Raw genomic sequence first — 227198 nt, forward strand, 5'->3', positions numbered from 1 at the left:
CGCGGAACTCGAGGCCGAGGGGCTCGCCCGCGACGTCGTGCGGGCCGTGCAGCAGGCGCGGAAGGACGCCGGTCTCGAGGTCAGCGACCGCATCCGGTTGACGCTCGTCGGCGACGACGTCGCCGTCGCAGCCATCCGGGCGCACGCGGGACTGATCGGTGAGGAGACCCTGGCGCTCGCGCTCGACGTGCGCGAGGGTGAAGGAGGCACGCCCGTGGGCAACGGGTCGGCCGTGACGGTGAGCGTGGAGCGGGCATGAGCGACGACGAGTTCCAGCAGGCGGCAGACGAGGCCTACGCCGAACTGCTCGCCCGGGTGGGGGAGGCCCACCCGCAGCCGCGGCTCGACGCCACACGTCGCGCTGTGGAGCTGCTCGGCGACCCGCAGCGCGCCTACCCGATCGTGCATGTGACCGGCACGAACGGCAAGACGAGCACGAGCCGCATGATCGAGAGCATCCTGCGCGCCCACGGACTGCGCACCGGTCTGCTGACGAGCCCGCACCTGGTGCGCGTGAACGAGCGCATCGCGATCGACGGCGAACCGATCTCGAACGAGGCGTTCGCCGCGAACTGGGCGGACATCCGCCCGTACCTCGAACTCGTCGACGGCGAGCTCGAGGGTCGCGGCGAACCGCCGCTGAGCTTCTTCGAGGCGCTCAGCGTGCTCGCGTTCGCGAGCTTCGCGGATGCCCCGGTCGACGTCGCCGTGATCGAGGTGGGTCTCGGCGGCGAGTGGGACTCGACCAATGTCGCCGACGGGCAGGTGGCGGTGTTCACCCCGATCGCGCTCGACCACATGCGCAACCTCGGCAACACCGTGGAGGAGATCGCCCGCACCAAGAGCGGCATCGTCAAGCCCGCCGCCCGCGTCGTGAGCGCGGCCCAGCCCGCCGGCGCCCTCGCGGTCCTCCGCGACGCCGCCGAGCACAACGAGGCCGGGTTCGCGTCCGAGGGCGTCGACTTCGCCGTCGAGTCGATCGCGGTCGCCGTGGGCGGCCAGCTCATCACGCTGCGCGGGCGCGCGGGGGAGTACCGCGAGATGTTCCTCCCGCTCTACGGCGACCACCAGGCGCACAACGCGATGGTGGCGGTCGCCGCGGTCGAGTCGTTCCTCGGTGACGGCACGCAGCGCATCGACCCGGATGTGCTCACGGAGGGGCTCGCGACCGCGACGTCGCCCGGCCGTCTGCAGCTCGTCGGCGTCGAGCCGACGGTGCTCGTCGACGCCGCGCACAACCCGCACGGAGCTGCCTCCCTGGCCGCCGCGCTGACCCAGTACTTCGACTTCGACGAGCTCGTCTTCGTGTTCGGCGTGCTCGGCGACAAGGACGCCGGCGGCATGGTCGACGAACTCGCGCAGGTCGCGACCCGGTTCATCGTCACCCAGGCGGATTCCGACCGCGCGGTCCCGGCGGACGATCTGGCCGAGATCGTCGCCGACCGGCTGCCCGAACCGCCGACGGTCTACCCCCGCGCCGAAGACGCCCTCGCCGACGCGCGGGAGTGGGCCGCGGAGGAGCCGCGCCGCGCGGTCGTGGTCGCCGGCTCCATCGTGCTCATCGGCGAGGTCATCGAGATCGCGCAGCGCGAGGGCTGGAAACCGTGACCCGTCGCCGCCGCACCGCGACGGAGTCCCTGCTGCAGGTGGCCCTCGTGCTCGAGGCCGTGCTCGTGTTCTTCATCACGATCACCGTGTTCGGGCTGCGGCTGGTGGATCCGGCGATCGCGTTCGGCGGCGGCGCCGCCCTCGTGGTGCTCCTCGCCCTCACGGCCGGACTCGTGCGTCATCCGTGGGCGGTGTGGCTCGGATGGGTGTTGCAGGCCGTCCTCGTCGCCACCGGACTGCTGCTGCCGATCCTCTATGCCGTCGGGCTCGGTTTCGCCGGTATCTGGACGTACTGCTTCGTGCGCGGACGTCAACTCGACCGGGCTCGCGAGGAGTTCCTCGCCCGGCACCCGGAGCTTGCGGACGATGCACTCACCGACCCCCCGAACGCCCCCACCGAATAGGAGAACCATGTCCCTCGAAGAGACCCTCGTGCTCGTCAAGCCCGACGGTGTCGCCCGTCACCTCACCGGCGAGATCCTGCGCCGCATCGAGGCGAAGGGCTACGCGCTCGTCGACATCCGGATGCTGCAGGCCGACCGCTCGCTGCTCGCCCAGCACTACGCCGAGCACGAGGGCAAGCCGTTCTACGAGCCGCTCGTGGAGTTCATGGAGAGCGGACCGGTCGTGGCGATGCGCATCGCCGGGCACCGCGTGATCGAGGGATTCCGTTCGCTCGCCGGCACGACCGATCCCACCACCGCGGCTCCGGGCACAATCCGCGGCGACCTCGGCCGCGACTGGGGCCTCAAGGTGCAGCAGAACCTCGTGCACGGCAGCGACTCGGCGGAGTCGGCCGAGCGGGAACTCGCCCTCTGGTTCTCCTGATCGGCGCCCGCGCCGCCTATCGATGCATACGCATGGAATAGGCGGCGCGGCCCGCCGGTTGTCGCGCACAGGTGCCGAGCGGCGCCGGAAGGGAACACCATGACACCCGCGATCGAACTCGGACTCGACACCTTCGGCGACGTCACCGGAACGGCGGACGGCGGGCTCACGCCGCACCCGCAGGTGGTGCGTGACGTGATCGAGCAGGGCGTGCTCGCCGACCGCGTCGGGCTAGACTTCTTCGGCGTGGGGGAGCACCACCGTGAGGACTTCGCCGTCTCCGCCCCCGAGGTGGTCCTCGCGGCCATCGCGGCACGCACGGAGCGGATCCGCCTCGGATCCGCCGTCACGGTGCTCAGCTCCGACGACCCGGTGCGGGTGTACCAGCGCTTCGCGACCGTCGACGCGATCTCGAACGGACGCGCCGAGGTCATCCTCGGACGCGGATCGTTCACCGAGTCGTTCCCTCTCTTCGGCTTCGACCTCACCCAGTACGAGCAGCTGTTCGAGGAGAAGCTCGACCTCTTCGCGGCGCTGCGCAGCGAGGAGGCCGTGACCTGGCAGGGCACCCTCCGCCCGTCCCTGAACGACAAGCGCGTGTTCCCCACGACCGAACGCGGGGCCCTGCCGACGTGGATCGGAGTGGGCGGGAGCCCCGAGTCGGTCGTGCGCGCCGCGCGCTACGGCCTTCCGCTCATGCTCGCGATCATCGGCGGCGAGCCGGTGCGCTTCGCGCCCTACGTCGACCTGTACCACCGCGCCCTCACGCAGCTGGGGATGCCCGACCTGCCCGTCGGGGTGCACTCCCCGGGGTACATCGCCGAGACCGACGAGCAGGCGCGCGACGAGGTGTGGCCGCACCACAAGGCCATGATGGACCGCATCGGTGCCGAGCGCGGTTGGCCGCCGCTCAGCCGCGACCGGTTCGAGGCGGAGGCGGGCCCCGACGGCGCCCTCTACGTCGGATCGCCCGAGACGGTGGCGGCGAAGATCATCCGCACCGTCCGTGCCCTCGGCGTCGCCCGCTTCGACCTCAAGTACAGCGTGGGCACCCTCGCCCACGACAAGCTCCTGCGCACGATCGAGCTCTACGGCACCGAGGTGGCACCCCGTGTCCGCGAGGCGATCGCCGCCGACTGAGCAGTAGCGCGGGTGCGGCCGGACTCGATTCTCAGAGGTACGACAGCACGTCGAGCCGCACCTGCGCGACGATCGCCACGACGAGGTACGAGCCGACGGTGATCGCCGGCACCCACGAGTAGGCGGCCTCCGCGAAGCGCCGCAGTGCCGGGCCCCCGCCGAGGTGGCCCTCCTTGAGGTTGTACAGGGTGACCGACCAGAACAGCGGGATGGTCACCGACCACACCACCATGCACCACGGGCACAGCGTCGCGAGCTCGAAGATGCTCTGGTAGATGAGCCAGATCACGAACACGAGCGCGCCGAGCACGCCCAGATTGAAGCCCGACCACACCCACCGCGCGGGGCGGCGGCGCAGGAGGAGCGCCGTGCCCATCACGACCGGGGCGACGAAACCGACGAGACCGATGACGGGATTCGGGAAGCCGAACAGCGAGCCCTGCCACGACGTGATGTTCTTGCCGCACTGCACCAGAAGGCTGAAGTCACAGGCGAGCGTCGCATCCGGATCCTCGAGCAGCACGCTGCGTTCGACCATGAGGACGGCGGCCGCGGTCCAACCGATGATGCCGGCCAGGATGAGGAAGACGGCGAAGGCGTAGGGCGGGGCCGGCGGGTCGACACGGGTCACCGGCTCATCTTCGCACGCGTCGTGCGGGCCGCCGGGTCGACGGCGTGCGATAATGACTTGCAGTCGACGTGCCGCGCGCGCGTCGACGCCAGAGAAGGCTTACCGGGCACACCGGGCCACGACGAGCAGAGTTTGCTCCGTGTCGGACAGCCAGTTCCGAGTAGCGCTGTGAGAGAGCGCGACCGATCAGAGCCAAGAGCCGGTCGGGACAACAGGATTAGCGGCGCTCGCGTCGCGTGGAGAGTACCCGGAGCGGGCGCGGCCCTTCCGGACGAGGAGTGCACCAGGAATGGTGGAATCGAACGAAGCGGGAAAGCCCGCGAGAAGAGCAGGACTGTTCGGCGGACGACGCGGCGCACGCCGTAAGGACGCCCCGGAGCAGGAGCCGGTCGTCACCGAGTCGGAGATCGACCGCGCCGAGAGCGAGACGGTCGAGCAGGCCGCGATCGTGAGCCCCGAGTCGGATGTCGTGCGCGAGCCCGCGCCGCGTCGATCGGGCGCACGGACGCGGGCGGCCGCGCCGTCGGCGGACGAGCCGCCGGTCGAGGAGACGCCGGAGGACGCGGCCGCCGTCGAGGCGCCGGAGGCGGAGCCGGAAGAGAGCATCGCGCCCTCGGACGCCGAGCCGCCGAGCAAGCCGGTGCGCCGGGCGACGACCTCGCTCATCTTCCAGGCGCCCGACCTGCCGACCCTCCTCCCGCCGCGGATCGACGAGGAGCCGGCGGAGGCCGCCACCGCCGTTCGCAGCCGTCGACGCCGCCGCGCGACCGACGAGGTGCGCGACGGAGACGACGATCCGAACACCGTCGTCAAGGTGCGCCAGCCCCGCAAGCCGCAGCCCGTGCAGCAACAGCCCGAGCCGATCACGGAGCCGCAGAAGATCAAGGGCTCCACCCGGCTCGAGGCGAAGAAGCAGCGCCGCCGCGACGGCCGTGACGCCGGCCGGCGTCGCACGGTCGTGACCGAAGCGGAGTTCCTCGCGCGCCGCGAGAGTGTCGACCGCGTCATGGTCGTCCGCTCCAAGGGGCAGCGCATCCAGATCGGCGTGCTCGAAGACGGCGTGCTCGTCGAGCACTACGTCGCCCGCAACCAGGACGCGTCGCTCATCGGCAACGTCTACCTCGGGCGCGTGCAGAACGTGCTGCCGAGCATGGAGGCCGCGTTCGTCGACATCGGACGCGGACGCAACGCCGTGTTGTACTCGGGCGAGGTCGACTGGGAGGCCGCGGCCGCCGAATCCGAGACCAAGAACCAGCCGCGTCGCATCGAACTCGCCCTCAAGGCGGGCGACCGCGTGCTCGTGCAGGTCACCAAGGACCCGGTGGGTCACAAGGGTGCCCGGCTCACGAGCCAGGTGAGTTTGCCCGGCCGGTACCTCGTGTACGTGCCGAACGGCTCCATGAACGGCATCAGCCGCAAGCTGCCCGACACCGAGCGGGCCCGGCTCAAGAAGATCCTCAAGGAGGTGCTCCCCGACAACGTCGGCGTCATCGTGCGCACCGCCGCGGAGGGCGCCACGGAGGAGCAGCTCACCCTCGACGTCAACCGCCTCACCCAGCAGTGGGCCGACATCAGCCGCCAGGTCGAGACCGTGCAGGCCCCCGCCCTGCTGCACAGTGAGCCCGACCTGCTCATCAAGATCGTGCGCGACGTCTTCAACGAGGACTTCCAGAAGCTCGTCATCGCCGGCGACGACGCGCAGGAGACCATCGAGAGCTACCTGCGCTCGGTCGCCCCCGACCTGCTCGACCGCGTCGAGCGGTACGAGGGCGATCGGGACGCGTTCGACGAGTTCCGTATCAGCGAGCAGATCGAGAAGGCGCTCGACCGCAAGGTGTGGCTGCCGTCGGGCGGATCGCTCGTCATCGATCGCACCGAGGCGATGACGGTCGTCGACGTCAACACGGGCAAGTTCGTCGGATCCGGCGGCAACCTCGAGGAGACGGTCACCAAGAACAACCTCGAGGCGGCCGAGGAGATCGTGCGCCAACTCCGGCTGCGCGACATCGGCGGCATCATCGTCGTCGACTTCATCGACATGGTGCTCGAGTCGAACCGGGACCTCGTGTTGCGTCGTCTGGTCGAGTGCTTGAGCCGCGACCGCACGAAGCACCAGGTCGCCGAGGTCACCTCGCTCGGTCTCGTGCAGATGACGCGCAAGAAGCTCGGTCTCGGGCTGCTCGAGTCGTTCAGCGAGCCGTGCGAGGTCTGCGCCGGCCGCGGCGTGATCGTGCACCACGACCCAGTGCAGAAGCACCGCGCGCCGTCGGCGGAGCCCGCACGCGGGTCCCGCCGCTCGGGCAAGGGCGGCGGTCAGCAGCAACAGCAGCAGAAGCCCTCGAACGGCAACGGGAACGGCAACGGCGGCAACGGCAACGGCGCTCCCGTGACCGGCACCCACGCCATCACCGAGGACGTTCGGAACGCGCTCGCGCAGATCGCGAAGAGCACCGTGCCGCACGCGGAGTCCGAGAAGAAGCCCGCCGGGCAACCGGCGGAGCAGAAGGCCGCCGAACCCGCCGAGACGGCGCCTGCCGCGACCGCTGAAGACGCCTCCGTCGCGGCGGCCGAAGCGGCCGTGGCGATCCTCGACATCCCGGTGGCCAAGGCACCCCGTCAGGGACGCCGCATCAGCACTCACGACGCCGAGCTCATCCTCGACTCGGTGCTCGAAGCGCTGCCCGAGCCGAAGAAGCCGGGTCAGGGTCGCGGACGCGGCTCGCGTCGAGCGAGCAGTGCGGCCGGATCGGCGGCGAGCGTGACCCGGGAAGCGGGGGAGTAGGGGCTCACAACCCCCGCTTGCGGCGCTGCGACACCCGCAGCCCGCTCGCCTCGAGGCGCAGCACGAGTTCGCGCGCGCTCACGGCCTGAGCGCCGAGCGCGACGAGTTCATCGTGCCGTTCCTCGGGCACGTCGTAGTGGTCGTGATCGAACGCCCGCCGCGGGATTCCGGCGGTCGCCGCGAACTCGTGGAGCTCCGCGAGATCGGAGTCGGTGACCAGGTGGGACCAGAGCCGACCGTGCGCCGGCCACATCGGGGGATCGATCAGCACGGCCATTCCGGAATCCTACGGCGTGGCACGGTTTGACCGGTCGTGTTCCGGTGCAGTATTCTCGACTGTTGGTGTGCGCTGGGCCGAGCCCGCGGGATCGCACCGAGACTTTCCTCATTCGAAGTTAGGGTTCAAAGTGGTTTACGCGATTGTGCGCGCCGGCGGGCGTCAGGAGAAGGTCGAGGTCGGCACGGTGGTCGTGCTCGATCGCGTGCAGGCTGACAAGGACGGCAACATCCAGCTTGCCCCGGTGCTGCTCGTCGACGGTGACAAGGTGACGCACGACGCCAAGTCGCTCGCCAACGTCACCGTGACCGCCGAGGTCCTCACCGACCTCCGCGGCCCGAAGATCACCATCCAGAAGTTCAAGAACAAGACCGGCTACAAGAAGCGCCAGGGCCACCGCTCGGAGCTCACGCGGGTCAAGATCACCGGCATCAAGTAGTAGGCAGGGACAGGGAACATGGCACACAAGAAGGGCGCATCGTCCACTCGTAACGGCCGCGACTCGAACGCGCAGCGCCTCGGCGTGAAGCGCTTCGGCGGCCAGGTCGTCAAGGCCGGCGAGATCATCGTCCGCCAGCGCGGCACCCACTTCCACCCGGGCGCCGGTGTCGGCCGCGGTAAGGACGACACCCTGTTCGCCCTCGAGGCGGGCTCGGTGGAGTTCGGCAACAAGGGCGGCCGCAAGGTCGTCAACATTGTCGCCGCCTGAGGCGCGACACCCCTGACGCACCACACTTGAGTTGAGGGCGGGCTTCGGCCCGCCCTCAATGACTTAACCGGAAGAATCGCACCATGGCCACCTTCGTCGACCAGGTCACGTTGCACCTGCGGGCGGGACACGGCGGCAACGGCTGTGTCTCGGTCCGCCGCGAGAAGTTCAAGCCGCTCGCCGGGCCCGACGGCGGCAACGGCGGCCACGGCGGCGACATCATCCTCGTCGCCGACCCCCAGGTCACCACGCTGCTGACCTACCACCGCGGCCCGTATCGCACGAGCCCGAACGGTCAGCCGGGCATGGGCGACCACCGCCACGGCGCGAACGGCGACGACCTCGAACTGCCCGTCCCGGTCGGCACGGTCGTGACCGACGAGTCCGGCGAGGTGCTCGCCGACCTCGACGCGCCGGGCATCCGCTTCATCGCCGCCGCGGGCGGTCAGGGCGGGCTCGGCAATGCCGCGCTCGCGACGACCAAGCGCAAGGCCCCCGGATTCGCCCTGCTCGGCACACCGGGCTGGGAGGGCGAGCTGCGCCTCGAGCTCAAGACCGTCGCCGACGTGGCGCTCGTCGGGTTCCCGAGCGCCGGCAAGTCGAGCCTCATCGCCTCGCTCTCCGCCGCCCGGCCGAAGATCGCGGACTACCCGTTCACGACCCTGCACCCGAACCTCGGCGTCGTCGAGGCCGGGTCGACCCGGTTCACCGTCGCCGACGTGCCCGGGCTCATCGAGGGCGCGAGCGAGGGCAAGGGGCTCGGTCTGGAGTTCCTGCGCCACGTCGAACGCTGCAGCGCCCTGCTGCACGTGCTGGACTGCGCGACTCTCGAACCCGGCCGCGACCCGCTCTCCGACCTCGACGTCATCCTGAGCGAATTGCGCGCCTACCCGGTGCCGGAGGGTCAGACCCCGCTGCTCGAGCGGCCGCAGCTCGTCGCGCTCAACAAGGTCGACGTGCCGGATGCGCACGACCTGGCCGCTCTCGTGCGCCCCGAGCTCGAACAGCGCGGCTACCGCGTGTTCGAGATCAGCGCGGTGGCGCGCACGGGTCTGCGCGAGCTCTCCTTCGCCCTCGCCGAACTCGTCGAGGAGGATCGCGCCCGCAAGGCGGCCGAACCGGCGCCGCAGCGCATCGTGCTGCGTCCGAAGGCGGTCAACGCCGCCCAGTTCACCGTGCGCGTCGAGGGCGGCACGTACGGCCCGGTGTACCGCATCCTCGGCGACAAGCCGGTGCGCTGGGTGCAGCAGACCGATTTCACCAACGACGAGGCGGTGGGCTTCCTCGCCGACCGGCTCGCGAAACTCGGCGTCGAAGACGAGCTGTTCCGTTCCGGCGCGGTCGCCGGGTCGACGGTCGTCATCGGCGAGGGCGAGTCGATCGTCTTCGACTGGGAGCCGACGCTCACCTCGACCGCCGAGCTCATGACCGGCCCGCGCGGGTCGGACGGGCGGCTCGACCCGAACGTGCGGCCGACGCGCAACCAGCGACGCGAGGACTACTTCGACCGGATGGACGCCAAGGCCGAGGCGCGCGCGGAGCTCGTGCGCGAGAAGGAGGCGGGGCTCTGGGCTGACGAGGACGGCCAGGCATGAGCGTGGTCGCCTCGGAGCGACGCGACGCGGTGCTCGCGGCCCGTCGACTCGTGGTCAAGGTCGGCTCGTCGTCGATCAGCGGGCGCAACGCCGCCCAGATCGGTCCGCTCGTGGACGCCCTCGCCGCCGCCCACGCCCGGGGCACCGAGGTGGTGCTCGTGTCCTCCGGCGCCATCGCGACCGGGATGCCCTATCTGCGACTGGACGCGCGGCCCGATGACCTCGCCACCCAGCAGGCGGCCGCCGCGGTCGGGCAGAACGTGCTCATGGTGCGCTACCAGGACAGCCTCGACCGTTACGGCATCGTCGCCGGACAGGTGCTCCTCACCGCCGGCGACGTCGAGAACCCGACCCACCGCAGCAACGCCCAGCGGGCCATGGAACGACTGCTCGGCCTCGGCATCCTGCCGATCGTGAACGAGAACGACACGGTCGCCACGCACGAGATCCGCTTCGGCGACAACGACCGGCTCGCGGCGCTCGTGAGCGAGCTCATCGGGGCGGACCTGCTCGTGCTGCTGAGCGATGTCGACGCGCTGTACACCCGTCCGCCGCACGAGCCCGGGGCCGAACTCATCTCGCACGTGCCCATAGGCGACGATCTCGCGGGTGTCGAACTCGGGGACATCGGCTCGGCGGGGGTCGGCACCGGGGGAGCGGGCACGAAGATCGCCGCGGCGAAACACGCGGCGGCCGGCGGCACTCCCGTCGTGCTCACCTCGACGACCCGGGTCGCCGACGCCCTCGGCGGCGAAGCCGTGGGCACCTGGTTCGACGCCGCGCCGCGGGCACGACGACACGGCGGCTGACTCAGGCGCGCAGGAACCCTTCGACGCGCTCGACGAGCGCCGTCAGTTCCCACCGGTGGTCGGAGCCCGGCACGCGCTCCACGCGGGCGTCCGGCAGGTTCGCGACGATCGAGTCCGCCGCGGGCGGGAAGATCGGGAGGGTCTCCTCGCCGAGCAGCACGAGGGTCGGTGCGGTGACGTTGCGCCACAGTTCACTGCGGGGTGCCGACTGGGTCCAGGCGAGGGCGTCGCTGTCGCCCTCGAGACTCGCGGCGACACCCGTCATGACCGGCCACGCGGGACTGCGCCGTGAGCCCTCGAGCCACTCCGGCGGCATGTCCTTCATGAAGTAGGCGACGACGCGGTCAGCATCGCCCGTCGCGATCGCCTCCCGCAGCCCGGCGAGGAACTCGGCGCCGTCCGATCCGGACTCCGGACCGAGAGGCGGCTCCCACAGCACCAGGTGCGACACGGGCAGACCGGATGCCGCCGCGGCCAGCGCGATCGCGCCTCCCGAGGAGCTGCCGTACAACGCGACCGGTCCACCGACCTCGTCGATGAGCGCGCCGATCGCCTCGATCTGACGGTCGAGGGTGTGCGGCGGTTCGGCCACCGTCTCACCGCGACCGGGCCGGTCGAAGTGCACCGTCGTGAAACCCCGGTCGGCGAGGACGGAGAGGAAGTCGCGCGTCTCGGAATCGAACGCCCGGAATTGGAACGCCCCGTCGACATGGATGACGCGTGGCCCCTCGCCCTCGGCCGTGTAGGCGATCCGCGCCCCCGTGGGGGTGGTGGCGTATGCGGTCATGATGCTCCCTCGACGGCGGGTCGGATGTGAACACCATAGACATCAGGTCGGCGGGGGCGCGAGTAGAATCCGTCGCATGACCGACACCCTCGCCGCCGTGCGTCCGATCGAGAAGCGACTGGCCGCCGCGCGTGATGCGGCCGTGCGGCTCGCCACCGTCACGACGGCGCAGAAGGATGCGGCGCTCGAGGCGATCGCGCTCGCCCTCGTCGAGCGTGCGGACGAGATCCTGCCCGCCAACGAACTCGACCTCGCGAACGGACGCGAGAACGGGCTCTCCTCGGGACTGCAGGACCGCCTCCGGCTCGACCGCGCCCGCCTCGACCAGCTCGCCGCGGCGGTGCGCGAGGTCATCGCCCTTCCCGACCCGGTCGGCGAGGTCGTGCGCGGCTCCGCACTGCCCAACGGCCTGCGCATCGCCCAGACGAGGGTGCCGTTCGGCGTGGTGGGGGCCATCTACGAGGCGCGGCCCAACGTCACCATCGACATCGCGGCTCTCGCCCTCAAGAGCGGCAACGCGGTCGTGCTGCGCGGCGGCAGCGCCGCGGAGAACACCAACAGGGTGCTCGTGGAACTGCTCGCCGACGCCCTCGAGCGCACCGGTCTCCCCGGCGACGCCGTGCAGACCGTCGACCCGTTCGGCCGTGACGGTGCCCGGCGGCTCATGACCGCGCGCGGGTTCGTCGACGTGCTCATCCCGCGCGGGAGCGCCGAACTCATCCGCACCGTCGTCGAGGAGTCCACGGTGCCGGTGATCGAGACCGGTGCGGGCGTCGTGCACCTCGTGCTCGACGAGAGCGCGGACGAGGCCATGGCGATCGAGGTCGCGGTCAACTCGAAGGTGCAGCGCCCGAGCGTCTGCAACGCCCTCGAGACGCTCCTCGTCGACGCGCGCGCCGCGGAGCGCCTGCTGCCGCCCGTGCTGAGCGCCCTGCGCGAGGCCGGCGTCACCATCCATGCCGACGAGCGGGCGCGCGCGATCTTCCCCGACGCCGTGCCCGTCACCCCCGAGGACTGGGGCACCGAGCACATGAGCCTCGACCTCTCCGTCGGCGTCGTCGACGACCTCGACTCGGCCATCGGGCACATCCGCCGCTACTCGACCAAGCACACCGAGGCGATCGTCACCAACGACCTCGCGCGAGCCGAGCGGTTCCTCGCCGAGGTGGACGCCGCCGTCGTGATGGTCAACGCGTCCACCCGCTTCACCGACGGGGGCCAGTTCGGATTCGGCGCGGAGGTCGGCATCTCGACGCAGAAGCTCCACGCCCGCGGCCCCATGGGACTCCCCGAGCTCACGAGCACCAAGTGGGTGGTGCGCGGAACCGGTCAGATCCGCGGGTAGACTCGACGGCGACAGAAGGAGACCCATGTCGCGACTCGCTTTCCTCGCCGCCGAAGCCCACGAGGAGCTCGCCCCGCTGATCGCCCCGCCCGGCGTCATCGCGGGCATCGTCGCCGTGTTGCTGCTCACCTTCGCCATCGTCACGTACAGCTATCGCGACGTGGCCAACCGGCACTCCTCGTCGTCTCGCGGCGCGTCGCAGAGCCAGGACTCGGCCCACTAAGCGCCGATGACGGATGTCGCGACGCGACGCCCGCGCGTGGGCGTCATGGGCGGCACCTTCGATCCGATCCACCACGGCCACCTCGTGGCCGCGAGCGAGGTCGCGCAGCACCACGACCTCGACGAGGTCATCTTCGTGCCGACGGGCGAACCGTGGATGAAGCGCACGGTCACCGACGCTGAGCACCGTTATCTGATGACCGTCGTGGCGACCGCATCCAACCCGCGGTTCACCGTGAGTCGCGTGGACCTCGAGCGCTCCGGGCCGACCTACACGATCGACACGCTGCGCGACATCCGCACGCAGCGACCCGATGCCGAGCTGTTCTTCATCTCGGGTGCCGACGCCATCGCCCAGATCCTCGAGTGGAAGGACGTCGACGAGCTCTGGGATCTGGCCCGATTCGTCGCCGTCTCCCGTCCGGGACACGCCCTCAGCATTAGCGGATTGCCGGAGCGGAGCGTAAGCTCGCTCGAGGTACCCGCGCTGGCGATCTCGTCCACGGACTGCCGCGACCGGGTCAGCCGGGGGCTCCCGGTCTGGTATTTGGTTCCCGATGGTGTTGTCCAGTACATCTCCAAGCACCACCTGTATCGGAGTCAGACATGACGACATCCCACGAGCAGCCGCTGTCGCGTCGCGCTGCCCGAGAGCGGGAGCGCGCGCGTCTGCGAGGCGAGCTCCCCACGGAGCGGCCGACCGAGTCGACGCCTGAACCGTTGGAGTACGCCACCCGCGGAGCGGAAGGCGCTCCGGTGCTCGACGCGCCGCGGGCCGACGAGCAGCCCGCCGGATCGGCGTCGGCCGAGCAGGATCGCCCGGTTTTGCGCGACTACTCGCCCGAGGGTCGCCGTTCCACGCCGCTGACCCCCTCGAGCTTCGCGCCGCCCGCCGCTCCCGCGACGCCCGCCGTCGCGACATCCGACGACTCCGCCCCCCAGGTCTCCGACGCCCCGGAGCCGCCGCGCACCGGCCGCGCCTCGGACGTCGCCGTCCCCACGGGCGAGCGCACCATGACGCGTCGCGAGCTGCGCCTGCTGCGTGCGCGTCGCGAGGCGGAATCCGGCGGCACCGAACCCTCGACGCACACCGACGCGATCGACTTCCTGTTGAAGTCCGGTCCCATCGAGCTGCCGTACCTGCTGCCGACGCGCCCCGATGCGGACGCGGAGGCGGCCGAAGGTGCCGCCGAGCCCGAGGCCGCCCGAGCGGATGCCCCCGAGGCCGAGGCCTCCGCATCCGACAGTGCTGACACCGATGCGGCGGAACCCGAGGCGATCGACGCACAAGCGGCGGACGAGCCCCGCGACGAAGCGTCGACGACCGACGAGACCGCGGTCGTCACCGACGCGGTGGTGGAGGAGCCTCCGGCGCTCGTCGAACCCGCTCCGCTCGCCCCCGCGTTCATCGAGCCTCCCGCGGCCGACGACGCGCCCGCGCAGGCGTCCTCCGACGCCGCGTGGGCCGCGCTGCTCGGTCGCGCGCAGGCGCAGGCCGAGGCCGGACGCCCGCTCGACACCCCGCTCGACGCGATCGTGCCGGAGGTGCAGCCGACAGCCGACGCCGACGAAACACCCGCGGAGGCGCCGGTGAACGGCACCGGCGGCGACACCCCGCGTCCGGCGGAACACTGGTCGCAGCAGGCCACCGACGACTCCCGTGCGGCATTCGAGGGCGGATCGACCGGGAGTTTCGCCCCGAGCGCCCTCGTGATGCCGAACGCACCGCACACGGGGGAGTTCAGCTACTCGTTGAGCACGGGCGAGATCCTCGTCACCGGCTCGATCGACCTGCCCCGCAGCCTCGGCTCGACCGGCGCCCACTCCGACCGGATCGACGATTCGAGCATCGACCACGTGCTCGATCCTCGCGATCAGGAACTCACCTCGACGGACTCCGCCCCGGTACGGGCGGTGCGCGCGGTGAGCAGCCACACCTCGACCCGAGGCATGATCGCCACCCCGCCGAAGAAGGCGCGCAGCACCAAGTACCTGACGGCCCTCGTCATCGCGACCTCCGTGATGGCCGTCGTGGCGGTCACCCTGTTGATCGTCGCCGCCGTGACCGGCAACCTCTGACATCCCGAAGGACCCTGTGACCGCATCCGACAACGCCCGTCGTCTCGTTCAGGTGGCCGCCGTCGCCGCCGACTCCAAGCAGGCGACCGACCTCGTCGCACTCGACGTCTCCGGCCCGCTCCCGCTGACCGACGCGTTCCTGCTCGCCACCGGCCGCAACGAGCGCAACGTGCTCGCCATCGTCGACGAGGTGGAGGAGAAGCTCGCCGAGATCGGCGTGAAGCCGTTGCGCCGCGAGGGCCGCTCGGAGGGGCGGTGGGCCCTCATCGACTTCGGCGACATCGTCGTGCACGTCTTCCATGAGGAGGACCGCATGTACTACGGGCTCGAGCGCCTCTGGCGCGACTGCCCCGTGCTGCCGATCGAACTGCCGACACCCGCATCCGAGTGATCTCAGCGCCGTCGAAGGCGGCCGTGCTTCACTGATCGAGGAGGTACCCGACATGAAGTGTCCGAACGACGGAGCGACCCTGGTCATGAGCGACCGCAGCGGGGTCGAGATCGACTACTGCCCCGAGTGCCGCGGTGTCTGGCTCGACCGCGGCGAGCTCGACAAGATCATCGATCGGGCGGGGCCCACCCCGACGTCCGCGCCCGTCGCTCCCGCTGCGCCGGCGTACCAGCAGCCCCCGGCTCCGCAGTACGCCGAACCGCGCTACGAGACGCCGCGCTACGACCCGCGTTACGGCCAGTCGCACGACCCGTACCGCCGCAAGAAGAAGGACAACTGGCTCTCCGAGCTGTTCGACTGAGCCCGCGGCCCGCTCGATTGGGTCGTCCGCCGTCCTTGGTGTAATCTGGGGTGGTTGTCTTCGGACGGCGAAGAGGGTCTGTGGCGCAGCTGGTAGCGCACCTGCATGGCATGCAGGGGGTCAGGGGTTCGAGTCCCCTCAGATCCACCAGAACCCCCGCGTGAGCGGGGGTTTTCGTGTATCCGGTCGCGTATCCGCGCCGAAGGGTCTTCTTCCCATCCTGGGTGGGGCCCGCAAGCGCGCCGCCAGCATCCCGGGGGTTCGCGAACCTGGGAACGCTCCGGCCGAGTGCCTGCTTACGGTGACCGCGACGGTGACCGGATCGAGGCCGCTGTGAGCGGAAGTGAACGGCGATGACGATCGAGACGAACCCGGCCCAGGCGCAGACAGGCAAGCGCGGGCGGGGCAACAGCGAATTCACCGAGCTCGCGCAACTGGTGCAGGAGGCCGGTCTCATGCGCCGGCGGTACGGGTACTACTGGACCAAGCTCCTGGCGGTGCCGATCGTGTTCGCGATCGCGGTCACCGTCTTCATCCTCATCGGGGACTCCTGGTGGCAGATGTTCACCGCGGCCGCATTCGGTGTGATCTTCACGCAGATCGCGTTCCTCGGGCACGACGCGGCCCATCGGCAGATCTTCCGCTCCGGCAAGTGGAACGACTGGGTCAGTCTCATCCTCGCCGACCTGTTCGTCGGTCTCAGCTACGGCTGGTGGCGTCACAAGCACACCCGGCACCACGCGAATCCGAACAAGGAGGGCGCCGACCCGGACATCGACCTGCCCGTCATCACGTTCACACCCGAGCAGGCCGCACGACGCCGGAATCCGGTGGCCCGCTGGTTGATGTCGCACCAGGGCCTGTTCTTCTTCCCGATCCTGCCGCTCGAGGGCCTCTCGCTCCACGCGTCGAGCGTGCGTCGCGTCGCCGCGAAGGAACCCGTGGAGCGGCGTTGGGTGGAGGTGGCGTTCCTCGCGATCCGCCTCGTCGGATTCACCGGGCTGGTGTTCTGGGTGCTGTCGCCGGGGGTCGCGCTCGCGTTCCTCGGCGTGCAGCTCGCGGTGTTCGGCTTCTACATGGGCGCGTCGTTCGCCCCGAACCACAAGGGCATGCCTCTCGTGCCGAAGACCTCGCGACTCGACTTCCTGCACCGCCAGGTGCTCACCAGCCGGAACATCCGGGGGAACCGTTTCATCGACACCGCGATGGGCGGGCTCAACTACCAGATCGAGCACCACCTGTTCCCGTCGATGCCCCGCCCGAACCTCCGTCGCGCCGCCCGGATCGTCGCGGAATACTGCCGTCGACACGAGGTGCCGTACACGCAGACCGGGCTGTTCCACTCGTACGCGATCGTCTTGCGGCACATCAACCGCGTCGGGCTGGGCGACCGGGATCCGTTCGACTGCCCGCTCGTCGCCAGTCGTCGGGCGATCTGAGCGCGTTCGGCACCGGCACACCCGGTCCTGTGCCACCCTCGGAGGATGACGGGCACGGATGACGGAGTTCGCGAGGGACGGCGACGAGATCCGGTGGAGCACGTGCTCGCGCTCCTCGTCGCCGTCCCCCTCGTCATCTGCCTGAGCGGGCCTCCCGTGCTGCAGGGCTCGCACGCGCGACAGGCCTGCGAGCAGCTCGACCCCGACCGCCCGGCCGAGGCGGTCGCCACGGTCCGGTGGCAGGTCGACCCGTTCCCGCACTGGGTCTGTCACATCGACGAGCAGGAGCCCGCCGATCTCGGCTGGTGGGTACGGTGACCCGCTCGGTCACCCCTCCTTCATGACCGTCGCGGCGAAGTTGCGCACGTTCTCGCGCAGGGTCTCGATGCGCGCACGCCGGGCGGCCTCCACGTCGAAGCCGACGTAGGCCACCGGTGGCCGCTTGCGCACATTGGCCGAGCACTCGAACTGCGCGCAGACGAGGGTGCCGACGGTGTTGCCGTTGCGCCCGGCCTGGCCGGCGCGTTTCGCGCTGAAGAAGAGCACCTCGTTCGGCAGGTGCACGTCTTCGCACCACGCGCATTGCGGGCGCGTGCGCGCGGCACCGTCGGAGCGGCGGAGCATGATGCCCACCGGTCCGTCATCGAGGTCGACGACGACGTAACCGAGCTGCGGCGACTTGCGGTCGCGCCAGCCCAGGTAGTCGAGGTCGTCCCATCTGAGGTCGTCAAATCCGTCGGGGAGTGTGAGCGCGTTCCGCTCACGGAGACTTGCGTTGACGAAGCAGGAACGGAGCTGCTTCTCGGTGATCGATCGCATGGCTGTACCTCGGGGTCGTGTCCCGCATCGTGCGGGACGACTGCGTAAAAGGGTCCGCGGCGACGGAAGTCGCGGGCGGTCACGGGGAGGTGCGCGCGCAGGCGCGCACGGGATTCACGCGGGGGAGAGGATCAGCTATCTCGCGCCGGCGAGGGAGACGCCGACGACCTCCAGACGCCCGACGGGCATGGCGGATGAGCGATTCACGCTCGGTAGTGTACGCGCGTCCCGTTCGGTCGGGGACCCGCGTCGCCTCACCACACCCGGATGGACGGGTCGGTCGCTCGTCGCCTAGAGGAGCGAGAGCCCGCCGTCGCTCGTGATGACGCGTCCGGTGATCCAGCGGGCGTCGTCGGTGGCGAGCCACCCGATCAGGCGGGCGACGTCGTCGGGCGTGCCGAACCGCCCGAGCGGCGTGCCGGCGACCCACGCGCGGATGTCGTCGACCGGTCGGTCCGCCGTCTCCGGGTCGAGGTATCCGGTGTTCACGGGGCCCGGATTGACCGTCGTGAGCAGCATGCCCCGGTCCAGCAGCGCCCGGGCGACCGTCGCGGTGACGCCGGCGAGCGCCGCCTTGCTCGTCGCGTAGGCGACCTCGCCGGGCATCGGGCCGTCCTGCTGCCCCGAGGTCATCCAGACGACCCGGCCGAGCCGGTTCTCGTCCACCGGCGTGTCGGCGGCGGCGTAGGTCTCCGCGAACCGTCGGGTGAGCAACAGGGTGGCACGGGTGTTCACCGCCCAGTGCCCGTCGAGGAGCTCCGGTGTCATCTCCAGAAGCGTGCCGTCGCTGCCGCTCCTGGCCTGGTTGCAGACGAGCACGTCGAGCCCGCCGAGCGCGTTCCGCGCCTCGTCGACCAGTCGGGACGGCACGGCGGCGTCGGCCAGATCGCCGGAGAGGTCGGCGAATCGGGCGCCCGGGTGCAGGGCTGCTCGGATGCCCGCCCGCACCGCGTCCAGGTCGTCGGCGCCCCACGGTTGGTCTGCGTCATGGGCGGAGTGGTGATGGATGGCGACGTTCGCCCCGAGCTCCGCGAGCCGGCGCGCGACCGCGAAGCCGATTCCGCGACGCCGCGACGCTCCCGTGACGAGCGCGGCGCGACCGGCGAGCGGTGCGCCGGTCACAGCACCCGACGCAAGTAGTCGTTCGAGAAGACACCCTCCGGGTCGAAGCGCGCGACGAGACGGTCGAAGTCGTCGATCCGCGGATACAGCGTGCGCACGCGGGAGCTGTCCATCGCGAAGAGCTTGCCCCAGTGCGGTCGCGCGGCGTACGGCTCGAGGGCGGCCTCGATGCGGGGGAGCAGCGGAAGCACGTGCTCCGGCTCCTTCTTCCACGTGAAGTGGATGCCCACCGCATCCGTCTCGAACGCACCGCTCAACCACAGCGAGTCGGCGGCCATCGTGCGGATCTCGGTGACCAGCAGGTGGGGCGTGATGTGCTCGCCGAGGGCACGGACGGCCCGGATCGCCTCGACCGCGTGCCGGCGGGGCACGAGGTACTCGGTCTGCAGCTCTTCGCCGTTGCTCGGCGTGAAGCCCATGCGGAAGTGCGGGAGCCGGTCGTTCCACGGGCCGGGCACGCCGCCCTGACGCGTGGCGTTCGTGGCCGGCATCTCGCGCAGCGGGTGCCGGTCCACGGGAGCACGCTCCGCTCCGGCGAGCGTCTCGGGCGCATCCGGCGTCGTGCTCTTGAGCCACACCTGACCGATCGAGTCCCCGGCCCAGTTCGTGAACAGGCTCACGCTGTACGCGCTCGAGGTGATGGCGTCGAAGTCCTCGAGCACCCGGTCCCACGGAAGATCCGAGTAGACGTCTTGCCGCACCTCGAAGGTCGGCTGGATGTCGAGAGTGAGGCGGGTGACGATGCCGAGCGCGCCGAGCGCGACGACCATGCCGTCGAACTCCGCATCGCCCCGGCGGGCGTGCACGAGCTCGCCCTCCGCGGTCAGGAGCTCCAGCCCCGCGACCGCCGAGGAGAGGGTACCGTTGCGGTCCCCGGAACCGTGCGTGCCGGTCGCCACGGCACCCGCGACGGAGATGTGCGGCAGCGACGCCATGTTGTGCAGCGCCCACCCGGCACCCTGCAGCACCTCGGCGAGATCCCCGTACCGCATCCCGGCGCCGAAGGTGACGGTGCGCGCCCCCTCGTCGATGCGCACGTCGGGGTCGACCCGGTCGAGCACCACGAGTTCGTGCTCGCTGTCGGCCAGGTCGTTGAACGAGTGGCGCGAGCCGAGGGCTCGGATGCGTCGGGCACCGACGACGAGGTCGCGGAGCTCCCCGAGGTCGGCCGGGTGGTGGATCGAGGTGGCGCGGTACTCGAGGTTGCCCGCCCAGTTGCGTTCGGCCATCTGTGAACTCTAACCGTCCGCACATCGCGCCTCCTTAGACTGACCGCATGTCGGCCACCCGGGAACGATCCGTTCCGGCCCGCGGTCGCCGAGCGCCGCGCCCCGAGTCGCGCTACCCGACCCGCGAGATCGGCGGCGCGACGTACTTCACGAGCCGCGACGTGTACGGCGACCTCGTGCTCGTCGTCAAGCGGTTCCCCGGACCGCCGACGGCGGCGGCGGAGAGTCCGCGACCGTTCGTGCTCGTCCACGGCATCGGTGTCTCCAGCCGCTACTTCCAGCCGCTCGCCGCCCGCCTCGCCCGGTTGGGACCGGTGTGGGTCGTCGACCTGCCGGGCTACGGAGCGAGCCCCAAGCCGCCGCGGCACGTGACCCTTGAGGACCACGCGGAGGTGCTCGCGCGATTCCTCCAGCGTGCCGGCATCCGGAACCCCGTCGTCGTGGGCCATTCGATGGGATCCCAGGTCGTCTCGGTCGCGGCACACCGTCATCCGGAACTCGTCGACCGCCTCGTCATGCTCGGCCCGACCACCGACGACCGGCGCCGCTCCGTGCCGCAGCAGTCGTGGAGCCTCTTCATCGAGATGCTCAAGGCGCCGTGGAGCGCCAAGTGGGTCGTCGGTTCGGACTACCTGTTCCGCTGCGGCATCCCGTACTACATCCGGCAGTTGCCGAACCTCATCGACGACCGCCCGGAGGACCGGATGCCGCAGCTGCCGATGCCGGTGCTCGTCGTGCGTGGCGACGGCGATCCCATCTGCCCTCCGCGCTGGACGCGCCACCTCGCCGACCTCGCGCCCCAAGGACGCCACGCCGAGGTGCGGGGCCCGCACGTGATCATGTTCACGGACCCGGGTCGCACGGCCGAACTGCTGCTGGAACACGCCCGATGAGGATGCCGGTGCCGGTGATCGAGTGGGCGAGCGACTGGGTGTACGCGACTCGGGCGACGCTGCGGCACCTGGGCGGACGCTGGCCGGAGGCCGAATACACGCGCGGCAGCGGTCGTGCGGTGCTGCTCATCCCCGGCGTCTACGAAACCTGGCAGTTCATGCGCCCGATCGCCGACCGGCTCGTCGAGCTCGGGCACCCGGTGCACGCCCTCGACGCGCTCGGCTACAACCGGCGCAGCATCCGCGACTCCGCGTCCCTGGGTCAGGCCTATCTGCGCAAACGCGACCTGACCGACGTCGTGATCGTCGCCCACAGCAAGGGCGGCTTGATTGGCAAGCACATGATGGCGGTCAACGACCGCGAGCGCCGCGTCGCGAAGATGGTGACCGTGAACACGCCGTTCTCCGGGTCCCCGCTCGCCCGCATCGCCGTGGGCCGCACGCTGCGCGAGTTCCGGCCCGCAGGCGAGACGGTGCGCCTGCTGTCGAAAGAGCTCGAGGTCAACTCGCGCATCACCTCGATCTCGAGCAAACAGGATCCGTTCGTGCCACCGGACACGTCGCTCACCGGCGGGGAGAACCTGCGGGTGCCGATCGTCGGCCATTTCCGGCCACTCGGGAATCCCGAGGTCATCCGAGAGGTTGTCTCGCGCGTATGAGTGAGACGCCGTCGACAGCAACCGGAACGACCCGCCAGCAGCGACTCGTGTTGGCGATCGCCATCCTGGCGTCGTTCGCGTCGTTCCTCGACGGCACCCTCGTCAACGTCGCGCTGCCCGCGATCGCCGACGACCTCGGCGGCGGTCTCACGGTGCAGCAGTGGGTCGTCGACGCCTACCTCATCACGCTCGGCTCGCTCATCCTCGTCGCGGGCTCGGTCTCGGACGTGCTCGGCCGGCTCACCGTTCTGCGCATCGGCCTCGTCGGTTTCGGGGTGACGAGCGTCATGATCGCCGCGGCACCGACCCCGGAGTTCCTCGCCGTCTCCCGGGCGCTCCAGGGGGTCGCCGGGGCGCTGCTCGTGCCGAGCTCGCTCGCGCTCATCACCTCGAACTTCCGCGATGCCGCGCAGGCGAAGGCGATCGGCGCGTGGACGGCGTGGACGAGCGCCGCGATCCTCGGTGGACCGGTCGTCGGCGGGCTCTTCATCGACTATCTCTCGTGGCGGTGGGCCTTCCTGATCAACGTGCTGCCCGTCGCCCTCACCCTTCTGCTCATGGCGCGGCTCACCCAGCGCGACGAGCGGCGCGCCGGCGTGAGCATCGACTACGCGGGCGCCGTACTGGCCACCCTCGGACTCGCCGGGACCGTCTTCGCCCTCATCGAGCAGGGGAACCTCGGCTGGGCGCACCCGGCGATCTGGCTGCCGTTCACGCTCGGCGTGCTGCTGTTCGCGGGCTTCCTCGTGCGTCAGCGCCGCGCCGCGGAGCCGCTCATGCCGCTCAACCTCTTCACCGTGCGGAACTTCGGCTGGGGCAATCTCGCGACGTTCTTCATCTATGCCGCGCTGTCGCTCTCCGGATTCGTCATCACCGTGTTCCTGCAGCAGACGGCAGGCTACGGGGCGACGGCCGCCGGCCTCGTGATGATCCCGTCGACGATCATCATGATCGTGCTCTCGTCGTACTTCGGGAAACTGAGCGGCAGATACGGACCGCGGATCTTCATGACCTTCGGGCCGCTGCTCGCCGCGGCGGGATTCGCCCTCATGCTCGGGGCGGGGGAACGCGTCGACTACTGGACGCAACTGCTGCCCGGCGTGCTCGCCTTCGGACTCGGGCTCACGGCGACGGTCGCGCCGCTCACCTCCGCGATCCTCGGGGCGATCGAGACCGAGCGCTCGGGCATCGCATCGGCGGTGAACAACGCCGTCGCCCGCGTCGCCGGGCTCATCGCCATCGCCTTCCTCGGCGTCATCGTGGGCGAGCGGCTCGACGTCGAGGGTTTCCAGCGCGGACTCTGGACGGCGATCGCCTTGATGGTGATCGGCGGCGTGGTGTCGTGGCTCGGCATCCGGACCCCGCGGGCGCCGGATGACGCCGTACCGTCAGGAGAGCAGGCTCGCGCCGCCGAAGGCCAGTGAGATCACGATCACGACGGCGGCGACCATGACGAGCCGGAAGAGCACCCGGCCGGTGTCCCCCCGCGCCAACCGCGCGATCCCGGCGACCGCGAGAGCCAGGACGATCCCGAAGCCGACGACGGCCGGCACACGCGGCGGCGGATCCCCGAAGGCGACGAGCGCAGCCGCGCCGAGCAGGGCGAGCCAGAGCAGCAGTCCGGCCGCACCGAGCGGCAACCGGTGCACGAATCCCCGCACCCCGGTGCGGGCGTCATCGTCGCGATCGGGCAGCACGTTCGCCACGTGGGCCGCCGCGCCCAGCAGCGCGCCCGCCGCGCACGCCCACCACGCGGGCAACGCCGGCTCCGACGCCGACAGCGTCACGATCGCGGGCAGCGTCCCGAACGCGATCAGGTAGGGCAGCATCGAGAACGCGGTCGACTTGACGCCGAGGTTGTAGGCCCACGCCGCCGCCAGGAAGAGCGCGTGCGCGAGCGTCGCGGGAAGGCCGAGAGGCGAGGTGAACAGAAGCGCGAGCGCGAGCGTCGCGAAGGCGGCGGCACGCACCGCGCCGACACCGACCGCGCCGCTCGCGACCGGCTTGTCGGTGCGGCCCACCGCCCTGTCGCGGTCGGCGTCGAGCCAGTCGTTCGAGAGACCCACCGAGAGCTGATTGAGCCCGACCGCGAGCGTCACGAGCACCGTGCGCCACACCTCGAGCCCGGCACCGACCGCGAGCAGTAGCGTGACGACGGTGACCGCGACGGCCGGACCCGGATGGGTGGACCGGGCGAGCGCGGACACTCGGGAGGGCATCCCGTCATGCTATCCGCGCGCATCCGCGGAACCCGTGAGGGGCGGGTGAGCAACGGCTCAGTTGTCTCGGCCGCCGACGATCTCCTCGCGCACCCGCCGCAGGTCTTCGAGCAAGGAGCCGATGAGGATCCAGTGCTCGGGGTGGGGTGTCGCGACCGCGAGCGGAGCCGTCAACGCGGGGAGTTCCGCCGTCACCGTGGGCGGTTCGCCGTCGGGGTCGCGATCGAGCAGGCGCAGGTCGTGCGCGGCACGTTCGAGCTCCGTGGCGATCGCCTGCACCGTCGCCTCGCGATGGAGGGTCGGATCGCGGTGGTCGCGCAGGGCGCGCGCCATGCCGATGACCCGGGTCACGAGCGCCGACAGGCGGGCGAGCAGTTCGGCGTCGTTCTCGAGCACGCGGCGGTGGCGGGAGCGCCGCGGATTGAACGCGAGACTCTCCTCGCCGGCCGCGACCGCGTCGGCGGCGGCGTCGCGAAGAGGACGCAGGCTCCGCGCGCGTTCGAGCACCCGCTCCGCGGTCGGCGCGTCGACGGGCATCCGGAGCGCCGCGGACAACGCGTCGAGGGCATCCGCGGTCTCACGCAGCAGGCGGGAGATCGCGAGGTGCGCGGGGCGCAGCAGCACCGGGGGCACGATGAGCGCGTTCAGGATGAGCGCCACACCCGCGCCGATGATCGTCTCGATGATGCGGTCGAGCGCGTAGGCCGGCGTCTGGTCGCCGATCGCGAGCACGAGCATCGCGCTGATCGGGATCTGGTTCGTCGAGCCCGGACCCAGCCGCAGCGCCCAGGCGATGAGCAGCGACACCACGATGACGGACAGGACGATCCAGCTCGCGTTGCCGAGGAACTGCCCCACGAGGTACGCGAGCACGACCCCGCCGATGACCCCCACCGAGCGCTCGAGCCCCTTCGTGAGGGACTGCGTCACGCTCGGTTGCACGACGAGCAGGGCCGCGATCGCGGCGAAGATCGGCAGCGGCTGGTCGAGCGCGATCACCGAGACGAGCCAGGCGACGATCGCCGCGGCGGACGTCTTGAGCACCTGCAACAACGGTGCCCGCTTCGCGGTGCGCAACGACGGGACGGCCCTCACGCACCCAGGCTAGTTGCGCCCGCGGCCGGCCGGGTGCGACCGGTCAGTCCTCGGACCGCGCGAGCCGCGCGGGTGCCCCGAGCGCACGGCCCAATGCATCCACGGATGCCGCGAGGGCGCGGGACGCCGGCTGCCGGGCTCCGGGCAGCGGCTCCACTTCGATCGTGAATCCGGCGCGCGTCTCGCGGCGTCGCCACAGCGCGACCACCCGGCCGTCGCGCACGACGGTGGCCCGGAACATCCCGTTACGCCCGGGCACGACGGCGTCGGCGTGCGCCGGGTCGAGCGCGGCGGAACGATCGGCGTAGCCGAGCAGGTATTCGTCGAAACCGGGCAGGAGGAGCACCGGGGGAGCCGGATCCACGACGTCCAGCACGTCCGGAGCGATGAGGTACTCGGTGTCGTCGATCGCCAGCCGGGTGAGGGTGTCGCCGGCGACGGCGATTCCCCGGCGCACGTCCGTGAGCGGAAGCCCGCTCCAGTGGGCGAGGTCGCGTTCGGTGGCGGGACCGTGCCCGCGGAAGTACCGCCGGGCGAGTTCGCCGAGCGCGTCGTCGCGCTCGAGGCGGCGCGGATCGGGCACCGCGTGCTCGAACGCGCGGAACGACTGCTGCTTCCCGCTCGGCGCTGCCACGACGAGCCGTTGGCGCAGCGCCAGCCAGACCAGGATGTTGTAGCCGCGTTGGCCGGCCGGGTCGATGCCCGCCCGTTCGAGCGCGGCGAACAACTCGGGGCGGGTGCGGGCACCGCCGGCGAGTTCGGCGAGGATCACCCGTTCCGCGGCGGCGAGCACGGCGTCGTCCAGGCCGCGTTGCGCGTGGATCGTCGCGGACGCGCGCACCTCACGGTCGCCGGTGAGGTCGAGCATCCAGGCGACATCGTCGGGACTCAGCAGGTGCAGTGTGCCGCGGAGGGGCCACGACCGGATGAGCCGTCCGCTCTCGAGTGCCGCGCTCACGGCCGCGGTGCTGGAACCGGGGGCGCGTAGCGCCGCCGAGAGCAGCACTCCGCCGTGGTCCTGACCCTGCAGCGCGAGGAGGTGGCGCACCGCGTCCACCGGGTCGGACGCGGAGGTGGGATGCAGCAACTGGGCGCGCAGGCGCCACCGCGTGATCCGCCGGAGGTCGTCGACGCGACTGCTCATCCGCCCAGTATCGCGGCCTCCGCCGACACCGGCCACGACGCGTCGAGATCGCCACGACGCTCGCACGCCGCTAAGGCGGGTCAGGCGAGACGAGCGTCGCAGCGACGTGACGGCCATCTCGGCACGACGGGGATCCGTCGATCCGATCTGGTCACGGCGCGCTGGCCGTGAGCAAGGGGCGCCGCGGGTGCGGCGGGCGGACGGTGCCGGTGCTGTCCGGCTTCTCTCGGTGGTTCACCCTCCGTGACGCGCGTGCACGGGGGAGTTCCGCCGTGTCCGCCGAATGGGGGACACGACGTCGGGCACGCTCAAGGTAACACCCGCTTCGACGCCCGTCAACAGAAGTGCTCAGCCTCCCGCGGTGGCGATCGCGTCCGCCGCTCGCACGAGCGCCAGGTGCGAGAGCGCCTGCGGCGTGTTGCCCATCTGCCGGCCGGTGCGCGTGTCGAATTCCTCGGACAGCAGACCCACGTCGTTGGCGAAACCGACCAGCCGGTCCATGAGCGCGATGGCCTCGTCGAGGCGGCCGTCGAGGGCGTAGTGCTCGACGAGCCAGAAGGCGCACGCGAGGAACGGATGCTCGTCCCCGGGAATCCCGTCCACTCCGCTCTCGGTGCGGTAGCGCAGCGGCAGACCGTCCACGAGCAGCTCGCGTTCGATCGCGGCGACGGTGCGCCGCATCCGTTCGTCCCCGTGCGAGAGGTAGCCGACCTGCGGCATCTGCAGCAGCGCCGCATCGACCTCGGTGCCGCCGTAGTACTGCGTGTAGTGCCCGAGTTCCGCGTTGTAGCCCTCCCGTTCGATCTCGTCGCGGATCTCGTCGCGCACCCGTTCCCATCGGGCGACGGGGCCGTCGAGCCCATGCAGTCGCACGCCGCGGACGCCGTACTCGAAGGCTGCCCAGAGCATGACCCGGGAGTGGGTGAACGACCGCTCCGGGCCGCGGATCTCCCAGATGCCGTTGTCGGGGCGGCGCCACACGTTCTCCACGTGACGCAGCAGCTCGCGCTGCAGCGACCAGGAGAACTCGTTCTCGACGATGCCGAGCTCCCGGGCGTTGTGCAGGGCGACCATCACCTCGCCGAACACGTCGCCCTGGTACTGCGTGTAGGCCCCGTTGCCGAGGCGCACGGGGGAGGCGCCGCGGTACCCGGGCAGGCTCGGGAGCTCGAACTCGGTGAGCCGCCGCTCGCCGGAGAGTCCGTACATGATCTGCACGTCGCCAGGGTCGCCGGCGATCGCGCGCAGCAGCCAGCTGCGCCACTCCTCGGCCTCGCTCTCGAAGCCGTGGGACATGAGCGCCTGCAGGGTCAAGGACGCGTCCCGCAGCCACACGTAGCGGTAGTCCCAGTTGCGCGTGCCGCCTTCGTCCTCGGGCAGGCTCGTGGTCGCGGCGGCGACGATGCCGCCGGTGTCCTCGTGGGTGAGCGCACGGAGCACGAGCAGCGAACGACGCACGAGGTCGGAGTACCGCTCGGGAGCCTGCGCACTCCCGGCCCACCCGCGCCACCAGCTCACCGTCGCCTCGAGCTGCTCGTCGATGTCGGCCATGGGCGGCGGCTCGCGGTGCGCCGGGTACCAGGTGAGGGGGATGTCCACCGTCATGCCCTCGTCCACGTCGAACTCGGAGACGTGGGCGTGGTTCTGGGCGGTGAGCCGCGGGCCCCGCACGACGATGGCGTCGGGCCCGGCGACCGCGACGAGCGAGGTCGTCGCCGCACCTTCGTCGACCTGCCGCACCCACGGCAACGCCGTCGCGTAGCCGAAGCGGATGCGCAGCTCCTGCCGCATCCGTACCGTGCCGCGCAGTCCGCGGACACGCCGCACGACGTCGGCCCGGCGGTCGCCGTGCGGCATGAAGTCGAGCACCTCGACCTCTCCGGTCGAGGTCGACCACACCGTGCGCAGCACGAACGTGTCCTCGAGGTACTCCCGGGTGCTTCGCGCCCGGGGGTCGACGGGTGCGAGGAGCCACCGGCCGTGGTCCGGGTCGCCGAGCAGGGCGCCGAACGCCGAATCGGAGTCGAAGCGGGGGAGGCACAACCAGTCGATGCTGCCGTTGCGCGCGACGAGCGCCGCGGTATGGCAGTCGCCGATGAGGGCGTAGTCCTCGATCTTGTGGGGCACGTGACGATCCTGCCAGTCACGCGCAGGGAGACCGGTGGGACCGCGCGTGCGGCTGGGCCTCAGTCGGTGGCGGGCGCTTGCGGGTTCTCCAGATCGGGGCCGACGGCCCCGCCCGGCAGCAGGCCGGCATCCGAGAGCTGATCCGCGAGTCCGGCGCCGTCCGGGGCGCTCACCCACGGTGCACGGTGCCGGTCGACGCCTTCCGCACGGGTGCGCCCACCGGCGAAGACGGCTTCGCCGGTCGACAGGCGCCGGATGGCGACCGCCGCCACGTTGTCGGGATGGTCCGCGACGAAGTCGCCGTAGATCTCCTCGTCGTGCTGCCCGTCGTCGCCGATGAGCAGCCACCGGATGTCGGGGAACTCGCGCGACAGGCGTCTGAGGCTGTCGACCTTGTGTTCACGCCCGCTGCGGAACCAGCGGTCGTGGGTCGGCCCCCAGTCGGTGAGCAGGAGCGAGCCCGGCGGATACAGGTTGCGGGAGAGGAAGCGGGTGAGCGTCGGTCCGACGTTCCAGGCGCCCGTCGAGAGGTAGATGACGGGGGCACGCGGGTGCTGGCGGGCGAGGCGCTCGTAGAGCACCGCCATGCCCGCGACGGGCCGGCGGGCGTGCTCGTCGAGTACGAACGTGTTCCAGGCGGCGAGGAATGGGCGGGGCAGCGCGGTCACCATGACGGTGTCGTCGATGTCGGAGATGACGCCGAAGCGTTCCGCGGGATCGACGATGAAGACGGGCGCGCTCACGGGCTCGGCGCCGTCGGCCCGCAACTCGATGCTCTGCCAGCCGGGCTCGATCTCCACCTCGACCTTGGCGTCGATGACGCCTCCCCGGTCGGCGTGGACGACGTGCTCGGTGCCACCCACGGTCACGCGGACCGCGGCCTTCTTCACCGGGATGCTCCAGAAACTGCGCCAGCCGCGCACGGAGGCGTAGCGCGGCTCCCCGGCGTCCTGCACCGGCCGCGTGAGCACGACGCGGCCGAGCACGCGCACCCACTTGGTGCTGCCGTACCCGGTATAGGGCACGATCGTGGCGGCGAGACCGCGACGACGGCCCCGGCGTTCGCGGAAATCGTGGAACGCGTCCTCGATGCGGGCGGCGCGATGCAGGATCGGCTCCGCCGAGTGCGCGACATCGCGAGCGGACCGGGCCATGTCTCCAGTCTGTCACGCCCGTCCGTGCGTCGAGGACCGCCACGACCGGCACGGGGGTCGACCGATGGGTCGACACCCGAAGGCGGGGGAAGCGGTGGCGACGCCCCCGCTTCGGGGGCGTAATAGACTCAGCCCACATTTCAGATAAGGAGCTTCCGTGCCGGAACCCGTCACTCCCTCAATCCCGGGCGCCGTACAGATCCGCAATGAACCCGTCCAGGCGCGCAGCACTGCGCGTCTCACTGCGCTGCTCGATTCCGCCGCCTCCGTCATCGCGGAGATCGGGTTCGAACGTCTGACGACCGCCATGGTCGCCGAACGCGCCGGAGCATCGATCGGTACCGTCTACCGCTACTTCCCGGACCGGCTCGCCGTTCTCCAGGCCCTCGCGCAGCGCAACTTCGAGCGGATGGCCGATCGGGTGCGCGCGGAGGTGATCGACCCCGGACACTCGACATGGCTCGAGGCGATGGACGGCGTGCTCGGCGTGTTCGTGGATGCCTTCCGCTCCGAGCCGGGGTTCCGGTCGATCCGCCTCGGCGACGTCATCGACCTGTACCCGCGGGCCGCGTCCGAGACGGCCAATTCCGCGATGGCGCGCGTGATCTTCGAGGCGCTCGCGGAGCGGTTCGAGCTGCCCACCGACGATGCGACGGTGTTCGCCTTCGACGTCGCGATCGAGGTGTCCGACGCGCTGGTCGCGCGTGCCTTCGTGACCGACCCGAAGGGTGACGAGCGGTATCTCGATCAGGTGCGCAGCGGCGTGCGGGTGCTGCTCGAGCAGCATTTCGGGAGGGTCTGACCGGGGCCGTCGTCGAGACGCGGGACTTCCGGCTGAGGGGATCCTTCGGAAGACTCGACCCATCGGGAATGTCGGTCGTTCCGAATATCGTTGGCCTGACTATCGGCTCTTCGGCCGACGAGCCCGCGAGGAATGGACCGACCGCCCATGATCGAGTTCCGTGACGTCCGCAAGGAGTTCCCGGACGGCACCGTCGCCGTCGAACACTTCTCCCTGGTGATCCCATCCCGGGAGACGACCGTGCTCGTCGGGTCCTCCGGATCCGGCAAGACGACGCTGTTGCGGATGATCAACCGCATGGTCGACCCGTCGAGCGGGGCGGTCGAGATCGACGGTGAGAACGTGCTCGAGATCGACCCGGTGCGACTGCGTCGCCGCATCGGCTACGTGATGCAGAACTCGGGCCTGCTGCCGCACCGCAAGGTGGTCGACAACATCGCCACGGTGCCCCTGCTCAACGGGACGCCGAAGCGGCAGGCGCGCGAGCGGGCGCTCCAGCTCATGGACACGGTCGGTCTCGACCGTGCCATGGCCGATCGCTACCCGAGTCAACTCTCCGGGGGCCAGCAGCAGCGCGTCGGTGTGGCGCGCGGGCTCGCCGTCGACCCGAACATCCTGCTCATGGACGAGCCCTTCGGGGCGGTCGACCCGATCGTGCGCGCCGATTTGCAGCAGGAGTTGCGGCGGCTGCAGCAGTCCCTCGGCAAGACGGTCGTGTTCGTGACCCACGACATCGACGAGGCGTTCCTGCTCGGCGATCAGGTCGTGATCCTGCAGCAGGGCGGACGGATCGCGCAGCGCGGCACTCCCGCCGAGATCCTGGCGGCGCCTGCCGACGACTTCGTCGCGACCTTCATCGGCGCAGACCGCGGCAAGCGCGAGCTGCGCGTGCGCGAGGTGGGTGGGCGCCGGGTCCTCGTCGACGGCGACGGGCGGCCGGCGGGTGTGCTGACGGAGACGCCGTGAACTGGCTCGTCGGGAACCTCGACCTCATCTTCGAGCTCGCGGTCGAGCACGTGCGGTTGAGCATCCCGCCGATCGTGCTCGGGTTCCTCATCTCGATCCCGCTCGGCTGGCTCGCGTTCCGCTTCCGGCTCACGCGCGGCCTGCTCCTCACCGTCGCCGGACTGCTGTATACGATCCCATCGCTCGCCCTGTTCGTGATCCTGCCGCCCGTGCTCGGCATCAGCTTCCTCAGCGAACTCAACATCACCATCGCTCTCACGATCTACGCCGTCGCGATCCTCGCCCGCAGCGTGGCCGACGCCCTCGATTCGGTCGACCCGGCGGTGCGACAATCGGCGACCGCGGTCGGCTACGGTCCCTGGCGCCGGTTCTGGGGCGTCGAGTTCCCGCTCGCGGGGCCGGTCATCCTCGCCGGCCTGCGCGTGGCCGCGGTGAGCACCGTGAGCCTCGTGACCGTCGGGATCCTCATCGGGGTCGAGAGCCTCGGCTACCTGTTCACGAACGGACTGCAGCGCGGGATCCTCGTCGAGGTGTTCGCCGGACTGATCGGCACCATGCTGCTCGCGCTCCTGTTCGACTTGATGCTCGTCCTCGCGGGACGTCTGCTCATGCCGTGGACCCGCGCGTCGGCGCTCACCCCGTCGCCCTCGGCCCGGGTCGTGACGGCGGTGCAGGTATGAACCTCATCGCCGACGCGCTCGCGTGGCTGTTCTCGCCTGATCGGCTGCAGGGCGGCAACCCCATTCCGCTCAGGTTCGGGGAGCACCTGTTCTACACCTTCCTGTCGGTCATCATCGCGGCGGCGATCGCCGTGCCGCTCGGATACGTGATCGGCCACACCGGACGGGGCCGGAACATCGCCGTGGCCCTCTCGGGGGCGGCGCGCGCTCTGCCGTCCTTCGGCCTCATCCTCCTGCTCGTGCTGCTGATCGGCACGACCCGCGCACCGCTCGCGGCGGTCATCGCGTTCGTGCTGCTCGCGATCCCGTCGATCCTCGCGGGCGCCTATGCGGGCGTCGAGGCCGTCGACCGGCGCACCATCGACGCCGCCCGGGCGATGGGCATGACGGAGTGGCAGATCCTCCGCAAGGTCGAGATTCCGCTCGGGCTGCCGCTGCTCATCGGCGGTCTGAGGAGCGCCGCGCTGCAAGTCGTCGCGACAGCAACCCTCGCCGCCTACGTCGGTCTCGGTGGGCTCGGGATCTACCTGTTCCGCGGCATCAGCCTGCGCACGTACGACGAGATGCTGGGCAGCGCGTTGCTCATCGCCACCCTCGCGCTGGCCCTCGACACGGTGTTCGCCCTCACGCAGCACCTCGTCGTGCCGCGCGGGGTGACCGCGGGCCGTGTGAAAGACGACCGTTCGACGTCATCCCGGCGTCGCGCGGGGGCGGGGACTCCCGCCGTGACAGGAAAAGGATGAATCAGTGAACACAGCAAGGAACAAGGGCCGGCTCGCCTTCGGTGCAGTCGTGGTCGGGGCGGCATTGGCCCTGGCAGGGTGTGCATCGGGTGACCCTCTGGCCCCGGACACCGGATCGGGCGGCGCGGGCAACGACGAGACCATCGTCGTCGGCTCGCAGGCCTACTACTCGAACGAGATCATCGCCGAGATCTACGCCCAGGCGCTCGAGAACGCCGGCCTCGAGGTGGAACGTCAGTTCAACATCGGACAGCGCGACGCCTACATCCCCTCGCTCGAGAGCGGCGAGGTCGACCTGTTCCCCGAATACACGGGGAACCTCCTGCAGTTCTACGACCCCGAGGCGACGGCCACGACGCCCGACGAGGTGTACTCCGCCCTGACCGAGGCTCTTCCCGAGGGACTCACGGCGCTCGAGCAGAGCGCGGCGACCGACCAGGACTCCTACAACGTGACCGCGGCGTTCGCCGAGGCGAACGGCGTCTCCAGCATCGCTGACCTCGCCGGCATCCCCGACCTGACCCTCGGCGGGAACGCCGAGCTCGAGGAGCGCCCGTACGGGCCCGCCGGCCTCCAGAGCGTCTACGGCGTCACGGTCGGCTTCAACGCCACCGGTGACACGACCGTCGACGCCCTCGTCGAGGGCCAGATCGACATCGCCAACGTCTACAGCGCCGACCCCCGCATCCAGACCGAGGACCTCGTGACCCTCGAGGACCCCGAGGGGCTCTTCCTCGCGTCCAACGTCGTGCCGATCGCGAACGCCGACGTGGCCGATGAGATCTCCGACGTCATCAACGCCATCAGCGAGGCGATGACCGCCGAGGACCTCGTCGACCTCAACGTCAAGAGCACCGTCGACGAGCAGTCGGCCGACGACATCGCGACCGAGTGGCTCACCGACAAGGGCCTGCTCGACTGAGCGGACCCATCGAACAGAGCGGGGCGGATGCGCGAGCGTCCGCCCCGCGACTCGTTACGGCGGCCCTCAGCTGCGGCGGATATCGTCGCGCGTGTCGGGATCGCCGTCGCCCGCGCGGGCCATGTGGCGCTCGTTGAGCCGGTGGAGGGCGAGCTTCACGAGCCAGGCGACCAGCAGGAAGCCGAGGATGATCGCCACGAACACATAGCCCGCGTAGTGCAGCTGATCGGCGATGAGGGTGCGTGTCACGCCGCCCGCCGTCGCCCCGACCGTCACGTAGGCCGTTGCCCAGATGGCGCACGCGGGCGCGGTCCACGCGATGAACCGGCGGTACGGCATGCCGCTCATCCCCACGGTGAGCGGCACGAGCGAGTGCAGCACCGGCAGGAACCGCGAGACGAAGATCGCGATGCCGCCGCGGCGGTCGAGGAAGTTCTCGGCTCGCACCCAGTTGTGTTCGCCGATGCGGCGCCCGATGCGCGACGACCGGATGCGGGGTCCGAACCACCGTCCGAGCGCGAATCCGATGCTCTCGCCGGCGAGGGCACCGGCGATCACGACCAGGATGAGTGCGAGGTACTGCACCGGGTTGTCGAACGGGTTGGGCGTCGCGAGACTCGCGACGATGACGACCGAGTCACCCGGCACGACGAGCCCGATGAGCACGCTCGTCTCGAGCAGGATGGCGAGGCCGGCGAGGGCGATCCGCAGCACCGGATCGACGCTGTCCACGACCCCGAGGATCCAGCTCAGGATGTCGTTGACCACGGCTCACACCCTACTTGCGGAGCGCTTCCAGGCGCGCGTTCCAGGCGTTGAGACGCCCGGGTTCGGCCGCGAGTTGCGGCCCATCGAGCCATGCCGTCGCGAGCCGGGCACCGTGCAGCGCGCTCAGGGCCCACACCTCGAGGCCGTCGAGCTCGTCGGGGGTGACGAGTTCCTCGCGCACCTCGATGCGCAACGCGGTCGCGATGGTGCGCAGCACGCGTTCGGTGACGCTGTCGACTCGGTCCAATCCGGCGTGGACGACACACAGGGCGCTGCCACGCCACCAGACGATCGAGCTGTAGGCGCCTTCCACGACGAACCGTTCGGGTGAGAGCAACACGGCCTCGCCCGCCCCGCGCGCCTGCACGGCCGCGCGCGCCCGGCCGAGGGCGGCGAGATCCGGCCCTTTCACGCGGGGTCGTCTGCGCGGGTCGGCGCCGTCGTGCGTCGCGAGCACCACGGAGTTCGAGCGTTCAGGCGCCGGTCGGAGCCACGCGGCGAAGCCGATCGTTCCGCGGCGACGTCGCGCCTCGATACGGGGGAACCAGTCGCCCCGTTCCGGCACGGACGCGACCACGGCATCCCACACCCGGGCGGCCTCCGCGCGCTCGGTGGCGGGCGTACCGTCGAGGAAGCGGCGCCGGTGCAGGTCGATCGCGAGGGTGCGCCCGTCACGCACGATCCAGGAGTCCGCGACGAGCGTCTCCGCCTCCTCGGTGTCGCACGTGTCGTCGGGCACCAGGGCTCCGTCGATCCATCGCAGGGGCGCGCTCATAGACTCAGGCTATGCGGGTCCTCAGGCATCCGGTCGCCTGGGTCGACCCCGCGGCGGCCTACGCGGCGCTCCACCGCGACGACCCGCACTCCTTCTGGCTCGACACCGCCGCCCCTCGACCCGGCGAGCCGGGCCGCACGTTCCTCGGCGGCGGCACGCCGGTCGTCGGCCCCGACCCGCTCTCGGTCCTCGAGCGCGCTCCCGGCGCCGAGGTACTCGGATGGGTCGGCTGGCTCGGCTACGGATACGCCCGCGGCACGCTCGAACTGCCCGCACTGTCGGAGTCCGACCTGCCGGACGCGGGACTGCTCGAGGTCTCCCGGCTCATCCGCTTCGACCACGCGACGAGGACGGTGGAGCTCATCGTCGCCGGCGACGCGTGGACGCCCGAGGCCCTGCGCTGGCGCGACGAGACGGTCACGGCACTGCGGAACGCGGCCCCCGTCGCACCCCGCGCCGCACCGACCCTTCGGCCGGCGCACTGGCGCACCGACGACGAGTCGTATCTCGCCGCCATCGGGGAGTGCCTCGCCGCCATCCGGCGCGGCGACGCGTACCAGCTCTGCCTCACGGATGAGGCGCGCGTCGCCACCGACGAGCATCCCCTCGACCTGTACGTGCGGCTGCGCGAGCGCAGCCCCAGCCACCGCGCGGCCCTCCTGCGCACCGGGGACGTCGCCCTCCTGAGCGCCTCCCCGGAGCGGTTCCTCAGCATCGGAGCCGATGGCCGCGTGTCGACGAGCCCGATCAAGGGAACCCGACGCCGGGATCCGCGTGCCGACGTCGACGACCGGTTGCGGCACGAACTGCTCGCGAGCGACAAGGAACGCGCGGAGAACCTCATGATCGTCGACCTCATGCGCAACGACCTCGCGCGGGTGTGCGAGGTCGGCTCCGTCGCGGTCGAGTCGCTGTTCGACGTCGAGAGCTACCCGCAGGTGCATCAGCTCGTCAGCACCGTCACCGGACGGCTCGCGTCCGGACGCACGACCGTGGATGCCGTGCGCGCGGTGTTCCCCGCCGGATCGATGACGGGCGCCCCGAAGCGTCGCGCTGTCGAACTGCTCGATGCGCTCGAACGGCGGCCCCGCGGGCCGTATGCGGGCGCGTTCGGGTTCCTCCGCGCCGACGGACCCGCCGAGCTCGCCATGACCATCCGCACCATCGTGCTCGCCGACGGTGTGGCGCGGGTGGGTTCCGGCGGCGGCATCACCGCCCCGTCGGACCCCCTCGAGGAGCTCGAGGAGAAGAAGCTCAAGGCCCGCGTGCTGCTCGAGGTGCTCGGCAGCCGCTGAGCCGCGTCGGTCAGACCGAGTCCTGCCGCTCGAGCAGCTCACGGAGCTCCGCGAGTTCCGTCTCCCACCCCTCCGAGTCGCCCTCGAACTGCGCCCGGGCGCCGTCGCCATACACCTCGAACCCGCGCTCCATCACGGTGACGCGGGTCCCCAGCGGCGCCTCCTCGAGCGTGAAGGTGACCTCGGTCGAGTTGTCGTCGGTCACCTCGACGTCGGAATCCTTCGTCCACCGGTAGGTCACCGAGTCCGGTTCGGAGACCGCGACGACGAGCATCCCGAACACTCCGTGCTCATTCCAGATCAACCGCCCGCGGGCGCCTGGACGGAGCTCGAACTCGGCCCCGTCGCCGAACCACTGCGACAGCAGGCTCGGATCCGTGAGCGTCTGCCAGACGCGTCCGCGTTCGGCCTCGATGTCGATGCTGCGAGTGATGACCAGGTCGTCCACGTCCGCTCCTCCCGAGTCTGCAACCCCAGCATTGCAGTTGGATGTCCTCCGGCGCAAGGGCGGAACATCCGGGGCACCCCGAGGGTTGGCTACTCTGGACCCGGGCCCCGAGCGTGGCGATCGCCGGCCGGGAGCCCGACCCCGAAGCGAATGAGAGTTCCGTGACCGAGCACGACCACGACCACGCCGACGACGTGTACGACCCCGCCCGCCTGCAGGACAAGTGGCTCCCCGTGTGGGACGAGCTCCAGCCGTTCCGCACGAGCGACCCCGGAGACAAGCGCCCGCGCAAGTATGTGCTCGACATGTTCCCGTACCCGTCTGGCGACCTGCACATGGGCCACGCCGAGGCGTACGCGCTCGGCGACGTCATCGCCCGGTACTGGCGTCAGCAGGGCTTCAACGTGCTCCACCCCATCGGCTGGGACTCCTTCGGCCTGCCCGCCGAGAACGCGGCGATCAAGCGCGGGCTCGACACCCGCGAGTGGACCGACGCGAACATCGCCCAGCAGCGCGCCTCGATGCGCCGCTACGCCGCATCCTTCGACTGGGATCGCGTGCTGCACACGAGCGACCCCAACTACTACAAGTGGAACCAGTGGCTGTTCCTCAAGATGTACGAGAAGGGCCTCGCGTACCGCAAGGCGAGTTGGGTGAACTGGTGTCCCTTCGACCAGACCGTGCTCGCGAACGAGCAGGTCATCGACGGACGCTGCGAGCGGTGCGACAACCTCGTCACCAAGAAGCAGCTGACGCAGTGGTACTTCAAGATCACCGACTACGCGGATCGGCTGCTCGATGACCTGAAGCAGCTCGAGGGCAGCTGGCCGTCGAAGGTCATCGCGATGCAGCGCAACTGGATCGGCCGTTCGACCGGCGCCGAGGTCGACTTCGAGGTCGAGGGTCGCGACGAGAAGCTGACCGTCTTCACGACCCGCCCGGACACCCTGTACGGCGTGACCTTCATGGTCGTCGCCCCGGACTCCGACCTCGCCGCCGAGCTCGTCGCGGATGCCGACGACGAGGTGAAGGCCGCGTTCGAGCAGTACCTCGACACCGTCAAGCGCACGAGCGAGATCGACCGGCAGGACGCGTCGCGCCCGAAGACCGGGGTACCCCTCGGCCGTCACGCCATCAACCCGCTGACGGGCGAGCGGCTGCCCATCTGGGCGGCGGACTACGTGCTCGCCGACTACGGACACGGCGCCGTCATGGCTGTGCCGGCGCACGACCAGCGCGACCTCGACTTCGCGCGCCGGTTCGACCTGCCCGTGCGGGTGGTCGTCGACACGACCGCGCCGGTGACCGGGGCGATCCCGGTGATCGAGACGGATGCGGACGGCGTCCCGGTGCTGCCCGACCTGCCCTCGATCGACCCCGCCGTGACCGGCGAGGCGCTCAGTGGCGACGGACGGATCATGAACTCCGGTCCGCTCGACGGGCTGAGCAAGTCGCACGCGATCAAGCGCGTCATCGAGCTGCTCGAATCGCGCGGGGTCGGGCGGGCCGCGAAGACCTACCGGTTGCGCGACTGGCTCATCTCGCGTCAGCGGTACTGGGGCACCCCCATCCCGATCATCCACGCCCAGGACGGCTCCCTCGTGCCCGTGCCGGAGGACCAGCTGCCGGTCGAGCTGCCGCCGACCGCGGGTCTCGACCTCACCCCGAAGGGCTCGTCGCCGCTCGGTGCCGCGAAGGAGTGGGTCGAGACCACGAACCCGCTCGACGGCACGCCGGCGCTGCGCGACGCGGACACGATGGACACCTTCGTCGACAGCTCCTGGTATTTCCTGCGGTTCCTCTCGCCGAACGACGACACCCAGGCGTTCGATCCGCGCGAGGCGGACAAGTGGGCCCCCGTCGACCAGTACGTCGGCGGTGTGACGCACGCCATCCTGCACCTGCTCTACGCCCGCTTCATCACCAAGGTGCTGTTCGACCTCGGCTACGTGAGCTTCACCGAACCGTTCAGCGCCCTGCTCAACCAGGGCATGGTGCAGATGAACGGCTCCGCGATGAGCAAGAGCCGCGGCAACCTCGTGCGGCTCTCCGACCAGCTCGACGAGCACGGCGTCGACGCGGTGCGGCTCACGATGGCGTTCGCGGGGCCTCCCGAGGACGACATCGACTGGGCCGACGTGTCGCCGGCCGGGTCGGCGAAGTTCCTGGCGCGCGCCTGGCGGCTCGCCCGCGACGTGACGAGCGACCCGTCGATCGAATGGCGCACGGGGGACGTGGCTCTGCGGCGTCAGACCCACCGGTTCCTCGCCGAAGCCCCGGGCCTGGTCGAGGCGTTCAAGTTCAACGTCGTCGTCGCGCGGCTGATGGAGCTCGTCAACGCCACGCGCAAGGTCATCGACTCGGGCGCCGGGGGCGGCGACGCCGCCGTGCGCGAGGCCACCGAGGTCATCGCCGTGGCGCTGAGCCTGTTCGCGCCGTACACCGCCGAGGACATGTGGCAGCGGCTGGGATACCAGCCGACCGTCTCGCTCGTGCACTGGCGCAAGCCCGACCCGACCCTCCTCGTCGAGGAGTCGGTGACGGCGATCGTGCAGGTCGACGGCAAGGTGCGCGACCGGCTCGAGGTGTCGCCGAAGATCTCCGCCGAGGAGCTCGAGGCCCTCGCGAAGGCGTCGGCCCCCGTGCAGCGGGCGCTCGGCGACCGCACCGTGGTGAACGTCATCGTGCGCGCGCCGCGACTGGTCAACATCGCCACGCGCGGCTGACCCCTCCACAACCGCATCCGGGCCGCCCGTCGTCGACGGGCGGCCCGCCTAGCGTCGCGGTGTGACGGATCCCGACCGCGACCGGTTGCCGCGCGTGCGCGCGGGAGTCGGCGCGGTCATCGTCATCGGCCTGCTCGGCCTCGGCGTCGCCGTCCTGCTGTCGCTGCTCGCCCCCGGTGGGCGCAGCGAGGTGCTCGCACCGGATGCGGGTGCGCCGACGTCCGCGACGAATCCGGCGACGGGCTCGGACGGCGCGGCCGTCGTCTTCGTCCACATCCTCGGGGCGGTCAACCGCCCCGGGCTCTACGAGCTGCGCGAGGGCGACCGCGCCGTCGACGCCGTCGCCGCGGCCGGCGGATTCACGCCGGACGCCGACCAGGCCGCCCTGAACCTCGCCCGGCTCGTCGCCGACGGCGAACAACTCGTGATCCCCGTGGCGGGCGCCGCGCCTCCCGCCGGGGCACCCCCGCCGGTCGCGGACGACCGGGTGAACCTGAACACCGCCGACGTCGCGGCGCTCGAGACCCTGCCCCGGGTCGGGCCCGAGCTCGCGCAGCGGATCGTCGACTGGCGCGACGCGAACGGGCCGTTCCGCTCCGTCGACGACCTCGGCCAGGTGAGCGGCATCGGAGACAAGACCCTCGATGGCCTGCGCGATCGGGTGACCGTGTGAGCCTCCCGGCACTGCGGCGCCGGGGCGGGCGGACCACGGCCGGGCCCGGGCGCGACCCGACGGGCGCGCGACACGCCGACGACCTCCGTCTCGTCGTGCCGGCGGTCGCCGCGTGGCTCAGCGTGGGACTGCTCATCGGTGTCGTCGATGGCGCCCCCGCGCTCCCGGTCGTGGTCGCCGTGGCCGCGGCGGTGAGTGCGTCGCTCCTGCTCCTGCTCGCACGTGCCCGCGGCGCGCTCGTGGCGCTCGCGCTCGTGGGCGTGTCGCTCGGCGCGGGCGCCGTGGGGCTGCACGCGGAACCTCGAGAGGTCGAGGCGTTGATCCAGGCGGCCGACGAGCGCGGCGCGATCGAGGCGCGCGTCGAGGTGACGGAGACGCCCGCGGTCGGCGATCGGCACCTCGCCGTCTCGATCGTCGCGGTGCGGGCCGTCGACGGGTCGTGGACGCCCGTCGCGGTGCCCGCCGTCGCGTTCGGACGCGCGGAACGAGACCCCGGAGAGCGGTCGGATGCGAGAGTCCGGATCGGCGTGATGCTCGAGGGACGGGTGCGGGTCGAACGCGCCGTGCCGGGGGACCGGGCCGCCTTCCTGCTCTTCGCCGACGGGAAGCTCAGCGAGCGGGCGGCGGCCGCGCCGGTGGTCGGAGGTGCCGACGCCCTCCGGGCTGCATTCACGACGCTCGCGTCCTCGCTCCCTGGTGACGGCGGCACGCTGCTCCCCGGTCTCGCCATCGGGGACACGTCGCGTCTCGACCCGACGCTCGACGCGGCGATGACCGCGGCCTCGCTCGGTCACCTCACCGCGGTGTCGGGAGCGAACTGCGCCGTCGTCGTCGGCCTCGTTCTCGCGGCGGCGCGTGCCTGCGGCGCGCCACGCGGTGTGCGCTCGGCGGCGGCGGTCGTGGTGCTCGGCGGGTTCGTCGTGCTCGTGACGCCTCAACCGAGCGTGCTGCGCGCGAGTGTGATGTGCGCCGCCGTGCTCCTCGCCGGCTGGAGCGGGCGGTCCTCCCGTGGCGTGCCGGTGCTCGCCCTCGCGGTACTCGTGCTCGTGCTCGCCGACCCGTGGATCGCGCGGGAATACGGGTTCGTCCTCTCCGTGCTCGCGACGGCGGCCCTGCTCGTGCTCGCGCCGCCGCTCGCGGAGCGGCTCGCCCGGGTCGTGCCCCGCGGGGTCGCGCTCGTGCTCGCCGTGCCCATCAGCGCGCAGCTGGTCTGCCAACCCGTCGTCGTGCTGCTCGAGCCGTCCGTCGCCGTGTACTCCGTGCCGGCGAACCTGCTCGCCGGCCCGGCGGCGCCGCTCGCGACCGTATGCGGGCTCCTCGCCTGCGTGCTGCATCCGCTCGTCCCGCCGATCGCCACGCTGCTCGCCTCCGTCGCCTGGGCGCCGTCCGCGTGGATCGCGGCGGTCGCGCGGTTCTTCGCGACCGCCCCCGGCTCTCAGCTGCCCTGGTTCGAGGGCTGGGTGGGAGTCGGCGTGCTCACCGCCATCACTCTCGCTGCCGGTGTGGTCGTGTTCGCCCGCGGGCGCTCCCGGCGCGTCGCCGGTGTCGCCCTCGTCCTCGTCACCGCCCTCGCGATCGGCTCCCTCGTGGGTGATCCGCTCGTGCGTCGCATGCGGCTGCCAGGCGACTGGCAGTACGGTGCGTGCGACGTCGGCCAGGGCGACGCGACCCTCATCCGGGACGGTCCGGCGGTCGCCGTCGTCGACGTCGGAGAGGATCCCGATCGCGTCGCGCGTTGTCTCGACACGCTCGGGATCGCGCGGGTCTCGCTGCTCGTGCTCACCCACTTCGACCGGGACCACGTCGCCGGTGCCGACGCTCTCATCGGCCGCGTCGACCGCGTGCTCGCGGGCCCGCCCGACACCGCGGAGGACGTTGCGCTGCTCGACCGGTTCGCGTCGGCGGGGGCCCGCGTGGATCCCGTGGTGCGGGGCGAGGAAGGGACCCTCGGGCGACTGCACTGGCGCGTGCTGTGGCCGTCGCCGCGGCGCGCCGTGGAGCCGGGCAACGCGGCGAGCGTCGTGCTGCACGTCGGGCCCGGCCGGGCGTGTCCGTCGTGCCTCAGCGCGCTCCTGCTCGGGGACCTCGGCGAGGAGGAGCAGGATGGGCTGCTGCGCCTGGGCGCCGTGCCGGCGGTCGATGTCGTCAAGGTGGCGCACCACGGGTCGCGCGATCAGAGCCCGGCCCTGTACGACGCCGCGTCCGCGCGTCTCGCCCTCATCGGCGTGGGGGCGGACAACGGCTACGGACACCCGACGGAGGAACTGCTGGCGCTGCTCGCGGGTGATGCCACGGCGATCACCCGGACGGATCGGGACGGGCTCGTCCTCGTGTCGCCGGGCCACTCGGGCATCGCAGTGTGGCGGGAGCGTGACGGTGCGTCCCCGTAGGCTGGGAGGGACGGAAGGAGCCCGGTGGCGACGAGAACGGCACGTGGATCGTCCGGTCGGGCGGCGTCGGCCAAGGTCGCGATCCCTCAGCTGACCTGGGACCGACTCCGGCCCGCGCCGATCGTGCTCGTGACCGGCAGCGAGTCGTTCCTCGCCGATCGCGCCATCCGGGCGCTGCGTGAGCTGCTGCGCGCCGAGGACCCGAGCCTCGAGGTGTCCGACATCGACGCGGGCGGGTACGCGCCGGGGGAACTCATCACCCTCGCGAGCCCGTCGCTGTTCGGGGAGCCCCGTCTCATCCGCGTCTCCAACGTCGAGAAGATGACCGACGCCTTCCTGAGCGAGACGCTCTCCTACCTCGAGTCGCCCGACCCGGACACGACCGTCGTGCTGCGTCACGGGGGAGGGGTGCGCGGAAAGAAGCTGCTCGACGCCATCCGTTCGGGCACGGGCGGCGGCGTCGAGATCGTCTGCGCGGAGCTCAAGAAGGACTCCGAGAAGTACGAGTTCGCCGCCGCGGAGTTCGCGGCCGCGAACCGCCGCATCACCGCCGGCGCGCTGCGGGCGGTCGTCTCGGCGTTCAGCGACGACCTCGCGGAACTCGCCTCCGCCTGTCAGCAGCTCATCGCCGACGCCGCGGTCGACGAGATCACCGAGCGCACCGTCGACACCTACTACGGCGGCCGGGTCGAGACGAACGCGTTCCGCGTGGCCGACTCCGCGATCGCCGGACGCCTCGGTGAGGCCCTGGTGCTGCTCCGGCACGCCCTCGCCTCGGGTGCCGACCCGGTGCCGATGGTCGCCGCGTTCGCGTCGAAGCTGCGCACCATGGCGAAGGTCGCCGGGGAACGCGGTCCCTCCGGTCAGATCGCCGGTCGGCTCGGCCTCGCCCCGTGGCAGGTGGACCGGGCCCGCCGCGACCTCGCCGGCTGGAGCGAGGAAGGCATCGGCCGGGCGATCGTGCTCATCGCCGACACCGACGCGCAGGTGAAGGGCGCCGGCCGCGACCCCGTGTACGCGCTCGAGCGCATGATCACCGTCGTCAGCTCCCGCGGCCTCTGACCCCACCTCCCCGCTCACCACTCGCCGGTCGCGCGCCCCGATGTCGGAAATTCAGGAGTCACGTGCTGCGCCCAGCGACGCCGTCCGTGAACACCCCAGCATCTCGGCGGGAGTCCTGAGTCGTCGACCGCCGTCGTGACGCGCGACTCCTGAATTTCCGACGCGGTCTCGCACGTCCGGTCATCGGCGAGTCGGCGACCTGCGGAGAACGACGAAGGCCCCGTCCTCGTGTGCCCGGAAACGACGAAGGCCCCGTCCTCGCGGACGGGGCCTTCGGCACGGTGCTCCGGGTTCAGAGCGACGCGACCTGCTTCGCGACGGCCGACTTGCGGTTCGCGGCCTGGTTCTTGTGGATGACGCCCTTGCTCACGGCCTTGTCGAGCTTCTTCGTCGCCACGACGAGGGCGGCGGTGGCCTTCTCCTTGTCGCCGGCGGCGACGGCCTCACGGGCGCTGCGGAGAGCGGTCTTGAGCTGGCTCTTGACCGCCTTGTTGCGGTCCTGGGCCTTCTTGTTCGTCTTGATGCGCTTGAGCTGCGACTTGATGTTCGCCATGGTGTCTTTCGTTTTCGATGAGTGCGGATGTGCCGGTCGGCGAGAGAGGGTCGCGTCGCGGCGAGATTCGTGCGGTTCTATCCACACGCAAGCCAACAGATGACATTACCAGTGCCATGGGGGTCGGGGCAACGACGCGCGGAGAGGCCGCGGGTCGGACGCCGCCAGAAACCGATCAGCGGTCGAACACGGCGATCGCGTCGAGCAGGATGCGGTCGAATTCGGCGGGCTTCGACACGTTCACGAGGTGCCCGGCTCCCTTCACGCGCACGAGCCGTCCGCGCTGCGTCGCCTTGAGGAAGCCGCGCTCCTGCAGCCGGAAATGGTCCCACTGCCCGTTGACGAGCCACACGGGCTGTTCGATTCGCCGCAGCGATCCGCGCGTGTCCAGTCCGTGCAGTTCGCGCAGTACGTCGTCCATCACCTCGAGGGCGACGCCGCCGGCCTCGACGTCGTGCGCGAGTTGCGGGTCGCGCACGAACGCGGTGACCGCCGCGTGGTTGAGCGACGCGCCCTTGTCGGGCAGCGCGTTGATCGCCCCCGCCGCGAGACGGTAGCTGTCGAGCAGCCACGACAGCGGCTGGGTGCCGCACGACGCGGCGATGAGCCCGATGATGTCGCGGCGTTCCTGCCCGGCGTAGTGCACGGAGAGGTAGCCGCCGAGCGAGCATCCGACGAGCACGACGGGACCCGGGGCCTCCGTGACGGCCCGGTGGATCGTGGCGAGCGCCTCGTCGAGCGTGAAGTGCTCGTCGATCCGACTGCCGTGCCCCGGCAGGTCGGGGGCGATCGAGGTGATGCCGTGCTCGGCGAGCGTCTCGCGCTGGTGCCGCCACATCGTCGACGAGCTGCGGAGCGTGTGGACGAGCACGACGGACGGAGGCACGCTGCGATCGTAATAGCCTGTGCAGAGTGACGAGCGAGACTGAGAATCCCGCAGCCGGCGACCGGATCGTGGTGGCGGGGGCCAGCGGATTCGTCGGCCGCTACCTCGTGCAGCATCTCCGTGCCGAGGGCGCCGCGATCACGACCATCGGGCGACGCGACGCCGACGTGCGCTGGGGCGATGCCGACCGCATCCGCGCCGCCGTCGACGGCGCCGATCTGCTGATCAACCTCGCGGGCCGCAGCGTCAACGCCCGCTACAACGAGCGCACGAAGGCCGACATCTTCAGCTCTCGACTGCTCACGACCGCGGAGCTCGGCCGCGCGGTCGAGCAGTCCGATGCTCCGCCGCCGGTGTGGATGAACGCGAGCACCGCGACCATCTACCGCCACGCCGACGACCGGCCGATGACCGAGAGCGGCGGGCAGATCGGCGAGGGCTTCTCGGTCAACGTCGCGACCGCGTGGGAACGCGAGTTCTTCGCCCACGAGCGACCCGAGACGCGACAGGTGGCGCTGCGCATGGCCATCGTGCTCGGCGACGGGTCCGCCCTCGCCCCGCTCGCCGGACTCACCCGGGTGGGATTCGGCGGCCCGCAGATCGGCGGACGCACCCGCGGGGGCCGCCAGATGTTCAGCTGGGTGCACCTCGCCGACGTTCTCGGCGCCGTCCGCTTCCTGCGCACCCACGAGCTCGAGGGGCCCGTCAACATCGCGGCACCCAACCCGGTGACGAACCGCGAGCTCATGGCGACGCTGCGCCGGGTGCTCGGCGTTCCGGTCGGCATCCCGCTCCTGCGCTGGATGCTCGAGGTGGGCGCCGTCGCGCTCCGCACGGAGACGGAGCTGCTGCTCAAGAGCCGCTGGGTGCTGCCCGAGCGGCTGCAGGCCGCGGGGTACGAGTTCGAGTACCCCGCGCTCGAGGCCGCGCTGCGCTCGATCCTGCGCTGACGCGGCCCGCGCGGACGCCCCGGGCGCGCATGGGAGAATGGCGGCGATGTCCCCACGTGCCTCCGCGGCCCTCGCCCCCGCCGCGACCGACCCCTCCGCGATCCGCAACTTCTGCATCATCGCGCACATCGACCACGGCAAGTCGACCCTCGCCGACCGGATGCTGCAGATCACCGGTGTGGTCTCCGACCGCGACATGCGGGCGCAGTACCTCGACCGGATGGACATCGAGCGTGAGCGCGGCATCACGATCAAGAGCCAGGCGGTGCGGATGCCGTGGCAGGTCGGGCAGAGCACCTTCGCCCTCAACATGATCGACACGCCGGGCCACGTCGACTTCACCTACGAGGTGTCCCGCAGCCTCGCCGCGTGCGAGGGCGCGATCCTGCTCGTCGATGCCGCGCAAGGCATCGAGGCCCAGACGCTCGCGAACCTCTACCTGGCCCTCGAGAACGACCTCGAGATCATCCCGGTGCTCAACAAGATCGACCTGCCGGCGGCCGACCCCGACAAGTACGCGCGCGAGCTCGCGCAGCTCATCGGCGGTGACCCGGCCGACGTGCTGCGGGTCTCGGGCAAGACCGGCATGGGCGTCGAGGAGCTGCTCGACCGCGTCGTCGAGCGCATCCCGTCTCCCGTCGGCGACGCCGACGCCCCCGCGCGGGCGATGATCTTCGACTCCGTCTACGACGCCTACCGTGGCGTCGTCACCTACGTGCGGATGGTCGACGGCAAGCTCAACCCGCGCGAGCGCATCCAGATGATGTCGACGCGCGCCACCCACGAGATCCTCGAGATCGGCGTCAGCTCACCGGAGCCGAGCCCCTCGAACGGACTCGGTGTGGGCGAGGTCGGCTACCTCATCACCGGCGTGAAGGACGTGCGCCAGTCGAAGGTCGGCGACACCGTGACGACCGCCGCCAAGCCGGCGACGGATGCGCTCGCGGGCTACACCGATCCGCTCCCCATGGTGTTCTCGGGCATCTACCCGATCGATGCGAGCGACTATCCCGACCTGCGCGAGGCGCTCGACAAGCTCAAGCTGTCGGATGCGGCACTGCAGTACGAGCCGGAGACCTCGGTCGCGCTCGGCTTCGGATTCCGCTGCGGGTTCCTCGGTCTGCTGCACCTCGAGATCGTCACGGAGCGCCTGCAGCGCGAGTTCGACCTCGACCTCATCACGACGGCGCCGAGCGTGCCGTACCAGGTGACCACCGAGGACAAGAAGACCGTCACGGTCACGAACCCGAGCGAGTACCCGACCGGGCGTATCGAGAAGGTGCTCGAACCGGTCGTGTCCGCCTCGGTGCTCGCGCCGAAGGAGTACGTCGGCGCGATCATGGAGCTCTGCCAGAGCCGCCGCGGCACGATGCGCAGCATGGACTACCTCGGCGAGGACCGCGTCGAGCTCAAGTACACGCTCCCGCTCGGTGAGATCGTCTTCGACTTCTTCGACCAGCTGAAGAGCCGCACGCAGGGCTACGCGAGCCTCGACTACGAGCCGGCGGGGGAGCAGGAGGCCGACCTCGTGAAGGTCGACATCCTGCTGCAGGGCGAGCAGGTCGACGCGTTCAGCGCGATCGTGCACAAGGACAAGGCCTACGCGTACGGCGTGCTCATGACCGGCCGGTTGCGCGAGCTCATCCCGCGCCAGCAGTTCGAGGTGCCCATCCAGGCCGCCATCGGGGCGCGGATCATCGCCCGCGAGTCGATCCGCGCAATGCGCAAGGACGTGCTCGCCAAGTGCTACGGCGGTGACATCACCCGTAAGCGCAAGCTGCTCGAGAAGCAGAAGGAGGGCAAGAAGCGCATGAAGATGGTCGGTCGCGTGGAGGTGCCCCAGGAGGCGTTCATCGCCGCGCTCTCGGGCGACACCGAGAAGAAGGACGGCAAGAAGTAGTGGCCGACCGGCAGGAGGCCTGGCGTCTGCCCGTCACGTACGGGGCCGTGGGCGGCACGCAGGCCGTCGACCTCATGACCTACCCGCCGAAGGGCTACCGGCCGTTCGAGCGCCGGGCCCGCATCGGTCACGGCGACGCCCGCTGGGAGTGGGCGCGCACCGAGCTGCTCAGCTGGGGCATCAAGCGCCGCAGCGGCTTCGAGGTCGAGCGCACGGATGCGCCCGGCGACGTGAGCGAGATCGGATACACCGGGGTCGGCTACGACGAGTCGGGCACGCCCGTGCAGGCCGCGAGCCTCGTCGCCGGCGACGAGATCGAGTACGCGCCCGACGGCACGGCGCTCGTAAAGCCGGGCGACACGGCCGTGCTCGTGGCCAGGGTCGGTCCGTTCCGCGTGCACGAACCCGTGCGCGTGGTCTACCGCATCGACGAGCCCCAGCGCAGCGGATTCGCCTACGGCACGCTGCCCGGGCATCCGCTCAGCGGCGAGGAGTCGTTCATCATCGACCGCACCGAGGACGGGTCGGTCTGGCTCACCATCCGTTCACTGAGCCGCCCCGCGGGCTTCGGATGGAAGCTCATCGGACCGCTCCTGCGCGTGGCGCATCGCCGCTACCTCGCGCGCTACATGGTCGCCCTCACCGGACCGACGGAGTGACCACTGGATTCACCTACGCCGAGGTCGGAGCGACCGACACCCGCGACAGGGCGCCGTTCCCGCCCGCCGGGTTCCGCGCGCTCGAGCGGGAGGCGGTCGTGGGTCGCGGTCGCGGCGCCTTCGAGCGGTCCGCATCGGCGGTGCGGCACTGGGAGGTGCAGCGGCGCAGCGGAATGCGGGTCGACCGTGACGGCGAGGGCGAGGTGCGCGCGGGGGAGAGCGTGACGCTGCGGATCCCGTTCGGGCCGTTCCGGGTCAGTGCGCCGGCACGGGTCGTCTACGTGGTCGACGAGCCCCGCACCGCGGGATTCGCGTACGGCACCCTCGCCGGGCATCCCGAGATCGGCGAAGAGGCCTTCATGGTGCACTGGGACGCCGACGACCGCGTCGTGTTCCGAGTGCGGGCGTTCTGGAGGGCGTCGGGCCAGTGGCGGCTCGTGCTCCCGGCCGTGCGGCTCGCGCAGCTCGTGTACACCCGCCGCTACCTCCGGGTCCTCTCGGGCGCGTCCACGACGGGGAGCGTCGACTGATGCCGAGCGCGCTCCCGATCGCCGATCCGGCGCCCGCCGACGGACTGCTGCCCGCGACGGCAGCGGAGGGGGCGGACACGCGCGCCTTCGGCGTGTACCTGCACGTGCCCTTCTGCCGGGTGCGCTGCGGGTACTGCGACTTCAACACCTACACCGCGGACGAGCTGCGGGGCGTCTCCCGCACCGACTTCGCCTCTCACGCCCTCGCGGAGATCGACCTCGCGCGCGGCGTGCTCGCCGACCTGCCCGCCCGACCGGCGTCGACCGTCTTCTTCGGTGGCGGCACCCCCACGATGCTCCCCGCATCCGATCTCGCTCGCATGCTCGACGCGGTGCGCCGCACGTGGGGACTCGCCGCCGACGCGGAGGTGACGACGGAGGCGAATCCCGACACCGTCGATGCCGCATACCTGCGGGAGCTCCGCGCCGCGGGGTTCACCCGCGTCTCGTTCGGCATGCAGTCCGCCGCGCCGCACGTGCTCGCGACCCTCGAGCGCACGCACGACCCCGAACGGGTGCCGCTCGTCGTCGCGTGGGCGCGCGACGCCGGCCTCGACGTGAGCCTCGACCTCATCTACGGCACGCCCGGCGAGAGCATCGACGACTGGCGCGCCTCGCTCGAGCACGTGATCGCGCAGCGGCCCGATCACGTCTCCGCCTACGCGCTCATCGTCGAGCCGGGCACGAAACTCGCCCGGCAGATCCGGCGTCACGAGGTCGAGACGCCCGACGACGAACTGCAGGCGGACATGTACGAGCTGGCGGAGCGGATGCTCGGCGACGCCGGATACGGCTGGTACGAGGTCAGCAACTGGGCCGCCGGCGTCGAACACCGGTCGCGGCACAACCTCTCCTACTGGACCGGTCAGGACTGGTGGGGCGTCGGTCCGGGCGCGCACAGTCACGTCGGCGGCGTGCGCTGGTGGAACGTGAAGCATCCGGCCGCGTACGCCGACCGCGTTCTGGCGGGCGCGTCACCGGCCGCCGGGCGGGAGACCCTCGACGACGCCACGCGCGGTGTCGAGCGGGTGCTGCTCGAGTCGCGCCTCGCCGACGGACTCGCCATCGACGCGATCCCCGCCGCAGGGCGCGCGACGATCGCCGAGCTCATCGCCGACGGGCTCATCGAGGGCGCGGCGGCGCTGCGCGGCCGGATCGTGCTCACCCTCGCCGGTCGCCTGCTCGCCGACGCGGTGGTGCGACGGCTCACCGCCTGACGCGGTTCCGCCCGGGAACGAGAACGGGGACCGGGTCGCCCCGGTCCCCGTCGTCGTGCGGAGTGCTACTTGATGAAGCGGATCGCGACCGGGTAGCGGTAGCTGCCGCCGGCGTTCACTCGGGTGTAGCCGATGATCGAGAAGGTGACCACGGCGGCCCAGAGCAGCACGAAGAGCAGCGGCGCGAGGAAGCCGAACAGACCGAAGGTGACGAAGGTGAGGATCGTCGTCACGATCGAGAGGGCGAAGGCGACGATCACGACGGTGATCTGGAAGTTCAGGGCCTCCTTGCCCTCCTGGTTGGTGTAACCGCCACGCTCGCGGAAGACCAGCCAGATGATGAGGGAGGGGAGGATGCCGAGGATCCCGAGGAGGTGGGCGAGTCCGGCCCACTGCTTGTCTTCGGCCGGGGTGAGCGGGGCCGCGGGCTGGGCGGTGTTGGTCATCGTCGGGGTGCCTTTCGGGGATTCAGATCGTCGGCTCGCCGCGCCATGACATGGCAGCCTGAAGGCGAGCTGTGACTCAAGGTAGCGGTCCGGCGCGGATCCCTGCAATGGCGCGCTGGTCGACCGCATCCCCCGTTCTGCCCGGTCGAGCGGTAGAATTGGCAGTCAGACCTGTCGAGTGCCAGGAAGGAGCGGTGGCCATGGCATCGGAACGCAGTCTCGAAGTGCTGCGGGTCATCGTGCAGGATTACGTCGCCTCGCGGGAACCCGTCGGATCGAAGTCCATCGTCGAGCGGCATTCCTTCGGTGTGTCGGCCGCGACCATCCGCAACGACATGGCCCTTCTCGAGGAGGAGGAGCTCATCGCCGCTCCGCACACCTCGTCCGGCCGGGTCCCCACCGACAAGGGCTACCGCGTCTTCGTCGACCAGCTCGCCGACATGCGCCCTCTGAGCGCCGCGCAACGGCAGGCGATCGAGACCTTCCTCGGTCAACCCGACGACGTCGACGAGGTGCTCGCGCGCACGGTGCGCCTGCTCTCGCAGCTCACCAACCAGGTCGCGCTCGTGCAGTACCCGAGTTTCACGCGCGCCTCCGTGCGCCATGTGGAACTGGTCCCGTTGAGCGACACGCGGCTCATGACCGTGCTCATCACCGACCGCGGCCAGGTCGACCAGCGCATCGTCGACGCCGGCGAAGCGGTCGACGAGGCGTTCGTGGGCGAGCTGCGCGCGAAACTCAACGGCGCTCTCGCGGGCCGGTCGCTGAGTGAGGCGTCGACGGCGCTCCCGCGGATCGCCGAGCGGTTCGTGCCCGAACGCGCGGCGCTGGTGGAGCGGATCGGCGAGAGCCTGCTCTCGCAGGTGGACGCGAACCGCCGCGACAAGCTCGTCATGGCCGGTGCCGCGAACCTCGCCCGCACCGAGGCCGACTTCGGGGGCAGCATCTATCCCGTTCTCGAGGCCATCGAGGAGCAGGTCACCCTGCTCAAGCTCTTCGGCGAGATGGAGGTCGACGGGTCCGGCGTCTCGGCCAGCATCGGCCGCGAGAACGCCGACTTCGGTCTCGCCGACACCTCCGTGCTTGCGAGCGGCTACGCTCCAGCGGGCGACGGGGTCGCGAAGCTCGGTGTGCTCGGCCCCACCCGCATGGACTACTCCAACAACATGGCGGCGGTGCGGGCGGTCGCCCGTTACCTCTCCAAGCTCATCGACGGCGACTAGCCGATCGGGCGTTCCCCGCCCACGACGGAAGAATCAGGATTTGGCTGACCATTACGAGGTACTCGGCGTCGAACGCAACGCGACGCCGGAGGAGATCAAGAAGGCGTACCGCCGGCTCGCTCGGGAACTGCATCCCGATGTGAATCCCGGGGCGGACGCCGCCGAGCGGTTCAAGCTCGTCACCCACGCCTACGACGTTCTGAGCGATCCGCAGCAGCGTCAGCAGTACGACCTCGGCGGTTCCGGCGGCTTCGGAGGTGGGGGAGGCGCCAACTTCGGCGGCTTCGGCGACATCTTCGAGACGTTCTTCGGTGCCGGGGCGACGCGCCAGGGCCCGCGTTCGCGTCGCGAGCGGGGTCAGGACGCCCTCGTGCGGGTCGAGATCGAACTGGAAGAGGTCATCTTCGGCACGCACCGCGACGTCGAGGTCAACACCGCCGTGCTGTGCGAGACCTGCAACGGTTCGTGCGCGGCCCCGGGAACCAGCCCGGTCACGTGCGACATCTGCCACGGTACCGGTCAGATCCAGCGCGCCGTGCGCTCGCTGCTCGGCAACGTGATGACGTCGAGCCCGTGCGGCACCTGCCGCGGCTACGGCACCGTCATCCCGAACCCGTGCCCGACGTGCGCGGGTCAGGGTCGCGTGCGCGCCACCCGCAACATCCCCGTCGACATCCCCGCGGGAGTCGACACGGGCCTCCGCCTGCAGCTGCCCGGTCAGGGCGAGGTCGGTCCCGCCGGCGGCCCCAACGGCGACCTCTACCTCGAGGTCAAGGTGCGCCACCACGACACCTTCAGCCGCAACGGCGACGACCTGCTCGCGACGCTCGAGGTGCAGATGACGGATGCCGTGCTCGGCACCCGCACGACACTGCACGCGCTCGACGGCGACATCGACGTGGAGCTCAAGCCCGGAACGCAGAGCGCCGAGATCCTCACGATCAAGGACCGCGGCATCACCCGCCTGCGCGGCGGTGGCCGTGGCGACCTGAAGATCGGCGTGCACGTGGTCACCCCGACGAAGCTCAACCACAAGGAGCAGGAACTGCTGCGCAAGTTCGCGGCGTCGCGCAAGAACCAGCCGCCGCGACTCGCCCACTTCCAGCAGGGACTCTTCGCCAAGCTGCGCGACCGCTTCGTCGGCGGCTGATGAGCACGCTGTTCCTCAATCCCGAGCTCGAGCCCGCTGCCGCGGTCGTCGGCGCGCGCGTCGGCGTGCGCGGCGACGAGGCGCGCCACGCGGTCACGGTGAACCGCATCCGCCCGGGCGAGACGGTCTCGATCGGTGACGGCGAAGGACTCGTCGTCACCGGGGCGGTCGTCTCGGCGGCACCGGACGAGCTCGTCATCGAGGTGGCCGAGGTGCGCACCGAACCGTGGCCATCGCCCGAGCTGTGGCTCGTGCAGGCCCTCGCCAAGGGCGATCGCGACGAGCTCGCGGTGCAGGCGGCGACCGAACTCGGCGTGACCGGCGTCGTGCCGTGGGCCGCGGACCGCTCCGTGTCGCGCTGGGAGGGCGCGAAGGTCGCCAAGGGCGAGGCCCGATGGCGCACCATCACGCGCGAGGCGAGCAAGCAGTCGCTGCGCGGCTGGCTTCCGCAGGTCGCGCCACTCGCGCGCACCTCCGACCTGGTCCGCCTCGCCGGGGAGACCCGGATGCTGCTTCTCGACCCGACCGCCCACACCGCACTCACCGCGATAGATCCGGCGGGTGCGGCGCGAGTGCACCTCGTCGTCGGGCCCGAGGGCGGCTTCGCGCCGGCCGAGCTCGAGCGGCTCTCCGGCGCCGGCGCCGAGCGGGTGCACCTCGGCGCGGGCATCCTGCGCACCTCCACCGCGGGGCCCGCCGCCCTCGCGGTGCTGAACGCACGCCTGGGACGTTGGTAGCAGGGGGAATAGCGACGCCCGCTCGTCGTTAAGATCGATGCATGACTGACGCCGAGCGTTCGATCTTCACGCGCATCGCCGACCGGGAGATCCCGGCCGACATCGTGCACGAGACCGACAGCCTCATCGCGTTCCGGGACATCGCTCCGCAGGCGCCCGTGCACCTGCTGATCGTGCCGAAGACGGAACGGTACGCGAACGTCGTCGAGCTCGCCGAAGGCGACCCCGCACTGCTGGCCGACATCGTGAGCACCGCCGGCCGGCTCGCGCACGAGCACACCGGCGGGCAGTTCCGCCTCGTCTTCAACACCGGCGCCGAAGCCGGACAGACCGTGTTCCACGTGCACGCCCACCTGCTGGGCGGGCGACTAGAGGAAGGCACACTTGCCCACTAGCGACACCGGCTCCACCGGCGTACCGATCGAGCGCGCCGAACTGCACGTCGACGGCGTCGCGATGGTGCGACTGCTCGGCCCGCAGGACCGCCTGCTCACCACCCTCGAACGGCAGTACCCCGCCGTCGCCGTGCTCGTCCGCGGCAACCAGATCTTCCTCGACGGCCCCTCCGACCAGGTGAAGGCCGCCCGAACGCTCGTAGAGGAGCTCATCCAGATGGTCCGCAACGGCACCGACCTCGGTCCGGCCGACATCGCCTCGTCGGCCCGCATCATCGAGAGCGGCGCCGGCAGCCCGGCGGAGGTGCTCAGCCAGGCGATCCTCACCAGCCGGGGCAAGAGCATCCGGCCGAAGACCCTCGGTCAGAAGAACTACGTCGACGCGATCGATCACAACACGATCGTCTTCGGGATCGGCCCCGCCGGTACCGGTAAGACCTACCTCGCGATGGCGAAGGCCGTGCAGGCCCTGCAGCGCAAGGAGGTCGAGCGGATCATCCTCAGCCGGCCGGCGATCGAGGCGGGGGAGCGGCTCGGGTTCCTGCCCGGCACCCTCACCGACAAGATCGACCCCTACCTGCGGCCGCTCTACGACGCGCTCAACGAGATGATGGACCCGGAGATCGTGCCCAAGCTCCTCGCCGCGGGCACCGTCGAAGTCGCGCCGCTCGCCTACATGCGCGGTCGCACCCTCAACAACGCGTTCGTCGTGCTCGACGAGGCGCAGAACACCACCCCCGAGCAGATGAAGATGTTCCTCACCCGACTCGGGTTCGGCTCGAAGATGGTCGTCACGGGCGACATCACGCAGGTCGACCTGCCCACGGGCGCGAGTGGACTGCAACTCGTCACGCGCATCCTCGACGGGATGGACGACATCCACTTCGCCCGCTTGGGCAGTGAAGACGTCGTGCGGCACTCGCTCGTCGGGCAGATCGTCGACGCCTACACCAAGTACGACGCCGAGCAGCAGGCGCGACGATTCCAGCGCGAGCAGGGAGTCGAGGCGCCCACGGGCGCGAACCGCGCGGAGCGGCGAGGCCATACGCCGCAGGATCACCAGCCGCGTCGCGATCGGCGGTGGGGCCGATGAGCGTCGAGGTCACCAACGAGTCGGGCATCGAGACCGACGAGGCGGCCCTGCAGCGGCTCGTCGTCTACTGTCTCGACGAGCTTCGGGTGCACCCGGATGCGGAACTGGCCATCATGCTCGTCGACGAGGCGGCGATGGAGCAGCTGCACGTGCAGTGGATGGACGAGCCAGGGCCGACCGACGTGCTGAGCTTCCCCATGGACGAGCTGCGTCCCGGTACGGAGGATGCGATCACCCCGGCGGGACTGCTCGGCGACATCGTGCTGTGCCCGCAGGTCGCCATCACCCAGGCGAAGACGGCCGGACATCCGATGCTCGACGAGCTGCTCATGCTCACGTGCCACGGGCTGCTCCACCTGCTCGGATTCGACCACGCCGAGCCCGATGAGGAGAAGGAGATGTTCGGACTGCAGCGCGACCTGCTGATCGGGTTCGCGCACTCCGAACGCCGCAAACGATGATCCCGGTCTTCGTCGTCGCGGCGATCCTCCTCGTGGTGCTCGGCGGTCTGCTCGCAGCCGCCGACTCCGCCCTCGGGGTGCTGAGCCGCACCGACATCGTCGACCTGGCCGGTCGCAGCCGTGCGAAGCGGTCGCTCGTGGCGATCGCCGACGACGTGGGAGCCCACGTCAACGCGCTCAACTTCATGCGCATCGTGTCGGAGACCACCGCGGCGGTGCTCGTCTCGATCAGCTTCGCCTACGTGCTCGACTGGTGGTGGGCGCTGCTGGTCAGCGCGCTCATCATGATCGGTACGTCGTTCGTGCTCGTCGGCTCCAGTCCGCGCAGCGTCGGACGCGCCCACGCCCGCCCTGTGCTCGCCTTCTCGGCCCTGCTGGTGCGTGCGATCCGGGTGCTGCTCGGCCCGATCGCCGACCTCCTCGTGGCGATCGGCAACCGGGTCACTCCGGGTCGTCCGGGCGCACGCAGCTTCTCGAGCGAGGAGCAGCTGCTGAGCATGGTCGACGAGGCCACCGAACTCGACGTGCTCGAAGAGGGCGACCGCGAACTCATCCACTCGATCTTCGAGTTCAACGACACCGTCGTGCGCGAGGTCATGATCCCGCGCACCGACATGGTCACGATCGACGACGACGAGACGATCGTCGACGCGATGTCGGTGTTCCTCGCCCGCGGCGTCTCGCGCATGCCCGTCGTCGGCAAGGACGCCGACGAGATCCTCGGGGTGCTCTACCTGCGCGACGCGGCCCGGCTCATCCACGAGCAGCCCACGGGATGGGAGGCGACGACCGTGGGCCGGCTCGCCCGCCCCGCGCTGTTCGTGCCCGAGTCGAAGAAGGCCGACGACACGCTCCGGCAGATGCAGCTCGAGTCGAACCACCTCGCCATGGTCGTCGACGAGTACGGCGGGATCGCGGGTCTCGTCACCATGGAGGACCTCATCGAAGAACTCGTCGGCGACATCTCCGACGAGTACGACCGCACCGTCGCCGAGGTCGAACAGCTCGGTGAGCACCTGTACCGGGTGAGCGCTCGACTCCCGGTCGACGAACTCGGCGACCTCTTCGGCATCCAGCTCGACGACGACGACGTCGACACCGTCGGGGGACTGCTCAGCAAAGCGCTCGGCCGCCTGCCCGTGCAGGGCGCCCGCGCCGAGGTGTCGGGCATCGCGCTCACCGCCGAACGCACCGAGGGGCGGCGCAAACGGCTCTCCACCGTGCTCGTCGAGCGCGATCCCGACCACGTCGGCACCGACACCGGCGAACTCCGCCGGGCGGCCGCAACCGAGAGGCAGTCATGACCGAGCACCGCGCAGGATTCGTGACGTTCGTCGGACGTCCGAACGTCGGCAAGTCGACGCTCACCAACGCCCTCGTCGGCGAGAAGGTCGCGATCACCTCGTCGAAGCCGCAGACGACGCGACGCGCGATCCGCGGCGTCGTGCACGGGAACGACGGGCAGCTCATCGTCGTGGACACCCCGGGCATGCACCGGCCCCGCACGCTTCTCGGTGAGCGTCTCAACGACGTCGTGCAGACGACCCTCGGGGAGGTCGACGTCATCGGATTCTGCGTGCCGGCGACCGAGAAGATCGGCCCGGGCGACCGATTCATTGCCGAGCAGCTCGACCAGTACCCGCGCGCCAAGAAGATCGCCATCGTGACGAAGATCGACGCGGCGGGCAAGACGCAGGTCGCGGAGCAGCTGCTCGCCGTCAGCAAGCTGCGCGACTGGGAGAGCATCATCCCCGTCTCGGCCGTCGACCGCATCCAGCTCGACACGCTCGTCTCCGAGCTCATCGCCCTGATGCCCGAATCGCCGAACCTGTACCCCGACGACGCGGTGACCGACGAGACGCTCGAACAGCGGATCTCAGAGCTCGTGCGGGAGGCGGCGCTCGAGGGCGTGAGCGACGAGCTCCCGCACTCGCTCGCCGTGACGATCGACGACATCGTGCGGCGGGAGGATCGCGACCTCGTCGAGGTGTACGCCAACCTCTTCGTCGAGCGCGACAGCCAGAAGGGCATCATCATCGGCCGCGGAGGCAGTCGGCTGCAGGACGTCGGCGCGCGGGCGCGAGCGGCCATCGAGCCGCTCGTCGGCGCGCAGGTCTACCTCTCGCTGCGGGTGAAGGTCGCCAAGGAGTGGCAGCGCGATCCGAAGCAGCTCGGTCGCCTCGGCTTCTGAGCGGGCCCGGGCCCTACATCCGCAGGATGATTCCGGTCCGCGGGCGCACCTCCGCAGGATGATTCCGGCGCCAGGAGGCATCCGACGGTGCCGTCGGCCGCCGGGACGGCCTAGCGTGGGAACATGATCCGCTCGCTGCGCCCCGGCCAGCTGGCGTTCGACATCATCGCGCCGGGCATCCTGCTGCTCATCTGCATCGGGCCGTACCTGCTGTTCAGCAACGCGGTCCTCAGCCTGTTCGTGCTCTTCGGCATGTGCGGGGCGCTCGTCATCCGGCGTCTCGCGCCCGGACTCTCCCTCACCGTCGCGTGGGTCGTCTGCCTCATCCAGATCTCCATGGGGGGTCAACCCGATCCGTCGAACCTCGCGATCCTCTCCGTGCTCTACAGCGTCGCCGCGTACGGCGGCCGTCCGAGCCGCTGGCTCGGGCTCGCCTCCGCCTTCCTCGGTGCCGGCGTCATCACCGCCTACGTCGTGCTCGTGCCCTACGTGCTCGGTCAGCGGATCGTCACACCCGGCGACGACGTCGTACTGAGTGCCTGGCAGGTGTTCCTCACCGCCGCGATCGCATTCGTGCTCGCCTGGACGCTCGGACTCCTCGTGCGCACGGCGCAGCGGGCCCGCGAGAGCCGGCGCGCCCAGTACGCCGCCGAGCAGGGAGTGGTGGTCGAGCAGGAGCGCACCCGCATCGCGCGGGACATGCACGACGTGGTGGCCCATTCGCTCGCCGTCGTGATCGCGCAAGCCGACGGTGCGCGGTACCTCGCGAAGAACGACCCCGAGGCGGTGACCGGGGCGCTCGAGACGATCGCCGGCACCGCGCGTGAGGCACTCGCCGACGTCCGCGTGCTGCTCGCGCAATTGCGTCACTCCCAGACGGAAGGACCCCAACCGGTGCTCGACGACCTCGACCGGCTCTACGACCAGTTCCGCTCCACCGGCCTCAAGGTGCGGGTCGAGACGGTCGGCGAGCCCCGCCCGGCCAGCACCGCGCTGCAGCTCGCGGTCTACCGCATCGTGCAGGAGGCGCTCACCAACGCCCTCCGCCACGGCGACATCGAGCACGAGGCGGTCGTCTCCTTCGCGTGGTCGGAGGCCGAGTTGAATCTCCACATCACGAGCGCGATCCGGTTGAGCGCGACCGAGGCACGACTCGGCGAGGTTCGCGGCACCGAACCGCGCCTCGGCCACGGCATCGCGGGCATGACCGAGCGGGCCGTGCTCGTCGGAGGTGCGTTGACCGCGGAACGCGTCGGCTCGATGTTCGTCGTGCGTGCCGTTCTGCCCGTGCACGCCCCGGCGGTGGCCGCGTGAGCGACCGCATCCGCGTCGCCCTCGTCGACGACCAGGCGCTCTTCCGCGCGGGCATCCGGATGCTCGTCTCCTCCCAGCCCGACCTCGAGTTCGCGGGGGAGGCCGGCGACGGCGCCGAGGGTGTCGCGCTCGCCCAGCGCGAGCGGCCCGACGTGGTGCTCATGGACATCCGCATGCCCGTCATGGACGGCATCGAGGCGACCCGCCGGCTCCTCCAGGGCGCCGCCGAGCGCGGTGAGCGCGCACCCCGGGTGATCGTGCTCACGACGTTCGACCTCGACGAGGCGGCGACGCGCGCCATCCGCGGCGGCGCGAGCGGATTCGTGCTCAAGGACGCCGACCCGGAGTTCCTGCTCGCCGCGATCCGCACCGTGCACGCCGGCAACGCGGTCATCGCCGCATCGGCGACCCGCGAGCTGTTCGAGCACTTCGACTCCCGCGCGGCCACCCCCGAACCGCCGGAGAGCTACGGCACGCTCACCGCCCGGGAACGCGACATCTTCCTGCTCGCCGCCCGCGGACTCAGCAACGCCGAGATCGCCGGTCGCGAGTACCTGAGCGAGGCGACGGTGAAGACCCACATCAGCCGCATCCTCGCCAAACTCGGTCTGCGCGACCGGGTGCAGCTCGTCGTCTTCGCCTTCGAACATCGCCTCGTCTGAGGTCATCCTCGCGATGTAGCGGGTTCGCTCTTGCGCCCGATCCCCGCGGGCACGGCCGTCCGTAGCGTCGGGAACATGGAAATCAGTACGAGCGCCATGGGCCTGGTCGCCCGGGTGCAGAACCTCACCAAGACCTACGGCTCCGGCGACAACAGGGTGGACGCGCTCCGCGATGTGACCATCGGAATCCGGCGCGGTCAGTTCACCGCGATCATGGGTCCGAGCGGGTCGGGCAAGTCCACCCTCATGCACATCATGGCCGGCCTCGACTCGCCGACCGGCGGCCGGGTGTGGCTCGGCGACACCGACATCACCGGGCTCGGTGACAGCCAGCTGACGCTGCTGCGCCGTCGGCGGGTGGGCTTCGTCTTCCAGTCGTTCAACCTCGTTCCGACGCTCGACATCGCGGGCAACGTGCATCTGCCCTTCGAGCTCGACGGACGCAAGCCCAGCTCGCAGGAGCGGGAGTGGATCGACACCCTCGTCGACTCGCTCGGGCTGCGCGGTCGGCTGACCCACCGGCCGCACGAACTCTCCGGCGGACAGCAGCAGCGTGTCGCGATCGCCCGGGCGCTCGCCACGCGTCCGGATCTCGTCTTCGCCGACGAGCCGACGGGCAACCTCGACTCGCGTACCGGCCGAGAGGTGCTCTCGCTGCTCGCCGCCGCGAGCGCCCAGTACGGACAGAGCATCGCGATGGTCACCCACGATCCGATCGCCGCGAGCTACGCCGACCGCATCCTCTTCCTCGCCGACGGTCGCGTCGTCGAGGATCGGGAGCGGTCGACCGCCGAGGAGATCTCCCGCTACATGCTCGCGATGGAGGCGGCAGCGTGACGCGGTTCGATGCGCGCGAGCACCGGGCGAGCATCCTCGTCGCGGTGCTGGGTGCCACCTTCGGGGTCGGCCTGCTGCAGGTGACCGGATTCCTGTCGGCCGCCATCGCGGCGGACGAGGTGACCGGCAGCAGCGACACCGTCGCGTTCATGCTCACCATCACCGCATCCGTCTTCATCGTCGTGGCGATGTACGTGAGCGCGATCGTGACGGCGAACACCTTCTCGACGATCATCGCCGGTCGCACACGCACGATCGCGCTGCTCCGGCTCGTCGGATCGAGCGCGAGCGCCCAGCGCCGCGCCGTCGCCCGGGAAGGACTGGTCGTCGGGGTGATCGGCGCAGTCGTGGGTGCCGTGCTCGGCACCGGACTCGCCGCCGCGGGCGCCGCGCTCGCGGTCGCGACGGAGACGCTCCCGGCGACGGACTACTCCTACGTCCAGCCGACGCTCATCCTCCCGGTGGTCGCCGTGGTGCTCACGACGTGGCTCGCGTCGTGGGTCGGCTCCCGTCGGGTGCTCACCGTCACGCCGATGCAGGCGATCGGCGGGGCGCGGGAGTTGAGCGTCGAGGAGGTCACCGGCCGGCCGATGCGCAACGCCGTCGCGATCGTGCTCTTCGTGCTCGGCGGTGCCCTGCTCGCCGCGGGTGTGTTCGTCGGGCTCGTCTCGCCGTTCGGCGTCTTCATCGGACTCATCGGCGGCATCCTCTCGTTCACCGGACTCGTGACCGGTGCCCACCTCGTGATGCCGCGCGTGCTGCGGCTCGTCGGCCGGATGATGGGACGCTCGTCCGCCGGACGCCTCGCCGCCGAGAACGCGGTGCGGTACCCCGAGCGCAGCTCCCGCACCACGATCGGACTCGTCATCGGCGTGACGCTCGTCGTCATGTTCTCGGTGGCCATGGCGAGTTACAGCGACCTCATCCGCGCCGCCCAGCGCGAGCAGCCGGAGGTCTACGCGGGCATCGACGAGATGCTGACCGCGACGATCGTCGTCTTCAGCGTGCTCATCGGCTTCAGCGCCCTCATCGCCGCGGTGGGCATGGTGAACAACCTCTCGCTCAGCGTCGTGCAGCGCACACGGGAACTCGGCCTGCTGCGGGCACTCGGCTTCACGGCGCGCCAGGTGCGCCGGATGATCCTCGCCGAGAGCGCGCAGCTCACCATCGCGGCGGTCGTGACCGGCATCGTGCTCGGCTTCTTCTACGGCTGGGTCGGCGCGCAGTCCCTGCTCGGCTCGATCAACGGCAGCCCCGGCGTCATCCTCCCGGGCGTGCCGTGGGTCGTGCTCGGCGTCGTCGTGGTCGCCGCCGGCGTGCTCACGTGGGCCGCGGCGGTCACCCCCTCCCGCCGGGCGACGCGCGTGAGCCCGGTCGTGGCCCTCGCCGTCGACTGACCCGCATCTCCACGAACGGGCCGGATCCCTGCGGGGACCCGGCCCGTTCTCCGTCCCGGGCTCGTCCCCGGGGCGTCGGAAATTCAGGATCCGCGGGCCGCGCGGAGCCGGGTCGACCCGGAATCGCGCGGCCCGCGTCGTCGCTCCCCGCCCCGCTCCTGAATTTCCGACACCGCCTCCGGCCGGGGGAGTGGTAGCCTCGACCCGTGCTGTTTGGTGCGCTCCTTCTTAGCCGCCGCGACGGGTCCTGATCAGGCCTCACTCGTCGCGGAGTTCGTCGTTGGCCGACCACCGAACCCAGGCGAGGAGCAAGTAGATGTACAACACCCAGCGGCCGTCGGCGATGCCGATCCACAAGTACCGGCCCTACCACGAGCAGATCGCGGTCGATCTCCCTGACCGCACCTGGCCCGCGAAGCGGATCACCGAGGCGCCGATGTGGTGCGCGGTCGATCTCCGCGACGGCAACCAGGCCCTCATCGATCCGATGAGTCCCGAGCGCAAGCGCATCATGTTCGATCTGCTCGTGCGGATGGGCTACAAGCAGATCGAGGTCGGCTTCCCCTCCGCGAGCCAGACCGACTTCGACTTCGTGCGCGACCTCATCGAGGGCGGGCACATTCCGGACGACGTCACCATCCAGGTGCTCACCCAGGCGCGCGACCACCTCATCGAGCGCACCTACGAGGCGATCCGCGGCGCGAAGCAGGCGATCGTGCACCTGTACAACTCGACGAGCGTGCTGCAGCGCGAGGTCGTCTTCCGCACCGACAAGCAGGGCATCGTCGACATCGCCCTGCACGGAGCCCGCAAGTGCCGCGAGATGGAGGCGACCGTGCCCGGCACGACCGTCTACTACGAATACTCGCCCGAGAGCTACACCGGCACCGAGCTCGACTTCGCGCTCGAGATCAGCAACGCCGTGCTCGAGGTGTTCGAACCCACCCCGGAGCGCAAGGTCATCATCAACCTGCCCTCCACGGTCGAGATGGCCACCCCGAACGTCTACGCCGACTCGATCGAGTGGATGTCGCGGCACCTGAACCACCGCGAGAACGTCATCCTCTCGCTGCATCCGCACAACGACCGCGGCACGGCGATCGCCGCCGCGGAGCTCGGCTACCTCGCCGGTGCCGACCGGATCGAGGGGTGCCTGTTCGGCAACGGGGAGCGCACCGGCAACGTCGACCTCGTCGCGCTCGGCCTGAACCTGTTCACGCAGGGCATCGACCCGCAGATCGACTTCAGCGACCTCGACGAGATCCGTCGCACCGCCGAGTACTGCAACCAGCTGAAGGTGCACGAGCGCAGCCCGTGGGCCGGCGACCTCGTCTACACGGCCTTCAGCGGGTCGCACCAGGATGCGATCAAGAAGGGCTTCGAGGCGATGGCGGCCGAGGCCGCGGCGCGCGGCACCACCGTCGACGAGCTCGTCTGGGCCGTGCCCTACCTGCCGATCGACCCGAAGGACGTCGGCCGCGGCTACGAGGCCGTCGTGCGGGTCAACTCGCAATCCGGCAAGGGCGGCGTCGCCTACCTGCTGAAGACGGACCATGCGCTCGACCTGCCGCGTCGGCTGCAGATCGAGTTCAGCCAGGTCGTGCAGTCGAAGACGGATGCGGAGGGCGGCGAGGTCACGAGCGCGCAGATCTGGACGGCGTTCCAGGACGAGTACCTGCCCGCTCCGGCGGAACGCCCCGAGGACAAGTGGGGCCGCTTCGAGCTGTTGAGCACCCGCACCGCGAGCGACATGACCGGCACGGTGACGCTGCAGGTGCAGCTGCGCGACGGTGAGGAGGTCGAGTCGGCGGAAGCGACCGGGAACGGTCCGATCGCCGCGTTCCTCGAGGTGCTCGGTGCGCAGGGGTTCGCGGTGAAGCTGTTCGATTACGTGGAGCACACCCTCAGCGCGAGCGGCGACGCCCTCGCCGCCGCGTACGTGGACCTCGAGGTCAACGGGCTGCGGTTGTGGGGTGTCGGGATCGACGCGGACATCTCGACCGCGTCGCTCAAGGCCGTCGTCTCCGCGGTCAACCGTGCCGTGCGCGCCGGGGCGTCCGAGCCGCAGCTCGTCGGAGCGGCGCAGTAGCGCGAACACCGATCGGGTGCCGGCGGGCCGCTGAGGTCCGCCGGCACCCGGCACACCGGGGGATCAGCGACGCGGTCGAGGACGGATGCGCGGCAGCCGGCTGAGGGCCCGCTGCTCGGGCAGGCTCCACTTGAAGAGCACCGCGAGCACGCGCACGCCGAACGTGAGGGCGACGCACACGCTCGCGGCGACGTAGACGTCGACCCCGGCGCTCACGAGCCCGACGAGGGTCAGCGATCCCGCCGCGGCCGCGACTGCGTAGAGCGAGCCGACGTGCATGAGCGCGATCGGCAGGTTGAGCAGCAGGTCACGCAGGATCGACCCGCCGACCGCCGCGAGCACCCCGACGAACGCCGCGGGGATCTCGGGCAGACCGAACGCGAGCGCCTTCGTCGTGCCGATCGCACAGAACAACCCGATCGTGAGCGCGTCGAGCAGCGTGATGCCGACGTTGACGCGCACGAAGATCCGCTCGAGCAGCATCCCGAGCAGCGCCGCCCCGGTCGCGACGACGAGGTACCAGTTGCTGTGCAGCGGGGCGATGTCGGTCGAGAGCAGGATGTCGCGCAGCACACCGCCGCCGAACCCGGTCGCGATGCCGACGATCGCCACGCCGAGCAGGTCGAGCCGCCGGTCGCGGAACTGGGCGGCGAAGAGCGCGCCCTGCACTCCGCCGATCCCGACGGCGAGCAGGTCGGCCCAGAGCGGGATCGAGAATGCGGCGGCCATCCGTCATTCGTAGCACGGGACCGCCGCCCCGCGGGGCGCGGCGCGGTCGGGTCAGCGCACGGCGGTCGGGTCAGTCGGCGACGAGCAGCTCCCGCGCGGCGCGTTCCACCGCATCCGTCGTGATCCCGCGACGCTCGAGCACCTGCGCACCCGACCCGGACTCTCCGAACTGCTCGATCGAGACGACGCGGCCGTCGAGACCCACCCAGCGGTACCAGGCGTCGCCGCGACCGGCCTCGACCGCGACCCGGCGGCGGAGCGCCGGCGGCAGCACGGTGTCGCGGTACGACGGCTCCTGCTGCTCGAACCACTCCCAGCACGGCAGGGAGACGACGCGCACGCCGACACCGTCCGCGCCGAGGCGACGCGCCGCCTCGATCGCGAGGTGCAGTTCGCTCCCGCTTGCGAGCAGGGCGATGTCGGCCCCGTCGCCGGCGGTGAAGGCGACGTAGCCGCCGCGGGCGACGGAGTCCGGGTCCGCCGGGGGCAGCACGGGGAGCGTCTGCCGGGAGAGCACGAGCGCGACGGGGCCCTCAGGTCGTGTCGCGATGCGGCGCCACGCCGCCACGGTCTCGTGGGCGTCGCCCGGTCGGATGACCGCGAGCCCGGGGATGGTGCGCAGGGCCGCGGTCTGCTCGACCGGTTGGTGAGTGGGGCCGTCCTCGCCGACCGCGACGGAGTCGTGCGTGTAGACGTGGATGACCGGCAGCTGCATGAGCGCGGCGAGCCGCAGGGCCGGGCGCTGGTAGTCGCTGAAGGCGAGGTACGTCGACCCGTAGGGGCGCCAGAGCCCGTGCAACGCGATCCCGCTGAGGATCGCCGCCATCGCGTGTTCGCGGATCCCGAAGTGCACGAACCCGCCTCCAGGGGTCTGCGGGTCAACCGCGTCCCCCGGTACGGCCACGCTCGTCGAGCCGGACAGGTCGGCCGAGCCGCCCCACAGCATACCGGCGCCGTGAAGGCGCACGAGCACGCTCCCGCTCGCCGACCGGGTCGCGACGGCCTCCCCGCCCACGGGCGTGCCGGCGACGAGGTCCGCGAGGGCCGCGGGGTCGGGCGTGCGGGCGGCCGAGCGTGCGGCGGCGGTGTCCGGATGCGCGACCGCCCACTCCCGGTGCCGCGCGTCCCACTCCTCGTGCGCGGCGCCGCCTCGCGCGACGGCTTCGCGGCAGTGGGCGAGCACCTCGTCGTCGACGAGCTCGTCGAGTCCCGCGTCGCGGGCGAAGCCGAGCAGTTCCTTGACGGTCGCGACATCGTCGTCGCCGAACCCGCCGGCGTGGGCGGCCGGGGTACCGGCGCGCGACGGCGACGGGGCGCCGATCACGCTCCGCACGGCGACGAGGGTCGGTCGCCCGTCGCCGCGTTCGGCGTCGCGCAGCACGCGGTCGATCTCGTCGAGGTCGGACGAGTCGGACACTTCGAGCACCCGCCACCCGTAGGCGCGGTAGCGGGCGCGCACATCCTCGCGGAACGTCACCTCGGTGCGGCCGTCGATGGTGATCCCGTTGTCGTCCCACAGCAGCACGAGATTGCCGAGCCCGAGGGTGCCGGCGAGACTGGACGCCTCGGCGGAGACGCCCTCCTGCAGGCATCCGTCACCCGCGATCACCCAGACCCGCGAAGCGAACAGGCCGCTGTCGCGACCATGGAGCGCCTCGTCGCGCCGGGCGGCGAGCGCGATGCCGACGGCGCTCGCGACGCCCTGGCCGAGCGGTCCGGTCGACATCTCGACGCCCGGCGTGTGCCCGAGTTCCGGATGTCCGGGCGTTCGTGAGTCGAGGGTGCGGCTGAGGGCGAGATCACCGAGTTCGAGTCCGTATCCGGTGAGGAAGAGCTGCACGTACAGCAGCAGGCTCGCGTGCCCGGCCGAGAGCACGAACCGGTCGCGGCCCTCCCAGGCCGGATCCGCGGGGTCGTGGCGCAGCACGCGCGAGAACAGCACGTGCGCGAGCGGCGCGAGCGCCATCGCCGTGCCCGCGTGTCCGTGCCCCTTCGCCTGCACGACGTGGGCCGGGATCGCCATGGCGGTGCGCACCGCCCGACGATCGAGGGCGCTGCCTCCGCGGACCGCTGATGACTCACCATTGACCATCCCGCTACTTTGGGATAGGACTAGTCAAAAGTCAATCGACGCACCTGGAGAGAAGCTGTGACAGCGATGTCGACGGGGCCGGGCGTCGTGCTCGATCTCATCCGGTCCGGTGCTGCGACGACCCGACGTGAGCTCGTCGACCGCCTCGGCTGGTCGCGCGTCACGCTCTCGCGGCGGCTCGACGAGCTGCTCGGCGCGGGCCTCATCGAGACCGTCGGTCAGCAGAGCAGCAGCGGAGGGCGCCCCCCGGAGCAGTTCGCGATCGCGGCCGACGCGGGCGTCATCCTCGCCATCGACGTCGGGGGTTCGCACACGCGGATCGGGGTCACCGACCTCAGCTCCGCCGTGTTGACCGAGGACGAGGCCGACATCGGGCTGTTCGACGGCCCCGACGAGATCTTCAGCTGGGCGATGCAGGTGTTCGATTTCCTGCTCCCACGGGTCGGGCGCAGCCGCGCGCACGTGAAGGCGGTCGGGGTCGGCGTCCCCGGACCCGTCGACGTGACCACCAATCTGCTCGGCACGCCGCAGAACGACCGGCGCTGGGAGGGCATCCGCATCGAGGACTACCTCGCGCAGTACCTCGACCGGGCGGTGGTCGCCGTCGACCGCGACGTCAACATCATGGCGCTCGGCGAACACCGACTCGCGTGGCCCGGCTACCGGGACCTCGTGGTCGTCAAGGTCGGCATGGGCATCGGATGCGCCTTCGTCTGGAACGGCGGCGTCTACCGCGGGGCCCGCGGCGGGGCAGGGACCATCAGCGCCCCGCGCACCGGGCGGCCGAGCGATCCGCTCGTGCGCCTCGAGCAGGTCGCGAGCGGACGCGTCATCCGCGATCGACTCGCGGAGGCCGGGCGGACGGTCTCGACGAGCGCCGAGATCGTGGCGCTCGCGCGATCGGGCGACCGCCTCGTCGTCCAACTGGTCGAGGAGTGCGGCGAGCTGATCGGGGCGGCCCTCGCCGATGTCGTCGGTCTCGTGAACCCGGAGGCGGTCGTCGTCGGCGGCAACCTCGCCGGCGCGGGGGAGCGGTTCCTCGGCGCGATCCGAGCCGGCATCCTCGGCACGACGCATCCGTTCTCCCGCCGCGGACTGCAGATCGAGGCCTCGAGGCTCGGGCCGAAGGCCGGCGTGCGCGGCGCCTCGCTCATCGCGCAGGACGCCCTCTTCGACGCCGAGCGGGTCGAACGCACCCTGCGCGAGGAGCCGGCATTCCGCCTCGACACGCCGAGCGTGTCTTTCGCATAGTGGTAGGCAAAAGATCGTGTCGCGTACTACAGTCACCTCAACCGGCACGGCCGGATACGCGAAGGAGCGAGCGATGACGGATGTCGGACGGGTGCACGTCGGCGAGACCGCCGTGGTCGCGCGGGCCCACGTCGCCGACTGGCGTGACGCACTCCGACTCGCCGGCGACGCCCTCGTGCGAGCGGGTGCCACCACCGCCGACTACACGGACGAGATGATCGCCGCGGTCGAGGAACTCGGCCCCTACATCGTCATCGCCCCGGGCATCGCGATCGGACACTCCCGTCCGTCGCCCGCCGTGCTGTCCACCGGTCTCAGCATCGTGACGCTCGCGACCCCCGTCGAGTTCGGCAACAAGGCGAACGACCCGGTGTCGCTCGTCATCGGACTCGCGGCCACCGACCACGACGGGCACCTCGGCACGATGTCCGCCCTCGCGACCGTGCTGTCCGACGAGCAGGCCGTGACCGACCTCATCGCCGCCCCCGACGCGGAGAGCATCGTGCAGATCTTCTCCCGCGTCGCCGACGCGACCGGCTGAGCCGGATCCGCGAACCCGAACGACCGAGCACGACCACCCGGAAGGACCGACTCAATGAAGATCGTCACAGTGTGCGGCATGGGCATCGGCACGTCAGTGCTGCTCAAGATGAACGCCGAGAAGGCCCTGCGCGCGCTCGGCGTCGACGCCGATGTCGAGGCGGCGGACATCGGCACCGCCCGCGGAGCCGCTCGCACCGCCCAGCTCGTGCTCACCTCCGAGGACCTCGCCGACGAAATCGGGGATGTGCCCGCGAAGGTCGTCGTCATCCAGAACTTCACCAACATGGACGAGATCACGAAGAAGATCACGGACGCACTGCAGTAGGGAATCCCCGGCGGGATCACCGCCCGGGTCACGATAGAGAAAGGAACCCACGATGGAGTGGTTGGTGGTCGTTCTCGACTTCCTGGGTCAGCAGATCCTCAACGTGCCGGCGTACCTCATCGGCATCATCACCGCGGTCGGGCTCATCGCGCTGCGGCGCTCCGCGGGGCAGGTGATCGGCGGCGGCCTCAAGGCGGCCATCGGGTTCCTGATCCTCGGCGCGGGTGCCGGCGTCGTAGTGGCCTCGCTCGATCCCCTCGGCCGGCTGATCCTCGCCGTGACCGGCGCGCAGGGCGTCATCCCCACCAACGAGGTCATCACCGCGATCGCGTCCGAGCAGTACGGGGCGCAGAGCGCGTACATCCTCGTTCTCGGGTTCATCGTGATGCTGCTCCTGGCCCGGTTCACCCCGCTGCGGTACATCTTCCTCACCGGCCACCACATGGTGTTCATGTCGCTGCTGCTCACCGTGGTGCTCTCGGTCGGACTCGGCGAGGAGCTCGGCTGGCTCGTCGTCATCCTCGGCGCGGTGCTGCTCGGCGTGATCATGGTCGTCATGCCGGCGTTCGCCCAGCCGTGGATGCGCAAGATCACGGGCGACGACACGATCGCGATCGGGCACTTCGGCACCCTCGGCTACATCGCCGCCGGGGCCGCCGGTCAGGCCGTCGGACGCCGCAGCCGCTCCACGGAGGAGATCAACTTCCCGCAGGGGCTGCGCTTCCTGCGCGACTCGACCGTCGCGACCGCGCTGTCGATGGTGCTGATCTACCTCGTCTTCGCGATCTGGGGCCTCATCGCGCTGCCGACCGCCGAGGCGCTCGACATCTTCGGCTCCGAGAACCAGGGCGCCTACATCATGGCCGCGTTCGGTCAGGCCCTGCAGTTCGGCGTCGGCGTCGCGATCATCCTCTTCGGCGTGCGCACCGTGCTCGGCGAGCTCGTGCCGGCCTTCCAGGGCATCGCGGAGAAGGTCGTGCCCGGGGCGAAGCCGGCGCTCGACATCCCGATCGTCTTCCCGTTCGGGGCGAACGCCGTGCTCATCGGCTTCCTCGCCTCGTTCCTCGGCGGGCTGGTGACGCTCGTGCTCATCGCCGTATGGCTCAACCCCGCGTTCGGTCTCGCGCTCATCCTGCCCGGCATGGTGCCCCACTTCTTCACCGGAGGCGGTGCGGGCGTGTTCGGCAATGCGACCGGCGGGCGCATCGGCGCCGCGGTCGGCGGTTTCGTCAACGGCGTGCTCATCACGATCCTGCCGGCCGTGCTGCTGCTCGTCTTCGGCGAGCTGGGCTTCGCGAACAGCACCTTCGGTGACGCGGACTTCGGCTGGTTCGGCACGGCGATCGGCGTGAGTCTGCTCGGCGGCCCCGTGATCGGCGTCATCGTGTGTGTCCTCATCGGCGCGGCGCTCGTGGTCGGCGCGTCGATCTTCCAGAAGCGCGTGGTCGACACCGGTTGGGTACCGGGCGCTCGACGCGACGCTCTCCTCGCGGAAGGCTCGGGGGCCGAGACCGCGACCACGACTCCTGACCGGCCAGCGGGTGGCCGGACCCAGGGCAAGTCGGGCGCCCGTCACTGACCGACGCCCGACGACGGTGCCCCGCGTCCGCTCGGACGCGGGGCACCGTCCTGCCCGCTCCGGCCCGTCCACCACGATCGGCCAGGCGCGACCGCGATAATCGACGAGTGCCGACCTACCGTGACGAAGCCGTCGTGCTGCGCACCCACAAGCTGGGTGAAGCCGACCGCATCGTGACGATGTTGAGCCGCCAGCACGGCAAGATCCGTGCCGTCGCGAAGGGGGTCCGCCGCACCTCGTCGAAGTTCGGATCCCGGCTCGAGCCCTTCATGGTCGTCGACGCGCAGCTGTACGTCGGCCGGAGCCTCGACATCATCCAGCAGGCCGAATCCCTCGGCGCCTACGGCGCGATGATCGCCGGCGACTACGCGAGCTTCACCGCCGCGAACGCGATGGTCGAGACCGCGGACCGCCTCACCGACGACGACGGCAGCCTCCAGCAGTACCTGCTGCTGGTCGGCGCGCTTCGCTCGCTGTCCCGGCGGGAACACGGACCGGGCCTCACCCTCGACTCGTATCTGCTGCGCGCCCTCTCGATCGCCGGATGGGCCCCGAGCTTCGGCGACTGCGCCGTGACCGGCGCACCGGGGCCGCACTCGGCGTTCGTCGTGCAGATGGGCGGCGTGGTGGCGGACGCGGTCGCGCCGCCCGGCGCGCCGCGCATCGACGCGGCGACACTCGACCTGCTCGGCGCCCTGCTCTCCGGGGACTGGGTGCACGCGGAACAGGCGCCGGAGGCGACGCGCGCGCAGGCCAGCGGGATCGTCGCGGCGTACACGCAGTTCCATCTCGAGCGCGGGCTGCGCTCGCTCCAGCACGTGGACCGTTCCGCCGCGGCGGCCGCGCCCCGTACGACCGTCGCTCCCGTCGTGCTCGACCGCGGTGCGGGGAGCGCTGCGCCTGCGCCGCACGACGCGAGCAGCCCGTCGGACCGGGGTTCCGCGTCCGGTGACCCCGCCGCATCCGCCCAGCCCTTCGTATCCGCCCAAACCTCCGCATCCGAACCCACCACCGCACCCGAACCGGCCACTGCACCCGAGCCCGGTACCGCGTCGGATCCGGTCGCCCCGATCCCAGGAGCCCGATGAGCCCGGTCGCCAAGACACACAAGGATGCGGTCGACTTCGTCCCGCTCGACTGGACGGGCATCCATCCGCCCGAGTTCCCCCGGGGTGCCGTGCCGGATCACGTCGCGATCGTCATGGACGGCAACGGCCGCTGGGCGAACGCCCGCGGCAAGACGCGCATCGAGGGGCACAAGGCGGGGGAGGCCGCGCTGCTCGACGTCGTCGCGGGCGCGATCCAGGTGGGCGTGAAGCACCTCAGCGTGTACGCGTTCTCGACCGAGAACTGGAAGCGTTCGCCCGAGGAGGTGCGCTTCCTCATGGGGTACAACCGCGATGTGCTGCACCGGCGGCGCGACCAGCTCAACGAGTGGGGCGTGCGCATCCGGTGGGCCGGGCGGCGTCCGCGTCTGTGGGGGTCGGTGATCTCGGAGCTGCAGTTCGCCGAGCGGCTCACCGCGCACAACAGCACGCTCACCCTCACGATGTGCGTCAACTACGGAGGCCGCAACGAGATCGCCGACGCGGTGCGCGGGATCGCCGACGACGTCGCGGCCGGGCGGCTGAAGCCGTCGGCGGTCACCGAGAAGCTGCTGCAGCGCCGGCTCTACGTGCCCGAGCTGCCCGACGTCGACCTGTTCGTACGCAGTTCGGGCGAGCAGCGCACGAGCAACTTCATGCTGTGGCAGTCCGCTTACGCCGAGATGGTGTTCCTCGACACGCTGTGGCCCGACTTCACGCGCGAGCAGCTGTGGGAGGCGATCCGCATCTACGCGACCCGCAACCGCCGCTTCGGCGCCGCCGTCGACGCCCCCACCGCCTGACGCCCGCCCTCCCCGGTCCCGCCGTCGTGTCGGAAATTCAGGAGTCCCGCTCGCGACCCGATAGCCGAGCCGTGTGATTCCGCGGCGGCGCATACGCCCGCCGGTGGCGGTTCCTGAATTTCCGACGTCTCGGCCCGGCCTCTTCCACGCACCCCGAGCCCGGTGAGGAGGCGCACGACGGGCCGTGCGCGGACCGCGCACGACGCGCTCGAGTGCGGGCTTGTCGGAAAGTCAGGAGTTTGCGCGTGGGAGCGGGCGGCGGGCCACGCGATCCCGGGGGTGCGAACGAGTTGACCGACTGGCACTCCTGAATTTCCGACACCACGACACCACTGCGGCACAACGGCACGGTGGCAGCGGGCGTGTGGGGCGGGCCGGAGAAGGGGGATCGCGTGCGGGGTTTGAGTCGGACGCACCTGAAGTGGTAGCCTCCTTCGAGTCGCAGTGACCTTAACCGCGGCCGTGCCGTCCGGCGAGAGGAACCGCGTGCAGAACCGCGCTCACGTGCCGCTCGCCGTGTCGACCGTCATCTTCGCCCTGCGTCCGCATCCCGAGACCGGGCTCAGCACGCTGTGGTTGCCGCTCGTCCGCCGCATCCGGGACCCCTTCGAGGGACTGTGGGCGCTGCCCGGCGGATGGGTGCGGGCCGACGAGAGCCTCGCCGACGCCGCCGCGCGCAACCTGCTCGAGACCACGCACGTGCGACCCGCCTACCTCGAACAGCTGTACGCGTTCGGGGATGTCGACCGCTCGCCGACCGGACGCGTCGTGTCGGTCGTGTACTGGGCGCTCGTGCGTGCGGAGCAGATCGAACGCGAACCGGAGGGCGAGAACGTGCGGTGGGTGCTCGCCGACGAGCTGCCCGAGCTCGCGTTCGACCACAACCTCATCGTCGAGTACGCGCTGTGGCGGCTGCGCACCAAGGTCGAGTACTCCCGGATCGCGCAGGCGTTCCTCGGTGAGACGTTCACGCTGAGCGAGCTCCGCCACGTGCACGAGGCGATCCGCGGCGTCGCCCTCGACCCGGCTAACTTCCGCCGCCAGATGCTCTCCGGCGACGCCCTCGTCGTCACCGACGAACGGGTCACCGGCGGACGCCACCGCCCGCCGCGCCTCTACCGCTACGACACCTCCATCGAGCTCGCCGACAACGGCCCGCTCCCGCCCTACCGACCCGAGGGGAACCGCTCGTGACCTCCGTCGCGCTGACCATCGACCGCATCCGCACCGGCCGCGCGGCGGGCACCACCTGCACGCCCGAGCTCGCGCGCGAGCCGTGGGACGCGGTGCTCGGCTACGGACCGGGCGCGAGCATGGGCGACGTGCTCCCGACCGGCTCGCCGCGCCAGGGCGGCCTGCCCGAGCAGTACCGGCAGGCCTCGACGGATGAGCTGCACGACCGCATCCGCGCCGCGAAGGCGACGCTCGGCGACCGCGTCGTCGTGCTCGGGCACTTCTACCAGCGTGACGAGGTCGTGCAGCACGCCGACTTCGTGGGCGACTCGTTCCAGCTCGCGAACGCGGCGCAGACGGTGCCCGATGCGGAGGCGATCGTCTTCTGCGGCGTGCACTTCATGGCCGAGACGGCCGACATCCTCGCGAAGCCCGGGCAGCAGGTGATCCTGCCGAATCTGGCGGCCGGATGCTCGATGGCCGACATGGCGGACCTGGACTCGGTCGAGCAGTGCTGGGCGGAGCTCGAGGAGCTCTACGGCACCGAGCCGGACGCGGACGGCCGCGTGCCGGTCATCCCGGTCACCTACATGAACTCGTCCGCGGCGCTGAAGGGCTTCTGCGGCGAGCACGGCGGCATCGTATGCACGAGCTCGAACGCCGAGACGGTGCTCGAGTGGGCGTTCGAGCGCGGTCAGCGGGTCTTGTTCTTCCCGGATCAGCACCTCGGCCGCAACACGGCGAAGCGGATGGGGGTGCCCACCTCGCGCATGCCGATGTGGAACCCGCGCAAGCCGCTCGGCGGCAACGACGTCGACGCGCTGCTGGACGCGCGGGTGCTGCTCTGGCACGGCTTCTGCTCCGTGCACAAGCGCTTCTCCGTCGGCCAGATCGAGCAGGCCCGTGCCGAGCACCCCGGCGTGCGGGTCATCGTGCACCCGGAATGCCCGGAAGCCGTCGTTGACGCCGCCGACGAGGCCGGTTCCACCGATCACATCCGCAAGGCGGTCGCGGCGGCCACCGAGCCGACGACCTTCGCGATCGGCACCGAGATCAACATGGTGAACCGGCTCGCCGCGGAGTTCCCGCAGCACACGATCTTCTGCCTCGATCCGGTGATCTGCCCCTGCTCGACGATGTACCGCATCCACCCCGGCTATCTCGCCTGGGTGCTCGAAGCGCTCGCGCGGGGCGAGACGCTCAACCGCATCACCGTCGCGGACGACGTGGCCGCGAACGCGCGCGTCGCTCTCGAGCGGATGCTCGCGGCGAAGCCGCGAGGCTGACATGCGGATCATCGTGGTCGGCTCGGGGATCGCCGGGCTGTCCGTCGCGATGCGGGCGAGCGCCCACCACGAGGTCGTGCTCGTGACGAAGGGCGCCCTCGGCGGGGGGAGCACCGCGTGGGCGCAGGGCGGCATCGCCGCGGCGGTGGACGACGCGGATGTCGCCGTCCACTTCGAGGACACGCTCGCGGCGGGTGCCGGGTTGGCGGATCCGGATGCGGTGCGCGTGTTGTGTTCTGAGGGTCCGCACCGCGTCGCGGAGCTGGTCGGGCTCGGCGTGCCCTTCGACCGCGACCGCGCCGGGTTCGCGCGCGGGCGGGAGGCTGCCCACTCGCGCCGGAGGATCCTCCACGCGGACGGCGACGCCACGGGTGCGGCCATCTCGCGGACCCTCGTCGCCGCCGTACGGCGCGCGACGGTGCAGGTCATCGAACACGCCTTCCTCGACGAGGTGTTCGTCGTCGACGGTCGCGCGAGCGGGGTGCGCCTGCTGCTGGGCGGCGACGAGGTGGTCCTCCGCGCGGACGCCGCGGTGATCGCGACCGGCGGCTGGGGCGCCCTGTATCCGCACACCACGAATCCGCCGGGGGCGACGGGCGACGGTGTCGCCGCCGCGTGGCGGGCGGGCGCCGCGCTGGCCGACCTCGAGTTCGTGCAGTTCCATCCGACCGCTCTCGCCGTGCCGGGCCGTCCGCTCGTGTCGGAGGCGGTGCGTGGCGAGGGAGCGACCCTGATCGATGAGCGCGGCCGCCGGTTCCTCGTCGACACGCACCCGGACGGGGAACTCGCCCCGCGCGATGTCGTCGCCCGGGCGATCGCCGCCCACCGGGCGAGCGGACACGAGGTGCTGCTCGACGCCACCGGGGTGCCCGGGCTCGCGCGCCGTTTCCCGGGCCTCACCACAGTGTGCCTCGAGCACGGCTACGACTGGACGCGCGAGCCGGTGCCGGTGACCCCGGCCGCGCACTATGCGATGGGCGGCATCGCGACCGACCTGCACGGACGCTCCACCGTTCCGGGGCTCTACGCCGTGGGGGAGGCCGCCCGCACCGGCGTGCACGGCGCGAACCGGCTGGCGTCGAACTCGCTGCTCGAGGGGCTCGTGTTCGCCGCACGGGTGGTCGAGGCGCTCGAGTCCGCGGACCCGTGGCGCGGTCCGCCCGTCGCCCGGGAGCAGCTGCGCGAAGCCGGGGACATCCCGATCGAACGCCACGAGCTCGCCGCGATCGCGTGGGACCACCTGGGCCTCGAGCGGGATGCGGTCGGGCTGAGAGCCGCTATCGCGCGCCTCGACACCGCGCACGTCGCCGGCTCCACCGTCCCCGATCGGGAGACCCGCAACCTCCTCGACCTCGCGCGACTCACCGCGCGGGCCGCCCTCCGTCGCGAGCGCTCCGTCGGGGCCCACCATCGCCACGACGCGGCTGCGCACATCCGCTCCGAATCCCGCCCCCTGGAGGTGGCCGCGTGCTGACCCCGCAACTCATCGACCGCGTCGTGCGCAGCGCCCTCGAGGAGGACGCGCCGTGGGGCGACGTCACGTCGGAGACGCTCATCCCGGCCGACGCGACCGCGACGGCGGTGCTCGCCGCCCGCGGTGCCGGCGTGTTCAGCGGGGGAGCGGTGTTCACCGCGGCGATGCGCGCGGCGGACCCCGCGACGACCGTGGAACTGCGACTCCCGGACGGCGCGCCGCTCGTAGCCGGCGACGTGGTCGCCGTCGTGCGCGGTCGCGCCCGGTCGGTGCTCACCGCCGAGCGGGTCGCGCTGAACCTGGTGCAGCGGATGAGCGGCATCGCCACCGAGACCGCCCGCTTCGTCGAGGCCGTCGCCGGCACGGGCGCACGCATCGCGGACACCCGCAAGACCGTGCCCGGCCTCCGCGCCTTGGACCGTCACGCGGTGGGCTCCGGGGGCGGACGCAACCACCGGTTCTCCCTCTCCGACACCGTCATGGCGAAGGACAACCACCTCGCCGTGCTCACCGCCACCGGTCGCCCGCTCGCCGAGGTGCTGCGCGAGGCGAAGAACCGCCTGCCGCACACGATGCACCTCGAGGTGGAGGTGGACCGGCTCGACCAACTCGACGACGTGCTCGCCTCCGGCGTCGTCGACACCGTGATGCTCGACAACTTCTCGCTGGAAGACCTGCGGCTCGGTGTCGACCGGGTGGCCGGACGGTGCATCGTCGAGGCGAGCGGCACCGTGTCGTTGGAGACGGTGCGCGCCATCGCGGAGACGGGCGTCGACGTGATCTCCGTCGGCGCACTCACCCACAGCGTCCGCGCCCTGGACCTGGGGCTCGATGTGACGGTCGGCGCATGATCTACCTCGACCACGCCGCGAGCGGACCGGTGCGCCGCAGCGTGCTCGAGGCGATGTGGCCGTTCCTCACCGGCGAGTTCGGGAATCCCTCGAGCACGCACGGCTTCGGAGAGCGCGCCGCAACCGCCCTCGACGACGCGCGCGCGGCGATCGCGGAGGGCCTCGGCTGGCGGCCGGCGGAGGTCGTCGTCACCTCGGGCGGTACCGAGGCGGACAACCTCGCCGTCAAGGGGCTCGCCCTCGCCCGGCCGCGCGGACGGCACGTCGTCGTCTCCGCGGTCGAGCATCAGGCGGTGCTCGAATCGTGCCGCTATCTCGAGCGATTCCACGGCTTCACCGTCGACATCGTCGGGGTGGATGCCCGGGGCGTCGTCGACCCGGAACACCTCGCCGCCCTCGTCCGCGACGACACGACACTCGTGAGCGTGCAGCACGCGAGCAACGAGATCGGCACGGTGCAGCCGGTCGCCGCCGTCGCCGAGATCGCGCACGCCCGCGGGGCGCTCCTGCACACGGACGCGGTGCAGTCGGCCGGCTGGCTCGACGTGTCCGCGGGGGCGCTCGGCGCGGATGCGGTGAGCGTGTCGGGTCACAAGCTGGGCGCTCCGAAGGGGGTCGGTGCGCTGCTCGTGCGCCGGGGGGTCGCCCTGGAACCGCTCGTGCACGGCGGTGGCCAGGAGCGCGGACGCCGCTCCGGAACCGAGAACGTGGCCGGCGCGGTGGGACTTGCGGAGGCGGTACGCGCCGTGCGCGCCGAGCGCCGCCCCGCTGCGGTCGTCGCCGTGCGTGACGCCTTCATCGACGGCGTGCTCAGTGCCGTGCCGGGAGCACGCCTCACCGGCCACCCGGAGGCGCGACTGCCGGACCACGCGTCGTTCGTGATCGAGCGCACGAGCGGCGAGGCGGTGCTGCTCGAGCTCGAGCGGCGGGGCGTGACGACCTCGAGCGGATCCGCGTGCGCAGCGGGTCGCGACGAGCCCTCGGCGGTCCTGCTGGCGATCGGACTCGACGCCGACACCGCGCGCACCGCGGTGCGGTTCACCTTCGGCGACGGGGCCGAGGCGGTCGACGTGCCGACCGTCGTCGCGGCGGTCGCCGAGTCCGTGCAGAGCGTGGGTGCGCTGCAGCATTGAGCGGTCGCGCCGGCGTCGCGGTCCGCGGCGTCGCGGTCCCGCCACCCGTGGGCGCGCTCAGGAGTCGGTGCGCTCGAGCTCCCACTCCGTCCCGTCGAGCGCGAGCACCTCGCGCAGAACGGCGCCGATCGCCGGGACGCGAGCCGATCCGGACTGGGTCACGAGTCGGATGCTGCGGTCGCTCGAGGGCGCCGTGCGGCGCACGACGGCTCCGGCGGGCACCGCGGCCGTCGACAGTGCGAGGCGGGGGAGCAGTGCGACGCCGAGTTCCGCCGCGACGAGGTTGAGCACGGCGACCGCGTTGTCGGTCTCCAACCGGATGGTCGGCGACATGCCGACCGCCTCGCACGCGGCGAGCAGATGTCCGCGGCACAACGGGCAGCCGGCGATCCACGCCTCGTCGCGGAGATCGGCGAGATCCACGGCCTCGCGCGCGGCGAGCCCATGGTCGGCCGGCAGAGCGAGCACGACGGGCTCCGTGAAGAGCTCGATCGTCTCGAGGCTGGTGTCGTCGGCGCGATGCGGATCGGCCCGATCGCCGGGATAGGCGAAGGTGATGGCGACGTCGGCGAGACCGTCCCGCAGCATCCCGATCGCTTCGGGCGGCTCGGCCTCCACATACCCCACGGTCAACCCGGGGCGATGCTCCCGCAAGCGGGCGAGCAATCGCGGCACCAGGGTCGACGAGGCGGTCGGGAACGCCGCGACCCGCACGGATCCCGCCCGCAGGCCGACCAGGTCGGAGAGTTCCCCGCCCGCCGCATCCAGCGCCGACGTGATCGCCACCGCGTGCCGCGCGAGCACCTGGCCCGGCTCGGTGAGCCGCACCCCGCGGCCCGCGCGCACGACGAGCGGCGCCCCCAGCCGCGTCTCGGCGCGACGCAGGTGCTGGCTCACGGCCGGCTGGCTGTAGCCGAGGGCACGCGCCGCCGCGCTGATCGTGCCGTGCTCGGCGATCGCACGCACGATGCGTACCGAGAGCAGGTCGAGTCCACCCAACGCTTCCATCACACCAGCTTATGGAACGCATGGCACACATGTTCTTGTGGCATGTGTCATGCCGGCGAGATGCTGACGGCATGGTCTCGCCCGAACTGTCCTCCGCCATCGCCGAATTCGGTGAGCCCCGCGGCTACCTCGCGGCCGCATCCATCGGCCTGCCGCCCCGCCGCGCGGTCGAGGCGCTCACCGCCGACCTCGCCGCCTGGGCCGCCGCCGACCGCGATCCGCAGGGCTACGACCCGGTGATCGCCGCGACCCGTGCCTCCTACGCCGACCTCGTGAACGTGCCGGCGTCGAGCGTCGCGATCGGCTCGCAGAGCTCTGTGCTCACGTCCCTCGTCGCGGCCGCCGTGCCCGAGGGCGCCGAAGTGCTGCTCGTCGACGGCGACTTCTCGTCGATCGAGTTCCCGTTCCTGCAGCGCCCGGGCGTGCGCGTGCGTGCCGTGCCGCTCGAGGAACTCGCGGACGCCGTCACCGACGAGACGTGGATCGTCGTCTTCTCGCTCGTCCAGTCCGCGACAGGGCGCGTGGCCGACACGGCCGCCATCCTCGAGGCCGCGCAGCGGCACGGCGCGTACACCTTCTGCGACACCACCCAGGCGGCCGGCGTGCTTCCGGTCGACGCGTCGCCGTTCGATGTGACGGTGTGCCACGCGTACAAGTGGTTGTGCGCCCCCCGCGGGGTCGCGTTCCTCACGGTGAGCGAGCGGATGCTCCCGCTGCTGACCCCGACGCAGGCCGGCTGGTACGCGGGGGACGACGTGTGGTCGAGCTGCTACGGCCCCGCGATGAACCTCGCCCACGACGCGCGTCGCTTCGACGTGTCTCCCGCCTGGCAGGCGTGGATCGGTGCAGAGCAGTCCATCGGGCTCTTCGCCGGGCTCGACATCGACGAGGTGTGGCGCCGCGCGAGCGGACTCGGCGACGCGCTGTGCGACGCCCTCGGGGTGCCGCAGCAGCACCAGGCGATCGTGACCTGGCCCGACCCGACGGGCGCCGACCTCGCGCGGCTCACTGCGGCGGGCATCCGCGCGTCGGGTCGAGCCGGTCGCGTGCGGGCCGCGTTCCACCTCTGGAACGACGAGTCGGACGTCGCCGCCGTCGTCGCCGCGGTGCGCTGACCCGTTCCCGTCGGGGCCGTCGCCCTTCAGGATCCGTCGTCGTCCGTTCCACGTCGGAGGTCGGCCACCGGTCCGTCCATCCACCGCTCGACGTCCGCTCGTGAGCTCAGCCGCACGACCGTGAGCGACGGATGCGCCGCGGCTGCCTCCGGCACCTGCTCCTTGTACTTGTTGCGGGTCGAGATCGCCCAGCGCACCACGTTCTCGCGGTCGGTGAAGATGGTGTGCAGCGGCGGCTCCACGTTTCCGTTCCACAGCACCTCGCGCGTGCGGGCGCGGCGCAGTGTGCGCCGCACCACCCGGGCGAGAGTGAGCGGGAACGGCAGGTCGAGCCAGACGAGCGTGTCGGCGCGAGCGGCGAGCAGTGGTCGCGCCGACGTGTACTGCCACTCGGTGATCCACTCGTCGCGAGCGGCGAGGTGGCGCACGTCGTCGAGGAACTCGGGTCGCGGCGTCCATTGCGGGCCGTGGTGCAGCGCGTCGAGCTCGGTGTGCGGGATCCCGGTCACCGCGGACAACCGGCGGGCGAGCGTCGTCTTGCCCGATCCGGAGACGCCCGCGACCAGGATGCGGCGCGGTCGGTGGGGGAGCGGATCGCCGGCGAGGAGCACGGGCCCGATGGTAGTGCGAGGGGCGTCACCCGCTGATCACTAGACTGGTGATCCCTGCCGACCGGCGAACCAGCTCGGCTGATCCCAGGAGAAACGACCCCGTGGCGACCACTGCACTCGATTCCGTCATCTCACTCGCGAAGCGTCGCGGCTTCGTCTTCCAATCGGGCGAGATCTACGGCGGATCCCGGTCCGCGTGGGATTACGGACCCCTCGGTGTGGCGCTCAAGGAGAACATCAAGCGCCAGTGGTGGCAGCAGCTCGTGCAGGGCCGCGACGATGTCGTCGGTCTCGACTCCGCCGTCATCCTGCCCCGCAAGGTGTGGGAGGCATCCGGACACGTCGCCGTGTTCAGCGACCCGCTCGTCGAGTGCCTGCACTGCCACAAGCGCTACCGGGCCGACCACCTGCTCGAGGAGTTCGAGGAGAAGAAGGGCCGCGCGCCCGAGAACGGCCTCACCGACATCGCGTGCTCGAACTGCGGCACCCGCGGCCAGTGGACGGAGCCGCGCGAGTTCAGCGGGCTGCTGAAGACCTACCTCGGGCCGGTCGACGACGAGGCGGGCATGCACTACCTGCGTCCGGAGACGGCGCAGGGCATCTTCGTCAACTTCGCGAACGTCCTGTCGGCGGCGCGCATGAAGCCGCCGTTCGGCATCGGTCAGATCGGCAAGAGCTTCCGGAACGAGATCACGCCGGGCAACTTCATCTTCCGCACGCGCGAGTTCGAGCAGATGGAGATGGAGTTCTTCGTCGAGCCGGGCACCGATGAGGACTGGCACCAGTACTGGATCGACGAGTCGTACCGCTGGTACCGCGACCTCGGGCTCAAGGAGGAGAACCTCCGCCTCTTCGAACACCCGCAGGAGAAGCTGAGCCACTACTCCAAGCGCACCGTCGACATCGAGTACCGCTTCGGCTTCACGGGTGGCGAGTGGGGCGAGCTCATGGGTGTGGCGAACCGCACCGACTTCGACCTGACCACCCATTCCGAGGCATCCGGAACCGACCTGTCGTACTTCGACCAGACGAAGAACGAGCGCTGGACCCCGTACGTGATCGAGCCGGCGTTCGGCCTCACGCGTGCGCTCATGGCGTTCCTCATCGACGCGTACTCCGAGGACGAGGCGCCGAACACGAAGGGCGGCGTCGACAAGCGCACCGTGCTGCGGCTCGACCGGCGCCTCGCGCCGGTGAAGGTCGCCGTGCTGCCGCTGTCGCGCAACGAGCGTCTCTCGCCGGTCGCGCGCGACCTCGCCGCCGACCTGCGCAAGTACTGGAACATCGACTTCGACGACGCGGGCGCCATCGGCCGCCGCTACCGCCGCCAGGACGAGATCGGCACCCCCTTCTGCGTCACTGTCGACTTCGACTCCCTCGACGACCAGGCCGTGACGGTGCGCGAGCGCGACACGATGTCGCAGGAGCGCATCTCCCTCGACAACCTGCGCGGTTACCTCGCGGGCCAGCTCCTCGGCGCCTGACCCGCCCGCGCGCCCGGCGCCGGCCTCCGCATACCGCGGCACGACCGGTGCCCTCCTCGATCGCCAGGTGTCGGAAATTCAGGAGTCGGGCGGTGCCCGGGGTCGGCGCACCCGGAATCGCGGCACAGCACACCGGGCACTGACCGCGCATTCCTGAATTTCCGACGCTCTGAGCGTGGTTGTTCGGTCCCGCGCGTCCACCACACGGCGCGACGGCTGGCCGTTGTGCACGGATCCGCGATCGACGCACCGTCGCGGGAGCCGGTTCGCGACCGTGGTCGACGTGAGCATTGCGGACTGGGTGGATGAGCTGGGCGGCATGGCGCAGAAGCAGCAGCTCGTGCGTCGAGGCGCCGGCGATCGGCACCTGACCGCAGCCGTTCGTACGGGGGAGGTGATCCGGGTGCGCAACGGCTGGTACACGACGCTTCCGACCGACGATCCGCGCGTCCGTGCGGTCCGCGTCGGAGGTCGGTTGACGGGGGTCTCCGCGATCGCGGCGTGGGGAGGGTGGGTCGAGCGGTCGACGACGCTCCATGTCGCGGTGCCGGTGAACGCCGCGCGGCAGAGGTCACCGGGGAACCGTCGACGGCGACTAGCGCGCGGCAGAGACGGCGTGGTGCTGCATTGGGAGGAGCGCGAACGGTCCGCACACGGCGACAGCATGTTCGTCGGCCTGGCGGACGCACTCCGACGCGCCGCGCTCGACGAGCCGCTCGAGGTTGCCGTCGCCGCTTTCGATTGGGCGATGCGCACCGGGCGCTTCGAGCGGACGGATCTCGAACGGGTGCTGGAGGAGCTGCCCGCCCGGCTGCAGGTGCTCGCCGCTCTGGTGGACCCGGCACGCGAGTCGTTGCCGGAGAGCCTGCTCTGCACGCGCGCACGGCTGGCCGGCCATCGCGTTCGTACCCAGGTGCCGATCACCGGCACATCACAACGCATCGACGTCGTCGTCGACGGGATCGTCGCCGTGGAGGTGGACGGCCGCGAGCACCATCTGCTCACCTTCGAACGCGACCGCGCGAAGGATCTCTCGATCACCCGCGACGGGTACCACCCGCTACGGCCCACCGCGCGGCTCGTCTTCGACCGGTGGCCCGAGGTGCTGGCGGCCATCCGTGCTGCGATCGCGGCCCGCCGCTCCGCTCTCAGCGTCGGAAACTCAGGAGAACCGCCGGGCGGTCCGCCGGGACGCCGCATGCTTCCGGCCTTCGCGTCCCGATGAAGTACCGCGCACCAGCCTGGCTCCTGAATTTCCGACACCACGCCGCACGAGAGTCGGCTTCGCCAGGTCTAGCGCGGGGAATACGGAACCGCACGACGGGTTGCAGTTCACGTGAGTGAACCCATCAAGGTGGACATCTGGTCGGACATCGCGTGCCCGTGGTGCTACATCGGCAAACGCAAGTTCGAGGCCGGCGTCGAACGCTTCGGCGGCGACGTGGAGATCGAGTACCACTCCTTCGAGTTGGCCCCCGACACTCCCGTCGAGTTCGAGGGCGGCGAGATCGACTTCCTCTCCGGGCACAAAGGCATTCCGCGCGAGCAGGCGGAGCAGATGATCGACCGCGTGACGCAGATCGCGGCGTCGGTGGATCTGGCCTACGACTACGACGCGCTGCAGCACACCAACACGGTGAAGGCGCACGAGCTCCTCCACGCCGCGAAGCAACACGGCGTGCAGCTCGAAATGATGGAGCGCCTCTTCTCCGCCTACTTCGTCGAGGGTCGCCACGTGGGTCGCATCGACGATCTGGCCGATCTCGCGGCCGAGATCGGCCTCGACCGCGACGAGACCCATCGCGCCCTCGCGACGGATGAGCACCTCGGCGCCGTGCGCGAGGACCAGGCGCTCGCCCAGCAGCTCGGCATCCAGGGCGTGCCGTTCTTCGTCTTCGACGGCAGGTTCGCCGTGTCGGGCGCGCAGGACGCGGCGACGTTCGCCGACGTGCTCGGCCAGGTGCGGGATGCGAGGGCGGCCGCGTGAGCGACATCAAGCTCATCCCGCTCGGTGCCCCGGATGCGGCCGTCTGCGAGGGGGACTTCTGCGTCATCCCCGCGGTCTCGGATGTGATCAGCCGGCTCGACGCCGACGAGGCGTGACTCAGTCCCTGGGGGCTGCCGGGTCCGCGATGTCGGCCACTGTCGCGTCGAAGGCGCGGATGAGGTCGTCGGCGTCGACGAGCAGGCTGTACCCGTGCTCGCCCGCCCCCATCGCGACGGACCCGGTGACGTCGGTGTCGGCGAAGACCGGCCAGGCGGTTGTCGAGCCGAACGGGGTGATGGTGCCGCGTTCGTATCCGGTGGCCTCGAGGGCGACGGATGCCTCCGGCAGCTTGAGCTTGTTGACGCCGACCACGGCGCGCAGCTTGGGCCAGGAGATCTGCTTGTCACCCGGGACGAGGGCGAACAGGAACGTGCCGTCGTGGCGCTTGACCACGAGGGTCTTGACGACCTCCCGCGGGCTGACGCCGATGAGTGTCGCCGCCTCTTCGAGCGATCCGGCGGCCGGGCGCTCACGGAATTCGACCGTCACACCCCGCGCCTCGGCGTCGGCGCGTGCCCGGTCCCGTCCTGTTCTCAGTTCGTCCACAGCGACGACAACCCGACACGCGTCCCCCGGATTCCCGCCGTGCCGCACGCGGAGGCAGGGTCTGGGAGAATCAGAGTGATGACCACGATGACCGCTGCCGAGCCCGGGCTGCACATCGGCCCGCTGCGGCTCGATGTGCCGGTCGTTCTCGCGCCCATGGCCGGGATCACCAACACCGCGTTCCGGCGGCTGTGCCGCGAGTACGGGGCCGGTCTGTACGTGAGCGAGATGATCACGAGCCGCGCGCTCGTCGAGCGCACCCCCGAGAGCATGCGGCTCATCCAGCACCACGAGTCGGAGACGCCGCGCAGCATCCAGCTCTACGGGGTGGACCCGACGACGGTCGCCGAGGCGGTCACGATGCTCGTCGCCGAGGATCGCGCCGACCACATCGACCTGAACTTCGGATGCCCGGTGCCGAAGGTCACCCGCAAGGGCGGCGGTGCCGCTCTGCCGTGGAAGCTCGGGCTGTTCCGCGAGATCGTCGAACGGGCCGTCCGTGCCGCCGGCGACGTGCCGCTCACGGTCAAGATGCGCAAGGGCATCGACTCCGACCACTTGACCTACCTCGAGGCGGGCAAGGCGGCCGAGGGGGCCGGGGTCGCCGCCATCGCGCTGCATGCACGCACCGCCGCCGAGTTCTACTCCGGCACCGCCGACTGGTCCGCGATCGCGACGTTGAAGCAGACCATCACCGGGGTGCCGGTGCTCGGCAACGGCGACATCTGGAGCGCCGACGACGCGCTGCGGATGGTGCGCGAGACCGGGTGCGACGGAGTCGTCGTCGGCCGTGGCTGCCTCGGCCGCCCGTGGCTGTTCGGCGATCTCGCCTCCGCGTTCCGTTCGGAGGTCGACCCGACCGTCGAGCGCGTGCGGCACGAGCCCGCGCTCGGTGAGGTCGCCCGCGCGTTCCGGCGGCACGCGGAGTTGCTCGTCGAGTTCTTCGGCGGTGACGAGGGCCGCGCGTGCCGGGACATCCGCAAGCACGTCGCCTGGTACTTCAAGGGCTACGCCGTCGGTGGCGAGCTCCGCGCCCGGCTCGCCACCGTGGAGAGCCTCGCGCACCTCGACGAGCTGCTCGGCGAGCTCGACCCCGACCAGCCGTACCCCGGCGAGGCCGCCGAGGGCCAGCGCGGTCGGGCGGGAACCCCCAAGGTGCCGGCGCTTCCCGACCGCTGGCTCGAGAGCCGCGAGCTGCAGGAGACCCACCGCGACGAGTTGAACCTCGCGGAATTGAGCACCAGTGGCGGGTGAGTGGCACAGCCACGCCGACGCGGATGCCGCGCTCGAACGTGGATACGGCCCGGCCGACGCCGAGCGATGGTTCCCCGAGGAGCACTCCACCCGCCGCAGCGACTTCGCGCGTGACCGCGGGCGCCTGCTGCACTCGAGCGCGCTCCGCCGTCTCGCCGCGAAGACGCAGGTGCTGAGCCCGACTGCCGGTCTCGACTTCGCCCGCAACCGGCTCACCCACTCCCTCGAGGTCGCCCAGGTCGGCCGCGAACTCGCCACGAGCCTCGGACTCGACCCCGACGTCGTCGACACCGCGTGCCTCGCCCACGACCTCGGCCACCCACCCTTCGGCCACAACGGCGAACGCGCGCTCAACACGTGGGCCGCCGACATCGGGGGTTTCGAGGGCAACGCGCAGACCCTCCGCCTGCTCACCCGCATCGAGCCGAAGGTGTTCGGTCCCGACGGCCACAGCTACGGGCTCAATCTCACGCGGGCGAGCCTCGACGCGAGTTGCAAATACCCCTGGCCCGAGCAGCACGGCATCCCCGACCCGAGCGGTCGCAGCAAGTTCGGCTTCTACGCGGACGACACCCCCGTGTTCGAGTGGCTGCGCGCGGGCGCGCCCGACCGCGTGCGCTGCATCGAGGCGCAGGTGATGGACTTGAGCGACGACATCGCCTACAGCGTCCACGACTTCGAGGACGCGATCGTGAGCGGCTACCTCGACGTGCCGGCGCTCAGTGCGCGTGCCGACCACGACGAACTGGTCGACGCGATGTTCGAGTGGATCGGCGGGGAGATCGATCACGACGAGCTCATCGCCGCCTTCGACCGGCTCGACAACCTCGACTTCTGGATCGACGACTGGAACGGCAGCCGGCGCGACCTCGCGAAGCTCAAGAACCTGACCAGCCAGCTCATCGGACGCTTCGCGCACGAGGCCGTGCACGCCACTCGCGCGGCTTATCCGAGCGGCAGTCTCATCCGGTTCGGCGCGGATGTGGTGGTCCCGCGGGAGACGCAGGCGGAGATCGCGGTGCTCAAGGGCATCGTCGCCGCCAACGTCATGTCGACGAACTCCCGCAAGCCGATCTACGCGCGTCAGCGGAGCATCCTCACCGAGCTCGCCGACGCGCTCTACGCCACCGGCCCCCGCGACCTCGACCCCGGGTTCGCCGCGGACTGGAACGCGGCCCCCGACGACGCCGCCCGGCGGCGCGTCGTCGTGGACCAGGTCGCGTCGCTCACCGACCAGTCGGCGATGGCCTGGCACGAGCGGTTGGCGTAGCGACCCATGGCCGGACTCATCCGCAGGAGCGACATCGACGAGGTGCGGTCACGCACCAACATCGCCGACATCATCGGCGACTACGTCACGCTCAAGGGCGCGGGGGTCGGGTCGATGAAGGGTCTGTGCCCCTTCCACGACGAACGCAGTCCGAGCTTCCACGTGCGGCCCCAGGTCGGGTTCTACCACTGCTTCGGATGCGGCGAGGGCGGCGACGTCTACACGTTCCTGCAGAAGATGGACCACGTCACCTTCCAGGAGGCCGTGGAACGACTCGCGGCGCGCATCGGCTACGAGCTGCACTACGAGGACGGCGGCTCGGCCGGCGATCACGGCAACCGTGCGCGCCTGCTCGCCGCGAACCGGGCGGCCGAGCAGTTCTTCCAGGCACAGCTGGCCTCTCCCGGCGCCGAGCCGGGGCGGCGCTTCCTCGGCGAGCGCGGTTTCGACCAGTCGGCGGCCGAGCGGTTCGGCATCGGTTTCGCCCCGAAGTCGTACGACGCCCTCTCGAAGCACCTCAAGGCCCAGGGCTTCACCGACGACGAGCTGGTCTCCGCCGGACTCGTCGGGCGAGGGGATCGCGGGCTGTACGACCGATTCCGCGGGCGCCTCATCTGGCCCATCCGCGACACGACCGGGCAGACCCTCGGATTCGGCGCGCGCCGACTGCTCGACGACGACCAGGGCCCCAAGTACCTCAACACGCCCGAGACGGCGGTGTACCACAAGAGCCAGGTGCTGTATGGGCTCGATCTGGCCAAGCGCGACATCGCGCGCGGCAAGCAGGTCGTCGTGGTCGAGGGCTACACCGACGTCATGGCGTGCCACCTCGCGGGCGTCACGACGGCGGTCGCGACGTGCGGCACGTCGTTCGGCGTCGACCACATCAAGATCATCCGTCGGGTCCTGGGCGACTACGACAACGCCGACTCGCGTCAGCTCGGCGAGGTCGTGTTCACGTTCGACCCGGATGAGGCGGGGCAGAAGGCGGCGAGCCGGGCGTTCGCGGAGGAGCAGCGGTTCGCCGCACAGACCTTCGTCGCCGTCGCGCCCGACGGACTCGACCCGTGCGACCTCCGGCTCCAGCGTGGCGAAGACGCCGTGCGACGACTCATCCAGCAGCGGCGCCCGATGTTCGAGTTCATGGTGCGTCGCGTGCTGGGTGGGTTCGACCTCGAGACCGTCGAGGGGCGCGTCGCCGCCCTGCGGGCCGCCGCGCCCGTCGTGGCGGGCATCCGCGACCAGGCCCTCGGCATCGGCTATGTGCGCAACCTCGCCGGGTGGCTGGGCATGGACCCGAGCGAGGTGCAGCGCGCCGTATCCGCGGCACGTTCCGCCGGGGAGCGCACCGCCGCATCCGGGGATCGCAAGACGGGGGACGGCACCCGTGGCGAGCGCGGCGAGCGCGGCTCCGGCCGGGGCGACGGCACTCGCGTGGACGGGCCCCGCGGCGAGGGGCAGCGTCGCTTCGACTCGCGACGACCCGAGGGGGTGCCGACCGCGACGGGCGCCCGGCGCGGTCCGGGCGACGCGCCGCTGGCCTCCGGTCCGCGCTCGGATGCGAGCCGTCCCGGCGGGCGGCGCCCGGGGGAGTCCGTGCAGCCCGACTGGCCCGACGCCCCGCCGCCCGACCCGTACGACGAGCCCGGCTACCCCGGCGCCGAGGTGGCGGAACCGGCCGCGTCGCTCACGACCCTGCCGACGGACCCGAACACCCGCCTCGAACGGGACGCGCTCATGGCGATGCTGCAGCATCCGGCGGAGGTCGGCGCGGACCTGCTCGGTCGCGCCGCGCACGTCGCGTTCGCCAACCACAGCCTCGCCGTGGTGCGCGACGCGATCGCCGCGACCCTCGACCTGGTCGACCGGTCCGACTGGCTCATGCGCGTCTCCGACGAGGTGCCCACCCGGTTCGCGACCCTCGTGCAACAGCTCGGCGTGGCGCCCCTGCCCGGTCGGCCGGAGCAGCTCGCGAACTATTGCCGCAGCGTCGTCACCGACCTCGTCGCCCGCGACCTGCTGCGCCGCAAGGCGGAGCTGCTCGGTGCCCTGCAGCGCGCCTCCGCCGACGACGCCCGCTACCGGGAGCTGCAGCAGCAGCTCGTGCAGGTCGAGGCGGACCGCCGGGCATTGCGCGAGGAGACCTGAGACCGGTCGCGAAATCACCCCGGCGACCCGCCGGAAGCGTTGCGGTCTCATTAACAAAACCGCCCGCGGTCCGGCTGACTGTTCACCGTGTGTTAGGACTGTTACACAGCACGGCCTCGACGCCATCCCCCTCACGTCCACCCCGCACGGGGTCGACGGCGCGTCCGGGCCTCCAACCAGGAAGAGGTAACCGGATATGGCATCCGCGTTCACATCCCGCCGAGCAGCCGGTCGTGCCGGCGCTGTCGGCATCGCAGCCCTCACCCTCGTGCTCGCCGGCTGCGCCGCCGGCGGCGGACAGGAATCGGGCGGCAGCGGCGACAACGTGATCCTCATCGGAACCACCGACAAGGTCACCACGCTCGACCCGGCCGGCTCGTACGACAACGGGTCGCTCGCCATCCAGACGCAGGTCTTCCCGTACCTGCTCAACTCGCCGTACGGCAGCCCCGACGTCGAGCCCGACATCGCCGAGTCAGCCGAGTTCACGAGCCCCACCGAGTACACGGTCGTGCTCAAGGAGGGCCTCAAGTGGGCCAACGGCAACGACCTGACCGCGTCGGACGTCAAGTTCACCTTCGACCGTCAGCTCGCCATCGCCGATGAGAACGGCCCCTCGAGCCTGCTCTACAACCTCGCGAGCACCGAGGCCGTCGACGACACGACCGTCGTCTTCACCCTCAAGACCCCGAACGACCAGGTCTTCCCGCAGATCCTCTCGAGCTTCCCCGGCGCCATCGTGGACGAGGACGTGTTCTCGCCCGACTCGATCACTCCGGACGAGGAGATCGTCGACGCCAACGCGTTCGCCGGTCAGTACGTCATCACGAGCTACGACTTCAACAGCACGGTCGAGTTCGAGCCCTACGAGGACTACCAGGGTCTGCTCGGCCCGGCCGAGAACGACGGCGTCGTGCTGAGCGTGTACGCCGACTCGTCGAACCTCAAGCTCGACGTGCAGGAGGGCGAGATCGACGTCGCCCACCGCAGCCTCGCCCCGACCGACATCGAGGACCTCCGCGGCCAGGACGGCGTGAAGGTGCACGACGGCCCCGGTGGCGAGACCCGCTACATCGTCTTCAACTTCAACACGATGCCGTACGGCGCCACGACCCCCGAGGCCGACCCGGCCAAGGCCCAGGCCGTGCGTCAGGCCGCGGCCGCACTCGTCGACCGCGAGGCGATCGCCGAGCAGGTCTACAAGGGCACCTACACGCCCCTGTACTCCTTCGTGCCCGAGGGCTTCACCGGAGCCACGGAGCCCCTGAAGGAGCTCTACGGTGACGGCGAGGGCGGACCGGATGCCGACCAGGCCGCGCAGATCCTCGCCGACGCCGGTGTGGAGACGCCCGTGCAGCTGAGCCTGCAGTACAACTCCGACGACCATTACGGTCCCTCTTCGGCCGACGAGTACGCCCTCGTGAAGAGCCAGCTCGACGAGTCGGGTCTCTTCGAGGTCGATCTGCAGTCGACCGAGTGGGTGCAGTACTCGAAGGACCGCACCGCCGACGTCTACCCGGCCTACCAGCTCGGCTGGTTCCCGGACTACTCGGACGCCGACAACTACCTTACCCCGTTCTTCCTCAAGGAGAACTTCCTCGCCAACCACTACGACAACCCGCAGGTGAACGACCTCATCCTGCAGCAGGCGGTCACGCCGGACACCGCTGAGCGCACGGCCCTCATCGAGCAGATCCAGCAGCTCGAGGCCGAGGACCTGTCGACCCTGCCGCTGCTGCAGGGCGCGCAGATCGCCGTGGCCGGAACCGACATCGACGGCGTCACTCTCGACGCGTCGTTCAAGTTCCGCTACGCATCACTCACCCGCGGCTGATGCCGAGCGGGGTCCGGATGCGTCCGGACCCCGCGCCAGGGCGGCCCGCGTCAGCGCGGGCCGCCCTCCGCATGCTCCCTCCCGGTCCGCGACCGGTACTGACAGGACTACCCATGACCCTCACCGCCGAGAACGGCACGCCGGCGACGGACACCCCGTCGAAGCGCCGCCGCAGCGGCCCGTCGAATTCGCTCGGGCGCTACATCCTGGTGCGCTTCCTTCTGATCTTCCCGACCGTCTTCATCCTCGTGACGATGGTCTTCCTCTTCATGCGCGCGATCGGCGACCCGATCACGGCGGCGCTCGGCGGCCGGCTCAACGCCGAGCAGCTGCAGGAGCGCATCGTGGCGGCCGGCTACGACCGGCCGATCGTCGTGCAGTACTTCGAGTACCTCGGCCAGATCTTCACCGGCAACTTCGGCACGACGCTGAGCGACAACCGCCCGGTGCTCGAGGTGCTAACCCGGTACGGGGGAGCGACCCTCGAGCTGGCGTTCTACGCCCTCATCGTGGCCTTCATCGTCGGCATCCCGCTCGGCATGCTCGCCGCGTACTTCCGCGACCGCTGGCCGGATGCGGTGCTGCGCGTGTTCGCGATCCTCTGCTACGCGACCCCGGTGTTCTTCGCGGGCCTCGTGCTCAAGCTCGTGTTCTCGGTCGCTCTGGGGTGGCTGCCGGTCGCGGGCCGCGCGTCCGTGCGCACGGAGCTGCAGCTCGCGCGCCTCGACGGCGGGACGGGCATCTACATCATCGACGCGTTCCGCATCGGCAGCGGCGCGGTCTTCTCCGACCTGCTCGCCCACGCGGTGCTGCCGGCGCTTGCTCTCGGTCTGCTGACCGCGGGCGTGTTCCTGCGACTCGTGCGCACCAACCTCATCGGGACCCTGTCGATGGACTACGTGGACGCGGCGCGGTCGCGCGGCGTCAACGAGTTCCGGCTGGCGCGCAAGCACGCATACAAGCCCGCGCTCATCCCGATCATCACGGTCATCGGCCTGCAGATCGCCCTGCTGCTCGGCGGCGCGGTGCTCACCGAGACCACCTTCGAGTGGGAGGGGCTCGGGTTCCAGCTCGCCCGATACCTCACCGCGCGCGACTTCGTCGCCGTGCAGGGGATCGTGGCGCTCCTCGCCGTCATCGTCGCGCTCACCAACTTCATCGTCGACATCGTCGCGGCGATCATCGACCCTCGAGTGAGGTACTGATGTCCGTGTCGTCCCGCCTCAAGCGGCTCCCCGTCGTCCACCAACTGCGCCAGTCCGTCGGACTGCAGCGCGCCATGCTCGTGGTCGGACTCGTCATCACCGGCATCTTCCTGCTCGTCGCGGTGTTCGCGCCGCTGCTCGCCCCCTACGGCTATTCCCAGCTGCGGGATGAGGGGGGCAACTTCGGCGCGCAGCAGGCGCCGAGCTCCGCCCACCTGCTCGGCACGACGGTGGGCGGCTACGACGTGCTCTCGCGGGTGATCTGGGGGGCGCAGACCGCGGCCCTCGTCATCGTGATCGCCGTCATCCTGTCGATCTTCCTCGGCGTGCTGCTCGGACTGATCTCGGGCTACATCGGCGGCTGGCTCGACCGGGTGCTCGTCGTCGTCGCCGACGCCGTGTACGCCTTCCCGAGCCTGCTGCTCGCCATCGTCGCGGCGATCGTCATCAGCGGCGGGCAGTCGAGCATGATCGGCGGCGTCTTCGCGGCTGCGATCTCGATCACCGTCGTCTTCATCCCGCAGTACTTCCGGGTCATCCGGGCGGAGACGGTCCGCATCAAGTCGGAGGCGTACGTCGAGTCCGCGAAGGTCATGGGCTCGTCGACCGCGCGCATCATGTTCCGTCACGTGTTCCGCAACGCCACGCGCACCCTGCCGCTCATCTTCACGCTCAACAGCTCCGAGGCGATCCTCACGCTCGCGGGACTCGGCTTCCTCGGCTTCGGCATCGAGCCGACCTCGGCCGCCGAGTGGGGGTACGACCTCAACAAGTCGTTGTCGGATGTCACGAGCGGCATCTGGTGGACCTCGATCTTCCCCGGCGCCGCGATCGTGCTCGTCGTGCTCGGCATCACGCTGATCGGGGAGAGCCTCAACGACCTCGCCGATCCACGCTTGCGTGCCCGTCGCCGCGCCGACGGCACCCCCGCCCTTGCCGCCGAGACCTCGGTCGTGCCCGGCGGCAGTCTCAGCCCCGCAGCCCAGGGATTGGAGCCCCGCGCATGAGCGTTCTCGACATCCGCGACCTGCGCATCCGGTTCGCCACCGACGAGGGCGACGTCGACGCCGTCAAGTCGGTCGACCTCGCCGTCGAGGCGGGCGAAGTGCTCGCCATCGTCGGGGAGTCCGGCAGCGGCAAGAGCGTCACCGCGCGCTCGATCCTCGGACTGCTTCCCGAGACGGCGACCGTGAACGGCGCCGTCGTCGTCGGTGGCGACGATGTCGTCTCCCTGCACGGCGCCGCGCTGCGGCAACTGCGCGGAGGCACGGCGGCGATGGTCTTCCAGGAGCCCTCCACCTCGCTCAATCCCGTGTTCACCGTCGGCTGGCAAATGGCGGAGGGCCTGCGCGCACACTCCGGGATCAGCCGCGCCGAGGCGCGCGCCCGCTCGATCGACGCCCTCCGCAAGGTCGGCATCCCCGACCCCGAGAAGCGCATCGACCACTACCCGCACCAGTTCTCGGGCGGTCAGAAGCAGCGCATCGTCATCGCGATGGCGCTCGTGCTCGACCCGAAGCTCATCATCGCCGACGAGCCGACGACCGCCCTCGACGTCACCGTGCAGGCCGAGATCCTCGACCTGCTCCGCCGGTGCCGCGACGAGTTCGGGGCGGCGATCGTGCTGATCACCCACAACATGGGAGTCGTCGCCGACCTCGCCGACCGCGTGGCCGTGATGTACGCCGGCGAGATCGTCGAGCAGGCGCCGGTCGACCAGTTGTTCGCCTCGCCGCGCGCGGAGTACACCCGCAAGCTCCTCGCGGCGGTGCCGCGGATGGGCGCGCGGCTCACCGAGCGCGTCGTGCCGGACGAGGCGGTCGCGCCGGTCGTGTCGGCCCGCGACCTCGAGATCCGCTACCCGGGACGCTTCGGCCGACCGGGCTTCCTCGCCGTCGACCGGGTGAGTTTCGACATCAGGCCGGGCGAGGTGCTCGGCCTCGTGGGCGAGAGCGGGTCGGGCAAGACCACCATCGGCCGCGCGATCGCCGGGCTCACCCGCGTGACCGGCGGCTCCCTCGAGGTGCTCGGTGTGCAGATGCGGGGGATGCGCGAGCGCGAGTTCCGTTCCGTGCGCCGCGATCTCGGGTTCGTGTTCCAAGACCCCGCGTCGAGCTTCAACCCGCTGCTGACGATCGCCCAGGCGGTCGCGGAACCGCTCGTCGTGCACGGCGTCGCCCGCACGCCCGCCGAGGCCCGCGGGCGCGTCGACGAGCTGCTCGAGGCGGTCCAGCTCTCGGGTGCCTACGGCGACCGGTTCCCGCACGAGCTCTCCGGCGGCCAGCGTCAGCGTGCGAGCCTCGCCCGGTCGCTCGCGCTCGAGCCGACGCTGCTCATCGCGGACGAGCCGACGAGCGCGCTCGATGTCTCCGTGCAGGCGCGCGTGCTCGAGCTCTTCGCCGAGCTGCAGGAGCGGTTCGGCTTCGCGACGCTGTTCATCAGCCACGACCTCGCGGTCGTCGACCTCCTCGCCGACCGGATCGCGGTGCTCTACCACGGCGAACTCGTCGAGGAGGGGCCCGGCGACCGGGTGCTGCAACAGCCGCAGCATCCGTACACCCGCAAGCTCATCGGCTCGCTTCCGGTGCCCGACCCGGTGGAGCAGCGGCGGCGTCGCGAGGCGCTGCGGCACTCCTCGTGAGCGCGTAGCCTGGACACAGCGATTCTGGGGGAGGGGCACGTGGACGAGGGCCCGGCGATACACGCGGACGACGTGTCGCTCAACTATCCGGCGGACCGGCGAGGAGCGCGGGGCCTCGCCGTGCGCGGTGTCTCGCTGACCGTTCCGCGCGGCACCATCCTCGGGATGGTGGGTGAGGCGGGGTCGGGCAAGTCGACGATCGCGCGCGCCATCGCGGGCCTCGGCGGTCTGCCGGCCCACGACTCCCCGCACATCGTCGGCGGCAGCCTCACGGTGCTCGGGCGCCCCCTGCGCCGGATCGGCACGCGCGCACGGGACCGACTGCAGGCCCGGATCGGGTACCTCCCGCAAGACGGCGGCTCGCGTCTCGACGCGCACCTGACGGTCGGCGAGAACGTCGCCCTGCCGATCTACCTGCGCGACCGGCGCTTCAGCCGCCGGCAGGCGGGCGGCATCGTCGCGACCCTCATCGACGCGGTGCACCTGCCGCTCGGCACCATGTCGCTGTACCCGCACGAGTTGAGCCAGGGCCAGCGGCAGCGCGTCGCGCTCGCCCGAGCCCTCGTGCTCGAGCCGGAGCTGCTCGTCGCCGACGACCCGACGATGGGCGTCGACGTGCTCGTGCGCGGGGCGATCCTGGATGTGCTCGGCGAACTCCAGCGCCAGCGCGAGTTCAGCGCCCTCATCATCGCCCACGAGGTGGGGGAGCTGCGCCGCATCGCCGACCGCCTCGCCGTGTTGCACCGCGGCATGATCGTCGGGTACGGCCCGGTCGACGAGGTGCTCGCGCGACCCCACCACCCGTACGTCGAGCGTCTCGCGCAGGAGTACCGCCACCAGCATCCGGACACCCCCGTGCTGTCGACCGCGCCGGCGAAGACGCGATGACGGCGCTTCGACTGCTCGTCGGCGGTTACACGGCCGATCAGGACGGCGCCGCGACGGGCATCGGACTCGTCGAGGTCGACGCGGACGGGCGGATGAGCCACCGCGGCACGATCGTGGAGACCGAGTCGCCGTCGTTCCTCGCCCGGCGCGGCGACGTGGTGTACGCGAGCGCCGAAGGCGCGGGGCGCCTCGACGCGTTCCGGGTCGCCCCCGATGCGGCGTCCGCCGAACCGCTCGCCCGTATCGCGACGGGCGGTGCGCTGCCGTGCCATGTGACGCTCACCGCCGACTCGGCGCTCGTCGCCTGCTACGGCGACGGGATGCTCGCCCGCCACCCGCTCCTGGACGACGGCACACCGGGGGAGCCCGCCCAGGTGCTGCGCCCGGAACCCGGGCCGGCCGCGATGAACCGCGGGGGAGCGCACGCCCACGCGAGCATCGTGCTCGCCGACGGGCGCGTGCTCTCGAGCGACCTCGGCACCGACGCCGTCCACGTTCACACCATCGGCGAGGACGGATCGCTGCAGCGCGTCGGCACCGTCCGCCTGCCGGCCGGATCCGGTCCGCGCCACTTCGCTCAGCATCCGACCGGCATCGTGTACGTCATCACCGAGCTCGACAACCACGTCGTCGCGCTCGACGAGAACCTGCGCCCGATCGTCTCGGTCTTCCTCGACCGCGCCGACGAGGAGTACCCGTCGGAGGTCGCGGTCAGTGCCGACGGACGCTTCGTCTACGCGGCCGTGCGCGGTCGCGACACGATCGTGGTGCTCGCCGCACACGACGGAGGCCGTCGCCTCGAGCGGATCGCCGAGGTGCCCACGCGGGGCGCATGGCCGCGCCACTTCGTCCTGTCCGGCCGACGTCTCTACGCCGCCGACCAGCTCGACCACCGGGTCGCCGCGTTCGATCTCGGCGAGAACGGGGTGCCGGTCTACTCGCACGCGGTGGACGTCCCGTCGCCGAGCGCCCTGCTCGCGTGGTGAGCGACACTCGATTTTGCCGGGGCGGCTCCTTTGGTAGAGTGACCTAGCTGTTCCACGATCCTCGATAGCTCAATTGGCAGAGCAGCCGGCTGTTAACCGGCAGGTTGATGGTTCGAGTCCATCTCGGGGAGCAGCCACGGGGCCTCGCGCAAGCGGGGCCCCGTTCTCGTTCCGGCGGTGCGCCGGTAGTGTTCCTCCGAGCCCGCAGGGCGCAGCGGAGGGATCGACGTGGACGACTGGCTGCAGGCGAACGCCGAGTCGCTCGTCGTCGCGTTCGCCGCGGTCGCGGCGGTGCTCGCTCTCGCCCTGCTCATCGTGCTGGTCGCCCTCGCGCGGACGCGGCGCTCGGTCGACACGGAGCGCGCGCAGCGAGCCGAGGCCGAACGGACCGCGGTCGACGCGCGCCTCGAGGTCGCCGATCGCGACGCCCGCCTCCGCGTGCTCCGCGAACTGCATGAGGTGGCGGTGCGGTCCGTCGGCGACATCGCCGTGCGGGCCGACGGCGCGCGGCACTCGGTTCCGGATCCTGCCGCGGCCGCCCGCGCCATCGACGGCGTCGCCGTGTCGGCGCGTGCCGCGCTCGGCGATCTGCGTCGCGTGCTCGCGTTCGCGGGCGACCTCGACGCGCCGAGCGAACCGTGGTCGGGCATCCGACCGGCTCGGGAGCTGTTCGACACACTGCGGTCGGCCGGGCTCGCGATCGAGGTCGAGGAGACCGGGGCACGGTTCCCCCTCACCGACGGCGCGGAGGTGGCGATCTACCGCATCCTGCAGGAGGCGCTCGTGAATGCTCTGCACCACGGCGGTCCGGGCACGACCGTGCGGGTCGGCTTCGGCTGGACGGCGACCGGTCTGCAGGTGAAGGTCGACGACGACGGGCTCCGCGTCGCCGGCGATGGAGGCGGCTACACGATGCAGGACGACCTGCGTGCGCTCACCGAGGTGGTCGAGGGCCGCGGGATCGCGGAGATGCGTGCCCGCACCGAGCTCTTCGGCGGCGTGCTCACCGCCCACCGAGTGCCCGGTGTCGGGTTCTCCCTCTCCGCCGTCTTCCCGACGCTGCGTCACCACAACGCCGTACACGGTGTGGATCTCGGCGTGCGACCGGGCAGACTGGCAGACGATGACCCGCACTGACTCCTCCGCCGCTCACGATCCGGGCGACGGCCCGCCCCACCGGGACGACGCGCACGACAGCCCCGCAGACCCCGACGCCGACCGGCGCGCGGCGGTCCGCGCGAGCTGGGCGGTCGGCATCCCCGTCTCCGCCTACGGCGTCTCGTTCGGGGCGCTCTCGGTCGCGTCCGGGCTCGACATCTGGCAGACGTGCGTGCTGAGCCTGCTGATGTTCTCCGGCGGCTCGCAGTTCGCCCTCATCGGCGTCGTCGCGAGCGGCGGAGCGGGCGCGGGAGTCGCGGCGATCACCGGCGCGACCCTGCTCGGAACGCGCAACGCCCTCTACGCCATCCGCATCGCCCCGCTCATCCCCGGCCCCTGGTGGCGGCGACTCGCGGCAGGGCACCTCACGATCGACGAGTCGACCGCGGTCGCCACCGCGCAACCCACCCTCGCCTCCCAGCGCACCGGATTCTGGTGGACCGGTGTGATCATCTTCGTGGGATGGAACCTCACGACGCTCGCAGGTGCCCTCGTCGGCGATCTGATCGGTGACGTGCGCGCGTATGGACTCGACGCCGCGGCCGCCGCAGCGTTCCTCGGGCTCCTGTGGCCCCGGCTCAAGCAGCTGCAGCCCGTCGTGGTCGCCGTGGCGGCGGCGGTGCTCGCCGTCGTGCTCACGCCGGCGCTGCCCACGGGCGTGCCGGTGCTCATCGCGGCGGCGGTCGCCGTAGTGGTCGGGATCACGAACTGGCTGGGGAGGCGCAGGGCATGACCGTCTGGCACATCGTGCTCATCTCGGCGATCGCCGTGCTCGCACTGAAGCTCAGCGGCTACCTCGTGCCGCCCTCGGTTCTCGAGAAGCCGACCGTGTCGCGCACGAGCAGTCTGCTGACCGTGGCCCTGCTCGCCGCGCTCGTCGGCGTGCAGACGTTCACGACCGGTAGCGCGATCGTGCTCGACGCCCGCGTGCCGGCGATCGGGGTCGCCGCCGTGCTCCTGGCGCTGCGGGCGCCCTTCATCGTCGTCGTCGTGGCGGCGGCCGCGACGGCGGCGCTGCTCAGGATGTGGTGGCCCTGACGGCGGTCGTCGTCACCCCTCGAGGTCGTCGACTCCCGGGAGCCAGCTCTGACCGGGAACGCCCCATCCGCTCTTGCGGATCGTCTTGAGCACGCCCTTCGCATGCTCCGGCTGCAAGCGGTCGACGTAGAGCACCCCGTCGAGGTGGTCGAACTCGTGCTGGAAGATGCGCGCGAGCCATCCCTCGGCCACGATCTCGAACGGACGCTGCTCGAGGTCCACGGCGCGCAGCACGGCCTTGTGGGCGCGGCGCAGCGGAGCGCGCTCACCGGGCACGGACAGGCAGCCCTCGCTCTCCTCCTCCTCGTCGAGTTCGGCGGTCGAGAGCGGGCTCAACAGCAGCTCGGGGTTGATGGCGACGCCGCGCCACTCCACGTCGGCCTCGTCGGTCCAGCCGAAGACGAACACGCGCGCATCCACGCCCACCTGGGGGCCGGCGAGTCCGACGCCGGGGGCGGCGTCCATGGTCTCGAACATGTCGGCGACGAGGCGGCGCAGATCGTCGTCGAAGACGGTCACGGGCGCGGCGGGAGTGTGGAGCACCGGATCCCCGGTGATTCGAATGGGCAGAACGGCCATTCGCCCAGGATATCGGCGGAGTTCCCGGTAGATTCGTGGGCGTGCCGCCCGCCATCGACGACATCGCCGCTCAGATCTCTCTGACGCCGTATCAGGCCCTCGGTATCCCGTTGGCCCTGTTCGGTGCGGTGTTCCTCGCGCTCGGAGCGCAGTTCCAGCACCGCGGCGTCGCGAAGGTCGAAGCGAGCCACGGGTCCGGCGCGAAGGCCGGGTTGAGCATCCGCGAACTGCGGGCCCTGCTCGGTCGTCCGTCGTGGGTCGTCGGCACGGTGATGCTCGGTCTTGCGATCGTGTTGCAACTCGCGAGCCTGCGGATCGCGCCGCTGCTCGTCGTGCAGCCGCTCGGCGCCATCGCCCTCGTCATCACCTCGATCGTCAACGCCCGAGCGACCAAGACCCCGCTCGACGGATTGGCGATCCGCGCGATCGCCCTGTGCATCGGCGGCGTCGGCGTCTTCGTCGCCATCGCGGCGTTCACGGCCACCGAGCGTCCGATCCGGGAGCCGCAACTGCTCATCATCCTCAGCGTGCTCGCCGTGGTGACGGTCGTGCTGGGGACCGTCTTCCTCATGAAGCGCCGCAGCGCGAATGCGATCTTCTACATCCTGGCCGCGGGCGTGCTGTACGGATTCGTCGCGACGCTCGCGAAGGTGGTGCTCAACCGCATCTTCACGGGCAACTTCGAATGGCTGACGATGCTGTGCATCGTGGCGCTGCTCGCCGCCGCCGCCCTCGGCGCGTACTTCGTGCAGACGGCGTATTCGGTCGGATCGCCGGATCTCGTCATCGCCGGCCTCACCGTCGTGGATCCGATCGTGGCGGTCAGTATCGGCATCGTGGTGCTCGGCGAGGCCGCCCAGGCACCGCTGCTGGCGATGATCGCCTTCCTCGTCGCGGGAGCAGTCGCCGTGATCGGCGTCTTCCAGCTCGCGAAACACCACCCTCAGACCGTCCGTTGAGCGTCGCTCGCGGTAGGGTCGGCAGACCCCCGCACTCGCTCCCACCCCGTTAGGAACTGTCGACGTGGCCGAATCCTCGACCCCAGCGACGAAGCCCCTGCGCATCGTCATCGGATGCGACACCTTCGCTCCCGACGTGAACGGCGCCGCCAAGTTCGCCGAGCGGCTCGCCGCCGCCCTCGTGCGGCACGGCCACGAGGTGCACATCGTGGCGCCGGCGGCGTCCCGTAAGCACGGCACCTGGACGGAGGTGCACGAGGGCGAGCGGATGACCGTGCACCGGCTCAAGAGCTGGCGCTGGTACCCGCACCCGTGGCTGCGTTTCGCGCTCCCGTGGCAGATCGAGGCCAACTCCCGCCGCATCCTCGACGAGGTGAAGCCCGACGTCGTGCACTTCCAGTCGCACATCGTGGTGGGACGCGGGCTCTCCGTCGCGGCGATCGAACGCGGCATCCGTGTCATCGGCACCAACCACTTCATGCCGAACAACGCCCTGCAGTTCACCCTCATCCCGGAGGCCTTCCAGCAGCGCGCGGTGAAGGCGATGTGGCGCGCGGCGCAGCGCAGCTACCTGCGTGCGGAGGCCGTCACGACGCCGACGCGTCGAGCGGCGGAGTTCCTCGAGGCGAACACGTCGCTGCACAACGTGCTCGCGATCTCGTGCGGGCTCAACGTCTCCGACTACACCGCCGACCTCGGACCGCGCACCGATCACCGCGTGGTGTTCGTCGGACGCGTGGAGGAGGAGAAGCAGGTCGACCGGCTCATCCGCGCCGTGGCGCAGTTGAAGGACGAACTCGACGTGCAACTCGAGATCGTCGGCGACGGCGACCAGCGTCGCCCGCTCGAGGCCCTCGCGACCGAGCTGGGCGTGCGCGATCGTGTGCACTTCGCCGGCCGGGTGAGCGACGAATACCTGCGCGCCGCACTCACGCGCGCGAGTGTGTTCGCCATGCCGTCGATCGCCGAGCTGCAGAGCATCGCGACGATGGAGGCGATGGCCTCCGGACTTCCCGTCGTCGCCGCCGACGCCATGGCTCTGCCGCACCTCGTGCACGACGGCGAGAACGGCTACCTCTTCGAGCCCGGCAACGCCGACGAGCTCGCGGCGCGCCTCCGCGACGTGCTCACCGCCACGCCCGAGCGCTACCGCGAGATGCAGCAGGAGAGCCTGAACATCGTGGCCGCCCACGACATCGAGAACACCGTGCGCACCTTCGAACGGCTCTACCGCGGCGAGCCCGTCGGCGCGAACGGAGCCCCCGCGGGCAACAGCGCGCACTGAGCACGTACGACGAAGGGCCCGGCCGTTCGGCCGGGCCCTTCTCTGTTCATCCGAGCGTCAGGAACGCCAGACCTGCACGACCGAGGGACGCGGTCCGCCCCACTTGCCGTCGCCGGTCAGCTGGTTCGGGGCGACGTAGTCGGGGAAGTACGAGTGCTGGTCGCCCCACGCGCCGTCCTCGCCCGGGTGCTGCACCGCGACGAAGACCATGCCGTCCTCGTCCTTGATCACCGGGCCGCACGTCTCCGCCTCGCGCGGCACCGAGAGGAACTGCTGCACGCGGCCGCGCTCCGGCCCCTCGAGCGGCACCTTGAAGAGGCCGTCGCCGTAGCCGATCGTGCCGGGAGCGCCGTCGGTGGAGATCCACAGGGTGCCCTCGGAGTCGAAGGCGAGGTTGTCGGGGCACGAGATCGGGGAGACCTTCTCGGCCGGGAATCCCGCGAAGTAGGCGCTCGGGTTCGTCTTCGGGTCGCCGCACAGCAGCAGGATGTTCCACGCGAATCTCGTGGCGGTGGCGTCGTCGCCGGCCTCGACGATCTCGAGCACGTGACCGTCGCGGTTCGCGTTACGCGGGTTCGCTTCGGTCGCACCCTCCTTGCCCGGCTTGCCGCGGTCGCTGTTGTTCGTGCAGGCGACGTAGATGCGCCCGGTCTTCGGGTTCGGCTGCACATCCTCGCAGCGGTCCATCTTGGTGGCGCCCACCGCATCCGCGGCGAGCCGGGTGTGCACGAGCACCTCGTCGACCGCGAAGCCGGGAACGCGCGATTCGCCGTCGACGACCAACGGGATCCACTCGCCGCTGCCGTCGAAGGCGCCGTCGGCCGGCAGGTTCCCCGTGCCGGTGATCTCACCGCTGGGGGAGTCACCCGTGAACCGGGCCACGTACAGGCTGCCCTCGCGCAGCAGGCGCTTGTTGTGCCAGCGCGCGTTGAGGCGCGGACGCGGGTCGTACTTCTCCTTCGAGACGAACTTGTAGAGGTAGTCGAACCGCTCGTCGTCGCCCGTGTACGCCGCGACGTGTCCCGTCTTGCCGATGATGACGTTGGCGCCCTCGTGCTTGAGACGCCCGAGCATCGTGTGCTTCACGGGAGGCTCGTTCGGCGCCAGCGGGTCGACCTCGACGACCCAGCCGAACCGGTTGGGCTCGTTCTCGTACCCCGGGTTGGTCGCGTCGAACCGCGGCTCGATCTTCTCCCACCCGCGCGCGGTCGGGGCGTTGCCGAGCCCGTAGCGCTTCTCGGCGTCGCTCGTGCCGGCCGTGCGGAAGTAGCCGTTGAAGTTCTCCTCGCCGGAGAGCACCGTGCCCCACGGGGTGGTTCCGCCGGCGCAGTTGCCGAGCGTGCCGAGAACGCGCGTGCCGCTGCGGTCATCCTTCGTGCGCAGCAGCGGCGATCCGGCGGCGGGTCCCGTGAACTCGAACTCGGTCGCCACGGTGATGCGGCGGTTGAGCTTCGCGCCGACCTTGTACTTCCAGGCCTTGCTGCGTCCGGTGCGGTAGAGCTGCACGACCGACATGCCGTGCGCGGCCATGGCGATGCGGCGCTGCTCGTCGGCCTGCGCCTCGTCGGCGGCCGGCGGGAACATGATCCCCTCGTTGGTGTACTCGTGGTTCGCGACGAGCACCCCGAGCAGGCCGAGCCACGGCACCTCGATGATGTCGAGGTAGTCGTTGTTGTAGCCGAACTGACGCGCCTGCAGCTCCGCGGTCTGCGCCTCGGGCGAGAACACGTCCTTCTTCGAGAACAACGGGTCGCCCCAGCGGATGAGCGGCGCCCACTGGTACCCCTGCGGCACGGTCACCGCGTCGACGGACGCCGGCACCGGCGTGATCGGGGTGAACGGCAGGGTGCTGCTCTGCGCGGCGGCGGCGCTCGGCACATCCGTCACCTGACCGCCGACGACGATGGCGGCAGCCCCCACCCCTGCGCCGATCAGCAGCGACCGGCGGCTGAGGGCGATCGCGGCGATGTCGCGGAAGTAGTCGTTCTCGCTGGTGTTGGGCACGGGATGGAAGCACGCGTCGGCGCACTTCAGGTGGCACGTGACGGCGCTGCGCTTGCCGGTGGTGTGGCCGGTCATCGGCAGCAGCGGAAGCAGCCGGCGGGCGGGGCGGTCGGTGAGAGTCAAAGGGAGTCTCCTCAAGGTCGTACAGCGCCCCCCGAACGAGGCACGACTTCACGATGCCAGGGGAGGCGCGGTGGGCCCACGAGCGCCAGGTGACGGTCACATGAACCATCGGTGAACGACGAAGTCGGCGACGCCCGGTATCGTGAATCCCGCCGGCGTGGCCGGTGCGCGCACGCGCGGGGCGGTAGCTCAGCCGGTTAGAGCAGCGGACTCATAATCCGTCGGTCACGGGTTCAAGTCCCGTCCGCCCTACCAGTCCGACGAACGTCGTCTCGGTCGCGCGTCAGTCCCTGTGCGGGAGCGTCACCGGGTCCGCTCGTCCGGGGCCGCCGCATGGACCGTGGTCGACGTGCTGCCACACCACGTCGACCTCGTGGCGGTCGAGTTCGGTCCCGGCCTCGTCGAGCACCGCGACGACGATCGATTCCGGCTCTCCGATCCCCACCTGCACCTGCCACCCCCGCAGGATGGACCGGGCGGACTGCGGCGTCTCGCATCCGTCGACACAGACGACCTCGGCCACACGTGAGTCGGGGGTCGCGACGTCCACGGTGTTCAGCCAGCCGACCGGGGTACACACCGCGGGCTGTGAACAACCCGCCAGACACACCGCGATCAGCGCCGCGAGCACGACTCCGGTCTTGAGCATCGGCAGCCTCCTACAACCCCAGACGGCGGGTGCGGCAGATCCGTTGGGGCGCCGACCGCGGTCAGGGTTGCGGCATCGGGTCGGACTCGACGTTCCCGCTCGCGAACGGGAACGGGAAGTAGACGGTGCCGACTCCGATCTGCTCGATCGGGACGGTCCAGAACCAGACGTGCGCCACGATCACCGAGACGCCGGCCGTGATCCCGACGAAGGCTGCAGCGCGGTCGAGATAGCGGATCGCCTCCGCTTCGGTTGCTGCGCGTCGCAGAGCGGTCGAGATCGACCACACGACCGCGATTGCGAATGCGGCCACGACGAAGATCGTGGGGGAGAGGGTGAGCGAGTGACACACCGGGACATCCGACGTGGGGTTCCCGGCCGCGTCGATGTATCCACCGTCTCCGGCGAGCCCGCCTGCGCACCAGCTCGCGGATCCTCCGGTGAACGTCCAGTAGAACCAGCCCGCCCCGAACGTCCAGATCAGGAGTCGCCGGACGCGTCGGAGCACCCTGCCTCCAGGCAGTGTCACGAGCGCCTCGGCCGGAACTCGGTCGATGGTCGCTCGCATGCCGCCTCCTGCAGGTGGTCCGTCGATGCCCTCATGGTGACATCGACTCACGAACCGCGCAACGGGCGCGAGGAAGCGTGAGGGCCTAGGCCGCGTCGCCGTCCGAGAGGGCGGACTGGAGGCCGGGGGCCGGCGGGCGCAGGCGCTCCGGGTGCGCTTCCGCGTGCGCACGATGCACGGCGGAGATGTCGGTGTCGTCCATGGTGGTCATGACCGGTCCAATCGCGTGAGGTCGGCGTCCGATCGGTGAGTCCCGGCGCCTGGCCAGCGACGATACCCGCGCTCGCGCGGCGTCCCGTGCGCCAAAGGTCCCAAACCACGATCCGCACCCCCGAATTGGGGGCGCTGTCCGAGAGACGGAGCGCCGGCGTCCCGCCCTCGGCGTGTCGCCCCCGCGCGGCGTACACTTCCTCTATCGAACACATGTTCGAATGGAGGTAGCCGTGGAACCCGTCGCTCTCGCCCTCGTCGACGACGTGCCGACCGCACTCACCTGGCGCGACAAACGGTTCCGGGTGGCGGACAGCCCGACCCGATTGAGCCGCCCCGCCGACTGGTTCTACGACGCCGTCATCACACATCCGCCCGTCCCCGCGATCCGTTGGCGGTTCGTGGGGCGCGCCGACGACGGAGAATCGCGGGTGTTCGATGTGCGCTACGACCTCGTGAGCGCCCGATGGGAGCTCGTGCGCGCGTTCGAGTGACCACCCGGGCCGTAGAATCGACGAGCGGCCTCACCACCCGCACCACTCCCTCTCTCCAGGATCAGGATGCTCAGACTGCAGCGGATGACGCATGCCCTGCTGCGCCCGAGCGCCCGGGTGTGGCACGCGACCCAGCTGGACCGCTGGCGCGCGATCCCGCGACCCCACGACGACCCGATCGTCGACGTTCCGGGGGACGACGCTGATCGCGTGCTGCTGATCGGCGACGGCGCCGCCTGCGGGTACGGTGTGGTCAGTCATCATCTCGCGTTGGCCGGCGCGTTGGCGAGGCGTCTCGCGCACGCCACGGGACGCGGCGCGCGCGTCGAGGTGGTCACGCACCCCCGTCTGTTCGTCGGCGAGCTGAAGATCGAGCTCGAGCGACTCGAGCTCCGCGGCATGGACGCCATCGTCGTGACGACGGGCATCGGCGACGCGTGCCGACTGACCTCCATCCGCTCGTGGCAGCACGATGTGCGCGGCGCGGTCGACGCCGTGGTGGCCCACGCGCGACGCGACACGCCCGTGCTTTGGCTCGGCATCCCGTCCGTGCGGGCGATCCCGGTGTTCCGCGGTGTCTCCGCGCGCATCATCGAACACCACGCCGCGTTGTTGAATCGGCAGACGAGGATGCTGCTCGACGATCATCCGCGCGCGCAGTTCGTGCCGTTCGAACCGGATCCGCATCGCGACGGCGAACGGCACCGGAGTGCCGCGACATTCTCCCGCTGGGCCGATCTCGTCACCCCGTCGCTCCACCGCGCGCTGGACGAGCAGGTCGAGGGGCCGGTCGCGAAATAATCCCGTGTCGACGACCGTTGCCACTGAAGACTCGACAAGGATGGATGTATGACCGACACCGCCACGCTCAGCCCCGACGAGCAGCTCGCCGCATTCCGCAAGCGCCGTGAGGAGGTCGTGGTGCAGCCGCTCGGCAGCCTGGCCCTCGTCAACACGCAGTGGGTGGACTCGGAGCAGACGATCTGGGGTGTCCCGGGAACCTGGGCGCCGCGCACCGACGGCGGATCCGGCCTGATCGTGAAGGCGGCGGCGTCCGAGGGGATCCGCGTCGACGGCGAGCTCGTCGACGGCGAGGCGATCGTTCGCGGCAAGGACGACCCCGCCCCGAGCGAGATCGTGTTCAGCGACACCGTGCGCGGCTTCGTCATCGCGAGCGAAGAGGGCACGTACGCCCTCCGCGTGTGGGACGCCGAATCGGAGGACATCCAGAAGTTCGGCGGCATCGACGCGTTCCCGTACAACCCGGAGTGGGTCATCCACGCCAGCTTCACCGAGAACCCCGAGGGCACCACCCTCGGCTTCGAGCACCTCAAGGACAACGGCAAGACCCGCGAAGAGGTGATCCCCGGCAGCATCCGCTTCACCAAGGACGGCGTCGACTACGACCTCGCCGCATTCAAGGCCGGCCGCGCGCTGCAGCTCGTGTTCGCGGACACGACGAACGGGGACTCGACCTACAGCGTCGGACGGTTCCTCTACGTGGCGCCGAACCCGGATGGCACGATCATCCTCGACTTCAACCGTGCGGTGCTGCCTCCGTGCGCGTTCAGCTACAACTTCAACTGCCCGCTGCCGCCGAAGCAGAACCGTTTCCGCGTGCCGATCGAAGCGGGCGAGAAGAACGTGCTCGCCAAGGACGGCTCGCTGCTCCACTGATCGACATGGTGGAGATCTACCGCCCGGTCGAGCCGGACTGGGAGCGGGTGCGTGATCTGCGGCTCCGTGCACTGCGCGACACCCCCGTCGCGTTCCTCGAGAGCGTCGACGACGCGCTCGCCCTGCCCGAGGAGATCTGGCGCGAGCGCGCGCGTCGGAACGAGCAGCCGGACACGGTCGTGCTCGTCGCCCGCGATGCGGAGGCGGGCTGGGTCGGCACGATGACCGCAGTGGTGTCTGAGGCGGGCCCCTGGTACCTGGACCAGCGGCGTGAGCGGCCCCGCGAGCGACGCGCGTACCTCGTCGGTGTGTGGATCGACCCGGGCTTCCGCGGACGTGAGGCGGGTGTCACGGACCAGCTCCTCGCCGCCATCGCGGCGTGGGTGCGGGACGACCGCGGCCTCGCGAGACTCCACCTGCACGTGAGCGACGAGAACCCCCGCGCCCGCCGCTACTACGAGCGACGCGGCTTCACCGCGACCGGGGTGCTCGACCGCATCGAGGGCCGCGACGACACACAGGTGGAGCTCGTCGCCGCCGTCGCCGACCTCATCCCGGCCTGACCTCACCCGCCGTCGGCCGCCGCTGTTCGGCGCGTCGGCGCGTCGGTGCGTCGGAAATTCAGGAGTCGGCGGGTCGAAGGGCTGAACCTGACCCATGATCCCGGGGGTGACTCGGAGCCACTGGTGCACCGCTCCTGAACTTCCGACGCACGACCGCGGAAATGCAGCAACCGACCCACGCGGACACTGCCCACGCCCGCACAACGGGGCCTGCGGGCGCAGCGTCGGCGCGCCCAGCGTCGGAAACTCAGGAGTACGGCCGTCGCGCGGGTGCGTCGAGCCCGTGAACGTGCGGGCGTCGGCGAGCGGACGCCCACCACTCCTGAATTTCCGACGGCCCGGGGCACGTGCGGGGCGGCGGCGGGCGGGTGACGCGCTCCTGCGGAGCACACGGCCGCGAGGCGGGTCGGCGGCAGGCGGCAGACTGGACGGATGTACATCGTGCTCGAGCGCCGTCCCGACGGGGGCGTGCTCGCGCACCACACGGACGACGGCGGCCGCGTGACAACGACGGACGCGGTGCGGGAGGGCGACCTCGCGACCTACGTGTCGAGCCGCGAGCCCGGCGACACCCGATGGGTGTGGCACGACACCGCCGCCTGGTACCCGCGCCTGCTCGCCGCCGGCGTGCGGGTCGAGCGGTGCCACGACCTTCGGCTCGCGCACGTCATCCTGCGCTCCTCGCTGTTCACCGCGCACACCTCGATCGCTGCCGCGCCGAGTTCCGGCTGGGACCGGCTCGCGGGAGCCGCCGCGGTGGACCTCGATGCCTTGTTCGACGTCGAGCAGCGCGACGACCTCGATCCGGTCGCCGAGTTCGCGTTGCAGCGCGAAGCGGTCACCGGCTCCGATGCGCGCATCGGCCGCCTCGTGAACGCGGAGTCGGCGGGCGCTCTCGTCGCCGCCGAGATGACGCACGCCGGACTGCCGTGGCGAGCGGATGCCCACGACGCGTTGCTCGCGGCGGCGCTCGGTCCACGCCCGCGGCACGGTGAACGCCCAGCGGAACTGGAGCGCCTCGCCGATGAGGTGCGTCGCGCGCTCGACGCGCCCGACCTCAACCCGGATTCCCCGCCGGAACTCGTGCGCGCCCTCCGCCGCGCGGGGATCACCGTCGACTCGACGCGCTCGCACGAGTTGAAGCGCATCGAGCACCCGGTCATCCCGCCGCTGCTCGAGTTCAAGAAACTCGCGCGCCTGCACACCGCGAACGGCTGGCACTGGCTCGACACCTGGGTGCGTGACGGGCGATTCCGTCCGGTGTACGTTCCCGGCGGTGTCGTGACCGGCCGATGGGCCTCGAACGGCGGGGGAGCGCTGCAGCTTCCCGCGCAGGTGCGTTCCGCCGTGATCGCCGACCCGGGGTGGAAGCTCGTCGTCGCCGATGCCGCCCAGCTCGAGCCCCGGGTGCTCGCCGGGATGTCGGCCGATACCGCAATGGCGACGGCCGCGCGCGCGAGCGACCTCTACCAGGCCATGGTCGACAGCGGGGCGGTGCAGACGCGCGAGCAGGCGAAGTACGGCATCCTCGGCGCGATCTACGGCGGCACCCGGGGCGAGAGCGGCCGGATGTTGCCCCGCATCACCCGCGCGTATCCGCGCGCGATGGCCCTCGTCGAAGACGCGGCCCGGGCGGGCGAGCGCGGCGAGCGGGTGCGCACCTGGCTCGGCCGCACGTCGCCTCTTCCCGGCGAGGCCATGGTGACATCGACGGACGAACCGGATGCGGTGGACCGCGCGGCCCAGGGGCGCGCACGCGCGTGGGGTCGGTTCACCCGCAACTTCGTGGTGCAGGGCACCGCGGCCGAATGGGCGTTGCACTGGATGGCGACCCTGCGCATCCGGCTCTGGGAGCTCGGCGACGGACGACTCGAGGAACGACCGCACCTGGCGTTCTTCCTGCACGACGAAGTCGTCGTGCATACGCCGGAGGCGTCGGCCGAGCGGGTCGCCGAGACGATCCGCGAGTGCGCCGCGGAGGCGGGCCGGTTGCTGTTCGGCTCGTTCCCGATCGAGTTCCCGCTGAGCGTCGCCATCGTCGACGACTACGGGCAGGCCAAGTGAGGCGCGCCGAATCACACGCTTGTCATTTCGCAGCCTGATCCGCAATAATGCAGGGGACAGGCACTGTCACGCCGAGATCAGACCGATGGGGAAGTCGCATCTGATCGATGGGAGTGGAAGTGGCTGCTGCGATTGCGCGCGGAGTGCTGTATGTGCACTCCGCTCCTCGTGCTCTGTGCCCGCATGTGGAGTGGGCGGCAGGTCGCGCCCTGGGGCGTGCCGTCAATTTCGATTGGATGGCGCAGCCCGTGCTGAAGGGTGCCCAGAGAACCGAGTTCTACTGGGAGGGTGAGCGCGGCACCGGCGCGAAGCTGGCCTCAGCGTTGCGCGGGTGGGAGCACCTGCGCTTCGAGGTCACCGAGGATGCCGGACTCGGCACCGACGGCGGCCGCTGGTTGCACACCCCCGACCTCGGCATCTTCTTCGCCCAGACCGACACCGTGGGCAACATCGTCATCCCCGAGGACCGGGTGCGGTACGCGATAGAGATCGCCGGATCGAACGCGCTCGAACTGCACCGTGAGCTGCGGCTCGCGCTCGGGCAGGCGTGGGACGACGAACTCGAGCCGTTCCGGCACGCGAGCGAAGACAACCCCGTCGTCTGGCTGCACAAGGTCGGCTGACGACGGAGAAGACGAAGAACGGGCCGCCTCCGCGAGGAGCCGGCCCGTTCTGCGCGCGTGCGGCTCAGTAGCTGCGGAACGCCGCCACCGAGTTGTGTCCGCCGAATCCGAACGAGTTGCTGATGGCGAGCAGCGGACCGTCGCCGAGCGGGCGGGGCTCGGTGACCACGTCGAGCGGGATCTCCGGGTCCTGCTCGTCGAGGTTGATCGTCGGCGGGGCGACACGCTCCGAGACGGCGAGGATGGTGAAGATCGCCTCGAGGGCGCCGGTTCCACCGAGCAGGTGGCCGGTCGACGCCTTCGTGGCCGACACGGGGATGATCGGCAGGTGATCGCCGAAGATGCGCGCGAGTGCCCGGTATTCGGCGATGTCGCCGACCGGGGTGCTCGTGGCGTGAGCGTTGATGTGCGAGACGTCCTCCGGCGTGGCGCCGGCCTGCTCGATCGCCGTCTTCATGGCTCGTGCGGCCGCAGACCCCTCCGGGTCGGGAGCAGTGATGTGGTACGAGTCGCTCGTGACCGAACCGCCGGCGAGCTCCGCGTAGATGCGGGCGCCGCGGGCCAGCGCGTGCTCCTCCGTCTCGAGCACCACGGCACCGGCGCCCTCGGCGAGCACGAAGCCGTCGCGGTTGACGTCGTACGGGCGCGAGGCGCGGGCCGGGTCGTCGTTGCGCTTCGAGAGCGCCTGCATCGATGCGAACGCCGCGATCGGAAGCGGGTGGATGACCGCTTCGGTGCCGCCGGCGATGACGACGTCGGCGATGCCGAGCTGGAGGTGCTCGTAGGCGTTCGCGAGCGCCTCGGTGCCGGATGCGCAGGCCGAGACGACCGTGCGGGCACCGCCGCGCGCGGACACCTCCATGCTCACAGCGGCCGCGGCCGAGTTCGGCATGATCATCGGGATGGTCATCGGCAGCACGCGCCGCGGACCCTTCTCGCGCAGCGTGTCCCAGGCGTCGAGGAGGGTCCAGAGCCCGCCGATGCCGGTGGCGTAGTCGACGAGGATCCGCACCGGGTCGGTGTCGGGGGCGCCGGCGTCCTGCCACGCCTCGCGCGCGGCGATGAGGGCGAACTGCGCGGACGGGTCGAGACGCTTCGTCTCCTGACGGCTGAGCACGTCGGCCGCGGGTACCTTCGCCTGCGCGGCGAACGTCACCGGCAGCTCGTGGGCGGCGACCCACTCCTGTTCGAGCGGGCGCACGCCGGACTCGCCGCGGAGCAGGGCGTCCCAGCTCTCACGCGCGGTCCCGCCGAGCGGGGTGGTCGCACCGATACCGGTGACGACGATCTTCTTGGGTGTGGTGGTCATACGACTTTCCTCTGATGGATCGTGGGCCGCATCCGCGTATCCGGCCGGACTCGCTGCCGTGCCCGGCCGGATGCGCGGTGGAGGGTCAGCCCTGCGCGTTGACGATGAAGTTGACGGCGTCACCCACGGTCTTGAGGTTCTTGACCTCGTCGTCCGGGATCTTCACGTCGAACTTCTCCTCGGCGTTGACCACGATGGTCATCATCGAGATGGAGTCGATGTCGAGGTCGTCGGTGAAGGACTTGTCCAGCTCGACCGTGTCGGTCGCGATGCCGGTCTCATCGTTGATGAGCTCGGCGAGTCCGGCCAGAACTTCTTCGGTGGACAATGCCATGTTTTTTCTCCTCAGGGGGTGTCGTTGACCGTGGTCAAGCTTAGGGGAGCCGCACGACCTGGGCCCCGAACACCAGGCCGGCTCCGAAGCCGATCTGCAGGGCCAGGCCGCCGCTGAGCTGCGGGTTCTCCTGCAGCAGGCGGTGGGCGGCGAGGGGGATGGATGCCGCGGACGTGTTGCCGGTGTCGGCGATGTCGCGGCCGATCGCGACGCTCTCCGGCAGCCCCAGCTGCTTGGCGAACTCGTCGACGATACGCATGTTGGCCTGGTGGGGGATGAAGGCGACGATGTCGTCGGGGCCGACACCGGCCACGTCGAGCGCCTGCCGGGCGACCTTCGCCATCTCCCAGACGGCCCAACGGAAGACGGTCTGGCCCTCCTGGCGGAGCGTCGGCCATTCGGCCTCGCCGTCGCGGAACTGAGTGAGCGTGGCGTTCATGCCGACCGCATCCGCCTTCGACCCGTCGGAGCCCCACACGGTCGCGCTGATGCCGGGCTCGTCGGCGGGGCCGATCACCGCGGCGCCCGCGCCGTCACCGAGCAGGAAGGAGATCGACCGATCGGTGGGGTCGACCACGTCGGACAGCTTCTCGGCCCCGATGACGAGGGCGTAGTGGGCGGCCCCTGCCCGGATGAGGGCGTCGGCCTGGGTGATCGCGTAGGTGTAGCCGGCGCACGCCGCGTTGAGGTCGTAAGCCGCGGCCGGGTTGGCCCCCACACGGTCGGCGACGACGGCGGCCATGGACGGCGTCTGCTGCACGTTGCTGATCGTCGCGATGAGCACCGCGTCGATCTGGGACGGGTCGACACCGGAACGTTCGATCGCCTCGCGGGCGGCGCGCTCGGCGAGGTCGACCGCGCCGACGGACTTCGACGCGCGGGTGCGCGTCACGATCCCGGTGCGCTGGCGGATCCACTCGTCCGACGAGTTGATCGGCTCGATGAGATCGTCGTTCGGCACGACGAGGTCTCCGCGGGCGGCGCCGAGCGCGTAGATGCGCGTGTACTGGGCACCGACGCCCTGCTTCAGCGTGGTCACGAGTCCTCCTTGGGCTGGTCGGCGCGGAGCATCTCGGTGGCGGCCGCGAGGTCGTCGGGGGTCTTCACTGCGACGGAGGGCACGCCCTTCAGCCCGCGCTTGGCGAGCCCGACGAGGGCGCCCGCGGGTGCGAGCTCGATGATGCCGGTGACGCCGTCCGCCGCGAACGACTCCATCGTCGCGTCCCAGCGCACCGGCGAGGCGACCTGGCCGACGAGGAGCTGTACGAAGTCGGCACCGGATGCGACGCGCTGACCGCTGTTGTTGGTCCAGAGCGGCAGGCGCGGGTCCGCGGGGGAGAGGGTGCCCGCCACCTCGGCGAGTCGCTCCCGGGCGGGCTGCATGTACCGGCTGTGGAACGCGCCGGCCACCTGCAGCGGGATGACGCGGGCTCGTGCCGGCGGTTCGGCCGACAGCTGCGCGAGCGACTCCAGCGCCCCGGCGACGACGACCTGCCCGCCGCCGTTGTGGTTGGCCGCCTCGAGGTCGAGCGCGGCGAGCTTCGCCGCGAGCTCGTCGGGGTCGGCACCGATGACGGCACTCATCCCGGTCGCGTTCTGCGCTGCGGCCTCCGCCATCGCGCGAGCGCGTTCGGAGACGAACCGGAGCGCCTCGTCGTCGCTCAGCACACCGGCGATCGCGGCGGCCGAGATCTCCCCGACGGAGTGCCCGGCCACGCCGGCCACGTCGTCCGATCCGCCCGCGTCGACAAGGGCGTGCCAACTGACGAGACTCGCGGCGACGATGAGCGGCTGGGCGACGGCGGTGTCGCGGATGGTGTCGGCATCCGACTCGGTGCCGTGACGCACGAGGTCGATGCCGACCGCCTGGGAGTACTGCTCGAGCAGTTCGCGGCTGCGCCCGTGGGCGAGCCAGGGTTCGAGGAATCCGGGGGTCTGCGAGCCCTGTCCGGGGGCGACGACGACGATCACTGCTCTATCCTCTCTGCACCCCGGCCGCGACCGCTGTGCAAATCGGCCTAATGTTCGGCCGGATCGTTGTATATGTCCTACGTCAGCCGCGGCGACGTTGCGCGTCCGGCTCGGCGATCGAGCCGATGATGAGCGCCGTCTGGAGGATCAGCGCCTCCCGCGCGCCGGTGGCGTCCCAGCCGATGACCTCGCTGATCCGCTTGAGCCGGTAGCGCACGGTGTTCGGATGCACGAAGAGCTCGCGCGCGGTCGCCTCGAGCGAGCGTCCGTTGTCGAGGTAGCACCAGAGCGTGGTGAGCAGCTCGGTCGAGTGCGCCTGCAGCGGCTTGAACACGCGGTTGATGAGCGTCGAGCGGGCGAGCGGATCACCGGCCAGGGCGCGTTCGGGCAGGAGGTCATCGGCGAGCGTCGGTCGGGGCGCGTTGCGCCACGAGCGCGCGACCGCGAAGCCGGCGAGGGCGGCGCGGGCGCTCTTCGACGCGTCGACGAGGCTCGGCACCTCCGGTCCGAGCACGAGGTGGCCGGGGCCGAAGCCCGGTTCGAGCCGGGTGGCGATCTCGAGGAACGGGATGACCTCGGCCTCGGTCTCGTGCTGCACGGGCGACGCGCGGCCGATGACGAGCACGAGGCGGCTGCCCTGCACTCCGATGAGCACGTCCGCGTCGAGGTGGCGTGCGGTGCGGCGGAGCTGGTCCACGTCGAGCTGCTTCGGGGCGGTGCCGACGAGCACGCACACCTCGCCGTGCCCGTTCCAGCCGAGCGCGGCGATGCGGCTCGGCAGCTCGTTGTCGTACTCGCCGCTGAGGATCGAGTCGACGACGAGCGCCTCGAGTCGGGCATCCCACAGTCCGCGCTGCTCCGCGGCGCGGGCGTACACGTCGGCCGCGGCGAACGCGATCTCCCGGCTGTAGAGCAGGATCGCCTCGCGGAGCGACTCGTCGGCTCCCTTGATGCGGTCCTCGACGACCTCGACGGTCACGCGGATGAGCTGCAGCGTCTGCTGCAGGCTCACCGAACGCAGCAGCTCGCGGGGCGCCGCGCCGAACACGTCGGCCGCGATCCACGGGGTGGACTTCGGGTCGTCGTACCAGGAGATGAACGAGGTGATGCCGGCCTGGGCGACGAGGCCCACGGCGGAGCGCCGTCCCGGCGGCATGTCGCCGTACCAGGGGAGGGTCTCGTCGAGCCGCTTCAGGGTCGCGGTCGCGAGCTCACCCGAGAGTGTGCGCAGCCACGCGAGCGTCTGCTGCTTGGTGCGGGGCGCGGCCAACGGTCACCGCGCCCGTTCGCCGGTGGCGGTCATGTCAGCTCTCGCCGCCGGCCGATCCGGTCGTTCCCGCGGTGACATCGTGCAGCCGGTACTTCTCGATGGCCTGCCGGACGACCGCGGGGTCGATCTTGCCCTGACGAGCGAGACCCTGCAGCGTGCGCACCACGATCGACGGGCCGTCGATCGTGAAGAAGCGACGGGCGGCGGGCCGCGTGTCGGAGAAGCCGAAGCCGTCGGCGCCGAGCGTGTAGTAGTCGCCCGGAACCCACGCGCGGATCTGATCGGGCACCGCGTTCATGAAGTCCGACACCGCGATGAACGGACCCTCGTGGCCGTTGAGCTTCGCCGTGACGTACGGCACAGCCTGCTCGGCGTCCGGGTTCATGAAGTTGTGGTGGTCCGCTGCGACACCGTCGCGACGCAGCTCGTTCCACGACGTGACGCTCCACACCTCGGCGGCCACGCCCCAGTCGTTCGCGAGCAGCTCCTGCGCCTCGAACGCCCACGGCACGCCCACACCCGAGGCGAGCAGCTGAGCACGCGGACCCTCGGTGATGGGGTTGCGCAGCTTGTAGATGCCGCGCAGCAGCCCGTCGACGTCGAGGTTCTCGGGCTCGGCCGGCTGCACGAGCGGCTCGTTGTAGACCGTGATGTAGTACATGACGTTCGGGTCGGGGTGCTGTCCCCCGTACATCCGCTCGATGCCGGCGCGCACGATGTGCCCGATCTCGTAGCCGAACGCCGGGTCGTAGGTCACGACGGCCGGGTTCGTCGAGGCGAGCAGCGGCGAGTGGCCGTCGGCGTGCTGGAGGCCCTCGCCGGTCAGCGTCGTGCGTCCCGCGGTCGCGCCGATGATGAAGCCGCGGGCCATCTGGTCACCCGCCGCCCACATGGCGTCGCCGGTGCGCTGGAAGCCGAACATCGAGTAGAAGACGTACACCGGGATGAGCGGCTCACCCTGCGTGGCATAGGCGGTGCCCGCGGCGGTGAAGGCGGCGAACGCACCGGCCTCGTTGATGCCGACGTGCACGATCTGGCCCTGCGGGCTCTCCTTGTAGGCGAGCAGCAGTTCGCGGTCGACGCTCGTGTAGGTCTGCCCGTTCGGGTTGTAGATCTTCGACGTCGGGAAGTACGCGTCCATGCCGAACGTGCGCGCCTCGTCGGGGATGATCGGCACGATGCGGTGGCCGAAGTCCTTCGAGCGCAGCAGGTCCTTCAGCAGGCGGGCGAACGCCATCGTCGTGGCGACCTCCTGCTTGCCGGAGCCCTTCTTGACGATGTCGTACGTCGTCGGTTCGGGGAGCGAGATCTGCGTGAACCGCGAGCGGCGCTCCGGCACGTAGCCGCCGAGCTCGCGGCGGCGCTCCTGCAGGTACTGGATCGCCTCGTCGTTCTCACCGGGGTGGTAGTACGGCGGCAGGTACGGGTTCTCCTCGAGCTGGGCATCCGTGATCGGGATGCGCATCTCGTCACGGAACTGCTTGAGGTTGTCGAGCGTGAGCTTCTTCATCTGATGGGTCGCGTTGCGCCCCTCGAAGCTCGGGCCGAGGCCGTAGCCCTTGACCGTCTTGGCGAGGATGACCGTCGGCTGGCCCTTGTGCTCGCTCGCCGCCTTGAACGCCGCGTAGACCTTGCGGTAGTCGTGTCCGCCACGCTTGAGGTTCCAGAGCTGCTCGTCGCTGTAATCCTTGACGAGCTCGAGCGTGCGGGGGTCGCGACCGAAGAAGTTCTCGCGCACGTAGGCGCCCGACTCCGCCTTGTAGGTCTGGTAGTCGCCGTCCGGCGTGCGGTTCATCAGGTCGACGAGCGCGCCCTCGGTGTCTCGGGCGAGCAGTTCATCCCACTCGCGGCCCCAGACGACCTTGATGACGTTCCAGCCGGCACCGCGGAAGAAGCTCTCGAGCTCCTGGATGATCTTGCCGTTGCCGCGCACGGGACCGTCGAGTCGCTGCAGGTTGCAGTTGATGACGAAGTTCAGGTTGTCGAGGTTCTCGTTGGCGGCCCACTGCAGGGCTCCGCGGCTCTCGACCTCGTCCATCTCGCCGTCGCCGAGGAACGCCCAGACCTGCTGGTCGGTCGCGTCCTTGATCCCACGGTTGCTGAGGTAGCGGTTGCTCTGCGCCTGGTAGATCGCGTTGATCGGTCCGAGACCCATCGAGACCGTGGGGAACTGCCAGAAGTCCGGCATGAGACGCGGGTGCGGGTAGGAGCTCAGCCCACCGTTGGGGTGCGACTTCTCCTGGCGGAACCCGTCGAGCTGCTCGGTGCTCAGCCGGCCCTCGAGGAAGGCGCGGGCGTACATGCCGGGGGAGGCGTGGCCCTGGTAGAAGACCTGGTCACCGCCGCCGGGGGCGTTCTGACCGCGGAAGAACCAGTTGTGGCCGACCTCGTAGAGGGCGGCGGAGGAGGCGTAGGTGGAGATGTGACCGCCGACGGCGATCCCGGGCCGCTGTGAGCGGTGCACCGTGATGGCGGCGTTCCAGCGGATCCACGCGCGGTATCGGCGCTCGAGCTCCTCGTTACCGGGGAACTGCGGCTCGTCCTCGGGCGCGATCGTGTTGACGTAGTCCGTGGTGGGAACCATGGGCACACCGAGGTGCAGCTGCTTCGAGCGCTTCAGCAGGCTGAGCATGATCTCGCGCGCCCGCTCGTGGCCACGTTCGGCGACGAGCGCGTCGAGCGACTCCTGCCACTCCGCGGTCTCTTCCGGGTCCATGTCGGTGCTGTTCACCGAGTACGGGTCCTGGTCGTTCACCGTCACCGTTGACCTCTTCCTGGTTCGACAGATCGTGCCCGCCCCGCAGCACGGAACCGGGTTGCGATTCAGGTGGGGGTGGACTGGCTGAACGAGTCTACTGCGCACATCCTGCGCCCTAGGCTCGCCCAGAGAGCGAGCGTAGTATGGCCCGTCGCCGGTCGTGCGCCGGACGGAAGGGAACGACAACATGGCTCTGGAGAACGACACCCGGGCTCCCGACTTCGAGCTGCCCAATCAGTACGGCGAGCACATCCGCCTCTCGGAGTTCCGCGGACGCAAGCCGGTGGCTCTCGTCTTCTTCCCGCTCGCGTTCTCGAGCACCTGCACGAGCGAGCTGTGCACGCTGCGCGACAACATCGAGCTCTTCAAGCACAGCGACGTGGAGCTCATGGGCATCTCCGTCGACTCGAAGGCCACCTTGCGGGCGTGGGCCGACCGGGAGGGCTACGACTTCACCCTGCTCGCCGACTTCTGGCCGCACGGGGCCGTCGCGAAGGAGTACGGCGTCTTCCTCGACCACAAGGGCTTCGCGAACCGGGCGACGTTCGTGATCGACGCCCAGGGGATGATCCGGGCGAGCTTCATCACCCAGCCCGGCGAGGCGCGCTCGATCGAGGCCTATCAGGCCGCGATCCGCGACGTCGTCGGCGTACCGGCCTGACGAACGGCGCCCGCGCCGCTAACATCGACACGTCGGCACCCACCGACCGCAGGGGCCTTTAGCTCAGTTGGTAGAGCGCCACGTTTACACCGTGGATGTCATCGGTTCGAGCCCGGTAGGGCCCACTTCGGAAACGGTTGATCAGCTCCGCATCCCCGGGAGTCGGGGGGATAACCCGATGGTGCGGCGCGTCGGGAGCGAGCAGAGTGAGGGTATGAGCACCCTCATCAGGCCCAGGAACGGACGCATGATCGCCGGAGTCTGCGCCGCACTCGCCAACCGCTTCGGCTGGAGTGTCACCACGGTCAGACTGCTGGCGGTGCTGAGCTTCCTGATCCCCGGATCCCAGCTGATCGTCTACGCCGTGCTCTGGATCGTCATCCCGTCCGAGGTCTGACCCGCCGCGCTCGGTAGACGGGGCCGACCTGGGCCCGCCCCTCGGCCGGGTGTCGTTCAGCGACGTCGCCGCAGGTAGGTCTCGACGGCGAGTACTGCTGATGTCGGTACCAGCGGGATCGTCCCGAGAGCTTCGACGGGTACCCACGTCGGCTCGTAGCGGTTGCGGGGAGACATGCGATCCAGCTCCGGTCCTCCGAGCGACACCGCACGTGAATCGACCGCCACGGCGAAGTACGCGACAGGGGCATGCGGGTCCACGGGAACGTCGATAAATTCGCCGATCTCTCCGCGCAGACCGGTTTCCTCGAGCAGTTCACGCCGGCACGCAGCGCGAAGCGTCTCCCCGTCCTCGACTCCGCCCCCAGGGAGGACGAGATAGTGGCGCCCGGCCTTTTGTCGCGACACCACGAGGAGTCGGCCGTCGAGGATGGCCACCGCGGCTGACCTGATTCGCACGAACCCACCCAATCACGGGTCCCCACACACATGGGATGAGATCGTCCGCCTTTCCACGCCCCCGGATGAGGGACTCTCGTTTCATGGGCGAAATCGGGTAGCGTGTAAGGAGCTTGACCCGACAAGCAATGGAGCGACGCGGTGGAGATCATCCCGCCTGACGACCGGCGGTATGCCGCCGGCCCGGACCCGCTGGTCGAGCGCGCCGACGGCGCGCGAAGCCAAGTGCTGCACAGCCGCCGTCCGATGGAGGTCCGACCGGCTTCGACCACCGCTCGCGATCTGCGGCGGGTGAAGGTCCGCGAGTTCCGGGTGATCACGTCGCACAGCGCCGACGAGATCCTCGAGCGCATCAGCGTCGTCCTCGGCGACGCGGAGTTCGAGACCGTCGGTGCTCCCGCCTCACCGCTCGACTCCTGGGCGCCTGTGGTCGAGGAGTTCCGCGCGGGAAAGCACCACTGGGCCGGCTCGTGGGCCGTTCAGGTGTTCCTGCTCGATCGCGGCCGGCAGCGCGAACTCGTCATCATGGCGCTCGGCGACGGCATCGTCCGCCGGATGGGTCTGTGGCCGTGGAGGACGGTGTCGCTCACCCGGAGCCTGGCGGTGGCTCGAGCCGCCGCCATCGAGGTCGTGTGAGCGCTGACCCGGTTCCCGCCCGGCGAGGCGGATCGCGAGGCGCACGCTCGGTCACCTGGGCGTCCGCCGCCGGCCTGACGGCAGGAATCGTCGGCCTCGTGGCGCTCCGCCTCTACCTCAACTCTGGAGGCGCCGAACTCAGCAGCCTGGACGAGGACGGCCCGCATTGGCCGCTGTTCGCCCTGTGCTTAGCGGGAAGCCTCACGCTGACCTGTTTCGTCGTGCTCGTGACGATGGTCGCGGTGACCGCATCCGAGGCGCAGCGCTCCGACGCCGGAAGCCGGTCAGGCGGGCAGTGACGCCTCGATGAGTCCGACGATCTCGGGGGCGTCCGGCTCCGTGGCCGGTCGGAAGCGGTGGATCGCGCCGTCGGGGGTGATCACGAACTTCTCGAAGTTCCACTTGACCTTGCCGGCCTTGCCGTCCGCATCCGGTGTCTTCGTGAGTTCCGCATAGAGCGGATGCTGGTGCCGCCCGTTGACCTTCACCTTCTCGAACATCGGGAACGTCACCCCCCACGTCGCCGAGCAGTACTCCTCGATCGCCTCTTCGGTCGCGAGCTCCTGAAGGAACTGGTTGCTCGGGAAGCCGAGCACCGTGAATCCGCGGTCGCCGTAGGTGCGCTGCAGGTGCTCGAGCTTCTCGTACTGCGGAGCGAGACCGCAGCGGGACGCGACGTTGACCACGAGCTTGACCTTGCCCGTGAAGGCGGCGAGCGAGGTCGCCTCGCCGCGGATGGTGGTGAGGGGGATCGATTCGAGTTCCATGGCCCGCCCATCATCGTCCCGTTCGTCGGGTGCCGACTGACGCGTCCCCGTATCTCTCGTCAACCGGTCAGGCGAGCCGCCCGCGTGCGTCATCCCTTCTCGGCCCCGACCAGCCCGCGCACGAAGTACTTCTGCAGGAAGAGGTAGGCCACCACGACGGGCACGACGGCGATGAGTGAGGCCGCCGTCGCGGCCGGGAGGTTGCTCGACTGGATGGAGAAGAACGACGCGATCGCCGGTGCGATCGTCTGCGTCTCGGGTGTGGAGAGGATGTAGCCCGAGAGCGCGTACTCGTTCCACACGCCGACGCCGGTGATGATCCCGACGGTCGCCGTGACCGGCTTGAGCATCGGGATGACGACGTAGGCGAGCGTCTGGAAGAGGTTCGCACCGTCGATCCGCGCCGCCTCCTCGACCGAGACCGGCAACGATCGCATGAACGAGCTGTAGAGGAAGATCGCCAGCGGCAGGTTCGTCGCGATCATCACGAGGATGACGCCCCAGTAGGTGTTGAGCGCGCGCATGTCGGCGAGCATCGAGTACAGCGGCACCAGGATGCTGAGCGCGGGCACCATCATGAGCCCGACGTTCACGGCGAGGATCCCCGAGTTGAAGCGCGAGCGGCGCCGCGCGAGCGGGTACGCCGCGATCGCCCCGAGCAGGCACACGAACAGCGTCGACACCCCGGCGACGAGAACGGAATTGCCCATCGCCCGCAGGATGCCGCCGTCGGTGACGGCCTGCACGAAGTTGCTCCACACGAGGTTCGTCGTCGGAAGACTCCACTGCGGGGAGAGGTCGGTCTTCGCCTTGAGGGAGGTCGTGATCGCCACGTAGAACGGCACGAGCTGGAGCACCACGATCAGGAGCACGAACGCGGCGACGAGCAGATCCGCGGCGCGTCCCGAGAACGCGGACGGCGCCGGGCGCGAGGCGGCCGTACTCATTGCTGCTCCAATCGACGACGGTTGAGGGCGGCGTTCGCGATCACGGTGAGCACCGCGATGATGGCGAAGAGTGCGACCCCCATCGCCGCCGAGTAGCCGGCGGCCTGATTGGCGAAGTAGGTCGTGCCGATGAGGGTCGACACCGAGCTCGTCGAGGTGCCCGGTCCGCCGCCGGTCAGCACCTGGATGACGTCGAAGAGCTTCAGGCCGCCGATCAGGTTCAGGATGACGCTCGTGGCGAAGGCGGGCTGCAGCAGGGGGAGGGTGACCGACCAGAACCGCTGCCAGGCGTTGGCTCCGTCGAGCATCGCCGCCTCGGTGTACTCGGGCGCGATGGCCTGGAGTCCGGCGAGGTAGATGATCATCGACGTTCCGACGAACTGCACGGAGTTGACCAGGACGATCGTCGTGATGCCGCCGGCCGCCGTGCTCAGCCACGCCTGCCGCTGCCCCCCGAGTGCGACGACGAGGTCGTTGAGCGCTCCGTTGTCGTATTGGAAGAGCAGGTAGTAGAAGGTGCCCATCACGATGGGGGAGACGAGCACCGGGAGGTAGATGATCGCGCGAGCCACGTTGCGCCCGCGCAGTCGGCGGTCGAGGGCGAGCGCGAGTCCGAGGCCGATCACCTGCTGGATCGCGGTGCTGCCGATGCCGTAGATGAACGTGTTGCCGAGCACCGAGCGGAAGGTGTCGTCGGTGAGCAGGCGCACGTAGTTCTCCGCTGCCACCCAGGCCCGCTGGGGGCTGTACCCGTCCCAGTCGGTGAATGAGAGGGCCACCCCGCTGATGAGCGGGTAGACCGTGAACACCGCGAAGAGCACGAGCGCGGGCAGGTAGAGCAGGTTGATGCTCGCGCCGCGGAACCGCGACGCACGCCGGTGCGTGCGCCGCGATCCGAGAGCGGTCTGCTGCTCGACGGCACGGACCGTCACGGTGTCCTCCGCCGGATCGCAGAGTCGAGGGCCGTCATCCGCCCGTCACTCGGCTTCCTTGTAGAGGGTCGCGAAATCATCCGCGACCTTCTTCGTGCTGTCGGCCGGCGACGACTGACCCGCGATGACACTGTCCGCGGTCGTCACGACCGTGTTCCACATCCCGTTCGGCAGGTACGCGCGGTCGAAGAAGGGGCGCAGCGGCACGGTGCCCGGTTCGACCCACTTCTCGTAGCTGGGCTGCAGCACGCCGAGGTCCGCCTCCACGTTGGTCAGGCCCGGGATGCTGCCGGTCGCCTGGGCGAGGGCAGCATCGTTCTCGGGCTGGGCGAGGTAGGCGAGGTACTCCTTCGCCTCGTCGAGGTGGTCGCCGTCGCGCGCGGCACCGAACGCGGTGTTCTCGCCGCCGATGAGGTAGGACTCCGTGCCGTTCATGGCCGGCACGGGAACGAACGCGAGTCGCGCCCCGGGTGCGTACGACAGCGCTTGCGTGACGAGCACGTTGCTGCTCAACGCGAAGGCGGCCCTGTCTTGAGCGAGGGACCGGGCCATGTCGTCGCCGGTGGCGGAGGAGTAGTCGGGATTGATCCATCCTTTGGAGCGGAAGGTCTCGAGCACCGCGAGGATCTTCTCGTAGCCGTCCGCGTCGAACTCGCCCTTCTCGAACGAGGCGAGCTGGTCTTCGTCGAACGCCCCGGGGGCGAGCCAGTCGACCACGTTGCCGGCCGAACCGTCCTTCGACCCCGCGAGGGTGAGTGGCACGGCGCCCGTGGCGGCCACGGCTTCGGCTGCGGCCAGGAACGAGTCCCAATCAGTGATGTCGTCCGCGGAGAGCCCAGCCCGTTCGAGCACGGTCTCGTTGACGATGAGACCGGACACCGCGGTGTCGACCGGCAGGGCGAAGAACTCTCCGTCGTCGTTCTTCATGACCGGCGCGAGCGCCGGGTTGAAGTGCTCGGCCCACGGCTCGTCCTGCAGTGGTGCGAGGAACTGGCCGTAGCGCAGCAGCGACCACCCGTGGGTGGCCCAGATGTCTGGTGGGTTCCGCGCGGCCAGGCGCACCTTGATCTGGGATTCGTAGTCGTTGCCGCCGGTCTTCAGGTCGATGTCGACGCCGGGGTTCTCGGACTCGAACTGCTCCGTGATCTCGGTCAGCACGGCGAGCAGGGGGGAGTCGGCCGCTTGCGCGGTCTGGAACTCGAGAGTCACCTTCCCCGAGTCGGATGCGCCGCCGGCGCAGGAGCTGAGCATCAGTGCCGTGACGCCCGCTGTGAGGGCAGCGGTTGCGCTGCGGGACCGTGACTTCATCGTCGAACCTCCGTCGTCGAGGGGTGGACCTGGCGGCCTGTTGAGCGGGGACGTTACCCGAGTAAATCGCGCGACACAAGAGCCCGATGCGAACTCGACGTGCCGCATGTTCATTGGGTTGACTCGGGTAACGACGGATGCCACACTGACCCGACGCGCGTCGCCGGAGGACCTCGATCCGCGCCGCGGATTCCCCCACGGAAGGACCGGAGATGACATTCACCCTCGGCATGGTCGGTGCCGGCCAGTTCTCGGCGCACTTCGCCTCGCTGTTCCAGCTGCACCCCGGGATCTCGGCCGTGTACGCCACCGATGCGATCCCCGAGCGGGCCGACCAGCTCGTGCGCGACCTCGGCCTGGCCGGCACGCGGCCGGACTTCGATGCGATGATCGCCGATCCGTCGATCGACGCGGTCGCGATCTTCACCCAGCGTTGGACGCACGGGCCGCTCGTCGTCGCGGCGCTCCGCGCGGGCAAGCACGTGTACTCGGCCGTCCCGATGGCCATCTCCGTCGACGAGATCGCGGCCATCATCGACGCCGTCCGCGAGACCGGCCTCACCTACATGATGGGCGAGACGAGCCAGTACAACCCGGCCACGGTGTTCGCGCGCCAGCGACTCGCCGAGGGTGCGTTCGGTCGCGTGTTCTACGCCGAGGGCGACTACCTGCACGACATGGATCTCGGGTTCTACGATGCCTACCGGTACTCGGGCGGCGAGGGGTGGCGTGCCACGGCGAGCTACCCGCCGATGTGGTATCCGACGCACTCGATCGGCGGCGTACTCGGCGCGATCCCCACCTACGCGACGAGCGTCAGCTGCATCGGCGTGCGTGACGACCGGAACGACGGCGTCTTCGACACCGAGGTGAGCATGTTCGGCAACGACTTCTCGAACGCCACGGCACTGTTCGAGCTCGCCGGCGGGGGGTCGATGCGCATCAACGAGTTCCGCCGTGTCGGCTATCCGTCTCCGCTGCGGGAGAGCCGGTTCCGCTGGTTCGGCACGGAGGGCAGCTTCGAGCAGCTCGCGACCACGTCGGTCTGGCAGGACAAGCAGGGCGCCGAGGATGTGTCCGCCGTCATCGCGACCCGCGCGACGCTCTCCGAGGACGACCCCCGGCTGGCCAACGTCGCCCCGTCGCTGCGGAGTGCCTTCGTCTCCGGTCACGCGCCGGTGCATGACGCGGAAGCGGCGCGGTTGCCGAAGGAGTTCGCGGTGGCACCCGACGGCCACGAGGGCAGCCACCAGTTCCTCGTCGACGACTTCGTGCGGGCCATCAGCGACGGGGTCGTCCCGCCCGTGAACGCCTGGACGGCCGCTCGGTACACGCTGCCGGGCCTCATCGCTCATCAATCGGCCCTCGCCGGCGGCGAGCGACTCACCATCCCGGACTTCGGCGACGCTCCGGGATCCCGCTGATTCCGCCCCGCACCGTCGCCGCGAGCACGGATCCCGCCGCGTCGTATGGTGTGACCAGTCGAAGAGGAGGGCGATGACCCAGTCGAGTCCGCGGAAGGTGACGCGCGCCGACGTCGCACGACTCGCGGGCGTCAGCGATGCGGTCGTCAGCTACACGCTCAACGGTGGCGCTCCGGTGGCCCCCGCGACCGCACAACGGGTGCGCGAGGCTGTCGCGACCCTCGGCTACCGCCCGAATCAGGCTGCACGAGCACTCAAGTCGGGCTCGGCGAGCACGCTCGTGCTCGTCGTGCCCGACGGGGACGACCCGGTCTTCGCGAACGCGTTCTTCAGCGAATTCGCGAGCGCGATCGAGGCGGCAGCGCGCCGACGCGGGTACGCCCTGTACACCACCGCGTCGTCACTGGAATCCGAGCAGCTCCTGACCCGGTTCCACGAGTTCGCGTCCCGTCAGGTGGACGGCGTTCTCGTGCTCCCCGCCGGTGCACCGCTCGACGTGTCCGCGCTCGACGCGGTCGGCATCCCGTGGCTGCAGCTGAACACCGCGACCCCGCAGCCCGGCCTCGCGAGCCTCGGGGTGGACCTGCGCGCCGGCGCCATCGAGGCCACGCGTCACCTGATCGAGCACGGGCACCGTTCGATCGGATACGTCGGCGAGCCGAACACCGATGAGCTCCGCTACCTCGGATGGATGGAGGCCTGCACCGACGCCGGTGTGGCACCCGGGCCGTTCATCGCGACGGAGCTGACCCGGATCGGCGGGTATCGTGCCGGGCTCGCCCTCGCGGTGGACGACGACCGTCCCTCGGCGTTGTTCGTCGCCTCGGATCGCACGGCCCTCGGTCTGTTGCGTGCCTTCCATGAGCGACGCATCGACGTTCCGGGCGACGTCGCGATGGTGGCGTTCGACGGGTCGTGGGAGACCGAGTACTCCTGGCCTGCACTCTCGTCGGTGCGGCAACCCATCGAGGCGATGGCCGACTCGGCCGTGCGGCGGGTGCTCGAACGCTCGGACGCCGACCTCACGCACGAGGTGTTCGCCGGCGAGCTGGTGCTGCGCAACTCGTGCGGGCAGCACTGAACTTTCGCGTGACGGCGAACTCCGTCTATTGACTTTCGATAGATTCACGCTGATACTCGATGGATGCCGACGATCCGTGTTCCCGTGCTGCTTCTTCGCGTCTTCCTCGCGACGCTGTTCGCGTTCCTCATCGTGATGCAGGTCATGAGCCTGCCGGGCGACGTCACCCACGACGTGCAGCAGGCGCCGGAGGCGGCGCACCTGCTGTGGCCGATCCTCGTGGTCGCCGAACTCGGGGTGCTGTGCGTGCAGGTCGTGATCGTCTGCACGTGGCGGCTGCTCACGATGGTGCAGAAGGACCGGATCTTCAGCGAGGCGTCTCTTCGCTGGGTCGACGGCATCGTCTGGGCGTTCGTGATCGCCTGGTCGCTGCTCGCGGGCCTCGCGGTCTACCTGACAGCGTTCATCTACTTCACGCCGGAACTGCGTGACCCGGGCATCCCGATCGTGCTGTTCGGCATGGTGCTGATCGGCGCCGTGCTCGTGCTGCTCATGGTGGTACTGCGAGCGTTGCTGCGGCAGGCGACCGCACTGCGCACCGACATGGAAGGCGTCATCTGATGCCCATCGTCGTGCGCATCGACGTCGAGCTCGCCAAGCGCAAGATGAGCGTGGGGGAGTTCGCGGAACGGGTGGGTCTCACCCCGGCGAACGTCGCGGTGCTCAAGAACGGCCGGGCGAAGGCGGTGCGGTTCAGCACGCTCGAGGCGATGTGTCGCACGCTCGAGTGCCAGCCGGGCGACCTGCTCGAGTGGGTCGACGAGGACTGATCCGCGCTCCGTCGTCAGCTCGCAAGACCGATCGCGAGGGCGAGGACGCCCAGCAGCGGCGGGCCGAGCTGGATGATCGCCGCCCGGGCGTTCGCAGGCCTTGAGAGCAGCAGCACGAGTCCTGCCGCCACCATCGATCCCGCGCCGACGTACACGAGCGTCGCGCCGATCACGGTCGAGCCCGCGGCCACGAACACGATGCCGAGCGCCGTCGCGATGGCGAGGAACAGGTTGTAGAAGCCCTGGTTGAAGGCGAGCACCTTGGTCGCGGCGGCCTCCTCGGGCGTCCTCACCCGGAACGTGCGGCGGGTGCTCTCGCGCTCCCACGCGATCGACTCGAGGTAGAACACGTACACGTGCACGAGGGCGGCGAAACCGACGAGCACGAGACCGACGACGACGACCATGGGCTGCCTCCTGTGCGTTCACGGATGGACGACGCTCACTCTATGAGGCGGGTGGTTCCGCGGTGCTCCCTTCGACAGGCTCAGGGAGCGAACGGGTCCACGATGCCGTGCTCCCTTCGACAGGCTCAGGGAGCGAACGGGTCCACGATGCCGTGCTCGCTCCGACGGGCTCAGGGAGCGAACGGGTCGGCGTAGGTGTTCAGGATGCGCCGCCACTCCGAGTCGTACCAGTCGGCAAGCGGGTCGGGACCGATCCGCTCGAGTTCGGGGGCGTCACCCGCCGGCGACACCTCGAACGCCGGAGTCGGTGGGGGAGGCCCGTAGCGGATCTCCGGTTCGGAGAGATGGGTCGATCCGAGCGGGGAGGTCCACTCGAGGTCACCCGGGGCGGGACCGGGTCTCACCGTCCAGCCCGTGTGATGTTTCAGGGTGTGATGAGCTCGGCACAGGTGAGCGAGGTTGAGGTGATCGGTGGCTCCGCCGTCCGCCCAGTCGGTCGTGTGGTCGAGGTCACACCGGTCGGCAGCGCGCCCGCAGCCGGGGAAGCGGCAGGTGCCGTCCCGCATCCGCAGCCAGTCCCTCATCGCGGTCGTCGGCCGGTACCGGGTGCGGCCGATGGAGAGCGCCGCGCCGGTCTCCGGGTGGGTGAGTACCCGGGTGAATGAGGGCGCGTCGGCGGTGAGCCGGCACGCGGTCTCCAGGTCGACGGGGCCGAAGCCGTCGAGCACGGGCGGTTCGTCCGACTGCCCGAGGAGGGTGAGGACGGGCACCGTCAGTCGCACCGTCGGTACGATCGGGCTGGCACCGGGGGCGTCGCCGCCGAGCAGGAGCTCGGTCAACGTGTCGGCCATGATCTGGCGACGGGACCGCGTCTCTTCCGGCGCGCCCCGCAGCCCGAGCGCGGTGTCCTCGAGCCGGTTGAGGATGGCGGTGGCCTCGACGGCGGGAAGGTAGGCGGTCAGGTACGCCATCTGGTCGTGCGTGTACTCCACCGCGACGTGACGTTCTTCAGCGGCGGCCCGGTGCCGCTCGACCGCCTTCTCGGCCGTGATCTTCTGCCGCAGCATCCGCACGCGGTGATCGAATCGGGCCGAATTCATCCGCTCGGCGACACGCAACGCGCCCTTCTCGAGCTCCACGACCTGCTCCGCCGTGAGGCCGACGCTGTGCCGAACCATCACATGTGCATGTCGTTCGCTGATCGACCCCTCTCGGAACACGCGAAGCGTGCCCGGAAGTCGCTCATGCAGGGCCCACGCGGTCTGCAGCAACTGCTCCGCCGTGCGCTCGGTGGTGGACAGCATCGTCGCGACCTCGGCGCGGAGCGACCGCCATCCCAGCTCGGAATCGGCGCGGAACCGTACCCCATCCGCCGCGGACGGGGCGCCGCAGGCGAGGCGGAATCGCTCGACCAGCTCCAGACGACGGAAGGCGGCGATGTTGACCTCGCGGTCGACCATCTGCAGCTCTTCGGCGAGCAGGAACTGCGCCTCGAGCCCCGCGCCGGCAGGCGCCATCGCGGCGACTTCCGCGGCGGTGCTGCCCTGCTCCATACCCACAGGACACCAGACACCACCGACATTCGGACCCACGCGTCCGACCGGGGGGAGGCCGGACTCACCGAGAGTGGGGAGGCGGCGAACCGACCAAGGACACCCCCGCCCATGACGGGGGACGGACGGTCCACGTCCCCCGAAACGCCGACGGTGCCCCGAACGGGGGGCGGGGTACTCTGTAGGCGGAGAGCAGTAGAACCGGCGTTCTATTGGGAGAGATTCATGAAAGCGGTCATCAAGAAGTTCGTCCCGCGGTCGGCGCGGAAGTGGTACTCGGACCAGCGACGCCAGCAGGTGGCGCGCCGCGAGTACCGCCTCGACCGCCGACGCTACATGCGCGCCGCCGCGCCCCCGGATTCCGCGGTCGCCTACGGCGTCACCGGCCGGCAGCTCGAGACCCAGCTCACGAAGGACTACCACCGCGTCGAGAAGGGGCTGGCCCTCGCCGCCCCGAAGACGCAGTTCGGTGCGGCCGTCTCGCAGCGACTGGAGTCGCTCATCCCGGTCGCCCGGCGCGAGGCGCTCGTCGGCGCACACGTCGGCTACGCGGAGGACGCTCGTACGGCGCTCACGAGCTGGAACACCGACGCGGTGCGTGCCGACGTCGTGAGCCCCCTCGGAGCCGACATCACCCGCCACGACCTGACCACGGATGAGGTGACGCGGTTCTTCGAGAGCCGCCGCAGCATCCGCGACTTCGATTCCTCGCGGAGGGTGCCGCGCGAAGTGCTGCTGCATGCCGCGAACCTCGCCGGCCACACCCCGTCGGTGTGCAACCGCCAGTCGTGGACGGCCCACTTCTTCGACGACCCCGAGCAGGTGCGTCGGGTGCTGAAGTTCCAGAACGGCAATCGCGGGTTCGCCGAGCAGGTGCCCTGTGTGGCCGTGATCACGGTCGACTCGCGGCTCTTCGCCGGGGTCGAGGAACGCAATCAACCCCACATCGAGGGCGGCCTCTTCGCGATGAGCCTCGTGCACGCGCTGCACGGGCTCGGCGTCGGCACGTGCATGCTGAACATGTCCGTACGCAACGATCGGGCGGACCGCCTGCGTGCCGCGATCGGTCTCGAGGAGCACGATCAGGTCATCCTGATGGTCGCGATCGGATACCCCGCGCCGGGCTTCCGAGTCGCACGCTCGCCTCGCCGCACCACGGACGAGATCGCCGTCATCCACTGACGGAGGCGGGTCGGCGCGGTGTCGCGCGCACGCAGGCAATACTCTGGGCACATGCAGCACGACGTCGACGGCAGCGCGGGCGACCCGCCGATCCGCCGGCGGTCCAACTATCGGCCGCCTCCCGAGGGGTTCCGCTACCCGTTCACCGACGGGGTTCCGGGCGACACTCCACGGTCCGATACCGACGCGGATGCGACGGAACCGACGCCCGAGTGGCCTGCGGCGCCCGAGGTGCACACGCCACCCGTCGCGCCCGATCCGGCCCCGGCGCCGGTCCGCGACACCCATATCGCCCCGACGGCAGCTGAAGCCGCCGCCGCCACCGGCGCCGCCTCGACCGGCACGCCGGGGGAGCCGCCGATCGCGGCGTCGAGTCCCATCGCACCGGGCGCTGCCCCCTCGCCCGAGGCGCCGGTCGTGGATTCAGCGGCACCCTCCGCGTCCGGTCCCGACGAGTCGAGCACCCTCGACCGCATCGAGTGGCTGCAGGCCGAGCTCGCCCGCAGATCGCTCGAGTCGCCCGCCACCGCCGAGCCGCAGCCTCCCGCCGGTCCCACGGCGCCGACGGCATCCGTACCGCCCGCACCGGCTGCCGAGCCGATATCGCCGTTCGGGCCGCGCTTCATCGACCCCTCCGAGGAACAGCAGGCGGCCCCTGCCGCGGGGGAACCCACGCCGGCACCGTCATACATCTCCGATCCCGCTCCCCTCCCCATCGAGCCCGCCTGGACGCTCGAGCCGGCTCCCGCTACCGACGCCGCCCCCGACGAACCGGCGACCCGGCGACTCGAAGCGATCGACGAGACGTCGGCGCCGTCCGTCCCCGTCGAGGCGGAGTCCGTCGCCGGTGCCACCGCGACGGACGATGCGGACGAGCCCGACCCGTTCGAGGAGCTGCTCGCACTCGTCGGCGGAGGTGACGACCGCGAGCCGGGGGCGTCCGTCGAGACGCCGATCACCGGTGACGCGCCGGCTGCGACGCCCGATCCGTTCGATGCCCTGCTGAGCGGGAGCACGCCGGCGGTCGATGGGCATCACGGCGCCGAGGCGGAGAACGACGGTGAGCCCGAGGGCCGGCGCGGGCTCCGCGGCTGGTTCGGCCGCGGCCGCCGGGAGTGACCGCAGACGTCGGTGCGGGGCCCGCCTACACTGAAGGGATGCCCCACGTGCTCTCCTCCGTGCTCGCGGTGATCGAGTCGGCATGGCCCCGATCGGGTGCCGAGAGCTGGGACGCCGTGGGCCTCATCAGCGGGGATCCGCAGGCGCCGGTCGAACGCATCCACCTCGCGGTGGACGCCGTCGCGGCGACCGTCGACGAGGCGCTCGACGCCGGCGCGCAGCTGCTCGTCGTGCATCACCCCCTGTTGCTGCGTGGGGTGACGACGGTCGCGGAGGACCGCTACAAAGGCGCGCTGCTCGCCCGGCTCATCCGCGGCGGATGCGCGCTCGTCGCGGCGCACACCAACGCCGACGTCGTCGAAGACGGCACCTCCGGTGCCCTCGCCGCGCGCCTCGGTCTCGTCGAGACCCGCCCGATCGTGCCCGGCGAGACGCCCTCCCGCGGACTCGGACGGGTGGGACGGCTCGCGCAGCCGACCACGCTCGGCCGCCTCGCCCGCGAGCTCGCCGACATCCTCCCGCCGACCGCCACCGGGGTGCGCGTCGCCGGCGACTACGAGCGCCCCGTCGAGAGCGTGGCGTTGTGCGGCGGAGCGGGCGACTCGCTGCTCTCCGACCCCGCCGTCCTCGGCGCCGACGTCTACATCACCTCGGATCTGCGCCACCACCCGGCTTCAGAGGCGGGGGAGAACGCGCGTCACGGATCGGGGCCCGCCCTCATCGACGTGTCGCACTGGGCCAGCGAGTGGCTGTGGCTCGAGCACGCCGCACGCCGATTGCGCGACGACCTGCCCGGCACCGAGGTCGTCGTGAGCGAGCTGCGCACCGACCCCTGGGATTTCGCGGTCATCCAGTGACCGTCACCACCAACCGAACGGAGCGTCCATGGCGTTGAAAGCCAGCCCCGACGACCAGGCACTGCTGCTCGATCTGCAGCGCTTGGACAACCTCGTGCAGCAGCTCGACCACCGGGCGAAGAACCTGCCCGAGCACGTGCAGCTCACCGCCCTCGCCCGCGAGGAGGAGCAGCTGCGTGTGCAGCTCGCCCAGCGCCTCGGCGCATGGGAGGACGCGAATGCCGAACTCAAGCGCACGGAGTCGGATGTCGCGGTGGTCGAGGCCCGCATGACGCGGGACAACGCCCGGTTGCAGGCGACCTCGTCGGTGCGCGACGTGCAGGCGCTCGAGCAGGAGCTCGCCGCCCTCACGTCGCGGCTGAGCGACCTCGAGGACATCGAGCTCTCGGTCATGGAGCGCGTGGAGGCCGCCCAGGCCGAACTCGACGCCACCCGCGCCGCGATGACGGAGATCGCGGCGAAGCGCGCGGAGCTCGAGCAGTCGCGCGACGCCGCGCTCGCCTCGATCGACGGCGACCGGCGGCACGCGCAGGCGAACCGCTCGACCGTCGCGGGACGGGTGCCGGCCGACCTGCTCGCGCTCTACGAGAAGCAGCGTGCCCGGTACGGCGTGGGCGCGTCGCTGCTGCGCGGAGGGATGTCGACCGCGTCCGGTGTCGCCCTCAACGCGTCCGACATGAACGCCGTGCGTGCCGCCGCCCCCGACGACGTGATCCTGTGCCCGGACTCCTCGGCGATCCTCATCCGCACCGCCGAGTCGGGGCTGTGATGGCGCGCGAACTCGTCGTCGAAGCCGACGGCGGATCCCGAGGCAACCCCGGACAGGCCGGCAGCGGCGCGATCGTCCTCGACCCGGCCACCGGGGAGGTGCTCGCGGAGATCGGCACGTACGTGGGGATCGCGACGAACAACGTCGCCGAGTACCGCGGACTCATCTCGGGTGTGAGCCGCGCGATCGAGCTCGACCCGCACGCCGTGCTCACGGTGCGGATGGACTCGAAGCTCGTGGTCGAGCAGATGAGCGGCCGCTGGAAGATCAAGCACCCCGACATGGCCGAGTTGGCCGCCGAGGCGCGCCGCGTGCTCACCGGAACGCCGGTGCGGTTCGAGTGGATCCCGCGCGAGAAGAACTCCCGTGCGGACAAGATCGCCAACGAGGCGATGGACAAGAAGCTCTCCTTCGCGCGCTGATCGACGCGGGCGGTCGACGCCGCCACCGGGTTGCCCGGTACCCTGGACGAAGCAAACGGGCCGGCAGACGGTCGCGTCGCCCGCTTCGGCGGGTGCCGAGGAACGTCCGGGCTCCACAGAGCAGGGCGGTGGGTAACACCCACCCGGAGTGATCCGCGAGAAAGTGCAACAGAGAGCAGACCGCCGCGCGCAAGCGCGGTAAGGGTGAAACGGTGGTGTAAGAGACCACCAGGCGCCCGAGTGATCGGGTGCGCTGGGTAAACCTCGCCCGGAGCAAGGTCAGACAGACGCCTATGAGGTTGCTCGCCTCGGCGTCGGGTGGACCGCTAGAGGGCTGCGGTGACGCAGTCCCGAGAGAGATGACCGTCGAAGGTGCCTCGTGCACTGGAACAGAACCCGGCGTATCGCCGGCCCGTTTGCCTCTACTGGAATGGTGTGATGGACCCGTTCCTCGCCACGCCCGCCTCGGACGACGACCGCTGGCTCGCCGACCGCCTCGACTCGAACGACGCGATGCACTGCGTCGTTCCGCGAAGGTTCGAGGCGTACGCGCGGGTGTTCCCGCCCGTGCACCGCAGGCGGTTCGACCCGGACGGTTGGGCGATGATCGACGAGCAGCGGATGTCGTGGGCCCAGATCGCGGACGAGACGGGCACGGTCGCGCATCCGCTCATGCAGTGGGACCGCATCGCGCCATCCTCCGAGGAACGCGATGGCGCGGGCCGCGTCACGTCCACGGCCGAACCGCAGCCCGGTTGGGCACCCGTGGAGCTCGTACAGCAGCTGGTGCGCCTTTTGCTGCCGCACACGTCGACACCGGATGCGGTGGTGGCCGGCATGTGGGAGGGCTACGGCGAGCTGCGCGAGGGCGGCAGCTGGCAGATCCTCCTCTGGGCCGGCGACGGACCCGCGCCGGAGCCGCCGCCCCGCACCTATCCCGAGCTCGCGTATCCGACCCTCGCTCTGCCGCAGCGCTCCCACCACCTTTTCACCGCGGACGGCCGCGCTGTGGCCACCGGCGACCCGGCCGAGTGGTTCACCGGCATCGGGCGCGCACCGAGCCTGGTGTGGCCGCACGACCGCTCGTGGACGATCGTGAGCGAGGTGGACTGGGACACCGTCGTCGTGGCGGGCTCGCGGGCCGCGATCGACGCCGTGCTCGCCGATGACACTCTCGAGACCGCCGAGATCCCGGCTGGAGCGGACCTCTCGAGCCTCGGCGATCGGATCAATCCGGCGAGAACCGATAACCCATCCCCGCCTCGGTGAGCAGGTAGCGCGGAGTCGACGGATCCGGCTCGAGCTTCTTACGCAGCTGCGAGAGGTAGAGGCGCAGGTATCCGGTGTCGCTCGTGTACTGCGGACCCCACACCTCGGTCAGGAGCGTCTCGCGCGTGACGAGCCGGCCCGGGTTGCGCAGCAGCACCTCGAGCAGGCGCCACTCGGTCGGTGTGAGCCGCACGCCCGCGCCGTCCCGCGTCACGACCCGCGCGGCGAGGTCGACGGTCACGCCGCCGAAGGTGACGGCCGCCGCATCCTGCTCGCCGGGCACCCGGCGGGCGAGCGCGCGGAGGCGCGCGAGCAGCTCGTCCGCGGCGAACGGCTTCGTGACGTAGTCGTCGGCACCGGCGTCGAGCGCATCGACCTTGTCCGCCGAGTCGCTGCGCCCGCTCACGACGAGGATCGGCACGCGGCTCCACCCACGCACCGCCTCGATGACCTCGATCCCCGTCAACCCGGGCATGCCGAGGTCGAGCACGATGAGATCCGGATGCTGGTGGATCGCGGCATCGAGCGCGGCGCCGCCGTCCGTGGCGGTGACGACCTCGTAGCCGCGTGCCGAGAGCGTGATGCGCAGGGCGCGGAGGATCTGTGGGTCGTCGTCGGCGATGAGCACCTTCACGCGTGAGCCTCCAGCTCAATCACCATGGTCAGCCCTCCACCGGGAGTGTCCTCGACGCCGAGTGTCCCACCCATCGCCTCGACGAAGCCCTTCGACAGCGCGAGACCGAGCCCGACGCCGGTCGTGTTGTCCGTGTCACCGAGTCGCTGGAAGGGGAGGAACACCTCTTCCCTGCGCTCCTCCGGGATGCCCGGCCCGGTGTCGACGACCCGCAGTTGAACGTGGGCGCCGAACGCGCTCGTCGTGACCCGCGGCCGTGCGCCTTCCGGCGAGTAGCGGAGCGCGTTCGCGAGCAGGTTGACGAGCGCACGCTGCAGCAGCACGGGGTCGGCGTGGGCGGGGCGGATGTCGGAGTCGAGCTGCACGACGACGTCGCCCGGGCCCAGTTCGAGCTCATCGAGCGCGCTCGCCACCACGCCGTCCAGGGCGACCGGCTCGATGCGCACGCCGAGTGCGCCCGCCTGCAGCCGGCTCGCGTCGAGCAGGTCCGTCACGAGAGCGGAGAGGGCTGCGAGGCTCTCCTCCGCCGTCGCCAGCAGGTCGCGCCGGTCGTCGTCGGAGAGCGCGAGGTCGGTCGACCGGACCGAGCTGACGGATGCCGTGGCGGCGGCGAGGGGGCGTCGCAGGTCGTGCCCGACGGAGGCGAGCAGGGCACTCCGCAGCCGGTCGGCCTCGGCGAGCGGTCGCATCTCGGCGGCCTCCGCGGCGAGGCGCCGCTGCAGGATGGCCGACTCGAGGTGGGTGACGAATGCCCCGAGCACCTTGCGGTCGGTCGGGTCGAGCGAGTGACCACGCAGATAGAGGGTCGCCCGGTCGCCGAGCGGGAAGGTCGACTCCTCGTCGTCGTCGGCCACGAGCGACGGCTCCACGGCTGCGGCGCGCGTCTCGCCGTCTTCGCGCAGCACGACGCTCGCCAGTCCGAACGCCTCCCTCAAGCGGTCGACGAGCGCCACCACCGCGTCGCCCCCGCGCAGCACGCTGCCCGCGAGGGTCACGAGCATCTCCGCTTCGGCGGAGGCCCGTGCCGCGATGCGCGCACGTCGCGCGGCCTGATCGACGACGAGGCTCACGAGCGCGGCGACGAGCAGGAAGATCGCGAGGGCCACGAGGTGCAGAGGGTCGGCGATGGTGACGGTGTACAACGGCTGCAAGAAGAAGTAGTCGAGCAGCAACCCGGCGCCGACGGCGGCGAGCAACGCCGGCCACAGTCCGCCGACGAGGGCGACGACGACCACGAGCAGCTGGTAGACGAGCACATCGCTCGTGAGCGAGTCCTCGCTGCGGACCGCGACGAGCAGCGCCGTGACGAGGGGCAGCGCGAGCGCGGCGACCCCGAATCCGAGCAGGCGCCGCTTGACCGACAGCGCGCCCACGGTCGCGGGCAGGCGCCGTCGACCGGCGAGGCCGTGATTCACGATATGCACGTCGATGTCGCCGGCACGTCGCACCACCCCGGCACCGTTGCCTGATCCGGTCAGGAGCGATTCGAGCCGGCCGCGTCGGCTGACGCCGATCACGAGCTGGGTGGCGCCCACGCTCCGGGCGAACTCGACGAGCGCGGCGGGCACGTTCTCGCCGACCACCTGGTGGTAGCCGCCGCCGAGGGTCTCGACGAGGGCACGCTGGGCCGCGAGCGTACCGGCATCGTCGCCGGCGAGACCGTCCGGACGTGTCACGTGCACGGCGTAGAGCTGGCCGCCGCCCGATCGTGCGGCGATCCGTGCGCCGCGGCGCAGCAGCGTCTCGCCCTCGGGGCCGCCGGTGAGGGCGACGACGATCCGCTCGCGCGCCTCCCACGGCTGGTCGATGCCCTGCTCCGTGCGATAGCGCTGCAGCGCGGAGTCGACCTCGTCGGCGAGCCAGAGCAGCGCGAGCTCGCGCAGGGCGGTCAGGTTGCCGAGGCGGAAGTAGTTCGAGAGGGCGGCGTCGATGCGCTCGGCGGGGTAGACGTCGCCGTCGGCGAGGCGGTCCCGCAGAGCCTGCGGCGCGAGGTCGACGACCTCCACCTGATCCGCCTGCCGCAGCACCGCATCCGGGATGGTCTCCCTCTGCGGAACTCCGGTGATGCGCTCGACGACGTCGTTGAGGGACTCGATGTGCTGGATGTTGACGGTCGAGATGACGTCGATGCCGGCATCCAGCAGCTCCTGCACGTCCTGCCACCGCTTGGCGTGCCGGGATCCGGGGGCGTTCGTGTGGGCGAGCTCGTCGACGAGCGCGATGCGCGGGGCCCGCGCCAGCACCGCGTCGACGTCCATCTCGTCGAGGCGCACCCCGCGGTGCTCGACGACTCGGCGGGCCACGAGTTCCGCCCCCGCGAGCACGGCCGTCGTGCCGGCGCGGCCGTGCGTCTCCACCACCGCGACGACCACGTCCTTGCCGGCGTGCCGCAGGCGGCCACCCTCCTCGAGCATCGCGTAGGTCTTGCCGACACCCGGCGCTGCACCGAGCAGCACCCGCAGGCGTCCCCTAGCCATCAGCGCCCATCCGGGTCCATCCCTTCGAGCGCGAGGTTGAGTTCGAGCACGTTCACGGTCGGCTCCCCGAGGTACCCGAGGTCGCGCCCTGCGATCCTAGACTCCACGAGCCGCCGCACGTCGGACTCGTCGAGACGGCGGGCGTCGGCCACCCGCGGCACCTGCAGGAGCGCGTACTCGGGGGAGATGTGGGGGTCCAGGCCGCTGCCGGATGCGGTGAGCGCGTCCGGGGGCACGGCCGCTCCGTCGAGTTCGCGAGCGGTGGCGCGTCGCTGTTCGATCGCATCACCCAGGTCGTCGTTGTTCGGGCCGAGGTTGCTGCCGCTCGAGGCGCCGCCGTCCCAGCCGTCGCCGGCCGCCGACGGGCGGGACTGAAACCACTGCGGCAACGGCTCGCCCTCGGCGTCGAGGAAACCCTGTCCGATCAGGGTCGATCCGACCACGTCGCCGTCATGGCGTACGAGCGATCCGTCGGCGCGCGAGGGGAAGGCCGTCTGGGCGATGCCCGTCACCACGAGCGGGTAGAGGGCTCCGAGCAGCACGGTGGCGACGATCATGCTGCGTAGCGCGACCCCGGTCTGGCCGAGGGTGCGTCTGCGAGAGGTGGTCACGGGGGTCTCCTCAGAATCCGGGGATGAGGCTCACGACGAGGTCGATGAGCTTGATGCCGACGAACGGGGCGATGAGCCCGCCGAGTCCGTACACGAGCAGATTGCGGCCGAGGATGCTCGAGGCATCCGCCGCTCGATATCGCACGCCGCGCAGGGCGAGCGGGATGAGGGCGATGATCACGAGCGCGTTGAACACGATCGCCGACAGGATGGCCGACGCCGGGGAGCTCAACCGCATGAGATCGAGCGCCTCGAGACCCGGGAAGACGCCCGCGAACATGGCCGGGATGATCGCGAAGTACTTCGCGACGTCGTTCGCGATCGAGAACGTCGTGAGCGAGCCGCGGGTGATGAGCAGTTGCTTGCCGATGCGCACGATGTCGATGAGCTTCGTGGGGTCGGAGTCGAGGTCGACCATGTTGCCGGCCTCTTTCGCGGCCGAGGTGCCCGTGTTCATCGCGACGCCGACATCCGCTTGCGCGAGGGCGGGCGCGTCGTTGGTGCCGTCGCCGGTCATCGCGACGAGGTGTCCGCCCTCCTGCTCCCGCCGAATGAGCGCGAGCTTCTGCTCCGGCGTCGCCTCGGCGAGGAAGTCGTCCACTCCGGCCTCGCGGGCGATCGCCGCGGCGGTGAGCGGGTTGTCGCCGGTGACCATGACCGTGCGGATGCCCATCGCCCGGAGCTCCGAGAAGCGCTCCGACAGGCCCTCCTTCACGACGTCCTTGAGGTGGATGACGCCGAGCACGCGGGAACGACCGCCGACCCGCTCGGCCACGACGAGGGGAGTACCGCCGGCGCGGGAGATCCGCGCGACGGCATCGTCGATCTCGGCGCGCCCTACCGTGTCGAGCGCATCGGTCTCGGTGACCCACCCGAGCACGGCGGATCCGGCGCCCTTGCGTACCTGCCGCCCGTCGGGGAGGTCGAGTCCGCTCATCCGCGTCTGCGCCGTGAACGGCACGACGACCGCGGCGGACGGCGCCGGCGGAACGGTGTGCCCCAGTGCGGCGGCGAGCTCGACGACCGAGGTGCCCTCGGGGGTCGGGTCGCTCGAGGACGCGACGCCCGCCGCGACCGCGAGTTCCGCCGCGTCGGTGCCGCCCACGGGCACGAACTCCGCGGCACGGCGGTTGCCGTACGTGATGGTGCCGGTCTTGTCGAGCAGCAGCGTCGTGACGTCGCCCGCCGCCTCGACGGCACGACCCGACATGGCGAGCACATTGTGCTGCACGAGCCGGTCCATGCCCGCGATGCCGATCGCCGAGAGCAGCGCGCCGATCGTGGTCGGGATGAGGCACACGAGCAGCGCGACCAGCACCGGCACGCTCACCGGCGCGCCCGCGTACGACGCCATCGGGTTCAGCGCGAGCACGACGACCACGAAGACGATCGACAGGGTGGCGAGCAGGATGTCGAGTGCGGTCTCGTTCGGGGTCTTCTGACGCGACGCGCCCTCGACGAGGGCGATCATGCGGTCGACGAAGGTCTGCCCGGGCGTGCTCGTGATGCGCACCACGATCCGGTCGGAGAGCACGCGCGTGCCGCCGGTGACCGCGCTGCGATCGCCTCCGGACTCGCGGATGACGGGGGCCGACTCGCCGGTGATGGCCGACTCGTCGACGGAGGCGATGCCCCACACGATGTCGCCGTCTCCGGGGATGAGCTCACCGGCCGTGACGACGACGGTGTCGCCGAGCTGCAGCTCCGCGGACGCCACCGCTCGTGTCGTGACGCGGGTCGCAGCGGCGTCGAGCGCCGCGTCGTAGTCGACGACGACCGTGGCGGTCGTGCTCGAGCGGGTCGCGCGCAGCGATTCCGCTTGCGCCTTGCCGCGGCCCTCCGCCACGGACTCGGCGAGCGTGGCGAAGAGCACGGTCGCCCAAAGCCATGCCGTGATCCCGGCGGTGAACGAGACCGGCATCGGCGAACCGCCCGAGGGCTGCGGGCCTGACACGAGCTGGACGATCGCGATGAGCGTCGTGAGCGCCGCTCCGACCTCCACGACGAACATGACGGGAGTGCGCCACATGCGGCGCGGATCGAGCTTGCGCACCGCACCCGGCAGTGCGTCGACGACCTGACGAGCGCTCCAGCGTCGTGGACCCCGGGGTGCCATGGGCGCGACGGCCGGCGCGGGGCGTTCGGTGAGGGTCGACATGATCAGGAGAGTCCTTCCGCCAGGGGCCCGAGCGCGAGCGCCGGGAAGTAGGTGAGTGCCGAGACGATGACGACGGTGCCGAGATGCAGCCCAGCGAACTGCGGGCGATGGGTCGGCAGAGTGCCGGGGCTGACCGGCACCTTCTGCTGCGCCGCGAACGACCCGGCGAGGGCGAGCACGAAGACGATGGGCAGCAGCCGTCCGAGGAGCATCGCGGCTCCGAGGGCGGCGTTGAGCCACGGCGTGTTGGCGGTGAGACCGGCGAACGCGGAACCGTTGTTGTTGGCCGCCGAGGTGAACGCGTAGAGCACCTCGCTGAAGCCGTGCAGTCCGGGGTTCCAGATCGAGGTCGCCTCGATGTCCCCCCGCACCGCCGGGATGGCGAAGCTCAGCGCGGTGCCGAGCAGCACGAGGGTCGGAGTCACGAGCAGGTACAGGCTCGCGAGCTTGATCTCCCGCGGACCGATCTTCTTGCCGAGGTATTCGGGCGTCCGTCCGACCATCAGTCCCGCGACGAACACGGCGAGGATCGCGACGACCAGGATGCCGTACAACCCCGACCCGACGCCCCCGGGCGCCACCTCGCCGAGCATCATGTTGACCATCGCCATCGCGCCGCCGAGCGGCGTGAAGCTGTCGTGCATCGCGTCGACGGCTCCCGTCGACGTGATCGTGCTCGTCGTGCCGAACAGCGTGGAGGCGCCGATGCCGAACCGCACCTCCTTGCCCTCCATCGCGCCTCCGGCCGCCTGGGTCGCCGAGCCGCCGGCGGCGAGCTCGAAGGCGGTCATGGCGGCGAGGGACGCGGTGAAGAGCGCGGCCATGACCCCGAGTACCGCGTAGCCCTGGCGGCGGTCGCCGACCATCGCCCCGAACGTGCGTGTGAGGGCGACCGGGATGAGCAGCATGAGCACGACCTGAAGCAGGTTGGTCCACGCCGTCGGGTTCTCGAAGGGATGCGCCGAGTTCGCGTTGAAGAACCCGCCGCCGTTCGTACCGAGGAGCTTGATGGCCTCCTGCGAGGCGACCGGACCGCCCGGGATCGTCTGGGTGCCGCCGGCGAGCGTCTCCACCTCCCGGAATCCCACGACGTTCTGGATGACGCCGCCCGCCGCGAGGAGTACCGCGGCCACGAGCGCGAGGGGCAGCAGGATGCGGCCGGTGCCGCGCACGAGGTCCACCCAGAAGTTCCCGATCGTCTCCGACCCGCGACGGGCGAGGCCACGCACGAGCGCGATCGCGACGGCCATGCCCACGGCCGCGGAGACGAAGTTCTGCACGGCCAGACCGGCGGCCTGAACGGTGTAGCCGACGGTGAGCTCGGGGGCGTACGACTGCCAGTTCGTGTTCGTCACGAACGAGACGGCGGTGTTGAACGAGAGCGCCTCCGACGGCGCCTCCAGTCCGAGCGCCCACGGCAGCACGGTCTGCGTCCGCTGCAGCGCGTAGACGAGCAGGATCCCGACGAGCGAGAAGGCGAGCACGCCGCGCAGGTAGGCGCCCCAGCTCTGCTCACGCGAGCCGTCGACGCCGATGAGGCGGTACAGCCCCTTCTCGACACGGAGGTGACGCTCACCCGTGTACACGCGCGCCATGTATTCGCCCAGCGGGCGATAGGCCAGCGCCAGGATGAGCACGACCGTGGCGAACTGCGCGGCGGCGAGCACCCACGCCGGCGCGTTTCCCCCGCCCATCAGAATCGCTCCGGGAGCAGCAGGGCGACAACCAGGTAGGCGAGGGTCGCGACGGCGAGCACGGCGGCGGCGATCGTCACGACGATCACAGCCGGGTCACCCCCCGCGCGACCAGCGAGACGAGACCGAGCAGGAGCAGGATCGCGAGCACGTAGACGACGTCAAGCACGACGACCGCCCGCGCACGCAACGGGGGAAGAGATGTTCACCCCCTCAGGCAACCCCCGCGTGGAGCATCCGTTGCCGGTCCTGACGGTTTCCTCACGCCGGCGGAGGATTCCCGAACGGACGGCTCACACCGTCAGGCGGTCGGTGTGTCGGTCACGACCACTGGTCGGTGGCGGCCGACCCCGCATCGGGCCGCACCCGTGGCACGGCGAGCGCGGCGGCGCCCAGGATGCCCGCGTTGTTGCGCAGCGCGGCCGGCACGATCGGGGCGCGCAGCGTCAACAGCGGCAGGAACTGCTCGTGGTGCTTCGAGACACCGCCGCCGACGATGAACAGGTCGGGGGAGAAGAGCATCTCGAGGTGCGCGTAGTACTTCTGCAGTCGACCGGCCCAGCGCTTCCAGCTGAGCCGCCCGCGTTCCTTCGCGGCGAACGACGCGCGCTTCTCGGCATCCCGACCGTCGAGGAGGAGGTGGCCCAGCTCGGTGTTCGGCACGAGGTCGCCGTCGAGGATGAGGGCGCTGCCGATGCCCGTGCCGAGGGTGGTGAGCAGGATGAGCCCGCGGGTGTCCTGCGCGGCGCCGTAACGCACCTCGGCCACGCCCGCGGCATCGGCGTCGTTGACGAAGTGGATGTTGCGCCCGAGGGCCTTCTCGAACAGCGCCTCCGCCTCGAGGCCGATCCACTCGTTGGAGACGTTCGCCGCCGACATGGTGCGCCCGTGCAGCACGACGGCGGGGAAGCAGACTCCGACCGGCACATCCGCGCCGTCGACCTCTGCGAGCAGTTCGGTCACGAGCTGCACGACGACCTCGACGATGTCGGTGGGTCGTCCGCCGCGCGGGGTGGGCTTCTTCAACCGGGCGCCCTGGAGTTCGCCGCTGTCGACATCGACGAGCGCCCCCTTGATGCCGGTGCCGCCGATGTCGATGCCGATCGCGAGAGTCGTCACTGGGTCGCCTTTCATGCCTCAGGGAGCGTGAGCACCTCGGCGCCACGTTCCGTGACGACGAGGGTGTGTTCGAATTGCGCCGAGGCGCTGCGGTCGCGGGTGGTGACCGTCCAGTCGTCGGCCCAGAGATCCCACTCCGTGCCGCCACCGAGGGTCAGCATCGGCTCGATCGTGAAGACCATGCCCGGCTCCATGACGGTGTCGAACCGGTCGGTGTCGTAGTGGGGGATGATCAGCCCGCTGTGGAACGCCTCACCGACCCCGTGGCCGGTGTAGTCGCGTACGACGCCGTAACCGAAGCGCTTCGCGTAGGACTCGATGGCGCGCCCGATCACGTTGACCTGCCGTCCCGGGGCGACCGTCTTGATGCCGCGCGCGAGCGCTTCGCGGGTGGCGTCGACGAGCTTCGCGACGTCGTCGGAGACCTCGCCCACGGTGAAGGTGGCGTTCGTGTCGCCGTGCACCCCGTCGTGGAAGGCGGTCACGTCGATGTTGACGATGTCGCCCTCGAGCAGCACGGTGTCGTCGGGGATGCCGTGGCAGATGACCTCGTTGACGGAGGTGCAGGACGACTTGGGGAACCCGCGATAGCCGAGGGTCGACGGATACGCGTGGTGGTCGAGCAGGTACTCGTGCGCGATGCGGTCGAGCTCATCCGTCGTCACACCGGGTCGCGCGGCCGCGCCGGCGGCCTGCAGGGCGCCCGCGGCGATGCGACTGCTCACCCGGATGCGCTCGATCGTCTCGGCGTCGTAGACGTCGCGACCACCGTACGGACTCGGCGCGTCCTTGCCGACGTACTCGGGCCGCGGGATCGAGGCGGGCACGGGTCGGCGGGCCGAGATCCGGCCCGGCGTGAGGTGTCCGCGCTCGTCTCGGGGCATACGATCAAGCCTAGTGAGAGCGGGAGGTCGCCATGACGCAATGGTGGTACAACCACAAGACCGGTGAGGTCGAAGAGGGCCCGAAGTCGCTCGGCAGCGATCGCGACGGTCCCTTCGCCTCGCGCGAGGAGGCGCAGCGCGCTCCGGAGATCGCGCGGGAGCGCGCCCGCAAGTGGGCCGAGGACGAGGCCCGGGGGCGCTGAGCCCGCCGCGCGCCAGTCGCCGGGCGCCACTCAGCCCATCGGCTCGGCTCGGGGATCCCACGCGGCGAGACGGCCGAGGAGCCCCATCGCGTCGTAGGGGGCGCGCACCTTGATGTCGTTGTCGAAGTAGACGTGCACGTCGCGGCCCTCGCCCAACCATCCGCGGGCCTTGTCGGCCCACCGGTCGAGCGCCTCGTCGTCGTAGCCGCTCTCGTAGAGCACCTCGTCGCCGTGCAGGCGCACGTAGGCGAAATCCGCCGTCATCCGCTCGAGGTACGGCCACTTGCCCGCCGTGTCGGCCACGACCGAGGCGACGTTGTGCTTCTCGAGCAGCGCGAAGAACTCGGCGGTGTCGAAGCTCTCGTGCCGCACCTCGACCGCGTGCCGCAACGGCCGGTCGACGGTGACGTCGAACCAGGTGCGGTCCTGCATGCGGTCCTCGCGCTCCTGCGCGAGCGCCTTCGCCTCGAACGTCGTGCGTGGCAGCAGGGTGAGGAACGCGTCGATCTCGTCCGCGTCGAAACGGTGGGTGGGGGAGAGCTGCCACAGCAGCGGACCGAGTTTGCCGTCGAGAGCGAGCACCCCGCTGGAGAAGAAGTTCGCCGTCGCGGCGCGCACGTCCTTCAGCCGCTTGATGTGCGTGATGTAGCGCGGCCCCGTGACGGCGAAGAGGAAGTCGTCGGGAACCTGCTCACGCCAGCTCTGCCAGCTCGTCGGGCGCTGCAGCGAATAGAACGACCCGTTGATCTCGATCGAGGTGAGCCGCTGCGACGCGTACGCGAGTTCGTCGCGCTGCCGCACGCCCTTCGGATAGAACACGCCCCGCCACGGGGCGTACGTCCACCCCGAGATCCCGATGCGCGCGTCGGCCACCGGCTCAGTCGTCGTAGCTGTGCTCGGGACCGGGATACACGCCCGACTCGACGTCCGCGCGATACGCCTGCGCCGCATCCGTCAGCACCGAGCGCAGGTCGGCGTACTGCTTGACGAACTTGGGGATGCGACCCCCGGTGAGGCCCGCCCAGTCGGTCCAGACGAGCAGCTGCCCGTCGGCGTGCGGGCCCGCGCCGACGCTGATGGTGGGGATGTGCAGTTCCTCGGTGACCCGCCGTGCGGCGTCCACCGGCACCATCTCGAGCACGACCGCGAACGCGCCGGCCTGCTGCACGGCGCGGGCGTCGGCGAGAAGGCGCTCGGCCTGCGCACCGCGTCCCTGGATGACGTGGCCCCCGAGCCCGTGTTCGCTCTGCGGGGTGAAGCCGATGTGCGCCATCACCGGGATGCCCGCCGAGACGATGCGGCGGATCTGCTCGGCACTGCGTTCCCCGCCCTCGAGCTTCACGGCGTGCGCGCCCGCCTCCTTCATGAAGCGGAACGCCGTGTGCAGCGCCTCGTCCGGCCCGGTCTCGTACGAGCCGAACGGCATGTCGGCGACGACGAGCGCACGGCGCACGGCGTTCGACACCGCGCGGGTGAGGGGGATGAGCTCGTCGATCGTGACCGGCAGCGTGGTGTCGTAGCCGAGCATCGTGTTGCCGGCCGAATCCCCGACGAGCAGGAAGTCGATGCCCGCGGAGTCGAATATCGACGCGGTGAGGGCGTCGTAGCTCGTGAGCCCCGTGATCTTGATGCCCTGCGCCTTCGCGTTCTGGAAGTGCCGGGTGCGGACCCTCTTGACGACTGCGTCTGCCATGGCGCCAGTCTAGGCGCGGCCCCCGCCGCATCCGGCGCCGCCGTGGGCCGACCCACCGTCGTCGTCTCGTCCCTCGACGACGCGCGGCGAAGACGCGGACCAAGTAGCCTGAACGAGCGATCCATCCCGAAATCCGGACCGTCGTAGAGGAGCTTTGTGGACAAGCAGCGCGACTTCGTTCTCCGCACCATCGAGGAGCGCGGCGTCAAGTTCGTTCGACTGTGGTTCACCGACGTCGTCGGCACCCTCAAGAGCGTGGCCATCGCGCCCGCCGAGGTCGAGGGCGCGTTCGCCGAGGGCCTCGGATTCGACGGCTCGGCCATCGAGGGGCTGACCCGCTCCTTCGAGGCCGACGTGCTCGCGCATCCGGACCCCAGCACGTTCCAGATCCTTCCGTGGCGGGGCGAGATCGACCCCACGGCCCGGATGTTCTGCGACATCACGACGCCCGACGGGCAGCCCGCCGTCGCCGACCCCCGCAACGTGCTGAAGCGCACGCTCGCGAAGGCGGCCGATGCCGGCTTCACGTTCTACACGCATCCGGAGATCGAGTTCTACCTGCTCAAGTCGAGCAAGTTCGAGGGCGGTGCCCCCGAGCCGGTGGACTCGGCGGGCTACTTCGACAACGTGCCCGGGGGCACGGCGCACGACTTCCGTCGCCGCAGCGTTCGGATGCTCGAAGACCTCGGCATCTCCGTCGAGTTCAGCCACCACGAGGCGGGCCCCGGTCAGAACGAGATCGACCTGCGCTACGCCGACGCGCTCACCACGGCCGACAACATCATGACCTTCCGCACGGTCATCAAGGAGGTCGCGATCGAGCAGGGCGTCTACGCGACGTTCATGCCGAAGCCGCTGTCGGGGGAGCCCGGGTCGGGCATGCACACCCACATGTCGCTCTTCGAGGGCGACACCAACGCCTTCTTCGACGCGGGCGGCCAGTACCAGTTGTCGAAGATCGGCCGGCAGTTCGTGGCCGGTCTGCTGACGCACGCCCCCGAGATCTCCGCGATCACCAACCAGTTCGTCAACTCCTACAAGCGCCTGTGGGGCGGTGACGAGGCGCCCAGCTTCGTCACGTGGGGTCACAACAACCGGTCGGCGCTCGTGCGCGTGCCACTGTACAAGCCCGGCAAGGGGCAGAGTTCGCGGGTCGAGTACCGCGCCATCGACTCCGCGGCGAACCCGTACCTCGCGTTCTCCGTCATGCTCGCGGCGGGCCTGCGCGGCATCGAGCGCGGCTACGAACTGCCGCCCGAGGCCGAGGACAACGTGTGGAGCCTCAGCGACGCCGAGCGGCGCGCCCTCGGCTATGCGCAGCTGCCCGCGAGCCTCGACCACGCGCTGTCGCTCATGGAGGACTCCGAGCTCGTCGCCGAGACGCTCGGCGAGCAGGTCTTCAACTTCGTGCTGCTCAACAAGCGGCGCGAGTGGCGCGAGTACCGGGCGCAGGTCACCCCGTACGAGCTCGAGAGGAACCTCGAGATCCTCTGAGATGCCCCGGACGCAGACCCTCAGCGACCTCGCCCGCCTCGGGTTCGTCGAGCTCAGCGGCAATCGGGAACGGGTCGCGGCTCTCGACGCCGGCGTGGTGCCGCTGTTCGCACACGCCGCCGATCCGGATGCGGCGCTCGACTGGCTGGAGAAGCTCGGGGAGCACGCGACGCCGCTGCTCGAGGATGAGGACGCGGCCGATCGGCTGATCCGGGTGCTCGGGGCGTCGTCGGGACTCGCGGCGTTCTTCGTGCGCCGTCCGGACGCGCTCGAGGCGCTGCGACAGCCGATCGACCGGCTGCCCACCGCCGACGCGCTGACGGCGTCGCTCGCGGATGCGGTGGAGGGCCTGTCGGGGGAGGACGCGTGGGTCGCGTTGCGGCTGAGGTACCGGAGGGAACTCGCGCGCATCACCGCGTGGGATGTGCGCCAGCCCGACCCGCTCGCCGCCGTGGACGCCGTGGCCGGGTGCCTGGCCGACCTCGCGGGGGCCGCGCTCGACGCCGCGCTCGCGGTCGCCCGGCACGACGTGCGGTTCCCGGCCGACGACGTCGCGCGCGTGCGCCTCGCGATCATCGGCATGGGCAAGGCCGGAGCGCGCGAGCTCAACTACGTGAGCGATGTCGACGTGATCTTCGTCGTCGAGGCGGCCGAGGGCCTCGCGAACGACCGCGCCGTCGAGATCGGCACGCGACTCGCGATGCACACGATGCGCGCCATCCAGGACCTCGCGATCGAACCGGCGCTGTGGGAGGTCGACGCCAACCTGCGCCCCGAGGGCAAGGACGGCGCGCTCGTGCGCACCCTCGAGTCGCACCTGGCCTATTACGACCGGTGGGCGAAGAGCTGGGAGTTCCAGGCCCTGCTGAAGGCACGTCCGCTCGCCGGGGACCGCGACCTGGGCGACCGGTACCTCGCGGGCGTCGCCCCGAAGGTGTGGTCGAGTGCGTCGCGCGAGAACTTCGTCGAGTCGGTGCAGCGGATGCGGGAGCGCGTCACCGCGCACATCCCGGCGGACGAGGTCGACGTGCAGCTCAAGCTCGGGCCGGGCGGCCTGCGCGACGTGGAGTTCACGATCCAACTGCTGCAGCTCGTGCACGGGCAGCACGACCCCGCGGTGCGCGCCGCCGGTACGCTGCCGGCCCTCGACGCCCTCGCCGAGGGCGGTTACATCGGACGCGTGGAGGCCGCCGAGTTCGCTCGCGACTACCGGCTGTTGCGCCTGCTCGAGCACCGCATCCAGCTCTCGAAGCTTCAGCGCACGCACCTCATGCCGAGGGACCCCGAGGCCGTGCGCGTGCTCGCCCGCGCGACGGGCATCTTCGCCTCCGCGAGCGAACTCATCGAGGCGTGGCACCGCACCAAGACGGCGGTGCGCTCACTGCACGAGAAGCTCTTCTACCGGCCTCTGCTCTCCGCCGTCGCTGCCTTGCCCGACGAGTCGCTCGCGCTGTCGAGCGAGCAGGCCGCGGCGCGCCTCGCCGCCATCGGGTTCGTCGACCCGCAGGGCGCGCTGCGGCACATCGCCGCGCTCACCGGGGGAGTGTCACGACGGGCGACGATCCAACGGACGCTGCTGCCGGTCATGCTGCAGTGGTTCTCCGAGGGCGCGGACCCCGACTACGGTCTGCTCGCGTTCCGCCGGTTGAGCGAGGACCTCGGCGAGGCGTACTGGTTCCTGCGGATGCTGCGCGACTCCTCCGCCGCCGCCCGGCACCTCGCGCAGGTGCTGTCGGCGTCCCGGTTCATCGGCGCCCTCTTCGAGCGCATCCCCGACGCGGCCGCCTGGCTCGAGAACGACGACGACCAGTTGCGCCCGCGTCCGCTGCGCGCGCTGCTCGACGAGTCGGCGGCGATCGCCTCGCGCCACGACGACATCGACGCCGCGGCGCTCTCGCTGCGCACGGCGCGACGCCGCGAGGTGCTGCGGGCCGCGCTCGGCGCGGTGCTCGGCGCGGTCTCCGTTGAGGAGCTCGGCCGGGCACTCAGCGACGTCACGACCGCGCTGCTCTCCGGGATGCTTGCGCTGCTGCACGACCGGGAGCGGGACGGCTTCGAGTTCGCGATCATCGCGATGGGGCGGTACGGCGGCGAGGAGCTCGGCTTCGGCTCCGACGCCGACGTCGTCTACGTGTACCGGCGCACCGATGCGCCGGAGGAGAGCGTGCAAGCCCGGGCCGAGGCGGTCGTGCGCGGCCTGAACCGGCTGACGGAGGACCTGCGGCTGCCGCTCGACCTCGACATCGGGTTGCGTCCCGAGGGCAAGAACGGGGCGATCATCCGGTCGCTCGACTCCTACCGCGCCTACTACCGGCGCTGGTCGCTCACCTGGGAGGCGCAGGCGCTGCTGCGCGCACGCGGCGCCGTCGGGGATCCGGAGCTGCTGCGCGACTTCGAGACGCTCGCCGACGAGGTGCGCTATCCGCAGGCGATCGAGGAACAGGCGGTGCGCGAGGTCAAGCGCATCAAGGCCCGCGTCGAGTCGGAACGTCTGCCGCAGGGCGCGGATCCGTCCCGCCATTTGAAGCTCGGTCGCGGCTCCCTCAGCGACGTCGAGTGGTTCGTGCAACTGCTGCAGTTGCAGCATGCGGCGCGCATCCCGGAGCTGCGCACCACATCCACGCTGCGCGCCCTCGCCGCGGCGACGGACGCCGGGCTCGTGCCGGCCGACGAGGCCACACGCCTGCACGACGCGTGGATCCTCGCCTCACGGGCGCGATCGGCGCTCACACTGTGGAACGCGAAGACGGCCGACGTGCTGCCCACCGACCGGGTGCAGCTCGAAGGTGTCGCCCGCCTGCTGGAGTACCCGCCGGGCTCCGCGAGCCGCCTCGAGGACGACTACCTGCGCACGACGCGCCTCGCCCGTCAGGTGTTCGACCGCCGGTTCTACGGCGCCCCGGCCCGTCCCGCGACCTGACGAGTCAGATCAGCTGCAGCTCGCGCAGCTTCGCCTCGACGTCGGCGTTGCTCGGCTCGACGTGGTGGCTGCCGTCGGCGTACACGACGACGGGGATGTTGGTGCGCCCGGAGATCCGCTTCGCCGCATCCGCCGCGTCGGCGCTCTGCTCCACGTCGATGTAGTCGTACGCGATCCCGAGTCCGTCGAGCTGGCGCTTGGTGCGGAGGCAGTCGCGGCACCAGTCCGCGCCGTACATCTGGATGGAGTTGTCGAGCATGTACCCGATCGTAGATACCGGCGGATTACAGCCCGCTGTGCGCCCGGGCCTCTCCGCCCGGAGCGGCGCTGGTCTCAGGTGAGGCGCTCGAACACCATGGTGGCTTGGATCCGGTCACCGCCGCCGAAACCGGCGGACCCCGACGACGCCGTGGTGATCGTGTGCAGGCGGTACCCTAACGCTGCCTGCTTGTTGATCACTTTCTCCAGCTCGGTCAGATTCCCGGAGCCGGTGCCGAAGAACTTCTCCTTGAGCACGACCTGAAGCACGACGTAGCTCATCCCGGCCGGCGCGGGTCGGGGTTGAGCACCCGCGACGGCCTCCGCTTGAACTCGCTCGATGACACCGCCGATGCCGGCCGGGGCGGGCGCGGGCGGTTGTACTGAGTCCGTCCACTTCTCGCCGTCCCACCACCGCATCGTTCCCGATCCGTCGTCGTACCAGCCTGCCTGCGCATCAGCCACCTGGGCTCCGTCTCTCTCGTCGACACGTCGTCTGTTTGCACAGGGTAGCGACGGCATCGACGGACGCGGGCGACAGCCACGGCCCAAGTTCGTGGGGGTGAAGTGAATCACCTCAAAAACGACGAACGGGCCGCACCCCGGAGGATGCGGCCCGTTCGTACGGGAAGCGTCAGACGCCGAAGTACAGCTCGTACTCGAACGGGTGCGGACGCTGCGCGAAGGGGAGGAGCTCCTTCTCACGCTTGTAGTCGATCCAGGTCTCGATGAGGTCGCGCGTGAACACGCCACCCTCGAGCAGGAACTCGTGGTCGGCTTCGAGCGCGAGGAGCGCGGCGTCGAGCGAGCCGGGCAGCTGCGGGATGCCCTTGGCCTCCTCCGGCGGGAGCTCGTAGAGGTCCTTGTCGACGGGCTCGTGCGGCTCGATCTTGTTCTTGATGCCGTCGATGCCGGCCATCAGCTGGGCCGCGAACGCGAGGTACGGGTTGCCCGAGCTGTCGGGGGCGCGGAACTCGATGCGCTTCGCCTTCGGGTTGGTGCCCGTGATCGGGATGCGGATCGACGCCGAACGGTTGCCCGCCGAGTAGACCAGGTTGACCGGGGCCTCGAAGCCGGGGATCAGGCGGTGGTACGAGTTGACCGTCGGGTTCGTGAACGCGGCGACCGCGGCGGCGTGCTTGAGGATGCCGCCGATGTACCAGCGCGCGATGTCGGAGAGGCCGCCGTAGCCCTGCTCGTCGTAGAACAGCGGCTTGCCCTCGTTCCACAGCGACTGGTGCGTGTGCATGCCCGACCCGTTGTCGCCCATGAGCGGCTTCGGCATGAAGGTCGCGACCTTGCCCCACTCGGCCGCCGTGTTCTTGACGATGTACTTGAACTTCAGGATGTCGTCCGCGGCGTGCACCATCGTGTCGAACTTGTAGTTGATCTCGCCCTGGCCGGCGGTGCCGACCTCGTGGTGCGAGCGCTCGACCTCGAGGCCGACCTCCATGAGCTTCACGACGATGTCGTCGCGCAGGTCGGCGTGCTGGTCGACCGGGCTCACCGGGAAGTAGCCGCCCTTGAACGGGGTCTTGTTGGCGAGGTTGCCGCCCTCTTCGACGCGACCGCTGTTCCAGGCGCCCTCGCTCGAGTCGACCTCGTAGAAGCTCTTGTTCTGCTTCACCTCGTAGCGCACGTCGTCGAAGATGTAGAACTCGGCCTCGGGGGCGAAGAACGCGGTGTCGGCGATTCCGGTGGAGGCGAGGTACTTCTCGGCCTTCTTGGCCACCTGGCGCGGGTCGCGCGAGTAGATCTCGCCGTTGCGCGGGTTGTAGATGTCGAACAGCACGACGAGGGTGCGCTCGGCGCGGAACGGGTCGATGTACGCCGTGGTGACGTCGGGGATCAGCTGCAGGTCGGACTCGTGGATGGACTGGAAGCCGCGGATCGAGGAGCCGTCGAACATCTGGCCGACGGTGAAGAAGTCCTCGTCGACCGTGGAGGCCGGGATGTTGAAGTGCTGCTGGACCCCGGGGAGGTCCGTGAAACGGATGTCGAGAAAGACGACGTCCGTGTCCTTGATGAACTTGAGCACCTCGGATGAGTCACTGAACATGTGAAGCGTCTCCTGGGTTTGGTACTGAGAGCGACCGCGAGATGCAGCCATGGTCGACGCTAGGGGGAGGCCGTTTCGCCGTAGTGACGCGATTGTTTCGACCGTGTTACACGTGGGCGGCGACCTAGGATGCTCTGGTGAGCACGAGTACGACCGCGTCGGCGGACTGGCCCGGTCGGCGGCTGGGATTGCCGGAGGACGGAGCCCGATCGATCGCCCGTCCCGGGCGTCGGATCGCGGCGATCGCCATCGACTGGGCGATCGCGACGCTCGTCTCGGTTGCGTTCTTCTCGCCGCTCGGGTGGCTCGAGATCAACGCGCTCGCGACGACCCTGGTGTTCGCGACGGAGCAGATCGTGCTGCTCGTGCTGCTCGGCGGCGGCATCGGGCATCTGCTGCTCGGGATGCGCGTCGTGCCGGTCGCCGGTGGCTACCTGGGCGTCTGGCGTCCTGTGGTGCGCACCGCCCTGCTGTGCCTCGCGATTCCGGCGCTCATCTGGGATCGCGATCAGCGCGGCATGCACGACCGGCTCGTCGGCACGGTGCTCGTCCGACGCTGACGACGTCGTCCGCACCGTGGAGGTGCGGCGTTCGGATCAGCGCGGACGCTGCGCGCGCACGCGCATCGGGTCGACGCCCTTGGGGATCGGCAGGCCGTTCTTGCCGAGCGAGTTGAGACGGTTCGACACCGCGACGACCTCGGCGCGGCTGAGCGACTTCTTGTACTTGTTGAGGCCGCGGGAGACCTTGTGCAGCGGCGTGGAGTCCGCGTCGGGACCCACGTACATGAAGTGCACCGGCACGTTCGGCAGCACGCGCACGACGTTGCGCCGCTCGTCGTCGAGCATCCGCTGGGTGCGGGAGCGCGGGCCTTCGCCGATGAGCACGACGCCGGCCTTGCCGACGGCGCGGTACACCGCGTCCTGGGTGCGCGGGCTCACGTTGACCGGCATCTCGCTCGCGCGCCAGCTGCGGCGCAGCGAGCTCTTGAGCACGGCGCCGACGGCGCCCGGCTGGCCGGCGATCTGCGAGTACGCCGCCTTCTCCGCACGGCGGCCGAGCACGATGAGCGTGCCGAGCAGACCACCCATGAGACCGGCGACGATGTAGAGCACGAGCACGACGGGGTTGCCTGCGCCGAAGACGACGGCGAGCACGATGCCGAGCGCCAGGGGCAGCACGAACGCGAGCAGCATGTACCAGACGGCGAGCGAGTCGTACCGCCGCGTCATCTGGAACACCTGCCACATCTGCTTCATGCGACCGGGTTCCTTCGCGGGCGTGGGGGTGCGTGCCATGGCATCAAGGATACGGCCTCGGCGACCCGCCGGGCCCGGTCGTCCTCCCTGAGCGGAACGCGTGCCCGCTCGTCCCCAGATGGCCCGGGCGACGGCCCGCACGGCGGTCGCGCGGGGCACGCTGGGCGGCATGGCCATCCTCCCCTCGGACACCGGTACGGAACCGCCCGCGCCGGCAGGGGAGAGAGGTCGGCCGGTGGGCTCGGTCCTCGCCGGCGCCCAGGTGCTGCGCCGCGTCGGCGCCGGGACCCGCGCCGACGTGTACCTCGGCCGAGTGGGGGAGGCAGCGGTCGCGCTCAAGGTGCTCCGTCATCCGTCCTCGCCCGCCGACGCGGAACGCGAACTGGCCGCGCTGCTCGCGGCCGCGGGCCCGCACGTCGTCGAGGTGCTCGACCTGGGATCGGCACCCGACGGCTCTCCCGTGCTCGTGCTCGAGCTGCTGCAATCCCGGCATCTCGGCGCGCTGCTGGCCGAGCGGGAGGATCTGTCGCCGGGGGAGGCGATCACGCTGCTGCAGCCCCTCGCGACGGCCGTCGAACGGATGCAGGGTCGCGGGGTGGCGCACGGGGCGCTGTCGGCGAGCGCGGTGTTGTTCCGGAGCGACGGCGCGCCGGTGCTCGCGCGATTCGGGGCCGCGCGATCCGGCCTCGCGGGGCACTCCCCGGCCGCGAGGGAGGCGGATCCGATGTTGCGTTCGGATGTCGCCGCGCTGCGGGCCCTCGCTCTCGCTGTGCTCGACCGTGTGGTCGACGGCGGCGATGCGGTCGCGGCGTTGCGATCGTGGGTGGAGGGCGGGGCGGACGGCGACTTCCCGGCCGCCCTCGCCGAGCGCGTGTTCGACCTCGGGCCGGCGGAACCGATCCGGATCGCCGCCTCCGGTGCGGTGCGCGGGCTCCTGGGGCGTGCGACGCCGGTCTCGCCTCCGGTCCGACACATGTCGGAACCGGCCACCGGTCTCTGGCGTCTCGTTCCCGAGGAGCTCAGGTCGCTCGTCACCGACCGGTGGGACGCGGTGGCACGCCGGGTGGCCCGCCGCGGAGCGGACGGCGGCCCGCCCTCCGCCGCCGGGCTGCTCACCCGGCTCCGCGGCGTGAGGCGGCGCTACTGGGTGGCCGCCGCGGTCTCGGGTGCGTTCCTCGTCGCCGGATCGGGCCTCGTGGCGCTGCTCGAGGCGGATGCGGGCGCGGTCGCGTCCGGTTCGGGCGACGTCGACGCATCGCAGGGGAGCACTCCCGACCCGTCGCACGAAGCGGACGTCGGGCACGTCGACGACGCAGAGCGGGGCACCGCGGGAGCGACACCGGGGGAGTCCGCGCCGGACGAGCCGGTCGCAGCAGCGCACGCGCTGCTGTCCTTGCGATCGCAGTGCTTCGCGGACCTCGATGCCGACTGCCTCGACCGCGTCGCGCATCCGGGATCGTCCGTGCTCACCGACGACCGGCGCGCACTCGACGCGGGTGTGGCGACGGGACGGGTCGATCCGCCGTGGCCCGATCCGGCGACGGCGGGAACCGTGGAGCTCGTGCAGGACCTCGGCGGGGCGGTGCTGATGCGCGTGGACACCCCGGAACGCGGACCGGCCTCGGTCCTGATGGTCAGGACCGAGGCCGGGTGGCGCATCCGCGACATCGTCGCGGGGGATCAGATACCGAGCTGACCCTCGAAGTCGCCCTCCTCGAGGCGGTTCTTCACCGCGACGAGGAAGCGGGCGGCGTCGGCACCGTCGACGATGCGGTGGTCGTAGCTCAGCGCGAGGTACACGGTCGAGCGGATCGCGATCGCATCGTTGCCGTCGACCGACACGACGGCCGGCTTCTTCGACACGATGCCGGTGCCGAGGATCGCCGACTGCGGCAGGAACACCAGGGGCGTGTCGAACAGCGCGCCACGCGAACCGGTGTTCGTCAGCGTGAACGTGCCGCCGGCGAGCTCGTCGGGCTTGAGCTTGTTCTCGCGGGTGCGCGCGGCGAGATCCGCGATCTCGCGGGCGAGCCCGGCGATGTCCTTGGTCGACGCGTCACGGATGACCGGCGTGAGCAGGCCGCGCTCGGTGTCCACCGCGATGTTCAGGTTCTCGGTGGGCGGGTAGACGATCGTCTCGCCGTCGACGGTCGCGTTGATCACCGGGTAGGCGCGCAGCGCCTCCACGGCGGCGAGGGCGAAGAACGGCAGGAACGACAGCTTCGTGCCCGTCTTCTCGAGGAACGACGCCTTCACGCGGTCGCGCAGTGCGGCCACCTTCGTCACGTCGACCTCGACGACGGTCGTGAGCTGAGCGGAGGTCTGCAGCGACTGGACGGCACGCTGGGCGACGACCTTGCGCAGTCGCGACATCGGCACCGTGGTGCCGCGCAGCGGCGAGTCCTCGAGCTTCTGGCGTGCCGGAGTGGCCGGCGCCTCGGCGGCCGCCGCGGCAGGCTGGGCCTTCTCGGCCGCCTCGAGCACATCCTGCTTGCGGATGCGACCGCCGACACCGGTGCCGGTGAGGGAGGCGAGGTCGATGCCCTTCTCGTGAGCGAGCTTGCGCACAAGCGGCGTCACGTAGCCGGCGTTCGCACCGGACTCGTCGTCCGACGACGGGGCGGCCTCGGCCTGCGGCGCCGCCTGCGGGGCGGGCTCGGCTGCGGGCTGCTCGGCCTGGGGTGCCGGCTGCGACGCGGGCTCGTCGCCCGGCTGAGCGCCGGTCGGCGCGGGGGAGTCCTGCGCCGCCGGGGGCTGGTCGGCCTCCGGGGCGGGGGCGGGCGCCTCCGCGGGCTGCGGCTCCTCGCCGGGGGCCGGGGCTCCGTCGGTGGGCACCTCGGTGGACTCCGCCTGCGGGATCTGCGGTTCCGCGGCCGGCGCGTCGATCGAGGGGGCCGTGGCCGGTGCGGCGGCCGCGGGCGCGGTCTCGGCCGGAGCGGCACTCACGGGCGCCGGAGTCTGCTCGGCCGGAGCCTGCTGCGGAGCCTCCTGCGCGGGCTGCTGCTGCTGCTGGGGAGCCTCCTGCTGCGGGGCCTCCTGCGCGGGGGCGGCGGGCGCCTCCTGGGCGGCGGGAGCCTGCTCACCGGGCGCGCTCGAGTCGCCGCCACCGGAGCCGTCACCGATCCGCACGAGCGGGGTGCCGACCTCGACGGTCTCGTCCTCGCCGACGAGGATCTCCTCGACCACGCCCGCGATGGGGGACGGGATCTCGGTGTCCACCTTGTCGGTGGAGACCTCGAGCAGCGGCTCGTCGACCTCGACGCGGTCGCCCACGTTCTTCAACCAGCGGGTCACCGTGCCCTCGGTGACACTCTCTCCGAGTGCCGGGAGGTTGACGGATTCGCTCATCAGTGATGCTCCTTATTGCCCGTGTGTGACGGTGTGTACAGCTTAGTTGCGCGCCCCGCGGTTCAGAGGGCGTGCAGCGGCTTTCCGGCCAGTGCCAGGAAGGCTTCGCCCAGCGCCTCGTTCTGCGTGGGGTGGGCGTGGATGAGCGGCGCGATGTCTTCGGGGTACGCCTCCCAGTTGACGACGAGCTGCGCCTCGGCGACGAGTTCGCCGACGCGACCGCCGATCATGTGGACGCCGACGACGGGGCCGTCGACGACGCGGACGACCTTGATCGAGCCGGAGGTGCCGAGGATGTGGCTGCGGCCGTTGCCGGCGAGGTTGTAGTCGTAGGCCGAGACCTTGTCGGCGCCGTACTTCTCGACGGCCTTCGCCTCGGAGAGGCCGACCGACGCGACCTCGGGGTCGGAGTAGGTGACCTTGGGGATGTGCACGTCCTCGATCACGACGGGCTTGAGGCCCGCGATCTCCTCGGCGACGAAGATGCCCTGCTGGAAGCCGCGGTGTGCGAGCTGCAGGCCGGGCACGATGTCGCCGACGGCGTAGACGCCGGGCACGTTGGTCTCGAGGCGCTCGTTGGTGAGCACGTAGCCGCGGTCCATCGCGACGCCGACCTCGTCGAAACCGAGACCCTGGGTGACCGGGCCGCGGCCGACGGCGACGAGCAGCAGGTCGGCCTCGACGGTCTCGCCGTTCTCGAGGGTCACGACGACCCCGTTCTCGTCCTGCGACACGCTCTGGAAGCGCACGCCGAGCTTGAAGTCGATGCCGCGCTTGCGGTAGGCGCGCTCGAACTGCTTGCTGATGGCCTCGTCCTCGTTGGGGACGAGGTGGGGGAGCGCCTCGATGATCGTGACGTCGACACCCCACGACTTCCACACGCTCGAGAACTCGACGCCGATGACGCCACCGCCGAGGACGGCGACCTTCTTCGGTACGAAGTCGAGCTCGAGCGCCTGCTCCGACGTGATGACACGGCCGCCGATCTCGAGGCCGGGGAGGGTGCGCGACTGCGAACCGGTCGCGAGCACGACCTTCTTGCCGGTCACCGTGGTGTCGCCCACCTGGACCGTGGTGGGCGAGGTGAGACGGCCGGAGCCCTCGATCACCGTGATGCCGCGGGCCTTGATGAGGCCCTGCAGGCCCTTCCACTTGCTCTGGACGATGCCCTGCCGGTAGGCGGTGACGGCCGAGATGTCGATGCCCTCGAACGTCGCCGTGACGCCGTACTTCGCGGAGTCGCGCGCGGCGTCCGCGATCTCGGCGCTGTGCAGCAGCGCCTTCGTGGGGATGCAGCCGACGTGCAGGCAGGTGCCGCCGAGCTTGTTCTTCTCGATGAGACCGACCGACATGCCGAGCTGGCTGGCTCGCAGCGCCGCGGCGTAACCACCGCTGCCTCCGCCCAGAACGACAAGATCGAAATTCTGCTCAGGCACCCAGTAACTCCCTCGTGCGGATCAGTGCGAACGGCCGCCGGCGGGGTGGGCGGCGGGCCAGTGAGGGCGAGACGAACTCGCCCTCGTCGACCCTACTACTTCGCGCCCGAGAGCTCGTCGGCGAGACCCAGCAGGCTGCGCACGGCGATGCCGGTCGCGCCCTTGCCGACGTAGCCGTATCCGCCGCCGTCGTTCGTCGCCGGTCCGGCGATGTCGAGGTGCGCCCACGGGATGCGCGCCTCGTCGGTGCCGCCGATGAACTCGCGCAGGAACACGCCCGCGAGCAGCATGCCGGCGGCGGTGTTCCCCGGCCGCGCGTTGACGAGGTCCGCGACGTCGGAGGAGATGAGGGGACGCAGTTCCGCGGGCAGCGGCATCGGCCACAGCAGTTCGCCCGCGTCGTCCGCGATCGCGACCACCCGGTCCACGAGCTCCTTGTCGCCCATGATCCCCGCGTAGCGCAGGCCGAGCGCGACGCGAGCCGCTCCGGTGAGCGTCGCGACGTCGACGATCGCGTCGGGCTGCTCCTCGCTCGCCGCGACGAGACCGTCGGCGAGCACGAGACGGCCCTCGGCATCGGTGTTGAGCACCTCGACCGTCGTGCCCCCGCGCACCGTGATGACGTCGTTCGGTCGTACGGCGGAGCCGGAGGGCATGTTCTCGGCGAGGCACAGCCACGCGGTGACCCGGACGTCGAGGCCGAGGCGCGCCGCCGCGAGCGTCGCGCCGAGCACCGTCGCGGCGCCCGTCATGTCGTACTTCATCCCGACCATCGAGGCCGCGGGCTTGAGCGAGAGGCCGCCGCTGTCGAACGTGATGCCCTTGCCGACCAGGGCGAGGTGCTTGCGGGCACCTTCCGGCGCGTAGCGCACGACCGCGAGCCGCGGGCCGCGGGTCGACCCCGCGCCGACGGCGAGGATGCCGCCGAAGCCGCCGTCGGCGAGCGCCGCCTCGTCGAGCACCTCGATCTCCACGGGCAGTCCCTCCGCGAGCTCGCGGACGCGTTCGACGAAGGTCTCGGGGTAGAGGTGCGAGGGAGGGGCGGCCACCAGGTCGCGGACGGCACGGACCGCGTCGCCCACGGCGCCGGCGCGCTCGACGAGCGCCGTGTCGTCGATGCTCGACGCCACGAGGATGCGGGCGGCCGGCTCCTGGGCGGCGGTGCGTTCCGCCTTCCGCCAGCTGGGCATCACGTACGCGCCGAGCGCGGCCCCTTCCAGCACCGCGAGCGCCTCCTCAGGGGTACTGGCGGGAAGGGCGAGCCCGATGCTCTCGACACCGAGCAGTTGGCGCGCCGCGGCACCGGCCGCGTTGCGCAGGGCCGTCGCGTCGGTGCCGTTGCCGAGGCCCACGAAGGCGACCGAACCGGCGGCCACGCCGGCCGGTGCGGGGATGCGCCGCACGTCGTCGACGGCGCCCGTGAAGCCGATCGACGCGGGCAGCGCGGCGAGGTCCCCCGGCCAGCCCTCACCGAGCAGGGCGGGACCGTTGCCCACCCCCACGACGAGCACGTCCACGTCGAGTTCGAGGGGCGATCGGGGGTCGAGGGAGAGTCGGGGGGCCGTCATCCGGCCATGGTATCCGCGGCGTGTTCGCTCTGGGCGCGCGCTCACGGGCGAGGTCGCAGGGGGTCACGCGGATACGATGAACGGATGCGTGATCCGGCCGGACTGTACGAGTTGAACGACGCGATCGGTGAGGTGCCGACGGGTCTGCCCCTCGTGGCGGGCTTGACGGGATTCGCCGACGCCGGAGGTGCGGTGAGCCAGTTCAGCGAGTACCTGCTGACGACGCTCGAGCACCGGGTGGTCGCGACCTTCGACTCCGACCAGTTGCTCGACTACCGTGCGCGTCGCCCCACGATCTACTTCGATCAGGACCACCTCACCGGCTACCAGCCGGCCGAGCTCAAGCTCTACCTCGTCGAGGACGAGCTGGGCACCCGGTTCCTGCTGCTCACCGGCTACGAGCCCGACTTCCAGTGGGAGCGGTTCACCTCCGCCGTTCTGCAGCTGCTCGACCGGTTCGAGGTGTCGACCACGACGTGGGTGCACGCCATCCCGATGCCCGTGCCGCACACCCGCCCGATCGGCGTGACCGTGAGCGGCAACCGCGCCGATCTCATCGAGAGCCTCTCGGTGTGGCGGCCGCACACCCAGGTGCCGGCCAACGCCCTGCACCTCGTCGAGTACCGGCTGCAGCAGCTCGCGCATCCGACCGCGGGTTTCGTGCTGCTCATTCCGCACTACCTCGCCGACACCGAGTACCCGCTCGCCGCGCTCAGCGCCCTCGAGAGTGTGAGCGCCGCGACCGGGCTCATCTTCCCGACCGACCGCCTGCGCGAAGAGGGGCGCGACTTCCTCGCCCGCGTCGACGACCAGGTGCAGGGGAACGCCGAACTGCAGAAGCTCGTGGCGACGCTCGAGGAGCGCCACGACTCCTACATGGAGGACAACCCCCTCCGGTCGCCGCTGACCGACATCGACGGCGAGGTCCCGAGCGCCGACGCGATCGCCGCGGAGCTGGAGAAGTTCCTCGCGGGTCGTCGCGACGACGACGGCAGCAACTGACGCGCTCCTAGGCTTGACCGTGTGAATTCCGCGCGCGCCTGGGTCGTCTACGGGGTCGCGGTCTTCGCCTACGTGACCGCCGTGCTGCAACGCACGACGCTCGGCGTCTCGGGAGTGCAGGCGACGGACCGCTTCTCGGTCGACGCCACCACCCTCTCGAGCCTCACCGTCGCGCAGCTCGTCGTCTACGCGGGACTGCAGATCCCGGTGGGCGTGCTGCTCGACCGTGTCGGACCGCGCGTGCTCATCGCGGGGGGCGCGGTGCTCATGGCCGCCGGGCAGAGCGTGCTCGGGCTCGCCCCCGACATCGGGCTCGCCGTGCTCGGTCGCATCCTCGTCGGAGCGGGCGACGCGATGACCTTCATCTCGGTCATCCGCCTGCTTCCGTCGTGGTTCGACGGTCGCGTGCTGCCGCAGGTCTCCCAGTGGACCGGCACCGTCGGCCAGTTCGGGCAGGTGCTCTCCGCGCTGCCGTTCGCGCTGCTGCTGCACGACCTCGGTTGGAGTGCCGCGTTCCTCTCCGCCGGCGCTCTGGCCGCCCTCTCGGCGGTGCTCGTGCTGCTGCTGGTCGACAACGGGCGGGAGGTACCCGCGTTCTCCGGTCCGATCACCCTGCCGACGAAGGCGCTCACACGGCTACGGGATGCGCTGGGCCGACCGGGTACGCAACTCGGTTTCTGGTCGCACTACGTCACGCAGTCCTCCGGCACCATGCTCACCCTGCTGTGGGGGTTCCCGTTCCTGTCCGTCGCCCTCGGCTACGGGGCGTCGGGCGCCTCCGCGATGCTCATGCTCATCGTCGTCGGGGGAGTGCTGTCGGGTCCCGTGCTCGGGCTGCTCACCGCGCGATTCCCGATGCGCCGCAGCAACATCGTGCTCGGCATCGTCGCCGCGATGGGGGTCGCGTGGGCGATCGTGCTCGCCTGGCCGGGCAGACCTCCGCTGTGGGCGGTCATCCTGCTCTTCGTCACGGTGGCGGTCGGCGGTCCCGGCTCGCTCATCGGTTTCGACTTCGCCCGCACCTTCAACCCGCTGCGCAGCCTCGGCTCGGCCAACGGCGTCGTCAACGTGGGCGGATTCCTCGCGAGCTTCGTGATGATGTTCCTCGTCGGTCTCGTGCTCGACGGGCTCGACCGCGCCGCGGGGGGCAGCGGGGCGCCCGAGGAGCTGTACTCGTTCGACCACTTCCGTCTCGCGTTCCTCGTTCAGTACGTGATCGTCGGGATCGGGGTGGTCTTCCTCGTCTCGGCTCGCCGTCGCACGCGGCGCAAGCTGCACGAGGAAGAAGGAATAGAAGTGGCCCCCATCTGGGTTGCACTGATGAGGAGATGGCGCCGCCGTTCGGCAGGTTGAGGCGACCGTCCGGTCGGCCGGCGAGCCCGATCCGTGCCATAATCGATTATTGAAGACCCGGTCTGTCCCGTGTCATCGTCCGCCTCTCCCCGGCGGTCGAGCCCAGGACTTGACATGGGTCTTAGTACTGCCCGAAAACTTTGAGAGGTGCGCATGGCGACACGAACGACGGCCGCGAAGGCGAAGGCCGAGACGTCGCAGAACGCCGATGCGGTCGAGGAGACCGAGACCACGACCACGGCGGCGAAGAAGCCCGCTCGTAAGCCGGCGGCGAAGGCCGCCCCCAAGACGAAGGCCACCCGTTCGACGAAGGCCACCAAGGCCGCGGACGACACCGACGACGAGGAGCTCGACGGCGAGCCCGTGATCGACGAGGCGGACACGCCGGATGTCGTCGCGGACACGGCCGATGTCGAGACGGCGGACGAGCCGGTCGTCGAGGAGACGAAGGACGCGGAGGAGTCGGACGACGAAGAGTCGACGGGCAAGGACGAGGAGCTGCCCACCGGCGCACTCCGTCTGACCTCCACCGACGACGAGGACGAGGTCCCGGTCTACTCGGCCGCGATCACCGGCGCGACGGCGGACCCGGTCAAGGACTACCTGAAGCAGATCGGTAAGGTCGCGCTCCTGAACGCGGCCGAAGAGGTCGAGCTCGCGATGCGCATCGAGGCGGGCCTGTTCGCCGAAGAGAAGCTGTCGCAGATGGCCGAGGCCGAGAAGCGGTCGCAGCTGGGCCGCGAACTCGCCTGGGTCGCGAAGGACGGGCAGCGCGCGAAGAGCCACCTGCTCGGCGCCAACCTGCGTCTCGTGGTCTCCCTCGCCAAGCGCTACACCGGCCGCGGCATGCAGTTCCTCGACCTGATCCAGGAAGGCAACCTGGGCCTCATCCGTGCCGTCGAGAAGTTCGACTACACGAAGGGCTTCAAGTTCTCCACCTACGCCACGTGGTGGATCCGTCAGGCGATCACCCGCGCGATGGCCGACCAGGCGCGCACCATCCGCATCCCGGTGCACATGGTCGAGGTGATCAACAAGCTCGCCCGCGTGCAGCGCCAGATGCTGCAGGACCTGGGTCGCGAACCCACGCCCGAGGAACTGAGCCGCGAACTCGACATGACCCCCGAGAAGGTCATCGAGGTGCAGAAGTACGGTCGCGAGCCGATCTCGTTGCACACTCCGCTCGGTGAAGACGGCGACAGCGAGTTCGGTGACCTCATCGAGGACACCGAGGCGGTCGTGCCGGCGGATGCGGTGGGCTTCACGATGCTGCAGAAGCAGCTCGAGAGCCTGCTCGATTCGCTGAGCGAGCGCGAGGCCGGAGTCATCCGGATGCGCTTCGGGCTCGGTGACGGCATGCCGAAGACCCTCGACCAGATCGGCGACACGTTCGGGGTCACGCGCGAGCGGATCCGCCAGATCGAGTCGAAGACGATGGCGAAGCTGCGCCACCCGTCGCGGTCGCAGTCGCTGCGCGACTACCTCGAGTAAGCCGTGAAGTACGCCGCTGCGGTCCTCGTCGGCCGCGGGGTGCGCACGCTCGCACGCCTGCGGAAGCGCGGGGGCGGCTCCGCCGTGCCCGGACTCGTCGTCAACCGCATCGCGCCGCGGTTCCTCGCGGACACGCTGCGCTCCTTCCCCGAGGGACTCGTGGTCGTCTCGGGCTCGAGCGGCAAGTCGACGACGACCAAGATGCTCGTCGCCGTGCTCGACGCCCACGGGCGCCGCGTGTTCACGAACCCCTCGACGGCGAACATCGCCCAGGGGCTCACCTCGGCGCTTCTCGAGCGCACGAGCCTCGCCGGGCGTATCGACGCCGACGTGGCGGTGCTCGAGATGGACGAGGCCCACGGGGCGCGCATCGCCCCGGACCTCCGTCCGAAGCTGTCGGTGCTGACCAACGTCATGACCGACCAGATCGACCGGTTCCACGACTCCGAGCAGGTCGCGCGTCACCTGCGCACGATCGCGACCTCGACGACCGACGCGGTCGTCCTCAACGCCGACGACGGCTTCGTCGCAGCTCTCGCCGGCGAGATCGCCTCCCGCGTGCGGGTCACCCGGTTCGGGGTCACCGACACGGTGCTCGCGGGTCTCCCGCGCGGTCTGGGGACGACCCGCACGAGCGACGCACGCACGACCGACGGGCTGATCATCACCGCCGTGGGGGATCGCACCGCGACCGTCAGCTGGGCGGGGGAGAGCGCCGAGGTCGGGCTGCCGGCCCGCGGCGTGCACTACGCCGTCGACGCGGCGGCGGCCCTCGCGGGCGCGGCGACGCTCCTCGGCGACGCGTTCTCGTTGACGACCGCGGTCGCCGCGATCTCGGCGATGCCGCCCGTCTTCGGGCGCGGCGAGGTGCTCACCGTGCGCGGCCGCGAGGTGGAGTTCGTGCTCGTGCAGAATCCCACGAGCTTCCAGCTCAACGTCGACCACCTGCCCGAAGAGCTCGACCAGGTGCTCGTCGCGATGGGCTCCGACGTGCGGGACCCCGGCTACTTCTGGCCCGTCGACGCGCGGAGGCTCCGCCGGGTGCACACCGTGACCGGGTCGAAGGCGCCCGAGATGGCCCTGCAGCTCGAATACCAGGGAGTGCCCGTGCAGAAGGTCAGCACCGACCTGCCGCGCGCGGTCGACGAGTTCCTCGCTCTGCCCGAACCGGTGGCCGGACGCAAGACGATCGTGTTCACCGCCGACCCCATGCGTCGCATCCGCGCCCACCTGGGGCTGCACTCGTGAGCGCCGTGCTCGCGCTGCTGCCGCAGCTCACCAACGTGAACGGCGACGCCGAGAACGCCCTCGTGCTCGCCCAGCGCGCCCGCTGGGCCGGCGTGCCCGCCGACGTCGTGCCCGTGGGGACGGCGGAGGACCTGCCGTCGGCGCGTCCCACGGCGATCGTGCTCGGCTCCTCGACCGACGGCGACCTCGCCGCGGTGCGCGACGGGCTGGCTCCGCTCCGGGCCGCGCTCGACGCATGGCTCACCGACGGCGTGCCGGTGCTCGCCGTCGGCACCGGCCTCGAACTCCTCACCCGCGAGGTGGACCTCGGTGCCGGGAACGCCATCCCGGGGCTCGGTCTGATCGCCGCTCGTGCCGTGCCGCTCTCCCAGCGCGCATCCGGCGACCTGCTCGTCGACTCCCGCCACGGTCGCCTCGTCGGGTACGAGAACCACGCCCGCCGGCTCGTGCTCGAGGCGGGCACCTCGGCCCTGGGCCGCGTCGCGCACGGCGTCGGTGACGGCGACGGCGCCGACGGGGTGGAGGTCGGATCCCTCATCGGCACCCGCCTGCACGGTCCGGTGCTCGCGAAGAACCCGGCCATGGCGGATGCCCTGCTCACCGCCGCACTCGGCGAGCGGTACACGACCGCCGCACCCGAGTTCTCCCGCATCGACCGCTACGCGGCCGACGCACGACTCGCCATCGCGGCGAGCGTGGGTCTCACCGCCTGACGCCACAGATACGACGAACGCCGGGCACCCGAAGGTGCCCGGCGTTCCGTGTCAGTGGTCCTGTGTCAGGGGATCAGGCGCGCTGCCCTTCGAGCAGTCGGCTCGACTCGTCGTGCCAGGCGAGCGCCTTCTCGGAGAGCTTCTCCTTGAAGCGCGCCGCGTGGTGAGCACAGAAGAGCAGCTCGCCGCTGCTCATCGTCACACGCACGTAGGCCTGCGCCCCGCAGCTGTCGCACCGGTCAAGGGCGGTGAGGCTGCGGTCCTGAGCGAGCTCGTTGGTAACTGCACTCTCGGTAGTCATCTGAGACATCGGCTGCTCCTTACGGGCTCGGATTGCGGAAAGGCCGCGTGCGTCAATCAAAACACGTCGAACATGGGGATGGGCGCCATACGGGCTGCATTTCGCTGAACGCGTAGCCACGGCCTGGTGAGGGTGTCGCGGCGCGGGATGCGTTCCGGCCCTCGTTACAGTGGAACGTCGTGCGCGATCAGCGCATTCCCGTCCCGATCGAGGAGCTCCGTGGCGTCATCCGATTACTCCGCACGGCATCTGTCGGTGCTCGAGGGATTGGAGGCGGTCCGCAAGCGCCCGGGCATGTACATCGGGTCGACCGACTCCCGCGGGCTCATGCATTGCGTGTGGGAGATCATCGACAACTCGGTCGACGAGGCCCTCGGCGGCCACGGGTCCGACATCGAGGTCGTGCTCTACGCCGACGGCAGCGTCGAGGTGCGCGACCACGCGCGCGGCATCCCTGTCGACGTCGAGCCGAAGACGGGTCTCTCCGGCGTCGAGGTCGTGTTCACCAAGCTCCACGCGGGCGGCAAGTTCGGCGGCGGCTCGTACGCGGCCTCCGGCGGTCTGCACGGTGTGGGAGCCTCCGTCGTCAACGCGTTGTCCGAGCGACTCGACGTCGAGGTCGACCGCGACGGCAAGACCTGGGCGATGTCGTTCCACCGCGGGGAGCCGGGGGTGTTCACCGACACCGGTGACCCCTCGCCGGACGCGCCGTTCGCGCCCTTCGTCTCCGGCAGTGAACTGCGCGTCGTCGGCAAGGTGCCGAAGGCGCGCACCGGCACGCGCATCCGCTACTGGGCGGACCGCCAGATCTTTACCCGCGGAGCGACCTTCCAGCTCGAGGAGCTGCTCGCCCGGGCGCGGCAGACCGCCTATCTCGTTCCGGGCCTCGGAATCGAGATCCGCGACCTGCGCGGGGAGACCCCGACCGTCGAGTTCTTCCGGTTCGAGGGCGGGATCGCGGAGTATGTCGAGCACCTCGCCATCGACGGGCCGATCACCGACGTCTGGCGCATCCAGGGCACCGGCACCTTCTCGGAGACCGTGCCCGTGCTGCAGCCCAACGGGCACATGGTGCCGACCGAGGTGCAGCGCGAGTGCGAGGTCGATCTCGCGCTGCGCTGGGGCGTCGGCTACGAGACGGTCTTCCGCAGCTATGTGAACATCATCGCCACCCCGAAGGGCGGCACGCACCAGGCGGGCTTCGAGGCGGGCCTGCTGAAGTTCCTCCGCAGCGAGGTCGACAAGAACGCGCGCCGGCTCAAGGTCGGCAACGACAAGCTCGAGAAGGAGGACGTGCTGGCCGGGCTCACCGCCGTGCTCACCGTCCGCCTGCCGGAGCCGCAGTTCGAGGGCCAGACGAAGGAGATCCTGGGAACCCCCGCCGTCCGCTCCATCGTGTCGAGCGTGCTCACGAAGGCGCTGGGGGAGCGGTTCTCGAGCCCCAAGCGCGACGACAAGGCGCAGACGGCCCTCGTGCTCGACAAGATCGTCGCCGAGATGAAGAGCCGCATCTCCGCGCGCGCACACAAGGAGACACAGCGCCGCAAGAACGCGCTCGAGAGCTCTTCGCTGCCGGCGAAGCTCGTCGACTGCCGCTCGAACGACGTGCAGAACAGCGAGCTGTTCATCGTCGAGGGCGACTCCGCCCTGGGAACCGCCAAGCTCGCGCGCGACTCCGAGTACCAGGCGCTCCTGCCCATCCGCGGCAAGATCCTCAACGTGCAGAAGGCGTCGGTCTCCGACATGCTCTCGAACGCCGAGTGCGCCTCGATCATCCAGGTGATCGGCGCAGGCTCGGGACGGAGCTTCGAGATCGACCAGGCCCGCTACGGCAAGGTCATCATCATGAGCGATGCGGACGTCGACGGCGCCCACATCCGCACCCTGCTGCTCACGCTGTTCTTCCGGTACATGCGGCCGATGATCGAGCAGGGCCGCGTCTTCGCGGCCGTGCCTCCGCTGCACCGCGTCGTCGTGATGAACCCCGGCTCGAAGCCCAACGAGACGATCTACACCTACTCCGAGCAGGAACTCGCCGGCGTGCTCGCGGGACTCAAGCGCACGAACAAGCGCTACCAGGACCCCATCCAGCGCTACAAGGGCCTGGGGGAGATGGACGCCGACCAGCTCGCCGACACCACCATGAGCCGCGCCCACCGCACCTTGCGCCGCGTGCGCGTGACCGACGCGGAGCAGGCGGCGCACGTCTTCGAGCTGCTGATGGGCAACGACGTGGCGCCCCGCAAGGAGTTCATCATCGGCGCCGACGTCGACCGCGAGCGCATCGACGCCTGATCCGGCGCGCAGCCGCATCGCACCAGCGACAGCGGGGCGCGTCCGCCCTCGGGTGCGCTGTGCCGGTTCCCGCGTGCAGCGGGAGCGGAACGACGGCCCGACACCCCGAGTCCGAGCGCCGACACGCCGGGCACCGCGTCGGGCATCCGCTCTCGCTGCCGCCCCCGGCCCGCCCCGCCCCGGCCCGACGAACTGATCGCCCCCGACACGAGAAGGGCCCCGCATCCAGCCGGATGCGGGGCCCTCGTCGTCAGAGGAACAGTCGGATCAGTGGTGACCGCCGTCGCCGTGGTGTGCGGCGACCTCGATCTCGCCCTTGGTGACCGGAGCGATCCGGTCCTCGAAGAACCAGCGGGAGAGGCCGGCGCGCACGCGCTGGCCCACGCCGATGCGTCCACGCGAGTCCGGACGGATCATGTGCGGGCGGTTCTCCTCGAAGCTCACCAGTCGCCAGCGCTCGTACTCGTCGAGCTGCTGGTGCACCTCGATGTACTCGCCGCCGGGGAGGCGCACAATGCGGCCCGACTCGTAGCCGTGCAGCGCGATCTCGCGGTCCTTGCGCTGCAGCGCGAGGCAGATGCGCTTGGCGACGATGAACGCGATGATCGGGCCGACGATCAGCAGCACCTGCATCGTGTGGATGACACCCTCGATGCTCAGCGCGAAGTGCGTCGCCATGAGGTCGGAGCTCGCCGCGGCGAACATCACGCAGTAGAACACGATGCCGGCGGCGCCGATCGCGGTGCGGGTGGGCGCGTTGCGCGGACGGTCGGCGATGTGGTGCTCGCGACGGTCGCCCGTGATCCAGGCCTCGATGAACGGGTACACCGCGATGAGCACGATGAATCCACCGAGGATGACGACCGGCACGATGATGTTCATCGAGAAGGTCCAGCCGAAGAGGATGAACTCCCAGTGCGGCGGGATCAGGCGCAGCATGCCGTCGGCGAATCCGATGTACCAGTCCGGCTGCGTACCGGCCGAGACGGGGGAGGGGTCGTACGGGCCGTAGTTCCAGATCGGGTTGATCGTCACGAGCGACGCGATGAGCGCGATGACGCCGAACACGATGAAGAAGAAGCCGCCGGCCTTCGCCGCGAACACCGGCATGATCGGCACGCCGACGACGTTCTCGTTCGTGCGGCCGGGGCCGGCGAACTGGGTGTGCTTGTTCACGATCAGCAGCAGCATGTGCACGCCGAGCGCGGCCACCAGGATGGCGGGCAGCAGCAGGATGTGCAGCACGTACAGGCGCGCGACGATGTCGGTTCCCGGGAACTCGCCGCCGAAGAGCAGGTACGAGATCCAGGTCCCGACGACCGGGAGGCCCTTGACCATGCCGTCGATGATGCGCAGACCGTTGCCGGAGAGCAGGTCGTCGGGAAGCGAGTATCCGGTGAAGCCCTCGGCCATGGCCAGGATGAACAGCACGAAGCCGATCAGCCAGTTGATCTCACGCGGCTTGCGGAACGCACCGGTGAAGAACACGCGCAGCATGTGCAGCACGATCGAGGCCACGAAGAGCAGGGCCGCCCAGTGGTGGATCTGCCGCATGAGCAGACCGCCGCGGATGTCGAAGCTGATGTCGAGCGACGACGCGTAGGCGATCGACATCTCGATGCCGCGCATCGGCGCGTACGACCCCTCGTACTCCACCTCGACCATCGAGGGCTGGAAGAAGAACGTCAGGAACGTGCCCGAGAGCAGGATGACGACGAAGCTGTAGAGCGCCACCTCGCCGAGCATGAACGACCAGTGGTCGGGGAAGATCTTGCGACCCAGCTCCTTGACCAGTCCCGACATGCTCGTGCGCTCGTCGATGTAGTTCGCCGCCCACCCGGTGAACCGGGTACCGCGGCTCGGCACGACCGGACGCGACGGCGCTTGCGCCTGCGGGGTCGTGGTGGTGGTGGGGTTCTCTGTGGTGGTCACAGCTCGCGCTCCCAGAAGGACGGCCCGACGGGCTCGGTGAAGTCGCTCTGCGCGATGAGGTAGCCCTCGTCGTCGACCGCGATCGGCAGCTGCGGAAGCGGCCGCGCCGCCGGGCCGAAGATGACCTTCGCCTGGTCGGAGACGTCGAACTGCGACTGGTGGCAGGGGCAGAGCAAGTGGTGGGTGTGCTGCTCGTAGAGGGCAACGGGGCATCCGACATGGGTGCAGATCTTGGAGTAGGCGACGATGCCGTCGTACGACCAGGACTTGCGGTCCTCGGACTCCTTGAGCTCTGCGGGGTTCATGCGGACGAGGAGCACGGCCGCCTTGGCCTTCTCCTCCAGCTTGTGGTGGGACTCGTTGAGCCCCTCCGGGATCACGTGGAACACCGAGCCGAGCGTCACGTCGGACGCGCGGATGGGGGAGCCGTCGGGATCACGCGTGAGACGGACGTTCTTGTCCCAAATCGTGTGCTTGAGGAGCTTGACCGGGTCCGCAGCCGGGGCGAGGTCGCGGAACAGCACGACCGCCGGGATCGGCGTCGCCACGAGCGCGCCGATGAGCGTGTTGCGCAACAGGGCGCGACGGCCGAAGCCGGACTCCTTGTTGCCGAGGGCGAAGACCTCGACGGCCTTGGCGCGGGTCGCGTCGCTGCCGCGCGTGCCGTGACGCTGCTCGACGAGATCGTGCCCGTCCATGAGCGCCTTCGACCAGTGCACGGCACCGAGACCGATGCCGAGCAGACCGAGCGTGATGCCGAGTCCGAGCAGGAGGTTGCTCAGGCGCACCGAGCCCATGTCGCCCTCGGTGATCGGGAAGGCGATGTACGCCGCGACCGCGAAGACGCTGCCGACGATGGATGCGTAGAACAGCCACACGACGCGGCGCTCGGCCTGGGCATCCTTCTTCGGGTCCACGTCGGTGACGCGGGGCCGGTGCGGGGGGAATCCGGGGTTCTCGAACGAGTCGGAACGCACGACGGCGGTGCCGGAGGAGACCTCAGGGTGCTCGCTCCTCGCAACGTCCTTGCCGGGCTTGGCGTCGTTCACGCCCGAGTCCGGTTCGGCGCTGTCGTCCTGCTTCGCCATGGTGTCCTTCCAGTGAGTGCGGGTCGTCGGGGGTCAGTTGGAGCGGGCGGTCAGCCAGATCGTGATGCCCACGATCGCCCCGAGACCGAAGATCCAGATGAAGAGGCCCTCTGCCACTGGGCCGAGACTGCCGAGGTCGACGCCACCGGGCGACGGGGCGGAAGCCCACTCGGTCAGGTAGGTGATGATGTCGGCCTTGTCCTCGGGCGTGAGGTTCAGGTCGTTGAACACCGGCATGTTCTGCGGGCCGGTGACCATGGCCTCGTAGATGTGCACGGCGCTGACGTCCTTGAGGTTCGGCGCGTACTTGCCCTCCGTGAGCGCACCGCCGGCGCCGGCCACGTTGTGGCACATCGCGCAGTTGATACGGAAGAGCTCGGCGCCGTTGGCGGCGTCGCCGTCGGACTGCAGGTACTCCTCGTCGGGGATGGCCGGCCCGGGGGCGAGCGACGCGACCCACGCGGCGAGCTTGTGCACGTCCTCTTCGCTGAACTGGGCGGGCTTGTCCGGGGCCTGCGGACCCGTTGCGGCCATCGGCATGCGGCCGGTGCCGACCTGGAAGTCGACGGATGCGGCACCGACACCGATGAGGCTCGGGCCTGCCTCGGTGCCCTGGGCGTCGAGGCCGTGGCAGCTCGCGCAGTTCGCGGCGAAGATCTTGCCGCCCTCGTCGACCATCTCCTGGGTCGCTTCGGTGGTGTCGGCCGTGGCCGATGTCGTGAACATCGCGTAGGCGCCGCCGGTGGCCAGCAGACCGACGAGCAGCAGCGCAGCCGAGGCCAGCGGGTGCCGACGGCCGGAGGTACGGGGGGAGCGTGTCTTCTTCGCCATGCGGGGGATCCGGTCCAATGCCTTACTTGAGGAAGTAGATGATGAGGAACAGCGCGATCCACACCACGTCGACGAAGTGCCAGTAGTACGACACGACGATGGCGCTGGTGGCCTCGCGATGCGTGAACGTCCTCACCGCGTAGGCACGGCCGATCACGAGAAGGAAGGCGATGAGTCCACCGGTCACGTGCAGACCGTGGAAGCCGGTGGTGATGTAGAAGGCCGACCCGTACGAGTTGCTGGTGAGGCTCACGTACTCGCTGACCAGAAGCGAGTACTCGTAGGTCTGGCCGATGATGAAGATCGCACCCAGCAGATAGGTCAGGTAGAACCACTCGATCATGCCCCACTGCGTGGGCTTCCACCCGGTGCGGCGGTGCTGCAGGCGCTCGGCCGCGAAGACGCCGAACTGGCACGTGACCGACGAGAGCACCAGGATCACCGTGATCGTGAACGACAGCGGGATGTTGAGCTTCGCCGTCTCGTGGGCCCACAGATCGGGGGCCATCGAGCGCAGCGTGAAGTAGATCGCGAACAACCCGGCGAAGAACATGACCTCGCTGCCGAGCCAGACGATCGTTCCGACTTGGACGACGTTGGGACGGTTGATCATCGGGGCGCCCAGAGAGCGCGGCAAGGGGGTGCTGGTCACCACACCATTATGGACGATCCGGAGCACCCCCCGTACCGCGCCGCACCCCTTGAACGCACTGACGGGCCTATCCTGGCCACATGCTCGCGACCCCCGATTGGCCCGGCCTGCTGACCCGCCTCCTCGACGGCGACGACCTGACCATCAGCGAGGCGTCGTGGGCCATGCGGCAGGTCATGGCAGGCACCGTGACGCCCGCCCGGCTCGCGGCGTTCCTCGTCGCGCTGCGCGCGAAGGGCGAGACCGTGGACGAGGTCGTCGGGTTCCGCGACGCGGTGCTCGAGAACGCGCTGCCGTTCGACGCCGACCCCATGGCCCTCGACATCGTGGGCACCGGGGGCGACCGGTTCGGCACGGTGAACGTCTCGACGATGTCATCGGTGGTCGCCGCGGCGGCCGGAGCGCGCGTGGTGAAGCACGGCAACCGCGCGGCGAGCTCGGCGTCCGGCTCCTCGGACGTGCTCGCCGCCCTGGGCATCGATCTCTCCCTGTCGCCCGCGCGTGTCGCCGAGGTGCTCGAGGAGGTCGGCATCACGTTCGCGTTCGCGTCGGCGTTCCACCCGGGCTTCGCGAACGCCGGGCCGGTGCGCAAGGAGCTGGGCGTGCCGACGGTGTTCAACTTCCTCGGTCCGCTCTGCAATCCGGTGCGGCCGGAGGCGAGCGCGGTCGGCGTCGCGAACGCGGAGAAGATCCCGCTGTTCGTCGGGGTGTTCCAGACGCGAGGGGCGACGGCTCTCGTGTTCCGTGGCGACGACGGGCTCGACGAGATGACCACCACGGGTCACAGCCACGTCTGGGAGGTGTCGCGCGGACTCGTGACCGAACACGACATCGACCCGCGCGAGCTGGGTCTCGCCCGCGCCGAGATCCAGGACCTGCAGGGCGGGGATGCGGCGCACAACGCGGCGATCGCGCGGGCGGTGTTCGCCGGCGACCGCGGCCCCGTGCGCGACATCGTGCTGCTCAACACCGCCGCGGGGCTCGTGTCGTGGGACCTGGCGAACGATCCGGAACTCGTGCAACGGGACATCCGCGAGCGTTTCGCCGAGAAGATCGCGGTCGCCGAGTCGACGATCGACTCGGGCGCGGCAGCGGCGAAACTGGACGCGTGGGTGGCTGCCGCGGGGGCCTGACCGGCCCGCTGTGGACTTGCTGGGGGTGCGCGCGCGACACGCCGTCGTGGCCCGCCGACTCGTAGTGTCGAACATATGTCCGACTCGAACTCCCCCTCCTCGAACGACCCGTCCGACTCGAACGGCGCCGAGATGCTCGGCGCCGCAGGCCCGGAAGCCGATCCCGCGGTGAAGGACACCTCGCAGTGGGTCACCGGCGATGAGCCGATGACCGCGGCTCAGCGAAGCTACCTCGACACCCTCGCCCGTGAGGCCGGGGAGGAGATCTCCGCGGACCTCACCAAGGCCGAGGCATCCGACCACATCGAGCGCCTCCAGCAGAAGACGGGCCGCTCTCAGGACTGACGCCGGCCGGGTCTCGTCAGGACCCGTCGAGGTAGAGCCAGCGTCCGCCTTCGCGACGGAAGCGGCTGCGCTCGTACTGCTCTCCGCGTTCCGTCCCGGCGCGCCACATGGCGCGGAACTCGACGACCCCGTCGGTCTCGAGCGGCCCTCCGCGTTCTCGCGCGAGGACGTCCAGCCGATACCACCGCAACTCCGGATCCAGCTCGAGCGAAACCGGCCTCGTCGACGGGTGCCAGGTGTCGAGCAGGTACTCCGCCTCGCGACGCACGTAGGCGCTGTACCTCGAGCGCATGAGCTGTTCCGCCGTGCCCGCCCTGCGCTCGGCGCGATGGAGCGGGCCGCAGCACTCGTCGTACGGCAGTCCGCTCAGGCACGGGCAGCGTTCCATCCGTCGATTCTCGCAGGCACCGGGGAAGGTGCAGGGTGATCGCGCAGGAAAAACTTAGCCATTGCGCTAACTATTTCTTAGGTGAATACTTAGCCGCATGGTTAACGAAAGCGGCGCGCTCGACGGCGTCTTCGCCGCGCTGACTGATCCGACCCGACGAGCGGTCGTCCGCCGACTCGGGGAGGGCCCGTGCAGCGTCAGCGATCTGGCCCGGCAGTTCACCATCAGCCTGCCGTCGTTCATGAAGCACGTGCACACGCTCGAGACCCATGGACTGATCCGGACGGTGAAGTCGGGGAGGGTCCGCACCTGCCACCTCGACCGCCGACGGTTCGCGTTGGTCGAGGACTGGCTCGCCGAGCAGCACCGCGTCTGGGCCGGCCGCACCGACCGCCTGGAGGACTTCGTGACCCGTTCCGACTCTGAAAGCCCTACCCCACCCCTGGAGGACCTGCGATGAATCCCGACCTCGACCTCAGCCTGCAGCGACTGATCCGTGCCCCGCGCTCCACCGTATGGAGTGCGTGGACGGATGCGGCCCGGCTCGCGCAGTGGTTCCTGCCTTCGCCCACGATCGCGCGTGTCGATCGGCTCGAGGTGCGGCCGGGCGGCGCACTGGTCACCTCGATGAGTGACGACGGGACCGTGTTCGTGCCGCACATGGATGCGTGCTTCCTCGTGGTGGAGCCCGGCGAGCGGCTCGTCTTCACCAACGCGCTCGACAGCACGTGGCGGCCCACCGATCCCGCCCCCGTGCCGATGACCGCGGAGATCACCTTCGGCGAGCATCCGGAAGGCACCCAGTACGGCGTACTGGTGCGTCACGGTGACCCGTCGGCGCGGGCCCGCCACGCGGAACTGGGATTCACCGAGGGCTGGGGAGGGGTGACCGCGCAGCTGGCACGACTCGTCGAGACGATTGCGGGGGAGTGAACTCGATTCCCGCACGGCGGACGTGATCGAGCGCTCGTGCGCTCGCGCGACGGGCAGTGGGCGCTACTCGCGCACCATCACGTCGAGGAGTTCGAGCGATTCGTATCGCCCGATCCCGGCGAGGATCGCGGGGTCCGACGCCTCGAGTGCGCTGACGGCCTCGCGGTCGGCGACCCGCACGACGCACATCCCCCAGACGCCGTCCGGGTCTCCCACCGGACTCAGGATGAGGGCCGTGCCGGCCGCGAGGTGCTCGGCCCAATACGCGAAGTGCCGCTCCATGGCGGCGGATTCGTCGGCGGTCATCGTCTCCGCGAAGTCCGCTCGATGCGGGAGGAGTCGCATGAGATACCAGTTCATCGTTCCAGGTGCTCCTTCAGTCCACGCAGGATGGTCGCCCAGCCCTCGTTGAACGCGCCGCCGGCGTAACCGCCCGGGAGGGCACACGCGGCGACGAGTTCCTCGGCGGAGAGTCGATCCCAGCCGCGATGCTCCAGGTCGACGCGCGTCGTGCCGTCGGGCAGTGCGGTGAATCGCAGCTCGACCTCGGTCGGCTGCCCGGTGATGTTCCACGTCATGGTGAACCCGTGAGGCGGTGCCCAGTCGAGCAGGTGACCCCACTCGCGCGACGAGCCGTCGTGCCAGTGCTCGGTCACCGCGCCGCCCGTCCGGTGCTCGACGGTGATGCGGGCGATCCTCTCGCTCCCGCCGTAGGAGAACGGGTCGAGCGGCCACCACTCCGCGAGCCGATCGAGGAACACGTCGAAGGTGCGCTCCCGGTCGGCACGCACGATCGTCGATTGCCGCACCGGGGGACGCGTGAACTGCAGCACGTTGTCGGCGGTCATCGCTCCGCCTCCACGAGAGCGCGACCGCGATCGAGCGCATCCGACCAGATGGCGTCGAGGGCGGCCTGCACCCGGACCATCGCCTCGGGGCGTGCCCGGTACAGCCGCCGGGTGCCGTCGCGCCGCTCCGTCACGAGACCCGCCTCCTTGAGCACCGCGAGGTGCTGACTGACGGCCGACCGGGTGACGTCGAATTCCTCCGCGATGCGGCCGGCGGGCAGCTCCCGTTCGCGCACGAGCCGGAGGATCGAGCGCCGACGCTGCTCCGAGAGCGCCCGCAGCATCCGGTCCGCTTCGTCATCACGAGCGAGGGCAGCCGTCACGCCCACAGGCCGACCGTGTTGCCGTCGGGGTCGGTGAACATCGCGAAGGTGCCGAACCCGTCCGGCAGCTCCGTGGGCTCGACGAGCCGCGCGCCCCCGAGCTGCTCGGCCCGATCGAGGTATGCGGCGAGGTCGTCGACCCGCACGTAGAACTTCACGCCCGTGTCACCCTCGCCCATCGACGGCCGGATGCCGCCCATGAGCGGAATGGGCTCGGACTGCGTGTCGACGAGGGCGTATCCGTCGTCGCCGGGCGCCCCGTCGACCTTCCAGTCGAACAGCTGCTCGTAGAAACGACCGAGCCGCTCGTGATCCGTGCTGACGATCTCGAACATCGCTACCGGCTGACCCATGACCACTCCTTTGTTAGGTGTCGCTTACGTTAGCGTGTCCTGTCGGATGCGACAAGAGGCATTTGCGGGGGAGGGAGCGGCGGTGTCGTGCGATCTACCCTTGACCCATGGATCTCGGACTCACCGGCCGTGTGGCCCTCGTCGTCGGCGGCAGCGGACGCATCGGAATCGCGACCGCCCGCCAGCTGCTCGCGGAGGGGGCGGTCGTCGTGCTCGCCGCCCGCGACCGGGGGCGGCTCGATGCCGCCGCGGCGGAGCTCGGCGCCGACGTGCGGGTCGCCGTCGTGGATACGCGCGACGCCGGCTCGGTCGACACGATGGTGCGGTCGGTCGTCGAGGATCTCGGCCGCATCGACGTGCTCGTCAACACCGCGGCTCCACCGGCCGGCACCCTCGACCCCTCACTGGACCGTGACCCGGCGGCGATCCTCTCAGCCATCGACGGGAAGGCGCTCGGCTACCTGCGCGTCATCGAGGCCGTGCTGCCCGGGATGCTCGAGCGCGGCTGGGGGCGGATCATCAATGTGAGCGGACAGAACGCCCTGCTCAGCACCTCGCTCACCGCGTCCGCCCGCAACAGCGTCGCGAGCATCGCCTCGAAGGTCGTCGCGGATGCTGCAGCCGGCACCGGCGTGACCGTCAACGTCGTCAACCCCGGCCCCGTCGCCGACGAACCGGAGCGCGACCGTGGGATCGGGCAGCCCGGGGGATCGACCTACGTGGAGGTCGCGGCCGCGGTCGTCTACCTCTGTTCGGAACAGGCCGCCGCGATCTCGGGCGAGACGCTCGCGCTCGGACACCGCATTCGCGGGCAGATGGTGCTCTAGAGGCACCGGACGACAGGCGGAAGATACTTCCCGCCACTATCAATCTATAGCGCAGCGGGGGGCTTGCCACAAGACCCCCGTGCGGTCGCAGAATCGTCGACCGTGACTCTCACCATCAGCGCGTTCGACCTGCCCGACCGACTCGCCGCGAAGGCCGATCCGGCCCTCATCTCCCGCGACGCCCAGCACTTCGCCACGATCGCCGACACCCTCCGCGGCGAGATCGCCGCGCTCTCCGACCGTCTCGACGCCGCTCGCCGCCAACCCGGGGGGAGCGGGCAGCAGGCTCTCGAGCGCGATCTCGAGGTGCACCGCCTGACCGCGCGGTTGCGCACTCTGCGGCGCTTCGGACTGGATCTCTGCCTCGGCCGCATCGTGCACGAGGGGGATCCCGATCCGGTGTACATCGGACGGCTGGGACTGACCGACGACGACGGTCGCCGGCTGCTCGTCGACTGGCGCACCCCCGCTGCCGAACCGTTCTTCGCCGCGACCCACGCGGAACCGATGGGGCTCGCCAGCCGCCGGCGGTACCGCTGGGCGCGCGGACGCATCGTGGACTACTGGGACGAGGTGTTCGGCGCGGAACTCCTGGAGGGCGACCCGGTCGCGCGCGCCGCGCTCGACGACCAGTCCGCGTTCATCGCGAGCCTCGGCAGCAGTCGATCGCCGCGGATGCGGGACGTGCTCGGCACGATCCAGGCCGATCAAGATGCCATCATCCGCGCCGACTCCCGTGGCGCGCTCGTCGTCGACGGCGGACCGGGGACCGGGAAGACCGTCGTCGCGTTGCACCGGACCGCCTACCTGCTCTACTCGGACGCGCGATTGCGGCGCGGGGGCGGCGTGCTCTTCGTCGGTCCGCACGAGCCCTATCTCGCCTACGTCGAAGACGTGCTGCCGAGCCTCGGCGAGGAGAGCGTGCAGACGTGCACCCTGCGCGATCTCGTGCCGGAGGGCGCCGCGGCGGCGACCGAGACCGACCCGGCCGTCGCGGCCCTCAAGTCCTCTGGCGACCTGCTGGCCGCCGTCGAGGCCGCGGTGCGGTACTTCGAGCGTCCGCCCACCGTCGGCATGACGGTCGAGACGCCGTGGCGCGACGTGTGGCTCAGCGCGGCGGAGTGGGCCGAGGCGTTCGATGCCGCGGATGCCGGCACCCCGCACAACGAGGCGCGTCAGGACGTGTGGGAGGCGCTGCTCGACATCCTCGTCGACGGCTTCGACGACGAGGAGGTGCCCGCGCACCTCGTGCGGCGCGCTCTCGCGCAGGACGAGGCCCTGTCGGAGGCGTTCGCCCGGGCGTGGCCGTTGCTCGATCCCACGGGCATCGTGCGGGACCTGTGGTCGCTCCCGGAGTTCCTGCACCGGTGTGCGCCGTGGCTCACCGCGCAGCAGGTGCAGTCGCTGCAGCGGGACGACCCGCTCGCCTGGACGATCTCCGACCTGCCCTTCCTCGACGCGGCTCGACTGCGCGCGGGCGATCCGGGTGCGGCGCGACGGGCGCGGGAGCGTGCCGCCGCCATCGCCGCCCGTCAGGAGCAGATGGACCGCGTCGTGGACGATCTCATCGCCGCGGACGATTCCGAGATGAACGTCATGTCGATGTTGCGTGGCCCGGATGCCCGGAACAGCCTCCTCGACGAAGCGGCCCTGCCGGCCGCCGATCCCGACCTGCTCGCGGGACCGTTCGCCCACATCGTCGTCGACGAGGCGCAGGAGCTCACCGACGCCGAGTGGCGGATGCTGCTGTCGCGCTGCCCGTCGCGGAGTTTCACGATCGTCGGGGACCGGGCGCAGGCGCGGCACGGGTTCAGGGAGTCGTGGGAGGAGCGCCTCTCCCACGCCGGGCTGCGCGACATCCGTCTCGCTGCTCTGACGGTGAACTATCGCACTCCCGAGGAGGTGATGGCCGCGGCGGAACCCGTGATCCGCTCGGTGCTCCCCGACGCGAACGTGCCCACGTCCATCCGCCGCAGCGGCATTGCCGTGGCCCACGGACACCTCGGCGACCGCGACGCCGTCATCGAGCGCTGGCTGACCGAGAACGCGGACGGCATCGCGTGCGTGATCGGCGATCCCTCGTTCGTGCCGGCGAACCCGCGCGTGCGGTCGCTCGCACCCGTGAACGCCAAGGGCCTCGAGTTCGACCTCGTCGTGCTGGTCGACCCCGAGTCGTTCGGCGGCGATGTCGAAGGCGCGGTCGACCGGTACGTCGCGATGACCCGTGCGACCCAGCGGCTCGTGATCCTCAGCGGGACCTGACCGCCGGCGACACCTCGGCCCGGTTGCGGCGTCGCGTCATCGCGATCATGAGCGTCGCGTAGGCGATCGCCGCCGCGGCGAGCGCCGCGACGAACGCGGGAGCGGCGACGCGATCCCAGTACAGATCCCCGCCACGGGCGAGCAGGCACACCGAGATGGCGGCGATGCTGACGAGCTGCGCGCCGAAGATCGTGCGGAACGAGCTCCACCGCCCATCCCGCAGCAACAGCACGTCGACCATGCCGGGGAGGATGAGCACGGCGCCGACGATCCGTGCCGTCAGGGGCGTGAGCGGCCACGCCCACACGGGGATCGCCATCTCCGGCGCGAGAAACAGGGCGAGCCCCACCGCGACGGAGAGCAGCCCGACCGCGCCGAAGCCGTACCGGACGACTCGCGGCACCTCGACGTCGCCGGACTCGGATGCGCGCGGGTCGCGCGGGCCGTTGAGCACGATCGCGATCGTCACGAGCACGGGCGTGGTCGCGTACAGCGCGAGCCAGGCGAGGAAGGAGATGTGCCCGTGGTGGAAGCGGTCGAAGTGCAGGAAGGTCGCGACGGCGGCCATCGTCGCGAAGACCAGCACGGCGGGCATGCCCGTCCAGACGCCGTGCCAGCGCGAGCCGCGGAGCACCGCCACGAAGAACCAGATGCCGCCGATGTAGGCGCAGCCGAGCAGCATCGCCGTGAACGGGGGCGCGATGGTCCAGGCGAACAGCTCGTCCGTCGATTCCGAGAAGAGGCAGAGCAGCACGGCCGCGACCAGGAGGAACGGCAGGATGACCGCGGCGAGCACCCGGGTGAAGGGCAGGATGCGGTCATCTCGCGCGGGGGAGCGACGGCGAAGCGCGGTCATCGAGGCGCCTCCGCCAATGCGGTCTCGAGCGCCGCCTCGACGCTCATCGCCCGTCCCTCGACTCGGCTCGCCTCGAACACCTCGGCCGAGTCACCCGCGAGCAGAGCGTCGACGGACTGCTGGTGGAAGGAGAACGACGGCGCGTTGTACAGCCCCTTCTGCTCACGAACCCGTTCGGCCGCCCCGAGCAGCCTCCCCGCGCGAGCGGCGTCCCCCGACGCCGCCGCGATCGCCATGAGGCCCTCGAGGCCGTATGCGACGCCCTCGTCGTGGCCCATCGCCGCAGAGCCCTGCAGGCTCTCCTCGAAGCACACCCGCGCCTCGTCGACGCGTCCGAGGAAGAACTGCGCCCACCCGCGATCGTGGAGCGCGATGGACTGGCCGAGCGCGTCGTGGTGGGAGCGGGACACCGCGAGGCTCTCGTCGAAGCGCGCGAGGGCGTCGGCGACCCGTTGCTGCACCAGTTCCACCCGGCCGAGGGTGACCAGGCTCATCGCCTCGCCCCATCCGTCGCCGGCGTCGCGGAAGAGGTCGAGACTGCGGTGGAGTGCCTCGTCGGCGCCCCGGACGTCGGGGTGCCGGGCGGCGAGCTGGGCGAGGGCGAGCGAGATGAGGGCGAGCGCCTCGCCGGAGGCGTCCCCGTCCGAGCGGAACAGGTCGGCGCTCTCCCGGAAGCCGGGGATGAGCTCGTCGTCGGGGTCCTGCCAGAACGCGATCGCGCGGGTGAAGTACAGCGCGATCGCCCGAGTCCGCGGGGTCAGCGGGTCTCCGGCGTCGAGCACCTCCTGCATCCATGCGCGCACCGCGGCGAGCTGTCCGCCGACCCACCAGTAGACGTAGAGGTCCCAGGCGAAGCGCGCGACGTCGTCCCAGCGCCGTTCGTCGAGCAGGTGACGGACCGCCGCGCGCAGATTCTCGCGATCGTCGGCGAGCCGCGTCACCCATCGCGCCTGGTCTGCGCGTTCGAGTTCGAGTTCGGCGTCCCGCGCGAGCCGCAGGAAAAAGGAGGCGTGCGCGTCGCGCGCCTCGCGGAGGGTGCCGTCTCGCTCGAGTTGGTCGACCGCGTACTCCCGCACGGTCGCGAGCATCGTGAAGAACGCGCGATCGCCGCGGTCGTGCTGCCGGACGAGGCTGCCGTCGACGAGCGCCGCGAGCGCCTCGATCGGATCCACTCCGTCGACGTCCCGGGCCATCCACTCGGCGGCCTCGAGCGAGAAGCCACCCGCGAAGACGCCGAGCCGGGCGAACACCCGCTGCTCCGCCGGAGCGAGGATGCGCGTGCTCCACTCGATCGTCGACCGCAGCGTGCGTTGACGCGCGGGCAGGTCGGCGGATCCGCCGACGAGCACGGCGAGCGCACGGCCGAGCCGCGCCTCGAGCTCTCGCGGCGCCAGCACACGCAGTCGCGCGGCGGCGAGCTCGATCGAGAGCGGAACCCCGTCGAGAGCCGCGACGATGCTCGCGATGGTCGGAAGGTTGGCCTCGGTGAGCTCGAAGTCGGGCTTCACCGCGCGGGCCCGTTCGACGAACAGGGCGATCGAGGGCACCGCGGATGCCGCCGTGACGTCGCCGCGGTGGTGCACGGTGGCGAGGGGGAGCGGCGCCACCGTGACACTGCGTTCCCCGTGCACCCTCAGCAGCACCCGGCTCGTCACCAGGACGGCGATCGAGGGCACCGCCTGCAGCAGTGATACCACGACGGCTGCCGCGTCGACGACCTGCTCGAAGTTGTCGAGGAGCAGCAGTACCCGCCGACCCTGCAGGGCCGTGACGAGCCGTTGCTCGAGCCGGCCGTCGCCGGCGTCGCGCACCCCGAGACTCTGGGCGAGCGCCTCGACCACGCGCGCGGGCTCGCGCACGGGTGCCAGGTCGACGAACGCCACGCCGTCGGGGAACTCGGCCGTGAGCCGGTCGGCCGCCGCGAGGGCGAGCCGCGACTTGCCGATCCCGCCCGGGCCGACGAGGGTCACGAGCCGTTCACGGTCGCGTCCGAGCAGGGTGACGAGATCATCGACCTCCTTCTCGCGCCCGATCAGTCGGGTGAGGGGGATCGGCGGCGCCACGACGCTCGGCGCGTTCACCTGCGGGTCCGGCGTCGACGGTTCCGCGGGGGCGGGCGCCTCGCGGGTGCGGTCGAACCGCTCCGCGAGGAGCACCGCGAGGTCGGCGGTGACCAGCTGCGCGAGCTCCTCCGGTGTCGAGAACGCCTTGTACGACGCCCGGTCGTCGTCCCGGATGCGGCGGAGCAGCGCGTCGAGTCGTTCCTCGCGACGACCACCCTGTTTCAGGTAGATCAATTTGGGCAGATCGGGCGCCAGCCGGTACTCGTCCTCGAGGCCCGAGACGTCCTCGCCGGGCGCGACCCATCCGTACTGTTCCGCGTACAAGCCGACGAAGATGTCGCTCTGGGCGAGGTACGCCCGGTACAGGTCACGCGGCGGATGCGGCCGGGCGCCCAGCTCGAACATGACGGGCGTGAGGGCGAGCCGCTCGATCGCAGCGCGCACGGCGATGCGCTCGGCCGCGAGTTCCCGCAGGGTCGAGCTGACGAACACACGAAGTCGCTGATCAGGTGTTCGAATCGCCGCGACGGCGTTCATGCAGGCAGTCTGGACCCGTCATCGGCCGCAAGTCCAGCATCCGGTGCCGATGGCCCTGGCGACGCGGGGATGCGCGGGCGTAGCATCGCGCTCGAACCGGCCCGACGACGCGCTCGGGACCAGAAGGCACACGACGCGAGGAGGCGGTCGTTGTCATCCGCGCAGCATCCCGTCATCCTCGTCTGCATCGCGGACGAGGCCGCGCGCACGTCCGTGCTCACCCACCTGGAACGTCGGTACGGGAGCGACTACGAGGTGATCGACGAACCGGGGGAGCGGCGGGCTCGGGACCGGCTGCACGCCCTGCGGGTCGCTGAGCGCGAGGTCGCACTCACCATCGGGGACGACGGCGCCGCCTGGTCGGCGCCGGGCGAGCCGCAACCGCTCTTCTCGATCGCGCGCTCGTTGTTTTCCGAGTGCCGGCGAAGCCTGCTCATCGACTGGGGCGCGTGGGCGGGGGAGGGGAGCGCCGACGCGGTGCGGCAACTCATCGCGGGCGGCGTGGTGGACTTCTACGTCGTCGCGCCACGTCACGACCCGGACGAGTCGTTCCATCGGGCGGTCACCGACCTTCTGCAGGACTGGCAGCGGAGCACGGGAAGCGACGGCTCCTCGTACCTGGTGATCGGGTCGCCGCTGGCACCGCGGACCCACGAGCTGCAGTCGTTGCTCACGCGAGGGGGAGTCGCCGTGCACGCGATTCCCCCCGAGTCCGACGCGGCACGGCGGACGCTCGACGAGGCGGGCGTCGCCTATTCGGGAGTACCCCTCGTCCGCACGTACGACGGCACGGTGCTCACCGATCCGCACGATGCCGCCGTGGCGGCCTCCCTCGGGTTGGCGACGACGTTGCCCCGCGAGCCCGTCGACCTCGTGATCGTCGGCGCCGGTCCCGCGGGCCTTGCGGCCGCCGTCTACGCGGCGTCGGAGGGTCTGCGCACGCTCGTGATCGAGAAGGGACCGATCGGCGGGCAGGCGGGCTCGAGCTCGCTCATCCGCAACTATCTCGGGTTCCCACGCGGCACTCCGGGCGCCGACCTCGCGCGGCGCGCCTACCAGCAGGCGTGGGCCTTCGGTGCCCGCTTCGCGCATGCGCGGCGGGTCGACGGGCTGCGGGTGGGGGACGACGGCTTCGCCGTGCACGTCGCCGGATCGCCGGGGGAGGAGGGCGGCGACGACACGGTGCGCGCCTCCGCCGTCGTCGTGGCGACGGGCGTGAGCTATCGGCGCCTGTCGGTGCCCGCCCTCGAGCGGTTCGCCGGGGTCTCGGTGTTCTACGGCGCGACGGCGGTCGAGGCGCGAGCTCAGCGCGGCAAGTCAGTCTGCGTGGTCGGGGGCGGGAACTCCGCGGGGCAGGCCGCCCTGCACCTCAGCCGGTACGCGGCCGCGGTGACGCTCATCGTGCGGGGCGACGGTCTCGCGGCGAGCATGTCGGAGTACCTGATCGCGGAACTCGCGGCGGCGGGCGTGGCCGTCGTCACCCGCTCCCGGGTGGTCGGCGCGGAGGCGGGGGAGACCGACGGCCCGCTCACCGGCGTCGAGTTGGAGCGCGACGACGGCTCACGTCACACCCTCGCGTGCGACGCCCTGTTCATCACGATCGGCGCGCGGCCTCACACCGAGTGGCTTCCCCCGGAGGTCCTCCGCGACCGGTGGGGTTCGGTGTTCACCGGCGCCGACGTCGTGGCCGAGGGCGGTCGACGGGCGTGGCCGCACGACCGCCTGCCCGCCCCGCTCGAGGCATCCGTGCCCGGCATCTTCGCCGTCGGCGACGTGCGGCGCGGATCGGTCAAACGGGTCGCCTCCGCCGTCGGAGAGGGGTCAGTGGTCCTCTCGTCGGTGCACGAGCACCTGGCGCGGCGAGCGGCGGTCCGGCCGACGTAGATCCGCGAGCCGGGAGGGCGTGCGCCCATTCGATCTGACATAATGTGCATTATCGGATACCGCTTCGGCGACCCGGAAGGGGCGCCCGCGCCGCAGAACAGCGCGTCAGCGATTCAGGAAGCGCCGAATCGCCTCCACGGCCGTCGCGTGATCGATCACGTCGGGTTCGCCCGACACGGTGATCGTGCCGACGACGACGTCACCGACGATGATCGGCACCGAGCCGCCGTGCGCCTTGTGCGTCTCGTGGTCGATGTCGAGGTCGGTGAACGGCGTTCCGGCCTCCTCGTGACGACGGCGTACGAGCAGCGACGGCACGCCGAACATGCGCGCCACGGCGGCCTTGCCGGCCAGCCAACGATCGTTCTCCGGTCCGGTCTTGCCGAGTTTCGCTCGGAAGACGAGGTCACCGCCGAGCACGATGTCGACGGCGAGGTTGAGCTCGCGCTCGTCGATGACGCCCACGGCCTCCAGGCCGAGGTCGACCGCCTCGTCGTTGCTCATCGACGGGAATCGCAGGTCGGCGAACTCGAACTCGAGATCGGCGGCGGTGTACACGGGGAGCTCGCTCATGCTCCGATCCTCCCAGAACTGTCGGTGCCGACCGGCACGATGAATCCATGGATTCGAACGTGCATTTCATCACGCTGGCGACCGACGACCTCGAATCGGTGCGCGATTTCTACGTGCGTGGACTCGGGTGGACGGCGCACCTCGACGTGCCGGACGAGATCGTGTTCTTCCAGGTCGCCCCTGGGCTGCTGCTCGCCTTCTTCGACTCGCGCAAGTTCGGCGAGGACACCGGCCGCGCCGCCGTGTCGGTGAGCGGGCTCACCCTCGCCCACAACGTCGACTCCCCCGACGCCGTGGTCGAGACGGTGACTCGGATGCGCGCGGCCGGCGGATCGGTCGTCAAGGAGCCGCAGGCGGGCGCGTTCGGCGGTGTGTTCCACGCGCTCGTGGAGGACCCGAACGGCGTGCTGTGGGAGATCGCCCACAACCCGTCGTGGTCGATCGGTGACGACGGCACCGTGTCGCTCGGCTGAGCCGATTCCGCAGCCCGCCTAACGCTGCAGCACGTTCCGCGCGATCGACACCAGATCCGCCGGTTGCATCGGCTCGTCCGTGGCGTCGAGTTCATCGAGCGTCCACCAGCGCGCGTCGAGCACGTCGACGAGCTCCTCGGGCGTCCAGCCGTCCCGGGACGGCTCGAACGCCGTCGTGCGGTGCAGGAAATAGGTGGCATGGCCGACATCGACGTGACCGTCGGTCCGCTCCATCCGGAATCGCTCCTCGTGCACGACCGGGCCGGGGTCGTCGATCTCCAGCCCGGTCTCCTCGCGCAGCTCGCGGATCGCCGCGGCCGTCACGCTCTCCCCCGGGTCGATGCCGCCACCCGGGGTGATCCATCGTGCGGGTCGATCGACCGCCGCCGGCCACTTCGTCAGCAGCAGGAACAGACGGTCCCGCTCGTCGACGAGCAGCACGCGGGCCGTGGCCCGGAAGACCTCGGCCACTCGGATCAGCGCAGGAAGTCGGCGACGTCCCCGACGTAACGGGTGTTGTTCTCCGGGATGGGCTCGACGGCGGCGAGGGCGACCTCGGCGGCGAACTCCCCCACGTTGTACAGCTTGCCCGCGGACTCCTTGCGGCTCGCGATCGCGCCCGGGTTCGCCCGTTCTAGCAGCGTCGCGGTGATCGTGCCCTCGATCATGTCCCCCGAGACCACGACGAACCCGATCCCCGCCTCGGCGAGCTGCGGCACGAGCTCGCGGAGCGCATCCTCGCCGGCGCGCTTGCTCAGTGCGACCGGCAGGTACTCCGGCATCGTCTCGACGGTGCGGATGAAGTGGGCCTGGTGGCTCGTGACGAACACCACGCGCGAGCCTTCGCCGAGCAGCGGGAGCGCTGCGGCGAGCACCGCGACCTGCGCGTCGCGGTTGAGCTTCATGGCGTAGTCCTCGCCCATGCCCGACTCCATGCCGCCGGACGCGTTGAGCACGAGCAGGTCGAGCCCGCCGAACTGCTCACGAACGCTCTGGAACATCGCCTCGACCGACGCCGGGTCGGTGAGGTCCGCGCCGACCGCGATGGCCTCTCCCCCGTCGGCCTGGATCTGCTGCACGAGCTTCTGCGCCCGCGCCTCCTTGTTGCGGTAGTTCACGACCACCTTCGCGCCCGCCGCGGCGAGGTACTTCGCCGTGTCGGCGCCGATGCCGCGAGAGGAGCCGGTGATGAGCGCGCGCGTGCCGGTGAGCGAGCCGGTTTCGAGAGGATTCACGGTCCCCGACCCTAGCAACTCCCCCGCCGACGGACCCGGTGATACCGTCGAAGGGAGCCCGACCCCGGAAGAGGTGGCCGAGATGCCCGACGTGACCCAATACCTCTGGATCATCTGGTTGGTCTTCGTGGTGGTCTGCGTCATCATCGAGCTGCTGACGCTCGAGTTCACCTTCCTGATGATCGCGACCGGGAGTCTCGGCGGTCTCGCCGCGAACCTGCTCGGCGCGCCGTGGTGGCTGCAGATCCTCGTCGCCCTCGTACTGTCGGTGCTGCTCATCCTGCTCATCCGCCCGGTACTGCTGCGTGCACTCCGCCGAGGCGAGGATCCGACGCCGAGCAACGTCGATGCGCTCCTCGGGATGGGAGGCCGCGTCGCGCGCACCGTCACCGACCTCGGCGGACTCGTGAAGCTCGCCAACGGCGAGACGTGGACGGCCCGCGTCTCCCCCCTCACCGAACACCGCGACCTGCTCGAGGGCGAGCGGGTCGTCGTCACCGCGATCGACGGGTCCACCGCCATCGTCATCCCCGTCGAGAGGAACACCCCATGATCGACCCCGGCGCCTTCATCGGCCAGATCTTCGTGATCGCCCTGCTCGTCGTCCTGGCGATCTTCGTGATCATCGTGCTCATCCGCGCGATCCGCATCATCCCCCAGGCGAACGCCGGCGTGGTCGAACGTCTCGGCAAGTACCACAAGACCCTCATGCCGGGACTCAACATCCTGGTGCCCTTCATCGACCGGGTGCGACCGCTCATCGACATGCGCGAGCAGGTCGTCTCGTTCCCGCCGCAGCCGGTGATCACCGAGGACAACCTCGTCGTCTCGATCGACACGGTCGTGTACTTCCAGGTGACGGATGCGCGGGCGGCGACGTACGAGATTAACAACTACCTCGGTGCCGTCGAACAGCTCACCACGACGACGCTCCGCAACGTCGTCGGTGGACTGAACCTCGAAGAGGCGCTCACGAGCCGCGACGAGATCAACGGGCAGCTGCGCATCGTGCTCGACGAGGCGACCGGCAAGTGGGGCATCCGAGTCGGGCGTGTCGAGCTCAAGGCGATCGACCCGCCCGTCTCGATCCAGGATTCGATGGAGAAGCAGATGCGCGCCGAGCGCGACAAGCGCGCCGCCATCCTCATCTCGGAGGGCACGAAGCAGTCGGCGATCCTCGAGGCCGAGGGTGCCCGGCAGGCGGAGATCCTCCGCGCCGAGGGCCAGGCCCAGGCCGCGGTGCTGCGCTCCCAGGGTGAGGCGCAGGCCATCACGACGGTGTTCAAGGCCATCCACGACGGCAACCCGGACGAGAAGCTGCTCGCCTACCAGTACCTGCAGACGCTGCCGAAGCTCGCCGAGGGCTCCTCGAACAAGCTCTGGATCATCCCGAGCGAGCTCACGGAGGCCGTCAAGGGCATCGGGGAGGGATTCCTGGGTGGCCGCACCACTCCCCCCGCGGACTGACCACCCCTTCTTCTCCGGCACCACCCCGCGCATCCTCGCTCATCGTGGTCTCGCGCTGCGGGTACCGGAGAACACTCTGCCGGCGTTCCGCGCCGCATGGGATGCGGGGGCCCGCTACATCGAGACGGATGTGCACGCCTCGCGTGACGGCGTCGCGATCATCAGCCACGACGCCGACCTGCGCCGCCTCACCAGCCGCCGCGAACGCGTCGCCGAACTGACGGCGCGCGAACTCGCCGCGATCGACCTCGGCGGCAGCGGGTTCTGCACCCTCGCCGAGGCGCTCGAGGCGCTGCCCGACGCCCGCTTCAACATCGACGTGAAGGCGCACGAGGCCGCACGACCGGCCGGCGACGCGATCCGGGCCGCGGGTGCCGAGCACCGTGTGCTCGTGAGCGCGTTCGACGAACGCCGCCGCCGGGCGGCCCTCGCCGCGGCACCCGGGGTGGCCACCTCCGGTTCCTCACTCGTCGTCGCGCGGGCTGTGCTCGCCTGGCGCCTCGGAATGCGGGTCACGCTCGGTCGTGTGCTCGCCGATGTGCACGCCCTGCAGGTGCCCGAGCGCACGTCCGGCATCCGTGTCGTCACCCCGGAGTCGGTGCGGGCGTTCCACGCCGCCGGCGTCGAGGTGCACGTGTGGACGGTGAACGACGTCGCGACGATGCGACGCCTGCTCGAGTGGGGTGTCGACGGGATCGTCACCGACCGCGCGGACCTCGCGATCGACCTCGTCGCCTCCCGCTGAACGCCTCCCCTCCCCCGCCTTCCCCACTGGGAGTCGACTGACAGCGCCGCGCGCCGGGCAGGTTCCACCCAGGTGCGACGTTTATAACTTTCGGAAGCTGCAACGCGAGAAGGAGGCCACACGATGGCGGATCGTAGTTTGCGCGGTATGCGACTCGGGGCTCAGAGCCTGCAGAGCGAAGAGGGTGTCGAGTTCTCGCCGCGGAAGAGAGGCGTCTACCGCACGCCCGACGGGTCGACGTTCGAGGTGATCTTCGCTGCAGATGCGGAGTTGCCGGAGACGTGGGACTCGCCCAAGACGGGACAGTCGGGGCGCCTGGTCGCCGACAACGGCGAGCTGGTGCAGTCGGAACAGGCCGAGGCCAAGGTTCCGCGCACCCACTGGGACATGCTGCTCGAGCGGCGCACGCGCGCCGAGCTCGAGGAACTGCTGCAGGAGCGCTTGGAATACCTGCGTTCCCGTCGCGGTCAGCACAAGATCGGCGCGTAAGCGCGTCACCTGGGCCGTTCAGGGTCGTCTACGGGCGTCCTCGGACGGCCCAAGCCGTGACCCGGACGAGCGCCTCGGCCACGATCCCCGCGTGCATCTTCGAGCGGCCGTCCGCCCGTTCGACGAAGGCGATCGGATGCTCGAGCACGCGTCCTCCGGACAATTCCACGCGCCACGCCATCTCCACCTGGAAGCAGTAACCCTGCGAGGAGACACGGTCGAGTTCGAGCGCCCGCAGCGCGGTCGCCCGGTAGACCCGGAACCCGGCCGTGATGTCGCGGATCCTGCTGCGCAGCACGCGCCGCGCGTACGCATTGCCCAGACGTGAGATGAGTCGACGGGGCCACGGCCAGTTGCGCACCTCACCGCCCGGAACCCAGCGCGAGCCGATCACGAGATCCGCGCCGCGCGCGAGGGCGAGCATCGGCACGAGGTCGACGGGGTCGTGCGATCCGTCCGCGTCGATCTCGACGACGTACTCGTATCCGCGGTCGAACGCGCGGGCGAACCCCTCGAGGTACGCCCGTCCGAGCCCTTGTTTGCCCGGTCGGTGCAGCACCGTGATGGCCGCATCGTCCGCGGCGAGCCGATCGGCGAGACCGCCGGTGCCATCGGGACTCGCGTCGTCGACGATGAGCACATCGGCGTCGGGCACCGCCTGACGTACCCGCCCGACCAGACGCTCGAGGCTCTCGATCTCGTTGTAGGTCGGCACGATCACGAGCGTGTCAGCCACGGACCCTCCCGCCGCGCGAAGCCGAGACGCCGGCGGCGAGACCGAGCAGGCCGAGTCCGCCGAGTACGAGCTCGAGCGCGCCGCCGACGGCGACCGCCGGCGTCACCGTGTCGCGCAACGGCAGCGTCTCGACGATGCGGCCCGCTTCATACGTCGGCAGCTGATCGACGATCGTGCCGTCGGGCAGGATCGCGGCACTCGTGCCGACGGTGGAGATGTTGACGAGCGCACGACCGGTCTCGATGGCCCGGATGCGTGCGATGGCGAGCTGCTGCACGCTCTCGTCGGTGCGGCCGAAGTCGGCGTTGTTGGTCTGCGCGAAGATGATCTGCGCGCCGTCGCGCACGCTCGCGCGCATGAGGGCGTCGTCGACGATGTCGAAGCAGATGTTCACCCCGACGCGTGCCCCCGCGGGCAGTTCGAAGACGGAGTCACGCGTCCCCGGGGTGTACTCCCGGCCGATCATGCCGATCAGATCCGGGGCGAACATCGCCCAGAACTGCCGATCCGGCACGTATTCGCCGAACGGCACGGGGTGCTTCTTGTCGTAGCCATCGACCGCGCGTTCCCCCGGCACCCACAGCAGGGAGGTGTTGAAGTACCGCTCCCCCACCTGCGTGATCGCCCCGGCGATGAGCGGGGCATCCATCCTGGTGGCGACCGTGTCGAAGGCGCGCTCGGCGTATGCGGACCGCAGCGGGTCGAGGTCGGATCCTCCTTCGGGCCACACCACGACGTCGACGTCGTCGCCGTAGAGGGGCCGCGTCGCCTCGATCTGATCGGCCAGGTTGTCGCCCGGTTCGCGGACGTCGAAGTATCCGGCCTTGGCGTTGCCCTGCACGGCGGCGACCGTGAGCTCCCCGTTGTCCGGGGCCGACCACGCCGGCAGCAGCACGAGCAGCGAACCGACCGCGGTGACCGCGGTGACGCGCGCGAGCACCGGCCGGCCGGCCAGCAGCACCGCCTCGATCGCCATCGCCACCGTGAGCAGGAGCAGGAACGACACGCCGGATGCGCCCAGCCAGGCGAAGGCGTCGGAGACCGGGCTCGCCGATTGCGAGAACGCCACCCGTCCCCACGAGAAGCCACCGTACGGCCACGTGGCGGCGATGCCCTCGCGCGCGGTCCAGAGGCCCGCAACCACGAGCGGCACCCACAGCATCCGGGCGAGCGCGCCCGGCCAGGCCGGCGCGACGAAACGGTACGCGAGCGCGATGAGCACCGATCCCGCGGCGAAGAACAACGCCTCGAGGATCGTGAGCGCGAGGTAGGGCACCGGGCCGAGGAAGAGCGTCATCCACCCGACGTGCACGAGGTAGAACGACCAGCCGGCGATGAAGCCGACGAGCGCCGCCCACCGCCACGACGCGCCCCGCAACGCGATGAGCACCATCGCGATGCCGGGGAGGATGAGCGGCCACCACCCGCGATCAGGGAAGGCCGCGTCGAGCACGAATCCGGACCCGGCGGCGAGTGCGAGGCCCAGCCACCGGGGCACCAGGGGCACGACGGCGGGAGTCTCGAGCATCGGCTCGAGCCTAATCGCTCGTCAGGCGACCGAACTGTACGCGACGATGCCGCGCCGGATGGCGTCGAGGGCACGGCGGGCGGTCGACCCGACCGGCTGATCGGCGACCACCGAGAGCTGGTCGAGCAGGTCGATGGTCTGCTTCGTCCAGCGCACGAAGTCGCCCGCGGCGAGATCGGCGAGGCTCAGTACCGTGTCGAGGCTCGCGCCGGTCGCCCAACGGTGCATCGCGAGGGCGAGACCGGTCGAGAGCGGGTCGCTGCCCGGCAGGCGGTGCTCCCGCTCGAGGTCGTCGAGTCGGCTCCACAGGTCCGTCGTCGCGTCGAGGGCCTCGCGGAACGGGCCGCGCGGCAGGTTGCGGTCGTACACCTCCCCCTCGTCGCGGCGTGCCTCGTAGACGATCGTCGCGGCCATCGCGGCGAGAGCCGCGGGGTCGAGCCGATCCCACACCTTCGTGCGCAGGCACTCGGCGACGAGCAGGTCGCGCTCGCCGTAGATGCGGCGCAGCATGCCTCCGTACGGTCCGAGCGAGACGGCTCCGGAATCCTCGCGCACGAGGTACCCGCGCTCGAGCAGCACGTCCGTCACCCGGTCGAAGATCTTCGCCACGACCCCGGTGCGGGAGTTGATCTGGCCGGCGAGCTGGTCGGTCTGCTTCTTCAGTCGGCTCCAGCGTTCGGCCCACCGGGCGTGCTGTTCGCGATCGCTGCAGCCGTGGCACGGGTGCTGGCGGAGCTTGCGCCTCAAGGCGGTGAGCCGGTGCTGGCGCCGGTCCCGCTCCGCGCGGGACTGCACGTCGGCGCGGGCGTGGCCGGATTTCTCGATGTCGGTGAGCTCGCGCCGGATGCTCCAGTACTCCCGGAAGTCCCCGAGATGGCACTGCATCGCCTTCTCGTAGCCCTCGAGCGACTCGCGCTGCGCCCGCACCTTGCGGGCGAGGTCGACGACGGCGCGATCGGCCTGGAACTGGGCGAAGGAGCTCTCGAGGATCTCGCGGGTGCGGTCACGACCGAACTGGTTGATGAGGTTGACGGCCATGTTGTAGCTCGGGCGGAAGCTCGAGTTGAGCGGGTAGCTGCGCCGGCTCGCGAGCGACGCGACACTCTGCGGGTCGAGCCCACCGGACCACTGGATGACGGAGTGGCCCTCGACGTCGATGCCGCGCCGTCCGGCGCGACCGGTGAGCTGGGTGTACTCCCCCGGCGTGATCGGAACGCGGGCCTCGCCGTTGAACTTCTCGAGCTTTTCGAGCACGACCGTTCGCGCCGGCATGTTGATGCCGAGGGCGAGGGTCTCGGTCGCGAAGACGACCTTCACGAGCTTGCGCTGGAAGAGCTCCTCGACGACCTCCTTGAAGGCGGGCAGCAGTCCGGCGTGGTGGGCGGCGACGCCCCGCTCGAGGCCCTCGAGCCACTCCCAGTAGCCGAGCACGGCGAGGTCCTCATCGCGCAGGGTGCGGCAGCGGTCCTCGACGATGGCGCGGATCTCGTCGCGCTCCCAGCCCTCGGTGAGCCGCACTCCGGCGCGCAGCACCTGGCGGACGGCCGAGTCGCAGCCGACTCGGCTGAAGATGAAGAAGATCGCAGGCAGCAGGTTCTTCGACCGCAGCAGCTCGACGATATCGGGACGGTCCATGCGATCCGGCCGCCAGTCCCCGCCCCGCGGCCGGCTCGGTTGCCGCCCGTTCCACCGTCCGGCGTCCCGCGAACTCGACGACCCGGTCAGGCGGACGAGCTCCGGGTTCACGCGATTGGTCGCGGCCTGCCCCGAGGAGTCGAAGAGGTCGACGAGCTTCGACCGCACGAGCACGTGCTGATCGAGCGGCACCGGGCGGTCCTCCGACACGATGACGTCGGTCTCGCCGCGCACCGCCTGCAGCCAGTCGCCGAACTCCTCGGCGTTCGACACCGTCGCGCTCAGGGAGATCAGCCGCACCTTCGACGGCAGGTGGATGATGACCTCCTCCCACACAGCCCCGCGGAACCGGTCGGCGAGATAGTGCACCTCGTCCATGACGACGTAGGTGAGGTCGCGCAGCAGGTCCGAGTCGGCGTAGAGCATGTTGCGCAGCACCTCGGTCGTCATGACGACGATGCGCGCCGAACTGTTGACGTTGGTGTCGCCGGTGAGAAGACCCACCTCCGACGGGCCGTACACGTCGACGAGCTCCCGGTACTTCTGGTTGCTGAGCGCCTTCATCGGCGCCGTGTAGAAGACCTTCGCGGTGGGGTGGAACATCGCGAGGAACACCGCGAACTCGGCGACGATCGTCTTCCCGGCGCCAGTCGGCGCGGCGACGAGCACGCTGCGCCCCTCCTCGAGCACCTCGCACGAGGCACGCTGGAAGGGGTCGAGCGGGAACGACAGCTGACGTTCGAAGGCCTCGAGGCGCGGATGCGCCTGGCGCGACTTCCACGCCGCCATCCGCTCCGCCGGCGACAGTTCGGTGCTCACACCTCCGAGCCTAGGCTCAGGCGGCGAGCGATTCCTCAAGCTGAGCGTTGCGTCGGGAGACGCGGCGGTCGTTGAGCGCCGCGATGCCCGCGGCGATGAAGTAGAGCACGATCATCGGGATCGCGAGCAGGAACATCGACAGCACGTCGGCGGCGGGGGTCGCGATGGCGGTGAAGAGGAAGATCACGAGGATCGCGACGCGCCATCCCTTGAGGATCGCCTTCGCGGACAGCACCCCGACGAAGTTGAGCAGCACGAGGAACACCGGCAGCACGAACGCGATGCCGGTCGCGAGCAGCAGCTTGAGCACGAAGTCGAAGAAGCCCTTCGCGTCGAGGTTCGCGACGTACTCGGGATCGACGAAGCCGAGCATGAGTTCGACGATGTGCGGCATGACGAGCCAGCCCGCCGCGCATCCGGCGAAGAACAGCGGGATCGCGGCGCCGAGGAACGAGATCGCATAGATCTTCTCCTTGCGCACCAGTCCGGGCACGAGGAACGCCCACACCTGGTAGAGCCACACCGGGCACGATGCGACGATGCCGATCGTGAGGGCGATCTGCAGTCGCAGGTCGAACCCGGTCGTCACGTTCTGGAAGTTGAGGTTCGCGTTGCGGTCCCCCGCCTCCGCGAACGCGATGATCGGCTCGGTGATGAGGTCGAGCACCCATTCGGAGACGATGAAGCCCCCGACGGCCGCGACGAGGATCGCGATCGCCGAGATCGTGAGGCGCTTGCGCAGCTCGAGCAGATGCTCGCCGAGCGTCATCCGCCCCTCGTCGTCGCGTCCCCGTTTCTTCTTCCAGCGGGTCGCGGCCACCGTGCTAGGGCTTCGGGCGCGTGCTGTCGTTCGCGCGCGTCGAGGTCTCGGGACGCGCCGCCCGCGGGGCCGCGTCGTCGCGGTACGGGTCGTCGAGGTCGGAGTCGGCCGCGCGCGGGGCCTCGGTCTCGCGTTCCTCGTTCATGGTCTTCACTTCCTTGCGGAAGATGCGCATCGACTGCCCGAGGCTGCGGGCGAGCTGCGGGAGCTTCGGCGCGCCGAACAACAGCAGCACGATGAGCACGATGACGAGCAGGTGCCATCCGGTGAGATTGCCGAGCATGCCGGTCCATCCTTCGTCTGGGGCGCCGCGACGGATCCGCGGTCTCCGTGCGTCCAGTCTACGTCGCGCGTCTGCGGATCGCCCGGTAGATGCGCGGATCGCCTTCGAAGCTCACGAGAGCGTCGGTCGAGCGCCCCGGCAGGTGGATCGCGACGGCGCGACCGGCGAGGTGGCGGGCGGCGCGCGGGTCCGCGCGCACGACGACGGCCTCCCACGACCTGTCGTCGTGGTCGAACCGCACCGCGGTGCGCTCCCGTCCGCTCCAGCGCACGCGCATCGCCCGGCCCGGGCTGCGCACGCCGCGCTCCAGCAGCAGCGCCCGTCGCCGGCGGCGTGCCCGCCCCGTGCCGTACCAGAGCAGCCCGAGGAACAGGATTCCGAGCAGCACCAGCAGGAGGGTCATCGGCCCGCCCCGGTCGTCGGCCGGATCACGAGTCGTAGCGTGCGGCTCCGGCGGCGGCCCACTCCGCGACCGCGTGGCGGGCGGCGGCGGGCTCGACCACCGTGGCGACGCCGGACATGCCCGCGATGAGCCGCTTGAGCCCGTGGTAGTGCGAGACGCGGATGGTGGTGCGGATGCGGCCGCCGACCTCGGTCGACGTGCTGCCCTCGGGCACGTAGTCCGCGAGCAACGGCAGCGCGGCGGGCTCCACGTCGAGGGTCACGAGCAGATCGTCCGGTGAACCCTCGAACAGCGTGTCGGGCAGCGGGATGTCGCCGACGCGGTAGGTGATCGGCTCGTCCGTCACCCGCACCTCGGACATGCGGTCGAGACGGAAGGTGCGCACGGCCCGCCGGAGGTGGCACCAGCCGCGCAGGTACCAGTCCGCATCCGTCGACTCGACCCGCAGCGGGTCGACGCGACGCCGCTCCCGCTCGCCGCGGGAGTTGACGTAGTCGAACTCGAGCTGCACGCCGCGGGCGACCGACTCCCGGATCGGATCGAGCAACGCGCTCGCATCGGAGGCGTCGACGGCGACCTGGCTCGGCTGGGCGGACGCCCCCCGCGAGAGCTTCACCATGAGCGACGCGATGCCGGCGCTGTCGACGTGCTCGGGCAACGACGAGAGGTACTGCAACCCGGCGATGAGCGCGGCCGCCTCGCGAGCGGAGAACCGCGGGGAGTCGTCGATCGCCACCAGGTTGGTGAGCACGATCTGGTCGTTCTCCTCGAAGTCGTCCCAGGCGATGTCGAACAGATCGCTGTGCTGGTACGACGAGGTCTCCCCCGGCACGCCGCTCACCGCGATCAGGCGCACCGCATCCCGGATCTGCTCCTCCGGCACGCCGAAGTGCGCGGCCGTCTCGCGCACGGTGACGCGGTCGTGGTCCATCAGGTAGGGCACGAGGGAGAGCAGGAACGCGAGCTTGTCCTGCGCGTGCATCGGCTTCGCGCGCTCAGCCATGATCCTCCGCCGTCCGCAGCAGGCGGGCCCGTACCGAGTCCCGCAGTTCCGGCGGCGACACCACGAGCACCTCGGGACCGTGGGCGGCGAGCTCGTCGGCGAGCAGCTCCGCGTCGGTGTAGTGCACGATGAGCGCTCCGTCGTCGGTGCGGCGGCTGTCCCGCCGCTTGCTCAGCCGCGTCTCGGCGTCGCTGCCCGGTTCGACCCGCAGCTCCGCGGTGCGGGCCGCCCAGATCTCCTCGAGTTCGTGGCGGGCGCGCTCGGTCGCCTCGGGCGGGTAGGCGGTGTAGCCCTTCGTGGTCACGGTGACCGGGCTCACGATGCGGCGCAGCAGGAAGTTGCGCGTGCCCTCCGCATCGCGGTCGTGGGCGTGCAGCAGCCAACGGCCGCGGTGCTGGATGAGGGCGATCGGCTCGACGGTGCGCCGTCGAGCGTCGCGCTGCCCGGGCTTGAGGTAGTCGAACTGCACGACGACGTGCCGGTCGAGCGCGGAGCGCAGCGGCTCGAACGCGGCGTCGCGGGAGCGCACCCGCGGCAGGTAGGCGAGCACGGGTTCGGCCGCCTGCACGCCGAGCGAGCGCAGTTTGAGCAGGGCACGGCGCGACTCCGACGAGATCGATCCCTCGCGCCACACCATCGCCGCGAGACCGAGCAGTGCCGTCTCCTCCGCCGAGAACGTGATGTCGGCGGGCAGGTCGTACGCGCCCTTCGGGATGCGGTAGCGCAGGTTCTGGTTGTTGCCGGCGTCTCCGGGCGACTCGACGGTCTCGAGCGGCACGCCGAGCTCGCGGATGTCGTCCTTGTCGCGCTCGAACTGACGCTCGAGGTTCGCGTTGTCACCGGCGCGCGAGTAGCGCTGACGGTACCCCTGCACGGTCGAGAGGATCTCGGTCTTCGTCAGCCCGGTCTCGGTCGCGAGGAGCGCGAGCACGAGGCTGAACAGCCGTTCCTCGACGGGAACGCGCGGAATCGCTGCGGCAGGCACGGAATCCATCCTTCGCTCAGGACACCCGGCCAGTGTCGGTGTTCTCCGACTTACTGGATCCCCAGAACGTCGACGACGAAGACCATGGTAGATCCCTCGGGGATGCCCTGGGGCCACGAACCCTCGGGGTAGCCGTCCTCCGGGGCGATGACGATGAGCAGCTGCGAACCGACCGTGCTGCCGATGATCGCGTCGGCGAAACCGGGCACGAGACCGGCCTGCGGGTCGTCCTCGAGGCTGACCGCCGGGAGCGTCGCGGGGATGCCGTTGTCCCACGACGACTGGAAGACGGTGCCGGTGTCCCAGACGAGTCCGGTGTAGTGGGCGACGACCTGGTCGCCCTCCTTCACCTTGGTGCCGTCGCCGCGCTTGAGCACGGACACGCGGGTGTCGGCGGGCGGGGCCTGGTTGGGCACGCTGATGCCGGGACGCCCATCCGGCGCCGTGACGACCGCGGGCAGGCCGTTCTCGGCGAGCTGGTTGGCGCCGTTCGCCTTGCCGAGGTAGCCGCGCTCGACGTCGATGACGGCGACGAGGGTGTCGTCGTTGCCGAGTCCGAGCTCCGGGTTGAGCTGATCGGCACCGTAGATGTCCTCGACCGTCGCGGCGAACGCGACGCGCGACCCGACGGTCGCGCACTCGACGGCCTGGGCGAACATATCGTCCTCGGCACCGACGGTGCGGCGCACCGGCTCGGCCTCGTCATAGCTCGACGAGGTCAGCAGGTCGCCGCTCGTGCCGGCGTAGAGGGAGATCTGCAGGTCGGCGACCTCGCCGGACTGCAGGAGCGATCCGTCCCCGGCGGAGACGGTGGTGACCTGGGCGCTCTTGGTGACGAGCGGGGTGGGGAAGCTCACGTCGGGCTCCTGGCCGATGCGACCGGTCGCCTCCACGACGCTCGCGGTCTGGCCGCTCGGGAAGGTCGGGGTGCAGTGCGAGGGGTCCGCCGGCGAACTGCACGCCACGAGCGTCGTTCCGAGCACGGCGACGGCGATGAGCGCGGGGATAGTGCGCACGGATCCTCATTCCCTTTGACTCGAGCTGCCCGATGAGCAGCACCAACTCTACCGACTCGGCGAATCGTCGCCGGACTCGGCGTCCGCGGCGAGGCGGGCGGTGGCCTGAGCCTGGCGACCGGCCTTGCGGAGGCGCTTGTCGCTCGTGATCCGCTCCCCCACGGCACCGGGCGTCCAGGCCTCGACGTCCTCGTCGGTGTAGTCGGTCTTCGACGCGCGTTGCGCCCGCTTGGGCAGCACGGCGCCCGGGGCGAGCCGCCGCGCGGTGACGAGGAAGCCGGTGTGTCCGACCATGCGGTGATCGGGGCGCACGGCGAGTCCGTCGACGTGCCAGCCGCGCACGAGGGTCTCGAACGGGTCGGGCTCGGTGAACAGACCGGAGGAGCGCAGCGCTTCGGCAGTGCGGGAGAGCTGGGTCACGGTGGCGACGTAGCAGACGACGAGGCCGCCGGGCGTGAGGGCGTCGGCGACGGCCTCGACGCACTCCCACGGGGCGAGCATGTCGAGCACGACCCGGTCGACGCTGCCCGGGGCGACGGCGTCGGGCAGCGACTCGACGAGGTCGCCGACGGTCAGCTTCCAGTAGTCGGGCTCCTCACCGAGGAAGCTCGCGACGTTGCCGCGGGCGACGTCGGCGAACTCGGCGCGGCGCTCGAAGGAGTGCACCCGACCGGTCGGCCCGGCGGCACGCAGCAGCCAGAGCGTGAGGGCCCCGGAGCCGACGCCGGCCTCGACGACCGTGGCCCCGGGGAAGATGTCGGCGAACGCGAGCACCTGCGCGGCGTCCTTCGGGTAGACGATCGCCGCTCCGCGCGGCATCGACATGACGAAGTCGTTGAGCAGCGGACGCAGCGCGAGGTATTCGATGCCGTTGCTGCTCGTGACGACCGAGCCGTCGGGCAATCCGATGATGCGGTCGTGTTCGAGCGCCCCGCGGTGCGTGTGGAACTCCTTGCCCGGCTCGAGCGTGATGGTGTTCATCCGGCCCTTGGGACCGGTGAGCTGCACGCGGTCCCCCGCGCGGAACGGACCGTTCTGCCGTCGCGCGGTCATGAGGTGCGTCCGCTCAGCGCGAGTTCCCGCAGGTCGTCGACGGTGCGACCGGCGAGGGTGGGCCACACGGTGTAGTCGGATGACGGCGCGAGTTCGGCGATGTGCGGCACTCCGATCGCCACGGTCCCCGCGGCGACCGCGGAGGCGAGCCCGGGCGGGGAGTCCTCGATCGCGACGCAGTGCGCCGGGTCGACGCCGAGCAGCCGCGCCGCGGTGAGGTAGGCCTCGGGATGCGGTTTGGAGTGCTCGACCTCGTCGCCCGTGACGATGACGTCGAACACGTCGCCGGCGACCTCGGCGATCCGGGAGGCGAACCGGCGGATCGACATGGTGACGAGCGCGGTCGGCAGTCCCGCCTCACGCACCTCGCGCAACAGCTCGAGGGCGCCCGGGCGCCACGGCACCTCGAGGGCGACCTGCTCGAGCACACGGGTCGTCAGGCGGTCGATGATCTCGTCCTCCGAGAGCGCCACGCCGTGGGACTGCAGGATGCGGGCGCTGTGCCACAGGCCCTGGCCGATCAGCTCCAGGCTCTTCTCGTGGTCCCAGGATCCGCCGAACTCGCCGACGATCCACTCCTCGGCGGCGAACCAGTACGGTTCCGAGTCGATCAGGGTCCCGTCCATGTCGAAGAGGACGGCGGCGGGGAGGGTCACGACGCACGAGTCTAGCCACGACGGCTCGGCGGGCCGTGCGCGCCGTCCTATCCTGGTTCCGGGCCCCGGGCCTTCACACCGGGGAGCGAGGACACACGTGGCAGACACTTTCGCGCAGGGCCGGTTGCTGGTCGTGGCATTCGAGGGCTGGAACGATGCCGGCGAGGCGGCGAGCGGTGCGGTGCGCGTTCTCCGGGACCATTTCGAGGTCGAACCGATCGCCGAGGTCGAGCCGGAGGACTACTTCGACTACCAGTTCAACCGCCCCACCGTGGCGATCGACGACGACGGTGAGCGGGTGCTGATCTGGCCGAGCGTCACCGTCTTCGCCCCCGTCGACCCGACGGCCCGCATCCACCTGCTGCTCGGCACGGAACCCTCGCGCGGCTGGAAGACGTTCGCGCAGGAGATCCTCGACATCGTCGTCGACCGGGAGATCGACGGCATCGTGCTGCTCGGCGCGATGCTCGCCGACGTGCCGCACACGCGCCCCATCTCGGTGTTCGCCTCGAGCGACGACCCGGCCGTTCGGGCGGAGTTCGGGTTCGAGCGCAGCACCTATGAGGGTCCGGTGGGCATCCTCAGCGTGCTCGGCGACGCGGCGCGCCAGCGGGAGATCCCGTCGCTGTCGATCTGGGCGTCCGTTCCGCACTACGTGCACAACGCCCCGTCGCCCAAGGCGACGCTCGCGCTCATCGAGAGGCTCGAGTCCATCCTCGGCGTCGACATCCCCCGCGGTGACCTCGTCGAGGAGGCCGCGGCATGGGAGAGCGGCATCGACGCGCTCGCGAGCGACGACGACGACATGTCGTCGTACATCGAGCAGCTCGAACAGGCCCGCGACACCGTCGACTCCCCCGAGGCGAGCGGTGACGCGATCGCCGAGGAGTTCGAGCGCTACCTGCGCCGGCGTGACGGCCGTGACGGCCGCAGCCCCGGGCAGGCGGGCGACGAGCCGTGGCGCCCCGACCCGCCCGTCGTCTGAGCCGACGCCCGGCGGGCCGGGTCATGCCCGATCAGAGCGGGTCGAGCACTCCGGTCGAGAGCAGCACGATGAGCACGCCGCCGAGCAGGATGCGGTAGATCACGAACGGCAGGAACGAGCGCTTCTTGATGTAGCTCATCAGGAAGGCGATGACCGCGAGCCCGACACCGAAGGCGACGACCGTCGCGACGGCGGTCTCGATGCCGGTGAACGGGCTGTCGACCTGCGGCTCGGTGACGCTGTTGTAGAGCTCGTAGAGCCCGCTGCCGAAGACCGCGGGGATCGCGAGCAGGAACGCGTACTGCGCGGCGGCCGGACGGTCGTAGCCGAGCAGCCGGCCCATCGTCGTCGTCGCGCCCGAGCGCGAGACGCCGGGGATGAGCGCGAGGGTCTGCGCGAGTCCGTAGTAGACGCCGTGCGGGTAGGTCAGGTCGGTCAGCTGGCGGCGACGCGAGCCGATGCGGTCGGCGACGCCGAGCAGGATGCCGAACACGATGAGCACGATCGCGATGAGCCACAGCGACCGGAACGTCGAGCGGATGTACTCCTGGAACAGCACCCCGACGATGACGATCGGGATCGAGCCGATGATGATGAGCCAGCCCATCCGCACGTCCGGGTCGTTCCGCTCGATGCCGGAGGCCGTGCCGAAGTGGCGGAACCACTTGCCGATGATTCTGACGATGTCGCGCCAGAAGTAGACGACGACCGCGAGCTCGGTGCCGATCTGCGTGATCGCGGTGAACGTGGCACCGGGGTCGGTCGCGCTCGGCAGGAACTCGCCGGCGATGCGCAGGTGCGCGCTCGACGAGATCGGCAGGAACTCGGTCAGACCCTGGATGAGACCCAGGACGATGGCTTCGAGAAGACCCACGGGTATCCGTTTCAGTAGGCGAGGAGGAGGTCGGTCAGCACCCGGCGCCCGAACGAGAGGGAATCGAGCGGGACCCGCTCGTCGACCCCATGGAACATGCCGGGGAAGTCGAGCTCGGCGGGCAGTCGCAGCGGCGCGAATCCGTATCCGGTGATCCCGAGCTTACTGAGGGCCTTGTTGTCCGTTCCACCGCTCATCAGGTACGGCAGCACCGGCACGCCCGGGTCGTGGCGGTGCAGCGCCTCGACCATGGTCTCGACGAGCCGGCCCGAGAACGGGTTCTCGAGCCCGACATCGCGGTGCACGACCTCGATCTCGATGTCGTCGCCGACGAGGCGCTGCACCTCGGCGAGCACCTCGTCCTCCTCCCCCGGCAGGGTGCGGATGTCGACGAGGGCCTCGGCCGTGTCGGGGATGACGTTGTGCTTGTAGCCGGCGGTGAGCAGGGTCGGGTTGGTCGTCGTGCGCAGGGTCGCCTGGATGAAGCCGGCAGCGGTGCCGGTGCCGAGCACGACCTCGTCGGGAGAGACGCGCTGCGGATCCACGCCGAGCAGCGCGGCGAGCTCGGCGACGAGCCGCTCGGTCGTCTCGGTGAGCCGCACCGGCCAGTCGCGGCGGCCGAGCACGACGATCGCCTCCGCGAGCCGGGTGATCGCGTTGTCGCGCATGACCCGCGACCCGTGCGCCGCGGTGCCGCGGGCGCGCAGGCGCACCCAGACGAGCGCCTTCTCCCCCGTCTGCAGCAGGTAGGCACGTTCCCCCGCGAGGGTGATCGAGTACCCGCCGACCTCGCTGATCGCCTCCGTCGCGCCCGCGAAGAGCTCGGGACGGTGGTCGACGAGCCAGTGCGAGCCGAGCACGCCGCCGGCCTCCTCGTCGGCGAAGAACGCGACGACGAGGTCGCGCGCCGGGCGGCGACCGCTGCCGAGGATGTCCTGCAGCGCGGTGAGGATCATCGCGTCCATGTTCTTCATGTCGACGGCGCCGCGGCCCCACAGCATCCCGTCGCGGATCTCCCCGCCGAACGGGTCGACCGACCAGTTCGCGGCATCCGCGGGCACGACGTCGAGGTGCCCGTGCACGACGAGGGCGGGCTTGGACGGATCCGCTCCCGCCACACGCGCGACGACGCTCGTGCGCCGCGGCTCGGACTCGACGTACTCGGGTTCCAGCCCGAGGCCCGAGAGGATGGCGCCGACGTACTCGGCGGCCTCCGTCTCGCCGCGGGAGCGCCCTTCGCCCCAGTTCGTGGTGTCGAACCGGATCAGGTCGCGGGCGATGCGTGCGGTCTCGTCGAGCTCCTCGGACATGCGCCCACGCTACCCGGCCGCCTTCCCGCATCCGCCCGACCGGCACGCTGGGAGGCCCATGGGAGGCGCCGGAACGACCCCGGAGTCCCGAGACGCCGCGCGTAGCCTGCCCGCATGGCAAGCGACGAACGACCCGCGCTGCGTTCCGGTGCGGGACGCAACGAGATCGAGCTGTACATCGACCTGCTCCGCGACGAGCTGCAGGGAACCCTGCACGACATCGGTCAGCGCCTCGACGTGCGCTGGCACGCGCTGCGCGTGGCTGGGAGCTTCCGCCGCGACTACCGCAAGGCGCCGGGCGCCTTCGCGGCGCTCGCCGGGGTGCTCGGCGCCGTGGCCGTCTGGATGACCGCGGCGACCGTGATCGACCGGAGGAAGAACCGTGGTTGAGAACGCGAGCAAGCGCGAGCAGCAGTCCGTCGACCCGGACGACCCGCGCAAGCCGGACTCCCCCACGCAGCTCGACGGGCAGTCGTGGAAGTACGTCGTCAAGAAGACGTTCCGCGAGTTCAGCGCCGACCAGTGCACCGATCTCGCCGCTGCGCTCACCTACTACGCCGTCCTCGCGATCTTCCCCGCGATCCTCGCCGCCCTGTCGATCCTCGGGCTCTTCGGCGAGGCCGAGCGCACGACCGACGCCGTGCTCGACATCATCGGCGGATTCATCCAGGACTCCCAGACCCTCGAGGCGATCAAGGGCCCGGTGGAGTCGCTCACCTCGCAACCCGCCGCCGGTCTCGCGTTTGTGACCGGCCTGCTCGGCGCCCTGTGGTCGGCGTCCGGCTTCGTGGGTGCCTTCAGCCGCGCGATGAACCGCATCTACGGCATCGAGGAGGGCCGCGGGTTCCTCAAGCTGCGGCCCATGCAGCTCGGCGTGACGATCGTCTCGGTGCTGCTGCTCACGGTCGCCGCCGTGCTGCTCGTGCTGAGCGGACCGGTGGCGGAGGCGATCGGGAACGTCATCGGCCTCGGCGAGGCCGCCCTCATCGTGTGGAACATCGCCAAGTGGCCGGTCATCGTCGCGATCGCCGTGTTCGTGCTCGCGCTGCTCTACTACGCGGCGCCGAACGTGAAGCAGCCGAAGTTCAAGTGGACGAGCATCGGATCGATCGTCGCCCTCGTCGTCTGGGCGCTCGCCACCGTCGGATTCGCGATCTACGTGAGCAACTTCTCGAACTACGACGCGACCTACGGCTCGCTCGGTGGTGTGATCGCGCTGCTGCTGTGGATCTGGATCAGCAACAACGCGCTGCTGCTCGGCGCCGAGCTCGACTCCGAGCTCGAACGCGGCCGCGAGCTGCAGGCCGGGCTCGAGGCGGAGGAGACGCTCAAGCTGCCGCCGCGCGACACGAAGGCGAGCGACAAGAAGGCCGACCAGCGTGCCGCCGACCGGCTGACCGGATGGCGCATCCGGCGCTACTACGAGCGCCACCCGGAGGAGCGCAAGGACTGACGCGGGGGCCCTCCGAATCCGTGCTAGTGTCGTCTCTCGGTCGACCTGGTCGGCCAGCGCGCGGGTGGCGGAAATGGCAGACGCGCTAGCTTGAGGTGCTAGTGCCCGTATAGGGCGTGGGGGTTCAAGTCCCCCCTCGCGCACAGCTGAGAGCCCCGGAGGAATCCGGGGCTCTCGCCGTTTAACCGGCGCCTCCGGAGCGGATGCGTCGTCGCAACGTCAGCCGCGCCAGATCCGCGCTCGCCTCGTCTCGACGACGACCTGTGCCGCGCACATTTCCACGCGCGCTCGAAAGGATCACGGCGCACGCAAGAATGCGCGGCGTGACCGCCCCCGCGACCGCTGGACTCGCCGGCCGCGCCGCCGCCTGGACTCGCCGGCCGCGCCGCGCGAGCGGCGCCGACGGATGCGGTCAGGGCAGCCGGTCGGAGCCGTCGGGGTTCGTCGTGCCGTCGGGGGCCGGCGGCCACTTGTACGGCAGGTCGTCGGGCACACCCGGGAAGAGCGGCCCGTAGAGCTCCGGGTCCTTGCGGATGAGGTTCGACCGGTGGCTGAGGTGGAACTCCTCGTCGCCGATCCACGGGGGCATGTCGAGTTCCGCCTGCTGCAACGCCTCCACCTCGGGCGCGAAGGCGAGCACCACCGGACGCACCGTGTCGCTGTGGCCCTGACGGATCCACTCGTCGGTGACGACGAGCGAGTACTTCACGAGCGCCGGCAGGTGCCCGCGCCACATCTTCGCGACGGGATGGTGACGCCAGCCGTATCCCGGCACGGTGAGCGCCCGGAGCACCTGGAGCGCCTCCACCCGTTGCTTGCCGAGCCGCGCCCGGTCGAGCACCGCGGCGCTGCGGTCGAACTCCGGATAGGGCAGGAAGGTCTGCACCCCTCGACTCTCGCACTCGGGTCGACGCCGTCGCCGGGCCTCCGGGCGGATGTGCAGCCGAAGTAGGCTGGCGGGGCGATGAGCATGCAACGCCGGACCTTCCTGATCGGGGCGGCATCGGGACTGTCGATGCTGCTGCTCTCCGGCTGCACGACGCCGGATCCGAGACCCACCCGCCCCACCCCGACCCCGAGCAGCCCGCTGCCGCGGCCCGCGGGGATGGTCCGCAGCCGCTGGGCGTCGGACTCCTTCACCCGGGGCGCGTCGAGCTACCTGCCCGTCGGTTCGTCACCGGATGATCGCGTCGCCCTGCGGGAGCCCGTGCAGCGCCGGGTGTTCTTCGCCGGCGAGGCGACCTCGAGCGAGCATCCGAACAGCGTCGCCGGTGCCCAGGAATCCGGCCGCCGCGCCGCCGACGAGGTGACCGCGGTCGCCGACGACGCCGAGCGCATCGCGATCGTCGGAGCCGGTATCGCGGGAGCCGCGGCGGCGCGGCAGCTCACCCGCGACGGATTCGACGTCGTGGTCGTCGAGGCGCGCGACCGCACCGGCGGACGCATCGACACGCGACGCTCCGACTCCTGGCCGGTGCCGGTCGAGCTCGGCGCCGCGTGGGTGCACGACCTCGCCGGGACCGACGTGCTGCAGCAGCTCACCCGCCTGCAGATCGACACCGCCATCGCGGACGTGCGTCAGGTGCGCGACGCCGCCGGTGCCGTCCTCGACGTGGACCCCGCCGCCGGTGCCGCGGCCGTCACCCGCGCGGTCGACGCCGCCGCGAGCGGGGTGCGCGACGTCTCGGTGGCGACCGCCCTCGCCGACACCGGGGCGTCGACCGACGACCCGGCGCTCCGAGTGCACCTCGCCGACCCAATCGTCGCGCGACTCGGCGCCGACCCGGACGAGCTCTCCGCCTGGTTCGCGACGACCGAGGTGCCCGCGGGCGCCGATCAGCTCGTCACCGGCGGCATGGCAGCGCTCATCGACGACGCGCTCGACGGCATCCGGGTGTCGCTCTCGAGCGCGGTCACGCGGATCGGCTACGACGCCGACGGCGTGAACCTGCGCCTGGCCACCGGGGAGTCGCTCAACGTCGACCGGGTGATCGTGACCGTGCCCCTCGGGGTGCTGCAGGACGGAGCCATCGAGTTCGACCCGCCGCTGCCCTTCGCGCAGCGCTCCGCGATCGCCGCCCTCGGCGTGGGACTGCAGGATGTGGTCTGGCTGCGGTTCGACGAGCCCCTCTGGTCGACCGAGGCGACGCTGTGGGTGTCGCTCGACGAGGACCTCGACATCACACAGTGGATCAACCTCGAGCCGATCACCGGGGAGGCCGTGCTCGTGGGCCGGCTCGCCGGCGACGCCGCCCGCCGCTTCGCCGACTACGACGACGACGAGGCCGAGACGGCCGCACTCGAGAGCCTGCGGCCCTTCCTCGAACCCGCGGCGGAGGACGGCGCGACCGGCTAGACCCGTGTGGGGATGAGGCGCGACAGGCCGATGAGCGCCGCCGCGACCCCGGAGAACAACGCGAGTGCCGCGATCGCGTAGCCGGCGAACTCCCCCAGGTTGTCGAGCTGGCCGGGGTCGAGGAAGAAGTACGGGTACCACCCGACGATCGAGCCGCGCAGCATCGTCGCCATCCCCCAGACGACGGGATAGCCGAGCACGAGGGCACTCATCCGCCACGACACCCGCCGTCGACCGGGCGCGAACAGCCAGTCGAGCACCGCGTACCCGGGGATCCAGAAGTGCAGCAGCTGATCCGACCACGGCACCTCGAGGCGGTAGTCGACGTTGCCGGCCTGCGTGGCGAGCAACGCGAACACGATGCCCGCGACGCCGAGGTAGGAGGTGACCAGGAGACGAGCGGTGCTGAACCATGTCGCATCCACGGGTCGCCGCCACGCCGAGACGGCGCCGGTGACCATGAGCGCGACCCCCGCGATGTTGCTCTGCATCGTGAGGTAGCCGAAGTAGTTGCCCGTCGCGAACGTGCTGAATCCGAGGCCGTAGAAGAACCGGCCGACGAGCGCGACGACCCCGACGACGGCGACGACCAGACGCAGCACCGCGACCACACGGTGGTGACGGGCGGGGATCATCGGGAGCGCGGGAGGGCCGACGCGATCGCTCCGTCGCGCGCGCGGGCGCAGGCGGGCACGGGAGCGGCGGACATGCCTCCCAGCCTACGGATGCGCGGTCAGTCGAGCGCACCGGCCGCCCCCGCCAGGTCGGCGGCGAGCCGCCCGGACGCGTCGTCCGCTCCGGCGTGCCGCGCAGCCGGAGCGGCCGACGGGTGCGCTGCGAGCAGCGCCCGCGTCCCGTCGGATGCGGGGCGGAACCGGATGCACGCTGAGTGCGCGCTGGACGCTGTCGGCGGTGCCGGGGACAATGGGCGCATGTGCGGACGCTTCGCGGTCATCCAGAGCCAGGACGACCTGGCCGACCTCTTCGAGATCGAACGCGTCGCCGAGGACGTGCCGCCGCCGTCGTACAACATCGCCCCGACCGAGCGGGTCCCCGTCGTGCTCGAATCCGCGAAGGAGGGCTCGGAGGGACGGCGACTGGAGGGCGCGCGCTGGGGACTGGTGCCCTCGTTCGCGAAGGACATCTCGGTCGGAGTGCGGGCGTTCAACGCCCGCGTCGAGACGATCGCCACGAACGGCATGTTCAAGACCGCGTACGTCAAGCGCCGGGCGATCGTGCCCGCCGCGGGGTATTACGAGTGGCAGAAGCTCGCCGACGGCAAGCAGCCCTACTTCCTGCACCCCGCCGACGGGAGCCCGCTCGCGTTCGCGGGGCTCTACGAGTGGTGGAAGAACCCCGCAGACGGGCAGTGGCTGCTCTCGACCACGATCATCACGCGCCCGGCGACGGGGGAACTCGAGGAGATCCACGACCGCATGCCGTTGTTCCTCGCCCCTGAGCTGTGGGGCGACTGGCTCGACCCGCGCTCGAAGCCCTCCGAGGAGCTCGTACAGCACGCGCTCGACGCCGGCTCACGCATCGGCGACGGGTTCGAACTGCGCCCGGTCGGATCCGCGGTCGGGCCCACCCGCAACAAGATCGACGACCCCTCGCTGCTCGAGCCGGTGTGATGCCCGCCGGATACTCCGCCGACTCCGTACGCGCCGCCGAGGCCCCGCTGCTCGCCGCGGGGGTGCCGCTCATGCGCCGCGCCGCCGCGGGACTCGCGCACGAACTGCGCCGGGAATTGCGCTCCGCCGACGACCGGGTGCTCGTGCTCGTCGGCGGCGGGGACAACGGCGGCGACGCCCTCTTCGCCGCGGCGGAACTCGCGGCCGACGGGGTGCGCGTCGACGCCGTCGCCGCAGCGGAACGGATGCACCCGGCGGGCCGGGAGGCGGCGCTCGCCGCGGGGGTGCGGCTGCGGCCCGCCGCCCCGCTCGGCGAGGTCGTCGCGCTCGCCCGCGCGGCGGCCGTCGTGGTCGACGGGCTCGTCGGCATCGGTTCGGACTCCCCGGCGCTGCGCGGGGTGCCGCGGGAACTCGTCGTCGCCCTGCTGCCCGTGGTCGCGGCGCCTGCGGGCCCGCGTGTGGTCGCGGTCGACGTGCCGAGCGGCATCCACCCCGACTCGGGCGACGTGCCGGATGCGGCGGTGCTGCCCGCCGATGTCACGGTCACCTTCGGCGCGGTGAAGGCGGGCCTGCTGCGCGCGCCCGCGTCCGCCCTCGCGGGCGAGGTGCGCCTCGTCGAGATCGGGCTCGACCTCGCGGGCGTCACCCCGCTCGTGCCCGCCCCTCCCGCCTGACCCGCCCCGCGCATCCGCCCGCGCCGCGAGCGGCTGTGGTGGCGATTTCCCGTCGCAAAGTGCGGGTGCGGCCCGGTTCCACCCGCAATATGCGACGGGAACTGCCGTCCGAAATACATCGGCGGCTCGGGTCGGCGGATGCGGTGAGGATGGGGTGCGCGGCGGCCCGGAGCGCCCAGGAAACGAGCGGGATTTACGACACGCGCGCGATGTCGGTGCCGATTGACATATTCGAACGTATGTTCGATCCTGAGGGCATGCCGGCGACCCTCCTCGATACCGCCGCACCCGTCGCCGACGAGGTGCAGCGGCTCAAGGCGCGCATCCGGCAGATGCAGGCTCCCAAACTGGATTCGCGCACGCTGCCGACGCATCCGGCGTTCGCCGACCTGTTGCCCGGCGGCGCGCTGCTCGAGGGCGGCGCGTACTCGGTCGCCCCCTCTTCTGCGCTCGTGATGGCGCTGCTCTCCGGCCCGTCCGCGGCCGGATCGTGGTGCGGCGTCGTCGGCATGCCCGAGTTCGGAGTCGAGGCCGCGCAGCAGTTCGGCGTCGACCTCGACCGGCTCGTGCTCGTTCCGGAACCTGGTGAGCAGTGGCTGAGCGTCACGGCCGCGATCGCCGACGTGCTCACGGTCGTCGTCACCCGTCCGGCGTCGCGCGCGAGCGACTCCGCCGTGGCGCGGCTCGCCGCACGGTTGCGCCAGCGCGGGGCGACCCTGCTCGTGCTCGGCGCCTGGCCGCAGGCCGACGCGATGATCAGCCTCAGCGACAGCAGCTGGTCGGGCGTCGGCGACGGACACGGCTACCTCGACCGCCACGAGGTCACCGTCACGGTGTCGAGCCGTCAGTCGCCGGTGCCCCGCAGTGCCCGGATGCTGCTGCCCGGTCCCGAGCAGCAGGTGCGGGCCCTCGGTCCGGTGCGCGCACCGCGCGTGCGGGCGGTCGGCTGATGAGCGCCCTCCCCGCCGCCGCCCCGGTACCCGTCGGCGACTCCCCCGTGCGCAGCCTCGTGCTGTGGTGCCCCGACTGGCCGGTCGTCGCGCTCTCCCGCGCCGGCGACACCCGCGTGCACCCCGACGAGCCCGTCGCGCTCGTCGAGGCGAACCGCGTGGTCGCGTGTTCCGCCGCCGCCCGCCGCGAGGGTGTGCGGCGCGGTCAGCGCCGTCGTGAGGCGCAGTCGCGATGCCCGACGCTGCGGATCGTGCGCCACGATCCCGGGCTCGACCAGCGCGCGTTCGCCCCCGTCATCGACGCGCTCGAGGAGGTCACCCCGGGCGTGCAGATCCTGCGGCCCGGGCTCAGCGCCCTGCGCGTGCGCGGGCCCGCCCGCTACTACGGCGGCGAGATCCCCGCCGCCCTCACCCTCGTCGGCATCCTCACCGAGCTCGGCATCCCCGAGGTGCGGGCCGGCGTCGCCGACGGTCCGTTCACGGCCGAGCACGCCGCCCGCCGTGCCGATCCGGTACGTGTGGTGCCGCCCGGGAAGGCGGCGGAGTTCCTCGCCCCGCTGCCGATCGCCGTGCTCGATGACGCCGACCTCATCGGACTGCTGCAGCGGCTCGGGGTGCGCACGCTCGGCGACTTCGCGACGCTCGCCCCCGACGAGGTGCGCGGCCGGCTCGGCGACCACGGCGCCCTGCTGCACGCCCTCGCCGGCGGACTGGACTCGCGCCGCATCGTGCCGCGCGTGCCGCCGCGTGACCTCGACCGCGAGGTGTCGTTCGAACCGCCCCTCGACAACGTCGACCAGGTCGCGTTCGGCATCCGGGTCGCCGCCGAGCGGTTCGTCGACGGACTCGCCGCCGCCCACCTGGTGTGCACGTCGCTCGGCGTCGAGATCGCCGCGGAGAACGGCGAGCGGTCGGAACGGGTGTGGCTGCACCCGCGCGCGTTCGCCGCGGGCGAGGTGGTCGACCGGGTGCGCTGGCAGCTGCAGGGCGCGACCCCCGGGCAGGGCGGACTGCGCTCGGGCGTCGTGCGGGTGCGGCTCACCCCCGAGACGGTCGACGCGATCGGCAACCACGAGCACGGGCTGTGGGGCGCCGGACCCGACGACCGGGTGCACGCCGCCCTCTCGCGCGTGCAGAGCATGCTCGGGCACCGCGGGGTCGTCACCGCCACGGTCGGCGGCGGACGCACCCTCGCCGACCGGCAGACCCTCGTGCCGTGGGGCGACCGCCCCGTGCACGCCCGCGAGCGGGGCCGCCCGTGGCCGGGCAGCCTGCCGCCCCCGGTGCCCTCGACCGTGTTCCCCACCCCGCGGGCGGTGACGGTGACGGATGCGCAGGGCGCGGCGGTCACGGTCGACGAGCGCGGGCATCCGAGCGCCCCGCCCGCAGCGTTCACGCTCTCGAACGGAGCGGGGGCGTCGACCCCGCACGGCGCCGCCCGTCGCACCGTGGCGAGCTGGGCGGGGCCATGGACCGTGCAGGAGCGCTGGTGGGATGCGGCGTCGACGGGTCCGGAGCACCGGTTCCAGGTGGTCGACGGCGACGGGATCGCCTGGTTGCTGCTGTTGCGCGGTGACGGCTGGTGGGCGGAGGCCCGGTACGACTGACCCGGATGGAGCAGATGGAGCGTCGCGGCAGAAGGAGGTGAAGGACGCATGGGCTGGAACAACCCGCCGATCCCCTGGTCGGAGTTCGAGCGCGCCCTGACCGAGGGCCGTCGGCCCGGCAGCGTGCCGTCGACCACGGGCGACGGCGGCGACAGCCCAGCCTGGAGCCAGAAGCGCGCCGCCTACGTGCCGCCGGCGGGATTGCGCGCCGACGAGGCCGCGGTGCCCTACGCCGAGCTGCACGCGCACTCGGCCTTCAGCTTCCTCGACGGGGCGAGCCTGCCCGAGGAGCTGCTCGAGGAGGCGGCCCGGCTCGGGCTCTCCGGTCTCGCCCTCACCGACCACGACGGCTTCTACGGTGCGGTGCGTCTCGCCGAGGCGGCCGAGAGCTACGGCATCACGACCGTGTTCGGTTCGGAGCTCTCCCTCGATCTCACCGCCCCGCAACTGGGCGCCCCCGACCCGGAGGGCACCCACCTGCTCGTGCTCGCCCGGCAGGAGGAGGGCTACCACCGGCTCGCCGCGGCGATCACCGCCGGACAGCTCGCCGGCGGTGAGAAGGGGCGCCCGGTCTACGACCTCGACGACCTCTCGGCGCGCGCCGACGGGCACTGGCTCGTGCTGACCGGATGCCGCAAGGGCGCGGTGCGTCAGGCGCTCACGGGTGAGGGGTCGGCGAGCATCCGCGCCCGCCGGGCGGGTGAGGAGCTCGACCGTCTCGTCGCCCTCTTCGGACACGACAACGTCGCCGTCGAGCTGTTCGACCACGGCACCCCGCTCGACAGCACCCACAACGACGCGCTCGCCGAGCTCGCGGCCGCCCGCGGACTGCCCGTCGTCGCGACCGGATCGGTGCACTACGCGACCCCCGCGAAGCATCCGCTCGCCACCGCCCTCTCCGCCGTGCGCGCGCGGCGCAGCCTCGATGAGCTCGACGGCTGGCTGCCCGCCTCCGGGGCCGCCCATCTGCGCTCGGGTGCCGAGATGGCGGAGCGCTTCCGCCGGTACCCCGGCGCGGTGTCGCGCACGGTGCAGTACGCCGAGGAGCTCGGGTTCTCGCTGCGGCGGGCGAAGCCGCGCCTGCCGCGGCAGAAGGTGCCCGAGGGGCACACGCCGATGAGCTACCTGCGGCAGCTCGTGTGGGAGGGCGCCGCCCGCAAGTACCCGCGGCTGAGCGACGCCGACCGGGCCCGCATCGAGCGCGAGCTCGACGTGATCGAGACCAAGGACTTCCCGGGCTACTTCCTCATCGTGTGGGACATCGTGCGCTTCGCGCGCGAGCGCGGCATCCTCTGTCAGGGGCGCGGTTCTGCCGCGAACTCGGCCGTCTGCTACCTGCTGAACATCACCGCCGTCGACGCGATCGCCCGCGATCTGCCGTTCGAGCGGTTCCTCTCGGCGATGCGCGAGGAGGAGCCCGACATCGACGTCGACTTCAACTCCGACCGTCGCGAGGAGGTCATCCAGTACGTCTACGCCAAGTACGGCCGGCAGAACGCCGCGCAGGTGGCGAACGTGATCAGCTACCGTCCGAAGAACGCGGTGCGCGACATGGCGCGCGCCCTCGGCTACAGCCCGGGACAGCAGGACGCCTGGTCGAAGCAGGTGGAACGCTGGGGCGCGCTCGTCGAGAGCAACGACCACGACATCCCCGACCAGGTGGTCGGGCTCGCGACGCAGACGCTCAAGCTGCCGCGGCACCTCGGCATCCACTCCGGCGGCATGGTGCTCACCGACCGCCCGGTGGGCGAGGTCGTGCCGATCGAGCATGCGCGCATGGACGGCCGCACGGTGCTGCAGTGGGAGAAGGACGACTGCGCCTGGATGGGCCTCGTCAAGTTCGACCTGCTGGGGCTCGGGATGCTCGCCGCGCTGCAGTACGCGCTCGACCTCATCCGCGACACGACGGGTGAGGACTGGCAGCTCGACACCATCCCGCAGGAGGAGCAGGGCGTGTACGACATGCTCTGCCGCGCCGACTCGATCGGCGTGTTCCAGGTAGAGTCGCGCGCGCAGATGGGGCTACTACCGCGCCTGCAACCGCGCAGCTACTACGACCTCGTCGTGCAGATCGCGCTCGTGCGGCCCGGACCCATCCAGGGCGGCGCGGTGCACCCGTTCGTGCGCCGCAAGCTCGGCAAGGAGCCCATCACCTATCCGCATCCGAAGCTCGAACCGGTGCTGGAGCGCACCCTCGGGGTGCCGGTGTTCCAGGAGCAGCTCATGCAGATGGCGATGGCCGTCGGCGAGTGCACGGGCGACGACGCCGACCTGCTTCGGCGGGCGATGGGGTCCAAGCGCGGGCTCGAGCGCATCGACTCGCTGCGCGAGAAGCTCTACGCCGGCATGGCCAACAACGGCATCACCGGCGCGCTCGCCGACGAGCTGTACGGCCGCATCCAGGCGTTCGCGAACTTCGGCTTCGCCGAGAGCCACAGCCTGAGCTTCGGGCTGCTCGTCTACGCGAGCTCGTGGGTCAAGCTGCACTACCCGGCGGTGTTCCTCGCCTCGCTGTTGCGCTCGCAGCCGATGGGGTTCTACTCCCCCGCGTCGCTCGTCGCGGATGCGGAACGGCACGGCGTCGAGGTGCGCCGGCCGTGCATCCTGCGCTCCGGCGCGCTCACCGGGCTCGAGTCGCTCGCCGACCCCGCGCATCGCGGCCCGCTCGAGCCGACCGGACTCGACGCGTGCCTCGAGCGGGAGCAGCCGCACGTGCCCGTGTTCGACCCCACCGCGCCCGACGAGACGCTCGCGCATCGCCGCGACGGCCGCTTCGCGGTGCGGATGGGGCTCACCGAGGTGAAGGGCATCGGTGCGGAGGTGGCGGAGCGGATCGCGGCGGAGCGCGACGCGAACGGCCCGTACCGCAGCATGGCCGACCTGGTGCGGCGCACCGGGCTCGTCGCCGCGCAGCTCGAGGCGCTCGCAACCGCGGGCGCCTTCGACGCGCTCGGGATGTCGCGGCGCGAGGCGCTGTGGGCGGCCGGCAACGCCGCGCTCGACCGGGCCGAGTTCCTGCCCGACAGCTTCGTCGCGGTGCAGCCGCCGCTGTTCGCGATGCCGACCGAGACGGAGGTGCTGCTCGACGACCTGTGGGCCACGGGCGTCTCCCCCGGCGACCACCCGCTGCGGCACATCCGGAACGACCTCGATCAGCGCGGCGTGCTCACCGCCGCGGCGCTGCGCACCGCCGAGTCGGGGCGCCGCGTGGAGGTGGGCGGCATCGTGACGCACCGGCAGCGCCCGGCGACCGCGAGCGGCATCACGTTCCTCAACCTCGAGGACGAGACCGGGCTCGTCAACATCATCTGCTCGGTGGGGCTGTGGAGCCGGTACCGCCGCGTGGTGCGCGACGCGCCCGCCCTCATCGTGCGCGGCATGCTCGAGCGTTCGGAGGAGGGTGTCACCAACGTGCTCGCCGACGGGGTGGAGCCGCTGTCGATCACGGTGCCGACCCGCTCCCGCGACTTCCGCTGAGCGGCGCGCGTCCGCATCCGCACCCCGCGACGCACCACGGCGTCGCCGTCGGGATCGGTTTCCCGTCAGTAGTCGCCCTTATCGGCGCCCCGTAAGGGCATCTACTGACGGGAAACGGATGACCGACACGGGCCGCCGCTACCGGGCGCGACCCTGCCGCGGTTTCCCGTCGCGAATTGCGGGTCGTGTCCGCCCGCACCGCAATCTGCGACGGGAAATCGAGATGCGCTGCGGCGATTGCTGCAACGGGCTCAGCGACCGGAGCGCGCCGGGTCAGCCGCCGATGCGCTTGCGGAGGTAGTCGATGCGCGCCTGCAGCTGGGTGACCGAGCAACGGGCGACCTCCGGGCCGCCGCAGACGCGGCGGACCTCCGCGTGCACCATGCCGTGCGGCATGTTCACCGTACGCGCGTAGATGCCGACGAGGCTGTTGAGCAGGCTGCGCTGCTCCTTGAGCGTGCGGTACAGCGCAGGCGGCGGCTCCTCGCGCTGCTCGGGCGGCGTGTGCCGCTGCTTCTCCGCCACGCGCCGCGACTGCCGCGCCTGCCGCGCCTTGAGCAGCTCGCTCACCTGCTCCGGTTCCAGCAGCCCCGGGAGCCCGATGAAGTCGAGCTCCTCCTCCGTGCCGGGCTCGACGAGCTGGCCGTATTCGGCGCCGTCGTACATGACCTTCTCGAAGGTCGCCTCGGAGTCGAGGGCGAGCCACTCGAACTCGGTGGTGAGGTCCTCCGACGCCTTCTCCTGCCGGTTCGCCTCGTCGATGAGCTGATCGTCGAGACCGTCGTCGGTGCGTTCCCGGTCGAGGGCGTGCTCCCGCTCGAGCTCCATCTGCGAGGCGAGGGCGAGCAGGATGGGCACGCTCGGGATGAAGATCGACGCCGTCTCGCCGCGACGCCGGGTGCGCACGAAACGCCCGATCGCCTGGGCGAAGAACAGCGGTGTCGAGGCCGAGGTCGCGTACACGCCGACGCTGAGCCGTGGCACGTCGACGCCTTCCGAGACCATGCGCACCGCGACGAGCCAGCGCTGCTCGCCCTGGGAGAACTGCTCGATCCGTTCGCTCGCGCCCTTGTCGTCGGAGAGCACCACGGTGGGTGCCTCGCCGGTGATCTGCTGCAGGATCTCGGCGTACGCGCGCGCCACCGTCTGATCGGTCGCGATGACGAGGCCGCCGGCATCCGGCACCGAGTGCCGCACCTCGGTGAGCCGCCGGTCGGCCGCGCGCAGCACCGCGGGGATCCACTCCCCGTTCGGGTCGAGCGCGGTGCGCCACGCCTGCGAGGTGACATCTTTCGTGTCGGGTTCGCCGAGCCGCGCCTCCATCTCCTCGCCCTGGCGGGTGCGCCAGCGCATCCGGCCCGCGTAGGAGAGGAAGATGACCGGACGCACGACGCCGTCCTGCAGCGCCCGTCCGTAGCCGTAGTCGTAGTCGGTCTGCGAGAGGCGGATGCCGCGCTCGTCGCGCAGGTAGCGCACGAACGGGATGGGCGCCGTGTCGGAGCGGAACGGGGTGCCGGTGAGCGACAGGCGGCGCGTCGCCGGTTCGAACGCCTCGCGGATGGCGTCGCCCCAGCTGAGCGCGTCGCCGCCGTGATGCACCTCGTCCAGGATCACGAGCGTGCGACCGGACTCGGTGAGCTCGCGGTGCAGCGCCGCCCGCACGGCGATCTGCGCGTAGGTGACGGCGACGCCGTGGTAGTGCCGCGCGTAGCGCTGCTGCCGGTTCTGGAACTGCGGGTCGAGCCGGATGCCGGCGCGGTGCGCGGCGTCGGCCCACTGCCGCTTGAGGTGCTCGGTCGGGGCGACGACGGTGATGCGGTCGATCGTGCGCCGGTGCAGCAGTTCGCTCGCGAGCCGGAGGGCGAACGTCGTCTTACCGGCGCCCGGGGTCGCGGCGACAAGGAAGTCCTTGGGCTCGGTGCGGAAGTACTCCTCGAGCGCCTCGGCCTGCCACGCGCGCAGGGCTCCGGCGGTTCCGCGGGCCGCGCGCTCGGGGTAGGAGGGTGGCAGTCGCTCGGCCGCTCCCCCGCCCAGATGCGGGTGTTCGATCGCGCTGCTCACTCGACGAGATTCTACCGGCCCGGGTACGACATCCGCCCCTGTCGCGAGGAACCGCTACGCGCTAGTGTCGGGGCACCACACCGATCGAGGGAAGGAGGACGCCGTGATCACCAGTATCCGCGTCTCCCCCTCGTCGTCTCGCTGATCCGTGGTCCGCGACGCCGGGGAACGCCCGGACTCTCGAGGAGAGAGTGTGTCTTCCCACATCAGCACCACCATCACCCGCGCCGCGTCGATCGACGAGGCGGCGCACGCCCTCAGCGGACTCGACCTGCAGGTCGACGTTCCGCTCGCCCATCGACTGACCGATCCCGAGGAGGTGCGGGCGGCGTTCGAGAAGAACAACCGCCGGCCCGGATGGGTCTGGCTCGCCCGGCGTGAGGGGCGTGTCGTCGCCGCCCTCGCCGCGTGGGCCGGCAGCGACGCCGACCTCCCCGTCGCGCTCGACCTGCCCTGGCTCGGCACCGAGCCGGACCGCGTGCAGCTCTTCGCGGAACTGCTCGCCACCGCGTACGCGGAGCTACGCGAACAGGGACTCCCGCGTGTCGAGCTGAATCTCGTGCTCCCACCGGATCGGACGACGATGCCGCCGCCGTTCCTCCCGGACATGCACGACGCGCTCGCCACCGCCGGGTTCCGGCACCTCGTCGGGCGGCGGCGTTTCCGTGCCGACGATCCCGCACGGGTGCCCGAGACGACCGACCGCCTGCGCTTCGAGCCGGTCGAGTCGCACCGGGATCCGGTACTCGTCGATGCGTACCGCCGCACCCTCGTCGACAGCGTCGATGCGCACACCGTCGAAGCGGCACGCTCTCAATCGCTCGACGAGATCACCCACGAGGATCTGCGCGACATGGAGCTGTTCATCCGGCCCGTGTCCTTGTGGCGCGTCGCCTACGACCGCACGGACGGCGCGCTCGTGGGGCTCGTGACCGGCGGCGCCGGCGAGCGGGCCCTCAACGGCTACGTCGGCGTCGTGCCCGAGAAGCGTGGGCACGGCTTCGCCGCCGACCTGCTCGCGTTCATGACCCGGCAGCAGTTCGCCGCGGGGGCGCGGTCCATCGCCGGTGAGACCGACGACGACAACGTCGCGATGGGCATTACGTTCGAGCGCGGCGGGTACGTGCAGGAGAGCGCCCGAGTCGACTTCGTGCGCTAGTCGGCCGGCGGCCGGTCGCGCTTCCGGCGGTTCAGGAGCGCGGCCGGCGTCACGGCACCGCGGCCGAAGCGCTCGGCGACCGCGTCGATCGTGGTCTCGGTCTCGCGCCATGCCTCGTCGTCGTCCCACAGTCCGAGCGCGGTGCCCTCGGGGCGGCCGAGCTGCTCCATCCTCACCCCGACGAGCCGGATGCGGTCGCCCGGCTTCGCGACGGCGTCGTAGACCTCGCGCACCTCCTCATAGATGCGGCGTCCCAGGTCGGTGGGCTCGGCGAGGGTGCGCGAGCGGGTGATGGTCGTGAAGTCGGTGTACCGGAGCTTGAGCGACACCGTGCGCCCGACCACCCCGTGCTTGCGCAACCGCACCCCCACCTGGTCGGAGAGGCGCAGCAGCTCGCGGTGCACCTGCTCCGGCTCGGTGAGGTCGCGACCGAACGTCGACTCGTGCCCGACGCTCTTCTCGATGCGCTCCGTCTCGACCGAGCGCGGGTCGCGAGCCCACGCGAGCGCGTGCAGCTTGGCTCCGCCCGCCGCACCGACCCAGCGGTGCAACGTCTCGACGGGGGTGCGCGCGAGGTCGCCGACCGTCTGCAGCCCCATGGCGCGCAGCTTCTCCTCGGTGCGGGCGCCGACGCCCCACAGCGCGGAGATGGGCAGCGGATGCAGGAAGTCGAGCGTCTCGGCCTTCGGCACGACGAGCAGTCCGTCGGGCTTCGAGCGGCTCGAGGCGAGCTTGGCGACGAACTTCGTGGCGGCGACGCCGATCGAGCACGTGAGCCCGGTCTGCTCCTGCACCCGACGGCGCACGTCGACGGCGATCTCGTACGGGGTGCCGAGCAGCCGCCGCGCCCCGGCGACGTCGAGGAACGCCTCGTCGATGCTCAGCTGCTCGACGAGCGGGGTGACGCTGCGGCAGATCTCCATGACCTCGCCGGACAGGCGCGAGTACTTCTCGAAGTGCGGTTCGAGGATGACGGCGTTCGGGCACTTGCGCAGGGCGACGCTCATCGGCATCGCCGAGTTCACCCCGTACTGCCGGGCGACGTAGTTCGCGGCCGTGACGACCGAGCGCATCGAGTCGTGGCCGATCACGACGGGCAGATGCCGCAACTCGGGGCGGTCGAGCAGCTCCACCGACGCGTAGAACGCGTCGAGGTCCATGTGCAGCACGTGGGCCGCCGGGTCGTCCACCGGCGCGGTGGTGACCTGGCGGCCTCGACCGTCCTGCTTGCTCACCCGCCCATCCTCGCAGCCGCCACCGACCGTGGGGCCCGCCGCTCGACCCGTGCTGATCCCTCTCCGGGTGGATGTGGGCGGCGCTCGGGTTTGGCACCCTGGAGGCATGACACAGCATCACCCGTGGTCACGGTACGTCGCGCTCGGTGACTCGTTCACGGAGGGCATCGGAGATCCGGAACCGCGCAGCCCCGGCGGGCACCGCGGCTGGGCGGATCGGGTCGCCGAGGTGTTGAGCGAACAGACCGAGGATCTCGCCTATGCCAACCTCGCGGTCCGCGGCCGCCTGCTCCAGCAGATCATCGACGAGCAGATCGAACCCGCCCTCGAACTGCGGCCCGACCTGATCACCATCTCGGCGGGCGGCAACGACATCATCCGGCCCAACACCGATCCCGACGAGGTCGCGGGACGCATCGACGGCGCCATCGCCCGGTTGCGCTCCGACGGCGCGACCGTCGCCCTCTTCACCGGACCAGACATCGGCATGACGCCGGTGCTCGGGCGGGTGCGCGGCAAGGTCGCGATCTACAACGAGAACCTGCGCGCGGTCGCCGCGCGGCACGACGCCGTCATCATCGACATGTGGGCATTGCGCGAACTGCGCGACCCGCGCATGTGGGCGCCGGACCGGCTGCACTTCTCCCCCACCGGGCACCACACGATCGCGATCGCCGTGCTCGATGCGCTCGGCGTCGAGCACTCGCTCGAGCCGTACCGGCCCGAGCCGATGCACCCCGTGCCGTGGCGTCAGGCGCGCGTCGAGGACATCGGCTGGGCGCGGGAGTACCTCCTGCCGTGGGTGCTGCGGCGCATCCGCCACCAGTCCTCCGGCGACAACATCACGGCGAAGCGGCCGCTCGCCGGGCGGGTGCGGGAGACCGACCGGACGCTCTGATCGGGCGGCTGGTCAGAACAGCAGAGCGATCGGGTTCGTCAGCCGCCACCACGGCCCGGGATCGTCGATCTCGTCGGCGAGCCGCAACGTGATGTCGGTCGTCTCCCCCGCGACGGTGACCCGCAGCGCACCCGCGTCGCTGCCGGCGTGGGCGAGGTGCACCTCGCGCGAGTCGACGGTCGCCGCGACCGGCGCATCCGACCAGACGACGGTGCGGTGGTCGCCGACGACGACGAGGTCGCTCCGGTCGCCCCACTCGCTCGCGTAACTGCCGACCACCTCGCCGTCGGTCGCGAGCGTGACCTCCTGGAAGCCCGGCGTCACCGAGGCGAGCAGCGCCTGCACATCGGTGTCGAGCTGATCGTGGTCCTCGGCACCGAGCACCGCACCGACGACGGTGACCGTTCCACCCCCGACAGGGAGGTCGGCGGCGAAGAGCAGGCACGCCCCCGCCTCGTCGAGCGTGCCGGTCTTGATCCCGTCGACGCCGCCCATGCCGAGCAGCCCGTTGGTGTTGTCGAGTCGTCCGATGTCGTGCAGCTGCATCGTCGGCGTGGCCACGATCTCGGCAACCACCGGATGTTCGAGGGCGAGTTTGCCGAGCGTCACCAGATCGGCGGTCGAGCTGCGGTTGTCGGGCGACATGCCCGTGCTGTCGACGATCGTCGTCTGCGTGAGCCCATGGGCGGCGACCCACGCGGTCGCCGCGTCCACGTACGCCTGGTGCGACCCGAACGCCCACGTGGCGAGCGTCTCCGCGTAGTTGTTGGCCGATTCGATGAGCACGAGGTCGAGCATCTCCCGCTGGGTGAACTGCAGGCCCGGGCGCACCGACACCACCTTGCCGTTGCGGGCGAGGTAGGAGTCGTAGAGCGCGACATCCGCCGTCGTCGTCTCGATCGTGGGTCCGGTCTCCCCTACGGCGAGCGGATGCGCGTCGAGCACCACGAGAGCGGTGACCACCTTGGTGATCGAGGCGATGGATCGCGGAGCCGTGTCCCCCGACGTCGCGAGCACGCCGTCCCAGCCGACCGCGCCGATGGCGCCGCCACCATAGGCGGGGAACGTCGGGGCCGCCGGTGCGGTGGTGATGGGCGGCAGCTCGACGGGGCGGAATTCGGCCGCACTCACCGGAGCGAGCAGCGTCGTCGGAAGGTAGAGGAGCACGGCGAGCACCGCGGCGAGTCCGCCGAAGACGGCGACCCGGCGGCGCCGGTAGATCTGGGCACGGGTCAGCGGCACCGCATCATCCTAGGGAGGCCCCGAGGCGACAGTGCGCGCGCACACGCCGCAACGGCGGAGCCGTGCCGGCGGTCCCGGTGCCCGAGGAGCGACGCTGGCTAGGGTTGTTCCATGCCGCTGCCGCCGTTCGAATCGAGCGCGATCGACGCCTATCCCGCGAAGTCGGACTGGGACGCGGTGTCGACCGAACTGTTCGACACCGTGCTCGCCGAGTGGGAGCTCAGCGAGCCGGAGATGCTCGACGCGGGCGAGGGCGGCGTCGTGGCGCGCGTCACCCGTCCGGACGGGTTGCGCGCGGTGCTCAAGGTCGGCTTCCCGCACATCGAGGCCGTGTGGGAGGCGGCGGTGCTCGATGCGCTCCCCGACGACCTGGCGCCGGCGGTCTACCGCGTCGACCCGTGGCGCTGGGCGACGCTCATGGAGTCCATCGAGCCGGGCGTCCCGCTAGTGCGCGCCGGGCTTCCCTTCGATCACAGCCTCGAGATCGCCGGCGGCCTGCACCGCCGCCTCACCGCGTGCCCGGTGCCCTACACCGACGTGGATCGGCTGGACGACCAGCTCACGTACTTCCTGCGTCGGGCGCTCGTCTCGCTCGACGTGCACGCCGAGGCCGCCCGGCGCCACGGCGTGCCGTCGGATCGGGTGCGGGACGCCCTCCGGGAGGGCCTCGACCTCACGAGCGCTCGCACGGGGACCGCGCTCATCCACGGCGACTTCAACCCGGGCAACCTCATCTCCTCGGGCGACGACTGGCGCATCATCGACATCAAGCCGCTCGTCGGCGACCCCGCGTTCGACCTGCAGCCCCTCGTGCGCGACCTCGCCGACCGGATCTCGCGCGATGACGCCGACCTGCTGCGGCGCGGGGTGGTCGTCGCCGCCCGAGCCATGGGGTGCGACCCCGTGCGGGCAGCCCGGTGGGCGCGCGTGCGTGCCGCGCTCAACGTCAGCTGGTGCCTCGACGACCTCGACGCGGCGCAGGCCGTCGTCGAGGCGCGGCACCTGGCGTGCTGGGATCGCGTGGCCGAGGGGCTCAGTTCAGCGGCGTAGCGCCCACAGCGCGACGGCGCTCCACCGAGCATCAAGCTGCCCGCGCCACCCGTCGCCCGCTGCGTACGGATGACGTCTATCGCGTCGCATAGAACGCCACCGCCGAACTCGCCGCGACGTTGAGCGAGTCGACGCCGCCCATCATCGGGATCGTGACGCGCCGATCGAGCAGTCGATCGGTGTGAGGTGTGAACCCATGGCCTTCACTGCCGAACACGAGAGCGAGGCGCTCATGGTCTTGGGCGACCAGTTCGTCGAGTGTGATCGCGCCCTCCCCCAGGGTCATGCCTGCGACGACATAGCCGGCATCCTGGAGCTCCTGCACGCTCGTCGGCCAGTTGTCTATGCGCGTCCACGGCACTTGGAAGACAGCGCCCATCGAGACTCTCACGCTGCGTCGGTAGAGGGGATCCGCGCAGGAGGGGGTCACGAGGACCGCGTCGACGCCCATCGCCGCTGCTGATCTGAAGCACGCCCCGACGTT

General features: G+C 70.8%; 223 protein-coding genes, 5 tRNA genes, 1 other RNA gene and 1 pseudogene (2 of these 230 running past the window's edge). 139 read left to right on the top strand and 91 right to left on the bottom strand.

Annotation, left to right across the window (positions count from 1 at the left end):
* The 5 genes from ileS to CLV46_RS07580 all read left to right on the top strand — a co-directional run.
* Positions 1-259 carry the final stretch of an isoleucine--tRNA ligase gene (gene ileS / locus CLV46_RS07560; protein ID WP_100364206.1) on the top strand. 3011 nt of this gene lie to the left of the window's left edge, so 259 of the gene's 3270 nt are visible here — the last part of the coding sequence; the start codon falls outside the window, past its left edge; it ends in the stop codon at positions 257-259.
* On the top strand, positions 256-1608 hold the full coding sequence (locus CLV46_RS07565) for a bifunctional folylpolyglutamate synthase/dihydrofolate synthase (protein ID WP_100364207.1): 1353 nt from the start codon (positions 256-258) through the stop codon (positions 1606-1608). The genes ileS and CLV46_RS07565 overlap by 4 nt, the downstream gene beginning before the upstream one ends.
* Positions 1605-2012: a DUF4233 domain-containing protein gene (locus CLV46_RS07570; protein ID WP_211282165.1), complete on the top strand. Its 408-nt coding sequence runs from the start codon at positions 1605-1607 to the stop codon at positions 2010-2012. The genes CLV46_RS07565 and CLV46_RS07570 overlap by 4 nt, the downstream gene beginning before the upstream one ends.
* Before the next feature lie 7 nt (positions 2013-2019).
* Positions 2020-2436, top strand: coding sequence for a nucleoside-diphosphate kinase (gene ndk / locus CLV46_RS07575; RefSeq protein ID WP_100364208.1), 417 nt, complete (start codon positions 2020-2022; stop codon positions 2434-2436).
* Between the two features lie 99 nt (positions 2437-2535).
* On the top strand, positions 2536-3576 hold the full coding sequence (locus CLV46_RS07580) for an LLM class flavin-dependent oxidoreductase (RefSeq protein WP_100364209.1): 1041 nt from the start codon (positions 2536-2538) through the stop codon (positions 3574-3576).
* A gap of 31 nt (positions 3577-3607) precedes the next feature.
* Here the strand turns inward: CLV46_RS07580 and CLV46_RS07585 are convergent, their stop codons facing one another.
* On the bottom strand, positions 3608-4207 hold the full coding sequence (locus CLV46_RS07585; protein ID WP_100364210.1) for a vitamin K epoxide reductase family protein: 600 nt from the start codon (positions 4205-4207) through the stop codon (positions 3608-3610).
* 289 nt (positions 4208-4496) lie between these two features.
* Here CLV46_RS07585 and CLV46_RS07590 point away from each other — a divergent pair, with 289 nt between their 5' ends.
* Positions 4497-6989: an Rne/Rng family ribonuclease gene (locus CLV46_RS07590; protein ID WP_100364211.1), complete on the top strand. Its 2493-nt coding sequence runs from the start codon at positions 4497-4499 to the stop codon at positions 6987-6989.
* Between the two features lie 4 nt (positions 6990-6993).
* Here CLV46_RS07590 and CLV46_RS07595 read toward each other — a convergent pair whose 3' ends face one another.
* Positions 6994-7266, bottom strand: a complete 273-nt coding sequence (locus tag CLV46_RS07595; protein ID WP_100364212.1) for a DUF4031 domain-containing protein — start codon at positions 7264-7266, stop codon at positions 6994-6996.
* 130 nt (positions 7267-7396) lie between these two features.
* On the opposite strand from CLV46_RS07595, the gene rplU reads away from it, so the two are divergent.
* From rplU to proB, 4 genes are all read left to right on the top strand, one after another.
* A complete protein-coding gene (gene rplU / locus CLV46_RS07600; protein WP_100364213.1) occupies positions 7397-7705 on the top strand; it encodes a 50S ribosomal protein L21 in 309 nt (102 codons plus the stop codon).
* 18 nt (positions 7706-7723) lie between these two features.
* Positions 7724-7975, top strand: coding sequence for a 50S ribosomal protein L27 (rpmA, locus tag CLV46_RS07605; RefSeq protein ID WP_100364214.1), 252 nt, complete (start codon positions 7724-7726; stop codon positions 7973-7975).
* Positions 7976-8058: 83 nt separating this feature from the next.
* Entirely contained in the window at positions 8059-9570 is a 1512-nt protein-coding gene (gene obgE, locus CLV46_RS07610) for a GTPase ObgE (RefSeq protein WP_100364215.1), read from the top strand.
* The gene (gene proB / locus CLV46_RS07615; RefSeq protein ID WP_100364216.1) at positions 9567-10379 is read left to right on the top strand and encodes a glutamate 5-kinase; all 813 of its coding nucleotides are present in this window, start codon (positions 9567-9569) and stop codon (positions 10377-10379) included. Before obgE ends, proB begins: the two co-directional genes overlap by 4 nt.
* Position 10380: 1 nt before the next feature.
* Here proB and CLV46_RS07620 read toward each other — a convergent pair whose 3' ends face one another.
* Positions 10381-11166, bottom strand: coding sequence for an alpha/beta fold hydrolase (locus CLV46_RS07620; protein ID WP_100364217.1), 786 nt, complete (start codon positions 11164-11166; stop codon positions 10381-10383).
* A gap of 76 nt (positions 11167-11242) precedes the next feature.
* Between CLV46_RS07620 and CLV46_RS07625 the strand changes: the two genes are divergently transcribed.
* The 9 genes from CLV46_RS07625 to CLV46_RS07665 all read left to right on the top strand — a co-directional run bounded on the left by CLV46_RS07625 (position 11243) and on the right by CLV46_RS07665 (position 17321).
* The gene (locus tag CLV46_RS07625) at positions 11243-12511 is read left to right on the top strand and encodes a glutamate-5-semialdehyde dehydrogenase (RefSeq protein ID WP_100364218.1); all 1269 of its coding nucleotides are present in this window, start codon (positions 11243-11245) and stop codon (positions 12509-12511) included.
* 25 nt (positions 12512-12536) lie between these two features.
* Complete coding sequence (locus CLV46_RS07630) at positions 12537-12734, top strand: hypothetical protein (protein WP_100364219.1); 198 nt, start codon at positions 12537-12539, stop codon at positions 12732-12734.
* A 6-nt stretch (positions 12735-12740) separates the two neighbouring features.
* The gene (nadD, locus tag CLV46_RS07635) at positions 12741-13343 is read left to right on the top strand and encodes a nicotinate-nucleotide adenylyltransferase (RefSeq protein WP_100364220.1); all 603 of its coding nucleotides are present in this window, start codon (positions 12741-12743) and stop codon (positions 13341-13343) included.
* Positions 13340-14812: a hypothetical protein gene (locus CLV46_RS07640; protein ID WP_157802264.1), complete on the top strand. Its 1473-nt coding sequence runs from the start codon at positions 13340-13342 to the stop codon at positions 14810-14812. The genes nadD and CLV46_RS07640 overlap by 4 nt, the downstream gene beginning before the upstream one ends.
* 16 nt (positions 14813-14828) lie before the next feature.
* Positions 14829-15203 (top strand): ribosome silencing factor, encoded by a 375-nt coding sequence (gene rsfS, locus CLV46_RS07645; RefSeq protein ID WP_100364222.1) that lies wholly within the window; start codon positions 14829-14831, stop codon positions 15201-15203.
* A 52-nt stretch (positions 15204-15255) separates the two neighbouring features.
* Positions 15256-15564: a TFIIB-type zinc ribbon-containing protein gene (locus tag CLV46_RS07650; RefSeq protein ID WP_100364223.1), complete on the top strand. Its 309-nt coding sequence runs from the start codon at positions 15256-15258 to the stop codon at positions 15562-15564.
* 74 nt (positions 15565-15638) lie between these two features.
* Positions 15639-15714 (top strand) — tRNA-Ala (locus CLV46_RS07655).
* A gap of 203 nt (positions 15715-15917) precedes the next feature.
* Positions 15918-17003: a fatty acid desaturase family protein gene (locus tag CLV46_RS07660; RefSeq protein WP_100364224.1), complete on the top strand. Its 1086-nt coding sequence runs from the start codon at positions 15918-15920 to the stop codon at positions 17001-17003.
* A 93-nt stretch (positions 17004-17096) separates the two neighbouring features.
* Entirely contained in the window at positions 17097-17321 is a 225-nt protein-coding gene (locus CLV46_RS07665; RefSeq protein ID WP_100364225.1) for a hypothetical protein, read from the top strand.
* Positions 17322-17330: 9 nt separating this feature from the next.
* On the opposite strand, the gene CLV46_RS07670 is transcribed toward CLV46_RS07665, so the two are convergent.
* The 3 genes from CLV46_RS07670 to CLV46_RS07680 form a co-directional block, all read right to left on the bottom strand.
* Positions 17331-17822, bottom strand: a complete 492-nt coding sequence (locus CLV46_RS07670) for an FBP domain-containing protein (RefSeq protein WP_100364226.1) — start codon at positions 17820-17822, stop codon at positions 17331-17333.
* Positions 17823-18113: 291 nt separating this feature from the next.
* Positions 18114-18944, bottom strand: a complete 831-nt coding sequence (locus CLV46_RS07675; protein WP_100364227.1) for an SDR family oxidoreductase — start codon at positions 18942-18944, stop codon at positions 18114-18116.
* Complete coding sequence (locus CLV46_RS07680) at positions 18941-20173, bottom strand: D-arabinono-1,4-lactone oxidase (protein ID WP_100364228.1); 1233 nt, start codon at positions 20171-20173, stop codon at positions 18941-18943. Before CLV46_RS07680 ends, CLV46_RS07675 begins: the two co-directional genes overlap by 4 nt.
* Positions 20174-20220: 47 nt before the next feature.
* Between CLV46_RS07680 and CLV46_RS07685 the strand changes: the two genes are divergently transcribed.
* The 3 genes from CLV46_RS07685 to CLV46_RS07695 are packed head-to-tail and all read left to right on the top strand — an operon-like array spanning position 20221 to position 23149.
* Positions 20221-21066 (top strand): alpha/beta fold hydrolase, encoded by an 846-nt coding sequence (locus CLV46_RS07685; RefSeq protein WP_100364229.1) that lies wholly within the window; start codon positions 20221-20223, stop codon positions 21064-21066.
* A gap of 8 nt (positions 21067-21074) precedes the next feature.
* Positions 21075-21725, top strand: coding sequence for an esterase/lipase family protein (locus tag CLV46_RS07690; RefSeq protein WP_157802265.1), 651 nt, complete (start codon positions 21075-21077; stop codon positions 21723-21725).
* Positions 21722-23149, top strand: a complete 1428-nt coding sequence (locus CLV46_RS07695) for an MFS transporter (RefSeq protein ID WP_100364231.1) — start codon at positions 21722-21724, stop codon at positions 23147-23149. The genes CLV46_RS07690 and CLV46_RS07695 overlap by 4 nt, the downstream gene beginning before the upstream one ends.
* On the opposite strand, the gene CLV46_RS07700 is transcribed toward CLV46_RS07695, so the two are convergent.
* The 5 genes from CLV46_RS07700 to CLV46_RS07720 all read right to left on the bottom strand — a co-directional run bounded on the left by CLV46_RS07700 (position 23114) and on the right by CLV46_RS07720 (position 29464).
* The gene (locus CLV46_RS07700) at positions 23114-23944 is read right to left on the bottom strand and encodes a UbiA family prenyltransferase (protein ID WP_100364232.1); all 831 of its coding nucleotides are present in this window, start codon (positions 23942-23944) and stop codon (positions 23114-23116) included. The two genes, CLV46_RS07695 and CLV46_RS07700, sit on opposite strands and share 36 nt — an antisense overlap.
* Positions 23945-24001: 57 nt before the next feature.
* Positions 24002-25039: an FUSC family protein gene (locus CLV46_RS07705; RefSeq protein ID WP_100364233.1), complete on the bottom strand. Its 1038-nt coding sequence runs from the start codon at positions 25037-25039 to the stop codon at positions 24002-24004.
* Between the two features lie 43 nt (positions 25040-25082).
* Positions 25083-26183, bottom strand: a complete 1101-nt coding sequence (locus CLV46_RS07710) for a winged helix DNA-binding domain-containing protein (RefSeq protein ID WP_157802266.1) — start codon at positions 26181-26183, stop codon at positions 25083-25085.
* Positions 26184-26531: 348 nt separating this feature from the next.
* Entirely contained in the window at positions 26532-28373 is a 1842-nt protein-coding gene (locus CLV46_RS07715) for a glycoside hydrolase family 15 protein (RefSeq protein ID WP_425430421.1), read from the bottom strand.
* The gene (locus CLV46_RS07720) at positions 28370-29464 is read right to left on the bottom strand and encodes an App1 family protein phosphatidate phosphatase (protein ID WP_100364236.1); all 1095 of its coding nucleotides are present in this window, start codon (positions 29462-29464) and stop codon (positions 28370-28372) included. Before CLV46_RS07720 ends, CLV46_RS07715 begins: the two co-directional genes overlap by 4 nt.
* A gap of 157 nt (positions 29465-29621) precedes the next feature.
* Here CLV46_RS07720 and CLV46_RS07725 point away from each other — a divergent pair, with 157 nt between their 5' ends.
* The 5 genes from CLV46_RS07725 to CLV46_RS07745 all read left to right on the top strand — a co-directional run bounded on the left by CLV46_RS07725 (position 29622) and on the right by CLV46_RS07745 (position 33577).
* Positions 29622-30266, top strand: coding sequence for a TetR/AcrR family transcriptional regulator (locus tag CLV46_RS07725; RefSeq protein ID WP_100364237.1), 645 nt, complete (start codon positions 29622-29624; stop codon positions 30264-30266).
* Between the two features lie 147 nt (positions 30267-30413).
* Positions 30414-31232 (top strand): ABC transporter ATP-binding protein, encoded by an 819-nt coding sequence (locus tag CLV46_RS07730; RefSeq protein WP_100364238.1) that lies wholly within the window; start codon positions 30414-30416, stop codon positions 31230-31232.
* Entirely contained in the window at positions 31229-31912 is a 684-nt protein-coding gene (locus CLV46_RS07735; protein ID WP_100364239.1) for an ABC transporter permease, read from the top strand. The genes CLV46_RS07730 and CLV46_RS07735 overlap by 4 nt, the downstream gene beginning before the upstream one ends.
* Positions 31909-32655: an ABC transporter permease gene (locus tag CLV46_RS07740; protein WP_100364240.1), complete on the top strand. Its 747-nt coding sequence runs from the start codon at positions 31909-31911 to the stop codon at positions 32653-32655. Before CLV46_RS07735 ends, CLV46_RS07740 begins: the two co-directional genes overlap by 4 nt.
* 4 nt (positions 32656-32659) lie before the next feature.
* The gene (locus CLV46_RS07745) at positions 32660-33577 is read left to right on the top strand and encodes an ABC transporter substrate-binding protein (RefSeq protein WP_100364241.1); all 918 of its coding nucleotides are present in this window, start codon (positions 32660-32662) and stop codon (positions 33575-33577) included.
* 66 nt (positions 33578-33643) lie between these two features.
* Here CLV46_RS07745 and CLV46_RS07750 read toward each other — a convergent pair whose 3' ends face one another.
* Both CLV46_RS07750 and CLV46_RS07755 read right to left on the bottom strand, forming a co-directional pair.
* Positions 33644-34345, bottom strand: a complete 702-nt coding sequence (locus CLV46_RS07750) for a DedA family protein (RefSeq protein WP_100364242.1) — start codon at positions 34343-34345, stop codon at positions 33644-33646.
* Positions 34346-34355: 10 nt separating this feature from the next.
* Positions 34356-35120, bottom strand: coding sequence for an aminotransferase class IV (locus CLV46_RS07755; RefSeq protein ID WP_100364243.1), 765 nt, complete (start codon positions 35118-35120; stop codon positions 34356-34358).
* A gap of 11 nt (positions 35121-35131) precedes the next feature.
* Between CLV46_RS07755 and CLV46_RS07760 the strand changes: the two genes are divergently transcribed.
* Complete coding sequence (locus CLV46_RS07760) at positions 35132-36415, top strand: anthranilate synthase component I family protein (RefSeq protein ID WP_100364244.1); 1284 nt, start codon at positions 35132-35134, stop codon at positions 36413-36415.
* Between the two features lie 10 nt (positions 36416-36425).
* Here CLV46_RS07760 and CLV46_RS07765 read toward each other — a convergent pair whose 3' ends face one another.
* A complete protein-coding gene (locus CLV46_RS07765; protein WP_157802267.1) occupies positions 36426-36863 on the bottom strand; it encodes an SRPBCC domain-containing protein in 438 nt (145 codons plus the stop codon).
* A gap of 161 nt (positions 36864-37024) precedes the next feature.
* Between CLV46_RS07765 and leuS the strand changes: the two genes are divergently transcribed.
* The 4 genes from leuS to holA all read left to right on the top strand — a co-directional run bounded on the left by leuS (position 37025) and on the right by holA (position 43714).
* Complete coding sequence (gene leuS, locus CLV46_RS07770) at positions 37025-39589, top strand: leucine--tRNA ligase (RefSeq protein ID WP_245866636.1); 2565 nt, start codon at positions 37025-37027, stop codon at positions 39587-39589.
* 61 nt (positions 39590-39650) lie between these two features.
* Positions 39651-40262, top strand: a complete 612-nt coding sequence (locus tag CLV46_RS07775; protein ID WP_100364247.1) for a ComEA family DNA-binding protein — start codon at positions 39651-39653, stop codon at positions 40260-40262.
* Positions 40259-42652 (top strand): ComEC/Rec2 family competence protein, encoded by a 2394-nt coding sequence (locus CLV46_RS07780; protein ID WP_100364248.1) that lies wholly within the window; start codon positions 40259-40261, stop codon positions 42650-42652. The genes CLV46_RS07775 and CLV46_RS07780 overlap by 4 nt, the downstream gene beginning before the upstream one ends.
* Positions 42653-42676: 24 nt before the next feature.
* Positions 42677-43714, top strand: coding sequence for a DNA polymerase III subunit delta (gene holA, locus CLV46_RS07785; RefSeq protein WP_100364249.1), 1038 nt, complete (start codon positions 42677-42679; stop codon positions 43712-43714).
* A gap of 292 nt (positions 43715-44006) precedes the next feature.
* Here holA and rpsT read toward each other — a convergent pair whose 3' ends face one another.
* Both rpsT and CLV46_RS07795 read right to left on the bottom strand, forming a co-directional pair.
* Entirely contained in the window at positions 44007-44267 is a 261-nt protein-coding gene (gene rpsT / locus CLV46_RS07790) for a 30S ribosomal protein S20 (RefSeq protein ID WP_100364250.1), read from the bottom strand.
* 175 nt (positions 44268-44442) lie between these two features.
* Positions 44443-45153, bottom strand: a complete 711-nt coding sequence (locus CLV46_RS07795) for an alpha/beta fold hydrolase (RefSeq protein WP_100364251.1) — start codon at positions 45151-45153, stop codon at positions 44443-44445.
* 26 nt (positions 45154-45179) lie between these two features.
* Between CLV46_RS07795 and CLV46_RS07800 the strand changes: the two genes are divergently transcribed.
* From CLV46_RS07800 to hemW, 5 genes are read left to right on the top strand one after another with little or no spacing between them, the layout of a single operon-like run.
* Positions 45180-46103 (top strand): TIGR01777 family oxidoreductase, encoded by a 924-nt coding sequence (locus CLV46_RS07800; RefSeq protein WP_100364252.1) that lies wholly within the window; start codon positions 45180-45182, stop codon positions 46101-46103.
* Between the two features lie 46 nt (positions 46104-46149).
* On the top strand, positions 46150-48003 hold the full coding sequence (gene lepA / locus CLV46_RS07805; RefSeq protein WP_100364253.1) for a translation elongation factor 4: 1854 nt from the start codon (positions 46150-46152) through the stop codon (positions 48001-48003).
* A complete protein-coding gene (locus CLV46_RS07810) occupies positions 48003-48662 on the top strand; it encodes a DUF1990 domain-containing protein (protein WP_245866639.1) in 660 nt (219 codons plus the stop codon). The genes lepA and CLV46_RS07810 overlap by 1 nt, the downstream gene beginning before the upstream one ends.
* Entirely contained in the window at positions 48659-49192 is a 534-nt protein-coding gene (locus CLV46_RS07815; protein ID WP_245866641.1) for a DUF1990 domain-containing protein, read from the top strand. The genes CLV46_RS07810 and CLV46_RS07815 overlap by 4 nt, the downstream gene beginning before the upstream one ends.
* Complete coding sequence (gene hemW / locus CLV46_RS07820; protein WP_100364255.1) at positions 49192-50409, top strand: radical SAM family heme chaperone HemW; 1218 nt, start codon at positions 49192-49194, stop codon at positions 50407-50409. The genes CLV46_RS07815 and hemW overlap by 1 nt, the downstream gene beginning before the upstream one ends.
* Before the next feature lie 65 nt (positions 50410-50474).
* Here the strand turns inward: hemW and CLV46_RS07825 are convergent, their stop codons facing one another.
* The gene (locus tag CLV46_RS07825) at positions 50475-50855 is read right to left on the bottom strand and encodes a DUF4870 domain-containing protein (RefSeq protein ID WP_211282166.1); all 381 of its coding nucleotides are present in this window, start codon (positions 50853-50855) and stop codon (positions 50475-50477) included.
* A gap of 200 nt (positions 50856-51055) precedes the next feature.
* On the opposite strand from CLV46_RS07825, the gene hrcA reads away from it, so the two are divergent.
* The 13 genes from hrcA (at position 51056) to leuA (ending at position 64404) form a co-directional block, all read left to right on the top strand.
* A complete protein-coding gene (gene hrcA, locus CLV46_RS07830) occupies positions 51056-52078 on the top strand; it encodes a heat-inducible transcriptional repressor HrcA (protein WP_100364257.1) in 1023 nt (340 codons plus the stop codon).
* A gap of 40 nt (positions 52079-52118) precedes the next feature.
* Complete coding sequence (gene dnaJ, locus CLV46_RS07835) at positions 52119-53228, top strand: molecular chaperone DnaJ (RefSeq protein ID WP_100364258.1); 1110 nt, start codon at positions 52119-52121, stop codon at positions 53226-53228.
* Positions 53228-53965: a 16S rRNA (uracil(1498)-N(3))-methyltransferase gene (locus tag CLV46_RS07840; RefSeq protein ID WP_100364259.1), complete on the top strand. Its 738-nt coding sequence runs from the start codon at positions 53228-53230 to the stop codon at positions 53963-53965. Before dnaJ ends, CLV46_RS07840 begins: the two co-directional genes overlap by 1 nt.
* 41 nt (positions 53966-54006) lie before the next feature.
* A complete protein-coding gene (locus tag CLV46_RS07845) occupies positions 54007-54360 on the top strand; it encodes a histidine triad nucleotide-binding protein (RefSeq protein ID WP_100364260.1) in 354 nt (117 codons plus the stop codon).
* Positions 54350-55453 (top strand): PhoH family protein, encoded by a 1104-nt coding sequence (locus CLV46_RS07850; protein ID WP_425430405.1) that lies wholly within the window; start codon positions 54350-54352, stop codon positions 55451-55453. The genes CLV46_RS07845 and CLV46_RS07850 overlap by 11 nt, the downstream gene beginning before the upstream one ends.
* Positions 55450-55914, top strand: coding sequence for an rRNA maturation RNase YbeY (ybeY, locus tag CLV46_RS07855; protein WP_100365956.1), 465 nt, complete (start codon positions 55450-55452; stop codon positions 55912-55914). Before CLV46_RS07850 ends, ybeY begins: the two co-directional genes overlap by 4 nt.
* Positions 55911-57218 carry a hemolysin family protein gene (locus CLV46_RS07860; protein ID WP_100364261.1) on the top strand — a complete coding sequence of 436 codons (1308 nt, stop codon included), beginning with the start codon at positions 55911-55913 and terminating at the stop codon, positions 57216-57218. Before ybeY ends, CLV46_RS07860 begins: the two co-directional genes overlap by 4 nt.
* Positions 57215-58105, top strand: a complete 891-nt coding sequence (gene era, locus CLV46_RS07865; protein ID WP_100364262.1) for a GTPase Era — start codon at positions 57215-57217, stop codon at positions 58103-58105. The genes CLV46_RS07860 and era overlap by 4 nt, the downstream gene beginning before the upstream one ends.
* A 123-nt stretch (positions 58106-58228) precedes the next feature.
* Positions 58229-59419 (top strand): sensor histidine kinase, encoded by a 1191-nt coding sequence (locus CLV46_RS16855; protein WP_100364263.1) that lies wholly within the window; start codon positions 58229-58231, stop codon positions 59417-59419.
* Positions 59416-60081 carry a response regulator gene (locus tag CLV46_RS07875; RefSeq protein ID WP_211282167.1) on the top strand — a complete coding sequence of 222 codons (666 nt, stop codon included), beginning with the start codon at positions 59416-59418 and terminating at the stop codon, positions 60079-60081. The genes CLV46_RS16855 and CLV46_RS07875 overlap by 4 nt, the downstream gene beginning before the upstream one ends.
* 75 nt (positions 60082-60156) lie before the next feature.
* Positions 60157-60918: an ABC transporter ATP-binding protein gene (locus tag CLV46_RS07880; RefSeq protein WP_100364264.1), complete on the top strand. Its 762-nt coding sequence runs from the start codon at positions 60157-60159 to the stop codon at positions 60916-60918.
* Complete coding sequence (locus tag CLV46_RS07885; RefSeq protein ID WP_100364265.1) at positions 60915-62315, top strand: ABC transporter permease; 1401 nt, start codon at positions 60915-60917, stop codon at positions 62313-62315. The genes CLV46_RS07880 and CLV46_RS07885 overlap by 4 nt, the downstream gene beginning before the upstream one ends.
* A 316-nt stretch (positions 62316-62631) precedes the next feature.
* Positions 62632-64404, top strand: coding sequence for a 2-isopropylmalate synthase (gene leuA, locus CLV46_RS07890; RefSeq protein ID WP_100364266.1), 1773 nt, complete (start codon positions 62632-62634; stop codon positions 64402-64404).
* Between the two features lie 63 nt (positions 64405-64467).
* On the opposite strand, the gene CLV46_RS07895 is transcribed toward leuA, so the two are convergent.
* Together CLV46_RS07895 and CLV46_RS07900 are read right to left on the bottom strand one after the other, a co-directional pair.
* Positions 64468-65133 (bottom strand): trimeric intracellular cation channel family protein, encoded by a 666-nt coding sequence (locus CLV46_RS07895; RefSeq protein WP_100364267.1) that lies wholly within the window; start codon positions 65131-65133, stop codon positions 64468-64470.
* 70 nt (positions 65134-65203) lie between these two features.
* Positions 65204-67168 carry a transketolase family protein gene (locus CLV46_RS07900; protein ID WP_342746108.1) on the bottom strand — a complete coding sequence of 655 codons (1965 nt, stop codon included), beginning with the start codon at positions 67166-67168 and terminating at the stop codon, positions 65204-65206.
* A gap of 123 nt (positions 67169-67291) precedes the next feature.
* Here CLV46_RS07900 and CLV46_RS07905 point away from each other — a divergent pair, with 123 nt between their 5' ends.
* The 11 genes and pseudogenes from CLV46_RS07905 to CLV46_RS07955 all read left to right on the top strand — a co-directional run bounded on the left by CLV46_RS07905 (position 67292) and on the right by CLV46_RS07955 (position 78728).
* On the top strand, positions 67292-68476 hold the full coding sequence (locus CLV46_RS07905; RefSeq protein ID WP_100364269.1) for an ROK family transcriptional regulator: 1185 nt from the start codon (positions 67292-67294) through the stop codon (positions 68474-68476).
* Positions 68477-68549: 73 nt separating this feature from the next.
* Complete coding sequence (locus CLV46_RS07910; protein ID WP_100364270.1) at positions 68550-69017, top strand: PTS sugar transporter subunit IIA; 468 nt, start codon at positions 68550-68552, stop codon at positions 69015-69017.
* A 54-nt stretch (positions 69018-69071) separates the two neighbouring features.
* A complete protein-coding gene (locus CLV46_RS07915) occupies positions 69072-69344 on the top strand; it encodes a PTS sugar transporter subunit IIB (protein ID WP_100364271.1) in 273 nt (90 codons plus the stop codon).
* Positions 69345-69396: 52 nt separating this feature from the next.
* Entirely contained in the window at positions 69397-70923 is a 1527-nt protein-coding gene (locus tag CLV46_RS07920) for a PTS ascorbate transporter subunit IIC (protein ID WP_100364272.1), read from the top strand.
* Between the two features lie 107 nt (positions 70924-71030).
* A pseudogene (recO, locus tag CLV46_RS07925) lies at positions 71031-71756 on the top strand (DNA repair protein RecO); the annotation flags it as partial.
* Between the two features lie 251 nt (positions 71757-72007).
* The gene (locus CLV46_RS07930; RefSeq protein WP_100364273.1) at positions 72008-72811 is read left to right on the top strand and encodes an isoprenyl transferase; all 804 of its coding nucleotides are present in this window, start codon (positions 72008-72010) and stop codon (positions 72809-72811) included.
* Between the two features lie 486 nt (positions 72812-73297).
* Positions 73298-74005, top strand: coding sequence for an NUDIX hydrolase (locus CLV46_RS07935; RefSeq protein ID WP_100364274.1), 708 nt, complete (start codon positions 73298-73300; stop codon positions 74003-74005).
* Positions 74002-75270 (top strand): quinolinate synthase NadA, encoded by a 1269-nt coding sequence (gene nadA, locus CLV46_RS07940; RefSeq protein WP_100364275.1) that lies wholly within the window; start codon positions 74002-74004, stop codon positions 75268-75270. The genes CLV46_RS07935 and nadA overlap by 4 nt, the downstream gene beginning before the upstream one ends.
* Position 75271: 1 nt before the next feature.
* The gene (gene nadB, locus CLV46_RS07945; RefSeq protein WP_100364276.1) at positions 75272-76744 is read left to right on the top strand and encodes an L-aspartate oxidase; all 1473 of its coding nucleotides are present in this window, start codon (positions 75272-75274) and stop codon (positions 76742-76744) included.
* Complete coding sequence (nadC, locus tag CLV46_RS07950; protein WP_100364277.1) at positions 76738-77595, top strand: carboxylating nicotinate-nucleotide diphosphorylase; 858 nt, start codon at positions 76738-76740, stop codon at positions 77593-77595. The genes nadB and nadC overlap by 7 nt, the downstream gene beginning before the upstream one ends.
* Positions 77592-78728: a cysteine desulfurase family protein gene (locus CLV46_RS07955; RefSeq protein WP_100364278.1), complete on the top strand. Its 1137-nt coding sequence runs from the start codon at positions 77592-77594 to the stop codon at positions 78726-78728. The genes nadC and CLV46_RS07955 overlap by 4 nt, the downstream gene beginning before the upstream one ends.
* Before the next feature lie 57 nt (positions 78729-78785).
* Here the strand turns inward: CLV46_RS07955 and CLV46_RS07960 are convergent, their stop codons facing one another.
* Positions 78786-79736, bottom strand: a complete 951-nt coding sequence (locus CLV46_RS07960) for a LysR family transcriptional regulator (RefSeq protein WP_100364279.1) — start codon at positions 79734-79736, stop codon at positions 78786-78788.
* Between the two features lie 71 nt (positions 79737-79807).
* Here CLV46_RS07960 and CLV46_RS07965 point away from each other — a divergent pair, with 71 nt between their 5' ends.
* Positions 79808-80851, top strand: coding sequence for an aminotransferase class V-fold PLP-dependent enzyme (locus CLV46_RS07965; RefSeq protein WP_100364280.1), 1044 nt, complete (start codon positions 79808-79810; stop codon positions 80849-80851).
* A gap of 26 nt (positions 80852-80877) precedes the next feature.
* On the opposite strand, the gene CLV46_RS07970 is transcribed toward CLV46_RS07965, so the two are convergent.
* On the bottom strand, positions 80878-81462 hold the full coding sequence (locus CLV46_RS07970; RefSeq protein WP_100364281.1) for a P-loop NTPase family protein: 585 nt from the start codon (positions 81460-81462) through the stop codon (positions 80878-80880).
* 101 nt (positions 81463-81563) lie between these two features.
* Here CLV46_RS07970 and CLV46_RS07975 point away from each other — a divergent pair, with 101 nt between their 5' ends.
* The 3 genes from CLV46_RS07975 (at position 81564) to CLV46_RS07985 (ending at position 84933) form a co-directional block, all read left to right on the top strand.
* Positions 81564-82946 (top strand): glycine--tRNA ligase, encoded by a 1383-nt coding sequence (locus tag CLV46_RS07975; RefSeq protein ID WP_100364282.1) that lies wholly within the window; start codon positions 81564-81566, stop codon positions 82944-82946.
* Positions 82947-83229: 283 nt separating this feature from the next.
* Positions 83230-84171 (top strand): glycyl-tRNA synthetase, encoded by a 942-nt coding sequence (locus tag CLV46_RS07980; RefSeq protein ID WP_157802268.1) that lies wholly within the window; start codon positions 83230-83232, stop codon positions 84169-84171.
* Positions 84172-84282: 111 nt separating this feature from the next.
* The gene (locus tag CLV46_RS07985) at positions 84283-84933 is read left to right on the top strand and encodes a DsbA family oxidoreductase (protein WP_100364284.1); all 651 of its coding nucleotides are present in this window, start codon (positions 84283-84285) and stop codon (positions 84931-84933) included.
* Between the two features lie 117 nt (positions 84934-85050).
* Here CLV46_RS07985 and CLV46_RS07990 read toward each other — a convergent pair whose 3' ends face one another.
* Positions 85051-85530 carry an aminoacyl-tRNA deacylase gene (locus CLV46_RS07990; RefSeq protein ID WP_100365958.1) on the bottom strand — a complete coding sequence of 160 codons (480 nt, stop codon included), beginning with the start codon at positions 85528-85530 and terminating at the stop codon, positions 85051-85053.
* An 87-nt stretch (positions 85531-85617) separates the two neighbouring features.
* Between CLV46_RS07990 and dusB the strand changes: the two genes are divergently transcribed.
* The 13 genes from dusB (at position 85618) to CLV46_RS08055 (ending at position 99961) form a co-directional block, all read left to right on the top strand.
* Positions 85618-86793, top strand: coding sequence for a tRNA dihydrouridine synthase DusB (gene dusB / locus CLV46_RS07995; protein ID WP_100364285.1), 1176 nt, complete (start codon positions 85618-85620; stop codon positions 86791-86793).
* Positions 86783-88063, top strand: coding sequence for a deoxyguanosinetriphosphate triphosphohydrolase (locus CLV46_RS08000; RefSeq protein ID WP_100364286.1), 1281 nt, complete (start codon positions 86783-86785; stop codon positions 88061-88063). Before dusB ends, CLV46_RS08000 begins: the two co-directional genes overlap by 11 nt.
* Before the next feature lie 6 nt (positions 88064-88069).
* Positions 88070-90211 carry a DNA primase gene (dnaG, locus tag CLV46_RS16960; RefSeq protein WP_245866643.1) on the top strand — a complete coding sequence of 714 codons (2142 nt, stop codon included), beginning with the start codon at positions 88070-88072 and terminating at the stop codon, positions 90209-90211.
* A gap of 196 nt (positions 90212-90407) precedes the next feature.
* Positions 90408-92045: an ABC transporter substrate-binding protein gene (locus CLV46_RS08010; RefSeq protein ID WP_100364287.1), complete on the top strand. Its 1638-nt coding sequence runs from the start codon at positions 90408-90410 to the stop codon at positions 92043-92045.
* A 113-nt stretch (positions 92046-92158) separates the two neighbouring features.
* Positions 92159-93250 (top strand): ABC transporter permease, encoded by a 1092-nt coding sequence (locus tag CLV46_RS08015; protein WP_100364288.1) that lies wholly within the window; start codon positions 92159-92161, stop codon positions 93248-93250.
* The gene (locus tag CLV46_RS08020; protein ID WP_211282168.1) at positions 93250-94257 is read left to right on the top strand and encodes an ABC transporter permease; all 1008 of its coding nucleotides are present in this window, start codon (positions 93250-93252) and stop codon (positions 94255-94257) included. The genes CLV46_RS08015 and CLV46_RS08020 overlap by 1 nt, the downstream gene beginning before the upstream one ends.
* On the top strand, positions 94254-95891 hold the full coding sequence (locus CLV46_RS08025; protein ID WP_100364289.1) for a dipeptide ABC transporter ATP-binding protein: 1638 nt from the start codon (positions 94254-94256) through the stop codon (positions 95889-95891). Before CLV46_RS08020 ends, CLV46_RS08025 begins: the two co-directional genes overlap by 4 nt.
* Before the next feature lie 39 nt (positions 95892-95930).
* On the top strand, positions 95931-96779 hold the full coding sequence (locus tag CLV46_RS08030) for an ATP-binding cassette domain-containing protein (RefSeq protein WP_245866646.1): 849 nt from the start codon (positions 95931-95933) through the stop codon (positions 96777-96779).
* Complete coding sequence (locus CLV46_RS08035) at positions 96776-97765, top strand: lactonase family protein (protein ID WP_100364290.1); 990 nt, start codon at positions 96776-96778, stop codon at positions 97763-97765. The genes CLV46_RS08030 and CLV46_RS08035 overlap by 4 nt, the downstream gene beginning before the upstream one ends.
* A 58-nt stretch (positions 97766-97823) precedes the next feature.
* Positions 97824-97896, top strand: a tRNA-Asn gene (locus CLV46_RS08040).
* A 97-nt stretch (positions 97897-97993) separates the two neighbouring features.
* On the top strand, positions 97994-98902 hold the full coding sequence (locus CLV46_RS08045; protein ID WP_100364291.1) for a sensor histidine kinase: 909 nt from the start codon (positions 97994-97996) through the stop codon (positions 98900-98902).
* Positions 98889-99656 carry an AzlC family ABC transporter permease gene (locus CLV46_RS08050; RefSeq protein WP_100364292.1) on the top strand — a complete coding sequence of 256 codons (768 nt, stop codon included), beginning with the start codon at positions 98889-98891 and terminating at the stop codon, positions 99654-99656. The genes CLV46_RS08045 and CLV46_RS08050 overlap by 14 nt, the downstream gene beginning before the upstream one ends.
* Positions 99653-99961 carry an AzlD domain-containing protein gene (locus CLV46_RS08055; protein WP_100364293.1) on the top strand — a complete coding sequence of 103 codons (309 nt, stop codon included), beginning with the start codon at positions 99653-99655 and terminating at the stop codon, positions 99959-99961. Before CLV46_RS08050 ends, CLV46_RS08055 begins: the two co-directional genes overlap by 4 nt.
* A 12-nt stretch (positions 99962-99973) precedes the next feature.
* Here the strand turns inward: CLV46_RS08055 and def are convergent, their stop codons facing one another.
* On the bottom strand, positions 99974-100540 hold the full coding sequence (gene def / locus CLV46_RS08060) for a peptide deformylase (RefSeq protein ID WP_100364294.1): 567 nt from the start codon (positions 100538-100540) through the stop codon (positions 99974-99976).
* Positions 100541-100581: 41 nt separating this feature from the next.
* Between def and CLV46_RS08065 the strand changes: the two genes are divergently transcribed.
* Together CLV46_RS08065 and CLV46_RS08070 are read left to right on the top strand one after the other, a co-directional pair.
* On the top strand, positions 100582-101499 hold the full coding sequence (locus CLV46_RS08065; RefSeq protein ID WP_100365961.1) for a DMT family transporter: 918 nt from the start codon (positions 100582-100584) through the stop codon (positions 101497-101499).
* Positions 101500-101563: 64 nt separating this feature from the next.
* A complete protein-coding gene (locus CLV46_RS08070) occupies positions 101564-102784 on the top strand; it encodes a glycosyltransferase (protein WP_245866648.1) in 1221 nt (406 codons plus the stop codon).
* A 57-nt stretch (positions 102785-102841) separates the two neighbouring features.
* Here the strand turns inward: CLV46_RS08070 and CLV46_RS08075 are convergent, their stop codons facing one another.
* Positions 102842-104863 (bottom strand): PhoX family protein, encoded by a 2022-nt coding sequence (locus CLV46_RS08075; protein ID WP_100365963.1) that lies wholly within the window; start codon positions 104861-104863, stop codon positions 102842-102844.
* Between the two features lie 226 nt (positions 104864-105089).
* Between CLV46_RS08075 and CLV46_RS08080 the strand changes: the two genes are divergently transcribed.
* Positions 105090-105166, top strand: a tRNA-Ile gene (locus CLV46_RS08080).
* Between the two features lie 28 nt (positions 105167-105194).
* Here the strand turns inward: CLV46_RS08080 and CLV46_RS08085 are convergent.
* The 3 genes from CLV46_RS08085 to CLV46_RS17050 form a co-directional block, all read right to left on the bottom strand.
* A complete protein-coding gene (locus tag CLV46_RS08085) occupies positions 105195-105560 on the bottom strand; it encodes a hypothetical protein (RefSeq protein WP_100364295.1) in 366 nt (121 codons plus the stop codon).
* Positions 105561-105621: 61 nt separating this feature from the next.
* Positions 105622-106128, bottom strand: coding sequence for a hypothetical protein (locus CLV46_RS08090; protein ID WP_100364296.1), 507 nt, complete (start codon positions 106126-106128; stop codon positions 105622-105624).
* A gap of 85 nt (positions 106129-106213) precedes the next feature.
* Positions 106214-106339 carry a hypothetical protein gene (locus CLV46_RS17050; protein ID WP_281253560.1) on the bottom strand — a complete coding sequence of 42 codons (126 nt, stop codon included), beginning with the start codon at positions 106337-106339 and terminating at the stop codon, positions 106214-106216.
* Between the two features lie 232 nt (positions 106340-106571).
* On the opposite strand from CLV46_RS17050, the gene CLV46_RS08095 reads away from it, so the two are divergent.
* The 6 genes from CLV46_RS08095 to CLV46_RS08120 all read left to right on the top strand — a co-directional run bounded on the left by CLV46_RS08095 (position 106572) and on the right by CLV46_RS08120 (position 111759).
* Positions 106572-106832: a hypothetical protein gene (locus tag CLV46_RS08095; protein ID WP_100364297.1), complete on the top strand. Its 261-nt coding sequence runs from the start codon at positions 106572-106574 to the stop codon at positions 106830-106832.
* Between the two features lie 84 nt (positions 106833-106916).
* Complete coding sequence (locus CLV46_RS08100; RefSeq protein WP_100364298.1) at positions 106917-107633, top strand: SGNH/GDSL hydrolase family protein; 717 nt, start codon at positions 106917-106919, stop codon at positions 107631-107633.
* Between the two features lie 48 nt (positions 107634-107681).
* Positions 107682-108509: a DUF1684 domain-containing protein gene (locus CLV46_RS08105; RefSeq protein ID WP_100364299.1), complete on the top strand. Its 828-nt coding sequence runs from the start codon at positions 107682-107684 to the stop codon at positions 108507-108509.
* Between the two features lie 5 nt (positions 108510-108514).
* Positions 108515-109072, top strand: coding sequence for a GNAT family N-acetyltransferase (locus tag CLV46_RS08110; RefSeq protein WP_100364300.1), 558 nt, complete (start codon positions 108515-108517; stop codon positions 109070-109072).
* A 432-nt stretch (positions 109073-109504) separates the two neighbouring features.
* Positions 109505-111136: a bifunctional 3'-5' exonuclease/DNA polymerase gene (locus CLV46_RS08115; protein ID WP_100364301.1), complete on the top strand. Its 1632-nt coding sequence runs from the start codon at positions 109505-109507 to the stop codon at positions 111134-111136.
* Between the two features lie 107 nt (positions 111137-111243).
* Positions 111244-111759: a DUF3145 domain-containing protein gene (locus tag CLV46_RS08120; protein ID WP_100364302.1), complete on the top strand. Its 516-nt coding sequence runs from the start codon at positions 111244-111246 to the stop codon at positions 111757-111759.
* 64 nt (positions 111760-111823) lie between these two features.
* Here CLV46_RS08120 and CLV46_RS08125 read toward each other — a convergent pair whose 3' ends face one another.
* The 6 genes from CLV46_RS08125 to aceE form a co-directional block, all read right to left on the bottom strand.
* Positions 111824-113068, bottom strand: a complete 1245-nt coding sequence (locus CLV46_RS08125) for a beta-ketoacyl-[acyl-carrier-protein] synthase family protein (RefSeq protein ID WP_100364303.1) — start codon at positions 113066-113068, stop codon at positions 111824-111826.
* Between the two features lie 85 nt (positions 113069-113153).
* Positions 113154-113402: an acyl carrier protein gene (locus CLV46_RS08130; protein ID WP_100364304.1), complete on the bottom strand. Its 249-nt coding sequence runs from the start codon at positions 113400-113402 to the stop codon at positions 113154-113156.
* A gap of 40 nt (positions 113403-113442) precedes the next feature.
* Positions 113443-114441 carry a beta-ketoacyl-ACP synthase III gene (locus CLV46_RS08135; RefSeq protein ID WP_100364305.1) on the bottom strand — a complete coding sequence of 333 codons (999 nt, stop codon included), beginning with the start codon at positions 114439-114441 and terminating at the stop codon, positions 113443-113445.
* Complete coding sequence (locus CLV46_RS08140; protein ID WP_100364306.1) at positions 114438-115373, bottom strand: ACP S-malonyltransferase; 936 nt, start codon at positions 115371-115373, stop codon at positions 114438-114440. Before CLV46_RS08140 ends, CLV46_RS08135 begins: the two co-directional genes overlap by 4 nt.
* Before the next feature lie 82 nt (positions 115374-115455).
* On the bottom strand, positions 115456-116643 hold the full coding sequence (locus tag CLV46_RS08145; RefSeq protein WP_100364307.1) for a PucR family transcriptional regulator: 1188 nt from the start codon (positions 116641-116643) through the stop codon (positions 115456-115458).
* A gap of 34 nt (positions 116644-116677) precedes the next feature.
* Positions 116678-119404, bottom strand: coding sequence for a pyruvate dehydrogenase (acetyl-transferring), homodimeric type (gene aceE, locus CLV46_RS08150; protein ID WP_100364308.1), 2727 nt, complete (start codon positions 119402-119404; stop codon positions 116678-116680).
* A gap of 184 nt (positions 119405-119588) precedes the next feature.
* Here aceE and CLV46_RS08155 point away from each other — a divergent pair, with 184 nt between their 5' ends.
* The 3 genes from CLV46_RS08155 (at position 119589) to CLV46_RS08165 (ending at position 120459) form a co-directional block, all read left to right on the top strand.
* On the top strand, positions 119589-120062 hold the full coding sequence (locus CLV46_RS08155; RefSeq protein WP_100364309.1) for a peroxiredoxin: 474 nt from the start codon (positions 119589-119591) through the stop codon (positions 120060-120062).
* Between the two features lie 52 nt (positions 120063-120114).
* Positions 120115-120187: transfer RNA gene (locus CLV46_RS08160), tRNA-Val, on the top strand.
* Between the two features lie 89 nt (positions 120188-120276).
* A complete protein-coding gene (locus CLV46_RS08165; protein WP_157802269.1) occupies positions 120277-120459 on the top strand; it encodes a PspC domain-containing protein in 183 nt (60 codons plus the stop codon).
* 56 nt (positions 120460-120515) lie between these two features.
* Here the strand turns inward: CLV46_RS08165 and CLV46_RS08170 are convergent, their stop codons facing one another.
* On the bottom strand, positions 120516-120917 hold the full coding sequence (locus tag CLV46_RS08170; RefSeq protein WP_281253562.1) for an NUDIX domain-containing protein: 402 nt from the start codon (positions 120915-120917) through the stop codon (positions 120516-120518).
* Between the two features lie 291 nt (positions 120918-121208).
* Between CLV46_RS08170 and CLV46_RS08175 the strand changes: the two genes are divergently transcribed.
* Both CLV46_RS08175 and CLV46_RS08180 read left to right on the top strand, forming a co-directional pair.
* Positions 121209-121553, top strand: coding sequence for a hypothetical protein (locus tag CLV46_RS08175; RefSeq protein ID WP_157802271.1), 345 nt, complete (start codon positions 121209-121211; stop codon positions 121551-121553).
* A gap of 98 nt (positions 121554-121651) precedes the next feature.
* Positions 121652-121852 (top strand): hypothetical protein, encoded by a 201-nt coding sequence (locus CLV46_RS08180; RefSeq protein WP_100364313.1) that lies wholly within the window; start codon positions 121652-121654, stop codon positions 121850-121852.
* Here CLV46_RS08180 and CLV46_RS08185 read toward each other — a convergent pair.
* The 4 genes from CLV46_RS08185 to CLV46_RS08200 form a co-directional block, all read right to left on the bottom strand.
* On the bottom strand, positions 121838-122320 hold the full coding sequence (locus tag CLV46_RS08185) for a glutathione peroxidase (RefSeq protein WP_100364314.1): 483 nt from the start codon (positions 122318-122320) through the stop codon (positions 121838-121840). The genes CLV46_RS08180 and CLV46_RS08185 overlap by 15 nt on opposite strands.
* 89 nt (positions 122321-122409) lie before the next feature.
* Positions 122410-123267: a carbohydrate ABC transporter permease gene (locus tag CLV46_RS08190; protein WP_100364315.1), complete on the bottom strand. Its 858-nt coding sequence runs from the start codon at positions 123265-123267 to the stop codon at positions 122410-122412.
* Entirely contained in the window at positions 123264-124199 is a 936-nt protein-coding gene (locus CLV46_RS08195) for a carbohydrate ABC transporter permease (RefSeq protein ID WP_100364316.1), read from the bottom strand. Before CLV46_RS08195 ends, CLV46_RS08190 begins: the two co-directional genes overlap by 4 nt.
* A 45-nt stretch (positions 124200-124244) precedes the next feature.
* The gene (locus CLV46_RS08200) at positions 124245-125507 is read right to left on the bottom strand and encodes an ABC transporter substrate-binding protein (protein WP_157802272.1); all 1263 of its coding nucleotides are present in this window, start codon (positions 125505-125507) and stop codon (positions 124245-124247) included.
* A gap of 212 nt (positions 125508-125719) precedes the next feature.
* On the opposite strand from CLV46_RS08200, the gene CLV46_RS08205 reads away from it, so the two are divergent.
* From CLV46_RS08205 to CLV46_RS08220, 4 genes are all read left to right on the top strand, one after another.
* Positions 125720-126931 (top strand): Gfo/Idh/MocA family protein, encoded by a 1212-nt coding sequence (locus tag CLV46_RS08205; protein WP_100364318.1) that lies wholly within the window; start codon positions 125720-125722, stop codon positions 126929-126931.
* A gap of 73 nt (positions 126932-127004) precedes the next feature.
* Positions 127005-128012 carry a LacI family DNA-binding transcriptional regulator gene (locus tag CLV46_RS08210; RefSeq protein ID WP_100364319.1) on the top strand — a complete coding sequence of 336 codons (1008 nt, stop codon included), beginning with the start codon at positions 127005-127007 and terminating at the stop codon, positions 128010-128012.
* A 63-nt stretch (positions 128013-128075) separates the two neighbouring features.
* The gene (locus CLV46_RS08215; protein ID WP_100364320.1) at positions 128076-128573 is read left to right on the top strand and encodes a DUF2975 domain-containing protein; all 498 of its coding nucleotides are present in this window, start codon (positions 128076-128078) and stop codon (positions 128571-128573) included.
* Positions 128573-128782 carry a helix-turn-helix domain-containing protein gene (locus CLV46_RS08220; protein WP_100364321.1) on the top strand — a complete coding sequence of 70 codons (210 nt, stop codon included), beginning with the start codon at positions 128573-128575 and terminating at the stop codon, positions 128780-128782. Before CLV46_RS08215 ends, CLV46_RS08220 begins: the two co-directional genes overlap by 1 nt.
* A 14-nt stretch (positions 128783-128796) precedes the next feature.
* Here the strand turns inward: CLV46_RS08220 and CLV46_RS08225 are convergent, their stop codons facing one another.
* Both CLV46_RS08225 and CLV46_RS08230 read right to left on the bottom strand, forming a co-directional pair.
* Positions 128797-129189: a DUF1304 domain-containing protein gene (locus tag CLV46_RS08225; RefSeq protein WP_100364322.1), complete on the bottom strand. Its 393-nt coding sequence runs from the start codon at positions 129187-129189 to the stop codon at positions 128797-128799.
* Positions 129190-129359: 170 nt separating this feature from the next.
* Entirely contained in the window at positions 129360-130742 is a 1383-nt protein-coding gene (locus CLV46_RS08230) for an HNH endonuclease signature motif containing protein (protein ID WP_157802273.1), read from the bottom strand.
* 225 nt (positions 130743-130967) lie between these two features.
* Between CLV46_RS08230 and CLV46_RS16665 the strand changes: the two genes are divergently transcribed.
* The 7 genes from CLV46_RS16665 to CLV46_RS08265 all read left to right on the top strand — a co-directional run bounded on the left by CLV46_RS16665 (position 130968) and on the right by CLV46_RS08265 (position 136360).
* Positions 130968-131924, top strand: a complete 957-nt coding sequence (locus CLV46_RS16665) for a nitroreductase family protein (protein WP_157802274.1) — start codon at positions 130968-130970, stop codon at positions 131922-131924.
* A 51-nt stretch (positions 131925-131975) separates the two neighbouring features.
* A complete protein-coding gene (locus CLV46_RS08240; protein WP_100364324.1) occupies positions 131976-133043 on the top strand; it encodes a hypothetical protein in 1068 nt (355 codons plus the stop codon).
* Between the two features lie 38 nt (positions 133044-133081).
* On the top strand, positions 133082-133900 hold the full coding sequence (locus CLV46_RS08245) for a Nif3-like dinuclear metal center hexameric protein (RefSeq protein WP_100364325.1): 819 nt from the start codon (positions 133082-133084) through the stop codon (positions 133898-133900).
* Positions 133901-133928: 28 nt separating this feature from the next.
* Positions 133929-134669 (top strand): zinc ribbon domain-containing protein, encoded by a 741-nt coding sequence (locus CLV46_RS08250; protein WP_245866652.1) that lies wholly within the window; start codon positions 133929-133931, stop codon positions 134667-134669.
* Positions 134669-135091: a reverse transcriptase-like protein gene (locus tag CLV46_RS08255; protein WP_100364326.1), complete on the top strand. Its 423-nt coding sequence runs from the start codon at positions 134669-134671 to the stop codon at positions 135089-135091. Before CLV46_RS08250 ends, CLV46_RS08255 begins: the two co-directional genes overlap by 1 nt.
* Positions 135092-135146: 55 nt before the next feature.
* An RNA gene (gene rnpB, locus CLV46_RS08260) (RNase P RNA component class A) lies at positions 135147-135511 on the top strand.
* An 18-nt stretch (positions 135512-135529) separates the two neighbouring features.
* Positions 135530-136360 carry a hypothetical protein gene (locus CLV46_RS08265; RefSeq protein ID WP_100364327.1) on the top strand — a complete coding sequence of 277 codons (831 nt, stop codon included), beginning with the start codon at positions 135530-135532 and terminating at the stop codon, positions 136358-136360.
* Here CLV46_RS08265 and CLV46_RS08270 read toward each other — a convergent pair.
* From CLV46_RS08270 to map, 8 genes are all read right to left on the bottom strand, one after another.
* Positions 136320-136994 carry a response regulator gene (locus CLV46_RS08270; RefSeq protein ID WP_100364328.1) on the bottom strand — a complete coding sequence of 225 codons (675 nt, stop codon included), beginning with the start codon at positions 136992-136994 and terminating at the stop codon, positions 136320-136322. The two genes, CLV46_RS08265 and CLV46_RS08270, sit on opposite strands and share 41 nt — an antisense overlap.
* A complete protein-coding gene (locus CLV46_RS08275) occupies positions 136991-139471 on the bottom strand; it encodes a DUF4118 domain-containing protein (RefSeq protein WP_100364329.1) in 2481 nt (826 codons plus the stop codon). Before CLV46_RS08275 ends, CLV46_RS08270 begins: the two co-directional genes overlap by 4 nt.
* Positions 139471-140082 carry a potassium-transporting ATPase subunit KdpC gene (gene kdpC / locus CLV46_RS08280; RefSeq protein WP_281253563.1) on the bottom strand — a complete coding sequence of 204 codons (612 nt, stop codon included), beginning with the start codon at positions 140080-140082 and terminating at the stop codon, positions 139471-139473. The genes CLV46_RS08275 and kdpC overlap by 1 nt, the downstream gene beginning before the upstream one ends.
* A 10-nt stretch (positions 140083-140092) precedes the next feature.
* Positions 140093-142240 carry a potassium-transporting ATPase subunit KdpB gene (gene kdpB / locus CLV46_RS08285; protein WP_100364330.1) on the bottom strand — a complete coding sequence of 716 codons (2148 nt, stop codon included), beginning with the start codon at positions 142238-142240 and terminating at the stop codon, positions 140093-140095.
* A 2-nt stretch (positions 142241-142242) separates the two neighbouring features.
* Positions 142243-143934, bottom strand: coding sequence for a potassium-transporting ATPase subunit KdpA (gene kdpA / locus CLV46_RS08290; protein WP_100364331.1), 1692 nt, complete (start codon positions 143932-143934; stop codon positions 142243-142245).
* Positions 143934-144023, bottom strand: a complete 90-nt coding sequence (locus CLV46_RS08295; RefSeq protein WP_100364332.1) for a potassium-transporting ATPase subunit F — start codon at positions 144021-144023, stop codon at positions 143934-143936. The genes kdpA and CLV46_RS08295 overlap by 1 nt, the downstream gene beginning before the upstream one ends.
* 232 nt (positions 144024-144255) lie before the next feature.
* Complete coding sequence (ppgK, locus tag CLV46_RS08300) at positions 144256-145053, bottom strand: polyphosphate--glucose phosphotransferase (RefSeq protein ID WP_245866655.1); 798 nt, start codon at positions 145051-145053, stop codon at positions 144256-144258.
* A gap of 11 nt (positions 145054-145064) precedes the next feature.
* Positions 145065-145937, bottom strand: coding sequence for a type I methionyl aminopeptidase (gene map, locus CLV46_RS08305; protein ID WP_100364334.1), 873 nt, complete (start codon positions 145935-145937; stop codon positions 145065-145067).
* Positions 145938-145969: 32 nt separating this feature from the next.
* Here map and CLV46_RS08310 point away from each other — a divergent pair, with 32 nt between their 5' ends.
* Entirely contained in the window at positions 145970-146140 is a 171-nt protein-coding gene (locus tag CLV46_RS08310; protein WP_100364335.1) for a methionine aminopeptidase, read from the top strand.
* A 30-nt stretch (positions 146141-146170) separates the two neighbouring features.
* Here CLV46_RS08310 and CLV46_RS08315 read toward each other — a convergent pair whose 3' ends face one another.
* Positions 146171-147013: a DUF72 domain-containing protein gene (locus CLV46_RS08315; RefSeq protein WP_100364336.1), complete on the bottom strand. Its 843-nt coding sequence runs from the start codon at positions 147011-147013 to the stop codon at positions 146171-146173.
* Between the two features lie 4 nt (positions 147014-147017).
* Positions 147018-147833: a 3-methyl-2-oxobutanoate hydroxymethyltransferase gene (gene panB / locus CLV46_RS08320; RefSeq protein WP_100364337.1), complete on the bottom strand. Its 816-nt coding sequence runs from the start codon at positions 147831-147833 to the stop codon at positions 147018-147020.
* A 156-nt stretch (positions 147834-147989) separates the two neighbouring features.
* On the opposite strand from panB, the gene CLV46_RS08325 reads away from it, so the two are divergent.
* Together CLV46_RS08325 and CLV46_RS08330 are read left to right on the top strand one after the other, a co-directional pair.
* On the top strand, positions 147990-149327 hold the full coding sequence (locus tag CLV46_RS08325) for a glutamine synthetase family protein (protein ID WP_100364338.1): 1338 nt from the start codon (positions 147990-147992) through the stop codon (positions 149325-149327).
* Between the two features lies 1 nt (position 149328).
* Positions 149329-152247, top strand: coding sequence for a bifunctional [glutamine synthetase] adenylyltransferase/[glutamine synthetase]-adenylyl-L-tyrosine phosphorylase (locus tag CLV46_RS08330; protein ID WP_100364339.1), 2919 nt, complete (start codon positions 149329-149331; stop codon positions 152245-152247).
* Positions 152248-152251: 4 nt separating this feature from the next.
* Here CLV46_RS08330 and CLV46_RS08335 read toward each other — a convergent pair whose 3' ends face one another.
* The 3 genes from CLV46_RS08335 to glnA form a co-directional block, all read right to left on the bottom strand.
* On the bottom strand, positions 152252-152506 hold the full coding sequence (locus tag CLV46_RS08335) for a glutaredoxin domain-containing protein (RefSeq protein ID WP_100364340.1): 255 nt from the start codon (positions 152504-152506) through the stop codon (positions 152252-152254).
* 74 nt (positions 152507-152580) lie between these two features.
* The gene (locus CLV46_RS08340) at positions 152581-152970 is read right to left on the bottom strand and encodes a DUF2510 domain-containing protein (RefSeq protein ID WP_100364341.1); all 390 of its coding nucleotides are present in this window, start codon (positions 152968-152970) and stop codon (positions 152581-152583) included.
* A gap of 169 nt (positions 152971-153139) precedes the next feature.
* A complete protein-coding gene (gene glnA, locus CLV46_RS08345) occupies positions 153140-154564 on the bottom strand; it encodes a type I glutamate--ammonia ligase (RefSeq protein ID WP_100364342.1) in 1425 nt (474 codons plus the stop codon).
* 137 nt (positions 154565-154701) lie between these two features.
* On the opposite strand from glnA, the gene CLV46_RS08350 reads away from it, so the two are divergent.
* Positions 154702-155124 carry an RDD family protein gene (locus tag CLV46_RS08350; RefSeq protein WP_100364343.1) on the top strand — a complete coding sequence of 141 codons (423 nt, stop codon included), beginning with the start codon at positions 154702-154704 and terminating at the stop codon, positions 155122-155124.
* A 36-nt stretch (positions 155125-155160) separates the two neighbouring features.
* Here the strand turns inward: CLV46_RS08350 and CLV46_RS08355 are convergent, their stop codons facing one another.
* Complete coding sequence (locus CLV46_RS08355; RefSeq protein WP_100364344.1) at positions 155161-155862, bottom strand: DUF4191 domain-containing protein; 702 nt, start codon at positions 155860-155862, stop codon at positions 155161-155163.
* Between the two features lie 196 nt (positions 155863-156058).
* Between CLV46_RS08355 and CLV46_RS08360 the strand changes: the two genes are divergently transcribed.
* A complete protein-coding gene (locus CLV46_RS08360; RefSeq protein ID WP_100364345.1) occupies positions 156059-157519 on the top strand; it encodes a protein kinase in 1461 nt (486 codons plus the stop codon).
* Here the strand turns inward: CLV46_RS08360 and sucB are convergent.
* The 3 genes from sucB to CLV46_RS08375 form a co-directional block, all read right to left on the bottom strand.
* The gene (gene sucB, locus CLV46_RS08365; protein WP_100364346.1) at positions 157504-159171 is read right to left on the bottom strand and encodes a 2-oxoglutarate dehydrogenase, E2 component, dihydrolipoamide succinyltransferase; all 1668 of its coding nucleotides are present in this window, start codon (positions 159169-159171) and stop codon (positions 157504-157506) included. The genes CLV46_RS08360 and sucB overlap by 16 nt on opposite strands.
* 62 nt (positions 159172-159233) lie before the next feature.
* On the bottom strand, positions 159234-160607 hold the full coding sequence (gene lpdA / locus CLV46_RS08370; RefSeq protein WP_100364347.1) for a dihydrolipoyl dehydrogenase: 1374 nt from the start codon (positions 160605-160607) through the stop codon (positions 159234-159236).
* A 95-nt stretch (positions 160608-160702) separates the two neighbouring features.
* A complete protein-coding gene (locus CLV46_RS08375; protein WP_100364348.1) occupies positions 160703-162175 on the bottom strand; it encodes a leucyl aminopeptidase in 1473 nt (490 codons plus the stop codon).
* Between the two features lie 84 nt (positions 162176-162259).
* Here CLV46_RS08375 and CLV46_RS08380 point away from each other — a divergent pair, with 84 nt between their 5' ends.
* The 5 genes from CLV46_RS08380 (at position 162260) to CLV46_RS08400 (ending at position 167982) form a co-directional block, all read left to right on the top strand.
* On the top strand, positions 162260-163177 hold the full coding sequence (locus CLV46_RS08380; RefSeq protein ID WP_100364349.1) for a proteasome assembly chaperone family protein: 918 nt from the start codon (positions 162260-162262) through the stop codon (positions 163175-163177).
* 21 nt (positions 163178-163198) lie between these two features.
* A complete protein-coding gene (locus CLV46_RS08385) occupies positions 163199-164530 on the top strand; it encodes an MFS transporter (protein WP_100364350.1) in 1332 nt (443 codons plus the stop codon).
* Positions 164531-164683: 153 nt separating this feature from the next.
* Positions 164684-166021 (top strand): RNA polymerase sigma factor, encoded by a 1338-nt coding sequence (locus CLV46_RS08390; protein WP_211282169.1) that lies wholly within the window; start codon positions 164684-164686, stop codon positions 166019-166021.
* Positions 166022-166024: 3 nt separating this feature from the next.
* Positions 166025-167269, top strand: coding sequence for a MurT ligase domain-containing protein (locus tag CLV46_RS08395; protein WP_100364352.1), 1245 nt, complete (start codon positions 166025-166027; stop codon positions 167267-167269).
* Positions 167266-167982: a cobyric acid synthase gene (locus CLV46_RS08400; RefSeq protein WP_157802275.1), complete on the top strand. Its 717-nt coding sequence runs from the start codon at positions 167266-167268 to the stop codon at positions 167980-167982. Before CLV46_RS08395 ends, CLV46_RS08400 begins: the two co-directional genes overlap by 4 nt.
* Positions 167983-168055: 73 nt before the next feature.
* Here the strand turns inward: CLV46_RS08400 and CLV46_RS08405 are convergent, their stop codons facing one another.
* Complete coding sequence (locus CLV46_RS08405) at positions 168056-168292, bottom strand: DUF7455 domain-containing protein (RefSeq protein ID WP_100364354.1); 237 nt, start codon at positions 168290-168292, stop codon at positions 168056-168058.
* Between the two features lie 210 nt (positions 168293-168502).
* Between CLV46_RS08405 and CLV46_RS08410 the strand changes: the two genes are divergently transcribed.
* A complete protein-coding gene (locus CLV46_RS08410; RefSeq protein ID WP_100364355.1) occupies positions 168503-170578 on the top strand; it encodes a DNA gyrase/topoisomerase IV subunit B in 2076 nt (691 codons plus the stop codon).
* Between the two features lie 267 nt (positions 170579-170845).
* Here the strand turns inward: CLV46_RS08410 and qcrB are convergent, their stop codons facing one another.
* From qcrB to ctaE, 4 genes are read right to left on the bottom strand one after another with little or no spacing between them, the layout of a single operon-like run.
* Positions 170846-172510, bottom strand: coding sequence for a cytochrome bc1 complex cytochrome b subunit (qcrB, locus tag CLV46_RS08415; protein ID WP_425430406.1), 1665 nt, complete (start codon positions 172508-172510; stop codon positions 170846-170848).
* A complete protein-coding gene (gene qcrA / locus CLV46_RS08420) occupies positions 172507-173598 on the bottom strand; it encodes a cytochrome bc1 complex Rieske iron-sulfur subunit (protein ID WP_100364356.1) in 1092 nt (363 codons plus the stop codon). The genes qcrB and qcrA overlap by 4 nt, the downstream gene beginning before the upstream one ends.
* Positions 173599-173631: 33 nt before the next feature.
* Positions 173632-174429, bottom strand: a complete 798-nt coding sequence (qcrC, locus tag CLV46_RS08425; RefSeq protein WP_100364357.1) for a cytochrome bc1 complex diheme cytochrome c subunit — start codon at positions 174427-174429, stop codon at positions 173632-173634.
* A gap of 22 nt (positions 174430-174451) precedes the next feature.
* Positions 174452-175042 carry an aa3-type cytochrome oxidase subunit III gene (ctaE, locus tag CLV46_RS08430; RefSeq protein ID WP_100365968.1) on the bottom strand — a complete coding sequence of 197 codons (591 nt, stop codon included), beginning with the start codon at positions 175040-175042 and terminating at the stop codon, positions 174452-174454.
* Positions 175043-175161: 119 nt separating this feature from the next.
* Here ctaE and trpD point away from each other — a divergent pair, with 119 nt between their 5' ends.
* Positions 175162-176214: an anthranilate phosphoribosyltransferase gene (trpD, locus tag CLV46_RS08435; protein ID WP_100364358.1), complete on the top strand. Its 1053-nt coding sequence runs from the start codon at positions 175162-175164 to the stop codon at positions 176212-176214.
* A gap of 75 nt (positions 176215-176289) precedes the next feature.
* Positions 176290-176559 carry a DUF3072 domain-containing protein gene (locus tag CLV46_RS08440; RefSeq protein ID WP_100364359.1) on the top strand — a complete coding sequence of 90 codons (270 nt, stop codon included), beginning with the start codon at positions 176290-176292 and terminating at the stop codon, positions 176557-176559.
* A 16-nt stretch (positions 176560-176575) separates the two neighbouring features.
* On the opposite strand, the gene CLV46_RS08445 is transcribed toward CLV46_RS08440, so the two are convergent.
* Positions 176576-176947 carry a YchJ family protein gene (locus CLV46_RS08445; protein ID WP_100364360.1) on the bottom strand — a complete coding sequence of 124 codons (372 nt, stop codon included), beginning with the start codon at positions 176945-176947 and terminating at the stop codon, positions 176576-176578.
* 97 nt (positions 176948-177044) lie between these two features.
* On the opposite strand from CLV46_RS08445, the gene CLV46_RS08450 reads away from it, so the two are divergent.
* Positions 177045-177407 carry an ArsR/SmtB family transcription factor gene (locus CLV46_RS08450; protein WP_100364361.1) on the top strand — a complete coding sequence of 121 codons (363 nt, stop codon included), beginning with the start codon at positions 177045-177047 and terminating at the stop codon, positions 177405-177407.
* Complete coding sequence (locus tag CLV46_RS08455; protein WP_100364362.1) at positions 177404-177880, top strand: SRPBCC domain-containing protein; 477 nt, start codon at positions 177404-177406, stop codon at positions 177878-177880. Before CLV46_RS08450 ends, CLV46_RS08455 begins: the two co-directional genes overlap by 4 nt.
* A gap of 63 nt (positions 177881-177943) precedes the next feature.
* On the opposite strand, the gene CLV46_RS08460 is transcribed toward CLV46_RS08455, so the two are convergent.
* The 4 genes from CLV46_RS08460 to CLV46_RS08475 are packed head-to-tail and all read right to left on the bottom strand — an operon-like array spanning position 177944 to position 179404.
* The gene (locus tag CLV46_RS08460; protein ID WP_100364363.1) at positions 177944-178240 is read right to left on the bottom strand and encodes a YciI family protein; all 297 of its coding nucleotides are present in this window, start codon (positions 178238-178240) and stop codon (positions 177944-177946) included.
* Positions 178237-178728, bottom strand: coding sequence for an SRPBCC domain-containing protein (locus tag CLV46_RS08465; protein WP_100364364.1), 492 nt, complete (start codon positions 178726-178728; stop codon positions 178237-178239). Before CLV46_RS08465 ends, CLV46_RS08460 begins: the two co-directional genes overlap by 4 nt.
* Positions 178725-179051: an ArsR/SmtB family transcription factor gene (locus CLV46_RS08470; RefSeq protein WP_245866658.1), complete on the bottom strand. Its 327-nt coding sequence runs from the start codon at positions 179049-179051 to the stop codon at positions 178725-178727. The genes CLV46_RS08465 and CLV46_RS08470 overlap by 4 nt, the downstream gene beginning before the upstream one ends.
* Positions 179048-179404, bottom strand: a complete 357-nt coding sequence (locus tag CLV46_RS08475; RefSeq protein ID WP_100364366.1) for a VOC family protein — start codon at positions 179402-179404, stop codon at positions 179048-179050. The genes CLV46_RS08470 and CLV46_RS08475 overlap by 4 nt, the downstream gene beginning before the upstream one ends.
* A 107-nt stretch (positions 179405-179511) precedes the next feature.
* On the opposite strand from CLV46_RS08475, the gene CLV46_RS08480 reads away from it, so the two are divergent.
* Both CLV46_RS08480 and helR read left to right on the top strand, forming a co-directional pair.
* The gene (locus CLV46_RS08480; protein WP_100364367.1) at positions 179512-180231 is read left to right on the top strand and encodes an SDR family NAD(P)-dependent oxidoreductase; all 720 of its coding nucleotides are present in this window, start codon (positions 179512-179514) and stop codon (positions 180229-180231) included.
* A 102-nt stretch (positions 180232-180333) separates the two neighbouring features.
* Entirely contained in the window at positions 180334-182493 is a 2160-nt protein-coding gene (gene helR / locus CLV46_RS08485; protein ID WP_100364368.1) for an RNA polymerase recycling motor ATPase HelR, read from the top strand.
* Here helR and CLV46_RS08490 read toward each other — a convergent pair.
* Together CLV46_RS08490 and CLV46_RS08495 are read right to left on the bottom strand one after the other, a co-directional pair.
* A complete protein-coding gene (locus CLV46_RS08490; RefSeq protein WP_100364369.1) occupies positions 182480-183349 on the bottom strand; it encodes a hypothetical protein in 870 nt (289 codons plus the stop codon). The genes helR and CLV46_RS08490 overlap by 14 nt on opposite strands.
* Complete coding sequence (locus CLV46_RS08495; protein WP_100364370.1) at positions 183346-185949, bottom strand: ATP-binding protein; 2604 nt, start codon at positions 185947-185949, stop codon at positions 183346-183348. The genes CLV46_RS08490 and CLV46_RS08495 overlap by 4 nt, the downstream gene beginning before the upstream one ends.
* A gap of 150 nt (positions 185950-186099) precedes the next feature.
* On the opposite strand from CLV46_RS08495, the gene CLV46_RS08500 reads away from it, so the two are divergent.
* Positions 186100-187833, top strand: coding sequence for an NAD(P)/FAD-dependent oxidoreductase (locus tag CLV46_RS08500; RefSeq protein WP_157802276.1), 1734 nt, complete (start codon positions 186100-186102; stop codon positions 187831-187833).
* 105 nt (positions 187834-187938) lie between these two features.
* On the opposite strand, the gene CLV46_RS08505 is transcribed toward CLV46_RS08500, so the two are convergent.
* Positions 187939-188406: a heme-degrading domain-containing protein gene (locus tag CLV46_RS08505; protein ID WP_100364372.1), complete on the bottom strand. Its 468-nt coding sequence runs from the start codon at positions 188404-188406 to the stop codon at positions 187939-187941.
* A 47-nt stretch (positions 188407-188453) separates the two neighbouring features.
* On the opposite strand from CLV46_RS08505, the gene CLV46_RS08510 reads away from it, so the two are divergent.
* Positions 188454-188879 (top strand): VOC family protein, encoded by a 426-nt coding sequence (locus CLV46_RS08510; RefSeq protein WP_100364373.1) that lies wholly within the window; start codon positions 188454-188456, stop codon positions 188877-188879.
* Positions 188880-188897: 18 nt separating this feature from the next.
* Here the strand turns inward: CLV46_RS08510 and CLV46_RS08515 are convergent, their stop codons facing one another.
* On the bottom strand, positions 188898-189350 hold the full coding sequence (locus CLV46_RS08515) for an NUDIX hydrolase (protein ID WP_245866661.1): 453 nt from the start codon (positions 189348-189350) through the stop codon (positions 188898-188900).
* A 5-nt stretch (positions 189351-189355) separates the two neighbouring features.
* Complete coding sequence (locus tag CLV46_RS08520) at positions 189356-190114, bottom strand: SDR family oxidoreductase (RefSeq protein WP_245866664.1); 759 nt, start codon at positions 190112-190114, stop codon at positions 189356-189358.
* A gap of 82 nt (positions 190115-190196) precedes the next feature.
* On the opposite strand from CLV46_RS08520, the gene CLV46_RS08525 reads away from it, so the two are divergent.
* The 4 genes from CLV46_RS08525 (at position 190197) to CLV46_RS08540 (ending at position 192815) form a co-directional block, all read left to right on the top strand.
* On the top strand, positions 190197-190667 hold the full coding sequence (locus CLV46_RS08525; protein ID WP_100365970.1) for an NfeD family protein: 471 nt from the start codon (positions 190197-190199) through the stop codon (positions 190665-190667).
* Positions 190664-191581 carry an SPFH domain-containing protein gene (locus CLV46_RS08530; protein WP_100364375.1) on the top strand — a complete coding sequence of 306 codons (918 nt, stop codon included), beginning with the start codon at positions 190664-190666 and terminating at the stop codon, positions 191579-191581. Before CLV46_RS08525 ends, CLV46_RS08530 begins: the two co-directional genes overlap by 4 nt.
* Positions 191553-192326, top strand: coding sequence for a glycerophosphodiester phosphodiesterase family protein (locus tag CLV46_RS08535; protein ID WP_100364376.1), 774 nt, complete (start codon positions 191553-191555; stop codon positions 192324-192326). The genes CLV46_RS08530 and CLV46_RS08535 overlap by 29 nt, the downstream gene beginning before the upstream one ends.
* Before the next feature lie 123 nt (positions 192327-192449).
* Entirely contained in the window at positions 192450-192815 is a 366-nt protein-coding gene (locus CLV46_RS08540; protein ID WP_100364377.1) for an RNA polymerase-binding protein RbpA, read from the top strand.
* Positions 192816-192843: 28 nt separating this feature from the next.
* Here CLV46_RS08540 and CLV46_RS08545 read toward each other — a convergent pair whose 3' ends face one another.
* From CLV46_RS08545 to CLV46_RS08595, 11 genes are read right to left on the bottom strand one after another with little or no spacing between them, the layout of a single operon-like run.
* Positions 192844-193551 (bottom strand): polyprenol monophosphomannose synthase, encoded by a 708-nt coding sequence (locus CLV46_RS08545; RefSeq protein ID WP_100364378.1) that lies wholly within the window; start codon positions 193549-193551, stop codon positions 192844-192846.
* On the bottom strand, positions 193544-195079 hold the full coding sequence (lnt, locus tag CLV46_RS08550; RefSeq protein ID WP_100364379.1) for an apolipoprotein N-acyltransferase: 1536 nt from the start codon (positions 195077-195079) through the stop codon (positions 193544-193546). The genes CLV46_RS08545 and lnt overlap by 8 nt, the downstream gene beginning before the upstream one ends.
* A gap of 21 nt (positions 195080-195100) precedes the next feature.
* Positions 195101-197503 (bottom strand): DEAD/DEAH box helicase, encoded by a 2403-nt coding sequence (locus tag CLV46_RS08555; RefSeq protein WP_100365971.1) that lies wholly within the window; start codon positions 197501-197503, stop codon positions 195101-195103.
* Between the two features lie 46 nt (positions 197504-197549).
* The gene (gene tatC, locus CLV46_RS08560; RefSeq protein WP_342746109.1) at positions 197550-198353 is read right to left on the bottom strand and encodes a twin-arginine translocase subunit TatC; all 804 of its coding nucleotides are present in this window, start codon (positions 198351-198353) and stop codon (positions 197550-197552) included.
* Positions 198354-198357: 4 nt separating this feature from the next.
* Complete coding sequence (tatA, locus tag CLV46_RS08565; RefSeq protein ID WP_100364380.1) at positions 198358-198636, bottom strand: Sec-independent protein translocase subunit TatA; 279 nt, start codon at positions 198634-198636, stop codon at positions 198358-198360.
* A 58-nt stretch (positions 198637-198694) separates the two neighbouring features.
* The gene (locus CLV46_RS08570; RefSeq protein WP_100364381.1) at positions 198695-199039 is read right to left on the bottom strand and encodes a hypothetical protein; all 345 of its coding nucleotides are present in this window, start codon (positions 199037-199039) and stop codon (positions 198695-198697) included.
* 25 nt (positions 199040-199064) lie between these two features.
* The gene (locus CLV46_RS08575; RefSeq protein WP_100364382.1) at positions 199065-200042 is read right to left on the bottom strand and encodes a helix-turn-helix transcriptional regulator; all 978 of its coding nucleotides are present in this window, start codon (positions 200040-200042) and stop codon (positions 199065-199067) included.
* Positions 200035-201027 (bottom strand): helix-turn-helix transcriptional regulator, encoded by a 993-nt coding sequence (locus CLV46_RS08580; RefSeq protein WP_245866666.1) that lies wholly within the window; start codon positions 201025-201027, stop codon positions 200035-200037. Before CLV46_RS08580 ends, CLV46_RS08575 begins: the two co-directional genes overlap by 8 nt.
* A gap of 50 nt (positions 201028-201077) precedes the next feature.
* Positions 201078-202043 carry an FKBP-type peptidyl-prolyl cis-trans isomerase gene (locus CLV46_RS08585; RefSeq protein ID WP_100364384.1) on the bottom strand — a complete coding sequence of 322 codons (966 nt, stop codon included), beginning with the start codon at positions 202041-202043 and terminating at the stop codon, positions 201078-201080.
* A 48-nt stretch (positions 202044-202091) separates the two neighbouring features.
* Positions 202092-203096, bottom strand: coding sequence for a tRNA (adenine-N1)-methyltransferase (locus CLV46_RS08590; RefSeq protein ID WP_100364385.1), 1005 nt, complete (start codon positions 203094-203096; stop codon positions 202092-202094).
* Positions 203093-203752, bottom strand: a complete 660-nt coding sequence (locus tag CLV46_RS08595; protein WP_281253564.1) for an HAD family hydrolase — start codon at positions 203750-203752, stop codon at positions 203093-203095. The genes CLV46_RS08590 and CLV46_RS08595 overlap by 4 nt, the downstream gene beginning before the upstream one ends.
* Before the next feature lie 97 nt (positions 203753-203849).
* Between CLV46_RS08595 and CLV46_RS08600 the strand changes: the two genes are divergently transcribed.
* Positions 203850-204737 carry a PAC2 family protein gene (locus tag CLV46_RS08600; protein ID WP_245866668.1) on the top strand — a complete coding sequence of 296 codons (888 nt, stop codon included), beginning with the start codon at positions 203850-203852 and terminating at the stop codon, positions 204735-204737.
* Positions 204738-204768: 31 nt separating this feature from the next.
* Here CLV46_RS08600 and CLV46_RS08605 read toward each other — a convergent pair whose 3' ends face one another.
* Positions 204769-205611 (bottom strand): undecaprenyl-diphosphate phosphatase, encoded by an 843-nt coding sequence (locus CLV46_RS08605; protein ID WP_100364388.1) that lies wholly within the window; start codon positions 205609-205611, stop codon positions 204769-204771.
* Between the two features lie 11 nt (positions 205612-205622).
* On the bottom strand, positions 205623-206921 hold the full coding sequence (locus CLV46_RS08610; RefSeq protein ID WP_100364389.1) for a M20/M25/M40 family metallo-hydrolase: 1299 nt from the start codon (positions 206919-206921) through the stop codon (positions 205623-205625).
* Positions 206922-207035: 114 nt separating this feature from the next.
* On the opposite strand from CLV46_RS08610, the gene CLV46_RS08615 reads away from it, so the two are divergent.
* The 3 genes from CLV46_RS08615 to CLV46_RS08625 all read left to right on the top strand — a co-directional run bounded on the left by CLV46_RS08615 (position 207036) and on the right by CLV46_RS08625 (position 208517).
* Complete coding sequence (locus tag CLV46_RS08615) at positions 207036-207311, top strand: hypothetical protein (RefSeq protein ID WP_100364390.1); 276 nt, start codon at positions 207036-207038, stop codon at positions 207309-207311.
* The gene (locus CLV46_RS08620) at positions 207304-208374 is read left to right on the top strand and encodes a YihY/virulence factor BrkB family protein (RefSeq protein WP_100364391.1); all 1071 of its coding nucleotides are present in this window, start codon (positions 207304-207306) and stop codon (positions 208372-208374) included. Before CLV46_RS08615 ends, CLV46_RS08620 begins: the two co-directional genes overlap by 8 nt.
* Positions 208375-208432: 58 nt before the next feature.
* Positions 208433-208517: transfer RNA gene (locus CLV46_RS08625), tRNA-Leu, on the top strand.
* 269 nt (positions 208518-208786) lie between these two features.
* Here CLV46_RS08625 and CLV46_RS08630 read toward each other — a convergent pair.
* Positions 208787-209260: an MSMEG_6728 family protein gene (locus CLV46_RS08630; RefSeq protein ID WP_170028554.1), complete on the bottom strand. Its 474-nt coding sequence runs from the start codon at positions 209258-209260 to the stop codon at positions 208787-208789.
* Between the two features lie 78 nt (positions 209261-209338).
* Here CLV46_RS08630 and CLV46_RS08635 point away from each other — a divergent pair, with 78 nt between their 5' ends.
* On the top strand, positions 209339-210730 hold the full coding sequence (locus tag CLV46_RS08635; RefSeq protein WP_100364392.1) for a flavin monoamine oxidase family protein: 1392 nt from the start codon (positions 209339-209341) through the stop codon (positions 210728-210730).
* Here CLV46_RS08635 and CLV46_RS08640 read toward each other — a convergent pair.
* Positions 210727-211365, bottom strand: a complete 639-nt coding sequence (locus tag CLV46_RS08640) for a Pr6Pr family membrane protein (protein WP_100364393.1) — start codon at positions 211363-211365, stop codon at positions 210727-210729. The genes CLV46_RS08635 and CLV46_RS08640 overlap by 4 nt on opposite strands.
* Positions 211366-211662: 297 nt before the next feature.
* Between CLV46_RS08640 and CLV46_RS08645 the strand changes: the two genes are divergently transcribed.
* The 5 genes from CLV46_RS08645 (at position 211663) to CLV46_RS08665 (ending at position 219069) form a co-directional block, all read left to right on the top strand.
* A complete protein-coding gene (locus CLV46_RS08645) occupies positions 211663-212361 on the top strand; it encodes an SOS response-associated peptidase (protein WP_100364394.1) in 699 nt (232 codons plus the stop codon).
* Complete coding sequence (locus CLV46_RS08650; RefSeq protein WP_100365974.1) at positions 212361-213035, top strand: NAD(P)H-hydrate epimerase; 675 nt, start codon at positions 212361-212363, stop codon at positions 213033-213035. The genes CLV46_RS08645 and CLV46_RS08650 overlap by 1 nt, the downstream gene beginning before the upstream one ends.
* A gap of 257 nt (positions 213036-213292) precedes the next feature.
* Complete coding sequence (locus CLV46_RS08655; protein ID WP_100365975.1) at positions 213293-213985, top strand: hypothetical protein; 693 nt, start codon at positions 213293-213295, stop codon at positions 213983-213985.
* Entirely contained in the window at positions 213985-215592 is a 1608-nt protein-coding gene (locus tag CLV46_RS08660) for a DNA polymerase Y family protein (protein ID WP_100364395.1), read from the top strand. Before CLV46_RS08655 ends, CLV46_RS08660 begins: the two co-directional genes overlap by 1 nt.
* 48 nt (positions 215593-215640) lie before the next feature.
* The gene (locus CLV46_RS08665; RefSeq protein ID WP_100364396.1) at positions 215641-219069 is read left to right on the top strand and encodes an error-prone DNA polymerase; all 3429 of its coding nucleotides are present in this window, start codon (positions 215641-215643) and stop codon (positions 219067-219069) included.
* Positions 219070-219342: 273 nt separating this feature from the next.
* Here the strand turns inward: CLV46_RS08665 and CLV46_RS08670 are convergent, their stop codons facing one another.
* The gene (locus CLV46_RS08670) at positions 219343-221130 is read right to left on the bottom strand and encodes a DEAD/DEAH box helicase (RefSeq protein ID WP_100364397.1); all 1788 of its coding nucleotides are present in this window, start codon (positions 221128-221130) and stop codon (positions 219343-219345) included.
* Positions 221131-221323: 193 nt separating this feature from the next.
* On the opposite strand from CLV46_RS08670, the gene CLV46_RS08675 reads away from it, so the two are divergent.
* The gene (locus CLV46_RS08675; protein ID WP_100364398.1) at positions 221324-222289 is read left to right on the top strand and encodes a hypothetical protein; all 966 of its coding nucleotides are present in this window, start codon (positions 221324-221326) and stop codon (positions 222287-222289) included.
* Here the strand turns inward: CLV46_RS08675 and dinB are convergent.
* The gene (gene dinB / locus CLV46_RS08680) at positions 222286-223524 is read right to left on the bottom strand and encodes a DNA polymerase IV (RefSeq protein ID WP_100364399.1); all 1239 of its coding nucleotides are present in this window, start codon (positions 223522-223524) and stop codon (positions 222286-222288) included. The genes CLV46_RS08675 and dinB overlap by 4 nt on opposite strands.
* A gap of 106 nt (positions 223525-223630) precedes the next feature.
* Here dinB and CLV46_RS08685 point away from each other — a divergent pair, with 106 nt between their 5' ends.
* Positions 223631-224422 carry an SGNH/GDSL hydrolase family protein gene (locus tag CLV46_RS08685; protein WP_100364400.1) on the top strand — a complete coding sequence of 264 codons (792 nt, stop codon included), beginning with the start codon at positions 223631-223633 and terminating at the stop codon, positions 224420-224422.
* 12 nt (positions 224423-224434) lie between these two features.
* Here the strand turns inward: CLV46_RS08685 and CLV46_RS08690 are convergent, their stop codons facing one another.
* Positions 224435-225664: a D-alanyl-D-alanine carboxypeptidase family protein gene (locus tag CLV46_RS08690; RefSeq protein ID WP_100364401.1), complete on the bottom strand. Its 1230-nt coding sequence runs from the start codon at positions 225662-225664 to the stop codon at positions 224435-224437.
* Positions 225665-225775: 111 nt separating this feature from the next.
* Between CLV46_RS08690 and CLV46_RS08695 the strand changes: the two genes are divergently transcribed.
* On the top strand, positions 225776-226714 hold the full coding sequence (locus CLV46_RS08695) for an aminoglycoside phosphotransferase family protein (protein ID WP_100364402.1): 939 nt from the start codon (positions 225776-225778) through the stop codon (positions 226712-226714).
* Positions 226715-226790: 76 nt separating this feature from the next.
* Here CLV46_RS08695 and CLV46_RS08700 read toward each other — a convergent pair whose 3' ends face one another.
* Positions 226791-227198: the 3' portion of a TrmH family RNA methyltransferase gene (locus CLV46_RS08700; RefSeq protein ID WP_100364403.1), read on the bottom strand. 486 nt of this gene lie beyond the right edge of the window; only the last 408 of its 894 coding nucleotides appear in the window; the start codon falls outside the window, past its right edge — the gene reads right to left on this strand; its stop codon occupies positions 226791-226793.

The organism is Diaminobutyricimonas aerilata, assembly GCF_002797715.1.
Taxonomy (GTDB): Bacteria; Actinomycetota; Actinomycetes; order Actinomycetales; family Microbacteriaceae; genus Diaminobutyricimonas; species Diaminobutyricimonas aerilata.

Coding starts and splice junctions, on each gene's coding strand:
- CLV46_RS07565 (WP_100364207.1), top strand. CDS start 256: ATGAGCGACGACGAGTTCCAGCAGGCGGCAGACGAGGCCTACGCCGAA.
- ndk (WP_100364208.1), top strand. CDS start 2,020: ATGTCCCTCGAAGAGACCCTCGTGCTCGTCAAGCCCGACGGTGTCGCC.
- CLV46_RS07580 (WP_100364209.1), top strand. CDS start 2,536: ATGACACCCGCGATCGAACTCGGACTCGACACCTTCGGCGACGTCACC.
- CLV46_RS07590 (WP_100364211.1), top strand. CDS start 4,497: ATGGTGGAATCGAACGAAGCGGGAAAGCCCGCGAGAAGAGCAGGACTG.
- CLV46_RS07595 (WP_100364212.1), bottom strand. CDS start 7,266: ATGGCCGTGCTGATCGATCCCCCGATGTGGCCGGCGCACGGTCGGCTC.
- rpmA (WP_100364214.1), top strand. CDS start 7,724: ATGGCACACAAGAAGGGCGCATCGTCCACTCGTAACGGCCGCGACTCG.
- obgE (WP_100364215.1), top strand. CDS start 8,059: ATGGCCACCTTCGTCGACCAGGTCACGTTGCACCTGCGGGCGGGACAC.
- proB (WP_100364216.1), top strand. CDS start 9,567: ATGAGCGTGGTCGCCTCGGAGCGACGCGACGCGGTGCTCGCGGCCCGT.
- CLV46_RS07620 (WP_100364217.1), bottom strand. CDS start 11,166: ATGACCGCATACGCCACCACCCCCACGGGGGCGCGGATCGCCTACACG.
- CLV46_RS07625 (WP_100364218.1), top strand. CDS start 11,243: ATGACCGACACCCTCGCCGCCGTGCGTCCGATCGAGAAGCGACTGGCC.
- CLV46_RS07630 (WP_100364219.1), top strand. CDS start 12,537: ATGTCGCGACTCGCTTTCCTCGCCGCCGAAGCCCACGAGGAGCTCGCC.
- nadD (WP_100364220.1), top strand. CDS start 12,741: ATGACGGATGTCGCGACGCGACGCCCGCGCGTGGGCGTCATGGGCGGC.
- CLV46_RS07640 (WP_157802264.1), top strand. CDS start 13,340: ATGACGACATCCCACGAGCAGCCGCTGTCGCGTCGCGCTGCCCGAGAG.
- CLV46_RS07650 (WP_100364223.1), top strand. CDS start 15,256: ATGAAGTGTCCGAACGACGGAGCGACCCTGGTCATGAGCGACCGCAGC.
- CLV46_RS07660 (WP_100364224.1), top strand. CDS start 15,918: ATGACGATCGAGACGAACCCGGCCCAGGCGCAGACAGGCAAGCGCGGG.
- CLV46_RS07670 (WP_100364226.1), bottom strand. CDS start 17,822: ATGCGATCGATCACCGAGAAGCAGCTCCGTTCCTGCTTCGTCAACGCA.
- CLV46_RS07680 (WP_100364228.1), bottom strand. CDS start 20,173: ATGGCCGAACGCAACTGGGCGGGCAACCTCGAGTACCGCGCCACCTCG.
- CLV46_RS07685 (WP_100364229.1), top strand. CDS start 20,221: ATGTCGGCCACCCGGGAACGATCCGTTCCGGCCCGCGGTCGCCGAGCG.
- CLV46_RS07695 (WP_100364231.1), top strand. CDS start 21,722: ATGAGTGAGACGCCGTCGACAGCAACCGGAACGACCCGCCAGCAGCGA.
- CLV46_RS07700 (WP_100364232.1), bottom strand. CDS start 23,944: ATGCCCTCCCGAGTGTCCGCGCTCGCCCGGTCCACCCATCCGGGTCCG.
- CLV46_RS07710 (WP_157802266.1), bottom strand. CDS start 26,183: ATGAGCAGTCGCGTCGACGACCTCCGGCGGATCACGCGGTGGCGCCTG.
- CLV46_RS07720 (WP_100364236.1), bottom strand. CDS start 29,464: ATGGCCCGGTCCGCTCGCGATGTCGCGCACTCGGCGGAGCCGATCCTG.
- CLV46_RS07730 (WP_100364238.1), top strand. CDS start 30,414: ATGATCGAGTTCCGTGACGTCCGCAAGGAGTTCCCGGACGGCACCGTC.
- CLV46_RS07740 (WP_100364240.1), top strand. CDS start 31,909: ATGAACCTCATCGCCGACGCGCTCGCGTGGCTGTTCTCGCCTGATCGG.
- CLV46_RS07755 (WP_100364243.1), bottom strand. CDS start 35,120: ATGAGCGCGCCCCTGCGATGGATCGACGGAGCCCTGGTGCCCGACGAC.
- CLV46_RS07760 (WP_100364244.1), top strand. CDS start 35,132: ATGCGGGTCCTCAGGCATCCGGTCGCCTGGGTCGACCCCGCGGCGGCC.
- rpsT (WP_100364250.1), bottom strand. CDS start 44,267: ATGGCGAACATCAAGTCGCAGCTCAAGCGCATCAAGACGAACAAGAAG.
- lepA (WP_100364253.1), top strand. CDS start 46,150: ATGTCCCCACGTGCCTCCGCGGCCCTCGCCCCCGCCGCGACCGACCCC.
- hemW (WP_100364255.1), top strand. CDS start 49,192: ATGCCGAGCGCGCTCCCGATCGCCGATCCGGCGCCCGCCGACGGACTG.
- CLV46_RS07825 (WP_211282166.1), bottom strand. CDS start 50,855: ATGACCAACACCGCCCAGCCCGCGGCCCCGCTCACCCCGGCCGAAGAC.
- hrcA (WP_100364257.1), top strand. CDS start 51,056: ATGGCATCGGAACGCAGTCTCGAAGTGCTGCGGGTCATCGTGCAGGAT.
- CLV46_RS07840 (WP_100364259.1), top strand. CDS start 53,228: ATGAGCACGCTGTTCCTCAATCCCGAGCTCGAGCCCGCTGCCGCGGTC.
- CLV46_RS07845 (WP_100364260.1), top strand. CDS start 54,007: ATGACTGACGCCGAGCGTTCGATCTTCACGCGCATCGCCGACCGGGAG.
- ybeY (WP_100365956.1), top strand. CDS start 55,450: ATGAGCGTCGAGGTCACCAACGAGTCGGGCATCGAGACCGACGAGGCG.
- CLV46_RS07860 (WP_100364261.1), top strand. CDS start 55,911: ATGATCCCGGTCTTCGTCGTCGCGGCGATCCTCCTCGTGGTGCTCGGC.
- era (WP_100364262.1), top strand. CDS start 57,215: ATGACCGAGCACCGCGCAGGATTCGTGACGTTCGTCGGACGTCCGAAC.
- CLV46_RS16855 (WP_100364263.1), top strand. CDS start 58,229: ATGATCCGCTCGCTGCGCCCCGGCCAGCTGGCGTTCGACATCATCGCG.
- CLV46_RS07880 (WP_100364264.1), top strand. CDS start 60,157: ATGGAAATCAGTACGAGCGCCATGGGCCTGGTCGCCCGGGTGCAGAAC.
- leuA (WP_100364266.1), top strand. CDS start 62,632: ATGTACAACACCCAGCGGCCGTCGGCGATGCCGATCCACAAGTACCGG.
- CLV46_RS07895 (WP_100364267.1), bottom strand. CDS start 65,133: ATGGCCGCCGCATTCTCGATCCCGCTCTGGGCCGACCTGCTCGCCGTC.
- CLV46_RS07905 (WP_100364269.1), top strand. CDS start 67,292: ATGTCGACGGGGCCGGGCGTCGTGCTCGATCTCATCCGGTCCGGTGCT.
- CLV46_RS07910 (WP_100364270.1), top strand. CDS start 68,550: ATGACGGATGTCGGACGGGTGCACGTCGGCGAGACCGCCGTGGTCGCG.
- CLV46_RS07915 (WP_100364271.1), top strand. CDS start 69,072: ATGAAGATCGTCACAGTGTGCGGCATGGGCATCGGCACGTCAGTGCTG.
- CLV46_RS07920 (WP_100364272.1), top strand. CDS start 69,397: ATGGAGTGGTTGGTGGTCGTTCTCGACTTCCTGGGTCAGCAGATCCTC.
- CLV46_RS07930 (WP_100364273.1), top strand. CDS start 72,008: ATGAGCCCGGTCGCCAAGACACACAAGGATGCGGTCGACTTCGTCCCG.
- nadB (WP_100364276.1), top strand. CDS start 75,272: ATGCGGATCATCGTGGTCGGCTCGGGGATCGCCGGGCTGTCCGTCGCG.
- CLV46_RS07955 (WP_100364278.1), top strand. CDS start 77,592: ATGATCTACCTCGACCACGCCGCGAGCGGACCGGTGCGCCGCAGCGTG.
- CLV46_RS07960 (WP_100364279.1), bottom strand. CDS start 79,736: ATGGAAGCGTTGGGTGGACTCGACCTGCTCTCGGTACGCATCGTGCGT.
- CLV46_RS07965 (WP_100364280.1), top strand. CDS start 79,808: ATGGTCTCGCCCGAACTGTCCTCCGCCATCGCCGAATTCGGTGAGCCC.
- dusB (WP_100364285.1), top strand. CDS start 85,618: ATGACCACGATGACCGCTGCCGAGCCCGGGCTGCACATCGGCCCGCTG.
- dnaG (WP_245866643.1), top strand. CDS start 88,070: ATGGCCGGACTCATCCGCAGGAGCGACATCGACGAGGTGCGGTCACGC.
- CLV46_RS08010 (WP_100364287.1), top strand. CDS start 90,408: ATGGCATCCGCGTTCACATCCCGCCGAGCAGCCGGTCGTGCCGGCGCT.
- CLV46_RS08015 (WP_100364288.1), top strand. CDS start 92,159: ATGACCCTCACCGCCGAGAACGGCACGCCGGCGACGGACACCCCGTCG.
- CLV46_RS08020 (WP_211282168.1), top strand. CDS start 93,250: ATGTCCGTGTCGTCCCGCCTCAAGCGGCTCCCCGTCGTCCACCAACTG.
- CLV46_RS08025 (WP_100364289.1), top strand. CDS start 94,254: ATGAGCGTTCTCGACATCCGCGACCTGCGCATCCGGTTCGCCACCGAC.
- CLV46_RS08035 (WP_100364290.1), top strand. CDS start 96,776: ATGACGGCGCTTCGACTGCTCGTCGGCGGTTACACGGCCGATCAGGAC.
- CLV46_RS08050 (WP_100364292.1), top strand. CDS start 98,889: ATGACCCGCACTGACTCCTCCGCCGCTCACGATCCGGGCGACGGCCCG.
- CLV46_RS08055 (WP_100364293.1), top strand. CDS start 99,653: ATGACCGTCTGGCACATCGTGCTCATCTCGGCGATCGCCGTGCTCGCA.
- def (WP_100364294.1), bottom strand. CDS start 100,540: ATGGCCGTTCTGCCCATTCGAATCACCGGGGATCCGGTGCTCCACACT.
- CLV46_RS08075 (WP_100365963.1), bottom strand. CDS start 104,863: ATGACCGGCCACACCACCGGCAAGCGCAGCGCCGTCACGTGCCACCTG.
- CLV46_RS08085 (WP_100364295.1), bottom strand. CDS start 105,560: ATGCTCAAGACCGGAGTCGTGCTCGCGGCGCTGATCGCGGTGTGTCTG.
- CLV46_RS08090 (WP_100364296.1), bottom strand. CDS start 106,128: ATGCGAGCGACCATCGACCGAGTTCCGGCCGAGGCGCTCGTGACACTG.
- CLV46_RS17050 (WP_281253560.1), bottom strand. CDS start 106,339: ATGACCACCATGGACGACACCGACATCTCCGCCGTGCATCGTGCGCAC.
- CLV46_RS08100 (WP_100364298.1), top strand. CDS start 106,917: ATGACGCATGCCCTGCTGCGCCCGAGCGCCCGGGTGTGGCACGCGACC.
- CLV46_RS08105 (WP_100364299.1), top strand. CDS start 107,682: ATGACCGACACCGCCACGCTCAGCCCCGACGAGCAGCTCGCCGCATTC.
- CLV46_RS08110 (WP_100364300.1), top strand. CDS start 108,515: ATGGTGGAGATCTACCGCCCGGTCGAGCCGGACTGGGAGCGGGTGCGT.
- CLV46_RS08115 (WP_100364301.1), top strand. CDS start 109,505: ATGTACATCGTGCTCGAGCGCCGTCCCGACGGGGGCGTGCTCGCGCAC.
- CLV46_RS08120 (WP_100364302.1), top strand. CDS start 111,244: ATGGGAGTGGAAGTGGCTGCTGCGATTGCGCGCGGAGTGCTGTATGTG.
- CLV46_RS08125 (WP_100364303.1), bottom strand. CDS start 113,068: ATGACCACCACACCCAAGAAGATCGTCGTCACCGGTATCGGTGCGACC.
- CLV46_RS08130 (WP_100364304.1), bottom strand. CDS start 113,402: ATGGCATTGTCCACCGAAGAAGTTCTGGCCGGACTCGCCGAGCTCATC.
- CLV46_RS08155 (WP_100364309.1), top strand. CDS start 119,589: ATGGCTCTGGAGAACGACACCCGGGCTCCCGACTTCGAGCTGCCCAAT.
- CLV46_RS08165 (WP_157802269.1), top strand. CDS start 120,277: ATGAGCACCCTCATCAGGCCCAGGAACGGACGCATGATCGCCGGAGTC.
- CLV46_RS08185 (WP_100364314.1), bottom strand. CDS start 122,320: ATGGAACTCGAATCGATCCCCCTCACCACCATCCGCGGCGAGGCGACC.
- CLV46_RS08190 (WP_100364315.1), bottom strand. CDS start 123,267: ATGAGTACGGCCGCCTCGCGCCCGGCGCCGTCCGCGTTCTCGGGACGC.
- CLV46_RS08200 (WP_157802272.1), bottom strand. CDS start 125,507: ATGAAGTCACGGTCCCGCAGCGCAACCGCTGCCCTCACAGCGGGCGTC.
- CLV46_RS08205 (WP_100364318.1), top strand. CDS start 125,720: ATGACATTCACCCTCGGCATGGTCGGTGCCGGCCAGTTCTCGGCGCAC.
- CLV46_RS08210 (WP_100364319.1), top strand. CDS start 127,005: ATGACCCAGTCGAGTCCGCGGAAGGTGACGCGCGCCGACGTCGCACGA.
- CLV46_RS08215 (WP_100364320.1), top strand. CDS start 128,076: ATGCCGACGATCCGTGTTCCCGTGCTGCTTCTTCGCGTCTTCCTCGCG.
- CLV46_RS08220 (WP_100364321.1), top strand. CDS start 128,573: ATGCCCATCGTCGTGCGCATCGACGTCGAGCTCGCCAAGCGCAAGATG.
- CLV46_RS08225 (WP_100364322.1), bottom strand. CDS start 129,189: ATGGTCGTCGTCGTCGGTCTCGTGCTCGTCGGTTTCGCCGCCCTCGTG.
- CLV46_RS08230 (WP_157802273.1), bottom strand. CDS start 130,742: ATGGAGCAGGGCAGCACCGCCGCGGAAGTCGCCGCGATGGCGCCTGCC.
- CLV46_RS16665 (WP_157802274.1), top strand. CDS start 130,968: ATGAAAGCGGTCATCAAGAAGTTCGTCCCGCGGTCGGCGCGGAAGTGG.
- CLV46_RS08240 (WP_100364324.1), top strand. CDS start 131,976: ATGCAGCACGACGTCGACGGCAGCGCGGGCGACCCGCCGATCCGCCGG.
- CLV46_RS08245 (WP_100364325.1), top strand. CDS start 133,082: ATGCCCCACGTGCTCTCCTCCGTGCTCGCGGTGATCGAGTCGGCATGG.
- CLV46_RS08250 (WP_245866652.1), top strand. CDS start 133,929: ATGGCGTTGAAAGCCAGCCCCGACGACCAGGCACTGCTGCTCGATCTG.
- CLV46_RS08255 (WP_100364326.1), top strand. CDS start 134,669: ATGGCGCGCGAACTCGTCGTCGAAGCCGACGGCGGATCCCGAGGCAAC.
- CLV46_RS08265 (WP_100364327.1), top strand. CDS start 135,530: ATGGACCCGTTCCTCGCCACGCCCGCCTCGGACGACGACCGCTGGCTC.
- CLV46_RS08275 (WP_100364329.1), bottom strand. CDS start 139,471: ATGGCTAGGGGACGCCTGCGGGTGCTGCTCGGTGCAGCGCCGGGTGTC.
- kdpB (WP_100364330.1), bottom strand. CDS start 142,240: ATGTCGACCCTCACCGAACGCCCCGCGCCGGCCGTCGCGCCCATGGCA.
- kdpA (WP_100364331.1), bottom strand. CDS start 143,934: ATGGGCGGGGGAAACGCGCCGGCGTGGGTGCTCGCCGCCGCGCAGTTC.
- map (WP_100364334.1), bottom strand. CDS start 145,937: ATGCCCCGAGACGAGCGCGGACACCTCACGCCGGGCCGGATCTCGGCC.
- CLV46_RS08310 (WP_100364335.1), top strand. CDS start 145,970: ATGACGCAATGGTGGTACAACCACAAGACCGGTGAGGTCGAAGAGGGC.
- panB (WP_100364337.1), bottom strand. CDS start 147,833: ATGGCAGACGCAGTCGTCAAGAGGGTCCGCACCCGGCACTTCCAGAAC.
- CLV46_RS08330 (WP_100364339.1), top strand. CDS start 149,329: ATGCCCCGGACGCAGACCCTCAGCGACCTCGCCCGCCTCGGGTTCGTC.
- CLV46_RS08335 (WP_100364340.1), bottom strand. CDS start 152,506: ATGCTCGACAACTCCATCCAGATGTACGGCGCGGACTGGTGCCGCGAC.
- glnA (WP_100364342.1), bottom strand. CDS start 154,564: ATGTTCAGTGACTCATCCGAGGTGCTCAAGTTCATCAAGGACACGGAC.
- CLV46_RS08355 (WP_100364344.1), bottom strand. CDS start 155,862: ATGGCACGCACCCCCACGCCCGCGAAGGAACCCGGTCGCATGAAGCAG.
- sucB (WP_100364346.1), bottom strand. CDS start 159,171: ATGAGCGAATCCGTCAACCTCCCGGCACTCGGAGAGAGTGTCACCGAG.
- CLV46_RS08375 (WP_100364348.1), bottom strand. CDS start 162,175: ATGACGGCCCCCCGACTCTCCCTCGACCCCCGATCGCCCCTCGAACTC.
- CLV46_RS08380 (WP_100364349.1), top strand. CDS start 162,260: ATGCGTGATCCGGCCGGACTGTACGAGTTGAACGACGCGATCGGTGAG.
- CLV46_RS08390 (WP_211282169.1), top strand. CDS start 164,684: ATGGCGACACGAACGACGGCCGCGAAGGCGAAGGCCGAGACGTCGCAG.
- CLV46_RS08405 (WP_100364354.1), bottom strand. CDS start 168,292: ATGTCTCAGATGACTACCGAGAGTGCAGTTACCAACGAGCTCGCTCAG.
- qcrA (WP_100364356.1), bottom strand. CDS start 173,598: ATGGCGAAGCAGGACGACAGCGCCGAACCGGACTCGGGCGTGAACGAC.
- qcrC (WP_100364357.1), bottom strand. CDS start 174,429: ATGGCGAAGAAGACACGCTCCCCCCGTACCTCCGGCCGTCGGCACCCG.
- ctaE (WP_100365968.1), bottom strand. CDS start 175,042: ATGATCAACCGTCCCAACGTCGTCCAAGTCGGAACGATCGTCTGGCTC.
- trpD (WP_100364358.1), top strand. CDS start 175,162: ATGCTCGCGACCCCCGATTGGCCCGGCCTGCTGACCCGCCTCCTCGAC.
- CLV46_RS08440 (WP_100364359.1), top strand. CDS start 176,290: ATGTCCGACTCGAACTCCCCCTCCTCGAACGACCCGTCCGACTCGAAC.
- CLV46_RS08445 (WP_100364360.1), bottom strand. CDS start 176,947: ATGGAACGCTGCCCGTGCCTGAGCGGACTGCCGTACGACGAGTGCTGC.
- CLV46_RS08450 (WP_100364361.1), top strand. CDS start 177,045: ATGGTTAACGAAAGCGGCGCGCTCGACGGCGTCTTCGCCGCGCTGACT.
- CLV46_RS08455 (WP_100364362.1), top strand. CDS start 177,404: ATGAATCCCGACCTCGACCTCAGCCTGCAGCGACTGATCCGTGCCCCG.
- CLV46_RS08460 (WP_100364363.1), bottom strand. CDS start 178,240: ATGAACTGGTATCTCATGCGACTCCTCCCGCATCGAGCGGACTTCGCG.
- CLV46_RS08465 (WP_100364364.1), bottom strand. CDS start 178,728: ATGACCGCCGACAACGTGCTGCAGTTCACGCGTCCCCCGGTGCGGCAA.
- CLV46_RS08475 (WP_100364366.1), bottom strand. CDS start 179,404: ATGGGTCAGCCGGTAGCGATGTTCGAGATCGTCAGCACGGATCACGAG.
- CLV46_RS08480 (WP_100364367.1), top strand. CDS start 179,512: ATGGATCTCGGACTCACCGGCCGTGTGGCCCTCGTCGTCGGCGGCAGC.
- CLV46_RS08490 (WP_100364369.1), bottom strand. CDS start 183,349: ATGACCGCGCTTCGCCGTCGCTCCCCCGCGCGAGATGACCGCATCCTG.
- CLV46_RS08495 (WP_100364370.1), bottom strand. CDS start 185,949: ATGAACGCCGTCGCGGCGATTCGAACACCTGATCAGCGACTTCGTGTG.
- CLV46_RS08505 (WP_100364372.1), bottom strand. CDS start 188,406: ATGAGCGAGCTCCCCGTGTACACCGCCGCCGATCTCGAGTTCGAGTTC.
- CLV46_RS08510 (WP_100364373.1), top strand. CDS start 188,454: ATGGATTCGAACGTGCATTTCATCACGCTGGCGACCGACGACCTCGAA.
- CLV46_RS08525 (WP_100365970.1), top strand. CDS start 190,197: ATGCCCGACGTGACCCAATACCTCTGGATCATCTGGTTGGTCTTCGTG.
- CLV46_RS08530 (WP_100364375.1), top strand. CDS start 190,664: ATGATCGACCCCGGCGCCTTCATCGGCCAGATCTTCGTGATCGCCCTG.
- CLV46_RS08540 (WP_100364377.1), top strand. CDS start 192,450: ATGGCGGATCGTAGTTTGCGCGGTATGCGACTCGGGGCTCAGAGCCTG.
- lnt (WP_100364379.1), bottom strand. CDS start 195,079: ATGCTCGAGACTCCCGCCGTCGTGCCCCTGGTGCCCCGGTGGCTGGGC.
- CLV46_RS08555 (WP_100365971.1), bottom strand. CDS start 197,503: ATGGCGGCGTGGAAGTCGCGCCAGGCGCATCCGCGCCTCGAGGCCTTC.
- tatA (WP_100364380.1), bottom strand. CDS start 198,636: ATGCTCGGCAATCTCACCGGATGGCACCTGCTCGTCATCGTGCTCATC.
- CLV46_RS08570 (WP_100364381.1), bottom strand. CDS start 199,039: ATGACCCTCCTGCTGGTGCTGCTCGGAATCCTGTTCCTCGGGCTGCTC.
- CLV46_RS08575 (WP_100364382.1), bottom strand. CDS start 200,042: ATGGCTGAGCGCGCGAAGCCGATGCACGCGCAGGACAAGCTCGCGTTC.
- CLV46_RS08590 (WP_100364385.1), bottom strand. CDS start 203,096: ATGACCGCGCGACGGCAGAACGGTCCGTTCCGCGCGGGGGACCGCGTG.
- CLV46_RS08610 (WP_100364389.1), bottom strand. CDS start 206,921: ATGTCCGAGGAGCTCGACGAGACCGCACGCATCGCCCGCGACCTGATC.
- CLV46_RS08615 (WP_100364390.1), top strand. CDS start 207,036: ATGGCAAGCGACGAACGACCCGCGCTGCGTTCCGGTGCGGGACGCAAC.
- CLV46_RS08635 (WP_100364392.1), top strand. CDS start 209,339: ATGAGCATGCAACGCCGGACCTTCCTGATCGGGGCGGCATCGGGACTG.
- CLV46_RS08640 (WP_100364393.1), bottom strand. CDS start 211,365: ATGATCCCCGCCCGTCACCACCGTGTGGTCGCGGTGCTGCGTCTGGTC.
- CLV46_RS08645 (WP_100364394.1), top strand. CDS start 211,663: ATGTGCGGACGCTTCGCGGTCATCCAGAGCCAGGACGACCTGGCCGAC.
- CLV46_RS08650 (WP_100365974.1), top strand. CDS start 212,361: ATGCCCGCCGGATACTCCGCCGACTCCGTACGCGCCGCCGAGGCCCCG.
- CLV46_RS08655 (WP_100365975.1), top strand. CDS start 213,293: ATGCCGGCGACCCTCCTCGATACCGCCGCACCCGTCGCCGACGAGGTG.
- CLV46_RS08660 (WP_100364395.1), top strand. CDS start 213,985: ATGAGCGCCCTCCCCGCCGCCGCCCCGGTACCCGTCGGCGACTCCCCC.
- CLV46_RS08665 (WP_100364396.1), top strand. CDS start 215,641: ATGGGCTGGAACAACCCGCCGATCCCCTGGTCGGAGTTCGAGCGCGCC.
- CLV46_RS08685 (WP_100364400.1), top strand. CDS start 223,631: ATGACACAGCATCACCCGTGGTCACGGTACGTCGCGCTCGGTGACTCG.
- CLV46_RS08695 (WP_100364402.1), top strand. CDS start 225,776: ATGCCGCTGCCGCCGTTCGAATCGAGCGCGATCGACGCCTATCCCGCG.